This is a genomic window from Halomonas sp. AOP5-B2-8 (genome assembly GCF_052376475.1).
GTDB lineage: Bacteria > Pseudomonadota > Gammaproteobacteria > Pseudomonadales > Halomonadaceae > Vreelandella > Vreelandella casei.
Genome location: NZ_JBQSVS010000004.1, coordinates 115,344 through 346,029, shown reverse-complemented (window position 1 = coordinate 346,029; position 230,686 = coordinate 115,344). Strand labels below are relative to the sequence as shown.

Sequence of the window (230,686 nt, the reverse complement as noted above, 5' to 3'; positions counted from 1 at the left end):
CGCCAGCACGACACCTTCCTCGATCAGCTCGATATGGCAGACGCCGTGGCGCTTACGATGCTCGACCAGAGCACTTCAGGCCAGCTAGCGGCTGCCCATGCGTTTGTCGCCGAGCGCTGGCCTCCGCGCAAATGGGTGCAGGAAACCTTACAAGGCGAACTATCGCTCACGCTGCTCACTCAAAGTAGCAGCGCCGCTGTTCGCGGCCAAGAAATGCCAGGCAGTCATCAGCAGCTCGCGGCAATGCCCAGCCTAGCGGGTTCGTTTTTTGATTTCCCGCCGCCACCGGGCAAACCCCAACGTGAAACCGGCACGTCGCTAGGCTATACCAGCACAGGACTACGCTGGCATCCCAGCGAGCGCTTTGACCTGGACAGCCTCGCCGCGCATCTAGGGGAACTGCCAAGAGAGGCTCGCATTAAAGGCGTTTTTCATACCGATAATGGCTGGAAGCGCCTTAACCGTGCGGACGGCACACTCAGCATTGAAAGCAGCGCATGGCGGCAAGACTCTCGACTGGAAGTGATTCTTCCCGACACGCTGCCTACCCCTAGCCTGGATCTTGAACCCCACCTATGCGCCCTGCCCGTCAGTTAACAGGCTGACAGCTGCGCTGAGCATTCAGACTTTTTCAATCCGTCTTTCCATTTCATCTACGGTTACCGGTTGCCCAAACAGATAGCCCTGGTAAACGTGGCAGCCATGAGCCAATAGCCACGCCTGCTGTGCTTCTGTCTCCACTCCTTCCGCAATGACCTCTAGATTTAAACTACCAGCCAGGGCAATCGTACTTTCCACAATGGACGCATTCGCTTGGCTATCCAGTACCTGTTGAACAAACGACTGGTCGATTTTCAATTGATCCAACGGCAGCTGAGCCAGATACGCCAATGACGAATAGCCGGTGCCAAAATCATCCAGCGAAAAGCGCACGCCCTGCGCCTTTAAGGCGAGCATTTTATGCCGAGTTTCATCCTGGGCTGCCACGAACAGTGACTCAGTCACTTCTAGTTTTAAGCGGCTAAGCGGCGCTTGGGTGCGGGCAAAAACCCCCTCTACACGGGATAAAAAATGCTTATCGCGAAACTGTTGCGGGCTAAGATTGACCGATATGGTTAACGTGCTTAAACGCGGATGCTGCGCCCACCGCGCTAATTGCTGACAGGCACCGGCCAATATCCATTCACCCACGTCATTAATCAATTCAGTGCTTTCTAGCAACGGAATAAATTCACAGGGAGACACCATGCCACGCTCTGGATGCTCCCAGCGTAATAGCGCTTCTACGCCAATGATCGTACCGCAGGAGTTGACCTGAGGCTGGTAGTAAAGCAACCACTGCTGGTTTTCCTGTGCCTGGTGTAAATCTGCCTCTAACTTCACATGGGCCAACAGCGCTGCCTGCATGGCGGGATCAAAAAAACACAGCGTGTGGCGGCCATTGTCTTTGGCTTTAAAGAGTGCCAGATCCGCCTGCTGCAAATACTCATCGACGCTGTGTTCATCGCCCTCCATCACCGCAATACCAATACTGGCCGTGATCGTAACAGTCTCTTCACCAAGTAAGATGGGCTCATTGAGTACTGCCAATAATTTATGGCCAATACGCTCAACAAGCTGCGTGATTTGAGTACGGCTACTCTCAGCACCTTCAATTAACACCGCAAACTCGTCGGCTCCCAAGCGTGCTAGCGTGTCCGTATCGCGCAGCATTTGGCCCATCCGCTGAGCGACACACTGCAATAACTGATCCCCTTGGTAGTGTCCAAGGGTGTCATTAATTTGCTTAAAGTTATCAATATCGATAAACAACAGTGCGACACCATGCTGATGGCGCTGAAGCGCTTTGAGCGCAGCATCCATGCGATCTAGAAATAGGCGCCGGTTCGCCAGCCCCGTTAATGAATCATAAAATGCCAGCTGATGAATCTCCTGCTCAGCGGCTTTGCGCTCGCTGATATCGCTCATCGTAGTCACGTAATGCGTCAACACGCCGCCGTTGCCATAAACCGCGCTCACCGTGAGCCACTCAGGAAACAGCTCACCGTTCTTGCGCTGATTCCATATCTCGCCTTCCCAGTTGCCGGTTTTGAGCACTTGCTTCCATAAACGACGATAAAATGCTGCATTATGTAGCTCGGAGCTAAAGACGCGCGGGGTTTTACCGACAATTTCGACTTGGCTGTAACCGGTAATACGCGTGAACGTGTCATTCACTTTCAGAATCAAGCCCTGAGCATCGGTAATTAAAATGCCTAAGTGTGTTTGAAAGGCGGCGGCAGCGACTTGCGCTTCAGCACGCGCCTGTTCTCGCTCTTCAATGCGCTGGCGTAATTGATCCGCTAGCGTTAAACGGCTTAGATAATGACGCGCCCCCCAAGCCCCTAGCAGCGCCATCACAGCTACTATCAGCACAAAAATCCACGTCCGTTGGCGCCAATCCGCTAGCAGCGCATGCAGATCAATACCGACAATGACCAGCATGGGATATGCTCCGACTCGCTGCATGCGCATCAGCCGCATGCGGCCGTCAATAGGTGACACTCCCTTTAGTGCAAGAGCGGATTCGCCACTGTCTAACCATTGCGTCATATTAGGGCTAACGATTTGACTACCAATAGCCATTGATCCCTCTGACGGCGGATATCTAGCGATCATCTTTAAATCGGTGTCGATCAGCGTAATGCTTTCGCCGTCATAGACATTCATCTGCTCAAGCACGTCGGTAAATACGCCCGGTACGATGCGTGACACTACGACACCTGCAACGCCGTTATTGGAGTTCTCGAATCGCCTTCCATGGTAAAAGTAGAGACGTTGATCACCGGTCGATACCTGCAGCGGCGTAATCAGCTCCTGTTCTTCCCCCTGCGTCAAGGCGTTAAAAAACGCTGTCTCGCTGATATTAAAACGTGTATTCCACTTTCCGCCACCGCTTGCCAGCAAGCGTCCCTGGGTATCAAAAAGAACTATTTCGTCGATCAGAGGCACGTACTGGGTGAGATTTTCTAACGCTTGTTGAAGCTGCGGATTAGAATTGCTATCCGATATATCTTGTAAGGCGAGTAGTTCGGTTAATCCGAACAGAGCTTGCCCACTTTGAGAAAAGCCTCCTTTTGCCCACGCCACAACGACATTGGCGCGGGCATTAATATGCGACTCTGCGGCGGCCATTTCTTGCTTATACTGCTCACTCAACAGCCAACCGAAAAGCGCCATAATGATGCTAAGCGCTAGCACATATAGCGCTATCACATGTCGCCGCTGCTGGCGGTAGGTAGCCGTCGCTTTCAGCACATCGTCTTTTGCATCAATAGAGATGACGGGCATCGCACAGGGGCCTTATCTAGGTATGCCATGAAAACACCTAGTACAGTTTAAGAAAAATTAGAAATGCTATACCCCACTCACAACAAGCGGCTATGCCATGTATATCAGTTTTTATCGTAGTTGATTCATTAAAAAAGCATGGCACTATATATTAATTATTTAGATACCCAGGGGCTGTGATGGCATCGCTAGGTCAAATGAGCGACTACGAAATACGCTTAATTCGTATTTTTAAAACGGTTGTCGAATGCGGCGGTTTTACCGCGGCTGAAACGACGCTCGGCATTAGTCGCTCGGCGATTAGCCAGCATATGAACGACCTGGAGGGGCGGCTAGGATTCTCTCTCTGCCAGCGAGGGCGTGGTGGGTTTAGCTTAACCGAAGAGGGTAAAGAGATTTATCAGGCAGGGCTTACGCTGCTCACTGCGTTGGAAACCTTTAAAAGCGATGTAAATGCTCTGCATCAAACCATAAAAGGTGAGCTTAACATTGGCATTACCGATAATTTGGTCACGCTACCGGCCATGCATGTCACCAATGCGCTGGCCGAGCTGAGTGCACCGGCGCATGATGTCACGCTGCATATTCATATGGAGCCTTCCGATGCGGTAATTCGTGGCGTGATGGATGGCCATCTTCACGTTGGCGTTGTGCCCGCAGTGAACCTACCGACCAGCTTAGAAACGCGGCACCTCTACGATGAGCCTTCTTATCTTTACTGCGCGGCAGAGCATCCGCTTTTTTCTGAGCCTGATGACATTCTTGATACTGCCAATATTGCCCATTACCCCGCTATTTCACCGCGCTACCCGCTTCCTGCAAAAGCGCGCGAGGCGCATGATGCGCTTTGCCTGCGCGCCTCGGCATCAGACCGCGAAGGAGCGGCCTTTCTGATTCTTACCGGGCGCTTTATCGGTTTCCTACCCGAACACGTGGCTGCCCAGTGGGTGGCCGCCGGCAAGATGCGGGCGCTACATGCAAGCGCCCAGCACTATCGCATCCCCTTTGTACTCATCACCCGCCACGACCGGCGCCCTAATCGCGTAGTGGATGCGTTTTTAAGTTTTATTAAAAACGCAGAGTAAGCAAAAAACAGTAAGCAAAAAACAGTGCGTTTTATGAACGTTGCTCTGCTGCGTCACGCGCCATGATGGGTACCGGCCCAACCTGTGGCGACGATGACAACACTTGGCTCGCCACGTAGTAAACGATGGCTCCAAGCGCTGAGCCTGTGAACCAGCCATAGTCATAAAACCAGTTCATCGTGTCTGTCACTAGCGACATTAACGTGAGCAGCACCGGCACACCAAAAGCAATAAAGCCAGCGATGTTCACAGCAGGATAGGCGTGATCATCCATGTACAGGCTCGGCACATCCAAACGCTGCTTTTTAATCAGAAAGTAGTCCACTGCCATGATGCCAGCGATGGGCCCTAATAGGCTTGAATAACCCAGCAGCCAGTTGGAATACATCTGTTCAAGGGAAACCCCGGGAGGAATAACACCCGCCTTTTGCAGCAGGTCATAACCCATTAACAGCATCCCAACGGCCCCAGTGATCAATACACCGCGCGTTTGGTTAATCAGCTTAGGGGCAATGTTTTGGAAATCGTTGGTGGGCGAAACAATATTCGAGGCGGTATTCGTAGAAATGGTAGCAATAATGATCAGTAGCATCGCCATCACGACCCAGAAGGGGCTGTCGATATAGCCAATTAAGCGCACCGGATCGGCAACGGTTTGGCCCACTAACGTCTCAGAAGCGGCGGTCAACACTACCCCGAGAGCTGCAAAGAAGAACATCGTCAGCGGCAGGCCGATTACTTGACCAACAATCTGGTCTTTTTGGCTTTTCGCAAAGCGGCTGAAATCGGGGATATTAAGCGATAGCGTGGCCCAAAAACCGACCATAGCGGTCAAGCCCGCAAAAAAATAGCCGTAAACCGATGCCCCTTCAGGGCGCGATGGCGGCTGCGCGAGAAGCTCGGTCATCGACATATTCGGCCATGCCCACATCATTAGCCCAATACCCACCGCTAGCAGCAGCGGCGCGGCCAATGTTTCCAGCCATTTGATCGATTCAGCCCCGCGAATAACCACGTAAAGGTTCATCGCGCCAAAGACAAAAAAGCCAATAACTTCACCAACCCCACCTAATGCTGCCCAAGCAGGCACCAGTTCTGAAAGCAGCAGATGAATCGCCAGACCGCCAAACATCGTTTGAATACCAAACCAGCCACAGCCTACCAATGCGCGCACCAGGCAGGGCACGTTAGAGCCTAAAATGCCGAATGAAGAACGCAAAACCACGGGAAAAGGAATACCAAACTTGGTGCCTGGAAAAGCGTTCAACGTCAGCGGGATCAGCACGATGATATTCGCCAACAGAATAGCGAATAACGCCTCGCCCACGCTTAAACCAAAATAGGCGGTTAAAACGCCGCCCAGTGTGTAGGTAGGCACGCAGATCGACATGCCGACCCACAGGGCGGCGATATTCCATTTGGTCCAGGTGCGCTCGCTAGCCTGGGTCGGTGCAATATCTTCATTAAAACGCGAACTGTTGCGTACATCGTTCCCTACCTCAAGCTCAATCAGACCATCTCGATCCACCATCTGAGAGGTTGTTTCTGGCATTTTTGTATCTCCTCAGCATTGCGTTGTCCAACCCAGGCGGTGTCTGAACGCTAGCGACAGCGGCTAAATCCTGACAAACCTTAATCCCCACGGTCAGTGAAGTTTCCTAGACAGGATTCAAAGCAATAAGTGTGCCTAGCTAAGCGAGCATGCCAATTAACTCATTGATTAAAAAGCTGCCTTTATGGACAACAATATTATTATTAGATCATTACCTTTGACGATGTTACCTCTCGAACAAACGTCGACCAAACAAAGCTAGATCAAAAAAAATATTTGCACCAACTTTAAACATCTCAGAATTTAAAATAAGCCCTCTAAAATAGATAACAGCATGATTCAAAACAATTAATAAAAAACTCCAAAACAGTGCGCATGATCACCAAAAGAGTGAACACTGCTATTTATATAAATAAAATCAAACAAACTCAAAGAGTTAACGTTAATTTAAAAAACAATAAATGATGACTTGCCAAAACCACCAAGCCAACGATACTTTTAATAAAAGCTGTCTTGATTGTCAGCTTTATTAGACAACGCTTAAGACTGAAACAAACGCTTTACACCAACAATCAGAGGGAGCGTCTAATGCAGAAGATGAAAATCGGCTTAATTCAAATGGGCTTAAAAACCAGCACCGAGCTTTCGCCCGCGGCCATTCGTGACGCGATGAACGAAGCCCATCTACCGATGATTCAGCAAGCCGCAGACCAGGGCGTGCAGGTGCTGTGCTTTCAGGAAGTCTTTAATCAGCCGTACTTTTGCCCCAGCCAAGACGGCAAATGGTACGCCGCCGCCGAGCGCGTACCCGAAGGCCCCACCTGCCAGATGATGCAAAAACTGGCCGCTGAGCACCGCATGGTCATTATTGTTCCGATCTATGAAGAAACCGAAACCGGCGTTTACTACAACACCGCCGCCGTGTTCGATGCCGATGGCAGCTACTTGGGCAAATACCACAAAACGCATATCCCTCAAGTGGCCGGTTTTTGGGAGAAGTTCTTCTTCAAACCTGGGCAATCCAACTGGCCGGTGTTTGATACTGCCTACGGCAAAATTGGCGTGTATATCTGCTATGACCGCCATTTCCCCGAAGGCTGGCGGGCGCTTGCGCTCAACGGTGCCGAAGTGATTTTCAACCCCTCTGCCACCGTGGCGGGGCTTTCTCAATATCTTTGGGAGCTTGAACAACCCGCCTCTGCGGCAGCCAACGGCTGCTTTATTGCCGCCATTAACCGTGTCGGCACTGAAGCACCGTGGAATATCGGCAATTTCTACGGCTCCAGCTATATCGTCAACCCTCGCGGCAAAATCGAAGCTCAGGCTAGCGAAACCAACGATGAACTCCTCGTCCACGAGATTGATTTGGACATGGTGCGAGAAGCCCGTAACAACTGGCAGTTCTTCCGCGACCGCCGCCCGGAAACCTACACCCGTCTCACCGACGGCGAATAGCACTGTCCAAACAATCATCCAAGGAGCGAACGATGAGCTTATTAATCAAAGGCGGCACGGTGGTCACTCACGCCGACACCTACCGGGCCGACGTGCTCTGCGTAGACGGTAAGATTCATGCCATTGGTACGGATCTAGACATCCCTGAAGGCTGTGAGACGGTTGATGCCAGCCATCAGTTGGTAATGCCCGGCGGTATCGACCCGCATACCCATATGCAGATGCCGTTTATGGGCGCGGTGGCCAGCGAAGATTTTTACACCGGCACCGCCGCGGCTATGGCAGGTGGCACCACAACGATTATTGACTTTGTCATCCCAAGCCCCGGCCAGTCGCTGCTAGAAGCCTTCGAAACCTGGCAAGGCTGGGCAGAAAAAGCCGCCACTGACTTTGCGTTTCACGTCGCCATTACCTGGTGGGATGAAAGCGTTAAAGAGGAAATGGGCACTCTGGTGCGCGAGCATGGCGTTAACAGTTTTAAGCATTTTATGGCCTATAAAGGCGCCATTATGGCCACCGATGATATTCTGGTGGAAAGCTTTTCGCGCTGCCTAGAGCTAGGCGCCATTCCCACGGTACATGCCGAAAACGGCGAGCTGGTGTACCACATGCAGCAAAAATTGCTCGCTCAAGGCATAACTGGGCCAGAGGCGCACCCGCTTTCCCGCCCGCCTCAAGTAGAAGGCGAAGCGGCTAGCCGCGCGATCCGCATTGCCAGCACGCTAGGCGCGCCGGTGTACCTGGTACATGTTTCCACCAAAGATGCGGTGGATGAAATCGCCTACGCCCGCCAACAGGGCCATCAGGTGTTTGGCGAGTGTTTAGCAGGCCATTTACTGATTGATGACAGCGTCTACCAGCACGCCGACTGGGCAACGGCAGCGGCCCACGTAATGAGCCCTCCCTTCCGGCCCAAGGGCCATCAAGAAGCACTCTGGCACGGCCTGCAATCCGGCAACCTACAAACGACCGCTACCGACCACTGCTGCTTCTGCGAGGAGCAAAAAGCGGCCGGCAAGGATGACTTCACCAAAATCCCCAACGGCACCGCCGGTGTCGAAGACCGCCTGGCCGTGCTGTGGGATGAAGGCGTTAACACCGGCCGACTTTCGCCCCAAGAATTTGTTGCTATCACCTCGACCAACACCGCCAAGATTTTCAATCTCTACCCGCGCAAGGGTGCGATTCAAGTCGGTGCCGACGCCGATATCGTGGTGTGGGATCCCAACGGCACCCGCACCATCTCCGCCAAGACCCATCACCAGAACGTCGATTTCAATATCTTCGAGGGTAAAACAGTCCGCGGCATCGCCCGCCACACGATTAGCCAAGGGAAATGGGTATGGCGAGATGGCGAGCTACGCGCCGAACGCGGTGCAGGCCGCTATCTAAAACGCCCCGCCTACCCCGGTGTATTCGAGCTTCTGGCCAAGCGGGCCGAGTTAAACGCCCCGAAGGCTGTCGCACGTTAAAAATGAGCCAATAAAAAATACAGCGCAAGACAAGACTAGAGAATGGGAGTAACACCGTGACCAATCCACTGGACTACCTGCCCAGCGCAAAAGAGGTCGGCACCTACGACCCGCAAGCGCTGGCGAATAACTTTAGTGATCTTCATCCCCCACTCACCGATCGCCAGGCGATCATCGAAAGCCAGCGCTGCCTCTACTGCTATGACGCGCCCTGCGTTGAGGCCTGCCCCTCGGATATCGATATTCCAAGCTTTATTCGCCAAATCAGCGACAGCAACATCAACGGCGCGGCAGAAACCATTTTGGAAGCCAATATTCTGGGCGGCAGCTGTGCCCGCGTATGTCCCACCGAAATTCTCTGCGAGCGTAGCTGCGTACGCAATCACGATGCCGAGTGCCAGCCGGTGCTGATTGGCCTATTGCAGCGCCATGCCACCGACAACATGCAGTTTGAACAACACCCTTTTACGCGTGCAGCCTCAACTGGCCAGCATATTGCGGTGGTGGGTGCAGGGCCTGCAGGGCTCTCCTGCGCTCACCGCCTGGCCATGTTTGGCCATCAGGTAACGATTTTTGAAGCCGAACAGAAACCCGGTGGGCTGAACGAGTACGGTATTGCACGCTATAAAATGACCGATGACTTTGCGCATAAGGAAGTCGCATTTTTACTCGAAATCGGCGGCATCGATATACAGTACGGCCAGCGCTTGGGAAGCAATTTAGCGCTGAGCACGCTTCGCCAGCAGTACGACAGCGTGTTCATAGGCCTAGGGCTGGGCGCCAGCCGCGCTTTAGGCCTCACCGGCGAAGAAGCACCCGGCTTAATGCCGGCGGTTGAATATATAAAAACGTTACGCCAAGCCACTGACCTGGGCAGCCTACCCGTTTCCAAACGCTGCATTGTCATCGGTGCGGGCAATACCGCCATTGATATGGCCACGCAGATGTCTCGCCTAGGCGCCACCGAGGTCACGCTGGTATATCGCCGTGGCCTTGAGGCAATGTCCGCCACCGACCATGAACAGGAAATCGCCAAGGCCAACGGCGTACGCATAGTGACCTGGGCACAGCCTGACGAGATTATGCTGGATACCCAAGGGCGCGTAGCGGGGATGCGCTTTGCCAAGACCGTTGAAAAAGCGGGCCGCTTAATGCCCACGGGCGAGGCGTTTGAGCTTGCCGCCGAGGCCATTTTCAAAGCTATCGGTCAGGGTTTCGAAGACACAAGCCTAAGCGACACAACGGCCGCTGAGCTTGATCGAGACGGCGAGCGCATCCATGTCGATGAGATGTTTCACACCTCTTTACCCAATGTTTATGCTGGCGGCGACTGTGTCCAAGCAGGCCAGGACCTTACCGTGCAAGCGGTGCAGCACGGCAAACAGGCGGCTCACGCCATTCATCAGGCGCTTGCCGCCAAGCAGGAGGCCGCATGAAAACGGATACTTTTACATCTAGCCCTTTTCCCTCATTTGGCAAGAAAAGTAACGGCGATAGTATCGTTAACGGCGTTGATTTATCGGTTAACTTTGCCGGCATTAAAGCCCCTAACCCATTCTGGCTGGCCTCCGCCCCACCTACCGACAAAGCTTACAACGTCGTGCGCGCCTATGAGGCGGGCTGGGGTGGCGTGGTATGGAAAACCTTAGGAGAAGAGCCCGCCGCAGTGAACGTGTCCTCGCGTTATTCGGCCCACTATGGCAAAAATCGCGAGGTGATCGGCTTTAACAATATTGAGCTGATTACCGACCGTTCGCTGGAGATCAACCTTCAAGAAATCACCCAAGTGAAGAAGGATTGGCCCGACCGCGCGCTGATCGTTTCCATCATGGTGCCGTGTAATGAAGAGGCTTGGGCGTATATTTTGCCGCTTGTAGAAGCGACCGGCGCAGACGGCATTGAGCTTAACCTAGGCTGCCCACATGGCATGCCCGAGCGCGGCATGGGCGCGGCGGTAGGCCAAAATCCTGATCTGATTGAAAAAGTCACCTACTGGTGCAAGAAGCACTACTCCAAACCGGTGATTGTGAAACTGACGCCCAACATTACCGACATTCGCGTGGGCGCTCAGGCGGCACTGCGCGGCGGTGCTGATGCGGTATCGCTAATCAATACCATTAACTCGATTACCAGTATCGATCTCGATGCCATGGTCGCCAAGCCTACGGTGGGCCATCAAAGCACTCACGGTGGCTACTGCGGTAGCGCCGTGAAGCCTATTGCCATGAACATGGTGGCTGAAATTGCCCGCGACCCGGCGACCCCCACGCTGCCTATCTCCGGCATTGGCGGCATTTCCAGCTGGCGGGATGCGGCGGAGTTTATCGCCCTAGGTTCGGGTAGCGTTCAGGTATGTACTGCGGCAATGCTCAACGGTTTTCGCATTGTGGAAGAGATGAAAGATGGCCTTTCCCGCTGGATGGCAGACAAGGGCTACGACTCGATTGAAGCGTTCTCCCGTAAGGCGATACCGCATACCACCGACTGGAAACATCTCGACATCAACTTCAAAACCATTGCCCAGATCGATCAAGACCTATGCATAGAGTGTGGCCGTTGCTATATCGCCTGCGAGGATACCTCCCACCAGTCGATTGCCAAGCTCACCGAGCAGGACGGCGCCCGCCGCTACGAGGTGATTGAAGACGAATGCGTGGGCTGCAACCTGTGCCAAATCACCTGCCCGGTAGAAAACTGTATCACCATGGTGCCTCAGGAAACCGGCCAACCCTTCCTGGCTTGGGATAACGACCCACGCAATCCTTTCCAGGTCGCCAGTTAAAACGACTTAAACGGCCTAACGCCACCGCTCTCACTGCTCAAGAGCGGTGGCACTTATTGCAACACACCGTTCCTTCAACAAATAGCGACAAAGCACGGCATCCTTGAGAACATGAGAAACTATCGCATATGCTATTTTTTCTTATAAATGTTTTTTTATAAAGGAAGCCTGATGACGTCTTCGCTTTTCTCCCCCATTTTTACAAAAACGCTCGCGGCAACGCTGCTTGTCTCAATCGCTGCCGCCGCTAATGCCGACCAGCGCATCGCTACGTTTGACCTAGGCAGCCTGGATACGCTTGATGCGCTCGGCGCCAGTGAACAGGTAGTCGGCCTTCCCAAGCAGAGCCTGCCTGATTATTTATCGGCATATAGCGGCGATGCTTATACCGACTTAGGTGGACTAAAAAATCCTGATTTTGAAGCCATTGCGGAAAGCGAACCAAGCCTAATCCTTTATACCGGCCGCCAAAGCGACTGGGAAACCGAGTTAGCAGAGATTGCTCCGCTGCTGAATACCCGCTTACAAGGTGATAATTACCTGGCATCCTTCGATGAAAATGTTCGTCAGATCGCAAGTCACATAGATGCCGAAGCGCATGCAGAAGAAGCCCTCGAAGCCCTGCACGCCGACATTGAAGCTCAGCGCGAAACCCTCAGCAACGCACCGCGTACGCTGGTGGTGACACACAACGGCGGCAACTTGATGCTTAATCAACATCCGGTAGTGCATGACGTATTGGGCATTGCAGCCCTGGAGATGCCCGATAGCGTTACCAGCGAAACCCGTGGCACGCGTACCTTCACGCCGCTTTCCCCTGACGCGATTGCCGAGATTGCCCCAGACGTGGTGCTGGTGATTGACCGCAGCGCGGCGATTGGCGACGAGCCCGCTAACGCAGAAGCACTCGCACAAGCGCTTGACGATGCTGGAGCCAACACGAAACTCGTACTGCTCACACCCGCGCTCTGGTACCTCTCAGGTGGTGGCCTGCAAAGTTTGAAGCTACAAATCGACGAGGTTGTCAACGCTCTGTAAATTGAGCGCTTACTCATTTCAGCTGAGCCCCTGTTCTTACTTAGGCAACACGGGGCTTGTTATCAAACGATGCCTCAGCACCTAACCACTGGGCATAGCCTTTATGGCACATCTCTTGCTTCGTATATAGCCAGCAGCTAACCGGCTGTGGGCTTACATCGGGGTACACTGCCATGCACCACTCTGACTATCCGCTCAGCGAAGTTCCTACCAGCGCCCGCAAAGGATTGTTTTCCACCGCCGTGATTTTGCTGGGCTTCACCTTTTTCACCGCCACCATGTGGGCTGGCGGCACGCTGGGCCAGGCCTTTCCTATCGGCCAGCTGCTATGGATCATTCTGATAGGCAACTTACTGCTGGGTGCTTATGCAGCAGCGCTTGCTTATATCGCCTGTAAAAGCGGGCTTAACTCCGTGCTAATGGGGCGCTTCTGCTTTGGCGAGAAAGGCAGCAAACTCTCCGACTTCATCCTTGGTTTTACTCAAATCGGCTGGTACGCCTGGGGCACGGCTACGATTGCGTTAGTGTTAGTACGCACCACCGGGATGCCTGAATGGCTGGAAATCCCCTTAATGGTGCTATTTGGACTGGGTTTCTGCATAACCGCCATGATTGGCTACAAAGGCATGGACTGGCTTTCGCGTTTCGCCGTGCCGGCGATGATGCTGTTTATTATGATGAGTCTATTCACCGGGCTGGTCGATATACGAGGTATAGCGGGATTAAGCCAGCAAACGCCAACGGAAAGTATGAGCATAGCCGCCGCGATTACCGTCATCATCGGAACGTTTATCAGTGGCGGCACCCAGGCCACCAACTGGAGTCGTTTCGCTAAAACACCAAAAATTGCCGTCATCGCCACCTTAGCGGCATTTTTTATCGGCAATGGCTTAATGGTACTCACCGGCGCGCTGGGCACCATGATTTATCAGCAGGCGGATATCGTCGATGTGCTGATCGCCCAAGGGTTTGTCAGCATCGCGGTACTCATGCTGTTTTTAAATATTTGGACCACCCAGGACAACACGATCTACAACTTTGCCGTAGCAGGCTGCAATTTGCTGCGCACTGAAAAACGTCGTTTGGTGACAGTAGGCGGTGCGGCCATTGGAACCGTATTAGCCGTCGGCGGAATGTATAACCTCCTCATCCCCTTTTTGGTTCTGCTAGGCACCTTTATTCCGCCGATGGGCGGGGTGATCATGGCAGATTTCTGGCTCAAGCATAAAGGTTGCTACCCAGCGCTAGATAAGGCTCGGCTACCGGATTTCAATCGTCGAGGGCTTGCGGCTTACGCGCTAGGGGCGGGGGCTGCCTATTTCTCACCGCTACTGCCGCCGCTGGTGGGAGTCGCAGTGGCAGCAGGAAGTTACGCCGTGCTGCTTCGTTTAAACCACGCTACGCTGAGCGATAGCCTCCCCTCGACAGCTAAGCCATAAGTGAGCTCTTATATGCAGATCATTAACGCCCGCCTGCGCCAACGCCCCGAGCTATATCGTCTTGAAATAGACAACGGCACGTTTAGCGCGATTACTGCCCAAGATGCACCGCTAACGGCAAGTGAAGGGCAGATCGATGCCGGTGCCAAACTCATTTGCGCGCCGTTTATCGAGCCTCATATCCATTTGGACGCGGCTCTTACGGCGGGTGAGCCCAACTGGAATCAAAGCGGCACGCTGTTTGAAGGCATTGAACGCTGGGGCGAACGAAAACCCATGCTCACAGAGGCAGATATTCGCGAGCGAGTGCTAAAAACCCTTAACTTACTAATTGGCAACGGCGTTCAGCATGTGCGCACCCACGCCGACACCAGCGACCCAAGCTTAGTAGGAATAAAAACGCTGTGCGCTTTACGCGATGAGCTGAAGGACAAAATCGACATTCAGGTCGTTGCCTTCCCTCAGGATGGGCTACTTTCCTACCCCGGCGGCGACCGCTTGATGGAAGAGGCGCTGGAGATCGGCGCCGATGTGGTGGGCGGCATTCCCCACTTTGAATATACCCGTGAGCTGGGCGTCGCCTCGATGAAGCGGGTGATTGAGCTGGCGATTAAATATGACCGTTTGGTGGACGTGCACTGCGATGAAATTGATGACCCCAACTCACGCTTTCTCGAAGTGCTCGCCTGTGAAGCACTGTTTAACGATTTAGGCAGCCGCGTTACCGCCAGCCACACCACGGCGATGCACTCCTACGACAACGCCTACTGCTCAAAACTATTTCTGCTGCTTAAGCGCTCGGGGATCAATTTCATTTCCTGCCCGACCGAAAGCATTCACCTCCAGGGACGCTTCGACACTTACCCGAAACGGCGCGGCGTAACCCGCGTCAAAGAGCTAAACGCAGCGGGCATTAACGTCTGCTTTGCTGAAGACTCGATTTTCGACCCATGGTATTCACTGGGTAACGGCAAGCTGCTTCGCACACTCGATTTTGGCCTGCATATCTGCCAGATGATGGGCTATCAGGATTTCAGTCAAGCGCTTTCGCTGATTACCGATAACAGCGCCCGTACGATGAACATCGAAGAACGTTACGGCATTGAAGTAGGCAAGCCCGCCAGCTTCAACCTGCTGGAGGGTGAAGATGACTACAGCGTACTGCGCACCCAGGGCGAGGTACTGCTTTCAGTTCGCCACGGTGAGATCACCATGCAGCGTGAGCCGGCTAAGATCGTCACCCCACCGTGGCTTGGCTAAGGCAATCCCATAAAGATTATTTGACGTCTAATAGATAGCCGTAAAACGCCGTATTGCGCTGCCAGCCCAACGATTCATAAAGATGTTGGGCTCGCTCGTTCTCAACCTGCGTCATCAATATTAGGCGGGGAACGCCATGATCGCGAGCAAGCTGGGTAGCAGCATCCATTAGCGCCCTACCGGTACCTTTCTCACGGCAACCAGGTAATACAAATAGATCATTTAACGTCCAGCGCGCATTCAAGCCTACCGTAGAAACACCGGGATAAAGCTGCACAAAGCCAGTGAGTGTGGTTTCACTGGTTTCACTTACCAAAATGAATGAATCTCCTAATCCCATGCGCTGGTTTAAAAATTCACGAGCGGCCTGCATATCACTCGGCTGCTGATAAAATTGACGGTAGCCATCTAACAGCTCGGTTAAGGCATCCAGGTCATTAATGTTTGCTGCACGAACGATAGTCATCAGGAATCTTCCTTAGATAGCATGCCTGCGTATTCTCTAGGTGCCTACTTATAGTAGTGTAGCGACTTAAACGCTTATCCATACACCAAACAACAGTAGAACACGATGTTCTCAACGGGGTTAATGTGGCTCAACCGCTCTCTTCGCAAGCAGGCTCACACGCATCGCGATGCAAAGCATGGAGCGTACACGCATTTACGGCAAGTGGAGTACTACTTGGCACGATGGCGTTGCTGTCACTGATCGACAACGATCCGGTAGCCTGCCTTCTCTGGTTAGGCGCCGCGATGATGGTGGATGGTGTCGATGGCGCGCTCGCCCGTAAATACGAAGTGAAGGCCATACTGCCCCATTTCGACGGCTCGACCCTGGATATGGTGATCGATTACCTAACCTGGGCCTTTATTCCCGCCTTGTTTATCTACTTCTTTGTTGAATTGCCGTCTTATCTTGAACTGCTGTCGGTGTTCATCATTCTGCTGTCATCGATGTTCTGTTTCTGCAACGTTGGCATGAAGAGTCAGGATAACTACTTCGTGGGTTTTCCTGCGGCCTGGAATATCGCTGCCGCCTATTTCTATATTCTCGATCTCTCACCGTTCATCACGTTTGCCACGATCGTATTGCTGGCCATCCTCACCGTGACAAAGATGAAGTTCCTGCATCCCTTCCGGGTGCGTCTGTTCATGCCGTTCAATATTGCGATCACTCTAGCGTGGTGCGCCTGTGTTACGTCACTGCTGCTCTCAAGCTCCGAGCACGCAGCCTGGGCACTCTGGGGGTGGGGTATTGCATCGGCCTATTTCATTGGTATGTGCTTATGGCGTACTGCCAAAGAATGGTTTGATTGAGAGGTAGGCAACGCATGGCTAACGAGTTTATCGCCCCCGATGGACACCCGCGCTGCTTGTGGTGTGGCGGCGCACCGGAGTTTCTTCCCTATCATGACAATGAATGGGGCTTCCCGGTCGACAACGACCAACGGCTATTTGAAAAGCTGTGCTTGGAAAGTTTTCAATCAGGCTTGAGCTGGCGCACCATTCTTAACAAGCGCGAGAACTTTCGCGCGGCCTTCCACCACTTCGACATTCATCAGGTCGCCCGCTTTAACGAAGATGACGTACAGCGCTTACTGCAGGACGCGGGAATTATCCGCCACCGCGGCAAGATTGAAGCCGTCATTAATAACGCGCAGCGCGCATTGGAAATGATTGAAGAGGGGTCGCTTGCCGCGTTTTTCTGGGGGTTTGAGCCCGCGTTAGATGCATTGCAAGAGCCGCAGTCGCAGACAACATCGCCTGAGTCTGTAGCACTATCAACATCACTCAAGAAAAGGGGCTGGAAGTTTGTGGGCCCGACTACGGCCTTTGCATTTATGCAGGCAATGGGGCTTATTAATGATCATGCCAGCGGGTGCATCACACGAAAGAAAGCAGCCCAGGCACGCAGACTATTTACACGCCCCGCCAACAAACGACACTCGTCGCCGGGAAGCCCGGCGACGAGTGAGTTAGCGCAGAATAAATAGCGGCTAATGCTTAGGGCATTAAGACGCTATCAATCACGTGGATCACGCCGTTAGATTGGGCCACATCAATAACGGTGATGTTAGCGCCGTTACCTTGAGCATCCATGACCATCAGGTTATTGCCGTTACGCACCACGGTCAGGTACTCGCCCTGTACGGTTTGGAAGGCAACGGTACCGTCGTTCTCCATCACTTCTTCCCACAGTGCATCACGGTTTAGATTACCGGGCACCACATGGTAGGTAAGAACAGTCTGCAATTGCTCAATATTTTCAGGTTGTAACAAGGTATCTACTGTGCCGGCAGGCAGAGCCGCAAAGGCTTCATCCGTCGGGGCAAATACGGTAAATGGGCCTTCACCCTGTAGCACATCCACCAGCTCAGCGGCCTTAACTGCTGCGACTAGCGTGGTATGGTCGCCGGAGTTAACGGCATTCTGAATGATATTGCGCTCAGGCAACATGCTAGCGCCACCAACATTAGTGGGGCCATGATCCGCCAAAGCAGCACTGGTCCATAAAGCGGTTGCACATAGGCTAGCAGCAAGAAGTTTGAGTTTCATTCGGGCATCTCCTGATGATCATTATTGGTTTGTCATTAAAAGGCCCCTTTAATGCAGGCTCACCAATGTTTACGTGGCTAAGATCTGTGTGGATGCACAATTCTCACAAAAAAATTCTAGCCAACTGACTCAGTACGCTTGCCTTCAACGCGCGACTCGCCAAGACTGGTGGATCGGTTCGTTCTGCAGAGATCCTGAATGTTAGACGCGACTCAACGTCATCAATACCTGATCGACCAGCTCAATGGCTGTGCGCATGGCAATCGCCAGGCCCTCGAACGCCTCTATCGTGCCTCATCGGCGCATCTGTATGCGCAGTTGCTGCGTATAGTCAGAAACGAGAGCGCTGCACAGGACTGCCTACAACATGTGTTTATCAAGATATGGCACGCTGCCGATCAATATGATGAAACGCGGGCTAAGCCGATGACGTGGCTGTCAACGATGACCCGCAACATTGGTATTGACTGGTTGCGACGCCAAAAACCGCAGGATGCAACCGCTAATGAGCCGTTGCTGGAAACACTGTTTAGCACCGATGATCCTGAAGACGACAGCATGAGCGCACAGCAGAACAGCAAGCTCCAAGACTGTTTAGACACGCTTAGCCGTCAGCAGCGCCAAGTCATGGAAATGGCCTTCTTTCAGGGGCTAACCCACAGCGAACTGGCCGACTCCTTAGCCCAGCCACTGGGTAGCGTCAAAAGCTGGATTCGCCGTGGACTCGAGAGGTTAAAAACATGTCTGACCAGTGGGATTTAACCAGTGCTGAGGAACGTCATCTAGCCGCTGGCGAGTACGTACTAGGAGTGCTGGACAGCGACCAAAAAGCACGCTTTGAAGCGCTGCTTGCTGTCAGCCACGACGTACGTAATGACGTAGACAACTGGCGCGAGCATCTGCAGCTGTTTAATGAGCGCCTTGATCCTAAAACGCCACCAAAAGAGATTTGGCAGCGCATTACCCATGCGACGGGGACGCGTACCACCCCGTGGTGGCAGCGCTTAGGTGCCTGGCAGGCGATGGCTGCCAGCTTTGGCGCGATCGCCGTTGCATTGGGACTGCTATGGCAACAGGCCGCGCTGACGATGATTCCTTCCGGGGAGGCCGTATTCGTCGTTCAGGATGAATCACAAACGCCGGGATGGATTATCAGCGCAACCGCCGATGGAGAGCTGCTCGTTCAGACTGTGCAACCGACCCAACTGGGCCGTGAACAAACGGGTGAGCTGTGGCTAATCGCCGACGGCACGCCAGTTTCGCTAGGCCTTTTACCCGACCAAGGCAGCCAGCGCTTGCAGCCGAGCGCTCAACTACGCGAGCTGTTATTCACTGCCGATTTAGCCGTCAGTATTGAGCCTCATGGAGGCGCACCCGCTGGGCAGCCCACTGGCCCCATTATCGACCATGGCCGCTTAACGCCGGTGCGCGGCAGCACCATTAGTTTATGACACACGGCTACGTTATAGCGCAGACAGGCCATGTTCATGCTGCTGCGCCTCTTCCACCATGTCTGCGGCAAACTCCCCCACTGTACGCACGGCATCCTCTATAACCGGTGTTAGCGTGAAGGCATAGTTAAGGCGCAGACACTGGCGAAATTTTCCAGAAGCTGAAAACAGCGACCCTGGTGCTACGTGAATTGCACGCTTGGCTAAGCGCTCGTTAAGCTTCACGCAGTCCACCGCAGCAGGCAACTCCACCCAGAGCAAAAAACTCCCCTGTGGGTAGCTAATGCCCGAACCTTCAGGAAAGTAGCGCTGCACCCAACTGATCATAATATCCCGCTGGCGCTGATACTGGCGGGTAGCATAGCGAAGGTGGCGTTCGTAGTGACCTTTAGCGACAAACTCCGCCACCGCCAGCTGTGGCAACGTGGCCGACGCACCGGTCGAGACGTACTTCATATGCAGCGCCTGATCGCGATAACGGCCCGGCGCCAGCCAGCCTACACGCAAGCCAGGCCCGACTGTTTTGGAAAAGCCACTGCACAGCATCACCCGACCATCGTCGTCGAAGGATTTCACGGTGCGTGGTCTTGGCAGACTAAACGCCAAATCACCGTAGATATCATCTTCAATAATAGCGACATCAAAGCGTTGAGCGAGCTGAAATAAAGCCCGCTTTCGCGCCTCGGGCATGGTGTAGCCCAATGGGTTATTGTGGGTCGGCGTCACCTGTATCGCACGGATAGGCCACTGCTCCAGCGCCATTTCCAATGCTTCTAAGCTGATACCCGTTTGCGGATCCGTGGGAATTTCCAGCGCTTTTAAGCCGATCGCCTTGAGAATTTGCATGGTGCCATAAAAACTGGGCGAGTCCACGGCCACCACATCACCAGGCTGTGTGAGAGTGCGCAGCGAAATGGACAGCGCTTCCTGGCAGCCAGTGGTCACCATAATGTCGTCAGGGTGCAGCAAGCAGCCGGAGGCAATCGCCAGCCGAGCCACCTGCTGACGCAGCTCGGGGCTGCCGCTCAGCTTGTCGTAATTGAATCCCATTAAGTCATTATGGCGATGTAGGCTGGCAAGAATTTTTGACAGCGGCTGCAGCGTCTCATACTCAAGATTCGGCACGCCACGCCCAAGCAACAGCCGCGCATCATCCCGCTGGGTAGCGACGAGTTCCAGCACCTGATCCCATTGAGAAACGTCCAATGGGCGCTGCGCGGGTCGCGACATGGACGGCAGAACTGGCGGCACCCTGCTCGGCAACACGAAATAACCCGATTTAGGCCGTGACTCAATCAACGCCACGTCCATTAATTGCCGGTAAGCTTCCTGCGCAGTGGAAATGCTAACGCCTAACTCTTGGCAAACCGCGCGAATAGAAGGCAAACGATCGCCCACACGATAAATACCGTGCTCGATACGCTCCTGTAACGCATTGGCAACTTCTTCATAACGCGTCACGGCAGTGGCTCCTCGCTGTCGCTGCAACAATACAGATAGCTATTTATAGCCCATACAGAGTGATAAAACACTTCATCTGTATCTTTATAATATAAATTTCTATATCTGTATCGTCATAGCGACGCTGAGTAACCTAATGAGGCATATCGCATTCAAGGAGCACCGTCATGCTACGCCTCAACCTTACTCAGCTTCGCTACCAGTTAAGCGCCACGTTACGAAAATACCATCAGCGCCGTCGCAGCCGCCGCCAGCTACTGACACTTGATGACCGCTTGCTAAAAGATATTGGTATCAGCCGCGCCCAGGCAAAAAAAGAGAGCCAAAAAGCCTTTTGGAAACGCTCACTTTAAAGGGAGAACGGTATGAAAACCGTTGAGTACTATTTACTCGATGTATTTACCGACCAGCCGTTTGCCGGCAACCCATTGGCCGTCTTTCTGGAGGCCGATGGGCTGGCGACCAGCACTATGCAGGCCTTGGCCAATGAGCTTAATCTTGCTGAAACGGTGTTTTTAGGCGCGGCTGCTGGGCCGAATCACTACCCGATGCGTATTTTCACGCCCACGCGTGAGCTGCCTTTCGCCGGACATCCCACGGTAGGCACCGCGCGCCTGTTAGCAGAGCTGAACCTAGTCAACCCTGCGCAAGAGGTTGTTCTACAGCCCCCTATCGGCGAGCTAATGGTTAGTTATAAACAGGGAAGAGCCACCTTTACTACCGCTCAGCGGGCCAAGGTCATGGGCAGCACTATTGATCATGCCACCGCGGCTAAGCTCCTCGGATTGGAAAGCCACCAGGTGATTGGCAGCCCCGTATTTTCGTCCTTCGGACTACCCTTTCATCTGATCGAGTTAGTCGATCATGAAGCGTTGGTGCGCATCAGCATCGACAACGCACTATGGGAAAGTTCGGTGATGACGAGCAGCGCAGAGCAGGTCTACCTATACGTAACGGAGCCATCAAACAACACAACCATCCAGATCAGCAGCCGTATGTTCTGTATGCACGCGAGTATCTGTGAAGACCCGGCCACCGGCAGCGCCGCAGCCGCTTTAACGGGCTATTTGGCCTCACTCCAGCCAGATGCCTTGCAGTGCACGATTCATCAGGGCGATGAAATGGGGCGGCCCAGCGTTATTCATACCGCCGCCAATGGAGAGATCGAACCTGGTTTCGTCACGGTTGGCGGTAATGCCGTCGTAGTGGGTCAGGGCACATTTAAACTTCATCAATAGGGCGTACCCAGCACGCCCTGCCCCGCTCATTCCCCCAAGCGCTGCCGTAGAGACCGATCAGGCTATCGTCACGTCGGTAGAGAGATAGACATCCTGAATCGCATGCAGCAGATCAACGCCTTCCTGCATCGGTTTTTGGAATGCTTTGCGCCCAGAAATCAGGCCCATTCCCCCCGCACGCTTGTTAATAACCGCTGTGCGTACTGCATCGCCAAGATCAGAGTGCCCTTTGGAGCCACCGCCGGAATTAATCAAACCCGCACGGCCCATAAAGCAGTTGGCTACCTGATAACGGGCCAGGTCAATGGGATGATCAGTCGTCAGCTCGCTATACACTTTATCGTGGGTATGCCCGAAGCCAACCGCGTTGTAGCCGCCGTTATTCTCAGGCAGTTTCTGTTTAACGATATCCGCTTTAAGGGTGGCGGCCATGTGATTGGCTTGACTGGTGAGGTCAGCCGAGGCGTGATAATCGTTGCTACCCTGTTTGAACTCAGGATTACGCAGGTAAGCCCACAATACCGTCACCATTCCCAACTGGTGGGCGCGCTCGAAAGCCTCGCTAATCTCCATGATTTGCCGACGGCTCTCGTGAGAGCCAAAGTAAATCGTCGCCCCCACTGCCACGCAGCCCATGTCGTGGGCCTGCTCCACATCGGCAAATAGCGTCTGATCGTATATCGCCGGGTAGCTCAAGGTTTCGTTATGATTGAGCTTTAACATCATTGGAATCTTATGAGCATAACGTCGCGCTACGGAAGAGAGTACTCCTAGCGTTGAAGCCACGCCGTTGCAGCCTCCTTCAAGGGCTAACTCGACAATATTGGCCGGGTCAAAGTAACGCGGGTTAGGCGCGAAAGAGGCGCCTGCCGAGTGCTCAATGCCCTGATCTACCGGCAACAGGCTGAGATAGCCAGTGCCTGCTAAGCGGCCATGATTAAAGAAGCTCTGCATATTACGCAGTACCGCCGGGCTGCGGTCGCTATCGGCCATCACGCGGTCAATAAAATCAGGGCCAGGAAGATGCAAGTCCTCACGACGAACTCCCTGGCACGTATGGTTAAGCAAGCTATCGGCGTCACTGCCTAGCAGAGCGGGTAAATCAATCATGATGAACTCCTTGAGGGATTTCGTAACAAAAAGTAAGCACGGATCAGATACTGCTTTAATAGAGCCTAGTCTTTCAATAGAGCATAGCGGAAACCCCACCGCAATCAGGCAACGCCTGGTTTCCCTGCGGTTGACAAAGCTACGACTAAAGGATGAAAATACAATCACGAATGAGTTTTAGTCGCAAATAAGACTAATCCTGATAACTTTTCGCTCTCACCTGGAAACACCTTCACAATGCCCGCGTCTTCGCCGCTTGCTGCTCCGTTGGCATCCACCTATCGGCGCTTCATTGTTACCCGTTTGCTGATTGTCGCGGGGTTAGCCATAGCGTTAGCGATATCGCTGCTCGCTGATATTGCCAGTGGCCCTGCGAATATCTCAGTGACTGATTTAATCGCACTGCTATTGGATCCTCATGCTCAAGGGCCGATTCAGCAAGCCATTGTTTGGGAAATCCGCCTCCCTGCCGCACTCATGGCAGTGCTGGTAGGCGCAGCGCTGGGGCTGGCAGGGGCAGAAATGCAAACGGTGCTGAATAACCCGCTGGCCAGCCCGTTCACGCTAGGCGTTGGTGCGGCGGCCACCCTAGGCGCTTCGCTGGTTATTGTTTTCAATCTCACCTTGTTTGGTTTAAACGCCCACTACGCCACCGCTTTAATGGCATTTATGTTTGCGGCGGCGTCGATGCTGACTATCAATGCTTTATCTCGTCTCTACGGCGCCAGCCGTGAGATTATTGTGTTATTCGGCATTGCGTTGGTATTTGTACTCAACGCGCTGGTGGCACTTTTGCAGCTCATCGCTAGTCCCGATGCGCTACAGCAATTAGTGTTCTGGACGATGGGCAGCCTCTCACGCGCCTCTTGGGACACGGTGGCCATCGTGGCAGTGGTATTAGCCATTTGTATGCCTTTCTCGTTGCGCAGCGCCTGGGCAATGACGGCACTGCGCTCGGGTGATGAACATGCGCGCAGCTTCGGGATTGCGGTTGAGCGTTTGCGACTTATCTCGCTACTTAGAGTGAGCCTGCTCGCCGCTGCAGCAGTCGCGTTTGTGGGCACCATTGGCTTTATTGGGCTAGTCGGCCCGCATATGGCACGCCTGGCATTGGGTGAAGATCATCGCTTTTACTTACCGGGCAGCGCCTTGGCGGGGGCGCTGGTGCTATCGCTCGCGTCGATCGCCAGTAAAACGCTGGTCGATGGGCTGGTGCTGCCTGTGGGCTTAGTAACCTCGCTGGTAGGCATTCCCTTCTTTATGGCGTTAATCATGCTGCAGGGGCGCGCGCGATGAAAGCAGGCTTTACGCTCAGCAACGTCACGACCGGCTACCGCAAACGGCGCGTTTTCGAGCAGCTAAGCTTGCCCACACTGCCACCCGGTTCACTGGTCGCAGTGTTGGGGCCCAATGCGGTGGGTAAATCGACCCTGTTAAAAGCCATCGCGGGCTTACAGCCAGCCAGCGGACGTATGCAGCTTAATGATATCGACCTCACCACCCTCAGTGGCGCCGCGCGGATGCGTCATGTGGGCTATCTACCGCAAACGCTCCCTCAGGCCACCACGTTAGTGGCCTACGAAGCGGTACTGAGCGCTTGTCGTGCCGTGCGCCCCGACCTAAGCCGTACAGAGATAGACACGTTAATCGAGCGCGTTTTCGATGCACTGGCCATTCGCCCGTTAGCGTTGCGCCCGTTGAGTGAGCTCTCCGGCGGGCAGCGTCAGATGGTTGGCCTAGCTCAGGCGATCGCCCGCCAGCCCGCACTATTACTACTGGATGAGCCCACCAGCGCGCTAGATTTGCGCTGGCAGCTGGCGCTGATTGATACCGTGCGCTCGGTAATAGCGGAGCGTCAGGCGGTCTGCCTAATGGCTATCCACGATATCAACCTCGCCCTACGCTTTTGTGATCAAGTGCTGCTATTTGGTAACGGGGGGCTACTGGCTGCAGGCGATCCTCACGAGGTGATCACCCCCGACGTGCTGCACACCGCCTATGGGGTCGAGTCCCGGGTCGAGCGATGCTCGCTAGGGCGGCCACTTGTGCTCAGTGATCGCGTCAGCGAGCCATTGTGATGTTTATATCAACAACCACCATTTATGATCATCCGATGCGTCGCTTGGCTATTAATTTTCTGTGTTGGATGAGCCTGTTAATCGCTGCCGCTTGCTGGGCAACCGATTCACAGGCGGGCGATTCTAAAGACTTTCCTAAAACACTGACTGATCTTGCTGGGCGTCAGGTAACGCTTTCAGCACCGCCCACACGCTTGTTTCTTACCCAGCCACGCCAGCTTTATGCCTTGGCAACACTTCTAGATGACCCAACACCGCGCTTAGCGGGCTGGGCCTATCCGCTGGCCGTATTTGACCCCGCCATGGCTCAACGGTTTCTCACCCAGTGGCCTGCGCTTGATCAACTGCCCGCTCTTTCAAGCGCGCCGACACCCCAACTCGATAGCGAAGCGCTGCTTAATCTGGCCCCAGACTTAGTACTGCTTGATCTCGCGCGCGCTAGTAACTTCGAAGGCTCTCCGCTGGCGCAGCTACTGGACGAGCTAGGTATTGCCTACCTGTTTATCGACTTTAACCGCCACCCGCTGGAGAACACGCCCAAAAGCCTTGCGCTTTTAGGCGAGGCCTTGAACGCGATGCCTCGAGCTAGCGCAATGATTGCCCTAATTGAACAACGCTTGGCGCGTATCGACCAGGGCTTGGCAGACTTGAAGCTGGCGGAACAGGCCGCCGATGCCCCCACCGTGCTAATCAATGTCGCCCCTGGGCTAAAAGTGGACTGCTGCCGTACCAATCTAAGCAACGGGCTAGCCGACCTAGTAGCCCGGGCAGGTGGCGATAATCTTGCCGATGCATTAATTCCCGGCGCATCGGCAACGCTGAGCAATGAATGGGTGCTCAGCCACCCACCCGACGTCATCCTCAATACCGCGGGGCAGTGGACAGCGGGTGATGGTGTGCGCGTTGGACTTGATATCAGTGCTGATGATATCAGCCAGGATTTGCGGCATCTGAGCCAATCGCTTCCCGGCTGGGCGCATCTTAACGCCGTTCAGAATGGACAGTTTTATGCGCTATGGCATGGTTTTCATCAGGGTCCTTTCGCCATTGTAGCGCTCGAACGTATCGTCCAATGGCTCTATCCCGAACACTTCACTGACCTTGATCCGGCCGCCACCTTCAATGCCCTACTACCTATCACGCCAGCGCTAAGTCACGAAGATCACTTTTGGGGCGCACTCAACGCTCCATAATCCTTGGCCCACTCCCCCTCTGACAATAACAGGATCTGTATCGACCATGCTGCGCTCCCGAACCTTTGCATTGTTTTCGCCACTGCTACTGCTGAACCCACTGCCCGATGTCTATGCACAACAGACCCAGGCACAACAGGTCTACGAACAGCAGGCCAACGAGACCGCGCCAAAAACACTGATCGTCACCTCAGATCGGCTCACTGACGTGGCTCCGCGGAGCTATCGTGCCCAGCGCTCAAGCCTTGCCAGCAAACAGCCGGTGTCGTTTTTAGAAGAGGCCCGCGCCGTGGAGACCGTCACCGCCCAGGTGATGGCCGACCATGACATCGACAGCTTGGACGAAGCAATGGCGATGGTTGCAGGGGTGACCGCAGGCAATAACATGGGGGGCACCGAGGATGGCTATATTAAACGCGGCTTCGGCAGCAACAGCGATGGTTCGATTCTGATCGATGGCATTCGCCAACCGCGCGGCACCTTCTCAATGGCAACGGTGGATCATGTCGAAGTACTCAAGGGGCCTGCCTCGCTATTTCAAGGCCAGCAGGATCCTGGCGGGGTGATCAACCTGGTCACCAAACGGCCTGAGTACGAGTGGCAGCGCGAAATCAGCGCCGAAGCCACCTCCTTGGGTGGCGGCAATGCCAGCGTGGATGTCACCGGGCCAATTGCCGATACCGGCCTGGCCTTCCGATTTATCGTCCATCATGAAGATGAAGACTCCGCGCGCGTTTTTGGTCATGATCGACGCACGATTATTGCCCCTTCGCTGCGCTGGGAAGGCCGCGAAAGTCGCGCACAAATCTCCTATGAGTATCGCGACTACGACTTGGATCTGGATCGCGGCACGGTGATGATTGATGGTGAACCCGCCAAGGTACCTAGTGAGCGCCGTTTCGACGAATCCTGGTCGCGGGTTTTCGGTCACGACGAAGCCGTCACCGCCTGGTGGGAACAGGATATTAACAACGACTGGTCAACACGGCTCACCTACGGCTGGAACCGCCGGCAGTACAGCGATGGCCAACCGCGAGTACTAAGCGTTAACGCGCAGAGCGGTGCATTAACACGTCGTGCAGATGCTAATGAAGGTTATGACCGCCGCGTACAGTACACCGCCTGGGATACTACCGGCACCGCCACGCTGGCAGGCATGCGCCACGACCTTACCGTAGGAATTGACCACGAACGTCGCCGCGACTATCTGGCCGAGGTGTATCGCGGCTCGTCGGTGACTGATCAAAACATTTACGCTATGAGCTACGGCGGCCTGACGCTGGATAGCGATAGCCTTAACACCTCGCGCAGCAACCGCTTGGATGAGGTTAATACGACCGGCGTTTATCTCAATGATCGCTGGCACTTCAACGACCGCTGGACGCTGGGGCTAGGCGGGCGCTATACACACTACGAGCAGTTTTCCGGCCGTGGGCAGGACTTCATCACCGAGACGGATACCAGCGACGATATTTTCCTGCCATCAATCAGTCTGCTGCATCGCCTGACCCCGGAGACGTCCGTTTATGCCAGCTACAGCGAAGCGTTTGTGCCCAATGGGGCCGACAGCGATACCGGACAGGCGCTGGATCCTGAACACAGTATGGGCAGCGAAATCGGTGTGAAGCATCTATGGAACGACCAGTTCTCGTTGGCCGTTGCGCTGTTCGATATCCGCAAGGAGAATGTTGCCGTCTCAGACAACGGTGTGACCCGCACGGTAGGCGAAGCGGGTTCACGGGGGGGGGAGCTAACGGTTTCCGGCCAGTTGACTGATCAGCTTTCACTACTAGGCGCTTATGCCTATACCGACACCGAAGTACTTAAAGACACCGAAGATACCCAGGGCAACCGGCTGACCAACGCCGCACGCCATACCGCCACCCTCTACTTGGCACACGATTTAACAACCGCGCCTGGCCTGGGCAACTGGCGCTTAGGTGGTGGGGTTCGCTATGTGGGTGAGCGCGAAGGCGATGCTGACAACAGTTTCCAGTTAGACGACTACACCGTCGCTGACGCGTTTATCGGCTGGGACACCCCTTGGCTGGGCGACACCCTTCACCTGCAGCTCAATGCCAAGAATCTGTTCGACACCACTTACTACCCTTCAAGCGGTGGCAACACACGGGTCGTGGTCGGCGATCCCCTAGAGGTCAGCCTACAGGCGTCGGTTAGGTTTTGACGCCCAGGTAAGTAACGACTGACTTGGCACTATGATTGCCTATACATTAAGGTTTAACGCTGTATACAGTTCGCGGTAACAGCTGATATGACGTGTTAGCCGTTGTGCCTTCCCATTTTCAAGGAGCTCGCTATGTCTCGCCCTCTGACTACGCCTCTCAATATTCTCGTTATCGGCGCGGGCATTGGCGGGCTGAGCACCGCTCTCGCTTTCCAGCGGCAAGGGTATCAGGTCACGGTGGTTGAACGCGTAGCAACGATGCGTCCAGTAGGCGCGGCGCTCTCGATATGGTCTAACGGCGTGAAAGTCATGCATCAACTGGGCCTTGGTAACGCCATTGAAGGCTTAAGTGGCAACATCACCCAGATGCGCTATCTGACGCATGACGGTCAACCCTTAACCGATTTTAGCCTGGTGCCGCTATTTGAAGAGATCGAGCAGCGTGCATGCCCTATTTCTCGCGCCGCCCTACAACAAATGTTGCTAGACGCGGTAGGCACCGAGCATGTGCAGTTTGGCCGCCGCTGTCATGATTACACGCTGACGCACGACGGTGTTTCTGCGCATTTTGACGATGGCGAAAGCCTGCACGCAGACTTATTAGTCGTCGCGGAAGGTACTCATTCAAAGCTGCGCGGTAAGGTCGTGGGTCACCCCGTTGAGCGCCAATACGTGGGTTATGTGAACTGGAATGTACGCGTGCCTGCCGATGATGCCTTGGCACCGCAGAGTCACTGGGATCAGTATGTCGGCGACGCGAAGCGTGTCTCGTTTATGCCCATGGGCAACGGGGGCAATGCCGAAGGCGCGCAGGAATTTTATTGTTTTCTTGATGTACCGCTCCCCGCTGGCACCACCAACGACCCCAGCCACTATCGCGATGAATTACGCGCACACTTTGCAGGCTGGGCTGCGCCGGTGCAGGCACTTATCGAACGCTTCGACCCTGCGCGCATGGCGCGTGTGGAAATCTACGATATTCCTCCGCTTGATTCACTGACCGCACCGCGTGTTGCCCTTCTAGGTGATGCTGCTCATGGCATGGCACCCGACCTTGGCCAAGGCGGCTGCCAAGCGATGGAAGACGCCTGGGTGCTGGCTCAAGTCGTGCAGCGCGCACTTGAAGAACATACCGACACCTCATCTGCCATTGCCAGCGCCTTGACGCAGTACGACGCGCAACGCGTTAGCCGAGTGGGAGAGATCGTCCAGCGCGCCCGTAAGCGCGCGGAGATGATTCATGGGCACGACGCCGCCCAAACGCAAGCCTGGTACGACGAACTCAAGCGTGAGGATGGTCAAGCCATTATTAAAGGATTGAAGACAACGGTTACCAGCGGGCCACTGGGCTAGTGAAATGTTAACGTTCCATAGGTGCGGGCTTGCCATCAGCGCTTAGATAGATACCGGTCGTCTGACTAACCGGCTTTATCCTCTTAGGAGATATACCCATGCCACTTTCCACTTGGCTGCTGTTTGTTGCCATGGCGCTGGTCAGCATTGCGAGCCCTGGGCCCGCTTTTTTAGTCGCGGTGCGTAATGGCATGGCCGGTGGAACAAAGCGCGTGGCGCTTTCCTCGCTGGGCAATATTATGGGATTGCTAATACTGGCGAGCGCCGCGGTATTGGGGTTAGGCGTGATATTAAATGCCTCAGAAACGCTGTTTAGCCTGCTGAAATTTGGCGGCGCCGCTTACTTGATATACTTAGGCATTCGCCAGTGGCGTAGCAAACGCTCACTGGCAGTACCGTCCACCGCTGCCAAGCCCATTCCTCACTGGCGCATTTTCAGTGAAGGCCTGCTGGTCGCCATGAGCAACCCAAAAGCAATCCTGTTTTTTACTGCTCTGTTTCCTCAGTTTTTGGATACACAGCGCGCGCTGCTTCCGCAATTTTCTATGATGGTAGGCACCTTTATGGTGCTTTCATTCGCCACCTTAATGGCCTACGGCGGGCTCGCGAAACATCTCACTCGCTGGCTGAGCAACACACGCCGAGCAAAGTGGGTCAATCGCATCATGGGCAGTGCTTTTATCGGTTTAGGCGTAGCGATTTTGCGTATGCGACAGCCCATCTAATCGCTGGCCAATACTCATACCGTCAGCCCAATACCTCTTAAAGTCATCGTAGTCACTGACTGCACGGCTTTTTCAAACTGCAGGTCGTCTAGCGGTTTATCATCATTGAGCATTAAAGCTAAAACCCCTTACTAACGCCTTTAGGCATTGCTGGCTGGGGGCGTTCGCACGGTAAGAAACATCCCTCACCCGGCCCACCTATAAAGATATTCTCTTTCCAGACAACCTGACCGCGCAATAACGTTGTTATAGGTTTACCTGTGAGGGTCATACCTGAATAAGGCGTGTAATCAACATTGTGATGTAGCCTATCGTTGGTAATCGTCCACTCAAGAGTAGGGTCCCATATCACGATATCGGCATCAGACCCAACGGCAAGTGTTCCTTTACGAGGATAAAGACCGTATATCCGAGCCGGATTAGTGGATGTTAATGCGACAAATTTGGTGATGTCGATTCGGCCTTTTAAAACGCCTTCTGAAAACAGAAGAGGGAGCCTAGTCTCAACACCTGGAATACCATTTGGAATGTGCTTAAACGACTTGCCTTCAGCCGACTTTTTACCTTCCGCATCCTCATAACGGAACGGCGCATGGTCTGAAGAAAAAATTTGAAAGACTCCGTTTTCAAGTGCCTCCCAAACAGCCTCTTGACTTCGCGCATCACGGGGAGGAGGACTACAGACACACTTTGCGCCCTCAAATCCATCCAACTTCAAGTCGTCAGCTGTTAGGAACAGATATTGAGGACACGTTTCAGCATAAATCCTTAAACCTCGCCCTTGCGCCCAACGTATCTGTTCAATCGGCTCCTGCCCTGACACATGTACAATAAGAACAGGGGTATCGACTAATTCGGCAAACGAAATTGCGCGATGGGTTGCTTCTCTTTCTACCACGGGCGGGCGAGAGGTTGCATGGAAGCGCGGTGCGGTTTGACCGGCGGCTTCAAGCGCATCACTTAACCAAGCAATGCAGTCAGCATTCTCAGCGTGGATCATTGTCATCGCACCTTCTTGCCTTGCGACAGCCAATGTCTCTAAGATCTCCCGGTCATTTAGCTTGAGATCGTCGTAGGTCATGTAGATTTTAAAAGACGTGTATCCTTCCTCGATCAGAGAAGGTAACTCCTCTTTTAAGACTAGGGGCGTGGCATCAGAAACAATCAGATGGAAAGCGTAATCAACACAGGCATTACCATCTGCCCGGCGATGATAATCTTCTACCGTCGCTCTTAACGTATCGCCTTTTTGCTGCGCAGCGAACGGAATAACCGTTGTGGTGCCGCCACAGGCTGCTGATCGAGTGCCCGTTTCGAAATCATCAGCCATTTGGATGCCTGGCCCCGATGGCTGATCGAAATGACAGTGAGCATCGACACCACCTGGCAAAACGTAATGCCCTGACGCCTCTATCTCTTCCTTACCGGCACCTAGCGACTCTCCTAATGCAACAATCCTCCCATCGCGAATGCCGATATCACATATAGTCGTATCGGAAGCGGTGACAACAGTGCCGTTACGGATGACTAAATCGTAACCCTTCATACAGACGTCTCACCCTTGGCTGAAAGATACGCTAACCAGCCACCCCGATTGGTAATATCTACAACGCCATCAACGTTAATATCCTCTTCACGCATTATCATGCTCAAAGAGCCGCTTCCATCTTCCAGTTCGATAATACTCAGCTCTAACTCGGAAGGTTCGTTGGGAAGCAATGACTCGCGAAGCTGAGCATAAGTGACTTCATAGACTTCACCAGGGATGGACTTACCGCCCTGTTCTACAGGCCATAGCCCAGGGAATTCATCACGCACGGAGTAAAAACGATACTTCGCGGCAGTATTAACGGCGCCCAAAAACTTAGCCTCCTTTAAAGCAAAATTGATACTTCCGCCAGACATCGCCTGACCGTTAACAAACATAAGCACCGTTCTAGATTGTTCGCTCATAAAGCCTCCTATCCGTTTAATGTCGATGGCGCTCATTGATAATGAGATAACCACCTGCTAAGGCAACAATGCCTGCTCCGATGAACGTGTCACGGGTGGGATAGTCACCGAAAAACCAGTAGCCAATGAGCGTTGCCCAAATAAGCTGTGAATATAAAAAGGGAGATACCAGTGAAGCCGAGGCCGAACGCATTGCCTCGATCAGCGCAAAATGACTGAGCGCACCGAGTAATCCGATCAAAATAAACAGTGGGATATCCTGCGCTTGCACGGGCACCCAGAAAAAGGGAACCACCAACGTGCTGACAACGCCCCCTGCGGCGGCTGTATAAAGGAGCGAGGTAAGCGAGGAGTCCTGCGCGGCAAAGTATCGCGTTGCCAGTTGATAAAGCGCAAAGCACACCGCCATCCCTACCGGCAATAAAAGCTCGACGTTAAAGTCACCCACATCAGGCTGAACAGCAATCAGAACGCCTGAAAACCCACAGAGAACTGCCAATATACGTTTAGCACCAACACGTTCATTTAAAAGCGGTATAGCAAGTAGCGTAACGATAAGCGGCGAGCTGAAGTTGACAACATAGACCTGCGTGAGAGGTAACGCACGAACCGATAAGTACGCAAATATTGTGGCTCCCAGCAGCAGCAAGCCCCGGCCAAATTGGCCCCAAGGTGCACGGCTTTCAAGCTCCCTACGATTAAGCCTACCCAAAATGATCAGTAGCAATATCAGGACAATCAAGTGAACGCTATAACGCGACCAGGCCAACTGCACAGAGGAGTAGTCATCGCCCAGATATTTGGCCAAAGAATCCATTGCTACAAAAAGTGCCGCAGCCACTAGCATACAGACAATGCCGCGCAACGGGCGCTGTGCAGGAAGTGTCAATGACGTCACGCCGCACCCTGCCCCTCAAAACGCGCGAGCGAAAACGGTGCCAGATTCCAGTCGCTCTTGCCGCGCGTTATCAAATCCGCGGTGATCTGTCCGACCAAAGGCCCAAGTGTGAAGCCGTTGGACGTCACCGCATTATAAAAACCGGGGCGGTGAGGTACTTCACCTAAAATAGGGGCGCCATCGATGTTGATATTGATGGCCGCCCAGGTACGCAGTACACGCAGTTGATTTAAAGCGGGCAACACATGCTGGGCGACCCAAAGATTACCCTCGATACTTTCCAGAAGCGGTCGCTGGTAGCCAAAGGGAATGCTCAGCCCGGCAGGCCAACCGCCACCAATAATCACGTTGCCGTTAGCCGCCTGCTTGAGGGTCAAATGACGATCGGCATGGGCAAGCAGTACATCAACAACTGGCTCTGCTGCTTCAGTCACGATCATCTGCAACGGTGCGGCGTGTACGGGCACGCTCACCCCTGCCAGCTTACCGATTTCGCCCGCCCATGCCCCAGCGGCGTTGACGACTTTACCTGCCCGGTATTGGCGGCCACTGCTGGTGGTTGCCTCCCACTTTCCGTTGGCATACTCCAGGCTCTGAACTGCCTCGCTGGTAAAAAAGCGCGCGCCGGCCTGTTGGGCGGCGCGTACCAAAGCGGGGGTCGCCAAAAGCGGATTTATTTTTCCCTCTTCACTGCACCACGCCCCACCGATGACCGCCTCTGAAATAGCGGGTAGCTTATGTTCGATATCGGCGCGGCCAATCATCTGGGTATCGATACCGAGCGAGCGTTCAAGCGCTGCTTTTCGTTCGAGAAAGCGCATCTGCTCTTCACTTTCAGCCACCATGATGCCGCCGCTGCGCTTGAATTCGATATCACTATCAAGCTCTTTGGCCAGCTGCTCCCAGAGCGATGCACTCGCTTGCTGAAGCGGTAAGGTACTGGCAGCGGGGCCACCGCCACTTTCGGCTTTTTTGCCAAAATCGAACGACAGCAGCTGGACGTGTAAGCTTCCCGCATTGCCACCCGACGCTTGGCCGTTGGGAAGCCCTCGATCCAATACCGCTACGTCAACGCCCTGCTTGGCGAGCGACATCGCGGTAGCACTGCCCGCAATGCCGGCGCCAATCACCAACACGTCGACCTCGATACTTGGTGGCGATGTAGTCGATTCGTTAATAACGCGCGCGGTAGGCATCGTCACCCGCCGGTGACCGGCCCACTCCCCTTTTTCAATAGCCAGCGCGCCAATCGCGATCGGTTTAATAGGATTTTGCGGTGCGGGCAAATCAAACTGGCTACCGGTTTTCTGGTCACTGGCGATGAGCATATTAACCGTGGCGGCGCAGTAGCGGCCCTGGCACCGCCCCATACCCGCTCGGGTTTGACGTTTGATAGAGGCCACATCGCTACATGGCTCGCGCCCGCTTACTATCTCTTTTGCGGTAATCCCTTCACAGCGGCATACAATCGTATCGTCGGTGATGCCCGCCAGCGGTTTGAGCGGAGAAGAAAACGCGCTCCAGAGCGCTTTTTGAAAGTGTTGGTGCTTTCGCTGTTGTGAAGACCAATGGGTAGTCGTGTCTTCTACGTTATACCCACAGTGCTTCGCAGCGGCGGCACCAGATAGCGCGCCTTGAGCCAAGGCTAACTGGGCACCACCAAACCCACCCGCTTCACCCGCAATGAAAACACCCTCGACATTGCAGCGACCATCGGGAAAGCGCTCGGCGGAGAGCACCTTGAGTGCGGATGACGTGTCGGATGCGTAATGATGCTCTACCCCCAGCAGTCGGCTGATTTCGGCTTGTGGCTGAAAACCATAACCCAAGCCTACCGCTTTTACCTTGATATGCAGCATCGGCTGTCCAAGCTCGCCCTCGGCGGTGACCGGGGCTAGTGTTACGCTATCGACGGCGTTGTCGCCTTCAATCGCTGCAATCGCATAGCCATCAAAGACAGGCACCTGAGCACGCTTGAGCGTAAACATGTATCCAAGCCCTTTACCAATGAGCGATGGAGCATGACGCGTCGCTTTACCGGTCTGGGCAAGCGCGGTCAACGAGGTTAATTTTGCGCTTTCTACAACCCCCGCCACCTCAACGCCCGCCTCGACCAGTTCGGCCGCAACCTGCAAATTAAGCGGGCCGTTACCCGCGATCAGCACTGGGCCCGGTGGTGCCGTGCGGTAAGAGCGCAGCAGGGTTTGTAGTCCACCTGTCGTCATTACGCCCGGGAGTGTCCAGCCTGGTACGGGATAAGGAAGCTCAGTTGCTCCAGTCGCGATAATAACGGCCTTTGGCTCGACTATTAGCGCTTTGCCATCACGCTCGATGCCAATACGAAACTGATCGTGCTCTTCACGAAACACACCCCATACCAGGGTGTTGCGCCACTGCTTGATATCAGCCGCCGCCAGTTCATCAATCAGCGTCCGTCCCGCTTGCATCTGCTTATCGGGCGCTTTGCCGTCTTTAGTTGAATAGGCTGATGAAAGCTGCTTGAAATATTGCCCACCCAGACTGGCACGTTCGTCGACCAGCAGTACGCTCGCTCCCGCTTTTCGGGCTGAAAGGGCGGCCTGTAAACCGGCGGGCCCACCGCCTACAACCAGCACCTCTACCGCCACGACTTCAAGCGACTCTTTAGGGTCGCTTTGATGACGGCTAGCATCGGCATCAAATGCCGTTTTATAAGGGTGATGCTTAACTGATTGCCCATGCTGAACAGGCGTCATACATGCGCGTACACCGGAACGCTCATCCACTGTTACCAGGCACTCAAAGCATGCCCCCATGCCACAGTAATGGCCATGCGTTCCACCCAGACGACCTTCGCGCTGAGACAGATGGCCCGCACCCACGAGCGCGGCGCCCAGGGTTTGGCCTTCCACGGCACTGACCTTTTTGCCCTCGTAAGTAAAGGTTATCTCTTTAGCGTTTTTAGAGATCCTGCGTCCCAGCGCGTCCATTTGAGCCCCTTACTTCAGCGAAAGCTTGCGAACGATCTCATCGGCCCACGCCTTGTCTTCAGGAGGCGAGGGAAGGCGCGGAGCACGTGGATGGCCAACGCTCTTACCCATCGATTCAAGCAGCGCTTTGGTGCCAGAGACGTAGCGATGGCCAAACACGAAATCGATGACGGGCAGAATGTTGTGATACACGGACCTGGCGCGGTCCAAATCCTTCTCAACGACCGCGGCCGTGTATAGGTCAGCGAACTCAGCGGGCATAACGTTGGAGCCGACCGCCACCCAGCCGATCGCACCTTCCACATAGGATTCGAATCCCAGCACCCCACCAAACACGCCTATCTTGTCCCCGCAGAGTCTAATGATGTCTCGAACGCGGGTGATCTCAAGCGTTGACTCCTTGATGTAAGCCACGTGTTCAATATCGGCAAGCCTTGCCACTGTCTCGGGCAACATGTCGACGTTGGCCGCATTGGGGTTGTTATAAATCATGATCGGTATCGAAACGGCATCCGATACCTGCTTGTAATGGTGATAAAGCTCGTCTTCGGTCGGGCAACTGTAATAAGGCGGAATAATCATCAGCCCGTCTGCGCCCAGTTGCTCGGCCTCTCGGCTATAACGTACAACGTCGTTGGTATTTTCAGCTCCGGCACCTATCAATACAGGAACACGCCCCGCCGCTTGATCGATGACGGTTTTGGCCACCAGTCGGCGCTCATCGTCGGTCATCGAAAGAAATTCACCAGTACTTCCCAGAGGGATCAGGCCGTGAATGCCCTGCTCGATCTGCCAGTCGATAAACGTGCGCAATCTTTCGACGTCAACCTTCAGATCTTTATCAAAAGGCGTAATAAGAACACTATAAGTACCAGCAAACTGGGACATTTAAATCTCCGACTCAACGTTAACGATTTCTAAAAAAATCGGGTAAAGCGGTAACGACATAAGGGACGTAAGTCGCCAGCACCAGTACGGCTAGCATAAAACTCAAAGGCAAGATGATCTTGGCCGCCACGCGCATGATGGGGCGCTGGGCAATACTGCTGGCGACAAACAGGGTGATGCCGTAGGGCGGTGTAATCATCCCGATAGAAAGATTGATGATAATCACTACGCCCAAGTGGAGCGGGTCGATCCCATAGCTTTGCGCCACGGGCATCAAGACAGGTACCAGGATCAAGATGGCCGCAATGCTCTCCATAAACATGCCGACAAAAATCAGTCCGACATTGAGTAGAGCCAGAAATACCCAGGGGTTGTCGGATAAGGACTGAAGAAATCCGACCAGCAACTGAGGCACGCCCTCTCTAGCCACTAACCATGAGAAAATATTGGCCACGGCAATGATCATCATCACGGAGGCCGAAATACTTGCCGCCCGCAGTATGAGATGCGGCAGGTCACGAAGTTTGAGTTCTCTATAGATAAAGAGCCCCACCAGCAGCCCGGTCGCAACGGCGACCGAGGCGGCTTCGGTCGGAGTGAAAACGCCGCCGACAATACCGCCGATAATGATGATGGGCATCAAAAAGGCCGGGATGGCCTTTAAAGCGGTCGCGCCCAGTTCACGCAAGGAGAAAGGCTGTATCTGACTATACACACCGCCGTGACGGCGGGCATGAAAGTACCCCGCCAGCAATAGACCCAGCGCCATTAAAAACCCTGGGACGATACCCGCGATAAACATATCGCCTACCGAGATGTTACCCACTGAGGCCAGCACGATCATCATTATGGAGGGAGGAATAATAGGTCCTAGAGAGCCCGCCGCGGCCATCAGGCCCGCGGCAAAATCGATATCGTAACGACGCCGTCTCATCTCGGGCAGCATCAAGGAGGCAGTGGCTGCCGTATCGGCGGAGCCTGAGCCAGATACCGCGGCAAGACCGGTACCCGACACCACCGACACCAGTAGCAGCGACCCTCGAATCCAGCCGACCAGCGCGGTGGCAAAATCGATCATGCGTCGCGCGATACCGCCGCGCTCCATCAAAAGCCCCGACAGAACGAAAAACGGGATGGCCATGATGGTAAAGCTATCCAGGCCCGCGAACAGACGTTGGGAAATGATGCTGTTGGGAATCCCTTCGCCCATTAGCACGACACTCGCCGAGACCCCCATGGTAAACACGATGGGAGCGCCAGCAATTAAAAGAAGTACAAATAACACCATGACCATTATCATAATGTGGCTTCCTCTTTATTATTGTCAGCGCACTCTTTAGCGAAAACTTTCTTTAAATAGGCAATACAGAATTCGAGGAAGAAATAGCCAAGCCCTACCGGCAAGGAGAGATAAGGTATCCACATGGGAATACCTAACGCCGGCGAGGTTTGCATTTGGCCGATTTGCAATAACCGCTGGCTACCGAGAATAGCCAGCCATAAAAACCAGCTGCCAAAAAGCAAAATAAGCAGGGCGGTAATTCGCTTTAAAGTATCGGGGAGGACTTCATAAAGAATATCGACGCCAATATGCAGCTTTTCACGCATGGCAATACCGGCAGCGAGGAAGATAACCCATATCTGAGCAAAGGTAGCCGTCTCTGCCGCCCCCGCCACGGAAAAACCGAAGACATACCGTCCTGCTACTAGCGTCAGGATTGCTACAACCATATAGCTGAACAAAACAACGACACATACAGCAATCAAGAATCTGATACCCTGCAGCACTCGCTCGGCTACTTGCACAATAGGGGCCATAACTCCTCCTGAAGTAGCAGGGCTATCCATGATGATCATGAATAGCCCCGGCTATTTAACGCAGCTGTTCGATAAGGTCCAGGAGCTCTTGCTTCTGATCCGTATCAACGAATTCGCTATAAACCGCCTGAGATCTTACGCGGAAGGGTTCAAGATCGGGCTGGGTAAACTCGACACCGGCACTTAAAAGCTCTTCACGAATGCGCGTATCCATTTCGGCATACACCTGGCGCTCGTACTCTGCAGACTCAGCACCCGCCACTATTAGTGCCTGCTGTACGTTGTCAGGCAGGCTCGAAAGCCGCTGCTCGGACATGATCAGATCCGCGACCAATGTGGTCCAGCTCACTTCAGCAAGGTAGGGCGCCACTTCATAAAATCGCTGCGCCTGGTAGTTGGTAAAGGCAGCTTCAGCACCATCCACCACGCCGGATTCCAACGCTGCGTAAAGCTCGCTGTAGGCAAGCGGCGTCGCGTTGGCACCAAACTCGTTAAAAGCGGCTACGTGAGCCGGAATCTGCATGGTTCTAATACTTTGGCGTTCTAGGTCTTCGATGCTGTTGACCGGCTCCTTGGTCACGATATGCCGAATACCCGCCTCATAAAAACCCAGTAGCTGAAAGCCGCTCTCCTGCATGGATCCGGCCAGGCGTTCACCAACCTCACCGTCCATGACGCGATACATGTGCTGACGATCATTGAATAGAAAAGGCAGATCGAAAATCGACAGCTCAGAAACGAAGTTGGTCAAGACACCGTTGGTGGGAACGGCAATATCCAGAGTGCCCAGCAGCACACCTTCGATCATTTCCCGCTCATTACCCAACTGATTATTAGGAAAGATTTGTACAGTAACTTCACCGTTTGTTTCGCGCTCGACAACTTCAGCAAACTTCTCCAAGCCTTTTTGATAAGGCTCACTTAAATTGGCCGAGTGCCCAGCTCTCAGTACTAAGCTTTCAGCCCAAGAAAACGTGGAATAAACAGAGGCAAGTGCAACAATCCCAACAGCTATAGATTTTTTCATAATTATTTCTCTTAGACGTTGACAGCTTATTTGTAGACCACTGGTATACCACATGTCAACTCATAAAATAGATTATTATTATAATATCCTTGCGCTTCAAAAAGGTGATAGATAAAACAAATTGCACAAAGACTGTGCATCCGCATAACGATTTAAAAGATCCCCCACCATATAGACTTTAGCATAAGACATAGAGATGTTTTTAATACTCAATTTACAACCAGTATGCACCAGATCAGCGCTTGCAATGCTAAGTTATATTAGAGAGCTTCAAAAATATTTTTCTTCGTCTCACGTAAATGATCGAGCATGGCTATACGCGCCTTGTCAGAATCACCTTCTACGATGGCGTTAATAATCGCTAGATGTGCGTCATATCCGGGAAAAGATTTAGCGGGCAGAGTCTGGTTTTCAAATATCTGCGTCGTTTTTCTTAGCTCAGAAATAATTTTAAGCAGCACCTCATTGCCTGTTGCCTGTGCTATCCCCATATGAAGCGTCTGATCAAACTGCCACTGTTGCTTGAGGCCAACCTGGGTTGATTTTCTTATAGCATCAAGCTTTTCAGCCCAATCACTAATAATTTTTGTGTGGGACTTTGCTGCCGCCATTGCAGCTGCTTCAGGCTCTAACAACTCTCGAACTTGTAATGCAGCAACATATTCATCAATCGCTATTTTTTTGACGCCAATAGTTCTGGAGTTCAAGCGAATTAACCATCCTTCAGCTTCTAAGCGTCGCAGCGCCTCTCTGACAGGCGTTCGTGACATATCAAGAACATCCGCAAGCCGACGCTCTTGAACGATATCGCCACCGGACATTTCGCGAGCCAGAATCATTCGCATGATCGCCTCATAAGCAACGCTAGAGAGGCCGCCATAATCAGCTTGCTCGTAAGAAACACCATTATTCACTGCTAACATATATGTTGAATCTCTCTATTTAAAAGACCGTCTGGATACTGCTAAGAAGGCATTGTAACGAGAATTTCTGCGTTCAACCTACATTGAAAGTCTATTTCCACCATAAGCACAGTCAATAAGACTTATAACTAAGATAATGGGAGTCATATTGCAAACTGCATTACCGTTCTTGATTAGCCACCACGCCGCATCCAGCCCTCATAGAACAATCTGACTTAGGTCATGTCGAGGAGCAATTGAGCACTGCTCATACCGTCAGCCCAATACCTCTTAAAGTCATCGTAGTCACTGACTGCACGGCTTTTTCAAACTGCAGGTCGTCTAGCGGTTTGTCGTCATTGAGCAAGTAGATTTGGTAGTCGAAGTCGGCGTAGTGTTGGGTGGACGCCCAGATCATATAAAGTAGATAGGAAGGCTCAACAGGGTGGATCTGGCCTGATGCGACCCACTCGCTAATTTTCGACTCTTTGAGTTTAGCCCATTCGTAAAGATTGTCGCGCAGGCGCTCTTTTAGGATCGGTGCGCCCTGCATGACTTCGGCCGCCCACACTTTAGAGCCGTGGGCGCGATTGCGGGAGTGGGTCATTTTGGCGCGAATGTAAGTGGACAGCACCACGCGAGGGTCATCGTAGAGTTCAAAGCAAAGCGCGTCCTGCTTCCATATTTCCAGCAGCTCTAGCAATACCTCTTGGTAAAGCGCTTTTTTAGTGGCGAAGTAGTAGTGCACGTTGGACTTGGGAAGTTCAGCCAGCTGTGCAATTTCTCCCATGGAGGCGCCGGCATAGCCTTTTTCCGCGAACAGTTGCTCCGCGGCCTGGAGAATCTTCTTAACGTTGGTCTGGCGAATTTCGTCCTGGGTTCTTGCCACGCTGCACTCGTCCCTTACGTCGAAGATAGGCACAAAAAAGCACCGCCGGAGAGCGGCGGTGCTGAGAAGATCTCCTATTTACGCTATAACGTCAACTCTGATTGGCGGGGAATGAGAACTCCGCTTGCGTCGCTTCGCTAACGGAAGGCCAGCGTTGAGAAACAGCTTTTCGACGCGTGTAGAAACGCACCGAATCAGGTCCATAGGCGTGAAGATCACCAAATAGCGAGCGCTTCCAACCACCAAAGCTGTGGTAAGCGACCGGTACAGGCAGCGGGACGTTAACACCGACCATGCCCACCTCAATACCGTCGGTAAAGCGTCGGGCGGCTTCACCGTCGCGGGTAAACAGGCAGGTACCGTTGCCGTATTCATGGTCATTAATTAGCTGCATGGCATCATCTAGGCTACCGACCCGCATGACACAAAGCACTGGCCCGAAGATCTCTTCCTGATAAATACGCATATCAGCCGTGACATTATCGAACAGGCAGCCGCCAACGAAATATCCCTGCTCGTGGCCTGACACCGTGAGGTCACGACCATCGGCTACCAGCGTTGCGCCTGATTTTACGCCATCTTCAATGAAGCCCAGTACTTTGTCGCGGTGCTCTGCGGTCACTAGCGGGCCCATATCCAGCCCTTTCTGAGTGCCGGGGCCAATTTTTAGCTGCGCGATTTTCGGCAGCATGGTTTCAACCAAACGATTAGCCGTTTCATCACCAACGCATACGGCAACTGAGATCGCCATGCAGCGCTCGCCGCAGCTACCGTAAGCCGCACCCATTAGAGTATTAGCGGCGTTTTCCAAATCGGCATCGGGCAACACTACGGCATGATTTTTCGCACCGCCCAGCGCTTGAACGCGTTTACCAGCGGCCGCACCACGGGTGTAGATCGCCTCAGCCACCGGCGTCGAACCCACAAACGAAATAGCCTTCACGGCCTTGGCATCCAACAGCGTTTCCACCGCTTCGCGACCACCGTGAATCACGCTCATCACGCCTTTCGGTAGCCCGGCTTCTTGAAGCAGCTCAGCCACGGCCATTGAGGAAGAGGGGTCTTTTTCCGACGGTTTGAGAATGAAACAGTTGCCACAGGCAATTGCCATCGGATACATCCATAGCGGCACCATAGCCGGGAAGTTAAACGGGGTAATACCTGCAACGACGCCCAGCGGTTGGAAATTAGACCACGCATCAATGCCAGGCCCTGCGTTGTGGGAATACTCACCTTTTAGCAGTTCAGGCACGCCGCAGGCGTACTCAACGTTTTCAATGCCACGTTTGAGCTCACCCATAGCGTCTTCTGGCGTTTTGCCATGCTCTTCGCTGACCAGCTGCACGATGCGGTCAGCGTGCTCTTCGAGCAGTTGCTTAAAGCGGTACATAACTTGCGCGCGCTTGGCCGGTGGCGTATCTCGCCAGGCGGGAAACGCTGCCTGAGCGGCATCAATGGCCTTTTCAACATCGGCCGCAGAGGCATCAGACACTTGGCGAATGACAGCTCCCGTTGAAGGATTGGTAACGTCCAGCGTGCGCTGGCCCTTCACTAACTCACCGTTGATCAGGTGGGAAATAACACTCATTTTTATACTCCGAAACCGGTTTTATCAAAAAATAGGCTATGCCAATGAATCAAGGGTGGTCGCAACGGCGTCGAACAGGCGCTCTAGCTCGGCATCGGTGGTGCCAAAGGGAGGGCCAAATTGCAGCGTATCGCCGCCATAACGTACGTAAAAGCCTGCTTTCCAAAGTGCCATATGTGCATCGCGTGGTCGAATCGTTGGGTCGCCGTCACGAGGCGTTAACTGGATCGCGCCCGCTAAGCCGTAATTGCGGATATCCACGACGTGGTTGCGGCCCTTGAGAGCATGCAACTTCTCTTCGAAGCGCGGCGCAATGGCGCTAACCTGGGCGGGGAAATTTTCGCGCTCCATTAACTCAAGCGCCGCCAGCCCTGCTGCACAGGCCACCGGGTGAGCGCTGTAGGTATAGCCATGCGTAAACTCAACGGCATGCTGGGGCCCACCAATGTGCATAAAGGTGTCAAAAATCTCGCGTGATGCAATCACTGCGCCCATGGGTACGGCGCCATTAGTGATCTGCTTGGCCACGTTCATGATATCTGGCGTCACGCCAAACGCCTGGGCACCGGTGGTCGCACCGCTACGCCCAAAGGCGGTAATCACTTCGTCAAAAATCAGCAGAATATCGTTAGCGGTGCAGATTTCGCGCAAACGATCCAAGTAGCCTTTGGGTGGCACAATCACACCCGCCGAGCCAGACATTGGCTCAACAATCACAGCCGCAATCGTCGAGGCGTCGTGTAGGGCTATTTGATCAAGCAGCGCATCGGCAAGCTCAGCCCCCGTTTCTGCCTGGCCACGGGTATAGGCGTGGCCCGCTTGAAGCGTGTGCGGTAGATGCGTGACATCCATCAACTGGCCGTAATGCTTACGATTGCCACCGATACCGCCAAGGCTTGTGCCACCGACATTGACGCCGTGATAGCCCTTCGCTCGGCCAATCAGGCGCGTTTTCTCAGGCTTACCTTTAAGCCGCCAATAGGCTTTGGCCATCTTGACCGAGGTATCGGCCGCCTCGGAGCCTGAGTTGGTAAAAAATACGTGATCAAGCCCGGTAGGCATAAGGCTGGCGACTTTTTCCGCTAACTTAAACGCCAGCGGATGGCCAAGCTGAAAGCCTGGGGCAAAGTCGAGAGTGCCTAGCTGTGCCGCGACGGCTTTTTGGATTTCTTCACGATTGTGGCCTGCGCCGCAGGTCCATAGCCCTGACAGCGAATCGAATAATTTGCGGCCCTGGTCATCAATGTAATAGCGCCCTTCCGCCCCCGTGATCATGCGTGGGTTAGCGTGAAAATCACGATTAGCGCTGAACGGCATCCAGAAATGCTGATTAAGCGCACTGTTTGAGGCGCCCTGCTCTGACGGGAGTTCTGAAGAAAGTTCTGAAGAATGCTCTGATGTTTGCGGTGTCGTTTTGCTTTTTATTCCAAACATGGTGTCCAGCTCCATCGCGTTAAGACGTTGCATCAGGATGCGCCACTGAACATGTTTATAAAATTACGCTTTCCTGTTGTTCACGTTAGGGAATCTATACGTAACATGGCTTTTTTATCTCTACTCTAATAATGAGCCAAACAATAAACCGGGGAGTCGCCAGCTTTATCCGTGCTCAATAAAAGGAAGTCATATGAATTCGCTTGCTGAACCGAAAACTGCTATAGCCGATCTGCGCACCGACAGTAACCGTCTCTGGGAAGCGCTGATGGAAATGGCCAAGCTAGGTGCCACACCTAAAGGCGGCGTGAACCGTCAAGCGCTTACCGATCTTGAACGCCAAGGGCGCGATCTATTTATCCAGTGGTGCAGAGCTGAAGGCTGTACTATTCGTATTGATAATATCGGCAATATCTTCGCACGCCGAGAAGGCAGCGACCCCAGCGCCAAAACCGTTATGGCGGGAAGCCATTTAGATAGCCAGCCTACCGGAGGCAAATACGACGGCTGTTTTGGGGTACTGTCAGGCCTTGAAGTAATCCGCACGCTCAACGAACACAAAATAGTGACGCAATCGGCCATCGAAATTGTCGCCTGGACGAACGAAGAAGGCTGCCGCTTCCCCCCCTGCATGATGGGTTCTGGCATTTTTACCGGCGTGCTTGAATTTGACACCATGATGGCGCGCATCGACGCTGATGGCGTGACGGTTAGCGATGCTTTGGACGCCATTCACTATCGTGGCAGCGACGAGGTGTCACCAAGCGAGATCAAAGCCTACTTTGAACCGCACATTGAGCAAGGGCCAATTCTCGAAGATACCGACACCACCATTGGCGTGGTTATCGGCGGACTTGGTCAGAAGTGGTTTGATTTAACCCTCACCGGGCTTGAGGCCCACGCAGGCCCAACCCCCATGCACCTTCGTCGGGATGCCATGATGGGCGCAGCGGAAGTTACTCAAGCGCTCAACCGTATCGCCAATGAACACCAACCCCACGGTCGTGGCACGGTAGGCTGTATGACGCTGCACCCAGGTTCACGCAACGTGATTCCAGGACAGGTAAAAATGACGTTGGATATGCGCCACTGGGAGCCCGAGGCTCTAATCGAAATGGCCCAATCATTGGCTGCTGCCGTTGAAGAAATTTGCCAACGTCACGGGCTGTCGTACGAGCTAACACCTACCGCGGATTTTGCACCTGAGCACTTCAATAAAGTGTGCGTTGACACCGTGCGTCATGCAGCTGAAAAGCTTAAGTTCTCGCATATGGATATCATCAGCGGCGCAGGGCACGACGCAATGTTTGTCGGCCGAGTTGCTCCCGCTGCAATGATCTTTATTCCCTGCAAGGATGGCATTAGCCACAACGAGATTGAGAGTGCAACGCCGGAACATGTTCACGAGGGCTGTAACGTGCTGCTGCAGGCAATGCTAGAGGCGGCAGGCACTGCTTAAGCAGCATCAAGCTACCGCATGAAAAGCACCTCATGCGGTAGCACGCGACCTACAACACCACTTCATAACCTTCAAACTTCGGCGGGCCGAGGTAAATCCCTTCAGGCGCTTTAGCACCCGCGTGGGCCTTGCGAAATGCGTCTGACTGGGTCCACGCGCGGAAAGCCTCTTCGGACTCCCAAGCGGTATGAGAAATGAACACGGTATGGTCTTCCTGGCTTTCGCCGCGCAGCATGTTGAACTGCTGAAAGCCTGGCACTTCATCCAGGTGAGAGTCACGGTTGCGCCATACCTCTAGAAAATCTTCTTCACGGCCTGGGGCAATACGAAAACGGTTCATCGCGATATACATGATGGCTCTCCTGTTGGACGGGACCTGCTCGATTGGTGACGCAAACAATAGCTTGATGGTAACGTCACAGGCAAATGGCGAATAGGCTTAGCGGCGGATAGCCCTCAACGGTCAGGCTCCAGTATGAGTAAGGCACGTATTCAGGTCGTTTGGTTCAAACGCGATTTACGTCTTCATGATCACGCGCCGCTTTCTAACGCCGCCGCGGCTGGCCCCGTGCTGCCCGTATTTGCTATTGAACCGGGGCAGTGGCAAGCGCCAGACAGCGCCCTGCGCCACTGGCAGTTTGCCGCTGATTCGCTTATCGATCTTTCAAACGCACTCGAAACACTGAGTCTGCCGCTGTGTATTTGGCAAGGCGATATGGTCGATTTACTGAACGCCCTGAAAACCCATTACAGCGAGTTTGTGCTTCATTCACATGAAGAGACCGGCAACGCCTGGAGCTTTGCCCGCGATCTCAGCGTCAAGGCATGGTGTCAGCAGCACGGCACACCCTGGCATGAAGCACGCCAGCACGGCGTAGTGCGTGGCTTAAAATCCAGAGTTGCTGACCGCAACGCATGGGAAAATCAGTGGGAAACGTTAATGACGGCGCCCACCGCCACTGCCCCGCAAAGCGCCCAGGCGGCTGAGAGCTGGCAAGCCTTTCACCATATTGACGTCAAACAGCTTCACGACCTGACGCTAGGGTTTGACACCACGCCCTGCCCCGAGCGACAGCCAGGCGGTCGTAGCGAAGGCCGAGCAGTCTGGCGCAGCTTTATAAGCCAGCGCGGGCGGCGTTATCGCGGCTCACTTTCTAAACCGCTGCTGGCCTGGGAATTTGGCTCACGGCTTTCGCCGCACTTGGCCTGGGGTACGCTCTCCATGCGCGAAGTGGTGCAGTCACTGCGACGCCAGCGCAAAAAGCATGCTGAAGATGCCGCTTGGTCACGCTCACTGCGCGCCTTCGCTTCCCGGCTCCACTGGCACTGCCATTTTATTCAAAAGCTCGAAAGCGAACCAAGCATCGAATCGCAAAGCCTACACCCGGCGCTGCGCGGCCTGCGCGAGCGCGACCCAGAACACCCCAACCTGATCGCCTGGAAGCGCGGGCAAACCGGGATGCCGTTGGTAGATGCCTGTATGCGCAGCCTAATCGCCACCGGCTGGATCAACTTTCGCATGCGCGCCATGCTGATCTCCCACGCCACCTTTGGCCTTGGGCTGCATTGGGTTGAGCCAGCATTGCATCTGGCGCGGCTGTTTACCGACTTCGAGCCCGGCATTCACTACCCCCAAGTGCAGATGCAGGCAGGCGCTACGGGCATCAACGCGCTGCGGGTATACAACCCTATTAAGCAGGCGGAGGATAACGACCCCAGCGGCGAGTTTGTCGCCCGCTGGGTGCCGGAATTAACGCCACTCCCGTTAGAGTGGCGCGCCAAACCCTGGGCACTGCCGGAAAGCCTGCAAAAGCGGTTCGGCTTTCAACCTGGCGTAAACTACCCAATCCCCAACGACTTTGAGGCCGAAGCACGCCACTGGAAGAAGACGCTCTACGAGCTGCGTCGCACCTCAGACGCCAGAGAAGCCAGCCAAGCGATTGTGGATAAGCTCGCCAGTCAGCGTCGACCGCCCGTTCGGCACGCTAAAAAAGCAAAACCCGCTAATCGGCAGCAGCTTTCGTTGTTTGATGAGGGAGGATTGGGGGAATAGGTAGACGTTACGCTTAGCTATAGCGTGACCGCATGTGGGAAACTGCACGTCATTACACATGCACCATTAGATGGAGCCTGTCGTTCGGCATGCTACTGATATTATTGGTGGACTGCTTCAGTAATGCCGCCGATCGTTATCTATCCTGCGTCTCGTTTGAGGAACGGCCGACACGTGCTTACTCACCAAAGCGAAGGAATTCTATCAAACGAACTACTTCTCTTGGTGGCCTGTTTAATGGTGCCACTGTTTTTATTGAGACTTTTATCAAGCACTTATTACCGATCACATTGTCTGTAGCCTTCGTGAACTGCTCTACTGCTTCTTTACTAGCGGCGCCGTAATAAAGCATTCCAGCCTTATCAGCCAACTCAAACTTACGGTGCTCTGGCAAAAAACCAACTAAAGTGCCTTCAATTTCATTTGTGCTTTCTTCAATACTTGTAGCTTCTGTTCTTATTTTTGCTCGATGTATAGATGGGGCATCAAGTGTAAAATCCAATTCTTTTTCGACGACTCTGAGAGTTGCTTTGTTTGAATCTAGATTGTTGAACAAGTCTCTAAGCGCTATTAATGTTCTTGGCTCCAATTCTTCTAGGATTGACTCAAAAACAGCATCATCTTGAGCGGCAGAGTCTCTAAGAAGAACAGCAGCCCTATCGATGACGTGTGATAGTTGTGACGACTCTAATTGTACCTGATCATTCATCTCATCAAGTACAAATCCAAATGAGCCTCTTGCTAAACCTGTGACCATTAATTCAGAGTTAGCCTTGAAGGGTACGAGTCCTCTTTCGCCTAAATCTCCGACTTCATTATTAGCAAATATCTTGGCGATAAGATTTTGAAACTGTTCCAATGCAGTACCGGCAAATTCAGCTGCAATTCCCTTTGATCCAAGCACAGGTTGCCCACCAAAGAATAGGGCAACACTGGCACTATTATCAGACAACACTTCTTCTTTAAGTGAATTTAGCTTTTTAGATAATTCTGCAACTCGATGCTCGATTTGCATTTCTCCTACGATATCGCCAGATTGGCGGGCGCTGACAAGCAACTCATTAAGAGTGGTAATTTCAGAAGATAGGCTGTCAATATTGAGCTTCTTAGGCATTGTCTGACTCCCTATCTAGCATTTCCAACGCCTCATCGTCGCTGCACTCAATGGCAATCTCTACCATCCCCTTCCAAAGATAAGATTCTCGTTGATGTGAAAACAGACCAAACCAGTATCGAGTATTGCTCACCACATGTATGGGGTGCGTGTTCAAATCAACAAAATACGCATCACAATAGTATTTCTGCTTTGCTTCACCAGGAAGGAACAGGTCCGGGTTCCCATAGACTACACTCTTCCAGTCCTCCAGATCATTGGTAGGCCTTAAGGCAAAAGTAACTATATCTACATCTGCAGGAGGGCGACCACGATTTTGCTCTACATTTTCCACAAAGCTGCCATCAAGCCACTGAAAACCTTTACAAATACCTATTTCCCTAAGCTTCCTACGATAATCTAGCAGTCCTCTAAGTATAGCTCTCCTCTCGGGAGTATGAGCATACCGACTTACAAACTCAGTTATCTTTGTCTTATAGGGTGCCATGCCAGCAGGGTCGGTCGGCCCTTGCTCAGGTATAAACGGAGGTAATACTCCTGATTGATTTAATTCTGGTATCACTCTTCATTCTTCCTATGATCTTTCCGCTAACTCCAATACATAACGTTAGCCATTAGCGCGTGTGTCTTCGCACGTCGCGTGCACGGCATTGTTAGCGAGCGACGTCTGGAGCAAAGACACGAGTGTCCGTCCTGAGTTCTGGCTTGAGTTTGCAGATGATGATGAAGTACTGCACTTCACTGTCTACGGCGTATTTCGGATCGTATGAACCGACCTGCACAGCAACTAGGTCACCCTCAACGATTGGCGATGACTTCAAGTCCACATCAGACGCCAGTTGATCCGCAATCGACCCGCAATGATCCGTCTGAAGGACACCGTGCTCCGTCGCCAGCCGCACCCGCCACTTTGGCTGCTGTTTCAGGAGCCCTCCGAATTGCGGAGAAACCTTTGCCAGAACTTGGCCGAAAATCGTAGCGTCCTTCAAAAGTGGGCGCAGCATGTACTTCGAAGCATACTCGAACGCAGCATCGTTGGACTTAAATAAGAGCGCCTCAGGGCGCTTCGGCTTCAACCATCCAAACATGCTTCTCTCCCGCTAAAAGATATTAGACAGCGAGTCCTATTATTAGATAAAAGCGCCAGCATGCTAGTCAAAAAAAGCAGCCTACAAATCACTGATGCTTTGGACTATAAATTTTAATTATCTCTCATATCATAATTCGTGCTTCTGTTGCATTTCCCTGCACCTCCGCCTTGGGCGGCTAATTTACCAAATCCAGCTTAGCACAGGGTTCTTTGGTCGGCTGACTATCTCAGCTTTGAGCTTTCAACGCATAAAAAACCCCGCCCTCGCCAACAGCTTTCGCTGTTTGACGGTGGCGGGCTAGATAATCCTTAGAAAGGTATTAGCTAAGCGCTTCCAGCGATGCCTCAATAATGCTCAAGCCCTCTTCCAACACCCCGGACGACACCGTTAGCGGCACCAGAATGCGGATGCTGTTGCCGTAGAAGCCGCAGGAAAGCAGGATCAAACCTTTCTCGCGGGCTTTGGCGCATAGCGCGCCGGTCATCTGAGCATCTGGCTTGCCGTCGCTGTCGAGCAGTTCAAACGCTGCCATGGCGCCGAGCTGGCGGCCGTGGGCTACCGCTGGGAAGCGTTCTTCCCAGACGGCAAAGCGCTCGGCCAGCATTTTGCCCATCTGCTCGCTGCGGGCCAGGATGTTTTCCTCTTCGATCACCTCGATCACCGCCAGTGCTGCCGCGCAGGAGAGCGGGTTGCCGCTGTAGGTGCCGCCCAGGGAGTTGGGGCCCGAGGCGTCCATTACCTTGGCGCTACCTACGACGGCAGAGAGCGGCATGCCGTTGGCTAGGCTCTTGGCGGTGGTGAGAATATCCGCCTCAATACCGCTATGTTCGAGCGCAAACAGCTTGCCGGTGCGCGCAAAGCCGGACTGTACTTCGTCGGCGATTAGCAGAATGCCGTGCTCGTCACACAGCGCGCGCAGCGCTTTCAGGTAGCCCGGTGAGGCGATGTAGAAACCGCCTTCGCCCTGTACCGGCTCAATCACGATGGCCGCCGTGCGGTGCGGGGCGATATCGGTTTTGAACAGCGTGCGAATGGCTTCAAGTGAGGCTTCTTCGCTTATGCCGTGCAAAGGGTTAGGGAACGGTGCGCGGAACACATCGCCCGGCATCGGGCCGAAATCGTTCTTATAGGGCAGCACCTTGCCGGTCATCGCCAGGGTCATCATGGTGCGACCGTGGAAGGCGCCATCAAAGGTGATGATGCCGGTGCGGCCAGTGGCGGCACGGGCAATTTTCACGGCGTTTTCCAGCGCTTCGGCACCGGTATTGACTAGCATCGCCTTGCGCTCAGGGCCGCGCACCGGGCTCAGTTCGCAGAGCTTTTGGCACAGTTGCACGTAAGGGGCGTAGGAGATCACCGCCGCGCTGGTGTGCATCACTTTCTTAAGCTGCGCTTCTACCGCCGCGACGATTTTCGGGTGGCGGTGGCCTAAATTAAGGACACCGATGCCGCCAGCGAAATCGATCCAGCGATTTCCGTCGGCATCCCACAGTTCTGCGTTTTCAGCATACTCGGCAAACTGGGTCGTCGGCGTCGCGGCACCGTTGGCCACATAGCGGTTTTTCAGCTCGTTCAGTTCTTGGTTGGTCATCTTCATTCCTTTATAAGCCGCCGACGCAGACGTATTTCAATTCAGTAAACTCATCTAATCCATGGTGTGAGCCTTCGCGGCCCAGCCCTGATTCTTTCACGCCGCCAAACGGCGCAAGCTCTGTGGAGATCAATCCTTCATTCACACCCACCATGCCGTACTCCAGCTGCTCCATGGTGTGCCAGATACGGCGGTAGTCGGTGGCATAGAAGTAGGCGGCTAGGCCGAACGGCGTATCATTGGCCATCTGGATAGCGTCTTCGTCGCGCGTAAAGCGGAACACTGGCGCCACGGGGCCAAACGTTTCTTCATCGGCCACGGCCATTTGCGTGGTGACATCCGCCAGTACTGTGGGCGTAAAGAAGCGTTCCCCCGCTGCGTGAGGCTTACCACCGCAAAGTACGCGCGCGCCGTGGCTAACGGCGTCATCAATATGACGCTGCACTTTGTCTACGGCTGCTTGGTTAATCAGCGGGCCGATAATGCTGCCGTCGGCCAAGCCATCGCCCACCTTCAGGGCATTAACACGTTCGGTGAGTTTGCTGACGAAGGCGTCGTAAACACCGTCCTGAACCAAAAAGCGGTTGGTACATACGCAGGTTTGCCCAGCGTTGCGGAATTTTGAGGCAATGGCACCGTCAACGGCGGCGTCAATATCGGCGTCGTCAAAGACGATAAACGGGGCGTTGCCGCCAAGCTCCATAGCGGTTTTCTTTACGGTGCTGGCACACTGGGCCAGCAGGCGCTTGCCCACCGGCGTGGAGCCGGTGAACGAGACCTTGCGCACCCGCGGGTCGGTCGTCAGCACTTCGCCTATCGCTACCGGTTTAGAAGCAGTGATGACGTTGATAATGCCCGCGGGCAAGCCCGCTTCTAGCGCCAGATAAGCCGCGGCCAGCGCCGTGAGCGGTGTGGCTTCCGCAGGCTTAATCACTACGGTGCAGCCTGCAGCAAGGGCAGGCGCGCACTTGCGGGTGATCATCGCCAGCGGGAAATTCCATGGGGTGATCGCCGCCACCACGCCGACCGGCTCGCGCAGCACTAACAGGCGCTTATCGGCACCGTGGCTGGGCAGGGTTTCGCCCGCCATGCGCTTGGCTTCTTCAGCAAAGAACTCAATAAACGAGGCGCCATAAATCACTTCGCCTTTGGCTTCTGCCAGCGGCTTGCCCTGCTCTAAGGTCATCAGCCGGGCAAGATCATCCGCATGTTCAATGATCAGTTCAAACCAGCGGCGCAGTAGTGCCGAGCGCTGCTTGACCGGCGTGGCGCGCCAGCCAGCGCCTGCGCTGTAGGCGGCTTCCACCGCGTCGCGGGTATCATCCGCGCCCATGTCAGCCACGCGGGCAATGGTTTCGCCGGTGGCGGGATTATCGACGGCAAAGGTTTGCTGGCCGATGCGCCACTCACTGCCAATCAGGCTAGGAACGGCATCGTGCAACCACTGTTTTATAAAACTCATAGCGTGCTCCTTAAAATATCAGGCATAACTTACATCGTTGCCTTCATGTGCTGGTCGCTGAAGTCGCGGCCATAGGTGCGCAGTGCATGGATATAGAGCGCCAGGCCTAATACAGCCCAGCCGGCAAAAATGCTCCACTCGGCACCGCTTAGCGCCGCCGGACTGCCCGGCAGGTAAAGACACGCCATGCCAAAGGCAAGAATGACGGCGAAGATGCCGCATAGTTTGCCGTTACTCACCTTGAAGGGGCGCGGCATATCCGGTTCGCGTACGCGCAGCACCACAAACGAAATGGCGACAAACAAATAAGCGATCACGATGCCAAAACCACCGGCGTTAACGATCCACACCAGCGCAGGGCGGCCAAAAAACGGCGCGATGCAGGAGAGAAACCCCATCATGAAGATAGCGTTGGTAGGCGTTCTGTAGCGTGGGTGAAGCTTAGCAAACGGCGCCGGCAGCATGCCCGCTTTAGCTAGCGCATAAATGGCACGCGAGCCGCCAATGTAGAAGGCGTTCCAGCTGGTGATAATGCCTGCAATGCCCGCCACCACCATGAGATTACTTGCCCAGGCGGCGTTGAACAGTGAGCCCATGGCGTCCGGCACGCTGAGTGTGCTGGCGCCTAGTTCGTCGCTATTGAGCGCCAAACTCGTGGCCAAAATAATCAGCGCGTACCACACCACGGCCAAAATGACTGACAGCATCAGCACGTTGCCAATGGCTTTATAGGGCAGATTAATCTCTTCCGCCGCTTGAGGAATAACGTCAAAGCCCACAAACAGAAACGGCACCATGACCAGCACGGCGACGATGCCTGCGAAGACGCCGGTGTCGGCCTGAGTAAAGAGCGGCAGCATATTGATCGTTTCGCCTTCAAACAGCGAGCCGGTCACAAACATCACCCCCACCAGAAGAATCAGCCCAGTGACGACCTTCTGTAGCAACGCCGCGGTCGTGACGCCGAAGTAGTTAATCACCATCATCGCAAGCGAGCCGCCCACGCCTACGGCCACCCACGTCGCTTTAACTTCCCATCCAGCAATCGTCCAAAGATGACCGACCGCGTAGTTAGGCGCTAAGTGCTCGATCACCGTAGGTAGTGCGACGGCTTCAAACGCCACTACGCTCAAGTAGCCTAAAATAATCGCCCAGGTACATAAAAACGAAGGCAGATGACCCAGCGCACGGTAGCTATAAACATGCTCACCGCCGACTTTGGGCATGGCAGAAGCAAGCTCTGCATAGGTAAGGCCAACTAATACAATGGCTAAGCCACCGATAATAAACGCTATAATGGCGCCTAAGCTGCCTGCCGATTGAATCGCGGTGCCCGTGAGTACAATCCAACCCCAACCGATCATGGCACCGAAGGCCAGCGCTAATACATCGCCACGGGCGAGTACTCGGACTAATCCGTCCTGCTCTGATGAAGGTGTGGTCATTGTCAGTGTCCTGTGAATTATTAGAGTGGGTTATTGGAATAGGTTATTAGATGTTGTGGTGGGCGCTCGGAGGCGCAGTATCCTGATCCTATTTTCAAGGGACTTGCCTAACAGAATAGCAACACGCTAGCAGGCGGCGAGGAAAAGACGAACGCACCACTTTTGTGTTCGACTAGACCACTTCTTTTGCGCGCCAAAAGAGTGCGTAATATAGCTAATACTTTCGTCTAAACACCCGGCGATAGCGGGCTAAGCGGGGAAAAAGAGGCGTTGACATGGAACGAAGGCAGGTCGTGCACCAGCTTGAACAACTTTATGCACTCCAACCCGAGCGGTTAAGCAAGCAAGTGCGTATTGAGCAGGCGTTACGCCAAGCCATTACTCAGCAATGGCCTTCTGGGCTGCGGCTGCCCTCCCATCGCCAGCTAGCGGAGGCTCTCGGCGTTTCCCGTCAAACGCTGGCGCTGGCGGTGCGCACGCTGCTGGAAGAAGCTTTGCTTAAAACGGCCCATGGGCAAGGCACCTGGACCTGCAGGCCCGTTACGGCGAGCGTGCCGCCCGCTGGCAATACACCGCTTTCTGTACGTGCCAGGCGAGTGCTGGATGGCCCCGGCGCCAGCATGATTCAAAGCGGCGCGTTTGTACCCGGCATACCCGACATTGCGCAGTTCCCGATGCGCAAGTGGCGACAGCTCTACGCCAGTGTAACGGTGCCGCAAAATGCCCTGCTGCTTTCCTACTCCACCGGTGGCTATGGCCCGCTAAAACGTGCGATACGCGATTTTCTAGCCCGCTGGCGCAATCTTAGCTGCGACATAGAGCAGATCATTATTACCGACGGCACCCATAACGGCATCGAGCTCTGCGCCATGGCGTTGGCCGATGTGGGCGACACTGTCGCCATGGAATCGCCCTGCTATTGGGGCGCGCGCAATGTGTTTACCGCGACAGGTTTAGAGATTCAGATGTTGGCGTGGCAGCCCGGCCAGGGGCACGCGCTGCCAGCGTCGCCTGGCCCTGTAAAGCTTGCCTATCTCACCGGTTCACACCACTACCCGCTCAGCGTGCCCACCAGCGCGGTCGACAAACAACGCTTATGCGATGCCTTAACGCCGGCTTATATTATCGAAGATGATTACGAGTTTAATCGTGACGATCACGCTAACCTGCTCTTTGACCCGCAGTCTGAACGCCACTTGCTGGTCGGCTCATTTTCCAAGATGATGTTTCCAGGCCTTCGCCTAGGCTATTTAGTCGTACCGCGGCATTTAGCCGGGCCTATGAATCGCCTGCGTAGCGAGCTGTTTCGTGAAGGCCGCATGCTGGACCAGGCCGTACTAGCACAGTTTATATTTGATGGTGACTTAGATGCCTGGTGTCGGCGCATTCAGCGCGACTACTTAGGGCGCCAGCAGGTGCTGCATGATCAGCTCCTCTCACTGCCGCAGGTGCGCAGCGTTTCGCCACCCACCAGCACTATCAGCTTATGCCTTGAGTTTGAGCCGCATATTAATGATGTGCTGATTGCCCAAACGCTGCTAAAAGAGCACTTGATTGTGCGCCCCTTAAGCCCGGTATGCGCGAAAGGCGACCTGCGTTCGGGGCTGGTCATGGGAGTAGGCATGCTGTCAGGAGAAACCCTGGTACGTGAAGCACAGCGGCTGCGCCGTTGTTTAGAGGCGCTGCTGCGCTAAGAACTGGCGTGTGCCTGTTAATGACAACAACCCGATTGGTAAGTACGACTTTATCAGCACTTATCCACAAGGACTTTTCATGCGCTGCCCTGTTGATGGTTTCATTGCTCATCCCTCCCCTGTCATTGCTAGGCTACGTTCAGGGGCGATGCTAGTTTTTTTGCTGCTGCTCTCTGGTTGCGCCACCTTCGCGCCCAGCCCGCCTGAGGATCAAAGCAATATCTGCGAAATATTCCGCGAACAGCCTAGCTGGTACGACTACGCGCAGGAATCAGAACAGCGCTGGGGAACGCCTATCGCGACCCAGATGTCGTTTATCCAGCAGGAATCGTCCTTTCGCAGCCATATTCGGCCTGACCGCAAATACTACCTAGGCTTTATCCCCGGCCCGCGCCCCTCTTCCGCCAGAGGCTATGCCCAGGCCCAAGACCCGGTTTGGGAAGAGTATCAAGACCAAGCGGGCGGTTTGTTTGCCCGGCGTACGCATATGAAACACGCCACCGATTTTATTGGTTGGTATAACCGTCGTTCGCAGCAGCAGGCCGGCATCTCGCTCAATAATCCTGAACACCTCTATTACGCCTATCACGAAGGCGCTGGCGGCTATCAGCGCGGCAGCTATCGCGGCAAGCCACAAGTACTCCGCGCAGGCAGCCAAGTCGCGGCACGCGCTAATCGCTATCAGGCCCAGCTCAACGCCTGTGAAGCGGAATTCCAATGCCGCAAGTTTTATCAAGTCTGGCCGTTCTGCCGTAGCTAAGGAGCCTAACGATGACATTAGCTATTGGCGCGGCCTTCATTTGTGTCGTTTTTTTCACCTCAATGCTTTCTGGCATCTTCGGGATGGCAGGCGGCTTGGTGCTGCTGTGGTTTCTGCTGCTGGTCTTTCCCGCAGGCACTGCGATGGCCGTGCACGGCGTCATACAGCTCACCGCTAATGCTTCACGCGCGTGGCTGTCGCGGCACTTTATCGTCTGGCGCATCGTTGCCTTGATGACACTGGGCGTACTGAGTGCCGCAGGCTTACTGCTGCTGTTCAGCTACAGCCCGAATGCCGCCACCGTCTCGCTGCTCATTGGCTTAATGCCTATTTTGGTATGGATGCCCAAGCGCTGGTTCCATTTGGACGCCAACCGTGCCAGCCACGCGGTGTGCTGTGGTATCGCCTCCGGCGGGCTGACGATTGCGGCAGGGGTTTCAGGGCCGCTGATTGATATTTTCTTTGTACGGTCTCACATGGATCGGCGACACGTCGTGGCCACTAAAGCGATGATTCAAGTCGTCGCCCACAGTATCAAAATCCTCTTTTACCTAGGCTCTGCCCTGGCGCTGAGCGCCGGTGAGTGGAGTATTATTCTGCTCGCCGCGCCGTTCGCTATTTTCGGCACTCACACGGGCAACCGCATTTTACATCGCCTGACCGATGCTAACTTCCGCACTTGGACACGCTGGATCGTGACCGGCATTGGGGTTTTCTACTTCCTTCAGGGGGTATTCCTACTCACCCGCTAGCGTTGAGGCCCTCAAAAGCACGCATGGGATAGCGACCTATACTGACCTTATCTAATGATGGAGGTCGCTATGGATTACTACCAGTACCGCGAAGCGCTGTCCGAGACGCTGGCGCAAAGTGAGCTACCCTTTTCAGCGTCGGAATATCAAACGCGGCTAGAAAAGGTGCGCTTGGCCATGGCACACCGCCAACTGGGTGCATTGCTGCTCACCGACCCTGCCGACATTAACTACCTGACCGGCTATCACACCTTTGAGGTCTCGGTGTATGCGTGCTTAGTCTGCACGCAGGAACGTCTCGTACTACAGGTCGCCTCGATTGAAACAGGCGCGGCGGTGGTGACTGCGCGGGTGGATGAGATCATCGGCTACCGCTGGGAAAACCTGGACGAAATCACCTCGCCCTTGGCGGACCTGCTCGCACCGCATCAGAACATTGGGATTGATAGCTGGAGCGCGGGGCTGCGCTTTGGCGTTTTTGATGCCCTTACGCAAACGATTGGTCGTGACAGGTTTAGCGAAGCAGGCGAGCTACTTGATGACATCCGCCTGGTGAAAAGCTCAGTTGAACTTGAAGCGCTGCAAGAAAGCGCGCGGATAACGGCCTTAGGGTTGGAAGCCGCGGTACAAAGCATTCGCCCCGGCATGACCGATAACGATATCGCAGCGGTGGGTGCCAAGGCATTGCTGGAAAACGGCAGTGAATTTATGAGCCTGCAGCCGATTGTCACCAGCGGGCATCGTATGGGCGTCATTCACGTCAATCATAAAAGGCATGTTATTCAGCCGAACGAGCCCGTCTTTTTAGAGTTTGGGGCGGCCTTTCAACGCTACACAGCGCCTATGATGCGCACCGCCGTCACCGGCACTCCAAGCCCTGCTCTAGCGGCGACTAGAGATCTATGCCATTCACTGTTCGAGTCGCTGTGTGCCACCATGCGCCCCGGCAATACCTTCGATCAGGCGGCGCAGGCGGCCGATGCACTGCTCGCTCCTCAGCGTGACAAATTCTTCTTCTCCGGCGTGTTTGGCTATTCCGTAGGAGCACAGTTCCCGCCTAGCTGGGTGGAAGGCACAGGCTATATCGCCAAAGGCCAGATGCGTGCTTTTGAAGCCAATATGGTGTTCCACCTGCCGCTCTGCTTGCGGGTACCCGGCCAGTGGGGCGTCGGGTTAAGCGACACCGTGGTGGTCACCGAACAGGGCGCCAAACCGCTGACCAATAACGACTGGCAGCTGTTCAGCCAATAATCTCGGTATGACTGCAAATACTTTCATGCTGGGCATCAGGCCTGCCTTTGAGCGGCCTGATGGCGAAGACGCGCAGCCACAATGGTGCGGTGATGCGTATCGGCCCACGCCACCAGCTGTTGCATTGGCTCAAGAAAGGAATGGCCCAGCGGGGTGAGAGTATATTCCACTCGTGGAGGGACTTCAGCGTAGAGCGTCCGCGTGATAAAGCCATCCTGCTCCACTCTCTTGAGGGTTCGCGAGGGCATTTTTTATATGTGGCGTGGCTGCTTTATTGCTCTTTCGGCTTGCAAGCTTGATGACAAAAGAAGCGCTGAACACATAGATAAATAGATAGATGAACAGTCAGTTAATAGGATTTAGGGCTGGCCACCTGCGCTAACTGACGTTAGCGCAGCAGCAGATCCCCTTCTATAGGGATAAACTCGCTCGCCTCGTTCATCAGCGAGGCGGCGGTCAGCTGGGACACGCCATACACTTCCACTTTCTTGCCATGCACCGTGCGGATTTTATGGGCGAGCAAATCAAAATCGCCGTCGCCTGAGACCAGAACGATGACATCGGCCTTTTCCGCGTACTCAATCGCATCGAGGGTAATACCGACGTCCCAGTCACCTTTGGCAGAGCCGTCTGCACGCTGAATAAACGGCTTGAGCTTCACCTCAAAACCAATCGCTTTGAGTATGTTTTGGAACTCGCGCTGTTTTTTGTCGCCTTTATTGATGGCATAGCAAAATGCAGCTACAACCTCTCTGTTAGCGGTAGCCTGTGCCCAGAATTTGTTGTAATCGAAGTTTTTTCGATACGCGTCACGCGTGGTGTAGTAGACGTTCTGTGTATCAACAAATATCGCAACTTTATGCATAAGGTAGCGCTTTCCTGGTAAGTAAGTCAGCAATCACTTAGCGCCCCAAGCGTATGCCATGTTCGCGGTACAACTCTGTAATGCAAATACTCGGCTCGGATTATTAAAGGGGAATGTGCCCTTTGTCGATCAGTCAGACACGAGGCCACTCAAGCGAATATACACAACTTTTGACAATAACTCGGCTTAGCGCTATCGTCATCACAAATGCAAATGAGAAACACTTTCTTTTTAAAACTGGTTTTCCGGCCAGCAACACCATCGAAAGCCATAAGCGCGAGGGATCAGTGAGATGACGAGCGAGCAGCGGCAACTTCGCCAAACAGTCATGTTTTTGCGCACCTCTTTTGAAGCAGTTCAGCACTCTATTGCTGGCCGCCTAGAAGACCCGCTGCCCTGCTGGATGGATACCAGCATGCTTTCCATGCTGGCGCGGGAGCTCTCACGTTGTGGCCATCAGTCGCAACCACTATTTTCTACGTCGATAACGGAACAGCTTTATCTAGCGTCACAACAGTGCGAACTGTTACTCAAGCAGTGCCCTGGCGTACTGAGCAGCGCTGTCTGCTATCGCCAGTTAGCCGCTATCAGGCTGTCGCTGTCGAATGCGTTACAGCACATTGATACGCCCACCAAACGCCGGTGGCTCTGGCAACGCCATTAACCAGCGCCGTCTATTGTTGGCATCCCATGCGTTTTTAACTGGCATCAACACCTTGGCAGTATACGTTTCCGTCCCCCCTTGATTTATCATGCGTCACGCTAAGTAAGACGCCAGAGAGCGCTCACGCCACGACTCATCTCATTAAGGGTATTTCCATGGTTGAAAAAAATGCTGCGGCAGCGGCTTCTCGCTCGCCTAAAAAATGGTATCAGGCGGTTCCTGATCCCATGGTGCTTATCTTTCTTATCCTCGTGGCGACGTATTTACTGACGTTTATTATTCCCGCCGGCGAATTTGAGCGCGTCACGCAAAACGGCCGAACGATGGTGGTCCCCGGCTCATTTACCTATTTGGAAAATGTAGCCAACATCCCGCTGTTTAATATTTTTGTGGCCATTCCTGAAGGGCTTGTCGCTGCCTCACGCTACCTATTTATCGTATTCATCGCGGGCGGGCTCTTTCACATTCTGCAAAAAACCGGTGCATTAGAGAATGCCATTGGCGTAGCGGTTAACCGCGTAGGCGTTGAGCGACGTAACATCATCATCGTAGTCGGCACCTTTATTTACGGTTTTTTTGGCGTCGCCGTTGGCTTTGAAAACAACATTGCGTTAGTGCCTATTGCCATACTGATTGCCAGCGCGATTGGCTGCTCAAGCCTGGTGGGTGTCGCAATGGCCGTTGGTGGCATTGGCATTGGCTTTGCGCTGTCGCCGATTAACCCATATACCGTGGGCGTTGCCCAAGGTATCGCCGAGCTACCGACGTTCTCAGGCGCGTGGCTGCGTACGTTGCTGGTAGTTTCATCGCTGGGCCTGCTCTCGCTGTATATCTGCAAGCGCGTCGTCAACATGGAGTTTGACGAGCCTGATAATGCCGAGTCGCTTAGCAAACCGCTCAGCGAATATAGCCTGACCAAACGCGACATTTTGACGATGGTCGTGTTTGTGGGTGGCTTGGTCGCCATGCTGGTAGGAGTCTTCACCCGCGGCTGGTACATCAATGAAATTGCCGGTGTTTTCCTGATTTTGGCGATCCTCATTGGGGCGATCAACGGCCTGTCTGCAAATGGCATCGTTAAACAACTGATGGAAGGTGCGGCCAGCGTCACTGCCGGAGCGCTGGTGATTGGGGTGGCGGCGTCTATTCAGGTGATTCTTGAGCAAGCGTTAATTATCGACACCATTGTTAATGCGCTGAGTACGCTGATCGACGGCATTCCACCCGTATTTGCTGCCATTATGGCCAGCGTAGTGCAGGGCGTTATCAACCTGTTTATTCCTTCTGGTTCCGGCCAGGCGCTAGTCACCATGCCGATTCTTATTCCTGTCGCTGATCTCGTTGGCATGAGCCGCCAGTTGATGATCACTGCATTTCAGATTGGTGACGGCTTAACCAACCTTATTATTCCTACGTCAGGCGGTACGCTGGCCATGCTGGCACTCGGGCGCGTGTCATACGCTCAGTGGCTAAAAGCGATTCTGCCCTTTATGGTGATGGTATACGGTCTGGCGTGGGTTGCGCTGATCATCGGCCACTTGGTGGGTTATTAAGCACAGACAGTGTCAAAAAAGATTCGATTGGCGCTAACTAGTAAACTGGTCTATTCTGCGCCTTACTTGTTTATCATAGCGTTCCAAAGGAGCTTATTTGATGGCTTTCGAAACACTCTTTACGCCTATTCAGCTGGGCAGCCTGTCTCTTCCTAACCGCATTATCATGGCGCCGCTGACGCGTTCACGTACCCCGGACAGCGTACCCGGTAAGATGCAGGAAGCTTACTACGGCCAACGCGCGGGCGCAGGGTTGATCATCAGCGAAGCCACCAATATCTCTCCCACCGCCCGTGGCTATGTTTATACGCCAGGCATATGGACCGATGCTCAGGAAGCCGGTTGGAAAGATGTCGTCAGTGCGGTGCACGCTAAAGGCGGCCGTATTGCGCTTCAGCTATGGCACGTTGGTCGTGTTTCACACGAAATGGTTCAACCGGACGGCCAGCAGCCCGTTGCGCCCAGCGCACTGAAAGGCGAAGGCGCCCAGTGCTTCGTCGAATTTGAAGACGGCACTGCGGGCCAGCACCCCACCAGCACACCGCGTGCGCTGGAAACCGATGAGATCTCGGGCATTGTCGACGACTACCGCCAAGCGGCTGAGCGCGCTAAGCGTGCTGGTTTCGATATGGTCGAAGTCCATGCAGCCAACGCCTACTTGCTGAATCAGTTCCTGGCGACCGGCTCTAACAAGCGTACCGACCAATACGGCGGCTCGCTGGAAAACCGTGCCCGTTTCCCGCTAGAAGTCGTCGACGCAGTGGTTGAGGTGTTTGGCGGTGATCGGGTGGGTATCCGCATGACGCCGTTTATCGAGCTCTTTGGCCTGACCGACGACGAGCCAGAAGCCATGGCGTTTTACATGGCCGAGCAGCTTTCCAAGCGCGGTCTTGCCTATCTGCACCTGAACGAACCCAACTGGGCCGGTGGCGATATCACCTTCCCTGACGGTTTCCGTGAGCAGATGCGCGAACGCTTTAGCGGCAGATTGATTTACTGCGGCAACTACGATGCCGAACGCGCCGAAGCTCGCATTGGTGAAAATACGACCGACGCCATTGCCTTTGGCCGCCCGTATATTGCCAACCCTGATCTGCCGGAACGCTTCCGCGTTAACGCACCGCTCACCCAGCCGAACCATGAAACGCTCTATGGCGGTGACGAGAAGGGTTACACCGACTACCCGTTTATGGATAACGGCTATGATCGTCGCAGCTAAGGTATGCGCTTAGCGCACGGCTAAAAGGCTATGCGAGAAAAGCACCGCTCACGCGGTGCTTTTTTTATGCCTACTCCTTTTCAAACGCTGGTAGGCTATTACTCTCTGCGCTAAAGGAGCAGCGTTAAAATGCTTGAATCACTGATTGTGTTACTGATTTCGATAGCGCTGGTAGGGTTGACGGCGAGTACAGGCGCACGCTTTCGACCTGACAGCTGGTATCGCGAACTGAATAAGCCTTCCTGGACACCGCCTGATATCGCGTTCCCGATCGCCTGGGGAATACTGTATCTATTGATGGCGATAGCCGCATGGCGACTGTATATGGCCGATGGGTCATCTTGGCGGACAGCGGGTTTAATCGTTTACGCACTACAGTTACTGGTTAATGCTGCGTGGTCTTGGCTGTTCTTTGGCCGTAAGCAGATTGTTGCCGCACTTGCCGATATCGTGGGGCTACTGAGTCTGATAACGGTCGCTATTGCGGTGTTTTCACAGGTAAGTACCCTAGCTGCATGGCTAATGGTGCCCTACTGGCTGTGGGTAGCCTTGGCGCTGGCACTCAATGCAACTATTTGGCGGCTGAATCAACGTTAATTGAATGAGCAAATATCACGAGATATTCCAGGGCGAGCGTCTCGATGCTGATCGAGTGCCCGCCACTGACGCTACTTAATCAGCGTGTTATCCCTTAAACAACGCCTTGACTGCGCAGGTAGTCGTCATAGCTGCCGCTGAAATCGACAATGCCTTCCGGCTGCATATCAATAATGCGCGTGGCCAGCGATGACACAAACTCACGATCGTGGCTCACAAACATAAGTGTGCCGGGGTAGTTTTCCAACGCCAGGTTTAGCGCTTCGATAGACTCCATATCCAGGTGATTGGTCGGCTCATCCATCAGCAATACGTTGGGCTGAGTAAGAATTAACTTACCAAACAGCATACGGCCCTGCTCACCACCGGAAATCACCTTCACCGACTTGCCGATATCGTCGCTGGAAAACAGCATCCGCCCTAGTGCGCCGCGAACTACCTGCTCGCCACCATTGGTCCAGCTAGACATCCACTCAAACAGCGTAGCGTCGACAGCGAAATCATCGCTATGATCCTGGGCAAAAACACCCACATCAGCGGCTTCCGTCCATTTCACTTCGCCACTATCTGGATGCAACTCGCCAGCCAGCGTTTTAAGCAGCGTGGTTTTGCCGATACCGTTGGGCCCGATAATAGCAATGCGCTCACCGGCTTCAACGGTCATGGATAAGCGCTTAAACAGCGGCGCGTTGCCATCGTAGGCTTTGGTAATCGCATCTACATTCACTGCGTTACGATGGATTTTTTTGGCCTGATCAAAACGGATAAACGGACTAACGCGGCTGGAAGGCTTAATGTCTTCGAGCTTGATTTTATCGATTTGACGCGCGCGCGATGTGGCCTGCTTGGCTTTCGAGGCGTTGGCAGAGAAACGGCTAACAAACTGCTGAAGCTCGGCAATCTGAGCCTTTTTCTTGGCGTTGTCCGAGTGTTGACGCTCACGAACGGCGGTAGCAGCGGTCATGTAATCATCGTAATTACCGGGGAACAGGGTAATCTCGCCGTAATCCAGATCCGCCATGTGCGTGCATACGCTATTCAGAAAATGGCGGTCGTGAGAAATGATGATCATGGTGCTGTTGCGCGCTTTAAGCATATCTTCCAGCCAGCGGATCGTGTTGATATCCAGGTGGTTGGTAGGCTCATCCAGCAGTAACACATCAGGATCAGAGAACAGCGCCTGGGCCAGCAACACGCGCAGTTTCCAGCCGGGTGAGACTTCACTCATCGGGCCAGTATGCTGTTCAATAGGAATACCCAAACCCAGCAGCAGTTCGCCAGCGCGCGGCTCGGCGGTATAGCCGTCCAACTCAGCAAAGCGTACTTCAAGATCAGCGACGGCCATGCCGTCTTCTTCGCTCATTTCTGGCAAGCTATAAATACGCTCACGTTCAGCGGCTATCGACCACAGCTCAACGTTGCCCATGATCACGGTGTCGATCACCCGCTCGTTCTCAAACGCGAACTGATCCTGGCGCAGTTTACCTAGCCGTGTGCTGCTATCCAGCATCACCTGGCCGGAAGAGGGCTCCAAATCACCACCTAAAATTTTCATAAAGGTGGATTTTCCGCAGCCGTTTGCGCCAATCAGGCCGTAACGGTTGCCGTTATTGAATTTAACGGAAACATTTTCAAACAGGGGCTTAGCCCCAAACTGCATGGTGATATTGGCGGTTGCGATCACAAAAGGAGCCCAGTTAGCGTGTCATTTACTATACGAAAGGCTCGCGATTCTACGCGCTCTTGGGCGCGTATTCATCCACCATCCGTTAGTGGTTTCCGGCAATTGCCGGAATATCGAGCAGAAAGCGTTCATCATCAATCGCTTGGCGCAATCGAGTGATCAAAATATCGACAATGCCAGGATGCTCCCCCACAAGCCGAGTAACGCTGATCTCTAAGTGTGAATGCCGCTGCTGGGCCGCTGCGTAAATCTCAGCAATGTCACCACCCTCACCTGCATGGCGTCCTGGTGAAAGGAACAGCATGGCTAAAATAACCGGGCCTACACTGAATTCAGGCGAGTCCAGCAAGCGTTCCAACAGCGGCTCGTTAAAGCGGTACTCCTCACCCTCACGGCGCTCCATAGAAGCAGCGGTAACGCTAGTAACATCCTCGCCCAGCAGCACGCTAAGCTGCCCCGCTAAGCGATTACGTACACCGGTGACCGCAGGGATCGGGCTGCCGTGATCGACCAAGGCCACGCGAGGCGCGGTGCCGGTCGGGTACTTTTCGCGCACGTTATCAGCCAGTAAATGAGCAAGGCGCAGATCGTTATCGCCTCGCTCATCGACCAGCGGCTGGGCCACACGTATCTTAACGTGCGGAAAGCGCGCCTGTAGTGTAGCCATGCGTTCAGGCAGGTAGCCGGTGAGAGCTTTACTCGGACCGAAAAAAAACGGCAAAACGATAATCTCCGTTGCCCCCTGCTCGGCGCTGCGCTCAGCGGCGGGGCCAAGCGTCGTCGCGGGGATACCCTCAACGTCTTCCACGGGAATCTTATTGGAGTGCAGCAGCGAAGCAGCCTGTACGTTTTCACCCATCCGTTGGCTAAGTAAAGATGCCACACGACGCAAATTGAGCGTTGCCTGCGGGCGTAACGAACCGTTATCCACCAAAAAGATTGCGCGCATGCCTGCCTCCTGCCGCCGTTAGATAAGCGATCACCAGTGACATGATAAGATGGGTTATTGCTTTATAACGCACTGGCTCGCGCTGTTGTTTACAAAACCATAAGTATTTATAAAGCCATAGGTATTTAAAAACCATAGAGTGCTTGATAACGATGTTAGATACCACAGCCCTTAATCAGCAAAGAAACTTCTTCGATGGCCATTCGAGCATATGGCTGTTCGGCTACGGGTCGTTAATCTGGAAGGCGGACTTTGACTATCTAGAGCGCCGTTCGGCGTATATTCACGGCTGGGAGCGGCGATTTTGGCAAGGCTCCCACGACCACCGCGGGACTCCTGAAGCACCAGGGCGTGTTGCCACGCTGATTCGTGCCCAAGGAGCAGTTTGCCACGGCATGGCCTATCGCATTACGCCTGACGTACTCGCGCCACTGGATAGACGGGAAAAAAACGGCTATTTGCGTGAAAAAGTACCGCTCACCTTTGTTGATGAGAACGGCGATGAGAATGGCGATGAGAGTGGCGAGGCAACTGAGCAAAGCGAAGGGCTTATTTATTTGGCCAGCGACGATAATCCGGCCTTTCTAGGTGAAGCACCGCTTACCGATATTGCCCAGCAAATTGCTCATGCACACGGGCCCAGCGGCGCTAATAAAGAGTACTTACTCAACCTTGCAACCGCCCTACGTGAACTGGGCGCCGAAGACGCCCATATCTTTGCATTAGAACACCAGTTGAAGCTTCTTTAACGTTACCAGTAGCTTGGGTAACGGCGATGTCGGGCAAGATTATTCACTAATATCGCGATGATCAGCATGAGTACGCTGCCAGCTCCGATCGGCAACAGCGGGTACCACCAGCCCAATTGATGAACGCTCGCACCGCCCGCCACAGCAATCAATGCCGCTGCCGCTCCTGGCGGGTGGACCGTGTGCGTTAACTGCATGCCAAGCACCGATAGCGATACGGCCAGCGACATGGAAAGCGGAGAAGTACCCAGCAGTTGATAGCACGCAACGCCAATTCCTGCCGACAGCATACTGCCAAATAGGACGTGGCTTGGCTGCGCAAAAGGGCTTTCAGGCGCTGCATAAATCAGCACTGACGTTGCCCCAAAGGAACCCACAATTAGCAGTTGCTGCGACAGCCACGCTGAACTGAGCAAACAAATGACGGCCATACCGGTAAAGGCGCCAAACCAAGACCAACATGCATCCTGCCAACCCACTCGGGCACGCTTTACCCGTTGCCCCCGCATCTTGCCAAGATAAGTTTTCATCGCCATCGCTTTGCACAAAATTAGTGCGACATAATGGCAAATTGCACCAAATAGGCAAATGACAATTGATCATAGCGTTATGAATGAAGTTCAGGCGCTTACCGTCAGAGCGAATTAACACTTTTCACACAAGCACTTAGCAAGCTTAATTAAATCCCAAGATCGCAATTCGGATTACATCATCAACCACGAGAGGATAAATAATCCCAGTAAAGTGCGCACAATACCGCCTATCAGTGAGCCACGTAGAAATGCACGCAGCCCACCCCATAGGATCAATAGCCCGACGATCAACACGGCAATGCTGAAAAACGAATCGTTGATACCTAGAGACCGGGTGAGGCCATCAATAAAATCACCGAAGGCACCAAAGAAGTTGGTGAAAATCCCTAGCAGGAAATCAACCACCACGCGGATTGCTTCGCCGATGGTTTCACCTATTTCGTCAAAAAAGCCGTTTTCCTGCATGTAAAACCCCTAAGCATAGCCATTGCGATGTTTTTGCATTGTCGGCTAAAACCTGGCGTGGGGCAAAGCAAATGCTCTGCGCACAGCTACTCGCCTGCTGGCAACGGCATGCACGCCACTCAAGCGGGGCAGTTACTAGCTCAGCACTCACCCCCAGCGTGCCCAAGAAGAGTCGGTTCTATCACAGTTTTAAGCAACTCCGTAGCAGTACTTAAAAACGTTGTACGCTCAGGCATCGGCGTCACATTTATGCGTGAACTCACTATTGTTGACGAACATGAATGAACAGCGCACGAGCGCAGATTGTCAGCCTCCACGGCCAGAAGCTTACCGTCGCCGCCCACACCTGCGTGTAACACTTGCGCCAGGGGATGCATTTTTTTCTGCCAACACACCACACCTGTTGCCTTCAAGGCAACGCCTCAGGTATTGCATAGTCAACACATCAATGCATAGTCTTCTAGTGTAATGATAAAAAAAATCGACGCAGGTAAATCTATAAACCTGCCATTTATGATAATAAGCAAGGAGATCTAGATGTTACCGTCCCATTTTATGCCCAAACTGCTAACCGGCGCCTGCCTGATTGGCTCTGCTTTAATGGCAGGCACTGCGTTCGCTGCCACTACCATTAATCTAAGCTACAACGGCGCGCCTGACGAAGAAAAAAACGCGGTTCACGTCTTTGCCACTAACTTAAAAGAGTTGGTTGCCGAAAAGACAGGTGATGAAATTGAACTGCGTCTTTTCCCTAACAGCATGCTGGGCAGTGAAGAAGACCGCATGGAACAAACCATGCACACGCCGATGCTTAACATAGCGTCCTTCGCAGGTGTTTCTCCATTAGTCGATGAGCTTTTCGTTAGCGCCATTCCGTTTCTGTTTGACGATTTCGGTGCTGCCCGCACCTTCTTTGATGAAGGCGACTACTGGCAAGAACTAACTAGCACACTTCAGGAGCGTGCCGGTATCGATATGCTGACGGTGGTTGAAGAAGGCGGCTTTTTGGCGTTCACCAATAACGAGCGCCCAATCAGTCACCCGGATGATTTTGAAGGTCTGCGTTTCCGGGCCATGGACCCGAGCCAAGTAGCGCTTTATGAGTCCTTCGGTGCGTCCGGCACGCCCATTCCGTGGACCGAGACTTACATGGCCCTGCGTACCGGCGTTGCCAACGGGCAGATGAACCCGCCGATGTATATTGCCCTTGCCAGCCTCTATGAAGTACAAAAGTACCTAACGCTTGCCAACATCCAGTATTCCGACCAGTTCCTAGTGGGTAATAGCGACATGATCGCTAACTGGGATGACGAGCTTCGCGCTACGTTTATGGAAGCGGTTGCCGAGGCCAACCACAACGCCCGTGAAGCCAACGAGTCTCAGGTCGATTCGCGCATTGACTACCTGGAAGCGCAGGGTATGGAAGTCATTCGTCCTTCACATGACGATCTGGAAGCATTTCGCACTATTGGTCAGCCCGCTTACCTCGAGTGGCTTGCTGAGCGTGGTATCGAGCAGCGTTGGATCGATATGGCGCTTAAAGATGCGGGTATGGGCGAGCTGAATAACTCATCAGCCACTGATTGACGCGTAACCATCAGGGCCGATTAACGTCGGCCCTTTCCATTCGTGCTTTCGGAAATACTCTCATGCTGACCTCGCTTAGACACCGTCTGCTGGCGATTAGTCGTCCAGCTACACTTACCCTCGCGGGCGCTTTGCTGTCCGTTAATGTATTCGCCATTTTATATGGCGTTGTAATGCGCTATGTCGTTGGCGGCGCGCCTATCTGGACCGACGAGCTATCGCGATTTTTGATTATCGCCACCGTAATGCTGGCGGCTGGCGCCGTTTGGTCCGAAGGGGGACATATGCGTGTTGGACTACTGGAACGCTTGCTGCCAGCGCCCGTGGCCCGCCTACTGCATATGTATCAGTGGCTGCTTACCTTATTCATCGCCCTGGGCGGCGCCGTTATTAGCTATCGCTATGCGCTCTCAGTGAGTATGTTCACCTCGTCAGGGCTGGGCATTAGCCGTTCCATACCGCTTCTTTCACTTCCTTTAGGTTTTGCCTTGCTTGCCTGGCATGCTCTGCTATACGGGCCAGCCCCTCTTAAAAACGTGGAGGAAACCGTATGATTTTAACCATGCTGGGGGTTTTCCTTGTCCATGTACTGCTCGGGCTGCCACTGTTTATCTCGCTGCTGGTAACGGCCATTGTCGGATTTATCTTTGTTGACCCTTCAATGATTCCACGCATGCTGCCGCAGCAGTTTTTTGGCGGCATCAACGTGTTCTCCTTAATGGCCATTCCGCTGTTTATTCTGGCGGGTAACTTAATGAATGCCAGCGGCCTTACCGAGCGCCTAATGGGCTTTGCACGGTTGATGGTTGGCCATCTGCGTGGCGGTATGGGGCACGTCAATGTGGTGTCGAGCGTGTTCTTTGCCGGGGTCAATGGCTCAGCCGTGGCCGATACCTCAGCGCTTGGTTCGCTCTTGGTTCCAGCGATGGAGAAAGAAGGCTATTCGCGTTCGTTTGCCGCGGGTCTGACGGCCGGTAGTTCGCTCATTGGGCCGATCATTCCGCCCAGTATTTTCATGATTTTATATGCGTCGCTGACCAATACATCCGTTGGCGACCTGTTTCTTGCCGGTATTATTCCCGGCCTGCTGCTAGGTATTGCCTTTATGGGCATGAACGCTTGGTATGCTTGGCGCCACCGGCTACCTAAAAGTGGTCGCCTGCCTACTCTTAAAGAACTGACGGTCACATTTGTAGCCGCTACTCCCGCACTGATAGCGCCGGTGATTATCGTGGCCGGCATTGTGCTTGGATTTGTAACGCCGACAGAGTCTGGCGCTTTGACAGCCCTGTATGTCGCGCTGTGCGGTGTCGTGCTAGGCGGCCTGCGGCTAAGCCATTGCTGGCAGGCGATGGTCGATACCGCTCGACTGACGTGTGCTATTTTCTTGATTATGGCAGCCTCGGCGACCATTAGCTGGCTACTTTCATACGCCCAGGTACCAGCCCAGTTCGTCTCGCTACTGACACCTTACGTCGACAACGCGATTATCATTTTGCTGTTGCTTAGCGCCATCACCTTTTTGACCGGCATGTTTATGGAAGAGGTGTCAGCATTAATGTTGCTGACACCTATTTTTGCTCCAGTCGCCATGATCGCAGGTATCGACCCAGTGCACCTGGGCGTCATCATCACGCTCAATATCACCATTGCGTTAATTACACCGCCACTGGGCGCCTGTGTATTTGTGGCGGCCGCCGTGAGCCGATTAGAGATTGTGTCACTGTTTAAAACAATCTGGCCCTTCGTCCTGACCGCTATCGCGGTGCTGTTACTGATTATTTTCTTTCCCGCGCTTGCGCTCTGGCTACCCACTTACCTTGGATAAGACAATGCTTGTACCTTCGAGCTTTGATAAGGACTTGTCTCCTATACCGAGCCACCCAGCCCCCCAATGGAGCAAAGTAAGCAGTTTGCCCATAACCGATAACGGGGAGAGATTACTGCCCATGAGCCTGGCGCCCGCCCCTATCCGCGTGTTTCCTGCCTACTCACGACTAGGAATACCTGGCGCTGTAAACGAGTGCTTCGTTCGCGAGAGCGTTTACCGAGCGCTAGTGGCCGCGGCCCGCAGCTTGCCCGGCGGCATCGGGCTGATTGTGCTGGACGGATGGCGTCCATGGAGGGTGCAACAATACTTATTTGAAACGCTACAGGCGGCCATTCAAAACCGTCAGCCTGGGTTGACGGAAAGCGAGCTGCTAGCCCGCACACGTGAGTTTGTTTCCGTGCCAAGCACAGATCCCAGTGCGCCAAGCCCTCATCTGACCGGCGGAGCAGTGGATGTCACGCTTTGCGATGATGATGGGGTGCCGCTAGACATGGGCACACTGTTCGATGAAACGCTGCCCGCTTCCCATACCGATCACTTCGAGCAATTGGACAGCTTAACAACAGCGCAGCATCTGGCTCGCAACAACCGCCGCTTGCTCTACCATATTATGGCCAAGCAAGGGTTTACAAACCTACCCAGCGAATGGTGGCATTATGATCTGGGCGATCAGCTGTGGGGCCACTATTCAGGCAATACCAGCGCTTATTTCGGACCAACACAGCCTGAAACCATCGAAAACCGCTGGCGACGCCCACTTGATTAGCTTGATGGCATTCAAAGCTGACGTTGAACGCTCAATGTGAAAGGCCATGGCAAATGGCTATCAAGCCTTCATTAAGCATGGCTAAACAGGCTACATTAGGACTGAACCTATTTGCCGCCACAATGAAGGAGTTGACGCAATGCCTAGTGTACTCATCACCGGTGCTACCTCCGGCTTTGGTAAAGCCGCCGCCCAGCGTTTTGCTAAAGCAGGTTGGTCGTTAATTCTCACGGGACGCCGAGAGGAGCGACTAAAAGCACTTGAGAAAGAGCTTTCTGAGCACGTGCCCGTTCTGACGTTGACGCTCGACGTACGTGATAGCGCTGCTGTAGCCGACGCCATTGGCAATCTGCCAGAAAGTTTTCTGCCGCTCACCTGCTTGATTAACAATGCGGGCCTAGCGCTAGCGCCAGAACCGGCGCAAAAGGTAGATTTGCAAGATTGGCACACCATGATCGACACCAATATAACGGGGCTGGTCAACGTGACTCACGCAGCGATGCCGTTACTGCTTAAAACCGGAGCTGGTGCGAGCATTTTGAACCTAGGCTCAGTAGCGGGACAGTGGCCCTACCCAGGTGGCCATGTGTATGGGGCATCCAAAGCCTTTGTACAACAGTTCAGCTACAACCTGCGCTGTGACCTTCTGGGTACCGGCGTGCGCGTCACCGACCTAGCCCCCGGCATGGCCGAAACCGAGTTCACGCTGGTGAGGACAAAAGGCAATCAGGCGGCTTCTGATGCGCTTTATCAAGGCACCACGCCACTCCAGGCAGAGGACATTGCCGAGCAGCTTTTCTATCTGGCAACGCTGCCTGCGCACATCAACATTAACCGTCTTGAAATTATGTCGGTGCGCCAAGCATGGTCATCCTTTGCGGTTGATCGCGATCCTAAATAGTTAGCCGTCGCTACCGCAGCGTTATCTACGCGACCACGTCACTGCTTACGATAAGCCATGGCATGGTCGCCTAGCGTCTCTCTAGTCCTGCTTTTCGCCCCGCGTCTCTATTATTGCCGCCATCTTCAAGAATCCACGTTCCGTTTAGTTAGTCGCTAAAACTAGCCGCTTAAAGCTAGTCATTTAAAACCAGTCGATTAAAACCAGTCACTTAAAACATGGGGCCGCATGCGTGCGCCTTCGCCAAAAGTCGGGGGGTGTCTGCCTTGACTAATATATTTCAAAAGGCTATCTGTTATATATATCAATTGCGGATGATAAATTTATTAATCATTTTCTTGGAATCACCGTTTTTAATGTCGAGGTTGGCGCATGAATATGAACATGTCGTTTTTACAGGGCCTGCTTTCCAACATTAGCATGCGCACCCGAGGACGAAGCAGTCTGTTCGGCACGCTGGACAAGAGCGCCAGTTCTTTGCAAAACCTGATAGCGGCTTGCGATACGCTGATGCACCGTGGCGGTGAGGCCTCGCAAATACTCACTGCTCAGCGGGCACTGGAGCATTATCGACGCTTAAACGATGAGGAGAAACTAGCCTTTTTCACGCTGCTAGCCGACGATTATTCAGCTGATCCTGCTCCTATTCATGCTGCTTATCAGCTTTATTGCGAGCATCAAGATAACGCTGCCCTGGAGCGCCTCTTTACTGCCTGTGAGCCACACCGGCAGGATTTACTACGACGCCTGAACCTGTGCCCTGGCGGCACCTTTGAACTGGTTCACATGCGCGCCGACTTGCTTAAACGACTCAAGCAGAATCCTGAGCTTTCAGCCTTAGACGCAGACTTTGCTCATCTGTTCGCGTCTTGGTTTAACCGTGGCTTCTTAGTGCTAGAAAGCATCGATTGGAATACACCGGCAGCCGTTCTGGAGAAGTTGATTCGGTACGAGGCCGTGCATGAAATTGGTGACTGGCATGACCTGCGCCGCCGCTTAGACCCCGAAGACCGCCACTGCTACGCCTTTTTCCACCCCGCTACCGGCGATGAGCCGCTGATTTTCGTTGAAGTAGCGCTGTGCCGTGGCATTCCTGGCAACGTGCAAAAAATACTCGAACACGGCGAGGAGGTGCCGCTAGACGAGGTGGATACGGCGGTGTTTTACAGTATCAGCAACTGCCAAGCGGGCCTTAAAGGCGTCTCTTTCGGCAACTTCTTGATTAAACAGGTGGTCCAAGAGCTCAGCCGGGAACTGCCTCAGTTAAAGAATTTTGTCACGCTGTCGCCAATTCCTGGTTTCTCGGCTTGGCTAGATCAGCAGCCCGAAAGCCCACAGCCTGGCGAGGAATCTGCACCCGATAGCGGCACTCAGAAAGAGTTGTCGCGCCTTGCCGCCACCTATTTAGTCAACGCCAAACATCGCAGCGGCCAGCCGCTAGATCCCGTTGCACGTTTCCACCTTGGCAATGGCGCAAGCTTACATCGTATTAATTTTCAAGCGGATATGTCCGCCAAGGGCTTGCAGCAATCTAAGGGCCTGATGGTCAACTACCTCTATCAATTAGACCGTATCGAACATAATCACGAGACCTTCAGCCGCGACTTTAGCGTGGTATGTACAAGCGACATTCGCCGCTTGGCCAGCCAAGCCAAACAACCATTGAGCTTAGAGCCCAGCGCCTAAGCATAACGACAACAAGAAGGAGTCCCCATGAGCGACAACCTTTATTTACAGTTTTACCCCCATTTCGAGCGCCAGCCCAACAAAGTGCTCATGCATACCCAGGAAGGTACTGACTACCGTTACGCCGACGTGCTGGCTACCAGCCGCCGTATGGCGAGCGTGCTGCTTTCTCTAGGTATTAAGCCTGGTGATCGGATTGCTGTGCAGGTCGACAAAAGTCCTGAAATCGTCATGCTTTATTTAGCATGCCTGCAGGTGGGTGCCGTGTACCTTCCGCTCAATACCGCCTATACCGATAGCGAAATTCACTATTTCCTCAGCGACGCTGAGCCCCATGTCTTTATCTGCCGCCCACAGGATCACGCGACCATTCGTGCGACTGCCGAGCAGTGCGGCGTCACGCACATTGAAAGCCTGGGAACGCAGGCTGACGGCAGCTTCATGGAGAAAGTGGCAGCGGCAACACAAACGCAGGAAGTGTGTGAGGTGGCGGGCGATGATCTTGCGGCAATCCTTTATACGTCCGGCACGACCGGCCGCTCTAAGGGCGCGATGCTCAGCCACACCAACCTGGCATCCAACAGCCAAGCCTTGACCCAAGCCTGGCAGTATAGCGAGGACGATCATCTTATCCATGCCCTGCCGATTTTCCATACGCACGGCCTGTTCGTCGCCTGCAATATCACCCTGCTTAACGGCGCTTCCATGACATTTCTGCCCAAGCTGGATGTCGATCAACTGATTGATCTAATGCCACGCGCCACTGTATTAATGGGCGTGCCGACGTTCTATAGCCGACTGCTACAGTCGCCGCGCCTCAATCGCGAAGTGGTCAGCAATATGCGCTTGTTCATCTCAGGCTCGGCGCCTTTACTGGCGGAAACGCATGAAGCCTTCGAGCAACGCACCGGTCATGCCATTCTTGAGCGATATGGCATGACAGAAACCAATATGAACACGTCCAACCCTTATCAGGGCAAACGCCGCCCTGGCACCGTGGGCATGCCGCTGTCTGGCGTGGAAATTCGTATTGCTGACCGTGAAAGCGGTGCCTCACTCCCTCAAGGGGAAACGGGCATGGTGGAGCTACGCGGCCCCAATGTGTTTCAGGGCTACTGGCGTATGCCTGAGAAGACTCAGGCTGAGTTTCGCGACGACGGTTTCTTCATTACCGGCGATTTGGGCTGCATCGACGAACACGGTTATCTGAATATCGTTGGCCGTGATAAAGACTTAGTTATTTCAGGTGGTTATAACGTCTACCCGAAAGAAATAGAGCTTTTAATCGACGATCTTTCAGGCGTCTCAGAATCCGCGGTGGTCGGTGTGCCGCATGCAGATCTGGGTGAAGGCGTTATCGCCGTCGTCGTACGCGAAGCGCAGGGCGAGGTTAGCGAAGCCAGTATATTGGCAGCCTTGAGCGATCAGTTGGCGCGTTATAAACAGCCTAAGCAGGTCTTCTTTGCGAACGCGCTTCCTCGCAATGTGATGGGCAAGGTACAAAAAAATCAGCTGCGCGATACCTTCGCCGACACCTTCGCATCGAAACAGACCGCTGCCCACGCTTAATACTATCCTAAATACTATCCTACGCCGCAGAGGAAAACCGGGAGATAACCCCTGCGGCTAAAACCTATGGCGCAAAAACCTATGTAGCAAAAAACTATGCAACGCCACTCAAAATAAAGATAAAACAGGAAGTTAACTATGGTGATCTACGGAGTTGCCCTCCTCGCAGGGTGTATGTTGGTTGGCCTATGGGCCGGAGATGTGCTCGGCATGCTGCTGGATATCGACTCTAATGTCGGTGGCGTGGGTATTGCGATGCTGCTGCTGATTTTTATCGGCGGCTATCTTAGCGACAAAAAGAAACTGCCGGCCAGCACCGAGAGTGGCATTACGTTTTGGAACGGTATGTATATCCCCATTGTAGTCGCCATGGCGGCCAGCCAGAACGTCGCGGCAGCCATTGATGGTGGCTTCATTGCACTGTTCGCAAGTCTTGCTGCCGTTGGCGCTAGCTTTGCCTTGATTCCTCTTTTTGGGCGTTCAAGCAAAGAAAAGCATGCATCAGAGACGCCTTCTAATGCTCAGGCTCCGCTATCGGCGCCATCCGTGGCAGGCAGCCACTCACGCCCTACGCGCTAAAAAGAGGCCATATTTATGCTTGAATCACTGCTTACTCAGCTGGAAAAACAGCATCTGATTGCCGCCTTCGCGCTGGTCGGCGGGGCCATGTACCTGTCTTATATTGTCAGCGATAAGCTGACCCGTGGTCGCGTCCATGGATCGGCCATCGCTATCATGGTCGGTTTGATACTGGCCTATGTAGGGGGAGTCGCAACCGGCGGTACGAAAGGACTTGCCGATATCAGCCTGTTCGCTGGGCTAGGGCTGATGGGCGGCGGCATGCTGCGCGACCTAGCCATCATCGCCACGGCGTACGGCGTTCGCTTTCAGGAGATCCGCGAAGCGGGCATGAGCGGCGTGGTGGCCTTATTTCTAGGCGTGATAGTGTCGTTCGTTGCAGGTGTTGCGGTTGCCTACGCCTTCGGCTACCGCGACCCGGTCACCTTAACCACCATTGGTGCAGGCACCGCCACGTATATCGTTGGCCCGATTGCCGGTGCCGCCATTGGCGCCTCTTCTGAGATTATTGCGCTATCCATTGCCGCCGGCCTGTTCAAATCAATATTGGTCATGATTATGACGCCCATGCTGGCACGTCATATTGGTTTGGATAACCCACGTTCAGCGATGATTTTCGGCGGCCTAATGGGCACTACCAGCGGCGTTGCGGCTGGGCTTGCGGCAACCGACCCTAAGCTTGTTCCTTATGGCGCGATGACGGCGACGTTTTACACTGGGCTTGGCGCATTGCTAGCGCCGTCGGTGCTTTACCTAGCCGTCCGCGCCATTTTCTAACCCGACGGCTTGTCGTTAACGTTTCGCCAAAACGCCAATGAGCTCGGGAATGGAAAGGCTTTGATCCTCAACGGAGGTGTAGAGGCTGTGAACAGCAGCGGCAACGCCTCCTTCAACGCCAAGATCATCGGTCATCGTGTGGTAATAGCCCAGATCTTTACTAGCATTGGCGACGGAGAACCTAAAGCCCGACGGATCGTTCTCGGCAATATAAGGACGCAGCCGTTCTAACACGACCCCGCCGCCACCGCCGGCCCCTAGCACTTCAAGCAATGCGCTATCGCTAATCCCCGCTTTGCGGGAGGCAGCGGTGGCCTCCGCCAATACTGCCGAAAAGCCTAACGATACAAAATTATGCAGTAGCTTCAGGGTATGGCCCGCACCAACGTCGCCCGCATGAGCGATGTTTTCCGCAAAGCCCTCCAGCAGCGGCAAGGTTTCGTCAAACAGCGCCTTCGGTGCGCCCACGATGAGATTGAGCCGCCCTTCAGCCGCTTCTTTAGGTGTGCGCGTCATGGCTGCATCCATAAAGCGGCCACCTGCCTCAGCGACTCGAGCAGCGACTTTTTCCGTTGAGCTAGGTAGCGCCGTGGAGCAGTCCATCACAATGCTGCTGGGCTTCAAGCCTTCCAGCACACCGTTGGGTTCAAAGAGCACGGCCTCCACCTGAGGCGATCCCGTCACGCACAAAATAACCACATCAACGCTCTGCGCCAATTCGCGTCCTGTAGGCTGCGCATGAGCGCCGGCGGCTAACAAATCGTCCACGGGCTGATTGCCAGGGTGTTCTAGAAAACTGACAAAATGGCCTGCGCGCTGCAGACTACTGGCAATACCGTGGCCCATCAGGCCCACGCCGACGATGCCTACCTGGCGTTTTGTTGTCATGGGTGTCTCCTTTAAGAGAAAGCGCCTGTTAATGTTTTATCGCAATGGTTTTAATACGCGTGTAGCTACGCAGCCCCTCAAAGCCTTTCTCACGACCATGCCCCGAGCGGCCAATACCGCCGAAAGGAAGCTCTACGCCCCCCGCCGCGCCGTAATTATTGATAAACACTTGGCCACTGCGAATGCCTTTGGCCAAGCGCAGCTGACGACCGCCATCCCGCGTCCAAACACCCGCACAAAGGCCAAAGTCGGTCGCATTCGCCAAGGCCAGCGCTTGCGCTTCATCCTCAAAAACCTGGACAACCAGCACAGGGCCAAACAACTCTTCGCGCAGCACTTCGTGCCCGTCGGGAATATTGGTTAGCAGCTGCGGAAGTACAAAGTGTCCGTCAGCCGGTGCGCCAGCAGCCAGCTGGCCTTTTGCGGCCACCCGAATGCCATCGGCTTCAGCCGCTGCCAAACGCTCTTCCAGCTTGGATTTCTGGCGCGCATTGATCAGCGGCCCACAGTCGGCATCGGCTTCACCCACATCGCAACGCAGTGCCGAAAAGAGCTCAGACAGCGTAGCGACAACGCTATCGGCAATATCGCGCTGTACTAACAACCGGCTGCCGGCCGAGCAGGTCTGACCCGCATTTTGGACAATGCCGCGCACCACGGCTGGCAGCGCTACCTCAAGATCGGCATCAGCAAAGACCAGCTGAGGTGATTTCCCGCCGAGCTCTAGCGTGACCGGCACATGATGTTGGGCGGCTGCCTGGGCAACCTGCGTACCGGTTTCTGGCGAGCCGGTAAATGACAGGTGATGAATATCCGCATGTGACGCCAGCGCGGCGCCCGCCTCAGAGCCCAGCCCTGGTACGACGTTAAGCGCACCGGCGGGTAAGCCATGATTTGTCGCCAGCTCAGCAAGGCGCAGCACGCTCAAGCAGGCGTCCTCTGCGGGCTTAAGTACGATGGTATTACCTGCGGCTAGTGCTGCTGCCGCGCAGCGTCCAAAAATTTGTGCGGGGTAATTCCAGGGAATAATTTGTGCACAGACGCCGTAAGGTTCACGCAGCGTCATGACAGCAAAGTCATTTTCAAAGGGAATGGTTTCACCATGTAGCTTATCCGCCGCACCGCCGTAAAAGCGGAAGTAGCGCGCGCAGGCGGCAATATCGCCCTTCGCCTGAGTCATAGGTTTTCCCGTATCGGCACACTCAAGCTGCGCCAGCTGCTCGTGATGAGCTTCAATCACCCCTGCAAAGCTCAGCAGCCATTCACTGCGAAGGCGCGCAGACCAGCGAGACCACTCGCCTAGTTGACCAGAAAAAGCGTTTTGAGCTGCCTGCACTGCGGCATTCACCTCTTCAGCCTGACTGCGAGCAATACGCGCCAACGGCTCCCCGGTGGCGGGGGCTTCGACCTGAATCGTCACAGCGGTATTTACCCACTGCCCGCCAATTAACGCCTGCTGAGGTGGCAAGGCCAACGCATGGGACATAGGTCACTCCTTTATTGTGGCTATATGTAAGGATTTAAAAGCCGTGTATCTAACCGTAGAAAAGATTGACTAACCCCATTGAAATCCATGGCATATAGGTAATCATCATGAGGCAAACCAGCACCACCAACACAAACTGAACCAGCCAGGGCAGCATTTGATCAATCGATATTTTGGCGACAGCACAGGCGGCAAAGAGATTCACGCCCAGCGGTGGCGTAATCATACCCAGCGCCAGGTTCACCACCATCACAAGGCCAAAGTGAACGGGATGGATGCCGAACTGCATTGCAATCGGGGTAAGAATCGGCGCCAGCACCAAAATGGCAGCGCCGGTTTCAATGAACATGCCGACAACGAGCAGCAGCGCATTGACCGCCAACAAAAATGCCCAAGGGCTATCGAACACGGACGTTACCCAGGCGGCAACGTGAACCGGTAGCCCAGAGCGGCTGATAAGAAAGCTGAACAGCGCCGCCGCGGCAATAATCAGCATGACAGCGGCCGTTGAGACAACGCTTTGGCGCAGCACCGGCATTAGGTCTGCAAGCTTCAGCTCGCGATAGCAAGCGCCGACGACTAAGGCATAGAACACCGCCACGGCCGAGGCTTCCGTCGGGGTGAAAATACCGCCATAGATACCGCCAATCACCACGATGGGCATCAGCATCGCTGCCCACGCCCGCTGGAAAGCCGTCACAAAACTAGTACGACCTTTACTATCCTCAAGGCCAAAACCACGTAGTTTGCAGAAGATATACAGAAAGAGCAGCAGCGCCATGCCGATCAGAAGCCCTGGACCAATACCAGCAATGAACAGTTGGCCAATGGAGGTATCGGTGCTCACCCCGAACAAAATGAGCGGAATAGAAGGAGGAATCAGCACCCCAAGCTCCGCAGAGGATGCCTGAATAGAGGCGGCGAGCGGCTTCGGGTAGCCATGCTTGACCATCGCCGGAATCAGGATCGCACCGATGGCAAAGGTCGTGGCCACACTTGAACCTGACACGGCAGCAAACATCATGCAGGTCAGCACGCACGTCATCGCCAAACCGCCTTGCACGCCGCCGACGATAGATTTTGCCAGATCGACAAGGCGGCTAGAGATGCCGCCAGCCGCCATCAGGTTACCGGCTAGAATGAAGAAAGGAATCGCCATTAACGGGAAGTTATCAAGCCCCACAAACAGCTGCTGCGGAACCATGACCAGCGGCAGCCGTGAGAAAAACTCGATACCGATGATCGATGCCAGCAAGATCGAAATTGCGATCGGCACGCCGGTGGCGAATAAAATCAGCAGAGAAAGACCGATAGCTAGGTTCATGAGAGTGGCTCTCTCTGGGTCGATCCTAAGTTTTGCGGGGCCGCATCTTGCTCAATAGTTTCGTCGTGCATCGGCCCCAGCGCTTCGAGACCACAGCTTTGCGCAAGCAATCTTGCCAGCACGGCCAACATCGCAAACGCGCTGCCCACGGGAATCGCCGCGTATGCCCACGCCATTGAGACCTCAAGCGCCGACAGCGTTTGGCGGCTGACCCTCTGGGTCATTTGAATGCCGTAATAAACCAAGACCGCTAGCACCAACAGACAGCACAGCCCAATGAGCCACTCCAGTGCCAGCAGGGTGCGCTTGGGTACTAGCTTGTAGATCACCTCGACCGCCATCATAAAACCGCCACGGAACGTAGCCGCCGCCGCCATAAAGACACACCAGATCATCGATGCCCGTGATAGCGTTTCCGACCACGTGGAAGGCGCATTAAAGATAAACCGAGTGAGCACCTGATAGAAACTCAGCGACACCGATATGATCAACATCACAATAGCGATCGTTAGTGCCAGACGAGTCAAGACATGTTCGGCACGCAGAAACCAAGACACCATGAGTCACCTCACCCCGTCAGGTTGTGGGAAGGTGGCGCCCAGCGGGCGCCACGAGATAGGCTCAGCAGCTGCTGTTACGAATGCGCTCTAACATTTCATCACCGTACTGTTCAACAAAGCGGGCGTAGACATCCTCCACGGCCTCTTGGAAAGGCGCTGGGTCGATATTGTCCGTTACGGTCATGCCGCGTTCTTGTAGAAACGCAACGCCCTCTTGTTCTAATCGTGACACCTCTGCGCGAGTAGCGACGGTGGCTGCTTGGGCGGCCTCATCGAACCACTCTCGCTCTTCATCACTCAGCCCATCGAGCAGCACGGGAGAGCCCAACAGAATAGCGGGCGAGTAAACATGCCCCGTCAAAGACAGCTGGTCCTGCACTTCGTAAAGGTTCGAGGCCACAATGACCGCAATTGGGTTTTCTTGACCATCGACCGTACCCTGTTGCAGCGCGGTGAACAGCTCAGGCATGGCCATCGGCGTAGGGCTTGCGCCTAACCCTTCAAACGCCTGCTGGTGAATACGGTTCTCCATGGTACGAATCTTCAGGCCGCTAACGTCCTCAGGCGCGGCGATGGCACGCTGGCTATTGGTGATATGACGGAAACCGTTTTCCGACCAGGACAGGCCGACCAAATCGTGCTCGCCCATTTTATCCAGCAGCTCCTGGCCGATCTCGCCATCGAGCACACAGCGCGCCTGCTCGTAGCTGGTGAACAAGAACGGCAGATCAAGCACATAGGTCTCCGGAACAAAGTTACCCAGCGGCCCGGTGGAGGTGATCACGACATCGACGGTACCAATCTGCAGCCCCTCGATCATGGCGCGCTCTCCGCCGAGTGAGCCGCTAGGATGATCGGACACGGTAAATTCGCCATCAGAGAGGCGTTCTAAGGTTTCTTTAAAGGCCCGCGATCCCTCACCGTAATGGGAGTTGCTGGAGATGGCGTAGCCCACACTGACTTCCGTGGCGGCCTGGGCTTGAAACGCAAGCCCCGTCAGGGCGATAGCGGTACCAATGGCCGTTACGAGCGTGCGTTGAGTGAAATGAGTGGTCATGGTGATGCTCCTTCGTTGTATTTATTAGTAAGGATGACGGGAGCCTTGGCTCCCCTTCTTGCTCGCCCATCAACTAGGCGTTATTACAGCTAGGCATAGCGACTTCAGTGATACTCGGCCACATAGGCATCAACAATCTGCCGAAAGTCACGATCTCCGACAAATCCAAGCTGAGTAGCCTTAGCCGTTTCAAAGCGGGCAGGCCAGCTCGCCACTAAGGGCTCGATGCGTGGGTCCGGCTCATGGTGCACAAGCGCTACCGCCTCTGGCCCAGCGATCTCTTGCAAAGCATCCAACATCTCAACGACATGGGTGGTAATGCCGGGCAGGATGAAAGCGCGGAATTTACCGAGCGCTTCTTGAGGGATATCGGCCCCGTGTACCAGCGCATCAATTACCTTGTCTGGTGACATCACGAACAGCGGCTGGTTTAGCGAGACCGGGCAAATGGCCTTCTCACCGTTCAAAGGCTCACGCAGAATACTTGAGGCAAAGCTTGAGGCCGCCGCATTAGGCCGCCCAGGGCGAATCACGATCGTTGGCAGGCGCAGCACAAGGCCGTCGATAAGCCCACGACGGCTGTAGTCGTTAATTAACAGCTCACACATCGCCTTTTGCGTACCGTAAGACGTTTGCGGCTGCAACGCGGTCATATCATCAAGTACGTCGGGCAAATCACCGCCATAAGCAGCCACGGAGCTTGCCATGATAAAGCGGGTGTTACTCAGATCACGAGCACGGCAACCTTCCAGTAGCGCTCGCGTGGCATCAAAATTGACCAGCATCCCCAGGTCAAAATCTGCCTCTGCGGCGGAACTCACCACCGCGGCCAAGTGATAAATAACATCAGGGCGTTGATCCAGCACGCTATCCAGCGCACCGGGCTTAGTAATATCGACTGCCAGCGATGTCACCGAGACATTGCTTTGCGATGGCTGCGGCGCCTCAACTTGGTCAATCAGCGTTAGCCGGGTGATAGGCTGCTGACGAAGCTCGCCTCGCGCCAGTAGCTGCTGGACTAAACGCTGGCCGAGAAAGCCAGCGGCACCAGTAATAGCGATATGCATTGTGTCGATCCTATGTAGCCATTGTTATTGTGTCTTCAGCCGAAGATAGCTCAACGATCCGTTAAACCCCACGGCTTGCCCCAGCCTAAGCCTGCGCGGGTTTCAGCCTGCGGGCGGTACTCGCAGCCAACCCAGCCGCTATAGCCCAAGGCGCCCATGCGCTCAAAAAGAGCGGGATAGTGCACTTCCCCTACATCAGGCTCGTGGCGCGTTGGCACGCCCGCAATCTGAATATGGCCGATGGCACTAAACTGACGCTCAAGATGGCGTAGCAAATCACCGTCCATAATCTGGCAGTGATAGAGGTCAAACTGGAGCTTCACATTCTGTGCCCCAACTTCTTCGATGACCGCCATGGCCTGGGCTTGGCGAGACAGAAAAAAGCCGGGCATATCGCGCGTATTAATGGGCTCGATCAAGATGTCTCGGCCGACTTTCGCCGCCTCGCGCGCCGCATAGCGCAAATTGCTGATATAGATCGCATGATGCTCAGCGACGGTATCCGCATCGGCGCCCTGCGGTAGCAGCCCTGCCATGGCATGTACCCGCGGGCAGTTGAGCACTTCGGCGTAGCGTAGCGCCTCCATCACTGAGTCACGAAATTCACCTTCACGCCCCGGCAGGCTCGCCAAGCCTCTTTCACCCGCGTCCCAATCACCTGGCGGCAGGTTGAACAGCACCTGCTCCAACTGCGTTTCTGCCAATGCATGGCGCAATTCTTCGGCAGCAAACGCATACGGAAACAGGTACTCCACGCCCTTAAAACCGGCCTCTGCGGCGGCCGAAAAGCGATCTATAAAGGCGTGTTCGTTAAACAGCATGCTGAGGTTGGCGGCTAGTCGAATCATCGCAGTACTCTTTTTAATAGCGGTGCTCTTTTGATGGGCTGCATTGTTCTCAGCCTCCGCATGCATCGTTAGCCGCTTCAGGTAACGTGATGCCCGATAAACGCTGATAAACTTTTATCACCGCCGAATCGTCTTCACGTCCAAAACCCGCGCCGCTGGCAGCGGTAAACAGCTGCAGCGCGCTAGCCGCGATCGGCGTTGTTAGCGACAGTTCGCGCCCAGTTTGATGCACAATATTGAGATCTTTAACGAAAATATCCACCGCTGACAGCGGCGTATAGTCGCCACTCAGAATATGCGGCACACGATTTTCAAACATCCAAGAGTTGCCTGCCGAATGGCTAATGACGTCAAAAATCACTTCTGGATCGAGTCCCATACGAATACCGAGTGCCATCGCCTCAGCAGCGGTGGCAATATGCACCCCGGCCAGCAGTTGATTCACAAGCTTCATACTAGAACCAACGCCCGGCGCATCATCAAGGCGATAGACTTTGGCGGCCATGGCATCAAGCACAGGCTGAGCGACGGTGAACGCCTCGGGCGAACCGGACGCCATCACTGATAAGTCACCGCTTTTCGCTTTAGCCGCCCCGCCGCTAATGGGTGCATCGAGCATCATTAAGCCTTCTGCCGCTAAGCGCTCGCCAAGCTGCTTTGCTTGGCTTGGCGCCACCGTTGCGCACTGCATAACGAGGCTATCCGGTGCCAAATGACCGACGACGCCCTGCTCACCGAACAATACTTGCTCAACCTGTTCTCCGTTGACAACAACTACCAGCACAATATGGCAGTCAGCAAGGTCTGCAGGCGTTGCAACGCTACTGCCCCCTGCTGCCGTGAAGGCTTCGCGAGCTGCTGCCGAAATATCACAGCCTGTCACATTAAGGCCGCGCTGAAGCAAGGCAGTAGCGGTGCCCATCCCCATAACGCCTAGGCCTATTACTCCAACGCGGAGGGCTTGTTGGCTACGTTCACTCACCTGGCGATACCTCGCTGCGGTTGTATTGACTGTCGCTGTACTGGCTATAGCAGTGCTGCGAATGATAGCGCTACCATTCTTTCTAGATTATTCTTTGCGTATCGACAAGCTGAACATAAGGGATGCGCGACCAATGTCTAAAGAGCCGACCAGCGGCACTAAACAGCGCCGCCGCTCTGATCAGGTCACACTTAGCCAAGTGGCAGAGGCGGCAGGCGTATCACCGATTACCGCCTCACGAGCGCTGAATCATCCCGATAAAGTGAGTGAGCGGGCTCGGCACAGCGTTCATGCCGCGGTGGAGCGTTTAGGCTATGTCCCTAATCTCATTGCAGGCAGCTTAGCCTCCTCCCGCTCACGGCTGGTTGCGGTCATTGTGCCTTCGCTGGTTAACACTGTGTTTGTTGAGGTTATTCAGGGGCTTCAAGAAACGCTAGAAGCGCAGGGCTACCAAATCCTGCTCGGCAATACCGATTATGACTTGGATCGCGAATATCAGCTGGTGCGCACTTTTTTGGGCTGGTCGTGCTCGGCACTGGTGACCGCAGGCCTGCGCCATAACCAGGCATGTCATACGCTGCTCGCCAACTGGGACCATCCCATTATGGAGGTGATGGAACTGGGTAAAGCGATGGATCTTAACGTTGGGCTCGACCATGTGGCCGCAGGCCGCTGCATGGCTCATCACCTTATTGAAAAAGGCTATCGCCATATTGTTTATGTCGGTGCTCGTCTGTCTCAGGATTATCGCGCAGGCATGCGCTTTGAAGGGCATAAATCAGTGTTGCAAGCTAAAGGGCTGGCAGTACCGCTGGTAGAACTCAACACGCTTGGCAGCCTGCAGGCTGGCGCGGAAGGCCTAGCCCAGGTACTAGCCCAATACCCTCATACACAGGCCATTCACTTTGCTAACGACGATTTGGCCGCAGGTGCTCTGCTGGCCGCCCAGCGCCAAGGCCTGAAGATCCCAGAAGATATCGCCATTGCCGGATTCAATGGTTTGCCTCTTGGCCGACACGTAACGCCACAGCTCACCACTATTCTCTCACCCAGAGAAGAGATAGGCCGCCTAGCCGCCAGCACCTTAATACAGCGGCTCAGCGGCAAAGCCGTCGAGCACCGCCAGCATGACGTTGGTTTTACCCTCCAGGCGGGTGGCAGTACTTAGCATTGCCCTCAGTTACAGCATTGGAGGATGACCAAGAATATCCAACCCCGTGCCCAGCTCATTTTCAATTGCCTGGCCAATCGCCAGCAGCTTGGCATCTTGCCATGGGCCGCCTAGCACTTGCAGGCCAACGGGCATGCTTGCAGCATCTTTTCCCACCGGCAGCGTTAGCGCACATAGACCCAGAAAGTTAGCGATCACTGTATTGCGAAGGGCATGCATATTGGCTTTAGAATAAGCGCCTTCCGGCTGCAGGCTCTGAATAGTGGGCGGGGTAATGGCCACTGTCGGGGTAAGCACGGCATCCACATCCGCCATGCGAGCGGCGGCGGATTGATAGAGCGAATCCAGCACCGTACGACGACGCACGTACTCCCAGGCAGGCATATCATCAGCCGCTGCGATACGGGCAGCCACATTAGGGTCAAGAGAAGCAATCATCTCGGGTAGTTCGGTTTTTAGAAATGCTGCCAACTCAGCGGCTGCTACACCGCCCAGTTTGAAGAGTGAATATGCTTCTTCGATGCCCGGCAATTCCAACGTCACTATCCTTGCTCCGGCGCCTTCCAGCTGTTTTATAGCCGCGCGAACGGTTTCTGCAATGCCTGGACTACAGTCATCCCAGAAAAATGTTTCCGGCACGCCAAAGGTGAGGTCCGCAAGCACCGGGGTCGCCGGTATTCGACTATCGTTGCCGCCTCGCGCGCCATCACCCAACTGACCATCCAGTGCATCAAACGCAAAGGCCAGGTCATCCACCCGCCGCGCCAGCAGGCCAGGGGTATCCAGCGTGGTCGAGAGTGGCACAATTTGTTGGGTCGACCAGCGCCCGGCAGTGGTTTTCAACCCTGCGACGCCGGTCATCGACGCGGGAATACGCACTGACCCTGCGGTGTCGGTGCCCAGCGCCAGGCTAGCAGTGCCACTCACCAGCGAAACACCCGCTCCGGAGCTCGAACCGCCAGGCACTCGATGCTGACCAATATCCCAAGGATTACGCGGCGTTCCCCAGTGAGCATTAGTGCCCAGCCCACCAAAAGCAAACTCAACGGAGTGGGTTTTACCCATCACGGAAGGTAACTGTTTCAGTAAAGCACTCACTACAGGCCCAGCAGACTCCCACCGTTTCGGCAGTCGCTGAGAAGAACCCGCATAAGTGGGCAATCCAGGCACTGCGTAAATATCCTTGATCGAGACCGCTATCCCCATCAGCGCACCGACATCACCACCTTGGGCGAGTACAGTATCAGAGGCTTTGGCCATCGCTAGCGCTTGTTCACCATTCCAGGTGAGGTAAGCATGATCATGTTTGCCGCGCTGTTGATAAGCAGCTATCGATGCCTCGGCAAGTGTAGTGGCGGTTAACGTACCCGCTCGCAAGCGAGCATGCTGCTCACGCAAAGATAGAAATATCGGTGAATCCTGCATACGTCACGTACCTCCATCCGGTGTCTAACGTACTTCAAAAATCGCTTCGACTTCCACTGCAGCATTACCAGGTAGAGTAGCTACCCCAATGGCGGTTCTGGCGTGTCGCCCAGCCTCGCCAAACAGCGCGACAAATAGCTCCGAGGCACCGTTGATAACCAGAGGTACATCGTGAAAGCCCGGCGCCACATTGACGAAGCCATTCATGCGTACGCAGCGCACCACTCTAGAGAAGTCACCCTCAAGTGCATCGCTAAGTGATGCCAACAGATTTAAAGCACATGTTTGGGCTGCTAGCTTACCGGTTTCAAGGTCAAACTCAGCGCCCACCTTTCCCGAATAGAGAACATCACCCCCACGCTCACAAATTTGCCCGGCTAAAAACAGCTGGCTGCCCAACTGAGACCAAGGCAAAAACATGCCACGCGGTTTTGGAATCACGGGAAGCGTAAGGCCCTGCTCCGCCACCGCTTGTTCAATTGTTTTACTCATTGTTCGTTGTCCTTATTGATTAACGTATTCACGCTATTAATTAATAAATTAGCGATGGCAGCCAGGTACTTAACCAGGGTATATAAGTGATAATGATCAGCGCAATTAGCATCAAACCAATGAGCGGCAAGCAGGCCTTAAATACTTCCTGAAGTGACATTTTGGAGATTGCCATAGCGACAAACAGGTTCAGCCCTACCGGTGGTGTAATCATACCCACCGAGAAATTGATTAACGTGATAATGCCGAAATGAACCGGATCGACGCCTACTTGCGCGGCGATAGGCTGCAGTAGCGGTGAGAGCACGATGATCGCTGAAGCGCTATCGAGGAAAAAACCAGCAATAATCATCACGATGTTAAAGAGCGCCATGACCTGAAACGGATCATCTGTCCAAGACAACACTTGCCCCGCCAGTTGGCTCGGTGTGCCGGTAATGGCAAGCAGCCAAGAAAAAGCGGAGGCACCCGCAGTAATCAGCAGCAGCGTGGCGGAAATCAGCCCTGAACTTCTCAGCGTACCCATCAGTTCCATTACATTGATCGTGCGATACACCACCATGCCAACAAACAGCCCATATATGCAGGCAACGGCTGCCGACTCCGTAGGGGTAAAAACTCCGCTGTAGATACCACCCAGCAAGATCACCGGCAGGCCCAGTCCCCAAGCGGCGTCTTTAAAAGCCGCCAAAATTTGACGCAGTGTCGGAAATGAGGAGCGCTCATAGCCTTTGATGCTGCTAAACACAATGCAGTAGGCAATCAGGATAGAGGCAATGACAATGGCCGGTAGTAAACCTGCCGCGAACAGACGCCCAACCGAAGTTCCGGTCACAGAGCCATAGATAATCAGCGCAATACTCGGCGGCACAATCGGCCCTAACGTACCGGCGGTGGCAATCAAACCAATCGCGAAGCGTTTATCGTAGCCAGCCGCTACCAGCGCCGGAAACATAATCGAGCCAATCGCCACCACCGTGGCGGGGCTTGAGCCGGAAATGGCACCGAAGAATAAGCATGAAAGCACGGTAGCCGCTGCTAAACCGCCGGGCACCCATCCGACTAACGCTTTGGCTAAATTGATTAACCGATCTGAAAGTCCACCAATGCGCATTAGCTCTGCCGCCAGAATAAAAAACGGAATCGCCATGAGCGAGAAGTTATTCATACCGGTAAACATGCGCATCGGCACAATGACCGGGTTGGTGGTGCCAAAAAACTCGATCGCTAAAAACACCGCTAATGCTAAAGAAGCAAAGATAGGTAACCCAAGCAGTAGCACGGCAAAAAAGATGGGTAATAATGCAGTAATCATAGTCGCTCTCCTGGGATTAAATGAGCTTATCCGAGCCGGCCACAAGCTCTTCGGAGAGACCTACCGGAGGCTTTTTCCAAACTTCATTAATGACCCATAGATAGCGAAGAGTCAGCAAAACACCGGATACGCCAATAGGCAGATAAAACCATGCCATCGGCAGGCGAAGTGCCGCTGTTAGCTGTCCACGGTCTAGCGTACTGAAATAGAGAACGAAGCCGTAATAGGTCATAAAGCCTGCGAATATGATGCCAATGATCGCCGCGATCATATGCAGCCATCTATTAACGGCGGGCGAAGCAATTGCATTAATCACATCCACCGAAATATGCGTGCCATGACGCACGCCCATACTGGCTCCTACGAAACTCATACAGATAATGGAGTAAATAACGACTTCTTCAGCCCAAAACAGCGAACCGCTAAAGCCGTAGCGATAGACGACTTGGATGGTAGTGAGGATGGTCGCAATCGACATGAAAACGACCATCGCCACACTTTCCAAGCGATCAAGACATTTATTGAGCGCTTCGAACATGAGACATCCGCACCCTTAATTGGGTAAAAGGAAAGGAGCTAGGTTTTAGGAGATCCTAGGATCAGTACTCGATACCAACAGCGTCATATACTTTGTGCAGCAACTCAGTGGTGACGATGTCTTCATATTCTGCGTGCACCGGCATACTGGCTTTAATAAAAGCTTCGCGCTGTTCTGGGGTGAGTGCATTAATCGCGATTTCGTCTTTGATTTCTTCCATAATGGTTTCTTCATCCCGCAGCGTTAGCTCACGGGACGTATCTCGGCCATTATCAAAGGCTTCCAGCATGACCGCCTGCAGGTCTTCCGGCAGTGAGTCCCAGGAATCCTGGTTCATCACCGCAGCATAGGCGTGATAAGCATGACTGGTCAGCGAAAGGTAATCCTGAACTTCGTGGAATCGCATGGTGTAGATATTAGCCAGTGGGTTTTCCTGGCCCGACACTACCCCTTGCTGTAAGCCGTTATAAACCTCGGTAAAAGCCATTGCGGTCGCATTCGCACCCAGGTTTTGATACGTGGAGATGATGATGGGCGCTTGCATGGTGCGCATGCGAATATTTGCCATATCTTCGGGCGCTTCAATAGGGCGATCATTGTTAGTAATATGACGAAAACCTGCTCCCCAGAAGTTGATGCCAATCATATTATGGCCACTCAAAGTATCGAGAATTGCTCGGCCTACCTCACCATCAAGAGTTGTAACCATGGTGTCGTAATCTGCAATTAAGAACGGTAAATCCAAAATTTGCATGCGCGGTTCAAAGTTGCCTAGCGTAGCCGTTGGTGGAATACCAATATCCACGAGCCCCATTTGAATCTGCTCGATAATTTCCACATCGCCGCCCACTTGAGCGGCAGGTAATACGTTGATTTGAATACGCCCGTCAGATTTTTCCTCCACCTCTTCTTTAAATTGCAGTGCCGCTTGGCCGTTAGGTGTCCCTTCAATTAATACATGAGCAAAACTAAAGGTGTAATCGGCCGCCTGAAGTTGAGCTGCACTAAAAGAGGCAATTGCGATAGCAGCGGATAGGGTGACTTTCTTTAGTATTAGTTTCATGTCCAGCACCTTATTTAATTATGGTGGGTTATTTTTTTAGTGTTTTGTTACTGCATTTGAGCAAGATTAAGAGTCCACTCATGCCATCATGCGTTCCATCGCATTACCCAACGCTGCGCGCGGGGTACTACTCAGCAGTAAGGCAAGCGCGAGTCTTGCCTTACGTGCACTGATATCGTTGAGCGCTATCACTCCGGCCGACAATAAGTCGTCGAGGCTACCGCTAAATTCATAGCTGGTGTTCACCGGCCCTTGAGCACAACTGCTCACAACCGCTACGGGCACACCCGCGCTAACCAGTTCCCTTATTGCGTTCATCCAGCTAGGCGGCACATGGCCACGCCCTAAACCATCAATTACTATCGCCTTTGCTCCACTCTCGACACAGACTTTCAATACGTCTGGTGAGGCATCCAAATAGGCTGGCAGTAGATCAACTCTTGGTAGCGGAAAGTCCCATCCTTCGATCGGGTTCGCCACCGCCGCTGCTGCGTGATAAAGCTTTACGCGCTGCCCATCGATATATCCCAACGGCCCGGCGCCGGGCGCATTAAAACCGTGCAGTTGGAAGCTGCTCATTTTTCGGGCATAGCGTGCAGTGAATAACGACTCGTTAAAAACCACCACACAGCCATGCTGACGCAGCTGTGGGCTTGTCGCCGCCACAATGGCATCGCAGATATTTTTAAACGCGTCGGTGCCTAGCTGGTGAGGTGCTCGCTGCGAACCAGTAATGACACAAGGTTTATCAGCCGGCAGCGTGAGTGACAGAAAGTAAGCGGTTTCTTCTAAGGTATCGGTACCATGAGTGATCACCAGCCCGTCCACATCCGGGCGTGCCAGCGCTTTTCGCCCTTGAAGATACAACTCAGCGAGATCAGCGAGGGTGATGGCGTTACTGGGTTTTTGCAGGATCGAAATAACTTCTACCGTGGCTTCGACCCCCTGCGGTAGCACTACCCGATCCAGCAATTGCTCACCGTTTAATGCGCCTGACTGGCTACGCCCTGATTCGCCAGGCTTACTGGCTATGGTGCCGCCCGTCGTCAACACCACGATGTGTTTTTTGGTCATGCAGGTTCTCGCATTTAATGTCTAATCGATTCGGACACCAGACATCAGATGTCTGATATCATGCTAGACCTACTAACGAGCTTTATGCAAGCAGCGTACATAAAACAATAAAAAATATGCATATTTCTTTTAAATATATGCAATCAAGCGTATTAAGCCGCTAGGCTTACGCTTTATTAGCATGTAATAAATACCGATGAGCCACGTGAGGCCCACATGAGTTTTAAACGCCAGCCCGAGACTACCCCCACGAACACGACTTCTTTTGGAGATTCGATGGAGCGCAGCTCAGTCGCGCTGCAACTACTCGAGCGCATCAAAAGTGCCTTGATACGCGGCGACCTAAAGCCGGGTGACTATTTACCTTCAGAAACTGAATTGACCCACAGCCTGGGCATTGGCAAATCAAGCGTGCGCGAAGCCATAAAAATGCTGCAAGCCATCGGCATTGTGGAAGTCAAACGTGGTCAGGGCACTATGATTCGCCGCGAGCCAGGCAAGCCGCTGGTGGATCCTATGGCCTTTGGGATGATTTTAGCGCGCGGTATGACGAGGGACGTGCTGGAATTTCGTAACATGTTTGAACCTGCGTATACCCTTCAAGCAATGGGCGAAGCAACGGCACAGGATCATCAGCGCATTCAGCAGAGTATCGACGCCATGGAAGAAGCGATCCGGGTAGGGGCACAAACGTCTCAGCACGATATCGCCTTCCATCGCGCCATTCTGCACAGCACCCATAACCCCATGACCATCCGCGTCGGGGAGACCTTACTGCAACTGATAGAAGCCGCGCTGGAAACCTCAATGCGGTCGCTACCTGAAACCGCTTTAAAAGATCACAAAGCGATTTATAAAGCTTTCAAAGCAGGCGATAGCGCGGGCATTCATGCGGCGATTGCCGTTAGTAGCGACAGCTGGGAAACCAACCTTACCTATGAAGGCGACAGCGGATTGAGCACTCCCTCAGCTTAAAATTAACTATAAATTATCATTAACACTTTAACTGACCGCATAAAGCCCTTCTCGACATTTTGCTAAAATAGCTAAAGCGGCACCAACGCTTTTAACGCTGTACGGCGAAGGTGCTGCGTCAAACCGGCTAATAGGCGCCCGCCATTACGCCAGTAGTGCCAGTAAAGCGGCACGTCGATGGAACGTCCTGGGATCAGCTCCACTAGCTTGCCTTGCGCCAGTTCATTGCGCACTTGCAGCTCAGGCACCATTCCCCAGCCAAACCCGCTTTCAAGCAAACGTACAAAGCCCTCAGAAGAGGGACACAGATGATAGGCAAAGCTGCCCGTTACGCCAAACGTTGCTAAATAGCGATGCTGCAGTAAGTCATCTGCACCAAATACGATAGCGGGCGCCTGGGGTAAAACCTGCGCCCTAACGCCAGCTGCGAAATACCGCGCGATGAAGGCTGGGCTTGCCACGGCAAGATAGGGCATAACGCCCAGCACTTCGCTATTCGCTCCCGCCACCGGGCGCTCGGCGGCGCATACGCAGCCCGCTACTTCGCCAGCGCGCATGCGCTTTAATCCCACTTCCTGATCTTCGACTATCAACTCCAGCAGTACGTTTTGATGGGCGCAAAAATCGCCAACCGCCGCCGCCCACCACGTCGCCAAACTGTCAGCGTTGATCGCTAAACGTAGACGCTCCGGCATGGCGTCATCGAGCATTGGCACTTGGTCTTGAAGGTCGCGTTCAAGCAAGCGCACCTGCTGCACATGATTGAGCAATCGACGGCCAACATCGGTCGGCGCGGGCGGCGTCGCTCGAATCAGCACAGGCTGGCCAATACGTGCTTCAAGCAGCTTGATACGCTGAGAGATAGCCGACTGCGACAGCCCCAGCGCTTGTGATCCCCGCTCAAAACCACCCTGCTCGACGACTGCCGCTAACGCCGCCAATAATTTGTAATCAAGCAATTCATTTTCCTAATGGTATATCAGTAATATTCGTTTTCCTTATACACGCAGCGGCAGCACACTTACCAACAATTTCATCAACATTAAGTAGGCCGCTATGTGGCAGGGTATGTGGCAAAGTTATATCAACGGCCTGCTGGTCGCTATCGGGCTAATTATGGCGATTGGTGCTCAGAATGCGTTTGTGCTCTCACAAAGCCTGCGCCGTGAATATCATCTAGCCGTAGCGCTGCTATGCATGGTTTGCGACGCGGTGCTGGTAGCCGCGGGCGTATTCGGATTGGCAGGCATATTGATGCAAAGCCCGCTACTGCTTGGCATTGCGCGCTGGGGAGGCATTGCTTTTCTGCTTTGGTACGCAAGCCAAGCACTGCGCCGCGCTTGGCGCCCCGTTACGCTTGAGGCAAACGGCACGCAGGCGCGTTCTTTCCACGCGGTGATGCTGGCGACACTGGCCGTGACCCTGCTCAATCCGCATGTTTATCTCGACACGGTCGTGCTGATTGGCTCGCTAGGTGCCCAGCAGCCAGTTCCGAGCGCCTACGCGCTGGGCGCAGCTAGCGGCTCGGCGCTATGGTTTAGCGCGCTAGCCCTGGGAGCTTCCTGGCTAGCGCCCTGGCTATCAAGGCCGTTAACTTGGCGACTGATCGATATTGGCGTAGCCATTATGATGGCGACCATTGCCTTTCAGCTGCTTGTCGATGGGCTTTAGGGCTATCGCCGAGTAGTTCGACGCTGTGCGCTACAGGGCTGAGGTTACACCCCCACCGGACCACCATCGCGTTTCTGAATGACCACCGTCGCAGCTCGTGGGCGCACTTGGCCGCTGGCGGCAATGGTGGCGTCTTGAACCAGCGCGCCGCCGTCAGCGGGCCAGTTGCCGGGGTGCTGAATATTGATAAACAGCGCGGTTTTATCCGGCGTGGCAAAGATACCGGTGACTTCACTGCCATTAGGCCCTACCGCGAAACGCTTTAGCTGCTGCTGATTGCTATTGTTAATTACCGGGCCGGTGCCTTGAATATCGCCCAGCCCGTTAGGTACTACCGCAAGCAATTGATCGTTTGTATATTCCGTTAACCCGCCATAGCCATTATCGGTTTGAATCCAAAGAATCCCCTGGCCGTCACCACGCTCGTCGAACCACAACCCATCGGGGCTCGCGAACTGGTTCATTTCGCTCAGGCCAGAGTGGTTATCCACATCGCTTGCCGCGGCACCAAACACAAACACTTCCCAGGTGAAGGCGTTCGGCAAACGGCTTTCGCGCCAGCGGATAATATGCCCCGCTTCGTTATTGGCACGCGGGTTGGACGCATTGGTGGGCGCTGTGCCATAACCAACGCCTAACTGCTCAATGTCGTCACCGGTATTGGTAAACGTCGGCGTGGTTTCTTCGGCGGTACGCTGAGTATTATTGGTCAGCGTGAGGTACACCTCGCCTGATGTAGGGTCGACAGCCGCCCATTCTGGCCGGTCCATTGGTGTTGCGCCCATAAAATCCGCCGCATCACAGGTATTAATGATAATTCCTGCGTGGTCGTCGTCTGCCAAGCCCAGCGCCACGGCTAGCGTGCGGCCATCCTGCGTTGTCGCATCAGGCGTCAGCGCTAGCCACTCACCACTGCCATCGGCATGGAAACGGGCCACATACAGCGTGCCGTTATCCATATATCGACTACCGATAGCCAAGCGGTCGTATTCTTCGCCGGGGCGGTTGGCATCAGCGGGATTCCAGAGGGCATCAGAAACGTATTTATAGACATACTCATTGCGCGAATCATGGCCAGAGTAGTAAACCACCGGCTGACCGGCTTCCAGCTTGCCCAGCCAGCAGCCTTCATGGCGAAAACGACCCAGTGCCGTGCGCTTAACGGCGAGCGCATCGCTATACGGGTCCACTTCTACCTGATAGCCAAACGAGCGCGCCTCGTTGCGATAGTCGTCAGCCGCGTGTTCACCTCGTGGAGTAATATCGAAACGGCCAAACTCATCGTTGTCCTCAGAGGCATCGCCTGCCGAGGTATCCCAGCCATAGCGGCTTTTATCGGTAGGAATACCGATGCGCGCATCGTCCTGGAAGCGTTCACCACGGTTAACGAAAATATCCGGCCAGTTCTCTTCGCAGGCAATATAGGTACCCCAGGGAGTAACACCGTTGCCACAGTTATTGTTGGTGCCTCGGGTCTGCATGCCCGACGGTGAAAACTGCGTTTTGACGTAGTCGCTACCGGCAACAGGGCCTGCGATTTCCATCACTGTTGCGCTGGTAAAGCGGCGGTTATAAGACGAGCCCGGCACATGTGCCCAGTGGCCGTTGGCATCTTTTTCAACCTCAACCATGGTGACACCGTGGGCATTGATCTCGGTGCGTGACTCATCGGCGGGCCGCTTACCGCTTTTTGCATTAGTCGGACCACCCTGAGGTGCCCACAGCGCTTCTTGATCGATATATTCATTGTTAAGCGCCAGTACAAATCGACGCGAGGCGTTATCGGCATCTAGCGCAAACCCTGCCATGCCGTCATGGTGCATGCCCACACTCACAGCCTGGCGATCAGGCGTCATCGGCTGGTCAGCCTGCCAGGTATCGGCAGCGCTGAGCGGCGTACCCCAGGGTACTAGCACCTGTGCCACATAGCCTTCTGGCACCACTATCGCGTCAGTCAGTGAACCGTGTACGGCTTCGAAGGCCAGCGTCAGCGGTGTTTTTTGCGTGCCGTTTGAGGCAAGTGCCTGAGCGGCGCCACCAAAACTCAGCATTGAGGCCGCCGCCATGCTCAAGCCGCCACGCATCACATCGCGCCGAGATACATGTTTTGCCAATACCGCTGCGAACGGTTCATTGCGGCTTGGGTTAAGCAGACGATGATCTTCGATCTCTTTACTCATGTTGGGTCTCCCTCGTATCGTTTTAAGCTAACGATTGAATTTCAAGAGACTTTAACTGAGCAAAATGACAGCGCGATGACGGTCTGCCTGCCTGTATATAGGTAAATTAAAGACACCTTTTGGCACAGTTGCTGCCATTAATCGCATGATGACAAGCGTTTACCTCCCAAAGCCTATTGAGTAGCATTCTCAACTCTGTTAAATTAACGCTAATAGTTATCATTAACACAGGAGTCATCATCGCATGCAGTTTCCCGACAAGGGCGCTGAGCAACGCCATGCGCCAGTAGTGGCGCCTATAGCGGCGCGTGAAGTGGATAGCAAAGAGCTGCTGGGAAGCGCTGGTCAGCTGATTATTCATCATGAACAAAGACGCTATATCTTGCGTCGCACCAAAAGTGGCAAGTTAATCCTTAACGCATAAGCACACCCTAATTTTAAAAACTAATACAGCAACAGCCAGCCATATTGCAGCCTAACTGCACTCAGCCAGCGATGTCTTCCACCTCTCTTTGTTGGAACTATCCGGCTCATGAAATACACATGCGCGTTCAGCGGCCTTTGCCTCACTTTTTTCCCTCTACTCGCCGCTTTTGCAGACGATGCTGAACTTAATCCGGTAACGGTGACGGGCACTCGCGCGCCGACGGACCTCTCTCGGGCACCGCTGATTATCGACATCATTAACCGCAATGATGCGGTGCTAGCAACGGCTAGCCGAGTGGAAGACATCCTTAGCCGCCAGCCGGGTCTGCATGTCGCTGGTCAGGGGCGCCGCAACGGTCAGACGTTGAGTATGCGTGGTTTTGGTCGCTCAGGCGTGCTGATACGTTTAGACGGCGTGCGGCAGGATATTTCGACGGGCCATGTCGGCAACTTTTTCCTCGACCCTGGCTTAATTCAGGAAGTACAGGTAGCTCGCGGCGCCCTCTCCAGCTTATACGGCAGCAATGCGATGGGGGGTGTGGTCAGCTTTACGAGCGTTGATGCCGATGACCTGCTGGCACCTGGCGAAGATAGCGGCGTACGCCTTTCCGTTGGTGGCGCCACCGCTAGCGATGAATTACGCGGCAGCCTAACGGCCTTTGGCCGCCGCGATACCGCCAACGGCAAGGTGGATGGCTTATTTTCAGTCGGCCGCAGTGAGTCTGGCGATATTCGGCGCGCCGGTGGCGATCAAGCAGAGGAAGACGCCACCCTCAACAGCCTACTGTTAAAAGGCGGTTGGGAGCCAAACGACGACCAGCGGGTATTTATCAGTTGGCAGCATTACGACGAGCGCGCAACCCAGCCTGCCAACCCTCAGCAGCTTTCAACAGATGCCAGCAGCCCACTGCGTGACCGCGATGTTGAGAGCAATAACGTGCAGCTTGGCCATCGCTGGCAGCCTGGCGCCGCGACCGAGATCACCTCGCGGCTAACCTTTAGCCAGCAGGATATTGATGAGCCCCAGGCCAGCCGCTCATTAGAACGTATCGGCTTGCAAAGCGATGGCTACCATCGTATGGATCACGGCTGGCTCTCCCAAACGCTGGTGTTTGGCGCCGAACTGGAACAGGCCCGCCAGCGCCCAGAGGGTGAAGCCAACGGCTTCCCAAAAGCCGACATTGACACCCAAGCCGCGTATTTAGATACCACGCTAACGGCGGGGCGCTATTTGTCTGATGGCGGCGCGGGTCAGTTTGATGTTGGTTTGGGTGCGCGCTTTGATCGCTACGACGCTACCGGGCAAGACGATGGTGACAGTGTCCATGATCAAGTATCGCCACGCTTTCGTCTTGCCTGGCGTCCTGATGATGCGCTGATGCTGTTCTCTGGCTACGCCGAGGCTTTCCGCGCACCTAGTCTCTCCGAGCTTTACGCCAACGAGCGTCATTTTGCCGGTTTCTGCGCCGGGCCATTTTTCTGCACCCCGGACAACTACTGGATACCCAACCCCAATCTTTCCCCCGAAACCAGCAGCACGTGGGAAAGCGGCGTGGTCTGGCACCAGGGCGATTGGCAGGTACGCGCCAGCTATTTCGACACCCGCGCGGACGACTTTATCGACACTCAGGTCGACATCATGGCAGGCACTACCCAGGCGGTGAACATTCAACGTGCTCAGCTATGGGGCTATGACGCCCGCGTGACATGGCAGCCTAGCGCTCTCCCATCACTGACCAGTTTTGCCGGTCTTTCGGAAGTCTCCGGCAAAGACCGCGACTCTGGCGACCCACTGGGCAGCCAAACACCGCTAGAAGCAACGCTGGGCAGTGAGCTGGCGCTCTATGGCAGCAATATTCGCCTAGGTTGGCAAAGCCGATTCGCTCAATCCTTCGATAAGCAGAGCGACGACGAGCGTCTACCTGGCTACGGCCTTCACGATTTACATCTTGCCTGGCGTCTTACTCCGGCCGTTGACACCTCGCTGCGGCTCGCCAATGCAGGCGACAAAGTGTGGTACCGCCCCGATGGCAGTCTAGGCGATGGGCGCAGCCTATTCGCGACGCTCAACTGGCAGTGGTAACCAAGATAGTCATCAACCCACTCAGTGACCTATGCAGAGGTAAGTCATGATTGAGTCTCAACAAATCGCTATTTACGAAGCTTTCGACGCGGCGCGAGCGGCCCAGCCACGGCTACCCGCGATTGACATTGCCGAGCGCTTAGCGATTAGCGAAGGCGAACTCCAGGCCGCCCGCCTCGGGCGCGATGTGTGGACGCTACCCTTAGCACCGAATGAACTTGCCGCTTACCTACCCCAACTGGGCTGTGTTAAAGCGCTCACCCGCTCTCGCTTAGCAGTACTCGAGCAAAACGGCGATTACCCTGAGCTAAACGGCGGGCCGCAAACGGGGCTGTTGCTTGGTCCCGGCGGCCTAGATCTAAGACTGCTCTATTCGCACTGGCACTGGGCCTGCTTAATTCGGGACACGATGCCGCCACTCGAAGGCAAAGAGACATGGCGCTGGAGCATTCAGGTGTTTGATCGCCATGGGCGCGCTATCCACAAATGCTTTGCCCTCGAAGACCCGCTGCCGCGCCCTTGGGACGAACTAATGGCCATGGGCAATAGAGATTCGCCAGCCTTTACCCAGTTAGCGCCACGCTTACCGCGACAGCTTCCCGACACGCCCTCTCTCGCCAGCGAGTGGAGCGCGATGCGCGATGTCCACCAATTTTTCACGCTACTGAGACGGCATCAATTAGAGCGTATCGAGGCCAACACGCTCATGGAAGGTCGTTTCACCCGAGCCTTGCCTACCAATGCACTGGAAACATTGCTAACCCAGGCGAGCCAGCAGGCTCTGCCGCTTATGCTCTTTGTGGCAAGCCCCGGCTGCGTGCAGATACGTACGGGCATCGTCCCTCCTCCGCAGCGCGCCCGCGGTTGGCTGAACCTATTTGGCGATCAATTCACCCTGCACATTGATGACACGGCGGTTAATCACATCTGGCAAGTCAGCAAGCCCAACCGTGATGGCGGCGTTACCAGCATTGAAGCCTTCGATAGTGAAGGGACTCTTGCGCTGCAAATTTACGCTGAACGCCAAGAAGGTCAGGTAGAAAGGCGAGACTGGCGGCAGCTACTAAGCACGCTGGAAAGCTGTGCGGAGGTTGCATGACTCAGCAGCACGTGGCTTCCCGCTTAGTGGCCATGATGACACTGGCATGGCTGTGCGTGGGCACCCCTCTCGCCCATGCCGACGAGCAACCGTCGACTAACGAGCGCTGGGTAGTCCTCGGTGGTGATATCGCCGAAACACTGGCCGCACTGAGTGCCGACGCCAACGTGATCGCTCGCGACGATACCGTCCTTTATCCCCCGGCCATGGCTGACTTACCTTCGGTTGGTTACTTACGCCAGCTCTCTGCGGAAAGCGTGCTGTCGGTTCAGCCTGACCGCGTGCTGGCCGCCGAGCATGCCGGCCCGAAAGAAGTGCTGGAACAGCTGACGGCAGTGGGGATAACGATCGATATTATCGCAGCCCCCAACACGCTAGAGGCTATTCCTGCCAAGGTCCGCGCGGTGGCACAGCAGACTAATCGTCAACGTGAGGGAGAGCGGCTAGCAGTTTCTTTAACCGCAAAGCTGGAGCGCCTAGCCGCGCTGCCTGCACTGCCACCGACCCGAGCCATGTTTGTGATGCAACATAGCGGTCTGACGCCGAGAGTAGCGGGAAGCGGCACGGCAGCCCATACCGCCTTAGAGGCCGTTGGACTAGAAAACGCGTTTGCAACCATGCAGGGCTATCACAATGTGGGCGCCGAAGCGCTGGCGAAAGAAGCCCCCGAGCTGATGGTCATATCGCAGCGCGGATTAGATGCCTTGGGTGGCGAAACGGCGCTATGGAAACTACCGGGAATGGCATTAACGCCAGCGGGCCATGCGCAGCGCTTGATAATCATTGATGACCAGGCGCTGCTCGGCTTTGGCCCCCGTGCGCCGGATCAACTCCTCGCGCTGCGCCAACAGGTAGAAGCGTTATTAACCGCGTCAACGACAGCTCGGACTAATCAATGACCATTAGCCTAAGCACGCACCGCCCTCGTGCTTGGCTGCCGGCTAGCCGCGCGCCGCGCGTTCTTATGGGCTTAACCATTGCGCTGATGATCGCCTTAATGTGGGGCGCGGCCTCGGGGGTGCTGGGCATTTCCCCCTGGGCGCTCATAAGTAGTAGCACCAGTGAGCTCAGCGTGCAGGTGTGGTGGCAATTGCGCTTACCCCGGCTGCTGCTAGGCGTTGCCGTTGGCGCCATGCTGGCAGGCAGCGGCGCCGCCATGCAGGGCTTGTTTCGCAACCCGCTGGCCGACCCAACGCTGCTCGGCCTAGCCAGCGGCGCGGGTCTCTTTGTCGCGCTGTGGATCGTACTGTTTCAAGGCAGCGCGATGGGTAGCCTTTATGGTCAGTTCGCAGCGGGTTTTTTAGGTGCGTTAAGTGTTTGCGTCATCGTCTTTGGCTTAGCAAAACGCCAAGGCGGCAGCAGTGCGGCGGTCATGACGTTGCTGTTAGCGGGCCTGGCGATTAACACGCTGGCAGGTGCCGGTGGCGGCGTGCTGGCCTTCATCGCCAACGACGAACAGCTGCGCCAACTCAGTTTATGGGGCATGGGTACGCTCACTAACGCGTTATGGCGTACTACCGCCATCGCGCTGGTACTGATTAGCATTGCACTGTGGATGCTATTGCGCAGTGCCAGCGAACTCGACCTGCTGCAGCTTGGCGAATCCACCGCCCATGCGGCAGGACTAGATGCCTCGCGCCTCAAGCGTCGCGTCGTTGTCGCCACCTCGTTAGGCGTCGGGCTGTGCGTTGCACTGACCGGTGTCATTGGTTTTCTTGGCCTGCTAGTTCCCCACTGCCTGCGTCTGTGGCTAGGACCCAGCCATCGCCTGCTGCTGCCCGCGTCAATGCTAGGTGGCGCACTACTGTTGGTCGTCGCCGACACGCTGGCGCGCACACTAGGCGCACCGGCAGAGATTCCGGTGGGTCTGCTCACAAGCCTCCTGGGTGGGCCTTACTTCCTTTACTTATTGATGCGCCGGAGCTCGTCATGCTGACCCTGCATAAAGCGGGATTATCGACGATGCCCTCCTTAGCCCCCATCGACGGCACCATTCGCCCTGGTGAGCTACTCGCTATTGTCGGCCCCAACGGCGCCGGTAAAAGCACGCTACTCAGCATGTTGTCAGGCTATCGCCCTTGCGAGGAGGGCGAAGTACGTCTGGATGGTCGTTTACTACAGGAATGGGAGATAGATGCCCTGGCCAGCCGCCGTGCGCTGGTCGCACAGCAAGAACCGCTGGGCTTTGATTGGCGAGTGGAGGAGTTGGTGTGCTTAGGCTGCAACCCAGAAAAAGCGCTCATTGCCGAACTGCTCGATGACTTAGATCTCATCCATCTTGCTAAGCGCAGTGCGCTTACGCTTTCCGGCGGCGAACGCCAGCGTGTCATGGTCGCGCGAGGCGCCTGCCAGATTCTCTCCAGACGCTCTGCTACCGCCCATGATGGTGGTCTTTTGCTATTGGATGAACCTACAAGCGCACTGGACATTGGCCAACAGCAGCGACTCATGCGCCAGCTGCGTGTCTGGGCTGAACAGCATCAGATGGCGATCGTCTGTGTGCTGCACGACCTGAATCTGGCCAGCACCTACGCTGACCGAGTGTGGTTGCTCAATAAAGGCCAGCGCATTAGCCACGGCTTACCAAACCAGGTGCTTAGTCTCGACACTATCGCTGATATTTATGCAGCGGAACTCCAACTCATTCGCGCCAGCCCTGCAGCGGCGCCTTTTCTTGCCCTTAGACCTTGATGCTTTTATTTATGTTATGAGCGAGCTTCGCATGACTAAGCCCCCTGCTGTGCTGCTGCGCATGTTTCTCAACGAAAGGCACCGTCTCGTTAAACGCATCAAGCAAGTCGTTGGAAGTACTAGTGTCGCAGAAGACTTAGCGCAGGACACGTTCGTAAAGCTGTGGCAGCGCTCCTCCAAAGACGCCGATACCGCGGGTTTGCTGCACCGTACTGCGCAAAATTTAGCGTTGGACTATTTGCGCTCTCAGGCAGTACGACGGCGTTACCAAACCAATGAACTAAATACCGCTGCTGATGAGCCGCCTCAGGCACCAAGCCCAGAGCAGATAGCGAATACGATGCAACAGTGGCAGCGGCTTACCGAGCAACTCAACGACTTACCGCCAAGGACAAAGCGTGTCTTCTTACTTAATCGCATTGAAGGTGAGACCTATAACGCGATTGCTGAACGCCTTGGCATTTCTATTAGCACCGTTGAAAAAGACATGATGCGGGCAATGCGACTGTGTCGTGAATGGCAACGACAATCAATTAATGAGGAAGAAGCACCGGCTAAACGTTGTATTAATAATAACAAGCCACGTATTCAGAAAGGGCTAGATCGTGACTAAGCCAAATGAACCTACACGTCAGCAAACGCAAGAGCCTATTTATGACGACGACATCATTGATGAGGCCACCGGTTGGCACCTAAAAATCAAGGACGAAAGCGCAACACAACAAGATCATCAGGCCTTTCAAGTTTGGTTAAACGCCATGCCCAGCCATTATCAAGCCTACCAAGAGGCAGTGCATCTTTGGCAAGCGGTTGAAGCCCCTGCTCGCCTTCTTGCTATTCAGTCATCACCCGCCAAACCCACACGGGTAACGGAACGAGCATGGGGATGGGCAGCGGCTGCGCTGTGCGTATTGGGCTTGCTGCTAAGTTTTGAATTATGGCGTGAGCCCGGTCACTGGGATCACCTAATGGCTGCGACGATAACAGCACCTGGGCAAACACAGCACCTCCAACTGACCGATGGCTCAACGCTGCTACTTGATGGCAATAGCGCGATAAAGACTGATTTTAAACAGACGCAAAGGGGATTAACGCTACGCCGCGGTCGCCTCTGGATTGATGTCGCCAAAGATGCTCAGCGACCGTTCCTCATTACGGCGGGAGACACCTTAGTACATGTTGTAGGAACTCACTTTTCTGTCATGCGTAGCGGGGGCCAGGTAACGGTCACAGTTGCAGAAGGACAGGTGACCGTCAGTGATAGTACCGACCGCCAAGCCATGCTGGTGGGCGGCCAGCAAATTACCATGCAAAACGGTGAGCTCGGCCCTATCTCATTCGTAGAGCTACCTCTGGCGCTTTCTTGGCGGGAGGAAAGGATCGTGTTTGATGATGCCGCAATGAGCGAAGTCGTCGCGCAGTTAGAGCGCATGCTGCCAGGTCGCCTTCTTTTGGATACCCAAGCGTTTGACGACGTGCGCCTTTCAGGCAGCTTCCCGGCGAACAAACCGGTGGCATTACTCGACACATTAACCAATGTCTTTGATATCACCGTCCATCGCTTGCCGGGCAACATCGTTTGGCTGCGTCCGTCGCATACCGGCTGATATCACACCGAGGAGAAGCCAACTCTGTATTTGCCCCTCTTTACTCACCTAACTGTCGCGAGTGACTTATGGAAGCACTACTCCCCCTCTCCAAAGGGGCTAACACACTGCCGCTAAGCAAGCGCTTAAAGCTGGATACACATTCTGCCCATGAGCGTGTGGATCAAGCCATTATGGCGCTATCTCCTTTCGCCAGTCTTGAAGGCTACCAACGCTTTCTTTTTGTGCAGTATCAGTTTCAACGCCATACAGCACCTCTCTATCAACAAGAATCGCTATGCACTTGGCTGGCAGGATTAGCCGAGCGTTGCCGGTACGACGCGGTGATCAGAGATTGCCAAGACTTAGCCATTCACCTGAACGCATTGGACGAGCACGCCCTTGCGCCACCGACCATCGGCTCACAGGCCGCAGCGCTTGGCTGGCTGTACGTGAGTGAAGGCTCAAACTTAGGCGCAGCCTTCTTATTTAAGTACGCCAGCCAACTCGGGCTTTCCGATAAATTTGGCGCCCGGCATCTAGCACCTAGCGACTCCGGTCGCGGTCTGCACTGGCGTCGTTTTACCGCTCAGTTGGATGCCGTCTCTTTGGAAAAGCAAGAGGCAATTCAAGCTTTAAACGGCGCCAGAGACGCTTTTCAATTCGTCAAATCGCTAGTATCAGAAGCATCAAAAAGATAACAGGGAATGGCAATGAATCAGATGATAAAAGCCCTCATATCCAGGCTACGTGCATATGGCCTTCCCATCGCCTCTCTACTACTCAATTGGTGGGCAGCTAGCCTATTTACAATCACGTTACTAAGCGGATGCCTAGGCACTCTTTACGGACTACTCCATGAATCACATACAGCTTGGTTCTGTCTGCTGTGTGCAGTTTTAGGCGGGGCCCTAATACATAGCATGATGATTGTTATTGCACTGACGATTTCAATAGTGGCTGAGCCTACGTGTGAGCTGGAGCAGCATGAACCACAAAGCTAAAAAAATACTTAACTAAAAACTCATTTTTAGATGAGGGAAACCCTCTCTGCAAACGTTAATGATTATACAAACGATTATTATTAGCATAAAAAAGGGAGCATGACGTCCATGCACTGCAAGGGTTTCCCATTCAAGTCGCTTGCGGCAAGCCTCAAGCCAAACCACCCGCCCACCTTCAGATATGCCGTCACGGCTGTCATGCTCGGCCTGCTCATCAGCCAGGCACATGCCCAGTCATTACCCCCGAACGCCGCCGACGCTGTGCAGCAAAATCCACTACAACAACGTTATACGTTTGATCTTCCTGCTCAGCGCCTGCTCTATTCCTTGGGTGAATTTACAGCCGCAACACAAATCGCTGTAGTGCGCCAAGATGGTGAAGCCATCAATGGCATCGCCCCTGCGCTACAAGGCGAAATGACCGCCGATGAAGCGCTACGTGCCCTTCTGACGGACTCTTCACTAACAATCTCATATCGCAATGGCAGAACCGCCGAGCTGCTGGAGCCAGCAACCTCGCTCACCGTGGGCAACCAAACGGCCTTTAGCACCCTGACCGTATCGGCTGACCGTATAGGTGACGATTGGGTCTATCACGAACCGCGTTCGGTCAGTGTGATCAGCCGCGAGCAGATTGATCGCTTACCGCCACGTCACGCGGCGGACATGTTGCTTGAGACGCCGGGTGTCTACAGCGCAGTAAATACTCAGGACCCGGCGCTTTCGGTCAATATTCGTGGCATGCAGGACTTTGGCCGCGTCAACATGATGATCGATGGTATGCGTCAAAACTTTAACGAGAATGCCCACCAGCAGCGCAATGGCAGCATGTATGTGGACTCCGAGCTGCTGAGCGAAGTGGTCATCGAAAAAGGCCCCAGTTCAAGCATAAACGGTGCAGGCGCCATTGCTGGCAGTGCTAATTTCCGCACCCTTAACTATGACGACATCATCATGGAAGATAATAATGTCGGTGCTCGTATACGAGCCAATACAGGGATAGGCAATGAAGGTAATGGCGTCAATTTTATTGGCAGTGCCGCGATAGCGGGACGTTTTGGAGATCAGCTGGAACTGCTGGCAGCGAGGAGTCGGCGAAGCTTGGGCGAATACTCGCCGGGTCGCCGAAAGGAAAGCTTTGATTGGCTTCTTGTTGGCGTACAAGACGGTATTGAGGGCCGCAATAGTGAGCAGGCTGTCGACCGCGTTAAGTTCAGCGATCAGACCCAGGACTCCAACTTATTCAAGGCTCGATGGCACCTGACACCCGAACAATCGTTGCAGTTCACCTACCTGGATACCGACATTTCCTACAACAACGTCTCCGATCGCCGGATTGTCAACTCCGGCGATGGCAGTGTACTTGACGGCGACGATGCATGGCAGAAACGCGGTGATGCCCAGGCGACGTCACAATCCATCGGGCTGGAATACACCTTCAACCCTGACTCCAACTTGGTTGACCTTGACGCGAGAATTTATCGCGTTTCCACCGATAACGAGCGCTATACCCAGGAGGGGCGTCCGGTGATGGCGGGCGATACCAACATGACGGAAACCGCCTGGAACCTCGGGCTATGCTCAACGCCTTTTCCTGATAGCTGGCGTAAGCAGTGCGAAGCAGGGCTTGGCTCTAATGTCACAACAAGCATCGATACCTATGGCCTAGCCCTAGAAAACACATCAAGGTTCTCATTAGGTGATGTTGAGGGCTTCCGCTTCAATCACGGCATCGAATATTTCCAAGACCGAGGAGACTCCAGTACCGAATATGACCGGCGTGGCAGTACCATCACTACATCCGAAAATACGCTTCAGCCCCGTGGAAAGCGCAGCATCGCCAGCGCCTTCGGCAATTTAGTGTGGGAAAATAACACATGGACACTAGGCGGTGGCCTACGCTACGACTACTACCGTCTCAAGGGCGATACCCGCGTTATGGGAGTGGAATGGTCCTACTTAACCCGTCAGGAAAAGTTTGACCAAAGGTTCGACGAGGCAGCCCAGCAAAGGATGCGTGATGCTGGCACCTATGATCTTATCTTTAATCGTGGTCAGTATGCGCCTGGCTATGACTCGGAGCATGGGCTGTACGCATATGAAGTTAACAATCGCGAGGACAAGCTGCTGCCGACTCTGCAGGCAGCGTATCGACCCTCTAGCTGGTTAGAGCTATTCACGAGCTGGGGTGAATCCTGGCGCCCACCGGCACTGACCGAAGCACTAATGGAGGGCAGCCATCCCAGTGACCCCTTCGCCATCATGTCCCCTAACCCCTACGCAGAGCCCGAGACCTCTCGCAGCTGGGAAGTAGGTTTTAATACCGTGTTTCAGGGATTGCTGACGGACAATGACCGTTTCCTTAGCAAAGTGACCTACTACGACACCCGCGCAGATAACTATCTAATTACCAGCATGGCCAATGCAATGCCCGGCGTAGTGGCGGGTGCTGGGTTGGGTAATACCATGTTCATCAATAACCGCCTTCCCATGAATTTTCGTGGTATCGAGCTGGAACTCGACTACGACGCCAGCAATTGGTACACGCGTCTGAACTACACCCACGTGCTAGGCGGTGACCAAGGTTTCTGCCAGGAAAGATGGCCACTGGGCAGCCATCAACCCCAGTTTGATATGCCTGATAAGGCGGGCAACTATACAGAAGAGCATCAGATGGCGATCGAAAACGGCTACGACTCTTACGAAAGTTTCCTTGACCAACAGATGGTCTGCGCGGTTGGAGGCCAGGCGGCGGGCTATGGCATGAACAGCGCCCGCAATTTGCCAATGGACCGAGGAAGCTGGGTAATCGGCACACGCCTATTCGACGAAAAGCTGGATATGGGTACCCGACTCAACTACAGCGCCGAGGGCAAGCCAGAAGATTTCGAATACGCCATCTGGCCCAGCTACGTTACCTGGGACCTCTACGCAAGCTACCGCTTCAATGACCATCTACTAATGCGAGCCTCCATCGAGAATCTACGTGACCGTAATTACGTCTCAGGATACTCAGATATCTTCTCCCGCACCTATGCGCCAGGTCGTACAGCAATGGCAGGAATAGAGTTGCAGTTCTGATGCTATAGCGGTTGCTGTAGCTGTAGCTGAAGGCTCATATCCCTTTAGGGTATGAGAAGTGGGCATGGCGATAATGCCCGTTAGAGCTCGCCGGATAGGCCGACGAGTCTCTCTTAATCAAGTAAAACGAAAGGAGTATATAAAATGTCTATTTCCTATACTTACGATGAAAACAACTTCCCTGGTGAATTTGCAGTAGGTAGCCTAGAAAGTTTGCTGCTGGCTTTCCAGAGTGACGGTGTCGACGGTGAACACCCTTCTAATACTGGCGGTTTCTACGAAGATGGCAGCCTCTCATCCAATCCTTTCTCTGGTGATACCTATGCGATGGCCCTCAATGGAGGTGACTTCGCCTTCTCGGCAACGGGTGATATCACTTACGACTTCCCCAGCCATACGCTACACGGCACCCTGACTGGGTTGACGCTGGGAGGCGGCCTAAATAGTGATGGCACGGTATCCGATGACTTCATCACTTTTGACTTCAACGCGCCGCTGGATGGTGATCTGGCCGATGGTCGAGAGAATGCGGTCCACGACGTAATTTGGGGCTTAATGAATGGCTCAGTGGAGGGTTGGGACAGCAGCAGCTCAGTTAGCCAGGGCGGCTTGCTAGCAGTACTGGACGATGCTGGTCTGCTTGGCGATGCCATTCCGGCTTCTGCAACCGGCGTTCAAGAGTTCAGCGAATTCGATTTCGCTCTGGCTGCGTGAGCAACGCCATCGCTATAAACAGCTAATAAAAAAGGCAAGGGGAATCCCCTTGCCGCAACGTTCAAACACCGCGTCATGGGCTTTATGCCTTGGCGCGGTGCCTCGGCATTCTCGCCCGATGAGACGAGAAGTCAAGCAGAGACGTGACCAAAGCACTAATGAGAGAACGAATTCGAGACGAACTGCTATGGCGATTCGTTGATTTGTTACGTCTATTTTCAGGGACATAGCCAATGACCCCCTCCCAACGCCAGCCCGGAAACGAACTCTACCGAGCACTCGGCCGCTATCGCGGCACACTGCGCTCGGTAGGGCTGTTCAGTGCGGTTATCAATCTACTGATGCTAGTGCCGCCGCTGTATATGCTGCAGGTCTATGATCGCGTACTGGCTTCCGGCAATACCACCACGCTAGTGATGCTAACCGGCATGGCACTGGGGCTGCTGGCGTTAATGGGCGCCTTGGAGTACATACGCAGTCTGGCAGTCATCCATATTGGCGAACGCTTCGATGAACAGTTGGGGGAGCGGGTTTACGCTGCGGCCTTCGAACGCGGGCTAAGCGGCCAGGCTGCCCAGGCGGGGCAAGCTACACGTGACCTTGACTCGCTGCGCCAATTTATCACCGGCAGTGCGGTATTCGCGTTCTTCGATGCTCCCTGGTTCCCGTTGTATTTGCTGGTGATGTTTATGTTCCACCCCTGGATAGGTTGCCTGGCCCTGGGGGGCGCCGTGCTGCTGGTGGGCTTAGCGTGGCTGAATGAACGGCTTTCCCAGCCGCCGCTGCGTGAAGCGGGTGCGCTTTCTGTACAAGCTAATGCCATGGCGGAAGCACAATTGCGCCATGCCGATGCCATCGAGTCGATGGGTATGCTGTCGGCCTTTACCCGCCGTTGGTCGCATTTTCACGATGGCTTTGTTGCGCTGCAAGGGCTGGCCAGCGAGCGTACCGCCCTGGTCACCGCTATTTCTAAAAGTTTACGCGTCGCGTTGCAGTCACTGGTGTTGGGGTTGGGCGCCTGGCTAGCGATTGGCGGGCAGATCAGCCCTGGCACGATGATCGCGGGTTCTATCCTGATGGGCCGTGCGCTCAGCCCCATTGATCAGGTCATCAATGCCTGGCGGCAGTGGTCATCGACACGGCTGGCTTACCAGCGTTTGGGTAACCTGCTAACAGCACACCCGGCCCGCCAATCAGGCATGGACCTACCTGCCCCGCTGGGCAAGCTTGATGTGCAGTCGGTGAGCGCCATGCCGCCCGGCGGAAAAACACCCACGCTGGTTCAGGTGGGCTTCCAATTGGAAGCAGGCAGTGTGCTCGGTGTTATCGGGCCTTCGGGATCAGGCAAATCTACTCTGGCTAAACTACTGGTGGGCGTTTGGAAGCCGAAGATCGGTACTGTCCGGTTAGATGGTGCCGATATCCAACGTTGGAACAAAGCGTTGCTGGGGCCACATATCGGCTACCTGCCTCAGGATGTCGAACTTTTCGCCGGTAGCGTGGCAGAGAATATCGCCCGTTTCAGCGAACCAGAGCCCAATACAGTCGTCGAGGCCGCCAAAACCGCGGGCGTACACGAACTGATTCTGGCCCTCCCCAATGGCTACGACACCCACTTGGGAGATAGCGGAATCGGCCTTTCGGGCGGGCAGCGCCAGCGTATTGCCTTGGCCAGAGCGCTCTACGGCCCCCCTGCGCTCGTCGTCTTGGACGAACCCAATGCAAGTCTTGATGACGCCGGAGAAAAAGCACTATTGGAAGCGTTGCAGCGATTGCGCGAACACCACGTTACGGTGGTGCTGATCACCCACCGCCCTCAGGTACTCAAAGCTACCTCTCACTTGCTAGTACTACGTGAAGGCCGCCTGCAGAAGCTCGGCCCCACTGAAGAGATCTTGCAAGCCCTGAGCGCTGCCCGCCAAGCGGCGGCACCTGCCAATGGCGCGATGGCCACCCCGTATGCGCAAGGCGCTTATACCTACGGCAATGTTTCCATCAATCGTCAGGAGCAGCGCGCATGACCCTTCGCGATATCTCGCAGGCGCCGCCTGCTGCAAAACCGCATACCTCCACAGCCACACCGGACTGGCAAGCACTCGCCATGCACCGTAAGCGACGACCACTACGCATAGGGAGTTGGCTACTGCTGGGAGGCTTAGCACTGTTTGTGGCTTGGGCAGCCTGGGCACCGCTGGATAATGGTATCGCGGTACCGGCGACAGTGGTCGTCTCCGGCAATCGACAGGCGGTCGAGCATCCAACCGGCGGTATTGTTGAGCGGCTTTGGGTACGTGAGGGAGAACAAGTGGAAGAAGGTCAGCCGCTGATCAGCCTCGATACAGCACGGCTGCAAAACGAGACAAGCGCGTTGCGACTGCAGCGGGCTTCATCATTGGCTGAAACTGCACGCCTGGAAGCGGAACGTGATCACCTTGATACCTTTATCACCCCGGCAGAGCTCGCTAACAGCGGAGATATCGCCATCGAAACACTACTGACCTTACAGCGCCAACTGTTCGCCAGCCGGCGTAATGCGTTGTCAGCCGAACTCTCAGGTATCGACGCTAACCTGGATGGACAGCGAGCAAGGGCGTCGGGCCTTGTATCCTCGCTGGCTCAGCAGCATATTCAGCTGTCAGTCCTGAGAGAGCAGCGCAATAACCTGCGCGAATTGTCGACCGACGGCTATATTCCTCGTAACCGGCTGCTAGAGATTGAAAGTAGCTACGCTCAGCTGCAAGGCGATATTGCTTCGGCCACCGGCACTCTGCAGCAAACTCGACGACAAGTCGATGAATTGCAGTTACGGCACACCCAGCGCAATGAAGAGTCTCTGCGCGACGTGCAGGATCTACTGGCCCAAGCACGCTTACGTACCCAGCAGCTGGCTGCTCAACTCACCAGCATTGAATTCGATCTGGCCGACGCCCAGATACGTGCTCCCCGCTCGGGCACAGTGGTGGGACTGACGCAGCATACCGAAGGCGGTGTCGTTCAACCCGGTGCCCTACTGATGGAAATTGTACCCCGCAGTGAACCCCTCTTAGTCGAGGGACAACTACCCGTTGAACAGATTGATCAAGTTCACCCAGGCCTCCCGGTAGAGCTTGCGTTTACCGCGTTCGAGCGTAGTAGCACACCACGCATACCCGGGACGGTTAGCCACGTTTCTGCTGACAGGCTAATCAATGAACAGACGGGGCTGCCTTATTACCGACTGTATGTAGAGATAGCGGCAGATGAACTCACTCCACTGGGTAATCAACCGCTCAAGGCGGGTATGCCAGTCGAGGCATTTGTACGCACTGGCGAGCGCACGCTGCTCAACTATATGTTCAAGCCGCTGCTGGACCGTGCACGCACAGCCTGGGGGGATGCATGATCCGAACGGCATTACTTCGATATCATACTTGGCTGTTGATAACCTACATCTGCTGGCCTTTCAGCGCGCACGCGCTAGATTTTCGTGAGACCTATGAACTCGCCAAACAGCACAACCCAGGTTGGCTGGCCGCACAGAGTGAAAGTGCAGCTGGGCAACAGGAGCGAGCCCTGGGGCGCTCGGCTTTACTACCCACACTTAGCTATCGCTACTCACGGGGCGAAAACTGGTCGGAAGTGCTGCAGGAAACACAGCGAGGCACAACCACAAGCGATATGAATTACTCCAGCTACTCGTCTGCCTTCACGCTGACGCAACCCTTGCTGGATGCTGCAGCTTTCGCCCGCTATCAAGCAGGCAAGGCACAGGCCGAAGCTGCTGTGCTAACACTTGAACGCGCCCGTCAAGCACTTGCTGTTCAAGTCCTACAGACTTACACCGGGGTGCTTTACGCAAATGACGATATCGAGCTGGCTAAAGCCCACCTACGTGCCCTACAAGAAGAAAATGAACGCAGCCAGCGCTTTATCGATTACGGTGAAGGCACCCGTACTGACCAATTGGAGATTGCCGCTCAGTCACGCTTGGTGGAAGCTCAACTGATCGAAGCCGAAGATCGCTTGAATGACGCCCGCAATGAACTACACGCTCTGACCGGCACAGTAGCACCACCTGCTTCACTCGCCCCACTGCAGGCCGGTCAGCTAGCCCATAATGTGCAAACCACCCAGGAAAACCCAGTGCTATCTCTGGAACACTGGCACGAACTTACGCTCGCCCATAATCCTGAACTAGCCGCACAGCGCAGTCTATTGGAAGCAGCACGGCACCAATTGCATCAGCAGCGTGCCGGACATCTGCCGAGTGTGCGCTTGTACGCGCGAAGCCAGATATCCGACTCCAATTCAGAAAATATGATTGGGCAACGTTACGACACCGACAGCATTGGCGTTGAGGTTAATCTACCGCTCTATTCAGGCGGCCGGGTTGTCGCTGCTAGCCGCCAGGCAGATAATACCTATGAACAGACGCGTCACGAGCTAGATGCCGCAACAGTAGCGCTACGCAATGATGTTGAACGCCAATACCGTCTAACCCGTAGCAGCCAACAACGCATTGAGGCCTATCAACATACTGTTACCGCTGCGACGGCACGCCTGGAAGCTACGCGTAAAAGCATTCTCGGCGGTGAGCGAACCAATCTGGATGTGCTAAACGCCGAACGTGGACGTTTCGAGGCACTGCGCGATCTATCCCGCGCTCGCTATGATTATCTGTTGGCTTGGTTAACACTACGCTGGCAGGCTGGCGTTCTGGATAATGATGATATTGACCAGATCGCGGGATATTTCGCGCCATGAAAAAAGGTTATAAACGAAGGAGCCTGAGGTGACGCCAAAGCGCTTCCAAAGAAAAGCCTCAATGCTAGTACGCGGACTGTGGGTAGCGATCGCAGCGCTGAGTTTTAGTATCGGTGTACTGGGCATTTTTTTGCCCTTACTTCCCACCACCGTGTTCATGCTGATCGCCGTTTACTGCGCTTCTAAAGGCTCGCCACGTTTTGAGGCATGGATCCGATCAAGGCACTATGTTGGCCCGCTACTGGTTACCTGGGAGCAAGAGCGCGCTATTCCACGGCGCGCAAAGCTGGCAGCCGTTAGCATGATTGCATTGAGCGGGCTAATCACCGTCTGGACTCTTGGCCCTGGCTGGCGGAGCTTGGCCATTATCGTGCTACTAATAATAGTGGCGGTGTGGCTGGCAACCCGGCCGGAACCATCTTCTTGCCCGAAGTAAGCTGCTTTCGGGTTGCATTAAATGGATTAATCCCGCTATTTCTTCTTTCTGCGTAGCTGTACTAATGCCTCCTGCGCTAAATCAACACGTACGCTCCCTCCCCTCACCAATGCCTCAGCCACTCGTGCAATCTCTTCACCTTCAGCTCCCGCCATTAACGCGATATTTTTAGCATGCAGCGCCATATGTCCTTTTTGAATACCGGTCGTGGCTAACGCTTTTAACGCTGCAAAGTTCTGCGCTAACCCGACGGATACGATGATGCGTGCTAATCGATCAGCGCTCTTAACGCCTAAAATATCGAGGCATCGACGAGCGGTAGGGTGCGCCCGTGTGGCACCACCCACCAAACCCACGGGCATCGGCATTTCAAGGGTGCCCGTCAGGTTGCCATCACGATCTTTCTCCCAGTGGGTAAGGGAGCGATACCGCCCAGTCCGAGCGGCATAGGCATGAGCACCCGCTTCAACTGCACGCGTATCATTACCCGTCGCCAACACCACAGCACTCACCCCGTTCATCACTCCCTTATTATGAGTAGCCGCTCGATAAGGGTCCAAATCAGCGAAACGATAGGCCGCCAGAATTCCATCACGTACCGATGCTCCGCCTATGTGGTCAATATGCCAGGTCGCCCTGACTCTTGCTAAACGGCGATCAGCTAAATTCGATAGGATACGCAGTCGGCTCTCTCCTCCCGACCACTCTGCCAAAGAAGGAGCGACAGCTTCAGCCATGGAGTTGACTGCATTAGCCCCCATCGCGTCACGCACGTCCACCAACAGGTGGACAATCACCATGCCATCAAGTACACGAACTTCTAAATCGCGAAAGCCACCACCATGCTCTAAAAGTACGGGGTCCGTCGCGTCACAAATCCGCTTAATTTCATCGCGGGCATCCAGCAAACGTAACCTAACAAACTCTGGATTAGCTACTCCAATAAGTTGCACCTGAGCAATCATAATGGGGGACGACGTATCCGTATAAAAACCACCTGAATCACGACACTGCCTCGCTGCATTACAAACCGCGGCAACGACAGATGACTCTTCCGTCGCCATGGGAACCAGCGGCTCTTCCCCATCAATGATCAAGTTAGTTGCAACACCAATAGGTATATTTAAGGTGCCGATGACATTCTCAATCATACTATCGGCTGTTTCTGCTGGCAGGTTCCCGGTGTCCGCTAAATGCGCCTCGCCGGCAGCATCAAGGCCACTCATATCGGCAACGATACGCAGCCGCTCTCGGGGTGAAAGTTGATAAAACCCTGGAATTCTCGATGTGCTCGTCGTCATAACCGTTACCTAAACTTGGATAAAGTATCGCGGTGGTGAGATATGTCCATTTGAGCGGTCAGGCCAACCAGCCCATGAGCCAAGGAGCAGCGTACAGCGTCATAAATTGTACGCCATAGTTCACACCCCAGCGGTTCAAAAGACCGGCAACAAGCGCTAATACCCCTACACCTAAAATCCCCATAACGCCTGCGTCCATAAATGCCAGAAGCATAACGAGCGAGAAGAACATCGCGAGAAAAGCCTCGTGAGGAATCCGCTGGAAAACAAATACGCATATATGTCGGGCATAGCGCACGGCAATGGGATAAGTAATCAGCAGCGCTACACTGGCCCCCAAAATACTGGCCACCGCGATTTCACTAAAACTCATCAAATGGTGAGCATTCTGTTCTAACGTCAGCACTGGCGGTGCATTAAAGAATGCATTGCCAGGACCAATTGCCATTGGACTCATGGGAATGCCGAGCGCGGCGAGGGGTATTAAAATACCCGCGATATAAGCGGCATTAGTGACCGCATCCATTGAGGAAAGCGCACGGCTGGCTTTTTCTACCGTTCCCTTGACCCAACTCGACATCACCTCACCCAGAAAAATCGTTATACCGACGGGGCTCATAAAGAAAGTGACCGACCCCAGCACCGAACTGGCTGTCGCTGAAACTGCTTCTTGCCGAGTCAAAATTCGAAAAGGATTGGGAAAGCGACCAGTGTCGTTGCTGTTATCAGTGGCATAGATTTTTATTGTTTTAGGCTCATGAACCGTCATTTTGCGGCGCTCTTCACGCACAGTCAGCTGCGCCAGATTAAAGATCATCGGGCCAATAGTGATGCCTAAAAAGAACGAGATGAAAACTACTTGGCCTTCAGGAATAACCCCCATGCCCCAATAAAAGTGGCGTAGCGCTTGGATCAGTGCAGCCAATATGACAATGCTGATGAGGCTGATCACTTTTTCACGGCTCATTAGCGCTAAAAATACGGCGCCGACAAAAAAGATCTGGCTGGCGTACTGACTCAATACATCCGCCAAAGGCGTCAGCAAAAATGCCAACAACAAACTCACGGGGATGGCGACAAGGGTTCCAATGACCGAGCCCGATGCCATTTTGCGAATTGCTAACGTAGCGTGACCTTCCCGCTTGAGGATCATTGCGTGCTCGACCATCGGCGCTGACATTACGCCACCCGGTATCCCTGCCACCGAAACAGGTATCGAATCCGTCAGCTTCTTTGCCACAATAGCGGCCATAAAAAAAGCCAGCACGACAGGAAGAGGAATTCCCGCAACCACTAGTGCCAGCGTCACGGGGGCAAGCACCGCCGTTTCATCGGTGCCCGGTGCAACACCAATGGCGGTATAGACCACTACACCGATCAAAGCGGCAATTAACATCTGCAGAAGCAATATGACATCCATTTTCACGCCTCCTTTTCAATATCGAGACGGCGCTTAGGGCGTAAAACAATAGCGTTAATAGTAAAGCCTAAGAGAGCTCCACATAAGCCAACGATTAGGGGCATCGGCGCTGGCCACGGCGTATAAATAAAACCGCCTAGTGTCAGCGGGGTAGAAATAGCTAATGCAATGATCAGGTCTTTTCCCGTCACCGTATCATCCCAAACGGTTAAGTAAGAGGTTTCTTTATGAGGCATGCAGGTACTCCAAAGACATCATTATTGGTTTTTTTATGCCCAGGTTGGCGGCCTATAGCTTGTGTAAATATAGGCCGCTGAGTAAGGTACACTTATACGAATTGTATGAAGTACTGTACCCATCAAACAATAGATACAGTTTAACCTTCATTCACAGTTCAGCCTTCTTTGAGTGCCATCGATGTCCAAATCTCGCCAGGTAGCCACCGCCCTGCTAAAAGCCATCGATGATGGCCGTCTCTCACCGGGTACGCGAGTGGCCTCCATTAGAGAAGCTGCCCAACAGTTTGGCGTCTCGAAAAACACCGTCATTGATGCTTACGACCAGTTAGTCGCGCTCGGCCATCTGTATGCACGCCAAGGCGCGGGCTTTTTCGTATCACGCCCGCTACCGTCTGCAATGGAAGAGACAACGGCCGACCTCTCAGAAGCGGTCGACAGCGTGTCACTACTACGCGAACAGTTAGTGGGCAACTTTGGGGTGCGCGCGGGTGATGGCAGGGCTCCAGCTAGCTGGATGGGAGGTACGGAACTAACGCGCCTGATCAGGCGCAACGCCGGTCTCAATGGCATTAACGATATTGAATACGGTGTACCTCAAGGCTATTCCCCTTTGCGTGAGACCTTAGCTATGGCAATGGCTGGACGTTCGATTCACGCCTCTCACGATCAGGTCATGATGACCTTTGGTGCTAACCACGCCTTCGATCTCATTATTCGTCACTTCGTGGCTGCTGGCGAAAGCGTTCTGGTTGAAACGCCCGGCTATTACCCACTTTTTGGGAAACTTCGCCTAGCTAAAGCAAAACTTGTTGGCGTCCCACGTACAGCGGATGGACCTGATTTAGAGGAGTTTGAGAGAAAGGTAAAACACTATAGGCCACGGCTTTTTTTCTTGCAGCCCAACGCGCATAACCCCACTGGCAGTACTATGTCACTCAACAACATGCATCGGTTATTGAAGCTCGCTGATCACTATGGTGTAACGCTAGTGGAAGATGATGTATTCGCAGACATTCTTCCCAAAGGTAGCGCTCACCTCGCGGCTCTTGATGGGTTAGAAAGAGTTATTTATGTAGGTACATTTTCTAAAACGCTTTCCACAGGCTTACGCTGTGGCTACGTGGCAGGCAGTCGCTCAATCGTTAGAGCATTAGTCGATATTAAGATGCTCACTGTTGTGAACACCTCGACGTTCAATGAAATGGTTATACATGATCTGCTAATCAGAGGTCGCTATCGACGCCACCTTGCACAACTTCGCGAGCGGGTTGCCAAAGCCAGCGCGACTGCTTTGCGTGCTTTACAGCAAATAGGGGTCGACGATGTGAGTGGCCCAGGCGGGGGTTACTATTTATGGGCCAAACTGCCAACACATATCAATACAACGGAGTTGGCTAAAAAAGCGTCAGAGAAAGGTATCTTTATTGCACCTGGCGCCATTTTCTCACTACGCCCAGACAGTACCGATGCCAATTCCATGCGCATTAATATTGCCCACGCCAACGATCACCGTTTTTTGGACTTTATTCACACTGCTGTTAATCGCTAGCTACGGATATTCTCTACGTGAGAGACAATACTTCTCCGTTTGGGTATTTCATCCATGTGCTGCCTAGATAGCCACGGCCATTCAGCTTTTTAAAACAGCACCTTATGATCATCGTAAAAACATGGCATTAACTACTCTCTCAGAGTTTTTCTGCATCGCACGTTTAGGTAAGCTCAGTCGTGCCGTATCTAATATCTTCGCTTACGCTTAATAACGCCTCTAGCGGCTTTCCATCCAGCGAGTCGGTGGAAAGCCTCAGCAGATGGGCGAAGGTAGCTCCCGCACTATCCATACGCTGGATACCTCGGGTGGTATTGAACGCAAGCTCGACCCCCGAGCGAACGCCGGCGCCATGGAAAATCGCCAGGCCATGGTTGGAGGCGAACGCGGTACTTGCCGTGGGTACCTGGGGGCCGTGGTTGGCACCGGGTGTCGAGAGTTCAGCGACGGTGTCACCGCGTTGATTGGTGCCCCAGACAAAACCCGGCGCGTAGGCGAACAGTACGTCACCCATGTTGTCGCCCCAGTAGCCCAGCACGCTGGCGTCCTGTTTCTTGACCGCCAGCGCTACCACGTTGCGCTCGCCCGTGTCGGTGTCAACATACCAGGTGGTCAACGCCTTGAGAATTTGCGTCTGTACACGGGGAATTTCATCACCGGCAACGAGATCACGATTGACGAAAATCTCCAGACCGCCACGCTCATCCTTGAGAAACGCTTGGCTGCGCGCCGAGTTGGGTCGGCCCTGATCGTCGCTTGCGCACAGGCCGAACTCGGCCAATCGCCTGTGAATATCACACAGATGACTGTTGGGTACATCCCCATGGTCGGAGGCCAATACGACGACGGTGTCTTCATCCCGCCCCGCCAACGCCCGGCCCACAGCATCATCGAGAATTCGATAGGACTCACGGATGACGTCCAGATAGCGGGAGTGATCATCCTGCTGATAAAACTTCGATTCGGGATCGCACTGCGCGAGACAGGTGTGATGGGTTTCATCGTTGAGACGAAAGACCGTGGCGAATAGCTGAAAGCCTTCGTTGTTGAGTAGCGTCAGGGCGCTGTCGACCAGCCATTCGAGCTGATAGCGCCCTTCCTCGAAACTGGTCTCGAAATAGCGGCTATCGGGGTCGGCGGAGACCGTCCATTTGGAAATAAAGGGGCCATGACGTTCGATTAATCGCTGGGCGATCTCGGGCTGCCCACTCTCCGCGGCTGGTGCGGTCACCTGTGACTGGAGCAGATCCAGCTTGCCGTTCGTCGGATCAAAAGCGAGTAACTTGAAGCGTACCTGTGCGGCCTTGCCATCGATGTTTACCGCCATCCAGTCGCTCCATTCCTCAACTCCCAGATTGGCTTCGCTCAGGCCCGACTCTCCCGTGCCCAACGTTAGGTCCACGCGATCACCTTTCGGGCTCAGCTCAACAGGAATCGGCTCGCCTTTATGCACAGGGATGGAGGCCAGATATCCATCGCCTCGGCGTTCGATGCCAAAACGATTATGCTTCTGATGATGCGCCAGCGTGCCGGTTGGTGGCCACCCCAGCGCTTCGCTCTGGGGTGTGGTTTGCCACTGATCGAGATGAGTGCTGTGAAGGCAACCTGGCACGAGCTCCATGGGTGCCGGGCCGCTGCCGCTCCAGAACGGCGCGAAGCAGAGATCATCCGCGCCAGCCGGCTTGAGGCTCTCGGGAAAATGAACCAGCGCGGCACGTTGCCCGGCCTCCTGCATAAGCTCCAGCAGATGCCGGGTACCACTGGGCGATTGGCGCTGGCCAACCCAACTGGTGCCCGGCGCCTGGCCGGTCAGAAAGCTGACGAAGTTGGTATCACCCCAGGTCGAGATGTACGGCAGCAGGCGAGTGCTACCGCCCGTTTCGCGCAGACGCTGGATGTTCGGCAGCACGCCCTCGGCGCAGAAACGCTCGACGAGCTCGGGGATCAGTCCGTCGACACCCAGCAGCAAGATCTTGGAGTTCTGACTCATGACATTCTCCTGTGAGCGCAGATTATTGGATTCTGTAGCGATCGATTATCGCCCGATCAATTTCAATACCCAGGCCAGGCTTGTCGAGCACGTCGACACAGCCGTTGGCGTTGAGCTGGAACTCGCCGCCGATCAGTTCCTGACGGAACGGATGCGCCGATTGGTCATATTCGAGCATTGGCTCGTCCGGGGTCAGCGAGAGCGGCTGCGGCGGCAGGCTGGCGATAAACTGAACCGCAGCGGCAAGGCCGACGCCTGATCCCCATACATGGGGAACCAACGGTACATGCCAGGCCTGCGCCATGGCGGCGATTTTCTGGCACTCGGTGAGCCCGCCGGCAGCGCCGAGATCCGGCTGGATTACGTCCAGCAGCCCCTCGCTGATCAAGTCGCGATAGCCGATCTTGGAATACTCGTTTTCACCGGCGGCAATCCAGGTGCGAGAAATCCCCTTGAGCTCACGATAGCCATGACGGTTTTCCGGGCTCAGCGGCTCCTCGAACAGATGCACGCGAGTCTCTTCCAGTTCCATCAGAATGCGCCTCGCCGCTGGCACGCTATAGGCGCAGTTGGCATCCATCATCAGCGCCACGTCATCGCCTACCGCTTCACGCACCGCGCGCATATCGCGGATATCCGCATCAATGCCGAAACCGGTTTTGAGCTTCATCGCCCGGTAACCGTTGGCCTGATGGCGCAGCGCCTCTTCGACCACTTCCTCGGGATATTTTCCGCCCTCACGGCGATAGAACCCCGTCGCGTAGGGGCGAATCTCCTTGCGAAATGCACCGCCCATCAGGCGATGAATGGGCTGGTTCAGCGCCTTGCCGGTCAAATCCCAAAGCGCGATATCGATCGCCGCAATACCGAACAATGCCGCGCCCTTCTGCCCGAAGGGCCGGGTCTGGTTGTACATCGTCTCCCACAATACTTCACGGTCGAAGACCGAGCGCCCGATCACCAGCGGTTTGAGCGCATGCTCAACCATCGCCTGGGCAACCTGCGGCGGCTGAAGACCGTGATTGACGCACTCTCCCCAGCCCACCAGGCCATCTTCGGTGTGAATTTCCACCAGCATGGCGGTGCGTTGATGCACCCACCCCTGGGAGAATGAGAACGGCTGCTCCAACGGCGCGGCCAGCACATGGGTCTTGATGTCGGTAATAATCATGATGAATCGCTCCAACGGGGAGTCGGGGTTCAGGCACCGACTTTACTAACGGACAACCGGAACCGTTGCACGCTTGCAGCGAGCGGTGCGGTTAAGAAGAAAAATGAGAGCTGTATGAGCATGGCTTTCCCTTTTGCGGCTTGAAAACTCGCATGGTGTTGTCGTTAAGGCTGCTTGGGCATCCTGCCCGGTTAGCAGCTCTAGCGTCTGGGAGCATCCTCAAGCTTTGCCACGTCGTTCTTTTCCACGCCATTCGGCAAAAGCAGACCACAGCGTCCAAATCACGAACAGCGCGATCAGCACGAATAGTCCGGTGGCGATGGTGCTATGCGTGAAAAAGGCGAAGAAGTCACCGCGCGAAATCAGCAGACCCCGGCGCAGAGAACTTTCGAGCTGCGGCCCCAGCACCATGCCGATTACCAGCGGGGCCAGCGGATAGCCGCCGCGACGTAGGGCGTAGGCGAGAATGCCGGTCACTGCCATGACGATCAGATCCAGCGGATTGCCGCGCACCGAGACGGCACCAATGAAGCTGAACATCACGATGCCGCCCATGATGTAGCCCGCCGGCAGCTTGAACAGATAGCGGAACAGACCAACCGAAGGTTTGCTCAGAATCAGCATGGCCACGTTGACCAGAATCAGCACCACAAACAGCGCGTAAACGGTCTGTGCCTGATCGGTCATTAACCGCACGCCTGGCGTGATGCCGTGGATCACCATCGCACCCATCATCATCGCCGTGACCACATCGCCAGGAATGCCAAGCGCCAGCGTGGGAATGAACGAACTGCCGGTCACCGCGTTATTGGAAGACTCCGAGGCAATGATGCCATCCGGCTCCCCCTTGCCCAGATTGGCCCGACGTGGAGAGAGCTTTTGAGCGGCGGCATAGCTGATGAAGGCCGCAGCGGCGGCGCCAGTCCCAGGTAAGGCACCGATGAAGCTGCCAATGAACGAGCCACGCAACAGCTCGACCAGGCGGTGTACGATTTGAGGCAGCGTAGGGAATCGCAGTTTGGCTTCGGGTATTTGGGCGGCTTCGTCGTCGCGATCGGCAAAGCGTATGAACACTTCCGACAGCGCAAAGACACCGACCACCACGGGAATCAGCGTTAGCCCGGAGCTGAGCGCGTATTGGCCAAAGGTGAAGCGGTCGACCCCGGTAATCGGATCGCTGCCGACCATGGAGAAGAAAAAACCCATCATCCCGCAGAGCAGGCCCTTGAGCGTGCTGCCCTTTGAAACACCGACGATGCATAGCATGGCCAGACACACCAGCGCGAACACCTCGATGGAGCCGAAGTTGACCGCGAATTTGGCCAGCTGCGGCGCGCAAAAGATCAACAGCACGCAGGAGAGCACGCCGCCGAAGAACGATGCGAACGTCGCCCAGCCCAGCGCTTCGTCGACGCGACCCTGCTGGGTCATCGGGTAGCCATCGAAGGTGGTCGCCGCCGACTGTGGCGTGCCCGGCGTATTGATCAAGATCGCGGTAATCGACCCACCGTAGACCGAGCCACAGTAGACACCGATCAGCAACGCCATGCTGGTGATGACGTCCATGCCGAAAGTGAACGGCAAAAAGATCGTCAGCCCGACCACGGAGCCCAGACCGGGCAAACCACCAATGATGATGCCCGCCCAGGTGCCGATCACAATGGCCAGCAGCGCTTGCCAGGTAAAGGCATCGCCCATGGCCGCCAGAATCATATCCATCTCAAATTGCCCCGCTAGTCAACATGGCCGGAAGCCGGATCAGCAGTACGTGGTGGAACAAAAACCACAACCCACCGGCGATCACCAATGTGCCCAATACCAGCGGTAAGGGCCGGCGGATGCGAAACAGCCATAGCGTCAAAGCGACCACAGGCAACGCCGAAATCACAAAACCCAGCCATGCCGTGGCGATGGCCGACGTCAGGACGGCGGCCATCAATAGCAGCAACGGCGAAAATGTCATTGTTTCTACCGACAGCCGGCTTACGACCTCCCCGATTAATACGAATAGGGCCACCGTGCACCACAGCGCCAGCACGATCCGCGGCATCAGCATGGCATCCGCCGGCCCCTGCCAAGCACTGATCGACAGCGCACAGCCGGCTATCAGCAGCACCAGTGCGATCAGCACACGGGGTTGAAACAACGTTGCAGGCATAGAGTGCTCCTTGAAATGGATCGGCTATCGAGATCACTGAACCAGTCCGGCATCCTCGAGAACCTGTTTGTTGGCCTCAAAGCGTTGCTGCACGAAAGCTTTGAACTCGTCTGGCCCGAGATAAGCGATGCCGGCCTTGGCCCGATCGGCAAAGGTCATGAAGTGCTCGGACTCCAGTGTCGCCTTGCAAGCATCGGCATACTGTTGGGCTCGCTCATCGGAAATGCCCTTCGGCGCCACGATGCCCTGCCAGACAGCAAAGTCCATCTCCGGCAGGCCAAGCTCGGCCATGGTTGGCACGTCTGGATACCCTTCAACTCGCTGTTCAGCGAATACCGCTAGCGGTCGCAGATCGTAGCTCTCGAGAATGGTCTCGGTATCGGCAATGACTTGAATTTCGTTGCCCGCCAGCGCGTTCATCGCCGGCCCGGAGCCACTGTAAGGCACGTGCTCCGCTTGCAGATCGCTATTGACGACCAGTGCCGCCATGGCCAGGTGCGGCAGCGTGCCGGGACCGGATGAACCATACAGGAAGGGATATTCCTGGGAACCCTCGACCAGCTGTTCGAAAGACTCGACGTCCGACGATGGCGAAACCATCAGGAACATCGGGTTGGAAACGGTGCGGCAGATGTAAGTGAAGTCATCCGGCCCGTAGGGCAGCACTTTCATCGACGGCTGAATCGACAGCGCGCCGGCTGGCTCATAGCCGATGATATTGGGATTGCCTTCGCTATTAGCCACTTCGGCAGTTCCCACTGTAGCGCTGGCTCCTGCCACGTTGCGCACGACAGAGGTCACACCCAGCTGCTGGGAAAATATTGGCTCGAAGCTACGTGCCACGATGTCGGTGGCACCGCCGGCGGCGAATGGAACAATTATATCTAATGTTTGGGCTTGAACGGTTTGAGAGGCTCCAACGAACATCAGCAGAGTCAAAGAATGGCGTATGGATTTCATTTTTTCTCCTTTTCGTATCGCTACGAAATTGTATTTTTTTCTGGAGCATCAACTATCTTAAAGTCTAGGATTAAATATTTGTTATTAACTCGTTATAATCGTAGCGCTACGATTCAAATCCTAACGCTACAGTGAGAAGAGTCAATACTATTCGACCCATTCTTTAGTCGAATAGCTAGCCAGCTTTGGACAACCACAGGTCAGCGTTAATACTGCTATTGATACGTTCTCTTTGGTGTGAGGTACCATGCGAGGGCTGGCAAAACGAATTCAATGAGCTGTTTTACAAAGAAAACGGGAAGAGAGGATAGTGAGAAAGCGCAGACAAATTTCACAACGAGCCACTATGAGTGAGGTCGCCCAGCTTGCGGACGTCTCACCAAGTACTGTATCTCTCTACTTGCGTCGCCCCGACGAGGTCTCTACTCGCAGGGGCGAGCGTATTCAGTCGGCAATCGATAAGTTAGGCTACCTCCCCAATACCATGGCTGGCGGCCTAGCTTCGTCGCGCTCTAATATCATCGGGGTGATCGTTCCCACGATCACCTTCTCATTTTTTTCCGAAACCCTTGAGACGCTTGAAAAGAGCCTACGCGCTGCAGGTTATCAGCTGTTGATAGGCAATACGGAATTCGACGCCTCACGAGAAGAAGAACTGATTCGCTCGATCCTAAGCTGGAACCCCTCCGGACTTGTATTGACGGGGTTCTCGCATAGCCGAAAATCGGTTTCGCTGCTCACCAAAAGCGATATCTCAATCGTTGAAATGTGGGACTACGGCCAAGAAGGGTTGGACATGGTCGTGGGCTTTTCACATCGTACCTGCGGCCGCCTAGTGGCAGAGCACCTCATACGTAACGGCTACCAAAACATGGCTTTTTTAAGCACTAATTTTCATCGCGACATTCGCGCAAATGAACGCTATCTCGGTTTTCGAGACGCTGTCGTTGCTTCTGGCGGTTCCGTGGAGCTTCGCGAACTTGTCGGGCGAAGTAATACAGCAGAGGCAGGCAAGCTGCTGAGGATCCTGATCAATGAACACCCTGAAACCCAAGCTTTGTTCTGCTCTAATGATATGGTCGCGCTTGGTGCAATGCTTGAATGCCAGCGGCAAGGCTGGTCAATACCCGAGCGGCTAGCGATCGTAGGTTTTGGCAACCAAGATTTCACTGGCAGCACTCTCCCACCAATGACGACGGTGGAGCCTCCCCGGCAGGAGATTGGTAATCATACCGCGCGACTGTTACTTACAAGACTTAGGGGAAACGACTCCACTAATACGGAAACAAGAATAGATCTAGGTGTAAGGCTCATCGTTAGAGAGAGCTCTTGAGCTTTCATATTTTTCTTAGCCTGTCTTTTTTGGCATCTAGATCAGTGGCAAAACTTCTCCGTTCGCGTATTTCATCCATGTTTTTGCTAAGTGTTGACGCAGCACCTGCCCCACCTTCACGGCATCCCGCGCCTCTAGTGCCGACATAATCGCTTCATGCTCTTCCATCGCTTTCGCCCACTTTTCTTTTTTATCGTTGGAAAGGTAGCGCACTCGGTAGAGCTGGCGGCTAAGCGTGCCGTGCATATCGATCAGCGTTGCGTTATTCGACAAAGACACAATTCTGTTGTGTATCTCCTGATTGAGTCGAAAATAGTTTTGCTGATCACGCCGTAAAAAGGCTGCTTTCATCTCAAAGTGCAGCGCCTGCAGTTCGGCCAAATCGTCATCGGTGGCGGAAACACAGGCAAGCTCTGCCGCCGCTTGCTCAAGCACACTCAATACATAAAGCTTTTCCTGCATGTCGGCGGGACTGACCTCCGCGACGACCGCACCTCGATTAGGTGAGATCACCACCAGCCCTTCTGCCGCCAGGATTTTTAACGCCTCCCGCAGTGGCGTGCGCGAAACTTGAAGCTCAACTGCCAATGTTCGTTCGGGCAAACGCTGCCCTGGCTGAAAATGATCCATGACGATATGTTCGCGCAAGTAGTGCGCGACTTTTTCGACAAGACCTGGCGAGTGCGGCTGGGCTGTTTCCTGCATGGGCGTATTCACGTAGTAAGCAATCGCCAAGAATGGCATACCAAAATATTCCTTACAAATTAAATGGCGTTATTAGCCATTTTTTTAATTCATAAATATCAAACAGATAAATATAACAAGACGCATTACAAGACCAAAGTATAAGCACTCACCAATTGACCTCCAAAATGGTATACCACTACATTCCACACACATAAGTATCGCGTTACTGGTCGCGATAGCACGTTTACACAAGCACGCGTCCGCCATAGCAGACCGTTCGGCAAAGGGAATACCCGCACCTTATGAACTACTTACAACATTTTCAAACAGACAAGGTAGTGGAGGCCTGCATTGCGGGTGCAGGCGACTTTGGCCGAGGAGTGCTGCGTCAGGCACGTCAGATGAAGGGACTGTCGGCGCGTATTGCTATCGACATTAATCCTGAAAAAGCCGCGGAGGCCTTGCTTCATGCGGGAATTTCGAATGAAAAAATAATGGTATGCCATTCTGAGCAAGACGCTCAGCGCGCATGGGAAAAGGGTTATTTTATCGCAGCGGCCTCTTTTGACACCGTTAAAGAGCTGCCTTTCGATATTTTAGTCGAGTCAACCGGTATTCCCGATGTGGGTGCACGCTTTGCAGAAGCCGCCCTGCTCGCCGGAAAGCATGTCGGCATCGCGACCAAAGAGACTGAGTCAGTCGTGGGGCCCTACTTAACACGCTTAGCCTATCAACAAGGCCGTTTGTTCACGCCGTTAGACGGTGACCAGCCTAGCCTGCTCATTGGCTTACTAACGTGGGCCGACACGCTTGGCTTTGAAATTATTGCTGCCGGCAAAAGCAGCGAATATGACTTCATTTGGGATGAAGCCAGTGGCACCGTTACCTGTAACGGCACGCCGTTTTCAGCCCCAGACTTGCATGAGCTGTGGGAGCTACCGGCAGGCCGTGAGCGCGAGGTAGTGGCGGCACGGGGCAAAATGCTGGCCGCAATACCGCAAATTTCAGTCCCCGACCTATGTGAGATGGTCAACGTTGCCAATGCCACAGGGCTAAGCCCAGACCGGCCTGAGTTTCACGCAATGGTGCTTCGCACCTCGGAAGTACCCTCGCTGTTGGATTTACAGGCTCAGGGCGGGGTCTTGGAAGGGCTACAACGCCTAGAAGTATTTAACTGCCTGCGGCGCCCCGATGAGCTGAGTTTTGCGGGCGGTGTATTTGTAGTCGTGCGCTGCGAAGACCCGCACGTGTGGACTCTTTTGCGTGATAAGGGTCATGTGCTCAGCAGCAACGGCAACAGCGCCATGATTTATCTGCCTCGTCATTTGCTGGGCCTTGAAGCACCGATTTCTTTATTAGACGTGGTCATTAATGGGCTTACTTCCGGCGGCGGGCATGCCACAACGCCGAAGTTTGATCTAACGGCGCGGGCAACGCAGCCTATTCAAGCAGGCCAATCTCTCGAGATGCGCGGCCACCATCGGCACATAGAAGGGCTGCGTCCTGAAATTCATCCTGCGGCATCGCTGTCCTCAGCCGCTAAAGTACCGTTTTATCTACTGCCCGGGGCGCAAGTTATTCGCGATATTGCCTCAAATCAACCGATTACCCTAGCAGACGTGACGCTACCCGCCTCAACGTTAAAGCAACTGCGCGAAAAGCAAGATCTGATGTTTCAGCAGGACACATCAGCATCCAGCGCCTCTGTCGTTAGCACGCTCGACTAACCTTCCCTCACGGGACTAAAAAAGCAATAAAAAACATACTGGAGACACACCATGTTTACCAAGCTCTCGCTCACTAAGCACACGCTAAAAATGGCTACTCTCGGCGCAACTCTGGTTAGCTGCGCTACAACGGTCAGCGCTGACGACGCCGCAGACTACCCCACCAAGCCTATCCAGTTTTTGGTAGCGGCAGGTGCCGGCGGCGGCACGGACAACTTTGCTCGCGTGGTCCGCCCCATGTTTGAAGAAGCCCTCGACGGTGCGCGCATTACGGTGATTAACCTTCCCGCCGCCTCCGGTGCGCTGGCCCACCAGCGTACTGCCAACGGCGCGCCAGACGGGCATACCCTGGACTTCGCTTCCACGACACTGGTCACATCACTGGCGGCAGGGCAAAACCCCATCGGGCTTGATCAACTGACTCCCGTGGCGCGCCTGCAGTCAGATGTGATGGCGCTGTTCGTTAATCCCGAGCGCTACCCGGATTTTGAATCGTTCCTGGCGTATGCGAAGGAAAACCCCGGCAAAGTGACCGTGGGTGGCACACACACGGCAAGCCCTGATCACGTTGCGTTTCTTGCCCTACGCGATGCCTCCGGCCTGGACATGAACTTCATTCCTTACGACAGCACCGGCAATGCCACGGCCAACGTTCTAGGCAATAATATTGATGCCACAACCACCTCGCTGAGCCCACTGCTGAGCTATATGGAAGCGGGTCAAATGATGCCGATTCTAGTGTTTAGCGATGAGCGTCTGTCTGACTATCCGGATGTGCCGACGACCGTAGAGCACGAGTGGGATCTAACCGATGGCAACGATCGGGCAATTTTTGTTCACGCGGATACGCCAGAACCGATTCTTCAGCGCCTGGAAGAGACGTTTAAAAGTGTTTACGACTCTGAAGAGTACCAATCTTACGCCGAGCGTGTGAATTTGGACTATCGCGATGGTTGGATGGGCAGCGATGAGTACCGCCAGCGTCTTGAACGTAACTACGAGCTCTACTCACGGTTACTGAGCAACGACTGAATAGAGCAAGGTGAAGGCAGGCGAATCACTCGCCTGCCTTCCAACACTCACTGACACAGTCGGGCGCTTAGCATGCCCGTCACGTCATTGTCCCTTCGGGGTTTATCATGCACGCCAGGATTACCGTTTTTGCCTCCGCTGTAGTGCTTCTCGCACTGGTCAGCTTAGCGCCTACCCTTCAGTTCCCCAGCTCCGCTGAGGTTTCTACCTTTATTGGCCCGCGCGTATGGCCTCTCTCGCTGTTAATTGCGCTGCTTGGATTGGGTGGCGCGCTGCTCTTCATAACGTGGCGGGATCAACGCAATGGAACGGCCGCTGAGGATGAGCAGGAGATAACCTTGACGCCTCAAAGCAGAAACTTAACGCTTGCTTCCACCCGTCACTGGTGGCTGATCGCGACGACCATCGTCTACACATGGCTCATCGGTGTCGTTGGTTTTCTCATCGCTAGTATTGCGTTCACGTTGGTATGCACGCTGCTACTCGGGGCACGCTCCTGGCGCACAGTGCTGATCACCATCGTTATCGCCACGCTGCTGATGCAGGGCGTTTTCGTCATGCTGCTTGGCATCCCTTTATGACACACCCCATTCGCATGCCGGTAACGTCTATCGCTGCCTGAGCTAGGAGTTAATGATGCTAGAAAATTTTCTAGGCGGGCTGGCCGTGGTGATGCAGCCACTCAACCTGCTATTACTGACGTCTGCCGTATTTATCGGCTTTATCGGCGGTGCCCTGCCCGGTATCAGCGGCGTTATCCTGGTGGTTATCCTGCTACCCGTCACTTACGGTATGGAACCGACGACCGCGTTTATGGTGCTCACCGCCATCTACGGCGCAACGGTATTCTCCGGGCTCATTACCGCCATTCTTTACCGCGCCCCCGGCACGCCTGAAGCGGTCATGACGGCCTTTGACGGCTATCCGATGACACAACAAGGCCAAGCAGGCAAAGCGCTTGGTATTGGCGTACTTAGCTCTGCCATTGGTGGCTTAGTGGGCACTATTGCGCTCATTATCTTTACCCCTATGCTGGCGAAGCTGGCGCTAAAATTTTCCTCGCCGGAGTATTTTGCCCTGGCGGTATTAGGCCTAACGGTGGTGGCCTCCTTGGGTGGCCGGCTTATCTACGGCTTGATTGGCGCCACGTTGGGGCTGTTTATCGCCACGGTGGGTATCGACCCGCTGACCGGCACTAGCCGCTATACGTTTGATAATCTCAACTTGATGGAAGGAGTGGGCCTCATTCCTATGATCGTGGGCCTCTTCGCTGTTTCTGAGGTCATGAAGCGCTCTCTGGATCAAGATACTCATCAGCCGCTGACAAAGGTTAAAGTCAAAATCTTTGACCTGCCTATCCTGCGCCAGATCGGCACCACGCTAACGCGCTCGTCTATTATTGGCGTGATCATCGGCATTCTGCCCGGCATTGGGGCCAGCACGGCGGCAATGGTGAGCTACAGCGAAACGGTGCGCTGGTCTAAACACCCAGAAAAATTTGGTAAAGGCGCGCCCGAGGGCATTGCCGCGCCAGAATCGGCCAATAACGCTGCTGCCATGGGCGCCTTAGTACCGCTGTTTGCTTTGGGCATTCCCGGCAGTGGCACAACGGCAGTGATCTTGGGTGCGTTTATCATGCACGGCCTTCAGCCTGGCCCTATGTTTATGATGACGCACAGTAGCCTGATCTATGCCGTCTTTGCAGGCCTGTTTATCGTCAACTTTATGATCCTGCTATTTTCCAAGCCATTTATCATTCTGTTCACTAAACTGTTGAACGTGCCCTACTCCGCGCTCGGTCCGATTATTATCATGTGCTGTATTGTGGGCACCTATTCAGTGCGCAACTCGATGTTTGATGTTTGGCTGATGCTCGGTTTTGGCGTGATGGGCTACCTGCTTGAGAAACTCAAATTTCCCCTGGTATCTATCATTTTGGGCTTAGTGCTGGGGCCGATAGCAGAAAGCGAACTACGCCGAGCGCTGTCGATGTCACAGGGCGATATTGCAATCTTCTTTTCTCGCCCTATCAGCGCCACTCTGCTGGCTATCGCGGCGCTGCTGCTTGCGGTGACAGTCATCACCCCATTAATTAAGCGCGCGCGCCTGAAAGCCGCCACGCCCTGAACCCTGACGACGGAAGCGACGTATGACAATCGTATTAGGCGCCATTGCAGACGACTTCACCGGGGCTACCGACCTCGCCAATAATCTAGTGCGCGGCGGCATGCGATGTCTGCAGGTGATCGGCGTACCGCAGCAAGCGCTCGACCTTGCCAACGTCGATGCCGTGGTGGTGGCGCTGAAGTCGCGCTCCTGCCCGCCAGACGAGGCTGTCGCCGACTCACTGGCGGCCCTCTCCTGGCTACGTGAGCAGGGCGCCAAGCAGCTGTTCTTTAAGTACTGTTCAACGTTTGACTCCACCGACCAGGGCAATATCGGCCCGGTGGCCGATGCGCTGCTAGACGCCTTAGGGGCGTCTCAGACCGTCATGGTGCCGGCGTTTCCGGTTAATGGCCGCACGGTCTATCAAGGGCACCTGTTTGTAGGCGATCGCTTGCTCAACGATAGCGGGATGCAGCATCACCCGCTAACACCGATGCAAGATGCTGATTTAGTACGTGTGCTCGCTCGCCAGACAGCACATCCGGTGGGTTTAACCAACCGCGCCGTACTAGCCAAAGGAGCTGACGCAACGCGTGATCATTTATCCGTCCTCGCGGAGCAAGGCATTCGTCATGTGATCTGCGACTCGTTAGACGAGCAGGATCTCAGCGTGCTGGCAGAAGCCACCGTATCGCTACCGTTAGTCACCGGTGGCTCTGGGCTAGGACAAGCATTACCGGCTCAGTACCGCGCCCAAGGCTGGCTAGATACGATTACCGAACCGGGCCGTTTACAGCCGTCCTCAGGCAGCTCATTAGTGCTCTCGGGCAGCTGCTCACGCGCAACTCTGGCCCAAGTAGCGAATTTCCTGGAACGCCAACCTGAGGGCGGCTTTGCGCTTGACCCGCTATCGTTGGCTGAGGGGGACAAACAGTGGGAGCAGGCGCTGGCCTTCGCCTTTGAGCGTTTGGAGCAAAATGCCCCTGCGCTGATTTACGCCTCGGCAGACCCTGATAAGGTTAACGCCGCTCAGCGAGCCTTGGGCATCGAACGTGCTGGGCAACTAGTGGAAAAAGCGCTGAGCCAGCTAGCCGTCACACTCGTCAACGAAGGCGTTGGGCGGTTGCTGGTCGCGGGCGGCGAAACCTCGGGCGCGGTGGTCTCTGCACTGGGTATCACGACGCTGCGCATCGGTGAACAGATCGATCCTGGCGTGCCATGGACCCAGGCGCCTTGGCCCGGCCGCGAGGGACCGCTCTCGCTGGCGCTTAAGTCAGGTAACTTTGGCGGAGTGGACTTTTTCACCCGGGCGTTCGAGGTGCTGGCATGAGCACACACGATCAGAACACTCAGCGAGAACAGATCAGCACGCTGGGTAAATCACTGTTTGATCGTGGTCTGACCATGGGGTCCAGCGGCAATATCAGCGTACGGCTAGCCGATGGCGGCTGGCTAATGACGCCCACTAATGCCTGTTTGGGGCGATTGGACCCGGCACGAATTTCTCACTTGGACCAAAACGGCCAGTTACTCAGCGGCGACAAGCCCACTAAAGAGCAGTTCCTGCACATGGCGATGTACGCAGAGCGCCCGCAGTCCGGCGCTATTGTGCACCTGCACTCCACCCATTCGGTGGCGGTCTCGTGCCTGCCGGAAGTGAATCCGTGTGACTGCATTCCACCGCTCACCGCCTACTACGTTATGCGCGTGGGCAAGCTACCGCTGGTGCCTTACCACATCCCCGGCGACCCCAAGCTGGGCGATGCCGTGCGCGGCTTAGCGGGCAAGCACAGCGCAGTGCTGCTCGCCAACCACGGCCCGGTAGTGGCCGGCAAGAATCTGGAAGCGGCAGTCTACGCCACGGAAGAGTTAGAAGAGACTGCCAAGCTTTTCTTGCTACTTCGCGGTGAAAATCCACGGGGATTAACGCCGGAGCAAGTCGCTGAGCTGGAAGCTCGCTTTCCAAGAGACTAAAAATCGGCACCTTATGGGTCGACACCACCTCGCGTAGCCCCATAAACGAGCGAATCTGGCGCACGCCGGGCAGCGTACGACCTCAACCTATTCCACCCGTGCAACGAGCGCTGGGTGCTGGGTGCTGGGTGCTGGGTGCTGGCGGATCATATCAATCAGCGCACGCAGGCCGGCCGAGATATGGCGATGCCCCGGGTAGTAGAGACGCAAGCCCGGAATGGACGGGCACCATTCGTCCAACACACGTTCGAGTCGACCCTCGCGCAGAGCCTCAACCACCAGGTGGTCAGGCACGAAGGCAATTCCAATACCATCGATTGCTGCGTCAACCATCAGCTGCTGGTCTGTCAGCGTCAAAGGCCCCGTCACATTGATAGCCTCGGTCGTGCCGCCGTGCTCGAACTCCCAACGGTAGATCGCACCGCCTTCAAAGCGGAAACGGATGCAATCGTGGCGATACAGATCCTGCGGCACAACAGGACGGTCTCGAGCAGTGAAATAATCCGGTGATGCGACGGCGGCAAATCGCACTGTGTCCGTGAGAGAAATCGCGACCATGTCCAAGGGTACCGCTTCCGCCAAGCGAATACCGGCATCAAAGCCATTATCAATAATATCGCCCAGTCTCCCATCACTGACGATATCGAGATGCACCTGCGGGAAACTGCGTAAAAAGTGCGCCAACACTGGGCGTAAAACCATGCGAATTGCACCTTCACTGGCATTAATCCGCACGGTACCGCTAGGAGTATCTCGAAAGTCGTCGATCTCTTGCATAGCCTCTGTGATTGATGAGACCGCCGGTTGGAGCTTCGTGGCCAGCCGTTCCCCGGCATCCGTTAGGGAGACGCTGCGTGTTGTCCGGTTAAACAGCCTAACACCTAGCCGCCGCTCAAGCGTCTTCACCGAATGGCTGGTCGCCGAGGGTGTCACATCCAGCGCTAGGGCAGCCGCACGGAAACTGCGATGAGTCGCTACAGCAAGGAATACGGTGAGCGCAAACAGATCAGCGCCCTTCAATTGATGAGTATCTTTCATTGCGGTATCAAACATTGGCGAGATTGTAGAGACAATGAGCATCCCATAGACTTGGGAAGTCGACAACTTGGAGTGATTTTATGTCTATCCACGGCAACTATGCCCCCGAAAAAGTGACCTTTTCTTCGCACGGTGACGATGTGGTTGGCGTCCTCTATAGCCCCAAAGGCGACGGCCCGTTTCCCACGGTCGTAGTGCTCGGACCGTACTCCTTCCAGAAAGAGCAAGCCCCGACCCAGTACGCCACTCGGCTAGCCGACGAAGGATTCATGGCACTCGCTTTCGACCCGCGCACTGTCGGTGAGAGCGGCGGCACTCCGCGCCGGCTCGAAAACCCAAAAATGAAGAACGAAGACGTCATATCAGCACTCGACTACATGCTAACGCGCCCTGACGTCGACCCAACACAAATTTTCTTGCTCGGCATCTGTCAAGGCGGCCCGGAAATGCTAGACATTGCCTCCTATGAAGAGCGGGCCAAGGCCGTTGCATCGGTAACCGGCTACTACCGTGATCGCGAAACCGATCTGTTCATGATCGCCGCTGGGGTCACCGAAAATCCGTTCGACACTGCAACTGCACCGACAACCGAACAGTTGGAAGTGCTGCTGGCAGCACGGCTAGAACGTGCACGCGATGCCAAAGCCCGTTTCGAGGCTACTGGCGAGGTCATATATCAACCACTCGTATCTCCCGATCTCGGTGACCCGGTGACTGGCTCGGAAGCGGGGTTGCCCGGCCCACTGGTCTGGAGTTGGTACGGACCCTGGACACTCAAGGGATGGGACAACCGCTACGCGATCATGAGCGACCTAGATCACTTCGATTACACCACCGTGCCCGGCGTGTCAAAGCTCAACAAACCGGCACTTGTCATACATTCTGACCTGTGCATGAACCCGGCGGCGGCGCGGCGGCACTTCGATTCGATTCCGACCCCGGACAAAAAACTAATCTGGGAAAACGACACCAATCATTTCCAGTACTACGAACAACCGGACGTCGTCGATCGCACTGTCGGCCATGCCGCTGACTGGTTCCGCGAGCACATGGCCTAAAGGTTAGGCGATCACTGTTGAGCCCTTCTCTACCAGCAGGACCAGCAGGTGCCTAGACAACCATCTGTTGACCAACCATGATCCGACAGCAGAAGTCAAAACCTGGAAGCTCGCTTTCCAAGAGACTAAATCGGCACCTTATGGGTCGATATCACCTCGCGTAGCCCCATAAACGAGCGAATCTGGCGCACGCCGGGCAGGTAAAGCAACTGTTCGGCGTGCAGTCGGTTGAAGCTTTGGCTATCACGGGTGCGCACTAACGTAGAGTAACTCCCCGTTTCCACACGACTCTTCAAGAAGACCGCGAAGAACGTTGACGCTAAGCGGTTCAACACGCCGCCCTATCGTTTCGCGCTGTCTTCTCGGGTAATCTAGGGGAAAGGCCACCCTGCTTGCGCCCGCCTTGCTGCTTGGCAGTGTTGCATTCCAATAGATGCTGATCCTGAAAAAGCAGCGTCGAAATTGAAAGTTGATTGGACCATGTGTCACTTAACTTTTGCGTAGAGTGTGAAGTGATACAACGTTCTAAGCACTAATGTTCAGCGCTACTCGCATTTATGCCATTCTGTCTTCTCGAAATTTATTCAGATCTTTACTGCTTATCTTGTCATCTTCATCGCCACCCTTATGATAGGTGTCAAGAACGTTGAACAAGCCTTCTTCTTCTTCAAGAAGCCAGCGAATAACGTCTTTATCCTTTTTCGGCGTGTCTTCGCTATCTAGAAGTTTTTCCAAATCATTCCTGCTTACGACGTCATCCGACCCGTCCCACTTAGTCCATCGTTCACTGATATATTCTATGTTGTCAGCATTATCTTTGTAGAATTTATCGCCAAAGTTTTCTTCAACGTGCTCATCATACTTCTTGTCTATCCACGTATGGCGCCACTCGTTGAGATCTCTGCTGCTAATTTTATCATCTGAACCTTTATGGCTGCCGGCATTCCACCCTCGATTGCTTCCCCCTAACAGGCTGAAATAATCCAGCACTTCAAAAAAGCCATCATCCTTCAGCAGAAGGTTGATGGCCTCTTTTTCTTCTTTTGTCGTATCGTCACTTTCTAGGAGTTTTTCAAGATCTTTTCGGCTGACGATATCGTCTGAACCGTCCCAATCAGTCCATTTCCGGCTAATGAGTTCAATCTTGTCTCTGTGTTCGTCATAAAACTCTTCACCGTACTCGTGCATCACAAGGTCGTCAAAGCTATCTCGCAACCAACCCTCGCTAATTTCCCCATCGTCGGCCACTGTTTCGGTGAACTCCTCAAACACCTCGGGCTGCGCCTCCCAAGTGGGGGTGTCTTCTGGAAACCAGCTTTCATAGATCGCATCAAGTTTACCTTCATGGTAAACGGACTTACTGTACTCGGTGTGGATAGCAAAATTGAACTTATCGCCCCAGTCATCTTCGGTGACGCCGTCGCCCGACAAATCATTAAAGACATTTTCGATGTCTTTAGTGACACCCGCATTTTTCTTATCCGCAAGTGCCGACATTACACCAGATAAGATCGCCCCAATGAAGCCGAGTGCTGCCCCCGCAAGACCGGTTACAGCGGCTATCTTGGTAGCAATCTGTGGGCCAATGCCGAAGCCGGACGCGGCCGACGCTAACCCCATGGTGGTAGAGAAAGAGCCAGCTCCCACCTGCAGGCTCTTCTGTGCAAACTCGATGGGCTCGCCACCGTTGTTGGATAGTTTTTCCAGCCCTTTTGCACCTAATACGATATCAAGCACGCCCCCACCCGCATCCGCCATCCCGCCCAGAACATTCAGCGCGCCCCCCGCCCACTGGAACTTCTTGTTGGCATCAATATTATCTGGAATATTCGGCCCACGTATATCGTCGGCCACCTTGTTAATCCGCTCCCGAAGGTCATCTCCCTCTTCCTGGTGCTTGTCAGGGAGGCCGGAAATCGCCTTATCAATAGAATCGACCGAGTGGCTTTGATTTTTATTGACTTCTTCCCACACATTCTTGGTAGAGAATGACTCACCTAGATCCATTGTAGGTAGATGATCGGGAATGCTCGGTGGCGTAGGAGAAGACTTTGTGTCGAAGTGTTTATCCCAGACGCTTTCTTTGAGGCTCTTATCGAGCCCCAGGGCGTCAGCAAAGTCGGGTTGGCCGGATAGTAACTTATAGCTTTCACCGGTCAATCTGATCAACGAGGGAGTAACACCGACCAGCGAAAGGAAATTGCGCGCAACTTCTATGCGCTCATTTTCGGTTGCACCCAGGTTTAAACCGCCATCAGACATCTTATAGATGCCCGCCACCATAGAGGTCAGACCCGCTGCGGAGGCGAGAGCACCCGATTTAGTTAGTGTACCGAGGACACCGGCCACCCCTTTGCGGTCAGCCGTTGGCACATTGGCCTTGTCAATCGCGCGATCAATTTCATCGGCAGTGATTGACTTATATTCAATTTTTCCGTTTTTACTGGTGTCTAGAATTTCCCGGGACTGATCACCGAGCAGCTCAGTCAGCGCCTTATGAGAATTTTTGATCTCTGTCAGTTTTTCTCGCTCTTCCGGGCTAACGTCAACCTTCTCGCCATTGACAATTTTGTTGTATATATCGACGCCACGCTTGGTACCAAACAGTGAGGTGACCATGCCTTGCAACAAACTGGTAGCAACATCTCCAGAAGCGTTACCCAGGCTATCTTCACCCACGGCATCGGCGCCACCCTCAAAAATGTCGTTGAGCCCGCCGATCGCATCTTGGAATTTTAGCGTATTTTGTACTTCTTCGGCTCGATCCGGGCTGAGCATTTGAAGGCTCTGCATATCATTGGCGAAGCGGGTCGCAGCACCGTCGATATTACCGTCCTCTTTTAGCTCTTCAAGAGCCTTGATGTAGTCATCATCCAGCATGCTATCGGCAATTTTATCTTCCAGTTCATCCTTGTTTTTTATCTTATCAACGGCTTTTTCAAGAAAATCTTCACTATCGGCCATGATGTCTTCATCAGCCATCAGGTCAGATAACTCATTGCCTAACGCCTCTTCGTCAAGCATGCCTCGCGCATCGGCAGCTTTGAGCTCGGACATTTTCTCGGCATAATCAGTATCAGACCCATGCCGCCCAGGCCCTGTATTGTAAGGAAGGTATTGGAAATTGCCTTGCAACATGCCTTGGGCTTCCATTAAGCGAAGATACTTAGCCTCTTTGGAATCGTCGGGCGCATCCTTGTACGCTTCCTTCATGTACTCTTGATAAAGTTCGGCAACGGTTTTTCCATCTTCGGTCGTTTCCGCTTGCATTACATCGGTTTCATCTGAAGCAGGCAGATCTTTGTCTTTAAAAAGATCGTCGACGTCCCCTAGCTGCTGACTGGCCGCATCGGACGTAATCGTGTCAAATTGATGCGGCGTCTTAGATTCGAGAACAACGTACGTCTCGTCACCTTTAGTAACGAGCTTAATCCCCTCCACGGGATTGCCATTTTTATCCGTAACGCTGTCAACCTCATTATCACCACTGAGTACAGGCGAATCATCGCTGCCATAAAACAGCTTATAATCACCATCACCGATTTTTTCATCCACCTCGTCCCATGTCTCTTTCAGGTTTTTGATTTGGTCGTAAACCTTGGGCGTATACTCTTCAGAAACAGCGAAACGCTTTCCTTCGCTGTCTTTATAGATGAGTGTGCCACCCTCAGTCCACGCTGAGTCATCCAGCGTTATCTGGACGCCCGAATCCAAACCGAGACTGATATCATCCAGGTCTCCAAAGTCAGAATATGAAATATCGTTGAAACTTTTCGGAATGGGCACATCGGAATTGGGGGTTATAATCTCAAAGTCTTGATTGCTTTTGGTCGATAACCAATCTTTATCATCGTCCGGAATATCCGCATCCGCCCAGTCATTGTCTTTGCCCAGCCGGTCTGTGTCACCACCGTCCATGACCGACTTAACCTGTTCATAGAGTTCCGGTGTAATGTCTTTCTGCACTAAAAACTTATCGCCATTCTCGGTTCTGACCTCAAGCATATCAAACCAATAAGATAGGGTGACGCCTCCACCGCCGACATATTCTTGACTGACGTACTCAATTTTATCTTTGGACACAAGCTCGTCTTCGGTCACAAGCTCCGGCTTACCATCCATGTACGGGGCATACTCGCTATCATCGCCGACCAATTCATCTAGCATCTCCTGCCCTTTGTCACTCACCTCACTCTCTGGTTCGCGACTGCCAAAGGAGACGTTGTTAAACGGCAAACGCGAGGCAGAGTCAGAGGGCTCTTTGGCCCCCTCTAAAAACTGTGAGAACTTGGGCCGATCGGACTTTTCGTCGCCGAGTGTATTAGAGAGCCGTTGCGAGTTGCTTGTGGATCCGATTGCAGTAGACATATTACATAGTCCTAAATTTTGTGAAGATGCAAAATCAGCTGTAGGCAACGCGACCTGCTAAATGACTCATGACAAAAACGCAACTAGCGCTCTGCTAAAAAGCTCAAAGCCGCTGTGGCTATGACCAATGGCCGCTTTTTCCGATCAAATGAGTCATCACTGAGTATGTTGATCATTTTTATTTAAAGCTTGTAAACTCTTATATTTAAGCGTAGCTAAAGTTTTTGAAAACGCAATATGCAATATATTGTTCGGGCTCAGCCCGATTCAGTAGCGACGTTACTGAGTTCAGCGTCGCCACACACCAGAATAATCACGCATCGCTGAAGTGAGCCGAGACAGGCCACTGAAGAGCGCCGGCCAAGACTGACTAAATAAGCTTGGCTGCAACCAAAATGTCGGCTACTGACTGAAAAGCATCGCCCGGGACCGGTTCGCCGTTACCGGCACGCCTACCGATCCGGCCGGCCAGCTCGCGGTTTTCCACAACAGTCAGCTGGCATTCCGCTGCCTTGCGTCGCAGCAAAGCAGAATCTTCAGGTGCCGCCCTGCAAACCACCACGGGCACCGGCGTCTCGCCACGCACGTAGCGGATACCCACCAACCAGTCGCCTTCGGCACCAATCATAATTGACGCCTGCTCTATCCCGGTACGCGTTGAGGCCCCATGAGTGCTGCGGCGCTGCCGCTGACGCGCCTTGCGGATTTCCGGATCGCCCTCTATATCTTTACGCTCACGCTTTTGCTCGGAGCGCGTCATGCGCTGATCACGTCGAAACAGCCAGCGCTGCATCTGCACGTCGATCAATCCAACCACTAAAAATACAACCAGGGCAGTAATTACCAACGGCTTGAGCAGGGCCAGAAATATACCCTCAAGGCAACCGATACCACAACGAGCCGACTCCATTAGAGCCTGCAACCCTAGCCGACACACCACAACGAAAGCGACACCAAGTGTGACAAGTTTGAGCAGTGATTTGAAAAACTCAATAATCCCGCGCGCAGAAAAAATCCGTTTGACCCCAGCGGCGGGATTAATGTGTTCGAATTTTGGTTTGATAGGTTCAACAGAGAACAGCATGCCGCGCATGATGAGGATGTTGGTCAGGACTGCGGCGACAACGGTGATAACGATCAGCGGCAGTATCGAGTACACCAGAACTTCGACTCCTGCAGCCACTAGCCGTGGCCACACGGTGTCAAAGGGCTCTAGGTAGAGCCGAGTAGTGAGAGTGATGAGACTACGTACCCGAGCCTCAATCATCCCAGTGCTGGCGAGTAAGTAGAGGGTGCAGCCCAGCATAGTGACGGCAGTTACCATGTCACTACTCTTATCCACTTGCCCTTTCAAGCGGACATCGCGAAGCTTTTTATCCGATGCGGGGAGAGACTTTTCCTCGCTTGGCTGCTCACTCATTGCAGACTCCTAAAAAGGGCGGTGCTATGGCATGGAGCCGACCAATGACGCGAAGCGCCGATAGTAATCGTCTAGCATTCCCAATTCGCCAAACATCTGGGGCACCAAGAATACCAAGTAGAGTGCTATGAGAAAGGTGAACAACAGGTTCTTGATCGGTAGCGACAAGATGAACATGTTGAGAGTAGGCGCCATGCGCGCCAGGTAGGCAAGCATCAGATCGGCCACCAGCATGGCGATGACCAACGGTGCAACCATCAGCAAGCCGACTCGCATCACCTGATCCAGAAAGCCAAGCATCGCCAGGGCTGTCCGAATGTCCAAAGCAGGCATGAAAGAATCCACAGGCCATAGTGTATAGCTGTTGTAAAAACCATCGAGCAGTACTAAGAAGCCGCCACTACCAAAAAATAGTGCCACTAGCATGATTACTAAGAGCGTGCTAGTAACACTGGACTGCGTGGCGCCGCTCGGGTCGAGCAATTGCCCCATGGTCGAAGCACGCTGCAGATCGACCAATTCACCCGCCACCTCAGCCGCCCAGAACGGAATACCGAACACCATGCCAAGGAACACCCCGATCAACAACTCTTTGAAGAGCAAGCCAGTGATAATGAAAGCGGTTGTGTCTCCTAGAGCGGACAATGTCTCAAGAATAGGCAGTATCATGGGAATTGATAGGGTCAGGGCCACAGCGGCACGAATCAGACCGGTTAAGCCAAGGCGATTGAAGACGGGCGTAATTAAGATCATGCCCGAAGCGCGGGCCATACCAATAGCGACCGCTACCAACAAAGGATAGACTTGCTCAATCAGTACGCGTGAGAGCTCATCGTACAATATCACCACTCCTTCGGAAGTGTTCCATTATTGCCGTGGCGACGAAAATTGGTTTAACGCGTCCATGACGCGAAATTATTCAATATCTGATCGGTCAGGTTGATAAGCTGGCCAACCAACAAAGGCCCCGCCAGGATCAGCACCAGCATTATTACAATCACCTTGACCGACTGCGGTAGCGACTGATCTTGAATCTGTGTCAACGCCTGAAACAAACCGATGCCAAAACCGATCACAATCGCCGCCACTAGCGCCGGTGCTGACAGCAGAAGCACTGTCCACAAAGCCTCGCTCATCAGCGACTGAAAGATGCCTTCTGTCATCGCTAACCCCCATAGCTGAGAATCAGACCGTGCATCAACCGGGACCAGCCATCGACGGCGACAAATAGAAAGATCTTCAGAGGCACCGAGATTAAGGGCGGAGCTACCATCACCATGCCCATCGCCATCAAGACATTAGCTACGATTAAGTCTATAACCAGGAATGGGATATAAATCAGAAACCCTATCTCGAAGGCGCGCGTCAGCTCGGATGTGACAAAGGCGGGAATTAACGTCACTAGATCGTCATCCCTGACATTTTCTCGCGCTTGCTCAGACCAGATGTTCTGAGTGGCATCAAGGAAGAAGGCTCGCTCACGCTCGTTCGCGTACTGCGATAAATATTCCTTGAGCGGCTCTCGCAAAATCTCTCCGGTCGCCTGGATCTCTTCCATACTACTTAGTCCCGCTGAGCTACTTTCGAGCTGATAGTAAATCTCTCCCACCAGTGGAGTGGTGATATACACAGTCAATACCAAAGCAATGCCATACAACAAAAGATTCGGCGGTGTCTGCTGAACCCCCAGCGCATTGCGAATAAGAAAAAGCACTACGGCGATCTTGAGAAAAGAGGTCATGGTGACAACTGCCAGCGGCAGCAGGCCCAGAGACGCGACAAGAACGATGATCCCGATCAAATCGGGCTCGAACTCATTCATCGATAGCCAGCCTCACGATTTGTACACCCAAACCATCGCCGACCTCCACCAAGCGTCCGCGTCCCATGACCTTGCCGTTGATTACCAAATCTACGGCCTCCTCCGATGGACGCGACAGGGCTAGCACGCTGCCCTGATCAAGTTCGCGCAGCTCGCCTAGCGAGAGCTCAAGACGACCAAACTCACAGACCAGTCGAACCGGCAGTCGACCTAGCATTGCGTCATCCAACTGAGTCGACGGAATGCCGCCGGCGTCCTTCTGGGAGTCGTCGGGGGGCTGGGCCATATTGAAATCTCCTTGGGTCAAAATATGAAACGAGGACCGCAATTGCATACCGTCCCGATGTGCGGCCGCTTCAGCCATTAGGGTACCGCCGATCTCTGCCGTCTCCGGGCCAGGCCTGTCGAGCATGACAACGTCCCCCAGATTCAGACCACGAAGCTCGGCAAGACTCAGCGTCTGACATCCGGCAACCCACTGCAGCGGCCAGGACACTGCAGTGCATGCCTTCGGCGCCACCGAACAATGAGTATCAAGTAGAGGGTATAGTGCTAAGGCAGATGATAGAGTTAGCGCCAGCGAGAGCCAGCCACACTGCTCTTCGCCCTCTAACCGCAGTGCGATGCGCACTGGCAGATCCTCTGGCGTATCAACATCACTATGAAAGCGAATCGTGCTCCCTAGTCGCGCTTCTAAGGGCTTGAGCCATTCGAGTAAAGCATACTCCAGCCATAAAGCGCGCACCTCAGGCGTGCAATCTTGCAATGACCGGCGTAGCGATAGAGGTGCAACCAGCATTGCGAGCGCCGCAGAGTCGAGTGTCAATCTCGCCGCCTCCGCCCCCAGGCCGATTCCAATCGTTATCGCGCTCACGCTGGGAGACGACCCAGGATCCAGGTGCCACCTCAGTGGGTACCCACCTAGCGACAGGACTAGTGGCTCCCGCGGACGGCTCATAACATTCAATATAGCCACGGCACCCGACGGCAGGCGAGGCAAGCGTGGTGAAATCAGTTTACCTGGAATAGCATCTACCAACGTTTTGTTGCTGTTAAGAAACGCCTCTTCATTCACCATCAACGCACACCTCGTGGAATAGCATCCTCAACTTCCAGTTCGGCATGTACTTCATCGCGGAGGCGTTCAGCGTCGTGCCGCCGTGCCACCAGTTTTTTAAGGGCACGCTCGCTCCGCATCCGACGCACCCACTCGGAGGCAAGACGGTCACGCTCGGTCAATTGCAGGGATTGCTCCTGCTCGGCCTCATGACGGACCTCTTCCAGAACTGCTTGACGGCGATAATGCACATTGATGCCTTGGCGCATGTCCTCAAACGCGGCCTTCGATAGCAAATTCTCTCCATTGGAGTCGAACCAAGCCTGCTCCTGGTGATCGAAGGCACGGCGTTGCTCAGCGAGCTTGTTATCAAGCGCTTCTAGATTCTCCGCATCGGTTTGACAGCGGCGCCTCTGCTCTGCCAGGGCGTATTCGGCCCGGCGCAAGCGACTCTCTCGTAGAGCCCGTAGCTTCTCAAGTTGTTGGCGTGCTTTCATGACACAATCTCGCTCATGCGTTGCAGAGTATCCTTAAGCCCACCAATCTCATCGCTGGACTGGCGTAGGAAAGCCTCTATGACCGCGCGTTTGTCCACGGCCTCGTCAGTAAGGGCATCTTGTCCTCGTTGGTATTCACCCACCTGGATCAAGAGCTCGACATCCTGATAACGCGCAAGCAGATCTCGAAGTCGACCGGCATCACGGCGATGGTCTTCGCTTGCAACAGCGTCCATCAAACGGCTGCGGCTGGCCAGCACGTCGATTGCTGGGAAGTGATTGCGGCGGGCCAGATCGGCACTCAACACGATATGCCCGTCGAGAATCGCCCGCGTCTCTTCGGCCACAGGGTCGAGTGTCCCATCTCCCTCGGTGAGCACAGTGTACAGAGCGGTTATGCTGCCGCGCGCGCCCGGCCCTGAGCGCTCTAGCAAACGCGGTAAGGCCGCAAAGAACGAGGGCGGAAAGCCCCTGCGTGTCGGCGGCTCTCCAGCGGCCAGACCAATCTCGCGCTGAGCGCGAGCAAAGCGAGTGATACTATCAACCAGCAGCAAGACATCGCGCCCTTGATCACGAAAATATTCGGCCACGCTGGTGGCTACCATCGCCGACCGAACACGCTCTATGGCCGGCCGATCCGAAGTGGCTACCACGCACACCGTGCGTCGGCGAGCCTCGGCACTCAATTGTACTTCCAGTAACTCGCGCACCTCGCGGCCCCGCTCGCCGACCAAGCCCAAAACAATGACTTCGGCTTCACTACCGCGCACTATAGCGGAGATAAGTGACGACTTGCCCACTCCGGGTTCGCCAAAAATCCCTATGCGCTGGCCACGCGCAACGGTGAGCGGGCCGTCGATGGCGCGAATCCCCAAAGCCAGCGGATGCTTGATTAACTGTCTTGACAGCGGCGCGGGCGGCGCAGCATGAACCGGGTATTCACTCAAGGCGTCAATAGATGGCTTTGGCGCGCCGTCGATGAAATTACCGAGCGGGCTAACGACACGACCTAGCAGGGCCTCACCGACGGGCACACTCTGCGGTGCCCCGGTAGCAATCACTTCCGTCCGGGTCGACATCCCGTACAGATCGCCGATGGGCGACAAGATAGCGTTTTCGGCCTCAAACCCAATGACCTCGGCGGGTACGCTGCGACCACTAAGCGGATCGCGCAAATAGCACAACTCGCCGATGCCGGCACCGTCGACGCTAGCATGCACTAATTGGCCAAGAATACGCCGCACTCGACCACGTACCGGCCTTAACTTTGCCTGGGCGACGCGCTCAGAGAGGCTCGGCAATAAGGTATCGAAATCAATGTCGGGACCTTGCGTCATCACGTTCTCCCTGCATCATGGCAGAACAGCGCCTCACGCAACGTATTCAGCTGTGCATCCATTCCCACGTCAACCACTGCCACTGGGCTGACAAGTAGACACTGCCCAGCATCTAGTTGGGCATCACCCACCACATGACATTCCCGGTGCCCACCTCTCTCTGTCAGCAGCGTCTCAACCTGGGCAACCAGCTCCGGTGCAACGCGCACCGTTAACGCCATATCATGGCGATATTCGTCAAGCGCCTGACGCACACAACAACTGATCAACTCGGCATCATCAAATTCTCCCAGTATGCGTCGCACCATCTGCAAACTAAGGTCGGCCATCGACTGATCCAGCCCCGCCAGATACGTTTTTACGTGTTGCGTCGTTCGATCCAGCAGCTCGGCAGCCTGCGCCTCTCCAGCCCGCCGCCCTTCCTCAAAGCCCTCTAAATAGGCCTTTTCTGAAGTGCGGCGAGCCTCATCCGCGATGCCGTCGGCTTGACGTCGTACTTGTTTTAGAAAGGCGTAACCGTCAACCCAGGCAGCGGCTTCAGCTGCCTTCAGTATAGTTTTGCCCGGATGCGGCGGTAGCTCGTTCACTCTACTGCCTCCACTCCGTGATCAATCATGAACGCTGACGCACGACGCACGATGTCAGGCCCTAGTTTAAAAATCTCGTCACTGGGCTCGGAGTCAGGGCGACCAGGGCTTCCCAATACGCCTAGACGCAGCCAATCAGTAAGCCCTGTCGGCTGCATCGACATCCAAGCGGCGATGCAGGCGACGCCATCGCGCTCCACAGAATGCTCCAAAGCATCGTCATCGGCATAATCATGACTGTGAAGCGCCACATCGCGATTGCTCAACGCAGCTCTATATGAAAGCTCGCCAAAACGCTGCTTAAGCTCGACGACGCGAGTTGCGCGAATTGCGTGTACGAAAGCTCTGGCGTGGCAGATCATGCCGCAATAGCGCGCCAGCTCCTCACCGGCCCCGGGCGGCAGCTTGAATAATACCAAGTCGTTCGCCTCAGGCATCGGTAACTCTTCGGGTGGAAGCAAGCCATGCCGGTGCGCTAGCTGCTCTCCCAGACGCTTCTGGAAGCGTGGATGCCGCGCCAATACTGCCTGGGTAGCATCGTCGGCCACGTTTTCCAGTTCAGCGCATAACCATTGCAGGGCGACATATTCCGTCGGCTTCTCAATAAACGCCTGCCAAGGGTCAGATTGCGCACTATCAGACATCATGGCGGCGTCTCCTCCAATTCATAGGTGCCTCGTTGCCGCTTTCGCCAGAGCACCCAACCCAGAGCACCTGCCAAGCCTAGGACAAGCGCCAGCAATATGCTGAAGAGCCAAACAGCGCGCGTCACACTAGAGGTCGGCATGGCGATGCCAAGAAACGAGCGCAAGGAAGCCTGTGTCTCTCCGACCGGCACCTCAAGCATGACCGCGGCGACCGGAACCACCGAGACACTTTCATAATCAAGACCCGAGATGCCATTGGCAACCAGTGTCTTGATCCTAGGGATCATGGGGTCGATCTCGAGAGCAGGGGAATGGCGGATAAACACCGAAGCCGACGACGGCGTACTGTTCTTTTCCAGCAGGTCGTTATCGGACAGTACTACATGCACTCGGGCTGAGAGCACTCCGTCGATTTGCGATACCGTATGGGAGAGCTCTTCACTGAGGGCATAGATCATTTTTGCGCGTTCTTGCACTGGCGAGGACACCAAGCTATTACTTTCGAAGACCTCATTAAGATTTGAAAACGTCTGCCCCGGCAGTCCCAGACGATCAAGAACGCTAATTGCCTCCGAAAAATGGTTCTCGTCGATGGTGACAGTCATACCCCCCTCTTTCTGAACCACTCGATTCGCCGGTATACCATGCCGTGCCAGACTCGCCACCATCACATTGGCTTCACGCTCACTGAGGTTGGTGTAGAGCTCCGTGTCACATGCCTGAAGCAAAAGCGACATAGCCACGACCGCCAGAAGCCGCACGGCATTCAACCAGGGTCCCGTCATCCGTTGTTTGGAAAGCAAGTGTCACTGTCCTCGTAACAAGGTTTTGCAAGCGCCGGACATCTGAGAAGCACAAGACGACATCAGCTTCGTCAAGGTCGCGTGATCGAACATGGTGGAGAATGATTCAAGCATTCGGTCAAACTGCATGTCCTCCACTCCTCCAGCCCCTTCTCCCGCCATACCTTCGCCGCTAGAGGGCCGCATGGCACCACTGTCATGCAACCTGCTGGAGAAGCTCTGCACCTTATCGAGAGGGCCCTCCAGTGAATTTAAAATACTGGAACCCAGCTCGGCTGGGGTGGTTACCTGCAGCGTCACTCCGGATTGCTGCGCCATGTGTTCGAATAGGTTCTGCGCCGCCAGCGCCTCTGTGCCCCCCCCACCGGGAGGGGTTGCAGCGCCTATCGTAGTTGTAGGAATCATAATCTAGGCTCCTTCGCTGGTATTGTTGACCGAATTATCGACCCCTCGCTCAGCCTTCTTCTTTAAGCATGTCGCTTGCATAGCCCATTAGATGCGATATAGCCAATGAGCCCACAGCCTGGCCGACAATATCAGTGACCTTGGCATTCTCAACAGCCTGATCAAAGTTCTGTTGCTGATCGAGACTCAGTGTCTCATTGCCATTTGAGGCGTTCACTCCATCTACCGTTGCCATAACTACTTCCTCCCATTCGGGTTGCTCATCATTCGGCAGTCTGCTTCGTAATACTGCCTCGAAACACAGTCACTCCACCGTCGTTACTCGGGCTAGGTGCCGGCTGACGCAAGCGCTCGACGCGTCGCGCCACATCATCAACCCAAGCATTCATACCCCATATTTGTAACGTATCACCACCGTCTACAAGCCTGGATCGCATAGGGTCACCAACGCTAGAACCTTCGATATCCGCCATCAGGCGCTGACTATCAATGTCAGTCAGCTCGAAGGACTGCTGCGTCATTTCCTCCCGCGTAGAAACATGCAACACACCACCATCAAAGAACCATGCTAGGTCATTGGCGGCACACACCTGCTCAAGAAACCCTCGGGCAGTCTCAGCCGTTATATTTCCACGAACCGCACCCTCGACCCGCTGAGAAACCTCCATAGGAAGCGCGAGATTCCTGCCAAACTCCTTCAACACAGCTTGAACGTCTTGCTCGACAATCAGATAGCGATATTCACGCTCCATCCATTCAGCGGCTCCATTCGATTCATCAGACGCCCATGTTACGGCTGGAAATAGCAGTATCATGGGACCTGACAAAAGGATGGCGTAGATCATTAAACGCCCACCTTTACTGCATGACGATGTAAGTGATAGTCGACGCTTGCTAGGCTCTCTAGCCTGCCTAAAATGCATAAAAAACCTACACATCATGCTTCCTCGACCCCAGTTGACGAGCTCCAGGTTCGGTGGCTCAATACCTTTAAACATAGAACACTAATTTTTTTTCTACCACACGCCATAAGGCGTACCATGGAGCGTCCAATGTCGATGCGATACTGCATACGCCTTCCCATCCTGTTGTCCTGCTCGTTGCTAGTTGCCTGCGCGACCACTGCCGAGCAAGCCGAAGAGTCTAGCTTATTGTCTTTGGCCGATGACATCGCTGCCCAGGGTGACTACGCCACCGCCACCACCCTCTATGAACGTGCAGCTGAGCTATCGGATGAAGACGTCAATATCAACGTCCGGCTTGGCGACGCACGACTCGCTAGCGGCGATCTGCAGGGAGCACTGCGCTCGTACCGAGCCGCACTGGAAAAGAACATCGACTCCCCAACGGCCCTGCTCGGCCTCGGATCGACCCAGCTGCGGCTCGACAAGGTCGAAAGTGCGTTGCGCAACCTACGCCGAGCAGCACCGGCACTTGACACTCCCACCGCCTGGAGCCGCCTAGGCGCCGCGCAGGCTTTACTGGGCGTGAAAGAGGGCGAAGCCGCAGTCTCTTCCTTTTCGCGAGCAGCAGAACTGCTACCAGATGCCCCCGACGCACAGACCAATTTGGCGCTAGCCCAGTCCCTGGCCGGACAACACGCTACTGCAGTAGCCCACATACGCGATGTCGCCTCTTCCCCGCTGGCCGAGGACCGCCACTTCCATAGCCTGATTTTAATTCTGATACTAGCTGGCGATACCCAACAGGCGGAAACGATCGAGATTCCCGATATGCCAGCATCACAGCGCCAATCACTAATCGAACAAGCCCAGCGCATTCGCGCCTTGCCCGACATCGGCGAACGGGCTCGTGCCATCGGGCTCGCCGGATATTAATGAGGCGACAGCTACATGTCGCTCGTTGTGGCATAGCGGCCCACCCCCCTCGCCTCTTCCTCTAGTCGTTGTCGCCGCCGCTGACTGTGCTCGCGATTAGAGAGCCGTTCCCGAGCCGCTCGGGCCAACGGCTCCGCGCTCGATGGCCCCATGTCTCGCCCTTGCAGCAGATCCCGTGGCCGTTCAACCATGAACTGCAAATTAAGGTCGTTCGCACAACCTGGAGGTAGGGCAACGATGCCAGTCTTTGAGGCCGGTAAATGACAGAGGTGAGGGGCCAGCAAAAGCCGCTGTTCGGTGGTATCATCCACGCCGGTTGCGTGGTAGCCCGTATCCCAGGACATCGGCCCCATTGATGAAGAACATCCTCCTAGCAACAGCAGCAGAGGCACTAGCCGCCAAATAGCCTTAGGCTTTGTCGTTATCACCACGTGCTCCTCACTCTTATTGTAGATAGAAGCCGAAGGGATCGTCCCGTACCGCTTGCCTGGGGAGTGCCTCGCCATTGACCTGCAAATAGCCGTTATCAGCCCGCCCTTGAGCCAACGGTGTACGCAATGGCTGTGTCACAGGCTCGACGATATAGGGAGTAATCAGAATAACGAGCTCAGTTTCACTGCGCTGAAAACGACGAGATCGAAACAGGTTCCCCAAGATCGGCAAGTCACCCAACACTGGCACCCGCTCAATGGCATTGGAGGCGTCGCGCTGGAATAATCCTGCGATAGCAAAGGTCTGACCACTTCCCACTTCAACCACAGTATCCGCTCGGCGCACCTGCAGCCCTGGCACACTGATGCCACCGATCTCAACACCGCTGCTGGTCAAGCTGCTGACCTCAGGCCGTACCTCCAACGATATACGTTCGTTAGGCAATAGGACTGGCGTAAACATTAGCGAGACCCCGAACTGCTTATACTCAATACCGACCAAATCATTGCCGACCGGTACCGGAATGGGAATTTCCCCTCCAGCAAGAAAACTAGCGGTTTCGCCGGTAACAGCAGTGATGTTGGGCTCCGCCAGGATCTGCAGCAAATTATTCCTCTGCAGAGCTTGGAGTAGACCATCAACGCCATCGACGCCGCTACCCACAGTGCCAAACGCATTGCCAGCCATAGAGCTCGGCAAGACACCCACCGAGAGCGAGCCGTTGTTGATCAGCGCGCTCCAACTGATGCCATACTCCAACAACTCCTCACGGGCTACCTCGGCGAAACGCACGCGAAGATTAATCTGAGTGGCACCCTCGTAGGTGGAGTTATTCTGCGCCGCGCCCTCCCCCGGTGCCTGTCGTTCAAGTGTGGCTTGAGTGGCAAGAGCGCCTTCGACACTCTGACTTTGTCCTTCGGCCAGCAATTGGTTACCAGCCACCCGTAGATGGATCGGTGTGCCAGCATCGGCAGCGTGCAACGCCCGATTAGCCCCCTGAGCGCCATCACTGACCTCTAGGCGCATGGAGGCTTCGGTACTATCATCGGGGCCAAGCGCGATGAGATTGGTATCCCCATACTGCTTGCCGAATAAATAAAGAACACCGGGTGATACTACCTGAACATCGGCAATCTCAGGGTTGGCAACAAACACCGATGACACATCCTGGTTAAAACGTAAGATTAGCCCTTGCCCCGTTTCCAGGCTGAGAGAACGCTCACCAGACTGCCCATGGGCATGACCAGCCATCATCGTCAACAGCAATATGAGAGGCGTCAGAACGCGAGCCATCACACGTCGATCAGTATCTTCGGTCATCGCTCTAAAACTGAGCAGTGTCATGCATAATGTTGCTTTCACAGGTTGACTCCATACTGAAATATATTGTTATAGCGGTCTTTTACTCTTCCGAGGTGTCAGCCTTTTGATCGGTATCTCGTGGCGATGTTACCGGTATTTTCACCTGCGCCAGCACATGCAAATTGAATTCCGAGGCGACCTCCTGCCAGGCAATGACCGGTAGATCCAGTTGGTAGCGCTTGGCCCACTGTTGCAGCACTGGGCGAATATCACTGGAGGTAATGATCACCGGAGCCACATCTGCATCCAGCTCGCCCAATCGTTGTTGGAACCAACCGTTCAGTGATCGCGACAAGCGTATCGGCAAGCCACCGTTGCGAGTGCCGCCACCAGAACTACGTAGCGAGGTCCGAACCACTTCCTCGAGCTGGCGTGTAATTACCCAGGCCGGCAGAACCCTGTCTGCTCGTGCGTAGCGATAACATATCTGGCGGGCAAGAGCGGCGCGAATCCGCTCCACCAAGCGCACTACGTTCTGCTCCTGCCCTCCCCATGTCACCATCGCCTCAAGGATGGTACGCAGAGCTCGTATGGGCACACCTTCTTCTACTAGGCGTCTTAGCACATCAGCCATCTTTTGCAACGACACAACCCTTATAGCTTCGCCAACAAGCTCCGCGTAATCCTGCTCCATGCGCGATAACAAAGCCCGAGTCTCCTGGATACCGACGAACTCTCCTGCGTAGCGACCTAGCACTCGCTCCAGACAGTCACACAGCACTCGCTCGACCGTCCGGTAGCCAATGCCCGACTCCTCAAGGCGCGCTAGCTCGCTGTCGTCCACCCAGAGGCCCGGCGCACGGCCACTTAGTGGCGGATGCTCATGGCACTCGACATCCAGTAGCTGTAGGTGGATAGGATCGTCGTCAAGTAATACTCGCCCAGCGGGGATATCGCCTTCCAAAACCGGTACTTCATCGAGTTCTATGCTAATGCGTCGCGCCTGCATTGTCGGTAGCACGCGTACACCGACATTCGGCATCTCGACGCCAAGCTCCAGCCCCACACGCTGCCTCGTAGCGTTCAACAAGCCATGCAGCTCGTCAAGGGACAGAGCCTCTTCCAGGGCAATATCCAGTGATACCATCAGTCGATACCCTGCTGTCGGAAACGCCTCTTCTGCTGGTGGCTCCGGCATTGTGGCCGCTGATGCTGCAGGCGCTGATGTCGCTTCATCGGCGTTACTCACCACCTCAACAGTCTCTTCTATGTCACGTTTATCATGCCTCGCTCGGCGCCGCACGCACCATGCAGCCAAACCAAGGCCGGCGGCCAGTACCAAAAACACGGTAGTAGCGAACCCAGGAATGAAGGCGGCAAAGAAGAGGACGACGGCGGTTAGTTCCAACGCCCGCGCGTTATTGCCCAACTGCGCGATGATTTCACTGCCGAGATCACCAGCCTGATCAGAATTAACTCGCGTCACCACAGTGCCAGCACCGACCGCGATGAGCAGCGCAGGGATCTGAGCAATAAGCCCATCGCCGACAGTCAACAGCGAATAAGTGTTCACAGCCTCACCGAATGCCATGTCACGTTTGAGCATGCCTATCAACAGCCCTCCGATCAAGTTAACGCATAGAATCACCAAACTCGCGATAGCGTCACCCTTAACGAATTTCATGGCACCATCCATAGAGCCATACAACTGACTTTCGCGCTCCAAGCGCTGACGACGAGTTCGCGCTTCTCCCGCGTCTATGTCGCCGTTGCGCAGATCATTATCAATACTCATCTGCTTGCCCGGCATCGCATCCAAGATGAAGCGGGCAGCCACTTCGGCGACCCGCTCGGCGCCTTTAGTAATCACCAAGAACTGGGCGATTGTTATGATCAGGAAAACCACGAGACCTATGACTACCTCGCCAGCAATGACGAAGTTACCGAAGGCAGACACCATCTGACCAGCATATCCCTCTAGCAGAATAAGGCGCGTGGTACTAATCGATAGTGCCAAACGAAACAGCGTCGCCAAAAGAATAATCGGCGGCAGCGACGAATAGTCGACAGGGTGAGAGATATAGAACGCGACGATCAGGATCAGCAGACTAAAACCAATATTGATACCGATTAGAGCATCGACCAGGGCGGTCGGCAGCGGAATAATCATCATAACGACTGCCAGCACGATAAAGCTGGCGATCACTACATCACTGCGCTGCGCTGCACGTTGCGCGATGACATTGAGTCGAGTTAACAGACCGCTCATATATCCTCCCGGCGCTGTAGATAGTCTTGAAAGCACCGCCGCGCATCATCGTGCCTACCATCGACCCACAGCGCCCGACTCTGCAGCAGCGACAGAATCGGCGTATGCCCTTCCACATATTCAAGACGTTCGACCGCATTCAGCGCACGCGGGACATCACCGTTAACGATAAAAGCTTGGATAAGGGTGTGAAGGATGCCGGTATGAGCTGGCACTATGTGCGAGGCAAGCAGCAATAGCACCAACCCACGCTTACGTTCACCGCTTTTCACGTACAAGTGCCCCAGCATATGTAACAATTCGGCGGCGTGGCGGTCACTGTCGTCAGTCACGTCGCACCCTCCTCGGCGCGTCGCGCCTCCCATTCCTGGCGCAAGGCAATCTCTTCATAAATCAACTGGGAGGCAAGCTCGGTAGCATCGCCTTCAGCCTCAAGCCTGGGCAAAATGTTATCCACTACGTGTTGCAGCAACTCAATGCTCCGCTCACCGCTATAAAGGGATGGATCCCCGATTGCGGGCGTCGATTCTCGCTCCACGCGACTAATTAAAGAGTCATCTCCCTCGCGGCGCCCCCGAGTATTATCCAACGCGCGATCAAAGCCAGATTGGTGTCCCGAGCCAACGGGTCTGTCAGCGTTGATATCAACAGGACGCGCCTTCGCCTCTACCGGCTCATCATGCCGAGGATTTTCGGTGACGTTAGCGCGATCAGGCGCAATTCTCATTAACTCGTCCTACAGCGTCAGAAAAAACTGTTCGTCGCCACGGCGCAAGGTAACCCTTTCGTCGCCGATAGCGGCAAGCACCCAGCCTTCCGGCAAAGATGCCCCCGTGTACAATCTCTCGCCTTTGGCACCAATGACATAAGGGTTATCACCCAGCCAAACAGCCTGAAAACGAAAAGTTGGCTGGTCAGCAATCAGGCTCAATTTAGCATTACTGACCAATACTTGACTGCTGCCGTAGCGCTGATCGAACCAGCGCTGTACTTCCTGCCAATCCTCATGCCGCTCGGGCGCGAATTCACCCGACACTACCAGATGGTTTCCGGCATCGCTCACCTGTAGCCCATCAAGATCAGCCTGTTTCAATCGACGCTCCAAGGCCTCCGCAGGCGTTTCGTGCTGATCACTTGTCAGTGCCGCCTCTACCGCTTGAGGATATAAAGTAGCGGTCGAATGTAGAGCTTCGGCAGAAATATTAGCGCCCGCTTCGTCCACTCCCACTAACTGATAAACGCCAGCGATACCGATAATTGTGCAAAGCGCAGTTAACACGGCTCCACGTCCAACTCGCTCGCCCCCGGAAGAATGGCGTCTTCGCGACAACAGCTTATGCGGCAGCGAGTCACGGGTGGTGCGCAATGCTGACTCAACTGCCTCGTAAGCCGATCGCAAGGCGGGCGGCAAAGAGGTCTCAGGACGCGAGAGTCGCAGGCGGGCGTCCCCCATAGCGAGAGTCGTAGGCAAGTCGATGCGCCGCCCAGTGCCTTGCGCCAGCGTTTCGCCGCCAATGATAACCTCCCCACCAACTGCTTCAATTGCTACCATCCGGGCGTGAAACCGCAGGATGACATGCTCAGCAGCGACACCCTCATCGCAGAGCATCACATCCGCCGGCTCCGCAGCGCCGATACGGCATACAGCTTGCTCCAGGGACACAGCTACGCCCTGATGAACACCCCCAGTCACTTGAATCGTCGAATAAACACCTGCGGACGGAGTGAATAACGAACCAATAGATGTCGTGAAAGAAGAGGCCATGAGCAAATACCTATCAATAAACCTCCTGCCTGCTGCTACAAATTACTTCCAGCGGCTGGCAAGAGGAAAATAAAACCGTTGAGACTACAAAAGCGTTATCAACAGCCAGCGGCGGCAAATACCACCACTGACCGATATGATGGCAATCCTCAGTTGTTTGGACGAGAGGACTTGGCGGTATCAACCTCCGTATTACCCTCCGTCTTGGCCTTGCTCACTTCCATGGATTTTTGAGCAGCTTCTTCGAAGACCTGCTTCAGCTGGCCAACATCAATACCTCCACCGCCGCCGTCACCACCAGCAGGAGGAACACCGTTCTCTTTCTTCGGTTTATCAAATGTAAACATTACCATCTCTCCTTTTATTCATGTTATGCCTCCATTGGAGTCAGAAGGCATAGCTTGTAAAGCACTTCTATAGAATTACAAATGCAGAGCTAGAAACCTAACTCAAAGCTCGTGAGCTGTGAGCCAACCTCGTTTTGATCAAATGAATCCACTTGGAGTACATTGATCATTTTTGTGCAAAAAAAATAGAGCTGCACAATGAAGCTAATACTTAATGTAGTTTAATCGTCAGACAACGCAAGGCCAAAATACGCTAAATGGACATAAAATCATGAGCTATTGGTTGGCAATATTAAATTCTGGCTTGACATGAACCGGTAATAAAATAATTATAATTAGGAAAAAGGAGGCCTAATATTTGCCCCTACCGTGCTTCAATTAACTCCCTTCGCCACTCTTAACAAATAGTTTCTTGGCGACCAGGTTTCACCTGACGCCCTGCTGAGATTATTCTATGAAACTATATGAAACTATATGAAACATCTATGAGATCAGGGGCAATTCGGCAGGGTACATAACGACATTGAAAGTCTCATATCACCTCCCCCAGACCTGCAGCTTTTGTCCTTAATGAACAAAGCCAGCTTAGCAGTACCGTCTGAGCATTAGCTTCAATCAGTCGGTAATGCTCCCTCAAGTGCTCTCAGAACTAAAAACAGCCAATCTGCATCATGTTTTTCTAATTAAGACAACGTTTTTACAGATAGCATGAATGGCTTTCAAACAAGCCTGTCGATAAAATCTATGGCAAACCATCAAGAGCTTTCACGTGAATGGATTGAGAACTAATTTCCCAGAGGACGAAATCTATGCGCGATGATGACCAATACTCCCATACTGAAGAGCAGCTGCTGTATCTTCAAAAGCGGTTAGACGAGGAAGATACAAGCGCGTTAAAAGCGCTTTTCACTGAGCTCGACACCTTAGAGATTGCGCGCACACTTGAGTCTTTTCCTGCTAAAACCCGCGACTTGCTTTGGGAATACATCCCTGAAGAATTCATTGGTGAAGTGCTGGCAGAAGTCGATGAAGAGATTCGTGCCGACTATATTGAAGATTTATCGGCAAGCGACGTAGAGCAAATTGTTAAAGGGCTGGATGCGCAAGAAGTCGCAGAGGTATTAGATGTTGCTGCCGAGGCTATCAAAACCAGTGTTTACGCCAGTTTAGACCAAGAGATTCGCGCGCAAGTTGAGAACCTTCACGCCTATGAAGACAATGTGGTGGGGCGTTACATGGATCCTGAAACGGTCAATGTAAAACAAGGCGTCTCGCTAGAAGCCGTGCAACGTTATATTCGAATCTACCACCTGCTTGATGATGAATCGCAGCAAATTATGATCACCGATAAGGATAAGCGCCTGCTTGGCACCCTGACCTTAATTGACTTAATCAAACAGCCACAAGATGCCGTGGTTGATGATTATATGGATGATTTTTTTACCCTCAATGACCAAATGAAAGTCGGTGACGCGGCAGCATTATTGCGCTCTAAAGAACTCCACTTTGTGCCGGTCTGCGATAGTGACGGCTTATTGGTCGGCCAGCTAAATGCCACTGACGTACTCGAAATCACGCAAGATGATGCTGACATGACGTTAAAGCATTTGTCGGGCGTCAGTGACGAAGAAGAAGTCTTTACCCCGATTATGCGCAGCGCGAAAAGCAGGGGTATCTGGCTGGGCATTAACTTGTTGACGGCCTTTTTAGCGGCGTTTGTTATCGGCCAGTTTGAAGCCGTGCTAGATCAAATCGTTGCCTTGGCCATCTTGATGCCGGTCGTGGCCAGCATGGGCGGCATTGCCGGCAGCCAAACCCTGACCGTGGTGATTCGTGGCTTGGCACTTGGTCAGCTTGCAGGAAATAATAAACGCTGGCTGTATAACAAAGAGCTGTGGGTGGGCATGAGTAATGGCCTGGTGTGGTCGTTAGTGGTCGGCTTTATTTCCTACCTGTGGTTTAGCGACCCGCTGATTACGCTGGTGATCACACTGGCGATTTTTATCAATATGAGCCTGGCCAACGTATCGGGCGTACTGATTCCGCTGGTATTGAAAAGGCTGCAAATTGACCCGGCCCTTTCGGGCGCGGTGATTTTAACTACCGTTACCGATGTAGTGGGCTTTTTATCTTTCCTAGGCTTAGCCACGCTGATTATTTTATGAATGAGCGCTGCCTATGCAGCTCTAACGCGTTAGCAACACGACCTTTATGTTGATCAGCAGCTAGCCACATAATTTGCCTGCTAATGTTTATCACGTACTATGCTTTGCGGCCCCGCACTCGCGGGGTTTTTCGCATTTGGCGCTTCCAGCGACCCGCTTTTAAGGATTGATATGCTGCCCGACTACTCCGTTATCGCCTGGCTGTTGATTGTGTTTTCCGTCTACCTGACCGGCATCTCAAAAGGTGGTTTTGCGGGGGGCTTCGGTACGCTTTCAGTGCCGTTGATGGCGCTGGCGATTAGCCCCGCTCAGGCAGCGGGCCTGCTGCTACCACTATTGCTGGTCATGGACGTGTTCGCGGTAAAAGCGTGGTGGGGCAAGCATGATATAGCCGAAGTCTGGCGCTTTGTGCCGGGACTGTTCGTCGGTGTTGCCGTGGGGACGCTGTTGTTCGACCGCCTAAGTGAAGAAGGCTTACGTCTGACACTGGGTGCTATCACCTTGCTGTTTGCCGCTTACATGCTGCTTAAACCCGTCGCCAAGAAACCTATTTCCACCCGATGGGCGTTACCGGCTGCCACCATCTGCGGTTTTACCAGTTTTATGGCCCACGCCGGTGCACCGCCGCTGAACGTTTATATGCTGCCGCGCAAACTGGCCAAAGAAACCTTTATCGCGACCTGCGCGGTGACGTTTGCGGTGGTTAACGTCATTAAACTGGCGCCATACATGTGGCTTGGCGAGATTAACGTGACCAGCGCCTGGGCCTCGCTGGTGCTGGTGCCGATTGCCTGGATTGGGGTGCGTAACGGCTTGTGGCTACAAAGCCGAGTTAACGAAAAGCTATTCTATCGTTTAGTAATTCTGGCGATGTTTTTAGTAGGCTTTAACTTGATATGGCAGGCGCTGACATAGAAAAATGCTTATCTAAAGCGTGAGGCGACACAATACGCGAAGGTGTTCGCCAGTCTAAGCATCGCCACCCTTCTACACTCGCTACCTCAGCCAGCACTGGGTCGGGGTTCACCGCTACAGGGCAGTCAACGTACTGCAATAAGGGCAAGTCGTTACGTGAATCAGAGTAAAACGTGATGTGACTAGGCGTTACCTGTTGTTCCGCTAACCACTGTTGAAGACGTAAGACCTTTCCGCCGCGATAAGAAAAGATGCCCTCGCTACCGCCGGTATAGCGTGCTTGTTCATTAATACCGCTTTCGACACTAGGCTCTACCGCCAGGACGTGATCAATACCTAGCGTCACCGCCATGGGCGCCACCAAGTGACGGGAAGAGGCTGAAATCAGCACCATTGTATCGCCAGCCTGGCGGTGCGACTCCAAACATGCCCATGCTTGGTCGAAAATACGCGGCTGCAGGTGGGTCGCAACAAACCGCTCGACCTCCTTTTGAACATCAACAACACGGCGCCCGCGCAGCGGCTTCAGCGTCATCGCCAGATACTCTTCAAGCTTAAGCTTTCCCGCGTGGTAGGCCTGCTGCATCAGCTCTGCACGCGCCATAAAGGTCTCGGCATCGCTGATCCAACCTTGCTCTATCATCCATAGGTTCCAGCGGGCGCTGCAGTCTCCGTCCAGAAGCGTGTCATCAAGGTCAAACAAGGCCAGGCGCATAGCGGCACTCCTCTCATCGTGGGCTCGCGGTGCGTAGAGTATGCCAAGGGCCATGACAAAACGATGACGCTGCTAATCCCTCTCTTTATCGCTCTCTTTATCCCTCTCTTTATCGCTCGCTATCAGCGCTCGGTAACGCATCCCGCCATGAGTAAGTCGGTGCGAAACCGACAAGGCGACATGCTTTGTCATTGCTATAGAAGGTTTCGAACTCGCCCATCTCGCGCCTGAGCGGCACGTTCGGGTAAAAGCGTTCAATCACCTGGGCATTCGTCAGGCCAACCGAAAGATCGTTATTGGCAACATTGAAGACCTCGTAACCCAGGCCATCTGTCTTCAGGCAACAGTCGACCATCTGCCCCAGATCACGCGCATCAATGTAGGCGAAGATATTGCGCTGGCGCATAGCCGGTTGATCTAAAAAGTCCGGAAATAGCTCGGCGTATTCATGCGGCTCAATAACGTTATTGATTCTTAAGCCGTAGATATCGATACCTGAGCGCGCCTGAAAGGAACGCGCCGTTACCTCATTAACCACCTTGCTCATAGCGTAGCTATCCTGGGGAACGGTGGGATGCTCCTCATCGACCGGCAGATAGTCCGGTGTCTTCTCACCATCCGCAAAGCAGATGCCGTAAGTGGTCTCGCTGGAGGCAAAAATCACCTTAGGAATACCTAGCCGAGTGGCGGCATCCAGCACGTTATAGGTACTGAGTGTATTAATACGATAGGTTTCATTATCCGGCCGGTGCAGGATAGCGGGAATAGCGGCGAAATGGACAAGAGCATCGTAACGCGGCACGCCGGTGCCCGGTTCAAGCTCGTCGATCCCTGCGTAAGCTTGGCATGCATTAAACACCTGGCCAGCGTCCGTCAAGTCGACCTTCAGAGTGGTGATACCGGGCACGTCGGACACAATCCAATCCAGATTGGTGACTCGGTGGCCCTGATCGCGCAGGTAGGCCGTCGCATGACGACCGGCCTTACCGCTGCCGCCAGTGAAGAGAATTCGCATGGAGACTCCTTAATGAACAGAACGAACCATTCCACTTTAGCAAAGAAATGCCCAGGACTGACTGATTGAAGACAGGGCTTACTAAAAGGACTTGTGCACTGGATTAGGAGGTTAGCCGCGCGGCTACCAAGAGTATCAGTTAAGCATCCAGGCATTTTCAAAGCAGCCTGGATGCTGCCTCATGGCCAATCCGAGCGTTTATTTATTCATAGCTTCAGGCAAGTAGAGGGCGATGCCGGGAAAGATATGCATTAATGCAATCGCCAGCAGCATCAGTAGGAAAAACGGCAGCGTGGCCTTGGTAATGGTCAGAATATCTTTACCGGTTAATCCTTGAATCACGAACAGATTAAAACCAACTGGCGGCGTAATCTGCGACATTTCAACCACTACAACCAGGTAAATACCAAACCAAATCAAATCGAAGCCCGCAGCGCTAACCACCGGCATAATAATCGCCGTGACCAGCAGAATCAGCGAAATACCATCGAGAAAACACCCCATCACCAGCAAAAGCAGGGTCAGTGCTACCAGCAGCATGGTGGGTGAAAGCCCCATTTCACTAATCGCTTGGGCCAGTTTCATGGGCACTTGAGTAAAGCCCATCGCCGAGGTTAAAAATGAGGCGCCGGCAATAATAAACGCGATCATGCAGGCCGTACGGACAGCGGCAAACAGTGAGTTTTTGAAGATATCGCGATCAAAGTGACCGTTAAAACGTGCAATCACAATCGATAGCACCACACCCACCGCAGCCGCCTCAGTGGGCGACGCTAACCCACCATAGATTGAAAAGACAATGCCGCCGATCAGTAGCAAAATAGGGACGAGTGACCACGTATTACGCAGCTTTTCCGCAAAGCTCATGTCCGACTCATCTTCACCGGTAAGCCCTTCACGATTGCCTTTAAGCAGCGCCCATAAAATGAGATAGGTCATAAACATTGCCAGGATCATTAAACCGGGGCCAATGCCTGCCATAAACAGCCTGGAGATCGACTGCTCCGTCACCACACCGTAGACGATCAGCACGATAGACGGTGGAATCAACAGCCCCAGCGTCGAGGCGCTGGCCAGCGTACCAATCGCCATATTGCTGTCGTAGCCCCGTCGTTCAAGCTCTGGTAGCGTCATCTTGCCCACCGTGGCGCAGGTCGCCGCGGAAGAGCCGCACACCGCAGCAAACATCCCACTGCCAATAATATTGGTATGAAGTAAACGGCCAGGCAGTCGATTCAGCCAGGGTGACAGGCCGCGAAACATATTGTCGGCAAGCCCCGAGCGAAACAGTATTTCACCCATCCAGATAAACATAGGCAGTGCGGTAAGGTCCCAGCCGTAGCTAGCCCCCCAAAAATCTGAGGCTAAGATCGATCCTGGTGAGAACGAGCTGAAGAACTCTAATGCTATCCAGGCAGTGCCGATCAGCGCGAAGGCGATCCACACCCCGCTGCCAAGCAACAGCATAAGAGTAAGAATGGTAGCCAAACTTAGTAATAGCACGCGGGCGTCTCCGGAATAAAAAGCATGGGCTGAGTAAGTACAAAGTGAGTTGTCATAGACTTAGCAGACATAACCTCAGTGCATCTCACTGTCATCCGTCGCGGTGGCCTCGCGAAAGCTCGAGGGGTCGCGGGCGGCGATGCGCAATGCCATCAACAAGGCTTCGATAAGGGCCAAACACAGCAGGCCGACGCTCGTCGCCAGCACGGTTTGGGGAATCCATAGCGGAATCGACAAAAATCCTGAGGAAACATCGTTATACGCCAAACTTTCTCTTGCCAGCTCAATCAGGCCGTAACTCAGTATTAGGCTGATCGCCAGCGCAATAATTAAACAAAATACTTCAAACCAAACGCGCACGGCCGATGGCAGACGTGCAATCAGCAGCGTCACACGAATATGGGCATGGTGCACAAAGGTGTAGGCTAATCCTAAAAAGGTCGCCCCTACCAGCAGGTAAGAAGCCAGTTCCGAAACGCCGGTAATACTTAAACCCAGGCGACTCAAGCCAACCAGTACAAGCAGAGCATCTATCAATCGAAAGGTCACCTGGAACGCGATGAGCGCACAGATAGCCACCATACACGCCGCAGCTCCCCAAGCTCCCAGGCGATAGAGTTTGTCGAATTTAAACGTCATATTCACAGTCTCGCGAAGCACATGGGAAAAACAGAGGGTCTGGCCAAAGCCAGCCCCTCACAAGAGCTATCAAGATGAGGATTAGCTATCTCGCTGATCGCGATAGGCTTCCAATGCCTGCTTAGCTTCGTCATCGGCACGCGACTGCCAGTCTTCAAACAGCTTGTCGCCAGCTGACTGTAGGGCAGCGGATATGGCTTCATTAGGCTCAGAAACCGCAACACCTTTCTCTTCCAGCGTGACCAAACTGGCATCGTTATCTTCTTGGCTCATCTCCCAGCCACGTTTTTCAGCCTTAGCGGCGGCTTCCATTAACGCATCCTGAGTTGCTTCATCCAGCCCATCAAAACTACGCTGACTCATGAATATTATATTTTTAGGCAGCCACAGGTTGGCATTGGTGTAATCCGTTACATAATCCCACGCGGCCATGGAACTGCCGGTGGAGCTGGAGGTAATCATCGCATCCACTCGGCCAGTGCTGAACGCGGTGGGAATATCCGATTCTTCGGTTTCCGTGGGGCTGCCACCCAAATTATCGACGAAACGCTGGGTGTTGATATTAGGAGCACGAACGCGCAACCCTTCAAACTGCGCAGGATCGGTTAGTGCTTCTGCGGTGTAAATGCCTTGCGCGGGCCACGCAACCGCATACAAAGGAATCAATCCTTGATCAGCAAATAGCTCGGTAATCATGGGCTTAGTCGCTTCCCAAAGCGCGTAGGCATCATCATAGCTACCCGCTACGCCCGGCAGCGTGTCGACTTCAAAAATAGGGTCATCGTTGGACAGAACCGAGAGAAACACCTCACCTGCATCAATAGTGCCCCGACGGACCGACGGCTTAATTTCCCCGTGAGCGACCAATGAACCCCCGCTATGAACGGTGATGGTTAGCTCACCATCGGTGGCTTCTGCCACATCTTCGGCGAACTGCTTGGTATTTTGAGTGTGAAAGCTAGCATCGCCATAGGGCGTGGCCATCGTCCATTCGGCAGCATGAGCCGTGACAGTGAAGCCGCAGGCAGTTGCCAGTAGCAGTGTAGAAGTGAGTGTTTTGCGCATCTTGAGAACCCTCTTATTCATTTTAGTAATGTGTTACGTCGGTAGTACCAGAGGAGACACTGGAAGTAACCCAGCGCCCGGAGAAACGTGTTGTTGTAATATCCATTCACCCTCTGAGCATAGCGCTTGGGCAGGCCATACGGAACGCTCTAGCAATGGTTAACTAATAAAATAAGTATTGTCGTACTGCCAGCCCTCTAAACAGAGTGATGACGCACGTGGCAATACATTAACTATGCAATGTTGAGGCCACTTTTAGCAGTGACTACCGCCAACGCTTTTATCACGCCCTGCTGCTAGCGCTACAAACATATCTCGTTCGCCGATTAATCATTTTTCCAAAAAATAACAATATGATAGAAGCAGTAGAAAATAAAAATTATCAAAAACGATTGGCACTGGGCAAGCCGTATTCATATATTGTTGGTGGTTTACACGTTAGCTTTTGCTAAGTGAAAGCACCTAAATAACAGGAGTCGCTATGGCCATCCCCCTGCTTAACTGCGATATGGGCGAAAGTTTTGGCAACTGGAGCCTCGGCTTAGATGCCGATGTGATGCCCTATGTCGATTGCGCCAATATCGCCTGTGGCTTTCACGCCTCTGACCCTCATGTGATGCGACGTACCGTCAAACTGGCTGTCCAGCACGGCGTGCGTATTGGTGCGCACCCAGGCTACCCCGATTTAATGGGCTTTGGCCGCCGCTCAATGGCCTGCTCCCCGGAAGAGGCTGAAGATATGGTGCTCTACCAAGTCGGCGCACTGGCGGGCATATGCCAAGCGGAAGGCACGCAACTCAGCTACATAAAACCCCATGGCGCGCTGTATAACGACATGGCCGCTAACCTTGCGTTACTCGAAGGCGTGATGCGCGCTGTGCGTGCCTATGATCCCAGCCTGCCGCTGATGGTGATGTCGACGGCCGACGCTGTGCCGCACCGCGAGTTAGCCGCCAAGCTGGGCATTACCCTATGGTTCGAAACATTTGCTGACCGCGCCTACGATGCCAATGGCCATCTGGCCTCACGGCGCTTACCGAACGCCGTTCATCACGATCAGCACACTATCGTCGATCAGGCGGTGATGCTGGCGAAAGGCGAATCGCTCACCTCACTTGACGGCACTCCGCTACAGCTGGCCTGCGACACACTTTGTGTTCACGGCGACAATCCCGAATCAGTGGCCGCCGTGCGTGCCATCCGCGAGGCCTTTCAGGCGTTGGAGCAGGCGTGAAACCGAGCATTCAAATACGTCCTAAAATGCGCATTGAAACGACCGCCATGGACGCCCTAATGGTGCGCCTGTTCGACACCATTGATGAAGCCAATATGGCGTGGGTGATCGCCGCCGATCAAGCCCTGCGCGCCGCCTTTGGGAACGCTTTAATTGATTTAGTCCCCTCATACACCACGCTATTAGTTCACTACGACTGTCAGCAGCTGAATCACAGCGATGCCCTAAGCCTTATCAACAAGACGCTTTGCAACCTCACGCCTGCAGATACCCAAGCGGGTGAACTACACATAATTCCCGTGTGGTATGACGAAAGCGTGGGGCCCGAGCTGCCCCTGGTCGCCAAGCGCGCGGGCTTAAGCGTCGAGGCGCTGGTCGAACAGCACTGCAACCACGACTACTGCGTATTCGCACTCGGTTTCGCGCCCGGCTATGGCTTCATGGGCTTGGTAGATGAAGCGCTAGCCACCCCGCGCTTCAAAACGCCGCGCCGCAAAGTCGCGACAGGCAGCGTAGGTATTGCCGATCGCCAAACGGCGATTTACCCGCTGCTTTCGCCAGGTGGCTGGAACATTCTTGGCCGTACTAACGTGCCGCTTTTCGAGTATGCCAAGCGTGGCGACCCCCTGTTCCGCCCTGGTGACAAAGTACGGTTTAAAGCGATCTCGCGCGCCGAGTTTGAAGCGGACGGTGGTGATACCACCCCGATGGAGGAGCGCTCATGAGCCAAGTTGCTACGCGTAAAGCGCCCGCAGGAATGCTCGTTAAACAAGCAGGACCGCTGGCGTTAATTCAAGATGCCGGACGATTTGGCGTGGGCCATCTTGGCGTGACCCAAGGCGGTGCGGCCGACTGGATTTCTTTTCGATGGGCCAACTGGCTGCTAGGCAACGAGCCAAACAGCGCAGCCCTCGAGATTGTCATGGGCGGCGGCTTAAGCCTCGAAACCGAATGCGAAGTGCACCTTGCGCTAACGGGCGCTGACTTGGATGCCCAGTTAGACGACAAGCCACTGGCCCCGAACACAAGCTTCACCCTGACGCCCGGCCAGCGCTTAGTATTTCGCCAGCCTCGCCAGGGGTTGCGGGCCTACCTCGCGTTTCCCGGCGGGCTAAATGCGCCCGAAGTGCTGGGCAGTCGCGCCTGCACCGCCCGTGAGCAGCTAGGCGGCTTACATGAAGATGGTAAACCGCTGAAAGTGGGCGACCGCTTGACATGGAAAGGCACCGCCCCAGCGATTCGCCGTATTGCGGAAGGCCAAGGCCCGCAGATGCCAGCGTCAGGCTGCCGCTTACCTATCGTACTCGGTTCACAGATCGCCTCGTTTAGTGGTCGCGCACTGTTCCAAGCTTTTAATCAGCCTTGGACGGTGGATAACCGCGCCGACCGTATGGGCGTGCGGCTCACGGGACCTGTCCTGAATGGCTCACTGACCGGCATTATTTCCGAAGGCATTCCACTCGGTGCCGTTCAAGTACCGCCTGACGGTCAGCCCATCATACTCATGAACGATCGCCAGACAATTGGCGGCTACCCGCGCCTGGGTGCGCTCACCCCGACCGCCTGCGCGATGCTTTCCCAATGCCTGCCGGGCACGAAGGTGTGGCTAACCCCTGTCAGCGCCAGCCAAGCGCAGGATGATTATCGGGCACAGCTAAACGTGTGGCGCTAATACGTCAAAGCCCCTCGGTTGAGGGGCTTTGTTGAGGGCTTTGGCACGACCAGGTTCTAACGCATTAATGTCTGGCCATCTGCAGTTCTTTAACGACAATATCGCCATCAACCACAATAGGTTCACCATCCAGAAACAGCGAGCAATTGCGCATCGGGATATCGAGATGGCAGGCCGTATCGTTAGTGCCACCTAACTCATTATTTGGCCCGGTAGAGAACATTACGTTGCCATAAAAACTGCGCGGCTCCATACCCATGCCGCCGGGAAACTCGCCAGGCACCATACGGTGCCACTTGGCATTGGGGTTCATGCCCCAACCGACATGGCTCATACCCAGCCCACGCGGATCGTTAAAGCTTTCCATGTAGGACTTAACCAGCTCCGCATCTAGCCCACCGCGGATATCGGTAATCCAGCCCTTCTTGATGGTGTACGTAATCGGCTCTCTGACATACATATTCTGGGGCAGCAAAATATCGCCTGGCGCAACGACAATGGTGCCATCAACCCCGTCATCATCACCGCCGGTAAATACAAAGCCGGACGGCCAATGGTCCCACCGCCCGGGCTCATCGGTGCAGGCATACTCAGCAACGGTGGCGTATGTATTAAGTTGATAGGTGACATCCGTTCCGTGGGGCGACGTGATGCGCATAACCTTGGCTTTTGCCAGCAACTCGGCGGCTAATTCAACCTTTTCCCGGAGTTCCTTCGTAGGCAGCATTCTGGCCAGCAATTCCGGTGGTTCAACGGCGGTTAAGATCCGTGTACCGGCCGCTTGAATGGCCATTTGCTCAGGTGAGAAAAGCAGAAAAATACAGTCGATCAGCATATCGCAATTTTTGAGCGCCTCCACCGCGTCGGGCATACTGGCAAGCCCTGTCGCACCCACGCTCCAACCGCCAGTGGGTAGCGGAGCGGGTAAGCGCATGTGGTACATGTTGGCGCCTAAACGCTGACCCGCGGCCATAAAGGCATCGGCATATTCCAGGCGCTCGCTTCCCTGCGTAAGCACCACAAGTCTTTCACCTTCGTGTACGCCGGACATTTTTAACTGATGGAGACAGATTTCCGTAAAGCCTGCATGATCCATAAAGACTCCTACTTCGCTGGTGTAAATCTTATATCGTGTTAGGAAAATCTTCTTGAGAGCGTTTGAGCTTCCAATATTGGGCCTCAAACGCTCTAAATATTGTCAGATAAAACTAAACGTTCGACTCCTGAGTCGACGGGCTAACCTTGTGGCTGCGCTTTTTACCCAGCTCTTCTGATATGGCGTCAAAGAAAGCATCGGTGGCTGCTTGATGAGGCTGGGTCATCAGACTAACGCCAACAAAAAGCACGCTAGCGACGACGATTCCCCATATGCCGGAAGGCAGACCCAGCAGTGAGTTTCCGGTGGCATACATCAGCAGCACAAAGGCACTCGTGCCTACCACACTGACTAAGGCACCAGCGCCAGTGCCACGCTTCCAATAGAAAGCGCCGATAATGGCGGGCACCATCGCGACCAGGCCAGACGATGCGGCGACTGACAGTACGGCAATCAAGTCCAACTGCAGCTCGGCAAAGGCCAATGCCAAAATTGCGATGACAGGTACAACAAACTTACCCACTAGCAGCTGGCGTTTCTCACTGACGTTAGGCTTCACGTTCGCATACACATCACGAGAGACCATTGAGGCCAGCGTCAGCATGATGGAATCAATAGTAGAAACGGCTGCTGCCATAATGCCGACCATCACGATCACACCCAGTACCGGTGGTACAAACTCAGATGCTAGCAGCGTGGGCGTCGCCAAATCGGCACTTGCAAGGCTGGGGAAAGCGGCTAAAGCTGAGAAGCCCCACAGTACCGACACCATGGTGTAGATAAAGCCAAACACTAGAAAACCAATCAGCATTTGACGCATTGCGCGCAATGAAGAAGGCATAAACAGGCGCTGGCTAACTTGGGGATTAGAGAGGCTAAAGAAGAACCAAGGAATCGTTAGCCCTAAGAAAGTAACGAAGCTGAACAAACCCGAGCCCGGCACCGTGAGTGACTGAGGATGCTCCGTCGCAAGCGTGTCAAATAGCGCGCCAAAACCACCCAGGCCCTGAATGACCAGGAATGCCACGAGCGTCGAGGCCACAATCATCATGATCGCCTGGAGAGAGTCGGTCCACATAACCGAGCGAATTCCCGCTATATAAGAGAAGAAGATAGCAATCATCGTGGCCATGATGACGCCCGTCGTAAAGGTAATCGCCCCGTCGGTAATACCTTGCAACAGGTAACCTACACCCGCCAACTGAACCGCTGAATAAGGAATCAGGAAGATACAGCTGGCAAGAGAAACCGCCATTGCGACATGTTTGCTGTTATAGCGATGACCCAGCATTTCGCTTGGCGTCACATAGCCGAACTTTTTCCCGACGGCCCAAAACTTCGGCCCGAAGATAGCCACCAGGGAAACGCCCGCAAAATAAATAATTTCAAACCCCAGTGCGCCCACGCCTCCGGCGTAGGTGAGGCCTGCTAAACCGACCATCATAAACGCGCTGTAGGTGGTGGCACTGTAGCTCAGCGCCGAGACAAAACCATTCATCTGTCGATTGCCCAAAAAGTATCCTGACATACTTTCTGCAGCGCCTTGTCGCGACATAATCGCAATGCCTACCGCAATCAATAAATAGATAGCAATAGACCACCAAATGAGTGACTCAGTCATTGCTGTGATCCTCGAAGTCTTTAGTGATAAACACGTTCAGCGCAATGACAATTAACCCTGCAACCGCCCAAAACAAGAAGCTGCCGTACCAAAACGCGACATTGCTCAACAGGGTGTAAGGCACTAAATAGCTCAGCAGGACAATTATCCATACGAGCCATATCCATTTACTTCGTTTTCCAAACTCAGGTTTCATAGTCCACCTCGTTTTATTACATCATGGAGTAGAGTGTGTGTTGTTTTGGTGAGGCTGGCGTAAATCAGCGCTACGTTGTTCTAGTTGTTGCCAAGGTGCTTTATCTGGTGCAAAGCGCGCTCGAAGATACATCGCTAAATCAGCGACTTGGGTATTGCTAAAACTGTCGGAAAAACCAGGCATACTGCCGGTTCCTGGAACGTGGTCTGCGTGGACACCGCTTAAAATCGACTGAATAACGTTGTCGGGGTGGTCGCTATGAATATTGGTATTCAGCGCGAGTGACGTACTCGCGCTGGAGAAAGTAGGTACTCCGGTTGCCACGTGGCAGGCTGCGCAAGCGCCATCGAATAGGCGCTCGCCCGCCTCCAAGCCGGGCGCACTAAGCGTTGCGCCAGCCACACGCTCCTCCGCCCTCGCCACCGCTACGTCGCTATCATCCGTCGGTGCCTGCATCTGTGTGGCCACATAGTGGGCAATGGCTCTCACGTCGTATTCAGGCAATTCGGCCAATCCCGCAACGACTGGTGCCATCGGGCCAGAGGCAACCCCATGCAGCGCCGACTCACCATGACGCAAATAGTCGTAGAGCGATGTTTCACTCCAAGCAACCGGCGCACGCGACAGCGCATTGAGTGGCGGTGCCTCCCAGCCATCAACAAAGGCCCCTGCAAAATAATTCTTGCCGCTTTTCTCCGCGCCCATGGCATTGCGTGGGCTATGACAAGCACTGCAGTGGCCTAACCCTTCTGCCAGATAGGCGCCTCGATTATAAAGCTCGCTTTGCATGGGGTCTGGCTGGAAGGGAGTGGGGTCGTGATAAAGCGTGTTCCAGCCAGCCATTAAGGCGCGTACGCTGAAAGGAAAAGCAAGATCGTTAACGGTTTTATCCGATGACACCGCCGGCTGAGACATTAGGTAGGCGTACAGCGCCTGTAAGTCGGTATCACTTGTTTTGGCAAACGCCGTATAGGGAAAAGCGGGATAGAGATGACTGCCATCGCGACTGATGCCATGGCGCATTGCTCGTTCAAACGCCGCGTAGGACCACTGACCAATACCCGTTACCTCGTCTGGCGTAATGTTAGTACTGTAGAGCGTTCCAAAAGGCGTTTCAAATGAACGCCCACCCACGTTGGCTACACCATTGTCAGCGGTATGGCACGCTGCGCAATCACCAGCGGCGGCGACTAGCCGCCCGCGCTCAATGGTATCGGCGGAATAAAGATTAGTGGCTGGCCGAGCAATAGGGGCCACGGCGCCCTTCCACGGCCATGCGATAGCCACCGTGCCCGCCATTGTAGTCAGTGCCGCAGCGGCTAACCAGCGCCGCCTCGCAGGGCGCTGCAGTTTGGCCGGACGCCCGGCACTCGCCACCGTCGGCTCTTGGAGTGCCTGGCGGACACGCTTGGCAGTAAAGGGAGGCTGGCGAAAACGAATGCCGGTCGCATCAAATAGCGCGTTGGCAATCACGGCAACACCGGGCGATAGCTCAGCCCCGGTTAATACATCGGTAGCAGGTTGGTTAAAAGAAGAAGGCACCCTTTGCGTTGCCGGTTGATAGCCGCGCGTAGCCAGCTCGCCTGCTCCTGAAGCGACGGGCACGAGTACATTGCGGCCATCACCCCACTCATCAAACGCAGGGCTTTGCCCCAAAAGCGGGCGAGCTTCACCCAATACCCGTGTTTGGAGCGTTTGCTGAAGACGCGCGGTATCCACATCAGGGCCCGTGTCTTGGCCAACAACCAAGCGGGTCAGCTGCACCTCACCGGTAATCCGGTTAACCACTACGTCGGCAATCCACGCGGAGCGTACACCGGGTGCCTCACGTTGATCACGGCTTGGCAGCTGAGAGTATGCAAAACCGCGACCTCGCAGCAGGTCCTGCGGCGCTGAATTTGGCGCTGACGTGGGAGAAAGCGGCGACAGAGGCAGCGTCCATTCAGCCCGTTTAGCGACCGACTCTATTAGCGCTATGCCACGCGCATCGTCGAGGTGACGAAGACGCAGCGCAATGGGGTCCTGTTCGCTATCACGAGCCACCTCATCTAGAAACGACTCTCGCGCAAACGCCTGCTGAATGTCGACGACAGTAGAATCACTTGAAAGGCTATTGGATTGGCTTCTTGCAGCAAGATATTGGTCGCGAAAAACGTAAGGTGAAAACGGCGCCGCATCGTTACTATTATCCGAAGCCTCAGTAGCCGAAGCCTCAGCCCTAAGCTCGGTGATCGCGGCCTTGCCACTCAGCCAGAGCCCGACAGCGGCGACCTCACCGATAATACTAGCCTGCTGGTAATGATAGCGGGCGATCTCACCGCTGCTGGCAAGATCGGCTTCTAGCGTCATCCGCTGCGCCTGACCCAGCGCCTCTTTATCTTTTGCATAGCGGGCATCAAGCCAAACCGCTACCGGAGCCCCCACCGCCTTAGACATTAGCGCCGCATCGACAGCGGCATCATCGCCGCAATGGCGGCCAAGCCCGGTTGCTTGACGCGACACGTGCGTTTGGTCGAGGCAATAGAGTTCAATCTGGTTAACGGGCAATGCGGTTAAGCGACCTAAATCGTGCTTAAGCGCCAGTGGAGTAACGGTTTCTCCCCAAATATCGAGCTGGTGCTGGCGGTAATCCGCGATCATCCAGCCGGGGCTATTTCCCCAATGCATCCGGCTCGGCCAGCCATACTGCTGACGCATTGACGCCTGCGATTGAGGGCTTGTTTTAACAGCGCTGAATTTGAGAGACGTAGATTTAATAGAATCAGGTGCGCTATTGGTTGGCTGATGCACGGATTGCCACTCAACCTTGAGCTGTTTAGCCGCATCAATGGCCAAGGCCAAACTGCCGGCAACAACACCGACAAAGTCTTCTTCAACCACCACCTCAATAGCACCTGGTAGTGAGCCGATGCTGGACCTATCAACACTGATTAAGCGATCGCTCTCAAACCGCTCGCCATCCCAATGATAGTGAGGTGGGCGTACGACGACGCCATAGCGTGAATGCGCCAATGCCGCGGGAATGCTCGCCTGATGATGCTGACGACGAAGCCGCTGCCCTTCACTCATGAAGTGGCTCCTGCAATCGGCTCGCATTGAGGTCAACAGCCAGGCGCGCTGCTTGCAGAATTTCAACGTGAGTACCGCATCGGCACAGATTATGCTCAAGCGCGGTACGAATCTGTTGCGCTGAAGGCTGTGCGTTATGATTTAACAGCGCACGAACGGTGATAATCATGCCGTTCAGGCAGTAGCCACACTGGGCTGCTTGCGCATCAATGAAGGCTTGCTGAACAGGATCAAGCTGGCCGTTGCTGGCCAGCCCATCAAGCGTAATGACGTCATGGCCAACGGCAGCGGACACGGGTAGCACGCACGTTCGTGCGGCCATGCCATCGATCAATACACTGCATGCACCACATTCGCCCAAGCCACAGCCGTATTTAGGCCCATTAAGCGCTAGGTCATTACGCAGCACATTGAGTAGCAGCGTATGCGGGGGCACTGCCAGCTCATGTTCTTGTCCATTGACTGTCAACGTTAGCGTCATAAGGAATCATCATCTTATTGTTAAAACGGCCTGCTTGCCAAACACTCTTCGTCGTACTGAATAATCAGCCTATTTTCGCCTTCATCGCTAGGCGTGCACCGGTAAAGGGCGGCGATGCTCATAAACATGCATAAAAAGCGTACACGCCATAAAAAAATACTAATAAACATATAGCACTCAATTGATGAGTCTTTCAAGTTTTTATAAAAACCATAAAAATACAAAAAAAGTCATTAAATTCAGCATAATATATACTCAATCAACCTATTTGTTCATAAAAATAATTTTCCCATTAAATCCTTGACCAACAAATAAATGGTGTATACGTTGTTTTATAGCATTCACAAACTCACTCCCTGAGGCGCTCTGCACGGTGGTGTGTGAATAAAAACAGCGAGGCAACGACGATATGAAGAACAAACCCACCATTGCAGTCATTGGCGCCGGCCTTGGCGGTGCCGCGGCTGGCGCACTGCTGCAGCAAGCGGGTTATCCCACCAAGGTGTACGAACAAGCGCCGGCTTTTTCTCGCCTTGGCGCGGGAATTCACCTTGGCCCCAATGTTATGAAAGTCATGCGGCGTATCGGCATTGAGGACAAGCTTAATGCCATGGGGTCACATCCTGATTACTGGTTCAGCCGTAACGGCATGACGGGGGAATATCAGTCGCGCATCCCGCTGGGTGAGTTTGCTCTCGAAAACTACGGGGCAGCCTATATCACCGTCCACCGTGGCGACCTCCACGAATTAATGGTGAGCACGCTCGACCAGGATAATCTACATTTCGATAAGCGCTTGGTAGATGTCGATGACAGCGGCGATAAAGTCGTCATGACCTTCGCCGATGGCTCAATCGAAGAAGCCGACTTAGTCATTGGTGCTGATGGTGTTAATTCACGCCTGCGTGAGAAATTACTCGGCGCTGAAGCACCTATCTACAGTGGCTGGGTTGCCCATCGCGCCATTATCTCCGCTGAAAAGCTCAAGGCGTACGATTTGGATTTTGAGGCGTGCGTAAAGTGGTGGTCAGAAGATCGTCATATGATGGTTTATTTCGTCACCGGCGACGAAAAAGAGTATTACTACGTGACGGGCGTGCCCGAACCCGACTGGAACCACGGCACCTCCTTCGTCGATAGCTCCCAGGAAGAAATGCGTACAGCGTTCAAAGGCTATCACCCCACCGTACAAGCGCTGATTGACTGCACAGAAAGCGTCACGAAGTGGCCTTTATTGGAACGTAATCCGCTACCACTTTGGCATGAAAATCGATTAGTACTGCTTGGTGATGCCTGTCACCCAATGAAGCCACATATGGCTCAAGGCGCCGCCATGGCGATTGAAGATGCTGCCATGCTGGTGCGTTGCCTGGAAGAGGTTGGCGCTGACAATTATCAACGTGCTTTCGAGCTTTATCGCACCAATCGCTTTGAGCGTGCCTCGCGAGTGCAGCAGGTCTCCCACGACAATACATGGCTACGCGCAGATGAAGACCCGGCCTGGGTATTCGCCTACGATGCCTTTGAAGTACCACTGAAGCAACCTGACGCGATCAACGAAGGAAGCCCAGTATGAGCAGCACCTATCTTTATGGCGCGAACTTACATGCCAACGGTATTCGCCAGCACTACCTGCGTTTCGGCGATAGCGCTAAGTCCTCACGCCAACCGCTGGTGCTGATACCGGGCATTACGAGCCCCGCTATCACCTGGGGGTTTGTAGCCGAGCGGCTGGGTCAGCACTTCGATACCTACGTGCTGGATGTCCGTGGGCGGGGCTTATCGTCTAGCGGCCCCGAGCTCGCTTACGACATCGACACCTGCGCTGACGATGTGATTGCGTTTATTGATGAGTTAGGGCTCGACAATGTCATTCTAGCGGGCCACTCCATGGGCGCGCGCTTTGCGCTTCGCGCCATGAGCCGCGGCGCAAAGGGCACTGCCAAACTGGTACTGATCGACCCACCGGTTTCAGGACCAGGACGTCGAGAATATCCCAGCAAGCTGCCGTGGTATGTGGACTCGATTCGTGACTGCACGCGTGGCGCCGACATTGAGACCATGCGTCACTACTGCCCGACCTGGAGTGATGAGCAGTTGCGGCTGCGCGCCGAGTGGCTGCATACCTGCTTTGAGCCGGCCATAGTTCAGGCGTTTGAAGAGTTTCACAGCGTCGATATCCACCAAGACCTCCCCAACATCAACGTGCCTACGTTGCTGATGTGCGCGGGCAAAGGCGGCGTTATCCAGGATGAAGATCGCGCTGAAATGATCGATCTGCTGCCCACCCTGCGGATTACCACCGCGGAAAACGCGGGCCACATGATTCCCTGGGATGATTTCGACGGCTTTTTTGCCGCTTTTGAAGACTTCCTCGGCAAACAACTCTAACAAAGGCCAATGATCATGACGCACAGCACCAAGAGCTATTCCAGGAACTATTCCAAGAGCTATCGCATCGGGCAGATCGTGCCAAGTTCTAACATCACGATGGAAACGGAAATTCCGGCCATGCTGGCGGCACGGCAGCTAATCCGGCCTGAGCGTTTTACCTTCCATTCCAGCCGTATGCGCATGAAAAATGTCAGCAAGGACGAGCTCGCAGCGATGGATGCTGAGTCAGACCGCTGTGCATTGGAGCTTTCCGATGCGGCAGTCGATGTGATGGGCTACGCCTGTTTGGTCGCGATCATGGCCATGGGGCCTGGCTATCACCGCGAATCACAACAGCGCTTACGCAGCCGCACCAAAGAGAACGGCTGCGATACGCCGGTGGTGACGAGCGCTGGCGCGCTGGTCGATGCACTAGGCGTGATGAAAGCTAAACGCGTGGTCGTGGTAGCGCCCTATATGAAGCCACTCACCGAGATGGTGGTCGACTACATTCGCCAAGAAGGCATTGAAGTGCTTGATTATCGAGCACTCGAAATCCCTAACAACCTGGATGTCGCCCGCCACGATCCCGCTAATCTTCCTGGCATTGTGGCTAGCCTCGATTTAAACAACGTCGATGCCATCGTGCTATCAGCCTGTGTACAAATGCCATCGCTAGCGGCCGTTGCCAAGGTAGAAGCCTTAACGGGCAAGCCAGTGGTCACTGCTGCTATCGCCACTACCTACGCCATGCTTAAAGCGCTCGATTTAGAGCCTATTGTGCCCGGCGCTGGTGCCTTGCTGTCAGGCGCTTACTAGGAGCTAATATCATGACGCCCTCTAACCAGACAGCCAGCGGCAAAGGTGCTGACGATCGCTCTTTAGACGACAACTACAAAGGTGTTTGGGATGGCCGCATTGGCTTTGGTAACAAGCCTGCGCTGCTAGTGGTCGATTTCATGCAGGGCTACACCACGCCTGGCTCGCCGCTATTTGCCCAGGGCGTGGTGGATGCCGTTGCCAATATGCCCTCACTGTTAGACGCAGCCCGGCATAGCGGTATTCCTGTCATCCATACCAACATCCTGTATCACGCCCCGGATCAAATTGATGGCGGCATATGGGTGAAAAAAGCGCCGGTAATGCGCGCCATGGTAGCGGGCAACCCTTACGCAGCGTTCTGCCCAGAGGTAACACCGCGTGAAGACGAGCTGGTGATGACAAAGCAGTATGCCAGCGCCTTCTTCGGCACCTCGCTTGCTTCAACGCTTGTCGCGATGGGGATCGATACACTGATCATCACCGGCTGCTCAACCAGCGGCTGCATCCGCGCCACTGCGGTTGACGGCCTACAGCACGGCTTTCGCGTGATCGTCGTGCGCGACTGCGTCGGCGACCGCCACCCAGCGCCCCACGAAGCCAATCTGTTTGATATCGATAGTAAGTACGGGGATGTCATTAGCCTGAATGAAACCTTGGATCACCTAGCCACTAGCTAGCTATCCGCGTTCATTTTTTCGAGCAGATGCATCAGCGCAACGCGCTCTGCGGGATTGAGATTTTGCATGGTCTGATCGCTGATTTGCTTGGCGCTGGGTACCATATTTTCTACCAACTCAGCGCCCAACTCAGTGATGACAACCATCACTTTGCGCTGATCATTAGGGTCCGTGGTCAGCGAGATCCAATCACGTACTTTGAGGCGTTTAATAACGCCACGGATCGTCGCCGGGTCTATCGCCGTGACGTTGACGATATCGGTTAACGAGCTGGGACCACGTTCCATTACCGTGCACAGCGTCACGAACTGGATCGCCGTTAACTGTTTATCGCTACTGTATCGCTGAAAAATAGCCGTGTGGCGCTGATAGGCTTTGCGTAGCAGGTGCCCCACTTGTTCTGAAAAATCATAGCCTTGCTCTGAAGGCGTAGGATGCTCACCGGCCGACGAGTGATGAAGCGCACTATCCGTTGTCATTCAATATCCTTAATGTATTGGCGCCGCGATGTACTGAGTATGGCACTGATGATCAGGGGCACGTAGCAGCCCACGAAATACTGCTTGCGTGAGAACAATTCACCATGCTTTTATGGCGTATACGCTATAATTTTACCTTACTTATCGCCAATTCATCACCTCAAATACATTAATTTAAAAGATAGCTTTGGAAGCGGTTATGGCGGATAAATCAAACTATACAAGACAGTCACTGCTGCATGAGCCAGATCTTCTGGTTGTCTATAGAGACCCTATAACGCCGCCCAAACCAGCTCCAGGTCAACCTGGCACACTTTCCCTCTTCACGCCCATTGAGCCCGAGATATTCATCGCCATCTTGAGCGATAGCCATATCGTGGCGTTCAACGGACACGTAGATCTCGGCACCGGCATACGCACGTCACTGGCACAAATCGTAGCGGAAGAGCTGAGTACGGCGTTCGATAGTGTCACCATGGTGCTCGGCAATCCCTTTGATGTGCCCAACCAAGGACCCACCATCGCCAGTGCGACGATTCAGATTACCGCGGAACCTCTTCGCCGTGCCGCGGCACAGGCACGCGAATATTTGCTCACACTGGCTGCCAAACACTTTGGCGTCGAGCGCTCCCTACTCAGCTGCCAACACGGCGCTATTCATTTCAACAGTACTATCCAGCCCAACGACAAGCATCACCCGCCGATAAGCTTTGGAGCATTGCTAAAGGGTGCACGCCATGCGTTGAAGCTAGATGATCGCGCACCGCTCAAGCCCGCCAGCGATTACACGTTAGTGGGTCGAGCCATGGCTCGTGTTGATATCCCTGACAAAGTCACAGGAAAATTAACCTTCGTCCATGACTTCCGCCTTCCCGACATGCTGCATGGCCGAGTGATTCGCCCCCCTTATGTAGGTCACGATAACGGCGCGTTTATCGGCACTAGCTTGATAGCCGTTGATAAAAGCTCTGTTGCTCATTTGCCAGGCGTGATTAGCGTTGTCGTGATAGGGGATTTTGTCGGTGTCGTTGCTGAGCGTGAAGAACAAGCCGCCGCTGCTGCTAAACAGCTTAAAGTTGAGTGGCGCCCGGTCGAAGGGCTTCCCCAACTGGACAATATTGAGCAGGCGCTACTGGATTTACCCAGCAAGCAGCGCATGCTTATCGACGAGGGTGATCTAGATAGCGCGCTTAGCGTGGCCAGCCAGCAGCTCAATCGCAGCTATGTTTGGCCTTTTCAACTGCATGGCTCGATAGGCCCTTCTTGCTCAGTGGCTGATGCTAAAGCTGGCGCGCTTCACGTCTGGTCGGGAACACAGAATCCACATAGTTTGCGTGCAGACTTAGCGCGCCTAACCGGCTTAGATGAGAGCGTCATTACCGTCACTCGCATGGAGACGTCGGGCTGCTATGGCCGCAACTGCGCTGACGATGTGGGCGCCGACGCCGCGCTTCTTTCCCAGGCAGTCGGCCGCCCTGTTCGCGTGCAGTTAACGCGCGAGCAAGAGCACACGTGGGAGCCTAAAGGAGCCGCTCAGTACATGGCTATTGAGGGCGGGCTGAACGCAGACGGTAGCCCAGCAGGCTATCGTTTTAGCTCACGCTATCCTTCTAACAGTGCACCGACACTGGCGCTGCTTCTGACAGGTACAACGCCGCCGATCGATATCCCCTTTGAAATGGGCGACCGAACATCGGTGCCGCCCTATCATTACCCTCATCGGCAAATCATTTGTGACGACGTGCCAACGCTTGTGCGCGCCTCTTGGCTACGCGGCGTCTCGGCATTACCCAACACTTTCGCTCATGAAAGCTACATTGATGAACTGGCCTGTTTGGCAAACGAAGATCCCGTCGCCTACCGATTGCGCAACTTGCCTGATGTCCGCGCCTGCGAGCTGATTGAAGCGCTCGTGCAGCGTGCGAACTGGAAAGCAGGTGTCGCCAATAAAAATCCGAAAAACGACGCTGACTGGTGCTATGGCCGAGGCTTCGCTTATGCGCAATACGTGCACAGTAAATTTCCAGGCTTTGGCGCGGCACTCGCCGCCTGGGTTGTCGAGCTTAAAGTGAATACGAAGAGCGGACGTATTGTCGTGGAACGGCTATTCGTAGGGCAGGATGCGGGCCTAATGGTGAACCCTGCCGGCGTTCGCCATCAGGTACATGGCAATGTCATTCAGATGCTAAGCCGCACCTTAAAAGAACGCGTCACCTTTGAAGATAGCCTACCCACCAGCAGGGAATGGGGCGGATATCCAGTGCTGCGTTTTTCTGATCTTCCAGCAATTGATGTCATGCTGCTTGATCGCCCGGAACTGCCGCCATTAGGCGTAGGAGAATCCACATCACTACCCGGCGCTCCCGCGATTGCTAACGCGCTCTTCGATGCAACGGGCGTACGCTTTACTCACCCTCCTTTTACCCCTGACGCCGTTCGCGAGACGCTAAAATCGGCTTTACTGCCACACTAAAAAAGCCCGCATTCTAGATGCGGGCTTGGAAAGGCTACTTAAACCTCGTCGTGCTTACGCGATATCAAATCGATCCGCATTCATCACTTTCGTCCAGGCTGCGACAAAATCTTTCACGAACTTCTCGCCGTTATCGTCCTGGGCATACACTTCTGCGTAGGAACGCAGAACCGAGTTAGCGCCAAACACTAGGTCAATGTGCGAAGCGGTCCACTTGAGGGCGTCCGTTTGACGGTCGCGAATCTCGTAGGCATTGTTACCTACTGGCTTCCAGGTATTGCCCATGTCAGTCAAGTTGACGAAGAAGTCATTGGTCAACTGGCCTTCACGGTGGGTAAATACACCTTGCTGGGTACCGCCGTAGTTGGTGCCCAGTACGCGCATTCCACCGATCAGCACGGTCATTTCGGGGCCTGTCAGCCCCATCAACTGGGCGCGGTCCAGCAGCAGCTCTTCCGGCTTCACTGCATAGTCTTTCTTCTGCCAGTTGCGGAACCCGTCTGCCAGCGGCTCTAGCGGCTCAAACGATTCACCGTCGGTCATCTCAGCAGAGGCATCGCCACGCCCTTTCAGGAAAGGCACGCGAACGTCATAGCCTGCTGCTTTAGCGGCTTTTTCAATCGCCACACTGCCGGCCAGAACAATCACGTCGGCAAGGCTCGCACCGGTGTCGGCAGCAATCTGCTCGTATACTGCCAGCACTTTGGTGAGACGCGCAGGTTCGTTGCCTTCCCAGTCTTTCTGGGGCGCTAAGCGAATGCGAGCACCGTTGGCACCGCCACGCATATCAGAGCCGCGATAGGTTCGCGCGCTGTCCCACGCAGTGCTAACCATCGCGCTGATGCTCAGGCCACTCTCAGCGATTTTCTGCTTAACCACTTCTTCGCTGTAGTCAGTGCTGCCCGCCGGAATCGGATCTTGCCAGATCAGGTCCTGGGCAGGCACTTCCGGGCCGATATAACGCGCTTTCGGGCCTAGGTCACGGTGGGTCAGCTTGAACCACGCTTTGGCGAAGGTCTGTTTAAAGTACTCGGGGTCCGCCATGAATTTTTCACAAAGCGCCCGGTAAGTCGGATCCATCTTCATCGCCATGTCTGCATCGGTCATGATCGGGTTGCGACGAGCAGAGGGATCGCTGGCATCAACCGGCTTATCTTCTTCTTTGATATTCACGGGCTCCCACTGGTGGGCGCCTGCCGGGCTCTTCTTCAGTTCCCACTCATAGCCAAACAGCAGGTCGAAATAGCCCATATCGAACTGCGTAGGGTTGGTCGTCCAGGCGCCTTCAATACCAGAGCTCACGGCATTGCTTGCCTTGCCGCCCATGGCCGGATTACCCCAGCCAAACCCCTGGCTCTCAACCGATGATCCTTCGGGCACGGCACTGAGCGCCCCCGCATCACCATTGCCGTGACATTTACCTACGGTGTGACCGCCGGCGGTGAGCGCGGCGGTTTCTTCATCGTTCATAGCCATACGAGCGAAGGTTTCACGCACCTGCTGAGCCGTTTTAAGCGGATCGGGCACGCCGTTAACGCCTTCGGGATTTACATAGATAAGCCCCATTTGCACCGCCGCTAGGGGGTTTTCCATGGTTTCCGGCTTTTCAACGTCGCCGTAACGCTCATCAGAAGGCGCCAGCCACTCTTTCTCATTGCCCCAGTAAATATCTTTTTCCGGATGCCAGACGTCTTCACGGCCAAACGAAAAGCCGTAGGAAGGGAGGCCCATGGATTCATAAGCCACCGTGCCAGCCAGAATCATCAGGTCGGCCCAGCTAATTTTGTTGCCGTACTTTTTCTTGATTGGCCATAGTAGACGGCGCGCTTTATCAAGGCTGACGTTGTCCGGCCAGGAGTTGAGCGGTGCAAAACGTTGGCTGCCAGTACCACCGCCACCACGGCCGTCGGCAAGGCGATAGGTGCCCGCTGAATGCCATGCCATACGAATCATCAGGCCGCCGTAGTGGCCCCAGTCGGCTGGCCACCACGACTGGCTGTCGGTCATTAGCGCATGAACATCTTGCTTCAGCGCGTCAAAATCGAGTTTTCTGACTTCTTCCCGATAGTCAAAATCAGCATCCATCGGATTCGTTTTGCGGTCATGCTGGTGCAAAATATCCAGATTAATACCTTCAGGCCACCAGTCTTTATTCGACGTGCCCGTTGAGGTGTTACCACCATGCATGACAGGACATTTACCACTCATAGCTTTCTCCCTTATTGCTTGTGCCTTGGTGGCGCTCGTCTGACCGACGACCAAGTCAACTGACCGTGAGCTTGCTCACGCTAGTACTGTGCGTAAAAAATGTAATGCGCTTACCCAGCACTTTCACCTAGCTCTGTTTTAAAGCAGAACTGCCATAGTCACAATTTGCTTTTTATTAAAATGTTAATAGCTTTTAACTATTTGCCGTCATCAACTTTCGCTAACCGCCGCTACGCTGTGAATTCTTCGGTGTCGATATCGGCTTGCTGCGCTTCGCCGTAGCGGGCACCTGCCACTTGGTCTGGTGTCATCATGGCATCCAGCTGTGTCAGGGTGATGTCATCAAGGCGCAGCGTTTGTGCTGCTAAATTTTCGCGCATATGGGCAGGCGTGCGCGTGCCCGGAATAGGGATTATGTCGCTGCCTTTTGCCTGCAACCACGCCAGCGCCAGCTGCCCTGGCGTGACGCTTAATGCCTGCGCCAACGTCGCAAGGCGCTCAAACAGCGCGACATTGTGCGGATAGTTCTCGGTGCTAAAACGCGGCATATTACGACGCATATCGCCCTCTTCGAGGCGCGCGGGGTCGTTAATGGCCCCGGCTAAAAACCCCCGCCCCAGAGGACTAAACGCGACCATCGCCGTGCCTGTCTCACGGCACGCATCAATCAGAGCGATTTCGGGATTGCGCGTCCACAGCGAGTATTCTGACTGCACCGCGGCAATTGGGTATTCAGCCACCGCGCGGTGCAAGGTTAGCGCAGAAACTTCAGACAACCCCACGCCACCAATTTTGCCCTCTTCCATCAAGCGCCCTAGCGCGCCTACGCTCTCTTCAACGGGGACTTGGCGATCCAAGCGGTGCAGGTAGTAGAGATCTAAATGATCGGTACGCAGCCGCGCAAGGCTCGCTTCGCACTGTTTGCGCAATGTTGCCGGGCGGCCGTCAATCACCCGCTTGCCCGACTCAGGATCCATCGCCATCCCGCATTTACTGGCTAGAAACAGCTGATGTCGTTTGCCCTCCAGGGCGCGACCGACCAAACGCTCATTGGCTGTAGCGCCATACATAGTAGCGGTATCGAAGTGGCGATAGCCCATATCAAAGGCCTCATCCAAAGCACGCAGGGCAGCACTTTCAGGCACGACGCTGCCGTAACCGTGAGAGAGGTTCATACAACCCAGGCCAATCGAAGGGGCATTAACAGCATTAAGACGTTGGAAAAAACTCGACATAGGAACTCCCGGCTTTAAAACAGTTTTATAACGTTTCACCGCCAAACTGCAATGCGGCTAAATGACGATAGAGCGGGCTGTTGGTGATTAACTCAGCGTGCGTGCCCGCCGCAATAAGTCGCCCGCCATCCAACACCAGTAATCGATCTGCCGCGATGACCGTGGCGAGCCGGTGGGCGATCACGATGCTGGTGCGCCCCACCATCAGCCGATCCAGCGCCTGCTGTACCAGTCGTTCGCTTTCGGCATCCAAGGCGCTGGTGGCTTCATCCAGCAACAGCACGGCGGGATTTTTTAGTAGCGCTCGGGCAATAGCGAGCCGCTGACGCTGGCCACCGGAAAGCTGCACACCCCCCGGCCCCAACGGCGTATCAAAGCCCTGGGGTAGCGCCTCGATAAATGCAAGCGCGCTGGCATCCTGAGCGGCGACCCGTAATTTGCCAAGATCAGCCTCGGCGTCGCCATAGCGAAGATTGTCCGCTACCGAGCCGCTAAACAGCACCGGCTCTTGGGCCACTAGCCCGATGGCACTGCGCAAAGCACTCAGATCTAAGCGACGAATATCAAGTCCATCGAGGGAAACATGCCCTTGGCTAGGATCATAAAAACGCAGCAGCAGTGCCAGCAGCGTGCTTTTCCCCGCTCCCGAGGGGCCGACAATAGCCACTCGCTCTCCTGGCTGGATATGTAAATCAAACGCCTCGAGCGCTGGCGTCGTCCTACCGGGATACACGAAGCTAACGTTCGCTAATCTAATCTCGCCACGCGGTGGATTGGGTAACGCGTGAGGGCTTATGGGCGACTGGATAGCGGGCGGCGTATCGAGCAGTTCCAGCAGCCGCTCAGCGGCCCCTGCTGCACGCTGCACATCGCCCGCCACTTCGGCAAGCGTGGCAATAGAACCCGCTGCCAGCACGGCGTAGAAAATAAACGCCGATAGCTCGCCGGCGCTCATGGTGCCTGCTAATACCGCTTGGCCACCCTGCCAGAGCATCAGCCCAACGGCCGTAAACACGACTAGCATGGCAATGCCCGTCAGCCAGGCGCGTTGCTGCGTACGCTCTACGGCGCTGCCAAACGCCTGCTCGACACGCCGGCCATAGTGGCGCTTATCCTCCGCTTCATGGGTAAAGGCCTGAAGCGTTTGGATACCGCTCAGCGCCTCCTCCGCATAGCGGCCAAGTTCGGCCACGCGGTCTTGGCTGGTACGCGATAGCCGCCGCACTCGACGGCCGTACCACACAATGGGCAAAAGCGTGGCAGGAATGCCAATCAGCACCAGCGCCGAAAGCCAAGGCTGAGTGATCAGCATTAATACCACCGCACCGATTAACATCACGGCATTACGTAGCGCCAGCGATACGGAGGAGCCAAACAAGCTCTGTAGCACGCTGGTATCCGCGGTCAGCCGAGAGGCTATTTCACCGGCGGCACGCCCTTCACTCGCGCTTTCAAAGAAGCTGGGCTCGAGGGAAAGTAAATGGTCAAACACGCGCCGGCGCAGGTCAGCAGCCAAGCGTTCGCCAATCCAGGTCACTTGGTAGTAACGCAGTGCAGACGCTAGTGCCAGTACGGCCACGACGACCAGCATCAAGACCAATGCCTGCGCAAGGGCCCGCTCATCGGCACCGATAAAACCGCGATCAATCACTAAGCGCAGCCCATTGCCCAGCAGCAGCACACTGCCAGAGGCCAGTATCAGCGCCAGGCCGGCCAATGCTAACCGTAGCCGGTATGGGCGAAGGAGTCCCAGCAAACGCAGCAGCACACGGGGGTTAGAACGTTGATTCATAATAGTGAGTGCTCAGCAGCCAAGGCGGCTAATGACCATAGCAGGAGTGGCAATGGCCTGCACAGCACAAAAAAGCCCGCGAATAATCGCGGGCTTACGTGCAGACTGATGCAGCTAACGACGGATTAACGCCGCTTAACGTCCTCGCCTGAACCTAATCAATCAACGGCAGCAGCGTATTGAGACTATCGCGCGCATCGCCATAGAACATCCGCGTGTTGTCTTTGAAGAACAGCGGATTTTCAATGCCGGAATAACCGGTGCCCTGGCCACGCTTGCTGACAAATACCTGCTTCGCCTCCCACACTTTAAGCACCGGCATGCCGGCAATGGGGCTATTCGGGTCTTCTTCAGCCGCGGGGTTAACGATATCGTTGGAGCCAATCACGATCACCACATCTGTAGAGGCGAAGTCATCGTTAATTTCATCCATTTCTAGCACGATATCATAAGGCACTTTGGCTTCAGCCAGCAGCACGTTCATATGCCCTGGCAAGCGCCCGGCCACCGGGTGAATACCAAAGCGAACGGTTTTACCCGACGCGCGCAGCTTACGCACTAAATCACTCACCGCGCTTTGTGCTTGAGCCACGGCCATGCCGTAACCCGGCACAATAATGACGCTATCAGCATCATTCAGGGCACTCGCTACGCCGCCTGCATCAATGGCCACCTGCTCGCCTTCAATCTCCGCCGCGGGCCCTTGCTTACCGCCAAAACCGCCTAAGATCACATTGATGAACTTGCGGTTCATCGCTTTACACATGATGTAGGAGAGAATCGCACCCGATGAACCTACCAGCGCACCCGTCACAATCAGCAGGTCGTTGGAGAGCGTAAAGCCGATAGCCGCCGCCGCCCAGCCGGAGTAGCTGTTGAGCATCGACACCACCACCGGCATATCCGCCCCGCCAATCCCCATGATCAGGTGATAGCCGATAAAGAATGCCAGCGCTGCTAACAGTATCAGCGTCCAGAAGCCGGCACCGTTCAGGTAAAGAATGGCTAACAGCAGCGACAGCACCGCCGCGCCCGCATTGAGCAAATGCCCACCGGGCAGTTGACGGGGTTTGCCATCGATTTTGCCCGCCAGCTTACCAAACGCAATCACCGAGCCGGTAAAGGTCACTGCGCCGATAAAGATGCCCAGCACTACCTCAACCTGCAGAAACATCAGCTCGTCAGGGGCTTTGGTAGCGACCAGCGCCGCAAACGCGGAGAACTGATCCAGCGAGGCCTCAGCGGCCCGCGCGGCCATTACCCGACGGCGTTCTAAATCGGCGCCCCACGCCACGAGTACCGCAGCCAAGCCCACAAAACTATGCAGTGCGGCGACTAGCTGAGGCATTTCGGTCATCTCGACCTTGCCCGCGACATAAGCGCCAATCCCTGCGCCGATCAGCATCATCGGAATCAGCCACCAGTAGCCGCCAATGCCTGGCCCAAAGGCGGTGAAAAACACCGCCAATGCCATACCGACGATGCCGTACCACACGGCGCGTTTAGCTTTTTCTTGGTTACTTAAGCCGCCTAGCGACAAAATAAATAGTACGCTTGCCGCGATTGCCGCGGCAGATACGAATCCTTGACCCAACATATCGTCTCTCCGCCGCTTAGGATTTTTGGAACATGGCCAGCATCCGGCGTGTCACCAGGAAGCCACCCACGATGTTAATTGACGCGATAAGCACTGAGATTGCCGCCAATACGCTAACCACTGCGCTGCCGGAACCAATCTGCAGAATCGCCCCCAAAATAATGATGCCCGAAATCGCATTGGTCACCGCCATCAACGGCGTGTGCAGCGAGTGGCTTACTTTCCAAATCACCTGGAAACCGATAAAGCAGGCTAATACAAAGACAATAAAGTGCTGCATAAAGGAAACAGGCGCGACCTGACCGAGCAGCAGCATCAACGCGCCACCGATGGCCAACAGCCCCACTTGGCGCGTGGTTTGCGCTTTAAAGCCGGCAATCTCGGCGGCTTTTTTCTCTTCAGGCGTGGGCTCTTTCTCTTTTTTCTTCGGCTTAGCCGCACCAATCGCTTTCACTTTGGGCGGCGGCGGTGGGAAGGTGATTTCGCCCTGATGCGTCACCGTAGCGCCACGAATCACATCGTCGTCCATATTGTGATTAATCACGCCCTCTTTCTCAGGCGTTAGATCCGTCAACATATGGCGAATATTGGTGGCGTACAGCAAGGATGATTGCGTTGCCATGCGCGATGGGAAATCGGTGTAGCCGATCACTATTACGCCGTTATCGCTGACCACGCGCTCGTCAGGCTTGGTGAGATCGCAGTTGCCGCCTTTTTCGGCGGCCAGATCAATAATCACCGAGCCCGGCTTCATCGCCGCGACCATATCTTCCAGCCACAGCTTGGGCGCAGGCTTGCCGGGGATCAATGCGGTAGTGATGACGATATCGACATCGAGAGCCTGCTCACGGAAGCACTCAAGCTGCTTTTCGCGGAACTCAGGGCTTGAGGGCGATGCGTAACCGCCGCTTTCAGACCCATCTTGGCTGTCTTCAAAATCGAGGAACACGAACTCCGCGCCCATGGATTCGATCTGCTCAGATACCTCAGGGCGCACATCAAAAGCGCGCACCACGGCACCCAGGCTGGTGGCCGTACCAATCGCGGCCAACCCCGCCACGCCCGCGCCAATCACAAGCACCTTAGCCGGTGGCACTTTGCCCGCGGCAGTCACTTGGCCGGTAAAGAAGCGGCCAAAGTTATTGCCCGCCTCAATCACCGCGCGATAGCCCGCGATATTGGCCATGGAAGAGAGCGCATCCATCTTCTGGGCACGCGAAATACGCGGCACCATATCCATCGCCACAACGGTCGCGCCCTGGGCCTTACACTTCTCTAGCAGCGCTTCATTTTGGGCCGGCCAGAAGAAGGCAATCAGTGTTTGACCTTCACGCAGGCGTTCCGCCTCTTCATCAGAGGGCTCGCGGACTTTAATGACCACCTCAGCATCACGCCAGAGCGCCTCAGGCCCGTCCACCACCGTCACACCAGCATCGCGATAAGTGTCGTCATTAAAGCCCGCAGCAAGGCCTGCGCCAGTTTCAACTAGGCACTCATGGCCTAGTTTCTGGATCTGCTTTGCGCTCTCAGGGGTTAGCGCTACACGCGCTTCTCCCCGGGCACTCTCCTTCGGTGCGCCTATTTTCACTGGCGTTCTCCTTTTATTAATTGTCTACAGCGCCCCTTAAATGAACGTAATGCAACGCACATTCCGCTCAAGGCATAGCATCATTACTGACGGCTAGTTTTCTTTCAACCGTCTTTAATCTTGTCAGGACAACATTAAAAGCTAATATTTCTTTTATTAAGCCGCAGAAGGCCGGTGGCTGAATGCCTGAGCAAACGTCATAAGCTGCTGATAAAGCCAGGCAATGGCCGGATCGCTGGCATAGAGCCCATGCTGGATCAGAGTCATTTTTAACGCTGGCAATTCCTGAGGTGGTTCCACTAAGCGTACCGGCAGCATATCGACAAACCGTTCAGCCATTTGCCGCGGGAGCGTCATGACCGCCTCTGTTAGCGCCACCACCCGCGCGGCGGCAATATAATTGAGATTCTTAGAAATCACATGCCGCGTTAAGCCGTGCTGCACCAAACAGCTGTCAATGTTACTGGGGCGCAAGCCGCTGATATCGGTCAGTTCCACATGCCTTTCGCGGGCAAATTGCACGATATCTAACGCCTCCCCTATGCGCTTATTGTGAGTCGCTGCCAAACAGACCAGTTCCTCATCCATCCAGGGCGTTTGTATTACGCCGCTAGGCAGCGCGCTTTGGCTATCCAATCCTACCACCATGTCGACATGGCGTTGTTCAAGACCTTCACCTAATACATCAGGGGTAATCAGCTCGATTGAAAAGCTAATGCCCGGCGCATAGGCCAATAGCTGGCTAAGAAAAGGCGGGTACATCACCTCTTCAAAGTAGTCCGTGGTGGCAAGCGTAAAACGCCGCGCGCTCTCGGCAGGCGCAAATAAGGCAGGCGGCGCAAGGCCCTCACGCAGTAGCGCCAGCGCCTGCTGCACGACGGGCAATAGCGCCAGTGCGCGTGGGGTTGGCTGCATACCGTTTTCTGTGCGCACAAACAGCGGGTCGCCCAGCGACTCACGCAGGCGCTTAAGCGCGTGGCTCAGCGCTGGCTGGCTGAGATAGAGCGCTTCTGCCGCCCGAGTAACGTGGCGCTCGCGCATCAGCGTCTCAAAGACCAGTAGCAGGTTAAGGTCGAAATGGCGGAACGATCGCATAAATGACTGCTATTCATTTTATGAATGATTAAATTCTAAACATTCATTTAAATTATTACCAATTATTCCTTATCGTCTGCCCCATTCGCGACTATCAGCGATTTCCTGACCATAAGGAGAAGCACACCGGTGACTCACCACCACGCAATGTCTGCATCATCTATGTCTGCACAAACGATGCCCAGCCTCTATGGCGATGTGATTTCTACCTTTATGGGCGTAGCAAAAGCGACGGACCCCAAGGCAACCGACGCCGATGTCGTGGTAAGTGGCGTACCTTTTGACCTTGCCTGTTCGGGCCGTGCCGGCACCCGCATGGGGCCAAATGCTATTCGTCAAAGCACCGCTAATTTAATCTGGGAAGGCAAACGCTGGCCGTGGGACTTTGCGCTAGAAGAACGCCTAAGCGTGTGCGATGCCGGCAACGTTGACTATGCGTATGGCGAGCCAGAAAGCCTGGTAGACAATCTGGAAAGTCATGCCCATCGCTGGCTAAGCGCGGGTAAAAAAATGCTGACACTTGGCGGCGATCATTACATTAGCCTGCCACTGCTGCGCGCCCATGCCCGGGTACACGGCCCGTTAGCACTGATTCATTTCGATGCTCACACTGACACTTACGAGCAAGGCACGCGCTTTGATCACGGCACCATTTTTCACCACGCCCTAAAAGAAGGCCTGGTCGTGCCTGAGCACTCGCTGCAAATTGGCATCCGCACTAGCTACGACCGCCGCAACCATCCTTATGAAGTGCTGGATGCTGACTGGGTCAACGACCATGGCCCCGCTGCGGTGCTGGAACGTATCCGCGCCCGCGTTGGCCATCACCCGGCCTACGTTAGCTTGGACATTGATGGTCTCGACCCCGCCTACGCCCCTGGCACCGGCACGCCCGTTTGTGGCGGCATGTCGACTGACTTAATGTTGAAAGTCATCCGCGGCATGGTCGGTATGGATTTAATCGGCATGGACGTGGTGGAGGTTAATCCCGCTTATGACCACGGCGACATTACTTCGCTCGCCGCCGCCACGCTGGGATTAGAGTTTTTGTACACGTTAGCGGCGTCTAAGGGCGCTTGATTGCGGGGCTCCTGGGAAAAAGCGACTTAGAACGCAACATCAACAATAATCATATCGGTATAGGTGCCAGCCGGTGGCGTGCTTTGTCCCGGCAGTATCTCGGCACGATAAGTAAAACCTTGAGAGCTGCCGCTCGGCGTGCCAGGGTTTGTATCGGCTGTCGACGAGGCGCGTCGTTCGCTGCCACCATTTCCCCAGCGGCTGTTACCAGTCGTTCCTTTGTAAAGCTGGTAATTAAGGTATTGGCCGCCGCCTTCCATTCGTCGCACGTTACCCGCGGCATGCTGCCCGTCGCTTAACCCAACTGAATAGTCACTGCCTTTCGTGCAGGTAATGTCAATCGTGCGAGAGACTGTGTCAAAACCCGCTACAAGCGGCGCACTGCCGAAATCCAGGTCGGGGGCTTGAATCGCGCAGTCAGGAGTGACCATGATACTAAGATTGATGGTAGTAGTTCCTGTACCCGTCCTTGCTAGGCAAATTCCTAACAATCCAATGTCGCAGATTCGCCAATTCCAATTGATGGTCAGTGTGTCCGTATACATGCCGGCTGCAACATTGGTAGTGGGTAAGGTTCTAAATTCCATGGGAATATTAATGTTTTGGCCACCAATCAGACCAAGTAGATCAATCAGCACAGGATTAAAATAGTTATAAGCCGTACCGAGGAACATTTGCTCATTCTGTGATGCCAGAGCAAAGATGCGATAAGGGATTGCGTCGTTATTCTCGATGTTAACCAGCCGTCCTTGGTTAGTGCTGTTAAGCGTGGCACGAATCCTCTGGTTGGAGGTAACGGCTAGCCCTAGCAAAGCGCCTTGGCAAACAGCACCTGCACTGGGTTGAGCCGAGGTATTTTGAGGCGAGCTTTCGATAACAAAAGAATTGACACTACCAAAGGCTGCGCTAATGTTTGGACTTATCGTGCAAGCCCAGGCGTTAGGACTAACAATCGCTAAGGCTAGCAGTACGAAACCGTATAGCCCGCCGTATTTAGACCGTTTTGGCGTACCTTCACGCTTCCCTAACGACATAATTGGCTTCCTAGGTGGTGTATTTCATCAGAGAGTACGTCAATGGCCAGTCTTAGCTCGCAGCTATCGCCGCTGGGCAGCGTTACGTGAAGTTGATTAGCGCTTTCTAAGTTTTCTAAATAGGTCTGACCATCCCAGCCTATTAGCGAAACTGCACCGCTGTTGGTTATGACACGGGAACCGAGAGGTAAAGGGTCACCCTGCGAGTCGACTAATACTAGCGTTGCTGCAATGACGCGCTTAACCGGAAAATTAAGTAAATAGCCGCTTCTTGCATTGACAGCGACGCGCTGTTCAACGTGCGCCACACTCAGGTTAGCGGGCAGTACTAAAGGGTCTATCTCATACTTTCCTGCGTAGTAGGCGCGTGCCCACGGGACGAGTAGGTGGCCGCTGTCTCGGGTGCTGCCGACCAACTGATTCTCGTAGCGTACTGGAACACCGGGTTGGCCATCGGTGCTGACCACAACAAATCCGTCGCGTACGTAGTTGGCAGCAAACCATTGGCTATCCATGCGTACTAGTGAGCCCCTGGCATCAGCATAGTGCACGGCATTTTGTTGAGTACCGAAAGTACCGCCTCGCAACTCAGTAGCGGCCCCGCGCCAAGCTAACTCAGCTTGACGATAGTCGTTTTCGGAGCTGCGTTGCTCATAGGCTAGGTTCCAACCCCAACCGCCCTGTATCGGCGCTGTTTGAGTATATTGAGTGCGAGTGGACATGCCCCCTTCAGCATCTCGGCGAACGCTAGCGCTCAGCGTGCCAGGGCGGCGACTGAGCGGTAACGTGACTTGTGCCAGAGCACTCCAATCTCCACCAACTTCTCGGTTAGCCGATAGCGAGAGATGCATACGCTCCCATAAAGGGCGGCTGTAGGTCAGATTAAGTAGACGCGAACGGCTATCTTGATCTGTTTTAATATCGAAGTAGCCACCAGCCAAAGAGCCTAAACGCCCCAAACTGAGGCCGGTGGTGAGCTGAGAGATCTCTCGCTGTGCTCTATAGTTTGAGTTACGTTGAATGCTGTTGGCTAAGTCGACGAACTCCGCCTGCTCCACCTGATGACGCAGCCCTATATTGAAGCCGCGACTACGGTAGCGGTATCCCGTCGTATATGATGCTCCTGTAATACCTTCGCTATAACTCTGCCGATAGGCGGACTCCAGCGTGCCGAGCCGCCATAGTTTAAAAGCGCCGCCCGCACCTGCGGTAGAAACATCGCTGGCTGCCTCTGCCTGAAGCTCGAGTGTGAAATAGTCATTAATACCACGGCGATAGCTACCGGTAGCTGCAATATTGCGGTACGCAAAATCGCGCTGGCCAAAGTCTTTGCGTAGGGCACCGACACTAGCACTATAACTAGTTAGCCCCGGACTTAATAATTCACTAGAAATATAAAAGGGCAGATTAGTAGATACTCGGCGACCCTGGCTATCCGTAGTGACTATTATCGCCTCACCCGCCCCGGTCACCATTGGCATATTAGTTAGAGTGAATGGACCAGGGGCCAATGCCGTGGAAGATTGGCGCGTTCCATCAATAAATAGATCAAGGGTAGTAGGAACCGCCGTTTCCCCCGAGAATTCGGGCAGAGGGTATGTCACGAGATCCGGCCGAAGAGCGAAATCACGGGAAATTTGAATGCCCCCTAAGCGCACTGCGTTGGTCCAGCCTAGCGGCCGAGTTATCACGTCACCTGCGGTGTAGTGAACCATTGTCTCTTGGTCAGCGTACTCCCAGCGGGTATCGAAACGTCGATAGCCTTCGTTCATGCCGCTTTCACCCGTCAAAGCTTGTCGGTAAATCCCCGTAGTGGTGAATGTTCCCGTGGTGCCGAAAAGGCGTGCCTCATGACCAAGACTCGCCGTAGTGCCTCCTCGCCGAGCACTGCTAACGTAGGCATCGTAATTGAATAACGCGCCTGGGCTTGCTTGCAACGGATAACGACTATTCGTGCGTGCGCTGGCGTGATACTGGCGGGATAGCCAGTTAGGAGGAACATTGATGTAAAGCCTTTGGGTCGGGCTGTGATATTGAACCTCTACATCGCTCAAACGACTTAGATTGATGACCTCCTCCCGGCCTGCTAAGCGCTCAGCAGGCAACCCGATATCAATCAACAATTCACGCTTAATCAGCAGAGAGTCATCTTTCTGGATAACGGCAATAACCCTCTGGGTAGGGTATTGATTGAGAACGATCTCTAAATATAGCGTCTGAACGGTATCGGCATTATCCGCAGTAGGAGGCGCTGGAAGTGTTTGGCTAAGCGCCGGCATTGATGTGATAGCGGGTAGCAGAGCGCTACAACACAACAATAGGCATACCCGAAAAAGCCGATTAAGGCGACAATTCATACAGGTGGCTATTTAGGTAAAACGCGATGGCTTTCACCCAATATTTGCGCATGTAGCTCGCCCATAGGCCTGACTCCTTGGGGTAGTAGCCAGCGGCGCGTACCGCCGGGCAGTACATAGCCAAGTAGACCTGCGGAAACTTCCGCGCGTGTTTCACCTTGTTTGAAGGCCACTTGGCTCAGGCGCACATGGTGTTGGCCAGTATTCTGAATTTCCAACTGCGCCTGCTCGCCCTGTTGAATAACCCGCCAGCTTAGTCCTGGGTAAAACCCGCTATTACTATGATTAGCTACGCGTTCTGGTGGAATGCCTCCTTCACCGTAAACGAAAAGCGGTAATGAGTAACGCATCTGTAACTTAACCGCAGCGCGTGGCGTATTCTGCACCTCATTACCGGGTGCTAGCGCAGGAATTTCATCGATGATAATTCGGTAGGCCTGCTCTTGACCAACGGGCGGCACTGCCTGCCGAATCAGGCGTACCATCTGCCGCTCGCCGGGAGCGATTGTGATCATTGGCGGACTCCCTACCACTGACTGCTGGGTCTGATACTGGTCATCCCCTCTTTCTTGTGACCACGCAAATATGCGCAGCTGCATATTGGCTGGCTGACTGCCTTGATTTTCGAGCCAAAGAGCACTGGCTTGCTGGTCGCTCTCGATAACAGGGTAAATGGGCCAGATCAACAAAGAGCTAGCCATTGCGGAAATCGGGCTCGCCAGCAGGCTTAGCAAAGCGAGAACGCCAATGACGTAACTGAAACGCATTATTCGCACTAGGTATTCCCTTTCGTTACTTATTATCCCGCCAATGAGACGTCACCACTCCAATGTGACTAATAATTCATCACTGTAACTGCCGGCAGGCAAGTTACCCGGCAGCATCAGCCTGCCCCAAATGGGCAAGGTGATATTGTCTGGTGTGGTCGAAGTATCTATGGAGACTGGTTGACTGATCCCGATGGCGTTCTGAAGTGCGGCATCTTGATAAAGCTGATAGGCGAGCGTCTCGTTTCCATTTACACGCTTGAGCTGGCGCTCTACGTCCCATTGCTGACCGCCATCAACTCGAAGCGTTAGCGGCGTTCCAGGCGTACAGCTCAACGTAAAGGCGCTTGACGTGACTAGTGATGCACTGCGCATGTCTTGGGAAAGTGCTGATGCAGTACCAAAAGCCAAACTACCTATCATGCCAAGGAGTGTTCCGTTAGACGGAATTTCTTGGTTAACTAAACAGCCCGGAGTAATGGTGGCCGATACCATAAAGGTGTCGGTTGGCGAGGCTTGAGAAAGCCCCGCTACCATCACTGCGGAACTGACAAGTTGCCAGCCTTTAATCATTCAACGCTACCAGGCGAGCTGAACTTGTAGGGTGTCCTCGTAGGTACCAGCAGGCAGGTTGCCTGGGCTACCAAAAGCTCGGCCATAAAGCGAAATGGTTTGAGCCGTATTCGTGAATGGGTCTAGCACGATGTCTCCATTGAGAGCTAGCAGATCAGTGCGGGCTGCATCGGTATATAACGTGTAGCCCACAAAAGTGCCGCCTTCAGTATTCTGCATTGCATGAGTTGCGGGAGCTGCATCACCATCATTCCCCCCTTCCACTAATGTAAATGTGGGCGCAACGCCCGGCGAGCAGAGTACTGTGATACCGCTGCCACCCGCTACTTCAGTATCGACTTGATCGAATAGTGCCGAATGGCTGCCAAATGCTAGGCTGCCGAAGTCGACTCCCGTGCCTTCAATGCCACCAACTGAGCATGTGGCCTCTAATGTGATAGAGGCATCAATGGTGCCGGTAACGCTTTGAGCGTTGGCTAAAGTGGATGTAACGAAAAGCGTCGCGGCCAAAGTACTCAGGCTAGCAGTGCGAGAGAAGTTCAATACAAGCATGGTGAGCTCCTGGGAAGAGATATTCCGCTGAACAAAATTATCAAGGCACAACTAGCTATGGCTGTCGATAGACAGCTAACAATGCTAGTGGTTACGACTTTTTATCAATTTTTCTTTAATAAAAAATAACTATAAACTAATTTTTATTAATATCAAAACAAAATAAAAATAGCGCATCTCGACAGCCTTTATTAGCTGCTTTTCTTAGCAAGAAAAGCAGTGGCTTATAAACAAAATGCTGACAAAATTTACTATACAGACAACTTAAATCATAATAAAAAACCATAAGTAACAAAAAGCATCAAATCATAGATAAATCATTCAAGGACTGAATGCCGGGCTTCCCCGATCCGCATGACACACCCGAGCCTCAAACGGAGGTCATCTCAGAGGCCTCTGAGCTGACGCCACCCTAACGCCCAACGCCTATCGAAGAAAATTTCTTATCCAAGCGGCAACTTTTCTATTAGTCGAAACGACAATTGCCATTGTGTGACATTAGAACGTTACTATGCCTTATGATGGCTCAGGCCAATACCACAACAAGGGCATAGTACTAATGAAAATTCAGCGTCCACAATCGTTTCGAGTCTTTGGACAACCATTAGCGGCAGCAATACTCTTAGCAGGCTTTTCGGCGCAAGCGATGGCTAGCGAATCCGTTAGCATTGGCGTGGCTCCAACGGCTTCAGGCTGGTATTTCGGCTATTCCGAGCTTTCCAGGCTTATTAGCAGCGACTCCCCTTTAGAAATTTCTGTTCGTGAAACAGGGGGCTCTCAAGAAAACACCATTCGTTTAGGTCGTGGTGAGATCGATTTTGCACTCGTAGATGCCCCCGGCGCCTACGAGGCTTATCATGGCGAAGGGCGCTATCAGAACAAAGCCATCGACGATATCAGAATGGTACTTTGGGTTGCCCCTTCCACCATGCATTGGGCAGTTCGTCAGGACAGCGGTATCGAAACGTTTGAAGACTTGGACGGCCAGCGCTTTAACCCCAGTAGCATTGGTGGCGGAGGCGAGTACATCACCGAACGCGTCTTCGATGCGCTTGAAATCACTCCCGACTATCAGCGTATGAGCATGTCGGATGCCTCCGATGCCGTTGTGGATGGCCGCATCATTGGATTCAGTTATAACGGCATTCCCCCCATTCCAGCCTTTACGGAGGTTCACTCGGCACGACCTTTGCGCGTGCTATCAATGAGTGATGAACAAGTAGCGACCGCAACGGAAAAATTGCCCTTCTTGTCTGCAGCGACTATTCCAGCAGGCACTTATCGGGACATGCCAGAAACGACCACGCTGGGCACCTATATCGGCGTCGCAAGCAGCGCTGATCTATCCGAAGATGCAGTTTACGAGTTCACACGTGCTTATTGGGAAAATATCGAGCGGTTAAGCCAGACCTTTGCTCCCGCCCAAGGGATGACGCCAGCCATCTCTGTTGAAAATACTACCTCCCCGCTTCATGCAGGCGCCGTGCGCTACTATCAGGAAATTGGCCTAGACGTACCCGCCGAGCTTCTACCGCCAGAGATGTAATAAACATCCCCCCCTAGATTCATTTAACCTAGGGGGGGATGTGTGGCCTGCTGAACGTAAAGCACTACCCACTGTTGCTCAAAAAGCAACGAACTTGTCACGCTAGCCTCTCCTTCCTGTCTGCTAAGTCGCTTAATTTATAGCCTCTAAAATAATGACGCTAATAACGGCAGGAACAGGCAATGCTTTCAAAACACGTTTTTTCAGAAAAACAGCTGCAAGATGCCACCGCGCTGCGGCATAGGCTTCATCAAAACCCTGAGCTTAAATTCCAAGAAACCAACACTGCCACGCTTGTTGCAAAGCAACTTCGTGCGCTTGGTTACACAGTTACAGAAGGCATTGCTATCACGGGTGTGATGGCTGAACTGGACACCGGGCGAGACGGCCCTGTGATTGCTTTCCGAGCCGATATGGATGCTCTTCCTATTCTGGAAGCTAACGCTTTTGATCACTGCTCCCAGCAGGAAGGCTTGATGCACGCCTGCGGCCACGACGGGCACACCGCCACGCTACTGCTTGCCGCCGAGGCCATTATGGCGATGCGTGATGAGCTATGCGGCTATATAAAGCTGCTGTTCCAGCCAGGAGAGGAAGGCGGCAACGGTGCAGACTTAATGGTCAAGGCAGGCGTGCTGGAAAACCCTAACGTATCCGCCGTATTTGGCTACCATAACCGCCCTGGCTTTCCAGCCGGCCAGCTATTCGTCAAATCCGGTTCGGCCATGGGCGGTAACGACACTTACAAAGTCATCATTAAGGGCGTTTCCGGGCATGCTGCAATGCCGCACCTGGCGGTTGATCCTATTTACGTAGGCGCATCACTGGTACAGCAGCTACAGGGATTGGTGGCTCGCCATAAGTCTCCGCTCGAAGCTGGCGTGATTACGGTAGCGTCTTTTCACGCCGGAGATGCCGCCAATGTTATTCCCGGCCATGCTGAGCTGCTGATCAATATTCGCAGTGACCGCCCCTCTTCACGTGAGGCGCTGACCGGCAAATTAGAGCAGGTGATACAGGGCGTATGTACAGCCCACGGCGCGCACTTCCAGATTGAGCATCTTCATCAAATTCCGCCGCTAGTTAACGATCCAGAATGGTCAGAAAGAGTGCTGGCAATAGCCGCGGAGCATGCGGTTAGCGACGATATCCAGCAGCTAGATTACATGCCTACCATGGGCGCAGAGGACTTTGCATTTTATCTACAAGAAGTGCCCGGCTGCTTTTTCTTTGTCGGTAACGGTGACAGCGCTTATCTACACAATGAAAAGTATGATTTCAATGACCAGATCTTACCGGTCGCTGCAGGCATGTTTGTGGCCCTGGCAAAAAGCGTGTTATCCCAGCGTTAGTGGCCTCTCGACACCCCATTAGATTAAAAATAATGTTTAATAATAAGGGCTAAAACGATGCAAGGCGTACTTTCTTCTATTGAGCGGGTGGGCAATAAACTCCCCCATCCGTTTATTCTGTTTGCCATTCTGGCCGCAGTGGTGGTGGTTATCTCCGCCATTCTCGCGATGTTTGGTGTTTCTGCCATCAACCCGCAAACGGGCGACAGCGTCGCCGTTCGCAACCTGCTTTCTGCAGACGGGATCGAATTCATGCTGACCAGCGTGGTCAGTAACTTTGTAAATTTTCCACCGCTGGGGCTCATTTTGGTGGTCATGTTCGGCATCGGCCTTGCGGATAAAGTAGGCCTAATGTCGACACTGATGCAGGCGAGTGTGGCGAAAGCTCCGCCTTCTCTGCTTACCTTCTGCGTATTTCTGGCAGGCATTTGTGGCAGCGTTGCATCCGATGCTAACTATCTAATTCTGATCCCCCTGGCGGCCATGCTGTACTACTCAGTGGGCCGTCATCCTATTGCCGGAGCCGCTGCGGCTTACGCTGCCGCAGGTGCTGGCTTTGATGCCAGTTTGTTCATAACGGTGGGAGACGCACTGTTTGCGGGCATTACCACCGACGCGGCGCGCCTGATCGATCCCGACGCCTATATTTCGCCGGTCGACAACTACTACTTCGTTGCCTGCTCGGTATTCGTGCTAGCTATCGTTGGCACGCTCATCATCGACAAAATAGTGGAGCCAAGGCTTCAGCGCACCCTACCGATGGACAAAAATTTTAAAACGGACATCGTTAAACCAGAGCTAAGCGCTACGGAAAAAAAGGGGCTTAAACGTGTCGGTTTTGCCACCTTGATTTATCTGGCCCTGGTGCTTATTGCAGTGATTCCTGAGGCGTCGCCGCTACGCAATGCAGAAGGTGGTCTCATTCCATCGCCTTTCTTGCGCTCGCTAGTGCCACTGATGTTTATCTATTTTGTAACGATTGGCTTGGTCTACGGCATCACCACCGGCAAAATTACCAGTAGCCGCGACGTGCCCCAGCGGATGGCAGAATCCGCCAGTGATCTTGCGCCGACGCTGGTACTGTTTTTTGCAATATCGCAATTTATTGCCTACTTCCGCTGGTCAGAACTTGGTCAATATATTGCCATTGAGGGCTCTAATATTCTGCAAAGCACCGGCTTTACCGGCCTGCCTTTAGTCGGGGCATTTATTGCTATGAGTGCGATACTCAACGTCTTTATGACCAGCGGCTCGGCTCAATGGGCATTAATGGCACCGGTTTTCGTTCCAATGCTGATGATGATCGACTTTGACCCAGCCTTTGTATTGGCGATGTTCCGTATTGGCGATTCGAGCACCAACATTATTTCCCCAATGAGCCCGTACTTTTCGGTCGCACTGGTCTATATGCAGCGTTACAAGCCAGATATGGGGCTGGGAACACTGATTGCCACGATGCTACCGATGGCACTCGGCTTTTTGATTGCTTGGTCGGCGTTCCTGATGTTCTGGCTTGCCATGGGATGGCCGATTGGCCCTGGTGTTTACATGATGGCAAGCTAACGCCTCGCGGCATTATTGCATCGTCATCATCAGCTTCCACAAATAGTCGGCAGCGGGCGAAAGCCTTCTGCCGGCTCGACGCACGAGATTTCCCTGGCTGCTGGCAGCTAGAGAGTGCGTAATGGGGATCGCTTTCAATAACCCCGCCTCTATCTCATTTCGGGCGGCGGCGGCAGTCATAAACGATACCCCAATGCCCGCGCTTGCCATGCGCCGTGAGACGGAGTGTAGATTACAGCGGTAGGCAGGCGTTGCTCTTTGCCCAGCGGCGCCAAGCACCGCGCTAACAAACTGCTGAGATCCTGATACATCCGGCAAGAAGATCAACTTGTGCTGCAACAGCTCAGCCACGGTGACACCAGTCTGGCAAGCCAGTGGGTGGAAAGGCGCCACCAGTGCACATAGCGGCCCACGCTCAAAGGAGTGAACCACTAGCCTAGGGTCGGAAATCGGGCCATAGGTAATGGCAATATCTACCTCATCTGTCGCTACCATTTCATGCGGCTCGCGAGGATAGTAGATGCCCGTTTTAATTTCGATTAGCACCTCGGGATATTGCTCGGAAACACGCCGCATTACGTGGTTAATAAAGCTATCGACAAAGCCGTCGCCCACCGACACTACGACTTTACCCGTCTGCAAATTGCGTAAGCGGGAAAGCGTATCACTCAGTTCAGCATTCAAGCGCCGCTGGGCCAGAAAGCTTTCCAGCACTAGCCGGCCCGCTTCCGTCAGCATTACATGACGCCCCTGCCTTTCCAGCAACGCCATGCCAAGCTCTTGTTCTAAGCCCCGCACCTGACGGCTCACCACGGACGGGTTGATATTCATATGCTCAGCCGCTGCGCGGATACCGCCACAGCTGCTGACCTCTAGCAAATAGAAAGCGCGTTTATCCAGTATGTTCATAGCATGCACGTGTTGTAACGCCGGCAGCAGTTATGCAAGAAGCGATATAAGTGTCATACATAATTTGAGAGGCTTTGCTGAGTAAAACAAATCGATCCGCACCTAACAGTTCATCCGATGAATAACCGTACTGTTTTTCTATATAGCGATTAATATAGACAATACGTCGCTTATCATCGGTGACCATGCATTTCACCGGAAAATTATCGAGAGGAAATAGATCGACTGTATACATGGTTTGCCTGCAATAAGGTCTCAATGATTCACACGTAACTGTCTTTATGGCCTTGGATAATACCCCAGTTTTTATTTTTATAACGTAACCATTTGATACAATTAAGAGCACAGAAAGCAACCCTGTATTTGAACAAGTAATAAAACGACGGTGACCTGCCCCATGAAACGCTATGAGCAATTTGCCGATGAGATAGCCGCGCTGATACGCGAGGGCGTAATAAGCCCTGGGGAGCGAATACCTTCAGTTCGCCAAGCCAGCCGCCATCATGGCATTAGCCCATCTACGGTATTTCAGGCCTATTACTTACTGGAAAACCAAGGGCTGATCACTGCTCGCGCACGTTCAGGCTATTTTGTCCGCGAGCATGCGCAGCGCCTGCGGGATGAACCACGCGTCACGCTGCAACACGCAGACCCGGCGGAAGTAAAAGTGAGCGAGCTGGCATTCTCCGTGCTCGATTCACTGCAGGATACACAAACGGTACCCTTTGGGTCCGCGTTCCCCAGCCCCGAGCTTTTTCCACTGACTCGGTTAAGCACCAGCATGACTCGCGGCTTACGCGCTCTTTCGCCACAGCAGCTGGTGGCTGATATGACTGCAGGGCATACCGGCTTACGGCGGCAAATTGCCTTGCGCTACATGCTGGGTGGCATTCAACGACCTATCGAAGAGCTAGTTATTACCAATGGTGCCATGGAGGCGCTCAATTTAGCCCTGCAGTGCGTGACCCAGCCGGGCGATCTTGTCGCGGTCGAATCGCCCGCCTTTTATGCCACCCTACAAGTGTTAGAGCGGCTGAAATTAAGAGCGGTGGAGATTCCGGTACATCCTCAAAACGGCATCGACCTTGAGGTGTTGGCAGAGCGACTGGCGTCACTCCCTATTAAAGCCTGCTGGTTTATGAGCCATCTGCAAAATCCACTCGGCGCCAGCCTTAGCAAAGAGCGCAAGCGGATTCTTTACCAGCTGTTAAAGCAGCACCAAGTACCGATGTTAGAAGATGATGTCTATGCGGAGCTTTATTTCGGCAGTGCGCCCCCCGTCCCCGTAAAAGCCTTTGATGACGAGGGACTGGTCATCCACTGCAGCTCTTTTTCAAAGTGTTTGGCACCGGGCTATCGCGTCGGCTGGGCAGCGGGTGGCCGCTATGCCAAGGCCATCTCACGGCTGAAGCTAATGACGACCATTTCGCCGTCTATTCCAGCACAAGCGGCTCTTGCCGATTATTTGCAGCACGGCGGGTTTGATCGCCATTTGCGTAAGCTCCGCCACGCTCTAGAAGCTCAGCAAGCCAGTATGCTGGCCGCTGCAAACCGCTATTTTCCTGCCCAAACCCGCATAACGCGGCCTGCAGGCGGCTACTTTTTATGGGTCGAGTTCCCGGAACATATTGATTCACTGCGTCTATTCACCATGGCGCTTGATCACGGCGTTAGCATAGCGCCTGGCCCTATTTTCTCGGCGACGCAGCAGTTTCGCCACTGCATACGCCTGAGCTACGGCCATCCCTGGACTGCCTATAGCGAGCACGGCATGGAAACTCTCGGAAAGTTACTACACAGCCAACGGCGTTTGGAGTGACATTAAACGCTCACTCCACCCTCGCCTGAGTTCACATGCCGACTTAGCTTACCGATTTGATAAATATCGTTCATATACATATCAAACCTTGAAATACAGAACGTCATAAAGATTAATACATAAATAATAATCATTAAATAAAACGGCTCATTAATCCATAAAAGTGCGGACGCCGAAAACTTATAGTGAATGGTATAGATACTCATCCCGCCTAAAAGCTGTGCCAAAAAGCAGTTAATAATAACAAGCGTTATTAGCAGGCCACGCACGTCAAACGTAGGCAGTTTCGTTACCCAAAACGATAGATGCTTTACTTTAATATCACCGTTATAAACCAACTTTTCTCTGCGCCTTAGTAGAGGAATGGCATAGCGCCCCTCTTCCTCATCATTAAATGCCGTCAAGGCCATTTTCCGCGTAATACCAGGGCCAAAAACAGCAGCAGCGGCTTGGCCAAACTCTGCCTCTGAATGCTCGTTTGAAGACGTTTTTGCTTTGGCAGAGAGCTCTGCTAAGCGGGCTTTATTCGCTCGCGATAATTTCTTTTCATTGCCGACATTTATATTATGGTTAACGTCATACACTTGGTACAAAGCGGCCGTTACGCCCACAAGGATTATGACAAAAATAATATAGATCAAAGAACGTCCTCCACTTGCTGCTTACCCATCAAGAGCCGTCGAAAAACTGACCGCTATTTGCCTTCATTACATCGACATCACGCTATCTATGCATGAGAACTATGCCTATACACCCTTGATCTGTACAGGCTCAGAAAGCCACTATAAAGACAGATCAGATCAGCGCGGCTAAATGAGCTGATCGGCACCCTGATCACTGGCTACATGCATCCGGATGATCTCGCGGCCAGCCACAGCTCCATTCAACGTGTTATGAGCGGTCAGCCTTATATCGATTTTCGCAATCGTGCATATCCTATGGTCTGCTCGCTGGTATGAAGAAGAAAGAGTGCGTGTTGGCGTGGCGCGGGTGATCGTGTGCTTTACACGATGGCCACCATGCTGACACTCTGCTCAGCTATGCAGATGCGCATATTAAAAAGCACCGCTGGATCGCTAAATAAGCACCGCAGGAAATACTAATAACTCCTCTTTTGCGCCTATGCCCTGCGGTGCGCTAACTCCGGCATGAAACAAGCCTCACAGCATGAGGCCGATCAATAGATACGCGACCAGAGTCACCAGGGCGACAGCGAGCGCAAAGGGAATTTGCGTCTTGATATGGTCAATGTGGTCGGAAGCGGCGCCGGTAGAAGCAAGAACCGATGTGTCCGACAACGGCGAGCAGTGGTCCCCAAACACACCGCCGCCCGCGACTGCGGCGACGGTGGCATAGAGCAATGGCGTAATGGCATCTGCGCTGAAATTGAAGGCGAGAGGTACGGCTAACGGCATCATAATGGCAAAGGTGCCCCATGATGTGCCGGTGGAAAAGGCAATGACGGCGGCAATCAAAAACGTCATGGCGGGTAGTAACGCAGGCGTCAGCCAACCGGCGGTTGCTTCAACAATGTAGTTGGCCGTGCCCATATCTTTTGACAGCTGATTCAGCGAATAGGCCAGCGCCAGAATGATGATCGCGGGCATGACACCCTTCATGCCGGAGAGTGAGGTTTTCATAATATCGTTGAAAGGAATGCCCTGCAGGCGCATGACAATCCCTAAGAACACCGACGCCGCCAGGAAGGCTTCCATGGTCTTGGCCGAATCCATCACAATAAACGTCCCTACCGCCACACCGATCACCACCATGACCGGGGCGAAGAAGTTCCAAAATAGGCTGGTGCGCACACCTTCATAAGGTGGAATATCGGTTAGCTCCTCTCCCACCAGCGGCTCAGCACCATCACGCAATACCTTGCCTTCTTCTTGGGCCCGACGCTCAGCTTCACGCATTGGTCCGAAAAGCGGAATAACGCCAACAATCACCAGCCCCACCACCAGCACAGAAAGAAATGCATAAAGGTTGAAGGGGATGGCATAGAGAAACACACTCATTGCCTGCGCCGCATTCTCGATAGGGCCCATACCGATCAGCAGCCCAGAGATAAATACCGCCCAGCCGGTGATAGGGATCAGAACGCTCACGGGGGCTGAGGTTGAATCCGCGATGTAAGCGAGTTTTTCACGGGAAACACGGTAGCGGTCCGTCAGGCCACGCATCGTGCTGCCGACAAACAGCGGGCTGAAATAGTCACTGAAGAAAACAAACATCCCCATGACCCAGGCAATCAGTTGAACCTTCACACGCGATAAGGCACGGCGCTCCACCCAGGCAGTAAAGTTTTGAATAGCCCCCGTCCGCTGGAAAAAAGCGATCACCGTACCGATGAATAGCTCGAGCAACAATATCCAGGAGAAGCTCGTCGTGCCCAGCGTTTCCTTTAACAGCGTCGGAAACCCCATCAACCCATTGCCCAGGGTGATTACCCCAACAAAACAAGCAACGGCCAATGAAAAAACGGTATTACGCGTGACGAACGCCAGCACAATCGCAAGTGCCGCCGGCAGGATAGACAACAGCCCAATATGCTCTTGAGGATTCATTGTAATCTCTCTTTTTTATAATAAAGGTTGGGATCAGGTTTCGGATTTCGCTTTGAGGCGCTCTACTTGGCTGGTTAGATAAAATCCTAACCGGCGCACAGGATCAGGCGGCATCCAACTAGCGGTGCCAAACAGCGATGCAATATCCTCAACGGGCTGTCCCAGCGCTTTGCGCGCCAGCGCATCGCCCAGGAAGGTGCCCTTGACGATCCCGCCACCATTACACCCTGCCGATACATACAAATTGGGCTGAATCTCACCCCAGAATGGCGCGCCGTTATAGGTAAGCCCGGTGGTGCCTCCCCACATCTGGTCAAAGCGCACGGGGGCGATGTCGGGATAGCGAGCTTCAAGGCTTGCTCTTAATCCGTCTTCGACACGCGCGTTATCGGCTTCGCGCTCATAGCTGTAGCCTGAACGAATCATCAATCGCCCGTCGGCCGTGGTGCGCAGCGTACAACCCAGCCGGTGCGCAGGCAGCAGCCCCCAGGTTGTAGCAGCAATACGCTGACGATCCCGCTCCGCTAATGGCTCGGTAATAGCGGCATAGGTATAAATAGCCGTTAGCCGCGAAGAGTCGGCACCGAAAGCCCTCGAAAAAGCGTTATTGGCGAGAATCACTCGCCCAGCCAATACTTCACCTTCCGAGGTCGAAACACGCCACTTTTTGCCGTCAGGCACAATCTGCGTGGCGGGCGAATATTCGTGCAGCTCTATTCCGGGTTCCAACGAATCTGCCAAGCCCGTAATCAATGCGGCTGGCTGGACCAGATAACAGTCCGGCGAATAAAGGCCATGCGAGTAATAATGGGTACCAATTTTTTCAGCGAGCTGGCCCCCACTTAAGGTCTGATAGGACAGTCCAGCAGCGTTAAGAAAGTCTTCGTACTGTTTAAGTGAACGCTGGCCTATCGCGCTTCTGGCCGCTCGGTAGGTGCCGCTATGCGCTAACTGGCAGTCGATACCTAGACGCTCAACACGCTCACGTAGCAGCGTCATCGTTTGCCGGCTCAACGCGTTTAACTGCCCCATGCGCTCAAGCTCTTCGGGCCGAGCGTCGTTCGCTAAGGCAATTTCCAACATGAAGCCAGAATTGCGCCCCGGGCTACCTTCACCGACTCGATCAGCCTCAAGAATTTTGATGCGATCATCCGGCCGCGCTTGCTGCCAGGCAGTGGCCGCCGCAAAGCCGGTATAACCCGCGCCGATGATGACCACCTCTGCCTCAGACTGACCGTTTAACGCTGGGCGCACCTTTCGCGAAGGTAGCCATGAATTCCAGCCGCACGGGCGCTGGTGGGAAGGGTGTGTGAGGAGTTTCATGATGATTCAATCCAAATACAAAAGGCCGTGGGCCTTGTTAACCATGGCAGCCACTTCATCCTGCATGCCTTTGAGAACATCCGCCTTGTGGCCAGCTGTCATACGCGATTTCAGCATAGAGCAGCTCATAGCACCCAAAGGATGACCGCTGTGATCAAGGATAGGAATGGCCAAGCCGCTGTACTCGGGCAGCAGAGATCCCTCCACGCCGTGAGCATAGCCATGGGTGAGTAGATAGTGTATTTCCGCTTCAACATCAGCAACGGCGATCGCGTATTCGCTAAGCAGTCGTGCGGCGTTATGGCTGAGTATATCGCTGCGCTCGTCAGCTTCCAGATAGGCAAGCAAGGCGATAGATGCTTGGCCAACACCTAACGGCAGGCGGCCGCCCGTAGCGCTAACGAAACTGCCCACAGGGTAGGCGCCGTTCTGTACTTCCAAGCAAACAGCATTAAAACCATCGCGCGCAAAGAGATAAAAACTATCGCCACAACGATGGGCTAAAGCCAGCAACCTTGGCCGAACCAGGTCACGCAGCCCGGCGCCATTGCCCGCCTGAGCGCCGAGCACCAGCAGTTCATACCCTAATAGATAGCGCCCACGAACAGGAGAAGAGCGCAAAAACCCTTGCTGCTTGAGCCCTTTTAATAATCGATAAAGCGTTGGGCGACTGAATTCGAGCGCATCGAGATAATCATTGATGCTGGCACCACGGTGCCCGCAACGTGCTGTGATTTGCAGCACCTGCATGGCATGAACCAACGTCGAGGGAGTCTGTTGCGTATTTCTACCGGGTGAAGGCATGTGTGCAGGCATGGCGCGCGTCATTTTTTGTTGGTGTGGCTTAGAACATAGCAAGACAACTTTACGATTTCATCTCACCAAATGAGACACGGCAATCTTGACAGCCGCCTGCCGAACAGGCCATCGCCGATACATAGTGACCTCACTCGGCCTTCGATTGAGGCAGGGCATCCGACTAAACGACGTTGGCTCACCCGCGTCGACTTCTCTAAGATCAGGGCTACTCCTCTCTTTCACGAGCTGCCTTTATGAAACCTGAAACGATCGCCCTCCATCATGGTTACTCACCGGATTCGCAAAATGCTGTTGCGGTTCCGATTCACCAGACCACGTCATTTTCCTTTGACAGCGCACAACACGCGGCGGATCTGTTTGACCTGAAAGTGGAAGGCAATATTTATTCTCGCATCATGAACCCGACCTGCGCCGTGCTAGAGCAACGAGTAGCCGCGCTGGAAGGCGGTATTGCGGGCCTAGCGGTAGCATCAGGAATGGCAGCGATCACCTACGCCATTCAAACCATTGCAGAAGCGGGCGACAACATCGTCTCGATTAGCGAGCTGTATGGCGGCACCTACAACCTGTTCGCTCACACTTTGCCGCGCCAGGGCATTCAGGTGCGCTTTGCCGACAAAGACGACATTGCCGGCATCGAAGCGCTAATTGATGAGCGCACGAAAGCAGTATTTTGCGAAAGTATCGGCAATCCCTCTGGCGGGATCGTCGACCTGCGGGCGCTTGCAGATGCCGCGCATCGTCACGGAGTCCCGGTGATTGTGGATAACACCACGGCCTCACCGTTCTTATGCCGGCCCATTGAACACGGGGCGGATATTGTCGTCCACTCGGCCACCAAATACATTGGCGGCCACGGCACCACGGTGGGTGGCGTTATTGTAGACTCTGGCAACTTCCCGTGGGCGGAACATGCCAACCGGTTTCCGCTGCTGAACGAGCCGGATGTCTCCTATCACGGCATTTGCTATACCCGCGATGTCGGCGATGCCGCCTTTATTACCCGCGCACGCGTAGTGCCGCTGCGCAATATGGGCGCGGCGCTGTCTGCTCAAGCAGCCTGGAATCTTCTGCAGGGGCTGGAAACACTGTCACTACGGATTGAGCGGATCTGCGCTAATGCGCTAGCGGTCGCTACGCATTTAGAAGGTCACTCCCAAGTGGCATGGGTGCACTATGCCGGGCTGGAAAGCCATCCCGATCACGCATTAGCCCAGCGCTATATGCATGGCCACGCTTCGGGCATTCTTAGCTTCGGGATTAAGGGTGGCCAAGCCGCTGGCGAGCGCTTCTACGATGCGCTTTCGCTTATTTTGCGGCTGGTTAATATTGGCGATGCTAAGAGCTGCTCCTCTATTCCGGCCTCTACCACGCACCGCCAGTTGAATGACCAAGAGCTACAAAAAGCCGGCGTCACCCCGGACATGGTGCGCCTATCAATTGGCATCGAGCATATCGACGACCTGCTGGCCGATATCGACCAGGCGCTTGCCGCCTCCCAAGGCTAGCGGTGCCCCGGGCGCGCTGGGGCAGTTAAACTAATCGCTTCCAGTGCGCCTTGATCAGCTTAATACTGATAGAGTATGGAGTGGCTCAATTCGTTGGCGCAAACTAACGTTGGCTTCTATGATAAAGTCATAACCAGCGTTAACTCAGGATGAGCTAACGAGATAAACAAAGGAGAAGAGCATGTTGAAATTTTTAGCTAGCACCGTCGGTATCATCTTTATGATTGGCCTGATAGTTGTTATTGGCCTTCTAATGCTGATCTTCTAGCAAGGCTCGCATTAATTTTTCGCGAAAGAAAAAAGCTCAAGATTTACTGTTACAAGACCCTATCCACAAGACTGCTATGCGGTTGAATTGCTTAGGGTTTTTTATTTTCTCTATGTTGAAAATTATATTTTCAACATTTCTCAAAATCCCAAAATGTTAAGAAATCAATATGAAATAATATTTTTTAAGCTGCCCAGCGCCTGAAAGATCATTCTTTATAACGTTAGAAGCTAAAAATTCTATATATAAGCAGCAGGCTCTTTTACAACTTATCGGGCGCTCGCGGGAATTTAATCTAAACTCCTAGACTTTATGGGTCGCGAGAACTCTAGGTACGTCATATGCAGGAATGAGGTACTTTTCAAAATGATGGCATGAGCCCACAGACAAAAATATTTTCCGAAAATGCTGCTAGATTACTATCCTAATTTCACTCTCCACTAGCGGATCACTATCCCTAGCGCATTTAAAGTTGGCGTATCCATCCGGCCGTTGACTTCTATCCCAGAGTCAGCTTGGAACGACATAAGAGCTCCTCGGGTTTGACTGCCCATTATTCCGTCTAGCGCCCCATTGTAGTAACCCTTAATCATCAACGCTGTTTGTACGCGCGTAATGAGTTCGGCAAGATCACCACTATCCGGCCTTCTTAGGGGCGTTACACGAGAAGAGTCGGAGGAGTGTAAAGAGGGGGAGGAATCACTATTTAGATTGGAGCCAGCGCTGGAACTTGGACTTGAGCTAGTCGATGAGCCAGCGCTGCTATTTGTTGTATTTGGCACAGATCGAGTAGGCGGTGGCGTGTAAGTGGATCGCGGTGCACTGTAGCCGCTCGATCCACTATAATGAGAGCTGTGAGAGCGGTGAGAGCGGTGAGAACTATGCGAGCGATGGGCCGCATAGAGGTTCACCACATCCTCAGCATTAAGCGTATTTCTGAATACAGGGGACTCACCACCAGAATTACTTCCCCATTCAAACCCTTCAAGCGCTTCTGGCCCCGCATAGGCAAATGGGGCACCCACCATAGGAATAAGTGCCATGGTCTGGCCAAGTAGAAACTTCCAACGTGTCAACAATTTCATGAGGCACTCCTAACGTATTCAGCAAGCTCTTCTGTAGTTATTGAACGTATTCCACGACTCTGCCAGCGAGCAGTATGAGACTTGAAGAAACCAGCACAGCGTTCCACTCCCGCACAGCTTTGACAGGTGTCGATAAACAGGTTTTTCCAATCTGAAATACTTTGGCGATAAAAAGGCATTAATGACGGTTTTAAGACACAAAGCGGCAGGTTATACACCGACACATTAATACCTCTTGTATCCAGAAAGTGTGCCGCCTGGCCCAGCTCTTCCTGATAATCCATCGGATCAATCCAAAGCTCTTCGTAATGCTTCTTTGCTAACCCCATGTTCTCTATCCCCATAAGCGCAACATGCTCGACAAAGGGCATATTTCGGAAGATAAAATGGGCAAGCTCAGGTAGGCGGCGTGTCGTCAAACGGCTCAACACTACACGAATCTCGATTCGCTGATTCGCCCTGGCAAGATTGTAAATGCCCTGTATCGTCTCACTGAAAGCGCCTGGTGCTTGCACTACATAGTCGTGGTCGTGGGCATTATCTGCATACAGTGGCACGCCCCAGGTCAGTTGCGGGTGATCAACGCTTCTTAAATCTTCAATCCAGGTTGGGTCATTTAATAACCGGCCATTACTGAGAAGATGAAGGGACTTTTCTGGAAGCTGCTCTTTAGCCTTTCGAAGAATTTCCAGTAGCCCATCTCGATAAAGGGTTGGCTCTCCACCGCTAATCCCCAGTTGCTCTTCGCCTGGATCAACTAAGTCCATTAGACGAAGATTTTCTTCTACATGCCAGGCATCGTCAATATCCTTCGGCGGTTGCGAGCACATCAAACAGAGACTGTTACATCTGTCAGTCATGAACAATAGGTTACTGTTAGAACTGCGGCGATAAAGCACCCGAACGACTGGCGATCCAGCCGATAGAACAATCACGTCTCCAGGCTGTACCACCCGAGGATCCTTTGGACTGAGAAGCTGAACGCCTTGAAACGTATTCGACGGGGTAGGTCTTGTGGCAAACAGCACGCCCCCCACCGGCAACGACATCAGTTGATAGCTGGCTTCTGAGGCGCTATCTAACCATAGCATCAGGTCATCAAAATCTGCCATCCCTGCGCAGGCAGCTTTCCCTTTCTCAATGAACTCGGAAAGTGTTACTACCTTGAATAATTTAGTGCCGCGAAGATTATGAATCTCGAACTGAGTATCAAGTCTTAGCATATCTCACCCCCGATACCCAGCAGACGGGAGATCAGCTAACGAGCGGCGCGACATCCAGGATAATAGAACACGCTGGGCTTGTTCATCATTCCCACGCAGCAAACCAAGCAGATGAATTAGTAGACTCATATTTCGTTGGCAGAAGGCACTAAATGCCCGATGGCCTATTGGATCACCTTGGCGAGCGTAGTGCTCTACAGGATCTGCACCACAGAAAGGAACCAGAGCACAATCCGAGCACCCCGGCAGCGCCTCCGCAACACCTGCTGAAAGAATCAAATCAACTACCGGGGACGCGAGTAGCTCATTCAGTGACTGACTAACATCACCTAAGCGAAGCCCGTCTTCTCCCATTTCCAGCAGCATTCGAGCTTCATCTGAGGGATAGACACTACCATCGTAGTTGTACACCAGTACGCCAACTCCAGCACCAGCGGGCGAGCGAAGATCTACGTAGCCTGTTGAAAATGGTGTCAGAATATTAGTTAGCAGTAGCGAGGCATAACCTTCGGAAAGATAGGCCCCTTGGGAATTAACACTGACGAGGTAAGCTAGTGCTTTTTTATAGAACGCGATGTACTCGCTTACTGGGTAGTCCAACCGCAACTCTGACTTTTTGGCAAACCCGTATGGGCTTAACGGGCGTAGCGATATGCTGTTAAAGCCCTGTGCTACATACTCATCAATGATCGCTTCAGGATACTGTAAGCTTCTTGCAGTCAGCGTAGTAAGTGCAGAAACCTTATCCTCACCAAGCCTTTCCCGTACTCTGCGTATACCCTCAAGAGTACGCTCGTAAGAGTCTCTCGTTGGTGTTGGTCGATTGGCATTATGCAGAAAAGCCGGACCATCCAAGGATGTAGAAAAATGCACGTCATGCTCTTGAGCGAAGTCGAGCATCTCCTCGCTCAGCTGATGAAGGGTACTACTGATAACGAACTGGATGTTGCGCTTTTCGATCTCGTTACGTTGCTGAATAGCCTGAATCACTTGCTGAATACGATCAAAAGCCAGAAGCGGCTCGCCACCCTGAAACTCAACAGTTAATACGGGTGACGGCGATTCAAACAAACGATCTACTGCCAGGGCAGCATGCTCTGCGGACATATCGTGGCGAGCATTACCCAGGGGAGCGCGTGATACCTGACAGTACTGGCATGTATGATTGCAGCGCAGCGTTACAACAAAAATATGTAGAGCGGGTCCGCCGAATAAAAAGCCTTTACGACTACGGTATTGCGCAGCCATTTCTGGCAGCGGATCATGCATGCCAGGCTCATAAATAAAGTGGCGCGCGAGCAGGTTCCGGTACAAGTCCCCATGACAATCAATCTGCTTATAGATAAGCTGGCTTAACTGCGGCTCAGTTACAAATAAGTATTCGCCTGTCTCGGCGGTGATCAAAACGTTGTCATTTTGCTCATCATCTAAGCGCATGAAACGAAATGGCAAAAGTTGATAGCTCGATTCCTTGGCAATCAACTGGCGCACCGCGCTCAAGCACGTGCTTCCTTAAGCGCGGTGCGAGCAAGTAGCTCACGGATGCCGGACGTTTCTTTAAAAACCTGCTCACGCAAGGCGAAATCATTGAGCGTTCTAATCAATAGGGTCCGCGCCGCCGCTTCCGTTGGGAGCGCAGTATGATCTGCTGGAGTGACAAGAAGGTGCAAACCTGTATCGGTTTGCTGAATAAGGATAGAAAGCGTATTTGCCAATGCATAAACGGCTTTCTGGACCACCGGTAAGGGGTAGACCTTTATGTCGATTGTTAATGTTGATGACCAAAGCATAAGCCAACTCCGTCCATTGACTGCAAATAATTAACTCGGATATTGCTCTTGTTAAGTATTTTTTGCTATCTCTATTTTCGCTAAAGAAAAAATATTTTGATACGGGTTAATCGGCATTCTCATTGCGGTTTAGATTAACTAAAAAACGAGCAAGTTCATGCAATCACTTATCATCGGCCTTTATCGCAATATCTCTCTGAAAATGGAGGATTACCGCACCCTATTGGCCCAGTTGACCGAACATGTGTCGATTAACCGGGCCATTGGGCACTGAGTTGGCACGCCCAGGCATGAAAATATCGTTAGGAACGACGTTCCCACAGCGTGACTTCCGAGAGGCTGTGCTGGTATTTATGCATGGTCTCTCTAATCACAAAGGGGACTTTTTCGGGATCGTTAATCATCCGGAAATGAGGTTCAAGCAACGCCTTAAGGCCATCCAAGGTGCTGACATTTTCGCCGTTTTTCTTGATTCCTCCAATCCACTCCTCCTTCGGCGTATATTCCTCCAGCCACGTGTAGGGCGAGGCGATCATGAGGATGCCGCCCACGTTGATCCGCTCATGCACGGTCTGCAGAAACTGTGCAGGCTTATACAGCCGATCAATCAGATTAGCGGCCACTACTAAATCGTAACCGCTGAACTGTGGTTTGAGGTTGCACGCATCGCCTTGATGAAAGCTGACGCGTTCGACCACGCCTTCCAGCCCAAGGCTTGCCAGCGTACGTTCCTGGTAGGTGACCAGTTCGCCCTCTTCTGCACGGGTATAACGCAGCACTTTCTGCTCCGCCATTTCGACACCCTGGCGAATAAAGTTGGCGGAAAAGTCCACGCCATCTACCTGTTCAAACTCACGGGCCAGCTCGAAGCTGCAGCGCCCGCTGGCGCATCCCAGGTCCAGCGCGCGTTTCTTGGGTCGGCCAGCCATACTGGCTAATGCCCTGTTTGCCAGTGCCTGCGGGAAGTTGGCAACGCCAAACCACTCATCGCCGTAATGGAATTCTGCGTACTCCGACATGCGCGCATCACTTTCGTAATAAGCGCTGGGTAGCGTGACTTCCGCGTCTGACACAACATAGCGAAAGCCCGCATGCTGGAAGAAATGCCGCCGAAACGCATAGCGAGCGCTAAGCCGCGTTTCATTACCGCAGGAGATCCAGGAGCCGCCCTTGATCAGGTTATGCTGGTTATCAAACGTCGGCGTGGTGAAATCATCGTACAGCGGGTGCACATCAAAGCCTGGGAACGGGTAGGTGGGCGTTTCCACCCACTGCCACACATTGCCCACTACATCGAACCACTGGCCATGCTGGAAGCGCGTTACAGAGCACGAAGAGGCACCGTGATCTAAATGCAGGTTGGCATTGGCAGGCGCGTCATTTTCCAGCTCGGACACACCCGCTTCATCCGCCAAACGATGCCACTCATCTTCCGTAGGCATACGCACGGGCTGACCCGCCTGTTCGCTTTTCCAACCACAAAAGGCTTTAGCCTCGTGGAAGTTGACCTCAACCGGCCAATCCCAAGGCATTGTCACCTCTTCGGTCATCAAGCGCAGATGCCATTCGTTTTTCCACACCCAGAAGGTGGGATGGGTCGCCTTGGCAAAATTGCGCCAGCCTACCCCCTCTTCCGACCAGAAGGTGTCGGTCAAATAACCACCGGCTTCAACAAACTCCAGAAACTCGTTATTACTGACCAGGAATTGGCTCGCTTTAAACTCTTCAACGTCGGCACGGTGATGACCGTACTCGTTATCCCAGCCGTACCATGGGTCATCAAACGACTTGCCTAACGTCATCTCACCTTGAGGCACCGTGATCAAAGTGTTCTCCGGCGGCTCACCGGCGGTGCGAATAGGCGCCCACTCAGGCTGTGGTGACACCAGATCGAGTGACTGCTGGCGAATCAACACCGAAGACGTTTCAAGGTGGATACGCTCGTGCTCGATCCCCATGACGATAGGCCAGAAGGGGCTATCCCAACGAATGGGCAGCGAAACGGGCAGCTCACGAATCAAAGCGAGCACCGCGGCGCGAACCTTCGCGCGATAAGCCATCACCTCACTGACCAACGGCCACTGATAGTGGGCATCATTGAGGTCATCCCAGCTCATTTCATCGACGCCAACCGCAAAAATAGACTCCATGTTCGCGTCTATTCGAGCAGGTAAGAGCTTAGCCAACACCAGCTTATTAACGAAGAATGTCGCGGTATGTCCGAGGTAGAACATTAGCGGATGCCGAAGAGATATCGACTTACGCCGGTAGGCCTCTTCGCTGGCAAGCGTTGTAAACAGTGACTCATATCGATCGAAGGTGGCAGTGAAGCAGGCCTCAATGCTGCGGCGCGTTGCTTCCGGATCATTACCGGCCAACATGACAGTACGAGGAAATAGATCAGGCGACATCGATGCTTCTCGCCCAGTAGAGGAACGTGTAGAGGTCATATTTTTAAGCGCCTTTATCGTTAAGTGACGATGACAACACTCACAAATGTCGATAGCCACCACTCTTTTGGTAATCGTCGTGTCTCCGCTGCAGCAACTGACACTAGGTGTACAAGTAAACTGTACAGGTACACATAATAAGACATTAAAAACCAAAAACTCGTACAAAATCTACCTCTGGTTGTACAACAACTTTCTATACATCAAAAGGCACCTCATAGCAGGCCTTTAAAAGAGTGATTCGAAACGCTGATTCCCAGTAGGCAGGGGGCACAGATGAGTGCACGCTATCGGACTTCAAAGGTTTGATAAGGCAGTATTTTTCTAAATAAATGGGATTCAAATGCAGAGTAGTGATGGGCTGCAAAGCGTAACGCAACGGCGTATGTCATACCGTTCTCTTTAGACAATAATCCTCTCCTCAGCAGCGAGAAAACCTCTACATTAATTCCACAGATACTCTACAACCTAATTGCTAACTGTAACGATCTCAACTAACTTTGTTACCACGGGTGCGCTAAAACTTTTCTAATGCTGGTTTACTCACTCGCTTCTGAACATGACTGACTGCGACTGCGCCTATTTGGTGCGCTCCAACCGCCGCGCAGTCAGCCTGGGTCAACCAGCACGGAGGACATTGAATGTCGATAACATCAGAAAAGCAGTTGCCCGAATCAGTAGTGGCTTGGCGTGATCCAGAAATGGACTCGGTTAAAGGCACCGAGACGCCCAAAGATCCCAATAAAGGCTATATCGCCCTGCTTGGCTGGAGTATTAATGCCATTAAAGCGGCGCAAAAATTTGACCGCCGTTATATCGTGATTGCCCCCGAGTGGGCGGCGGATTTTTGCACCGCCAACAATATCCCTTTTATCTCTTGGGATTTTATCCGGTTGAATGATCGGTCCATGGAAATCGCCGAGAGGTTGAAGGAAGAAGGCGTCGATATCGCCATTCCGCTGTTTGAAGAGACCGTTGAGTGGTCCGGTGCGATCAACTCCGTCCTTCTCGACAGCCCTCGCATGTTTGGTCAATCTATTCTGTTCCGTGACAAGGCCTTGATGAAGCGTCGCGCGCAGCTTGGCGGTATCCGTGTTGGTATCTTTGAAGAGGCGCACGAGAAAGAAGACATCGTTCGCTTCATGAAGCGCGTTAACCAAACGCTGCTCAAACTGGATGGCGACCCGAACGATCCGATTCACGTGAAGGCGTTCGACAAAGCCGGTTGCCTCGGTCACCGAATGATCCGCACGCTCGAAGAAATCGACAACATTCCGGCCGAAGAATATCCCTTATTGATGGAAAGCCATCTGGATGGCTGGGAGTTCGCCGTTGAGGCCTGGATTCATGATGGTAAAATCCAGTTCCTAAACATTTCTGAATACGTAACGTTGGGCTATTCGGTATTCGTACCGGCGACGGCAGAGCTTGAAAGCTGGCGTAATGCGATCACCAAGCAGATTGAGCTGTTGATTAAAACGTTTGATATCAAGTTTGGCTTGATTCACCCCGAGTACTTCGTCACCGCTGATGGTGAAATGTACTTTGGCGAGGTGGCCTACCGCCCACCCGGGTTTAAGGCATTTGAACTGATCGAAAAAGCCTACGGCTTCAATGCCTATCAGGCGTCCATGCTAGTGTTCGATCCGAAAAGCACGAAAGAGGAAGTAGCAGCCTTCTTCCCTAAAGAAGTGGTCGATGCGAAGGGTTACGCAGGCTGCTTTGGTGTCTACCCGCGCCGTCGTGTTGTCAGCAAACTGGAAATGCCTACAGAGTGCGTTGATCACCCCTATTTCGAGTCACATGAGCTAGTAGCGCCTACGGAAGAGACAGTGCCTGACCGGTCTGCTTTCGGCACGCACTGGGGCCTGGTCTTCTTCTTTGGTGATGACCCCATCAAGATGCGCGATCTGCTCAAAGCGCAAGAGGACCTCGACTTCTACGTGTAGAGAGTCGTTAAAACAGCACGCGCCTCTATAGACGCGCTATTAGCATCAGAAAGCGATGCTGGCAGCGCGTATTTTTTTGCCGGCGTGGCGTAATCGCCCTATAGCTCCTACGTTGTTTTAAGGGCGTGTTTTAAAGGCCGGTTTGAAAACCAGCGTCGTAAAGAAAGTCATAAAAGAAAGTCGTAAAGACATAGGGAGCTATAACAATGGATGCACTTGCGCGAAAGCTGGGCCTCAGGACAGATCCCACCATATTTTTCACATCGGCCGGAATCATGATCCTGTTTTTAGTGGCGCTGTTAATTGCGCCAGACGCCATAGGCGCAGCCTTCGGCGCGGGGCGTGAATGGATCGTCACCAACCTCGGTTGGTTTTTTATTTTAGGGGTAACCACCTGGGTAGCATTTCTGCTGTGGGTGGCGATGAGCCGTTACGGTGCGATTCGTTTAGGCGGAAATGATGCGAAACCGACGTATACCAACGTTTCCTGGTTCGCCATGCTGTTTGCGGGCGGTATCGGTACGGTGCTGATGTTTTGGGGCGTCGCCGAACCGATTTCTCATTTTGCCAATCCTCCAAGGTCGGATGTCGAGCCATTCTCTGTAACAGCCGCTGACGATGCTATGAGCTTTGCGATTTATCACCTGGGGCTACATACCTGGGCAATTTTCGCCATGCCGGGACTGGCGTTTGCTTACTTTATCTATCGTTACAACCTACCAATGCGTTTCAGCTCGGTCTTCTATCCGTTCTTAGGTGAACGTATCTACGGCCCCATCGGTAAATCGCTCGATATCTTTGCCATTCTCGGCACGCTCTTTGGCGTAGCCGTTTCTATCGGGCTGGGCACCCAACAGATCAATGCGGGGCTAACGGAACTGTGGGGGGTTCCGGATGCGGTGATAACAAAAGTGCTGATCATCGCTGTGCTTACCACCGTGGCCGTAGGGTCAATCGTGGCGGGGCTGGATTCAGGCGTGAAACTGCTCTCCAATATCAATATTGGTATGGCCGTTGGCCTGCTGCTGTTTGTGCTCTTTACCGGCTCGACCGTTTTCCTATTACGTGCCGTGGTCGAAACCTTTGGCCTCTACATAACCAACCTGCTGCCCATGGCATTCTGGAATGACACGCTGGCACGTTACTCCAGCGAAGGCGGCGCCTGGGGCTGGCAAGGCAGCTGGACGGTGTTCTACTGGGCCTGGACAGTCACCTGGTCACCGTTCATCGGTATCTTCGTGGCGCGGATTTCTCGCGGGCGGACGATCCGCGAGTTCGTGCTTGGCGTGCTGTTCGCCCCCTCTATCTTTACGCTGGTCTGGTTTGCGATCTTTGGCTGGTCGGCAATGGAGATTGACGGCATTGGGCCCGCTGCCCGAGCGGCATTGGGGGATCAAGCGGGCATATTGTCAGCGGCTGTCGCCGAAAGCATCCCGCTCGCCATGTTCGCGTTTTTTGATAACTTCCCGGCCGCGACATTGATTAAAGGCTTAGCGGTGGTGATCGTCGCGATCTTCTTCGCTACTTCATCGGACTCAGCGTCACTGGTCGTCGATATGCTGTGTACCGGCAGCGCCGACCCTGGCCCTTGGCATCAACGTGTTTTCTGGGGTGTTTCTGAAGGCATGCTGGCTGCCATGCTCATCGTTCTGGCAGGCGATGCCGGGCTGACTGCACTTCAGCAGGTCATCACCGTTGTCGGCCTACCGATGTTTATTCTGGTCTTTATCATGATGTTCTCGCTTTACCGCGGCCTCTCCCATGAGGATCTCAGCGAAGTACGGGTAGGTAGCCCACCTAGGCAGGCAGAGTTGAAACCGGAGGATTAGGTGACGCGCAACAGGGACCTACGAGCAATCGTAGGTCCCTGTTTTGGATTTTCAAGTCTTGCCGGGGTTTACCTGTGACCGTCAGCGATCTGATTACTGCTTAAGCATGAACATACATGTCTGCGAATTTATACAAACAAGATCAAACTCAAGCCTCGCCAAAACTGAAAATATGCTTTATGAGGCTCGTGATTGCATCTTTTGGCGACATTAAGGCCGAAAATTGGGTGAAGTGAAACGTTGAATAGAAAAGCTTACAAAGCTCGTCCCTCTTAAGCAGTATGTGGTAATGTAAATTTGACATGTAAATTTGACTGATCATATGAAAAAAGATAAAAATGCAATCTATTAATATTGAGACCAAACAAAGCTAACGGCTTGAAAAGAGATTTTCGAAAAATCTGATAGGCACATACATTGTTATTGCTCTATAAAGGCAAAAATTAGAGTGAATCACTCAAGCAGCTTCATCATTTTAAAAACAGGATCATACATGTATAAAGCTGCTTAACACTCATACACTTTAATTTAAAATAAGAATATGAAAATCATCATCTCTAAGCTAACACTCTACAATTAATAAGGAGCTACAATGACAGCAGAAGTTGCAATAGCTAATGGAAGTGGCGTCGCGCTAGCTGCAGATAGCGCGGTAACCATTGGTGGAAGAAAAATATACAATTCAGCCATTAAGCTTTTTTCTTTATCTAAGTTGCATCCTGTTGGAATTATGATCTATGGGAATGCTAATTTGCTAGAAGTACCTTGGGAAACATTAATAAAAACAGCTAGACAAAACTTAGGGAGTAAAAGCTTTGACACATTAGAAGAGTATGGAAACGACTTCATTCAATTTATAAAGACGCATAAAGAATACTTCTCCGACTCAAGCCAAGAGTCATGGGTTCGATCAAACGTTCTTGGTTATTTTGAAATGATCCGAGAAGAACTATTTGAAAAAATTCATCCAATATTACAAGAGCAGGGCGAGGTTGACGCCAATACAACATACTCTTTGCTTGAAACAATAATCAACGATCATCATCAGCATCTCAAAAAACTAGATATCGTAAAGGATGCTGATGCAAGTTTTGAAAAGACTGTAAAATCCAAATATAAGCAAATTTTCAAAGAAATTTCAGACTTAGTGTTCCAAAAACTTGAAATAAAAACGCCTTTAGTTACAAAGCTAAATGATATAGCTACACTTCTTCACACAAGATCTATATACGCAAATGGAACGTCAGGCATTGTTATTTCAGGGTTTGGAGAAAAAGAAATATATCCATCCATACTAACTTATGAAATAGAAGGAGTAATAGACGGAAGATTGAAATTCAGAGAAATCCCTGAAAAATCATATAAAGTTCAAGGTGGAAATGATTGCAGTATAATTGCGTTTGCACAGGAAGATATGGTTGCTGCATTCATGAATGGGATGAACCCGTCAGTTACAAATCTTATAAATTCTTATCTTGACCATATTTTCAACAGGCTCCCAGAACTATTAAATGATGAAGACTTAAAAGGCAATAATAGCACAATAAAAAAGATAAAAGATAAATTAAGAGAAGACACAAAAAAACTTCATGAGGATTTCATAAACTTATTACAACAACATATAAGTGACAACCATGTTTCTCCAGTTCTTAATATGGTTACAGCTCTTCCTAAAGATGAGCTTGCGGCAATGGCTGAGTCGTTGGTAAATTTAACCGCATTCAAGCGTCGCATGACTGAATCTTTGGAGACGGTTGGCGGTCCAATAGATGTAGCAGTTATATCTAAAGGTGATGGTATGGTTTGGGTGAAAAGAAAGCTATACTTTCCTAGAGAACTTAACCAACATTTTTTTGAGAACTATTTCAAGGGGTTAAAAAATGACTAAATCAGCTAAAGAAAAAAATTCTGTGTACAAGTCCTTTGAGCAATTCAAGGCAGAGGTATTTCCTGTAACTGCCCACAAACAAAGCACCTCACCAAACCAGGACATAAGTAGTCTCGCAGTCTGCCTTGCAGAGACCTCTTTCAACAAAGTGTTACTTCATGATACTAAGCCCTAATGCTTAATCCCTCTGCAACCAATACTCCGTGATCCATTTTTGTAATTACAGTGCATCACAAGAATAGGTTGCAGGCCTACACTGAGCCTATAACAAATAAGACATCCAACAAAAAATTCAATGAAAGCTGTTGATATTCTTACCAAAATTTTCTTTTTTTGACACACAACAAAAAAAGGGGCCTGCGATTTCTCGCAGGCCCCTTTTTTAACAATTTGGCGCGCCCGGCAGGATTTGAACCTGCGACCCTCGGCTTCGGAGGCCGATACTCTATCCAACTGAGCTACGGGCGCTTGTGGGTGCGTATCGTAACCGTGCGGGCGCGATGTGTCCAGCCGTAAGCCGCTTGAGTCCTTTGGTCAATTGACCCTTTTCCTTTCTCTGGTGCATGCTTCGTAGGCACTTTCTCACCTTCGTACACTGGGAACATAATAAAATGAAAATATTTGCACGCAGCACGCTGGCATTGGGCATCTCACTGGCGTTAGTTAGCGCCGCGAACGCCGCTGATTTTGCGGATATGGACCCCGTTACCCTGCGCTTGGCCCACGTGGTCAACGAGCAAGATGGTTTCCACATCGCCGCCACTAAGTTTGAAGAACTGGTGGAAGAGCGCACCGAGGGCAAGGTGGATATTGAGATCTACCCCAATGCTTCGCTGGGCGATGAGCGCACGCTGTTGGAAGGAATGCAGATCGGCACCGTGGATATGGGCGTGATCACTAACGGGCCGGTGGCCAACTTTGTTGAAGAAATGGCGGTGTTTGAACTGCCGTTCCTGTTTCCCTCGCCAGACGCCGCTTATGAAGTGCTTGATGGCCCGATTGGCCAGGAGCTGCTGGATAAGCTATCAGACGTCAACCTGAAAGGCTTGGCCTATGCCGAGCGCGGCTTTCGTAACCTGACCAACAGCGAGCGGGCGATTAACGCACCAGAAGATCTTGATGGCCTGCGTATTCGCGTGATGGAAAACCCGGTGTATACCGACACTTTCCGTGAGCTAGGCGCCAATGCTATTCCCATGGCCTGGACCGAAGCCCTCACCGCGATGCAGCAGGGCACGATCGACGGGCAGGAAAACCCCGTGAACGTGATCCATTCGTTCAAGCTCGATGAAACTCAAAATTACATGACGCTTTCGCGCCATACCTACGCACCGGCTATTTTTGTGATGGGCATGCCGGTCTGGAATCAGCTACCCGAGCCCGTGCAAGTGGTGTTGAAAGAGTCTGCGCAGGAAGCGGCGGAGTATGAGCGTCAGGTCAACGCCGAGATGGAAGCCGAGCAACTAGCAGCGCTGCGCGAAGCAGGCATGGAGATCAACGAAACGCCGGATATTGAAGCGTTCCAAGCCGCCGTTGCGCCTGTTTATGAAAAATACGGCCAGGAGTTTGGCGATTACCTACCGCGTATTCGCGAAGCGCTGAGCGAGTAAGCAGCACCTTAGGAATCAATTGATCCATTAACGCCAAAGGCCACCGTTTGGTGGCCTTTGGCTTAGATTAAAGCAGCTATTACATATCGCGCTCAGGCTAAAATTTTGCCTGGATTGAGCAGGTTCTTAGGGTCTAGCGCCAGTTTCATGCGCTTCATCAGCGCGATTTCTTCTGGCGAGCGTGAAAGCGCCAGGTAGTCGCGTTTTTCAAGCCCCACCCCGTGCTCGGCGGAAATCGAGCCGTTGTATTTTACTAGCGAACCGTACACCAGCTCTTCCACTTCGCGGCGGCTGTGCGGGCTGGCATCGCGCACCGTAATCATAATGTGCAGGTTGCCATCGCCCAAATGGCCAAACACGACCATCGTGCCGGTTTCCGGCCACTGCGCGTTTAGCTTGCCCTCTAATGCCGTTACGTATTCATTCATGTGCGTGATCGGCAGGCTGATATCGTAGGAGAACATGGGATTAAGCTCATGCACCAGCGTTTCGATATCCTCGCGCACATCCCAAATACCTTGACGCTGCGTACTGGAGTTAGCCAGCACGGCATCGGTGATTAACCCAGCTTCCAGCGCTTTTTCTAGCACGCGGGCGAACGCCTCGGCTTCTTGTTTTTCATCCGAACCCAGGGTTTCGATGATGGCATAGAACGGTGAGTCGGTTGCCAACAGCGGCGTATGTTTGGTGGTTGCAGAGGTCATCAACGCGTAGTGATTGTTCCACAGCGCTTCAAAGGCGCTCAGGCTGTTCGCAAGCTCTTTAGATGCGAGCTTCAGCAGCGATGTCAGCGCGTCAAACGAGGGCACAGCGACCAGGGCCGTTTGCTCGCTGGGCATATTGGGATGCAGGCGCAGCACGGCGCGCGTAACGATCCCTAGCGTACCTTCGCTGCCGATGAACATCTGTTTAAGATCATAGCCGGCGTTATTCTTCAGCATGGTATTCATCGAACTCACCACGGTGCCGTCACTCAATACCACTTCTAGCCCCAGCACCTGCTGGCGCATCATACCGTAGCGTATAACCCGGATACCGCCTGCATTGGTAGCGATGTTGCCGCCAATGGTGCAAGAACCACGCGCACCCAGGTCGAGTGCAAACTGCATATCGATCTCTTGGGCAGCTTCCTGGACACGCTGAAGCGTCACGCCTGCCTGTACCTGCATCGTCGAACCGATCGCATCGATAGTCTCAATCTGATTCATCAGCTCTAGCGATACCACCAGCTCATTGGGGCTGGCCACGGCGCCGTGCACGATGCCGGTTAATCCGCCGTGCGTCACCACCGGCTGCTTGGCGGCATGGCATTTCGCCATGACTTGGCTGAGCTGCTCGGTCGATTGCGGTCTGATGATCGCTTTCGCTTCGCAAGGCGCTTTGGTGAACCAGTCGACGCTTCGCAGCGCGATATCGTCGCCTAGCAGCACACCTGTTTTGCCTACGATGTTTAAAAGATCGTTAATCAGCGTGTCCATTATCTGTTCCTATTATGGCCAGTCGGCGCAGTGAGCAATCTGGCGAGTTACGGGTTTTTCCGGGCTGAATAAAGACCATTGTCATTTCTTGCTTCTTTGCCCAAGCAGCCAGGGTGGCACTGATGTATTCCGGGCCAAATTCACTATGTCATTACACTTCGACGATGATAGGTATGCAAGGCGGCTAGGACATAATGGAAGCGAAACTGCTTCAGCCGACCATCTCTTCGATGTCGCGAAAGATTAACGCCCACTTATCGTCGTCTATCTCCAAACCAACGAGGTTGCGTAGAAGAAATGCGCCCTCTGCCGCCAAATAGGCAAGTCTGCGCTGTCGACTCTCCCAATCATTTGCGTCCAGATCGTCTATGCGAACCCGGTACCAGCTCTGCATTTCTGAGCTGGCGTAGCCGCTGCTTGCTAGTGTGGCGAGCATCGCGGAGACGGTCCTGCCGACGTGACTCTCTTCTCGTTGTGTAGACTGGAGGTGGGCTTTCAAACGGGCATCAGCAGTTCTGTTATCCCCGAGAATGGCTTGGTACTCCTCAGCCTCGCGGACCATCCACCTCGCCAGTAACGCCTCGACCATCGCCTCGCGGGTGCCGAAGACTGTCTGCACACTTGCCTTCGACAAGGAAGCTGCTTTAGCTAATGATCCGAACGACAACGAAGCGGCGCCTCCGCTGGCAATCACACCTTCCGCCAAATCGAGCAACTGTTCACGATCGATCAATCTCGGCCTAGCCATACTATTTCCCTTTTCACCCTGTTAAAATACGGTCGTATTTATATACTGACATACCTAATGTCGCAAGTTTTCAATCAAGCAGGATCGAATGTAAATGACTCTCTCTCCACTCGCTCGCCGGGCCACCTACGTGGTAGTTTTTGAAACATTCGCAATCGCTCTTGCGACATTACTTCTCATGGCTCTCAACGGGGGTGAAGCACACAGTTCGCTACCAGTTGCAGCTGCAAGCTCCCTTGCCGCAGTGGTCTGGAATTTCATCTATAACACGCTCTTCGAACGGTGGGAGATGAGCCGCAGTATTCAGGCCCGTTCCCTTGGCCTGCGTGTTGCCCATGCCGTTGGTTTTGAAGGTGGCCTGGTCATCATTTTAATCCCTCTGTTCATGTGGTGGTACCAAGTGGGGCCGCTCGATGCACTTAAAATGGAAGTGGCGCTACTGGTTTTCTTCCTGGTCTTCACCTTCGTGTTCACGTGGATTTTCGATCACTTAGTGCCGATCAAGCGCGAGGCTTGATCAGCAAACTTTCTCCTGCCAAAAACATCCACTTTTGACCGATCTTTGCCTATCGCGTTTCTGGTGTCGATAGGATTACCTCTTGAGCCCGCGTTCTAGCACTTTTTTTCTTTCTATGATGAATCACAGGAGTAGAATCATTTATTTGTGCGCTAAAACCAATATGCTATAGGTGACGCCCCTGTCACAGATAGCCCCTTGTCTCACTATAAAAAACTGCCCACTCCAAGGAGATCACGTGGATAACGCCACACGTTCCAATATGCCTTACCAGCTGCTTCAGCGCGCGACGCTAGCCATGGTTTGCACCAGCCTTCTGGGGCTTTCGCTGGCCACTCATGCTGACACGCTACCCGCCACCACGCTGCGCTTGGCACACGTTGTTAATAGCGATGACACTTACCACATTGCGGCAACGCGCTTTCAAGAACTGCTCAGCGAAAAGAGCGACGGCGCGATTAGCATCGAAATTTTCCCCAATGCTTCGCTAGGCGATGAGCGTACGCTGCTGGAAGGTATGCAGATTGGTACCGTCGATATGGGCGTTATTACCAACGGGCCGGTGGCTAACTTCGTTGATGAGTTTTCCGTTTTTGAGCTGCCGTTTCTGTTCCCATCTGCCGAAGCCGCCTACTCGGTGTTAGATGGTGACATCGGCCAGGAGATCCTCGACAAGCTGGAAGGCGTCAATCTCAAAGGGCTGGCTTACGCCGAGCGCGGTTTTCGTAACATCACCAATAGCCGCAACGCGATTAATACCCCTGACGATCTTGATGGTTTAAGGCTGCGCGTGATCGAGAACGAAGTGTATGTGGATACCTTCCGCACGCTGGGTTCCAACGCCGTGCCGATGGCCTGGACCGAAGCACTGACCGCCCTACAGCAAGGCACCATTGATGGGCAGGAAAACCCCATCAATGCGATCTATGCGTTCAACCTGGCGGAAACTCAGGATTACCTGACC

General features: G+C 53.9%; 208 protein-coding genes, 1 tRNA gene and 1 pseudogene (2 of these 210 only partly in view). 92 read left to right on the top strand and 118 right to left on the bottom strand.

What is annotated here, in order from left to right; all coding sequences use genetic code 11:
* On the top strand, positions 1-597 hold the 3' portion of the coding sequence (locus tag ACT3RP_RS11710) for a CobW family GTP-binding protein (protein WP_441685117.1). The gene continues 417 nt to the left of window position 1, outside the view; 597 of the gene's 1,014 nt are visible here — the last part of the coding sequence; its start codon lies beyond the left edge, outside the window; it ends in the stop codon at positions 595-597.
* Positions 598-621: 24 nt separating this feature from the next.
* Here the strand turns inward: ACT3RP_RS11710 and ACT3RP_RS11705 are convergent, their stop codons facing one another.
* Complete coding sequence (locus tag ACT3RP_RS11705; protein ID WP_483393822.1) at positions 622-3,330, bottom strand: bifunctional diguanylate cyclase/phosphodiesterase; 2,709 nt, start codon at positions 3,328-3,330, stop codon at positions 622-624.
* A 179-nt stretch (positions 3,331-3,509) separates the two neighbouring features.
* Between ACT3RP_RS11705 and ACT3RP_RS11700 the strand changes: the two genes are divergently transcribed.
* On the top strand, positions 3,510-4,415 hold the full coding sequence (locus tag ACT3RP_RS11700; protein WP_441685121.1) for a LysR family transcriptional regulator: 906 nt from the start codon (positions 3,510-3,512) through the stop codon (positions 4,413-4,415).
* Between the two features lie 31 nt (positions 4,416-4,446).
* Here ACT3RP_RS11700 and ACT3RP_RS11695 read toward each other — a convergent pair whose 3' ends face one another.
* Positions 4,447-5,967 carry an NCS1 family nucleobase:cation symporter-1 gene (locus ACT3RP_RS11695; protein WP_483393821.1) on the bottom strand — a complete coding sequence of 507 codons (1,521 nt, stop codon included), beginning with the start codon at positions 5,965-5,967 and terminating at the stop codon, positions 4,447-4,449.
* A 588-nt stretch (positions 5,968-6,555) separates the two neighbouring features.
* On the opposite strand from ACT3RP_RS11695, the gene ACT3RP_RS11690 reads away from it, so the two are divergent.
* The 5 genes from ACT3RP_RS11690 (at position 6,556) to ACT3RP_RS11670 (ending at position 12,714) form a co-directional block, all read left to right on the top strand.
* Positions 6,556-7,422, top strand: a complete 867-nt coding sequence (locus ACT3RP_RS11690) for a nitrilase-related carbon-nitrogen hydrolase (RefSeq protein ID WP_096277665.1) — start codon at positions 6,556-6,558, stop codon at positions 7,420-7,422.
* Between the two features lie 32 nt (positions 7,423-7,454).
* On the top strand, positions 7,455-8,894 hold the full coding sequence (gene hydA / locus ACT3RP_RS11685) for a dihydropyrimidinase (protein WP_444624991.1): 1,440 nt from the start codon (positions 7,455-7,457) through the stop codon (positions 8,892-8,894).
* A gap of 56 nt (positions 8,895-8,950) precedes the next feature.
* Positions 8,951-10,330, top strand: coding sequence for an NAD(P)-dependent oxidoreductase (locus ACT3RP_RS11680; protein ID WP_483393820.1), 1,380 nt, complete (start codon positions 8,951-8,953; stop codon positions 10,328-10,330).
* Entirely contained in the window at positions 10,327-11,676 is a 1,350-nt protein-coding gene (gene preA / locus ACT3RP_RS11675) for an NAD-dependent dihydropyrimidine dehydrogenase subunit PreA (RefSeq protein ID WP_444624989.1), read from the top strand. Before ACT3RP_RS11680 ends, preA begins: the two co-directional genes overlap by 4 nt.
* Positions 11,677-11,847: 171 nt before the next feature.
* A complete protein-coding gene (locus ACT3RP_RS11670) occupies positions 11,848-12,714 on the top strand; it encodes an ABC transporter substrate-binding protein (RefSeq protein WP_483393819.1) in 867 nt (288 codons plus the stop codon).
* Positions 12,715-12,754: 40 nt separating this feature from the next.
* On the opposite strand, the gene ACT3RP_RS11665 is transcribed toward ACT3RP_RS11670, so the two are convergent.
* Positions 12,755-12,889 carry a hypothetical protein gene (locus tag ACT3RP_RS11665; RefSeq protein ID WP_255249087.1) on the bottom strand — a complete coding sequence of 45 codons (135 nt, stop codon included), beginning with the start codon at positions 12,887-12,889 and terminating at the stop codon, positions 12,755-12,757.
* Between ACT3RP_RS11665 and codB the strand changes: the two genes are divergently transcribed.
* Together codB and codA are read left to right on the top strand one after the other, a co-directional pair.
* On the top strand, positions 12,888-14,153 hold the full coding sequence (gene codB / locus ACT3RP_RS11660) for a cytosine permease (protein WP_441685132.1): 1,266 nt from the start codon (positions 12,888-12,890) through the stop codon (positions 14,151-14,153). The two genes, ACT3RP_RS11665 and codB, sit on opposite strands and share 2 nt — an antisense overlap.
* Before the next feature lie 12 nt (positions 14,154-14,165).
* Entirely contained in the window at positions 14,166-15,413 is a 1,248-nt protein-coding gene (codA, locus tag ACT3RP_RS11655) for a cytosine deaminase (RefSeq protein ID WP_444671932.1), read from the top strand.
* A gap of 16 nt (positions 15,414-15,429) precedes the next feature.
* Here codA and ACT3RP_RS11650 read toward each other — a convergent pair whose 3' ends face one another.
* A complete protein-coding gene (locus ACT3RP_RS11650; protein WP_444671931.1) occupies positions 15,430-15,879 on the bottom strand; it encodes a GNAT family N-acetyltransferase in 450 nt (149 codons plus the stop codon).
* Positions 15,880-16,004: 125 nt separating this feature from the next.
* On the opposite strand from ACT3RP_RS11650, the gene pcsA reads away from it, so the two are divergent.
* Together pcsA and ACT3RP_RS11640 are read left to right on the top strand one after the other, a co-directional pair.
* A complete protein-coding gene (gene pcsA, locus ACT3RP_RS11645; RefSeq protein WP_176483362.1) occupies positions 16,005-16,730 on the top strand; it encodes a phosphatidylcholine synthase in 726 nt (241 codons plus the stop codon).
* A gap of 14 nt (positions 16,731-16,744) precedes the next feature.
* Complete coding sequence (locus ACT3RP_RS11640; protein WP_096277651.1) at positions 16,745-17,407, top strand: DNA-3-methyladenine glycosylase I; 663 nt, start codon at positions 16,745-16,747, stop codon at positions 17,405-17,407.
* A 10-nt stretch (positions 17,408-17,417) separates the two neighbouring features.
* Here ACT3RP_RS11640 and ACT3RP_RS11635 read toward each other — a convergent pair whose 3' ends face one another.
* Complete coding sequence (locus tag ACT3RP_RS11635; protein WP_096277649.1) at positions 17,418-17,969, bottom strand: fasciclin domain-containing protein; 552 nt, start codon at positions 17,967-17,969, stop codon at positions 17,418-17,420.
* Between the two features lie 198 nt (positions 17,970-18,167).
* Between ACT3RP_RS11635 and ACT3RP_RS11630 the strand changes: the two genes are divergently transcribed.
* The gene (locus tag ACT3RP_RS11630; protein WP_096277646.1) at positions 18,168-18,731 is read left to right on the top strand and encodes an RNA polymerase sigma factor; all 564 of its coding nucleotides are present in this window, start codon (positions 18,168-18,170) and stop codon (positions 18,729-18,731) included.
* Positions 18,710-19,420, top strand: coding sequence for an anti-sigma factor (locus ACT3RP_RS11625; protein WP_096277644.1), 711 nt, complete (start codon positions 18,710-18,712; stop codon positions 19,418-19,420). Before ACT3RP_RS11630 ends, ACT3RP_RS11625 begins: the two co-directional genes overlap by 22 nt.
* A gap of 12 nt (positions 19,421-19,432) precedes the next feature.
* Here the strand turns inward: ACT3RP_RS11625 and ACT3RP_RS11620 are convergent, their stop codons facing one another.
* On the bottom strand, positions 19,433-20,881 hold the full coding sequence (locus ACT3RP_RS11620; RefSeq protein WP_483393818.1) for an aminotransferase-like domain-containing protein: 1,449 nt from the start codon (positions 20,879-20,881) through the stop codon (positions 19,433-19,435).
* Between the two features lie 167 nt (positions 20,882-21,048).
* On the opposite strand from ACT3RP_RS11620, the gene ACT3RP_RS11615 reads away from it, so the two are divergent.
* Both ACT3RP_RS11615 and ACT3RP_RS11610 read left to right on the top strand, forming a co-directional pair.
* Positions 21,049-21,234, top strand: a complete 186-nt coding sequence (locus ACT3RP_RS11615) for a DUF1127 domain-containing protein (RefSeq protein ID WP_444671929.1) — start codon at positions 21,049-21,051, stop codon at positions 21,232-21,234.
* Between the two features lie 12 nt (positions 21,235-21,246).
* Positions 21,247-22,119: a PhzF family phenazine biosynthesis protein gene (locus ACT3RP_RS11610; protein ID WP_096277638.1), complete on the top strand. Its 873-nt coding sequence runs from the start codon at positions 21,247-21,249 to the stop codon at positions 22,117-22,119.
* 57 nt (positions 22,120-22,176) lie between these two features.
* On the opposite strand, the gene ACT3RP_RS11605 is transcribed toward ACT3RP_RS11610, so the two are convergent.
* Positions 22,177-23,229 (bottom strand): class I fructose-bisphosphate aldolase, encoded by a 1,053-nt coding sequence (locus tag ACT3RP_RS11605; protein WP_444671928.1) that lies wholly within the window; start codon positions 23,227-23,229, stop codon positions 22,177-22,179.
* Between the two features lie 237 nt (positions 23,230-23,466).
* Here ACT3RP_RS11605 and ACT3RP_RS11600 point away from each other — a divergent pair, with 237 nt between their 5' ends.
* From ACT3RP_RS11600 to ACT3RP_RS11575, 6 genes are all read left to right on the top strand, one after another.
* Entirely contained in the window at positions 23,467-24,525 is a 1,059-nt protein-coding gene (locus ACT3RP_RS11600; RefSeq protein WP_301733814.1) for a FecCD family ABC transporter permease, read from the top strand.
* Entirely contained in the window at positions 24,522-25,307 is a 786-nt protein-coding gene (locus tag ACT3RP_RS11595; RefSeq protein WP_096277632.1) for an ABC transporter ATP-binding protein, read from the top strand. The genes ACT3RP_RS11600 and ACT3RP_RS11595 overlap by 4 nt, the downstream gene beginning before the upstream one ends.
* On the top strand, positions 25,307-26,500 hold the full coding sequence (locus ACT3RP_RS11590) for an ABC transporter substrate-binding protein (protein WP_483393817.1): 1,194 nt from the start codon (positions 25,307-25,309) through the stop codon (positions 26,498-26,500). Before ACT3RP_RS11595 ends, ACT3RP_RS11590 begins: the two co-directional genes overlap by 1 nt.
* A gap of 46 nt (positions 26,501-26,546) precedes the next feature.
* Positions 26,547-28,685, top strand: coding sequence for a TonB-dependent siderophore receptor (locus tag ACT3RP_RS11585; protein ID WP_444671926.1), 2,139 nt, complete (start codon positions 26,547-26,549; stop codon positions 28,683-28,685).
* A 132-nt stretch (positions 28,686-28,817) separates the two neighbouring features.
* Complete coding sequence (gene hpxO / locus ACT3RP_RS11580) at positions 28,818-30,038, top strand: FAD-dependent urate hydroxylase HpxO (RefSeq protein ID WP_444671925.1); 1,221 nt, start codon at positions 28,818-28,820, stop codon at positions 30,036-30,038.
* Positions 30,039-30,136: 98 nt separating this feature from the next.
* Complete coding sequence (locus ACT3RP_RS11575; protein WP_444671924.1) at positions 30,137-30,763, top strand: LysE family translocator; 627 nt, start codon at positions 30,137-30,139, stop codon at positions 30,761-30,763.
* 118 nt (positions 30,764-30,881) lie between these two features.
* Here ACT3RP_RS11575 and hydA (ACT3RP_RS11570) read toward each other — a convergent pair whose 3' ends face one another.
* The 12 genes from hydA (ACT3RP_RS11570) to ACT3RP_RS11515 form a co-directional block, all read right to left on the bottom strand.
* Entirely contained in the window at positions 30,882-32,309 is a 1,428-nt protein-coding gene (hydA, locus tag ACT3RP_RS11570; protein WP_483393816.1) for a dihydropyrimidinase, read from the bottom strand.
* Positions 32,306-32,716: an allophanate hydrolase-related protein gene (locus ACT3RP_RS11565; RefSeq protein ID WP_444671922.1), complete on the bottom strand. Its 411-nt coding sequence runs from the start codon at positions 32,714-32,716 to the stop codon at positions 32,306-32,308. Before ACT3RP_RS11565 ends, hydA (ACT3RP_RS11570) begins: the two co-directional genes overlap by 4 nt.
* A 16-nt stretch (positions 32,717-32,732) precedes the next feature.
* Positions 32,733-33,614 carry a DMT family transporter gene (locus tag ACT3RP_RS11560; protein WP_444671921.1) on the bottom strand — a complete coding sequence of 294 codons (882 nt, stop codon included), beginning with the start codon at positions 33,612-33,614 and terminating at the stop codon, positions 32,733-32,735.
* Positions 33,611-36,583 carry an FAD-dependent oxidoreductase gene (locus tag ACT3RP_RS11555; RefSeq protein WP_444671920.1) on the bottom strand — a complete coding sequence of 991 codons (2,973 nt, stop codon included), beginning with the start codon at positions 36,581-36,583 and terminating at the stop codon, positions 33,611-33,613. The genes ACT3RP_RS11560 and ACT3RP_RS11555 overlap by 4 nt, the downstream gene beginning before the upstream one ends.
* Positions 36,584-36,592: 9 nt before the next feature.
* On the bottom strand, positions 36,593-37,471 hold the full coding sequence (gene dapA, locus ACT3RP_RS11550; protein ID WP_444671919.1) for a 4-hydroxy-tetrahydrodipicolinate synthase: 879 nt from the start codon (positions 37,469-37,471) through the stop codon (positions 36,593-36,595).
* A gap of 19 nt (positions 37,472-37,490) precedes the next feature.
* The gene (locus ACT3RP_RS11545; RefSeq protein WP_444671918.1) at positions 37,491-38,771 is read right to left on the bottom strand and encodes a TRAP transporter large permease; all 1,281 of its coding nucleotides are present in this window, start codon (positions 38,769-38,771) and stop codon (positions 37,491-37,493) included.
* A complete protein-coding gene (locus ACT3RP_RS11540) occupies positions 38,768-39,328 on the bottom strand; it encodes a TRAP transporter small permease (protein WP_444671917.1) in 561 nt (186 codons plus the stop codon). The genes ACT3RP_RS11545 and ACT3RP_RS11540 overlap by 4 nt, the downstream gene beginning before the upstream one ends.
* Positions 39,329-39,344: 16 nt before the next feature.
* Entirely contained in the window at positions 39,345-40,316 is a 972-nt protein-coding gene (locus ACT3RP_RS11535; RefSeq protein ID WP_444671916.1) for a TRAP transporter substrate-binding protein, read from the bottom strand.
* A 260-nt stretch (positions 40,317-40,576) separates the two neighbouring features.
* Entirely contained in the window at positions 40,577-41,239 is a 663-nt protein-coding gene (locus tag ACT3RP_RS11530; RefSeq protein WP_444671915.1) for a GntR family transcriptional regulator, read from the bottom strand.
* Between the two features lie 247 nt (positions 41,240-41,486).
* Positions 41,487-42,107, bottom strand: a complete 621-nt coding sequence (locus ACT3RP_RS11525) for a TetR/AcrR family transcriptional regulator (RefSeq protein ID WP_096277623.1) — start codon at positions 42,105-42,107, stop codon at positions 41,487-41,489.
* A gap of 91 nt (positions 42,108-42,198) precedes the next feature.
* Positions 42,199-43,695 (bottom strand): CoA-acylating methylmalonate-semialdehyde dehydrogenase, encoded by a 1,497-nt coding sequence (locus ACT3RP_RS11520; protein WP_444671914.1) that lies wholly within the window; start codon positions 43,693-43,695, stop codon positions 42,199-42,201.
* 36 nt (positions 43,696-43,731) lie between these two features.
* Complete coding sequence (locus ACT3RP_RS11515) at positions 43,732-45,129, bottom strand: omega-aminotransferase AptA (protein ID WP_444672026.1); 1,398 nt, start codon at positions 45,127-45,129, stop codon at positions 43,732-43,734.
* Between the two features lie 193 nt (positions 45,130-45,322).
* Between ACT3RP_RS11515 and ACT3RP_RS11510 the strand changes: the two genes are divergently transcribed.
* Positions 45,323-46,588 (top strand): Zn-dependent hydrolase, encoded by a 1,266-nt coding sequence (locus ACT3RP_RS11510; protein ID WP_444671913.1) that lies wholly within the window; start codon positions 45,323-45,325, stop codon positions 46,586-46,588.
* 49 nt (positions 46,589-46,637) lie between these two features.
* Here the strand turns inward: ACT3RP_RS11510 and ACT3RP_RS11505 are convergent, their stop codons facing one another.
* Positions 46,638-46,940, bottom strand: coding sequence for a heme-degrading protein HmuQ (locus ACT3RP_RS11505; protein ID WP_235040563.1), 303 nt, complete (start codon positions 46,938-46,940; stop codon positions 46,638-46,640).
* Positions 46,941-47,063: 123 nt separating this feature from the next.
* Here ACT3RP_RS11505 and ACT3RP_RS11500 point away from each other — a divergent pair, with 123 nt between their 5' ends.
* On the top strand, positions 47,064-48,641 hold the full coding sequence (locus ACT3RP_RS11500; RefSeq protein WP_444671912.1) for a cryptochrome/deoxyribodipyrimidine photo-lyase family protein: 1,578 nt from the start codon (positions 47,064-47,066) through the stop codon (positions 48,639-48,641).
* 178 nt (positions 48,642-48,819) lie between these two features.
* Here the strand turns inward: ACT3RP_RS11500 and ACT3RP_RS11495 are convergent, their stop codons facing one another.
* From ACT3RP_RS11495 to ACT3RP_RS11470, 6 genes are all read right to left on the bottom strand, one after another.
* The gene (locus ACT3RP_RS11495) at positions 48,820-49,755 is read right to left on the bottom strand and encodes a hypothetical protein (protein WP_444671911.1); all 936 of its coding nucleotides are present in this window, start codon (positions 49,753-49,755) and stop codon (positions 48,820-48,822) included.
* Entirely contained in the window at positions 49,748-50,317 is a 570-nt protein-coding gene (locus ACT3RP_RS11490) for a DUF6932 family protein (protein ID WP_444671910.1), read from the bottom strand. Before ACT3RP_RS11490 ends, ACT3RP_RS11495 begins: the two co-directional genes overlap by 8 nt.
* 91 nt (positions 50,318-50,408) lie before the next feature.
* A complete protein-coding gene (locus ACT3RP_RS11485; RefSeq protein WP_444671909.1) occupies positions 50,409-50,843 on the bottom strand; it encodes a hypothetical protein in 435 nt (144 codons plus the stop codon).
* 322 nt (positions 50,844-51,165) lie between these two features.
* Positions 51,166-52,437: a 4-aminobutyrate--2-oxoglutarate transaminase gene (gene gabT, locus ACT3RP_RS11480; protein ID WP_444671908.1), complete on the bottom strand. Its 1,272-nt coding sequence runs from the start codon at positions 52,435-52,437 to the stop codon at positions 51,166-51,168.
* A 10-nt stretch (positions 52,438-52,447) separates the two neighbouring features.
* Positions 52,448-53,899: an NAD-dependent succinate-semialdehyde dehydrogenase gene (locus tag ACT3RP_RS11475; RefSeq protein ID WP_444671907.1), complete on the bottom strand. Its 1,452-nt coding sequence runs from the start codon at positions 53,897-53,899 to the stop codon at positions 52,448-52,450.
* A gap of 29 nt (positions 53,900-53,928) precedes the next feature.
* The gene (locus tag ACT3RP_RS11470; protein ID WP_444671906.1) at positions 53,929-55,344 is read right to left on the bottom strand and encodes an APC family permease; all 1,416 of its coding nucleotides are present in this window, start codon (positions 55,342-55,344) and stop codon (positions 53,929-53,931) included.
* A gap of 275 nt (positions 55,345-55,619) precedes the next feature.
* Here ACT3RP_RS11470 and ACT3RP_RS11465 point away from each other — a divergent pair, with 275 nt between their 5' ends.
* From ACT3RP_RS11465 to ACT3RP_RS11450, 4 genes are all read left to right on the top strand, one after another.
* Positions 55,620-57,038 carry an aminotransferase-like domain-containing protein gene (locus tag ACT3RP_RS11465; protein ID WP_483393815.1) on the top strand — a complete coding sequence of 473 codons (1,419 nt, stop codon included), beginning with the start codon at positions 55,620-55,622 and terminating at the stop codon, positions 57,036-57,038.
* Positions 57,039-57,117: 79 nt separating this feature from the next.
* Positions 57,118-57,798, top strand: coding sequence for a transglycosylase SLT domain-containing protein (locus tag ACT3RP_RS11460; protein WP_444671904.1), 681 nt, complete (start codon positions 57,118-57,120; stop codon positions 57,796-57,798).
* Between the two features lie 11 nt (positions 57,799-57,809).
* Entirely contained in the window at positions 57,810-58,550 is a 741-nt protein-coding gene (locus ACT3RP_RS11455; protein WP_444671903.1) for a TSUP family transporter, read from the top strand.
* Between the two features lie 69 nt (positions 58,551-58,619).
* The gene (locus ACT3RP_RS11450; protein ID WP_444671902.1) at positions 58,620-59,801 is read left to right on the top strand and encodes a M24 family metallopeptidase; all 1,182 of its coding nucleotides are present in this window, start codon (positions 58,620-58,622) and stop codon (positions 59,799-59,801) included.
* Positions 59,802-59,836: 35 nt separating this feature from the next.
* On the opposite strand, the gene ACT3RP_RS11445 is transcribed toward ACT3RP_RS11450, so the two are convergent.
* Together ACT3RP_RS11445 and ACT3RP_RS11440 are read right to left on the bottom strand one after the other, a co-directional pair.
* Positions 59,837-60,049, bottom strand: coding sequence for a winged helix-turn-helix transcriptional regulator (locus ACT3RP_RS11445; RefSeq protein ID WP_444671901.1), 213 nt, complete (start codon positions 60,047-60,049; stop codon positions 59,837-59,839).
* A 140-nt stretch (positions 60,050-60,189) separates the two neighbouring features.
* Positions 60,190-60,666: an NYN domain-containing protein gene (locus ACT3RP_RS11440; RefSeq protein WP_444671900.1), complete on the bottom strand. Its 477-nt coding sequence runs from the start codon at positions 60,664-60,666 to the stop codon at positions 60,190-60,192.
* A gap of 292 nt (positions 60,667-60,958) precedes the next feature.
* Between ACT3RP_RS11440 and ACT3RP_RS11435 the strand changes: the two genes are divergently transcribed.
* The 4 genes from ACT3RP_RS11435 (at position 60,959) to ACT3RP_RS11420 (ending at position 64,699) form a co-directional block, all read left to right on the top strand.
* Positions 60,959-61,330, top strand: coding sequence for a hypothetical protein (locus ACT3RP_RS11435; RefSeq protein ID WP_441685925.1), 372 nt, complete (start codon positions 60,959-60,961; stop codon positions 61,328-61,330).
* A gap of 155 nt (positions 61,331-61,485) precedes the next feature.
* Positions 61,486-62,883: a YfcC family protein gene (locus tag ACT3RP_RS11430; protein ID WP_483393814.1), complete on the top strand. Its 1,398-nt coding sequence runs from the start codon at positions 61,486-61,488 to the stop codon at positions 62,881-62,883.
* A gap of 100 nt (positions 62,884-62,983) precedes the next feature.
* Positions 62,984-64,102 carry an alkene reductase gene (locus ACT3RP_RS11425; protein ID WP_483393813.1) on the top strand — a complete coding sequence of 373 codons (1,119 nt, stop codon included), beginning with the start codon at positions 62,984-62,986 and terminating at the stop codon, positions 64,100-64,102.
* Between the two features lie 129 nt (positions 64,103-64,231).
* On the top strand, positions 64,232-64,699 hold the full coding sequence (locus ACT3RP_RS11420) for a TspO/MBR family protein (RefSeq protein WP_444624938.1): 468 nt from the start codon (positions 64,232-64,234) through the stop codon (positions 64,697-64,699).
* 94 nt (positions 64,700-64,793) lie between these two features.
* Here the strand turns inward: ACT3RP_RS11420 and ACT3RP_RS11415 are convergent, their stop codons facing one another.
* The gene (locus tag ACT3RP_RS11415) at positions 64,794-66,383 is read right to left on the bottom strand and encodes an ABC-F family ATPase (RefSeq protein ID WP_444671897.1); all 1,590 of its coding nucleotides are present in this window, start codon (positions 66,381-66,383) and stop codon (positions 64,794-64,796) included.
* A gap of 85 nt (positions 66,384-66,468) precedes the next feature.
* Positions 66,469-67,332 (bottom strand): sirohydrochlorin chelatase, encoded by an 864-nt coding sequence (locus tag ACT3RP_RS11410; protein ID WP_444671896.1) that lies wholly within the window; start codon positions 67,330-67,332, stop codon positions 66,469-66,471.
* Between the two features lie 152 nt (positions 67,333-67,484).
* Here ACT3RP_RS11410 and ACT3RP_RS11405 point away from each other — a divergent pair, with 152 nt between their 5' ends.
* Positions 67,485-68,081, top strand: coding sequence for a gamma-glutamylcyclotransferase (locus tag ACT3RP_RS11405; protein WP_444671895.1), 597 nt, complete (start codon positions 67,485-67,487; stop codon positions 68,079-68,081).
* A 2-nt stretch (positions 68,082-68,083) separates the two neighbouring features.
* Here the strand turns inward: ACT3RP_RS11405 and ACT3RP_RS11400 are convergent, their stop codons facing one another.
* Positions 68,084-68,611, bottom strand: coding sequence for an HPP family protein (locus tag ACT3RP_RS11400; protein ID WP_441685937.1), 528 nt, complete (start codon positions 68,609-68,611; stop codon positions 68,084-68,086).
* Between the two features lie 174 nt (positions 68,612-68,785).
* Positions 68,786-69,079: a hypothetical protein gene (locus tag ACT3RP_RS11395; RefSeq protein ID WP_441685939.1), complete on the bottom strand. Its 294-nt coding sequence runs from the start codon at positions 69,077-69,079 to the stop codon at positions 68,786-68,788.
* A gap of 537 nt (positions 69,080-69,616) precedes the next feature.
* Here ACT3RP_RS11395 and dctP point away from each other — a divergent pair.
* The 9 genes from dctP to madM all read left to right on the top strand — a co-directional run bounded on the left by dctP (position 69,617) and on the right by madM (position 78,775).
* Complete coding sequence (gene dctP / locus ACT3RP_RS11390) at positions 69,617-70,666, top strand: TRAP transporter substrate-binding protein DctP (RefSeq protein WP_441685943.1); 1,050 nt, start codon at positions 69,617-69,619, stop codon at positions 70,664-70,666.
* Positions 70,667-70,728: 62 nt separating this feature from the next.
* Positions 70,729-71,220: a TRAP transporter small permease gene (locus ACT3RP_RS11385; protein WP_444671894.1), complete on the top strand. Its 492-nt coding sequence runs from the start codon at positions 70,729-70,731 to the stop codon at positions 71,218-71,220.
* Positions 71,217-72,494 (top strand): TRAP transporter large permease, encoded by a 1,278-nt coding sequence (locus ACT3RP_RS11380; RefSeq protein ID WP_441685947.1) that lies wholly within the window; start codon positions 71,217-71,219, stop codon positions 72,492-72,494. Before ACT3RP_RS11385 ends, ACT3RP_RS11380 begins: the two co-directional genes overlap by 4 nt.
* A gap of 121 nt (positions 72,495-72,615) precedes the next feature.
* Positions 72,616-73,263: a M15 family metallopeptidase gene (locus ACT3RP_RS11375; protein ID WP_441685949.1), complete on the top strand. Its 648-nt coding sequence runs from the start codon at positions 72,616-72,618 to the stop codon at positions 73,261-73,263.
* A 139-nt stretch (positions 73,264-73,402) separates the two neighbouring features.
* A complete protein-coding gene (locus tag ACT3RP_RS11370) occupies positions 73,403-74,164 on the top strand; it encodes an SDR family NAD(P)-dependent oxidoreductase (protein WP_483393812.1) in 762 nt (253 codons plus the stop codon).
* A 378-nt stretch (positions 74,165-74,542) separates the two neighbouring features.
* Entirely contained in the window at positions 74,543-75,850 is a 1,308-nt protein-coding gene (locus ACT3RP_RS11365) for a malonyl-CoA decarboxylase (RefSeq protein ID WP_483393895.1), read from the top strand.
* 27 nt (positions 75,851-75,877) lie between these two features.
* Positions 75,878-77,419 carry a malonate--CoA ligase gene (locus tag ACT3RP_RS11360; protein ID WP_483393811.1) on the top strand — a complete coding sequence of 514 codons (1,542 nt, stop codon included), beginning with the start codon at positions 75,878-75,880 and terminating at the stop codon, positions 77,417-77,419.
* Positions 77,420-77,557: 138 nt separating this feature from the next.
* Positions 77,558-77,998, top strand: a complete 441-nt coding sequence (gene madL / locus ACT3RP_RS11355) for a malonate transporter subunit MadL (protein WP_483393810.1) — start codon at positions 77,558-77,560, stop codon at positions 77,996-77,998.
* Positions 77,999-78,013: 15 nt separating this feature from the next.
* On the top strand, positions 78,014-78,775 hold the full coding sequence (gene madM / locus ACT3RP_RS11350) for a malonate transporter subunit MadM (RefSeq protein WP_096277556.1): 762 nt from the start codon (positions 78,014-78,016) through the stop codon (positions 78,773-78,775).
* A 15-nt stretch (positions 78,776-78,790) separates the two neighbouring features.
* Here the strand turns inward: madM and ACT3RP_RS11345 are convergent, their stop codons facing one another.
* The 8 genes from ACT3RP_RS11345 to ltnD all read right to left on the bottom strand — a co-directional run bounded on the left by ACT3RP_RS11345 (position 78,791) and on the right by ltnD (position 86,987).
* Positions 78,791-79,663: an NAD(P)-dependent oxidoreductase gene (locus tag ACT3RP_RS11345; RefSeq protein ID WP_483393809.1), complete on the bottom strand. Its 873-nt coding sequence runs from the start codon at positions 79,661-79,663 to the stop codon at positions 78,791-78,793.
* A 28-nt stretch (positions 79,664-79,691) separates the two neighbouring features.
* Positions 79,692-81,149, bottom strand: coding sequence for an aldehyde dehydrogenase family protein (locus tag ACT3RP_RS11340; protein ID WP_483393808.1), 1,458 nt, complete (start codon positions 81,147-81,149; stop codon positions 79,692-79,694).
* A 49-nt stretch (positions 81,150-81,198) separates the two neighbouring features.
* Positions 81,199-82,473 (bottom strand): TRAP transporter large permease, encoded by a 1,275-nt coding sequence (locus tag ACT3RP_RS11335; protein WP_483393807.1) that lies wholly within the window; start codon positions 82,471-82,473, stop codon positions 81,199-81,201.
* Positions 82,470-83,033, bottom strand: coding sequence for a TRAP transporter small permease (locus tag ACT3RP_RS11330; RefSeq protein WP_483393806.1), 564 nt, complete (start codon positions 83,031-83,033; stop codon positions 82,470-82,472). Before ACT3RP_RS11330 ends, ACT3RP_RS11335 begins: the two co-directional genes overlap by 4 nt.
* 61 nt (positions 83,034-83,094) lie before the next feature.
* Positions 83,095-84,090, bottom strand: a complete 996-nt coding sequence (locus ACT3RP_RS11325) for a TRAP transporter substrate-binding protein (protein ID WP_483393805.1) — start codon at positions 84,088-84,090, stop codon at positions 83,095-83,097.
* Positions 84,091-84,194: 104 nt separating this feature from the next.
* Positions 84,195-85,157, bottom strand: coding sequence for a D-erythronate dehydrogenase (denD, locus tag ACT3RP_RS11320; protein ID WP_483393804.1), 963 nt, complete (start codon positions 85,155-85,157; stop codon positions 84,195-84,197).
* A gap of 50 nt (positions 85,158-85,207) precedes the next feature.
* Positions 85,208-86,005 (bottom strand): 2-oxo-tetronate isomerase, encoded by a 798-nt coding sequence (gene otnI, locus ACT3RP_RS11315; protein ID WP_483393803.1) that lies wholly within the window; start codon positions 86,003-86,005, stop codon positions 85,208-85,210.
* A 49-nt stretch (positions 86,006-86,054) separates the two neighbouring features.
* The gene (gene ltnD, locus ACT3RP_RS11310; RefSeq protein ID WP_483393802.1) at positions 86,055-86,987 is read right to left on the bottom strand and encodes an L-threonate dehydrogenase; all 933 of its coding nucleotides are present in this window, start codon (positions 86,985-86,987) and stop codon (positions 86,055-86,057) included.
* A 133-nt stretch (positions 86,988-87,120) separates the two neighbouring features.
* On the opposite strand from ltnD, the gene ACT3RP_RS11305 reads away from it, so the two are divergent.
* Positions 87,121-88,155 carry a LacI family DNA-binding transcriptional regulator gene (locus ACT3RP_RS11305; RefSeq protein WP_483393801.1) on the top strand — a complete coding sequence of 345 codons (1,035 nt, stop codon included), beginning with the start codon at positions 87,121-87,123 and terminating at the stop codon, positions 88,153-88,155.
* 12 nt (positions 88,156-88,167) lie between these two features.
* Here the strand turns inward: ACT3RP_RS11305 and ACT3RP_RS11300 are convergent, their stop codons facing one another.
* The 6 genes from ACT3RP_RS11300 to ACT3RP_RS11275 form a co-directional block, all read right to left on the bottom strand.
* The gene (locus ACT3RP_RS11300; protein ID WP_441686692.1) at positions 88,168-89,583 is read right to left on the bottom strand and encodes an amidase; all 1,416 of its coding nucleotides are present in this window, start codon (positions 89,581-89,583) and stop codon (positions 88,168-88,170) included.
* Between the two features lie 24 nt (positions 89,584-89,607).
* A complete protein-coding gene (locus tag ACT3RP_RS11295) occupies positions 89,608-90,075 on the bottom strand; it encodes a RidA family protein (protein ID WP_441686691.1) in 468 nt (155 codons plus the stop codon).
* 40 nt (positions 90,076-90,115) lie between these two features.
* Positions 90,116-91,390, bottom strand: coding sequence for a TRAP transporter large permease (locus tag ACT3RP_RS11290; protein WP_441686690.1), 1,275 nt, complete (start codon positions 91,388-91,390; stop codon positions 90,116-90,118).
* 16 nt (positions 91,391-91,406) lie between these two features.
* The gene (locus tag ACT3RP_RS11285; protein WP_096277530.1) at positions 91,407-91,928 is read right to left on the bottom strand and encodes a TRAP transporter small permease; all 522 of its coding nucleotides are present in this window, start codon (positions 91,926-91,928) and stop codon (positions 91,407-91,409) included.
* Positions 91,929-91,989: 61 nt separating this feature from the next.
* On the bottom strand, positions 91,990-92,991 hold the full coding sequence (locus tag ACT3RP_RS11280) for a DctP family TRAP transporter solute-binding subunit (protein WP_441686689.1): 1,002 nt from the start codon (positions 92,989-92,991) through the stop codon (positions 91,990-91,992).
* 78 nt (positions 92,992-93,069) lie between these two features.
* Positions 93,070-94,065 (bottom strand): asparaginase, encoded by a 996-nt coding sequence (locus tag ACT3RP_RS11275; protein ID WP_441686688.1) that lies wholly within the window; start codon positions 94,063-94,065, stop codon positions 93,070-93,072.
* Positions 94,066-94,281: 216 nt separating this feature from the next.
* Between ACT3RP_RS11275 and ACT3RP_RS11270 the strand changes: the two genes are divergently transcribed.
* Positions 94,282-95,040: a FadR/GntR family transcriptional regulator gene (locus tag ACT3RP_RS11270; RefSeq protein ID WP_441686687.1), complete on the top strand. Its 759-nt coding sequence runs from the start codon at positions 94,282-94,284 to the stop codon at positions 95,038-95,040.
* A 71-nt stretch (positions 95,041-95,111) separates the two neighbouring features.
* Here ACT3RP_RS11270 and ACT3RP_RS11265 read toward each other — a convergent pair whose 3' ends face one another.
* The gene (locus ACT3RP_RS11265; RefSeq protein ID WP_483393800.1) at positions 95,112-95,999 is read right to left on the bottom strand and encodes a LysR family transcriptional regulator ArgP; all 888 of its coding nucleotides are present in this window, start codon (positions 95,997-95,999) and stop codon (positions 95,112-95,114) included.
* Positions 96,000-96,108: 109 nt separating this feature from the next.
* Here ACT3RP_RS11265 and ACT3RP_RS11260 point away from each other — a divergent pair, with 109 nt between their 5' ends.
* Positions 96,109-96,711, top strand: coding sequence for a LysE/ArgO family amino acid transporter (locus ACT3RP_RS11260; protein ID WP_483393799.1), 603 nt, complete (start codon positions 96,109-96,111; stop codon positions 96,709-96,711).
* A gap of 44 nt (positions 96,712-96,755) precedes the next feature.
* On the opposite strand, the gene ACT3RP_RS11255 is transcribed toward ACT3RP_RS11260, so the two are convergent.
* Positions 96,756-98,891, bottom strand: coding sequence for a PhoX family protein (locus ACT3RP_RS11255; protein WP_483393798.1), 2,136 nt, complete (start codon positions 98,889-98,891; stop codon positions 96,756-96,758).
* Positions 98,892-99,135: 244 nt separating this feature from the next.
* Between ACT3RP_RS11255 and hemP the strand changes: the two genes are divergently transcribed.
* The 15 genes from hemP to ACT3RP_RS11180 all read left to right on the top strand — a co-directional run bounded on the left by hemP (position 99,136) and on the right by ACT3RP_RS11180 (position 116,754).
* On the top strand, positions 99,136-99,315 hold the full coding sequence (hemP, locus tag ACT3RP_RS11250; protein WP_441685707.1) for a hemin uptake protein HemP: 180 nt from the start codon (positions 99,136-99,138) through the stop codon (positions 99,313-99,315).
* Positions 99,316-99,423: 108 nt separating this feature from the next.
* The gene (locus ACT3RP_RS11245; protein ID WP_444671878.1) at positions 99,424-101,400 is read left to right on the top strand and encodes a TonB-dependent receptor domain-containing protein; all 1,977 of its coding nucleotides are present in this window, start codon (positions 99,424-99,426) and stop codon (positions 101,398-101,400) included.
* 46 nt (positions 101,401-101,446) lie between these two features.
* Positions 101,447-102,499 carry a ChuX/HutX family heme-like substrate-binding protein gene (locus ACT3RP_RS11240; RefSeq protein ID WP_444671877.1) on the top strand — a complete coding sequence of 351 codons (1,053 nt, stop codon included), beginning with the start codon at positions 101,447-101,449 and terminating at the stop codon, positions 102,497-102,499.
* A complete protein-coding gene (locus ACT3RP_RS11235) occupies positions 102,496-103,398 on the top strand; it encodes a heme/hemin ABC transporter substrate-binding protein (protein ID WP_483393797.1) in 903 nt (300 codons plus the stop codon). Before ACT3RP_RS11240 ends, ACT3RP_RS11235 begins: the two co-directional genes overlap by 4 nt.
* A complete protein-coding gene (locus ACT3RP_RS11230) occupies positions 103,395-104,435 on the top strand; it encodes a FecCD family ABC transporter permease (protein WP_444624913.1) in 1,041 nt (346 codons plus the stop codon). The genes ACT3RP_RS11235 and ACT3RP_RS11230 overlap by 4 nt, the downstream gene beginning before the upstream one ends.
* Positions 104,429-105,190, top strand: coding sequence for an ATP-binding cassette domain-containing protein (locus ACT3RP_RS11225; RefSeq protein WP_441685697.1), 762 nt, complete (start codon positions 104,429-104,431; stop codon positions 105,188-105,190). Before ACT3RP_RS11230 ends, ACT3RP_RS11225 begins: the two co-directional genes overlap by 7 nt.
* Before the next feature lie 31 nt (positions 105,191-105,221).
* On the top strand, positions 105,222-105,803 hold the full coding sequence (locus ACT3RP_RS11220) for an RNA polymerase sigma factor (RefSeq protein ID WP_444624912.1): 582 nt from the start codon (positions 105,222-105,224) through the stop codon (positions 105,801-105,803).
* Positions 105,796-106,797, top strand: a complete 1,002-nt coding sequence (locus tag ACT3RP_RS11215; RefSeq protein ID WP_483393796.1) for a FecR family protein — start codon at positions 105,796-105,798, stop codon at positions 106,795-106,797. Before ACT3RP_RS11220 ends, ACT3RP_RS11215 begins: the two co-directional genes overlap by 8 nt.
* Before the next feature lie 68 nt (positions 106,798-106,865).
* A complete protein-coding gene (locus ACT3RP_RS11210) occupies positions 106,866-107,477 on the top strand; it encodes a biliverdin-producing heme oxygenase (protein WP_483393795.1) in 612 nt (203 codons plus the stop codon).
* A gap of 411 nt (positions 107,478-107,888) precedes the next feature.
* Positions 107,889-110,861: a TonB-dependent receptor gene (locus ACT3RP_RS11205; protein WP_444624909.1), complete on the top strand. Its 2,973-nt coding sequence runs from the start codon at positions 107,889-107,891 to the stop codon at positions 110,859-110,861.
* 144 nt (positions 110,862-111,005) lie between these two features.
* Positions 111,006-111,575 (top strand): heme acquisition protein HasA, encoded by a 570-nt coding sequence (locus ACT3RP_RS11200; RefSeq protein ID WP_441685688.1) that lies wholly within the window; start codon positions 111,006-111,008, stop codon positions 111,573-111,575.
* Positions 111,576-111,808: 233 nt separating this feature from the next.
* Complete coding sequence (locus ACT3RP_RS11195; protein WP_483393794.1) at positions 111,809-113,596, top strand: type I secretion system permease/ATPase; 1,788 nt, start codon at positions 111,809-111,811, stop codon at positions 113,594-113,596.
* A complete protein-coding gene (locus ACT3RP_RS11190; RefSeq protein ID WP_483393793.1) occupies positions 113,593-114,957 on the top strand; it encodes an HlyD family type I secretion periplasmic adaptor subunit in 1,365 nt (454 codons plus the stop codon). The genes ACT3RP_RS11195 and ACT3RP_RS11190 overlap by 4 nt, the downstream gene beginning before the upstream one ends.
* On the top strand, positions 114,954-116,318 hold the full coding sequence (locus ACT3RP_RS11185; RefSeq protein ID WP_483393792.1) for a TolC family outer membrane protein: 1,365 nt from the start codon (positions 114,954-114,956) through the stop codon (positions 116,316-116,318). The genes ACT3RP_RS11190 and ACT3RP_RS11185 overlap by 4 nt, the downstream gene beginning before the upstream one ends.
* A gap of 28 nt (positions 116,319-116,346) precedes the next feature.
* Positions 116,347-116,754: a YbaN family protein gene (locus ACT3RP_RS11180; RefSeq protein ID WP_483393791.1), complete on the top strand. Its 408-nt coding sequence runs from the start codon at positions 116,347-116,349 to the stop codon at positions 116,752-116,754.
* 35 nt (positions 116,755-116,789) lie between these two features.
* On the opposite strand, the gene ACT3RP_RS11175 is transcribed toward ACT3RP_RS11180, so the two are convergent.
* The 3 genes from ACT3RP_RS11175 to ACT3RP_RS11165 are packed head-to-tail and all read right to left on the bottom strand — an operon-like array spanning position 116,790 to position 119,711.
* The gene (locus ACT3RP_RS11175) at positions 116,790-118,055 is read right to left on the bottom strand and encodes a hydroxymethylglutaryl-CoA reductase, degradative (RefSeq protein WP_483393790.1); all 1,266 of its coding nucleotides are present in this window, start codon (positions 118,053-118,055) and stop codon (positions 116,790-116,792) included.
* A gap of 58 nt (positions 118,056-118,113) precedes the next feature.
* A complete protein-coding gene (locus ACT3RP_RS11170) occupies positions 118,114-119,475 on the bottom strand; it encodes a tripartite tricarboxylate transporter permease (protein WP_192535751.1) in 1,362 nt (453 codons plus the stop codon).
* A gap of 2 nt (positions 119,476-119,477) precedes the next feature.
* Positions 119,478-119,711 (bottom strand): hypothetical protein, encoded by a 234-nt coding sequence (locus ACT3RP_RS11165; RefSeq protein WP_483393789.1) that lies wholly within the window; start codon positions 119,709-119,711, stop codon positions 119,478-119,480.
* 181 nt (positions 119,712-119,892) lie between these two features.
* Between ACT3RP_RS11165 and ACT3RP_RS11160 the strand changes: the two genes are divergently transcribed.
* Positions 119,893-121,263 (top strand): aminotransferase-like domain-containing protein, encoded by a 1,371-nt coding sequence (locus tag ACT3RP_RS11160; RefSeq protein ID WP_483393788.1) that lies wholly within the window; start codon positions 119,893-119,895, stop codon positions 121,261-121,263.
* Between the two features lie 163 nt (positions 121,264-121,426).
* Here the strand turns inward: ACT3RP_RS11160 and ACT3RP_RS11155 are convergent, their stop codons facing one another.
* The 6 genes and pseudogenes from ACT3RP_RS11155 to ACT3RP_RS11130 all read right to left on the bottom strand — a co-directional run bounded on the left by ACT3RP_RS11155 (position 121,427) and on the right by ACT3RP_RS11130 (position 127,542).
* Entirely contained in the window at positions 121,427-122,875 is a 1,449-nt protein-coding gene (locus tag ACT3RP_RS11155; RefSeq protein ID WP_444672024.1) for an alkaline phosphatase family protein, read from the bottom strand.
* Positions 122,876-123,112: 237 nt separating this feature from the next.
* Positions 123,113-123,253: pseudogene (locus tag ACT3RP_RS11150) on the bottom strand (hypothetical protein); the annotation flags it as partial.
* Positions 123,254-123,275: 22 nt separating this feature from the next.
* On the bottom strand, positions 123,276-124,424 hold the full coding sequence (locus ACT3RP_RS11145) for a mandelate racemase/muconate lactonizing enzyme family protein (protein ID WP_192535755.1): 1,149 nt from the start codon (positions 124,422-124,424) through the stop codon (positions 123,276-123,278).
* 219 nt (positions 124,425-124,643) lie between these two features.
* Complete coding sequence (locus ACT3RP_RS11140) at positions 124,644-126,143, bottom strand: tripartite tricarboxylate transporter permease (protein ID WP_192535756.1); 1,500 nt, start codon at positions 126,141-126,143, stop codon at positions 124,644-124,646.
* Between the two features lies 1 nt (position 126,144).
* The gene (locus tag ACT3RP_RS11135; RefSeq protein WP_192535757.1) at positions 126,145-126,582 is read right to left on the bottom strand and encodes a tripartite tricarboxylate transporter TctB family protein; all 438 of its coding nucleotides are present in this window, start codon (positions 126,580-126,582) and stop codon (positions 126,145-126,147) included.
* Between the two features lie 33 nt (positions 126,583-126,615).
* Positions 126,616-127,542 carry a Bug family tripartite tricarboxylate transporter substrate binding protein gene (locus tag ACT3RP_RS11130; RefSeq protein WP_192535758.1) on the bottom strand — a complete coding sequence of 309 codons (927 nt, stop codon included), beginning with the start codon at positions 127,540-127,542 and terminating at the stop codon, positions 126,616-126,618.
* A 346-nt stretch (positions 127,543-127,888) separates the two neighbouring features.
* Here ACT3RP_RS11130 and ACT3RP_RS11125 point away from each other — a divergent pair, with 346 nt between their 5' ends.
* A complete protein-coding gene (locus tag ACT3RP_RS11125; protein ID WP_192535759.1) occupies positions 127,889-128,875 on the top strand; it encodes a LacI family DNA-binding transcriptional regulator in 987 nt (328 codons plus the stop codon).
* A 36-nt stretch (positions 128,876-128,911) separates the two neighbouring features.
* On the opposite strand, the gene ACT3RP_RS11120 is transcribed toward ACT3RP_RS11125, so the two are convergent.
* Positions 128,912-129,619 carry a GntR family transcriptional regulator gene (locus ACT3RP_RS11120; RefSeq protein ID WP_441685670.1) on the bottom strand — a complete coding sequence of 236 codons (708 nt, stop codon included), beginning with the start codon at positions 129,617-129,619 and terminating at the stop codon, positions 128,912-128,914.
* Between the two features lie 245 nt (positions 129,620-129,864).
* Here ACT3RP_RS11120 and ACT3RP_RS11115 point away from each other — a divergent pair, with 245 nt between their 5' ends.
* From ACT3RP_RS11115 to otnC, 6 genes are all read left to right on the top strand, one after another.
* Positions 129,865-131,289 carry a flagellar biosynthesis protein FlgA gene (locus ACT3RP_RS11115; protein WP_483393787.1) on the top strand — a complete coding sequence of 475 codons (1,425 nt, stop codon included), beginning with the start codon at positions 129,865-129,867 and terminating at the stop codon, positions 131,287-131,289.
* A 51-nt stretch (positions 131,290-131,340) separates the two neighbouring features.
* Positions 131,341-132,321, top strand: coding sequence for a Bug family tripartite tricarboxylate transporter substrate binding protein (locus ACT3RP_RS11110; protein ID WP_441685666.1), 981 nt, complete (start codon positions 131,341-131,343; stop codon positions 132,319-132,321).
* Between the two features lie 107 nt (positions 132,322-132,428).
* Positions 132,429-132,902 carry a tripartite tricarboxylate transporter TctB family protein gene (locus ACT3RP_RS11105; RefSeq protein WP_444624901.1) on the top strand — a complete coding sequence of 158 codons (474 nt, stop codon included), beginning with the start codon at positions 132,429-132,431 and terminating at the stop codon, positions 132,900-132,902.
* Positions 132,903-132,957: 55 nt separating this feature from the next.
* The gene (locus tag ACT3RP_RS11100; RefSeq protein ID WP_192535761.1) at positions 132,958-134,448 is read left to right on the top strand and encodes a tripartite tricarboxylate transporter permease; all 1,491 of its coding nucleotides are present in this window, start codon (positions 132,958-132,960) and stop codon (positions 134,446-134,448) included.
* A 22-nt stretch (positions 134,449-134,470) separates the two neighbouring features.
* Positions 134,471-135,757, top strand: a complete 1,287-nt coding sequence (otnK, locus tag ACT3RP_RS11095; RefSeq protein WP_483393786.1) for a 3-oxo-tetronate kinase — start codon at positions 134,471-134,473, stop codon at positions 135,755-135,757.
* On the top strand, positions 135,754-136,401 hold the full coding sequence (gene otnC, locus ACT3RP_RS11090; protein WP_483393785.1) for a 3-oxo-tetronate 4-phosphate decarboxylase: 648 nt from the start codon (positions 135,754-135,756) through the stop codon (positions 136,399-136,401). The genes otnK and otnC overlap by 4 nt, the downstream gene beginning before the upstream one ends.
* A gap of 87 nt (positions 136,402-136,488) precedes the next feature.
* Here the strand turns inward: otnC and ACT3RP_RS11085 are convergent, their stop codons facing one another.
* The gene (locus ACT3RP_RS11085) at positions 136,489-137,439 is read right to left on the bottom strand and encodes a LysR family transcriptional regulator (RefSeq protein WP_483393784.1); all 951 of its coding nucleotides are present in this window, start codon (positions 137,437-137,439) and stop codon (positions 136,489-136,491) included.
* An 80-nt stretch (positions 137,440-137,519) separates the two neighbouring features.
* Here ACT3RP_RS11085 and ACT3RP_RS11080 point away from each other — a divergent pair, with 80 nt between their 5' ends.
* Complete coding sequence (locus ACT3RP_RS11080; protein WP_483393783.1) at positions 137,520-138,497, top strand: alpha/beta hydrolase; 978 nt, start codon at positions 137,520-137,522, stop codon at positions 138,495-138,497.
* Positions 138,498-138,622: 125 nt separating this feature from the next.
* On the opposite strand, the gene ACT3RP_RS11075 is transcribed toward ACT3RP_RS11080, so the two are convergent.
* The 15 genes from ACT3RP_RS11075 to ACT3RP_RS11005 form a co-directional block, all read right to left on the bottom strand.
* The gene (locus ACT3RP_RS11075) at positions 138,623-138,832 is read right to left on the bottom strand and encodes a hypothetical protein (protein ID WP_483393782.1); all 210 of its coding nucleotides are present in this window, start codon (positions 138,830-138,832) and stop codon (positions 138,623-138,625) included.
* A gap of 220 nt (positions 138,833-139,052) precedes the next feature.
* Positions 139,053-142,865, bottom strand: coding sequence for a hypothetical protein (locus ACT3RP_RS11070; protein WP_483393781.1), 3,813 nt, complete (start codon positions 142,863-142,865; stop codon positions 139,053-139,055).
* Between the two features lie 370 nt (positions 142,866-143,235).
* Positions 143,236-144,285 carry an EscU/YscU/HrcU family type III secretion system export apparatus switch protein gene (locus ACT3RP_RS11065; protein ID WP_096277474.1) on the bottom strand — a complete coding sequence of 350 codons (1,050 nt, stop codon included), beginning with the start codon at positions 144,283-144,285 and terminating at the stop codon, positions 143,236-143,238.
* A 24-nt stretch (positions 144,286-144,309) separates the two neighbouring features.
* A complete protein-coding gene (gene sctT / locus ACT3RP_RS11060) occupies positions 144,310-145,131 on the bottom strand; it encodes a type III secretion system export apparatus subunit SctT (protein ID WP_255249086.1) in 822 nt (273 codons plus the stop codon).
* A gap of 47 nt (positions 145,132-145,178) precedes the next feature.
* Complete coding sequence (locus tag ACT3RP_RS11055; protein ID WP_483393780.1) at positions 145,179-145,448, bottom strand: EscS/YscS/HrcS family type III secretion system export apparatus protein; 270 nt, start codon at positions 145,446-145,448, stop codon at positions 145,179-145,181.
* Positions 145,449-145,450: 2 nt separating this feature from the next.
* Positions 145,451-146,107, bottom strand: a complete 657-nt coding sequence (gene sctR, locus ACT3RP_RS11050; protein ID WP_096277468.1) for a type III secretion system export apparatus subunit SctR — start codon at positions 146,105-146,107, stop codon at positions 145,451-145,453.
* Positions 146,100-147,185, bottom strand: a complete 1,086-nt coding sequence (sctQ, locus tag ACT3RP_RS11045) for a type III secretion system cytoplasmic ring protein SctQ (RefSeq protein WP_444624894.1) — start codon at positions 147,183-147,185, stop codon at positions 146,100-146,102. The genes sctR and sctQ overlap by 8 nt, the downstream gene beginning before the upstream one ends.
* The gene (locus ACT3RP_RS11040; RefSeq protein WP_483393779.1) at positions 147,185-147,661 is read right to left on the bottom strand and encodes a hypothetical protein; all 477 of its coding nucleotides are present in this window, start codon (positions 147,659-147,661) and stop codon (positions 147,185-147,187) included. Before ACT3RP_RS11040 ends, sctQ begins: the two co-directional genes overlap by 1 nt.
* Positions 147,658-148,998 carry a FliI/YscN family ATPase gene (locus ACT3RP_RS11035; protein WP_444624893.1) on the bottom strand — a complete coding sequence of 447 codons (1,341 nt, stop codon included), beginning with the start codon at positions 148,996-148,998 and terminating at the stop codon, positions 147,658-147,660. The genes ACT3RP_RS11040 and ACT3RP_RS11035 overlap by 4 nt, the downstream gene beginning before the upstream one ends.
* A complete protein-coding gene (gene sctL, locus ACT3RP_RS11030) occupies positions 148,998-149,585 on the bottom strand; it encodes a type III secretion system stator protein SctL (RefSeq protein ID WP_483393778.1) in 588 nt (195 codons plus the stop codon). The genes ACT3RP_RS11035 and sctL overlap by 1 nt, the downstream gene beginning before the upstream one ends.
* Positions 149,582-150,232 (bottom strand): hypothetical protein, encoded by a 651-nt coding sequence (locus tag ACT3RP_RS11025; RefSeq protein WP_483393777.1) that lies wholly within the window; start codon positions 150,230-150,232, stop codon positions 149,582-149,584. Before ACT3RP_RS11025 ends, sctL begins: the two co-directional genes overlap by 4 nt.
* Positions 150,229-151,035, bottom strand: a complete 807-nt coding sequence (sctJ, locus tag ACT3RP_RS11020) for a type III secretion system inner membrane ring lipoprotein SctJ (RefSeq protein ID WP_226938569.1) — start codon at positions 151,033-151,035, stop codon at positions 150,229-150,231. Before sctJ ends, ACT3RP_RS11025 begins: the two co-directional genes overlap by 4 nt.
* Positions 151,036-151,038: 3 nt before the next feature.
* On the bottom strand, positions 151,039-151,440 hold the full coding sequence (locus ACT3RP_RS11015) for a hypothetical protein (RefSeq protein WP_441685385.1): 402 nt from the start codon (positions 151,438-151,440) through the stop codon (positions 151,039-151,041).
* Positions 151,441-151,489: 49 nt separating this feature from the next.
* Entirely contained in the window at positions 151,490-151,675 is a 186-nt protein-coding gene (locus ACT3RP_RS11010; protein WP_096277452.1) for a hypothetical protein, read from the bottom strand.
* A 28-nt stretch (positions 151,676-151,703) separates the two neighbouring features.
* The gene (locus tag ACT3RP_RS11005) at positions 151,704-152,285 is read right to left on the bottom strand and encodes a hypothetical protein (protein ID WP_096277450.1); all 582 of its coding nucleotides are present in this window, start codon (positions 152,283-152,285) and stop codon (positions 151,704-151,706) included.
* Between the two features lie 207 nt (positions 152,286-152,492).
* On the opposite strand from ACT3RP_RS11005, the gene ACT3RP_RS11000 reads away from it, so the two are divergent.
* Positions 152,493-153,278, top strand: a complete 786-nt coding sequence (locus tag ACT3RP_RS11000; RefSeq protein ID WP_176483356.1) for a tetratricopeptide repeat protein — start codon at positions 152,493-152,495, stop codon at positions 153,276-153,278.
* Positions 153,279-153,289: 11 nt separating this feature from the next.
* On the opposite strand, the gene ACT3RP_RS10995 is transcribed toward ACT3RP_RS11000, so the two are convergent.
* The 7 genes from ACT3RP_RS10995 to ACT3RP_RS10965 all read right to left on the bottom strand — a co-directional run bounded on the left by ACT3RP_RS10995 (position 153,290) and on the right by ACT3RP_RS10965 (position 159,393).
* The gene (locus ACT3RP_RS10995; RefSeq protein ID WP_141393025.1) at positions 153,290-153,706 is read right to left on the bottom strand and encodes a hypothetical protein; all 417 of its coding nucleotides are present in this window, start codon (positions 153,704-153,706) and stop codon (positions 153,290-153,292) included.
* Positions 153,707-153,722: 16 nt separating this feature from the next.
* A complete protein-coding gene (locus ACT3RP_RS10990) occupies positions 153,723-155,072 on the bottom strand; it encodes a type II and III secretion system protein family protein (protein ID WP_255249085.1) in 1,350 nt (449 codons plus the stop codon).
* A 40-nt stretch (positions 155,073-155,112) separates the two neighbouring features.
* Complete coding sequence (gene sctV / locus ACT3RP_RS10985; protein ID WP_096277443.1) at positions 155,113-157,281, bottom strand: type III secretion system export apparatus subunit SctV; 2,169 nt, start codon at positions 157,279-157,281, stop codon at positions 155,113-155,115.
* Entirely contained in the window at positions 157,278-157,613 is a 336-nt protein-coding gene (locus tag ACT3RP_RS10980) for a tetratricopeptide repeat protein (protein ID WP_483393776.1), read from the bottom strand. The genes sctV and ACT3RP_RS10980 overlap by 4 nt, the downstream gene beginning before the upstream one ends.
* The gene (locus tag ACT3RP_RS10975) at positions 157,610-158,008 is read right to left on the bottom strand and encodes a hypothetical protein (RefSeq protein WP_483393775.1); all 399 of its coding nucleotides are present in this window, start codon (positions 158,006-158,008) and stop codon (positions 157,610-157,612) included. The genes ACT3RP_RS10980 and ACT3RP_RS10975 overlap by 4 nt, the downstream gene beginning before the upstream one ends.
* 9 nt (positions 158,009-158,017) lie before the next feature.
* On the bottom strand, positions 158,018-159,046 hold the full coding sequence (locus ACT3RP_RS10970) for a SctD/MshK family protein (RefSeq protein ID WP_483393774.1): 1,029 nt from the start codon (positions 159,044-159,046) through the stop codon (positions 158,018-158,020).
* 149 nt (positions 159,047-159,195) lie between these two features.
* On the bottom strand, positions 159,196-159,393 hold the full coding sequence (locus ACT3RP_RS10965) for a hypothetical protein (protein WP_096277437.1): 198 nt from the start codon (positions 159,391-159,393) through the stop codon (positions 159,196-159,198).
* 809 nt (positions 159,394-160,202) lie between these two features.
* Between ACT3RP_RS10965 and mgtE the strand changes: the two genes are divergently transcribed.
* Both mgtE and ACT3RP_RS10955 read left to right on the top strand, forming a co-directional pair.
* Entirely contained in the window at positions 160,203-161,558 is a 1,356-nt protein-coding gene (gene mgtE, locus ACT3RP_RS10960) for a magnesium transporter (protein WP_483393773.1), read from the top strand.
* Between the two features lie 171 nt (positions 161,559-161,729).
* Positions 161,730-162,473: a sulfite exporter TauE/SafE family protein gene (locus ACT3RP_RS10955; RefSeq protein ID WP_096277407.1), complete on the top strand. Its 744-nt coding sequence runs from the start codon at positions 161,730-161,732 to the stop codon at positions 162,471-162,473.
* Here ACT3RP_RS10955 and ACT3RP_RS10950 read toward each other — a convergent pair.
* The 5 genes from ACT3RP_RS10950 to ACT3RP_RS10930 form a co-directional block, all read right to left on the bottom strand.
* Positions 162,445-163,188, bottom strand: a complete 744-nt coding sequence (locus ACT3RP_RS10950) for an HAD family hydrolase (RefSeq protein WP_483393772.1) — start codon at positions 163,186-163,188, stop codon at positions 162,445-162,447. The genes ACT3RP_RS10955 and ACT3RP_RS10950 overlap by 29 nt on opposite strands.
* Positions 163,189-163,297: 109 nt before the next feature.
* A complete protein-coding gene (locus ACT3RP_RS10945) occupies positions 163,298-164,203 on the bottom strand; it encodes an NAD-dependent epimerase/dehydratase family protein (protein WP_483393771.1) in 906 nt (301 codons plus the stop codon).
* 198 nt (positions 164,204-164,401) lie between these two features.
* Positions 164,402-165,706, bottom strand: a complete 1,305-nt coding sequence (locus ACT3RP_RS10940) for a TRAP transporter large permease (protein ID WP_096277400.1) — start codon at positions 165,704-165,706, stop codon at positions 164,402-164,404.
* 75 nt (positions 165,707-165,781) lie between these two features.
* Positions 165,782-166,345 carry a TRAP transporter small permease gene (locus tag ACT3RP_RS10935; RefSeq protein ID WP_441685370.1) on the bottom strand — a complete coding sequence of 188 codons (564 nt, stop codon included), beginning with the start codon at positions 166,343-166,345 and terminating at the stop codon, positions 165,782-165,784.
* An 81-nt stretch (positions 166,346-166,426) separates the two neighbouring features.
* A complete protein-coding gene (locus tag ACT3RP_RS10930; protein WP_483393770.1) occupies positions 166,427-167,410 on the bottom strand; it encodes a TRAP transporter substrate-binding protein in 984 nt (327 codons plus the stop codon).
* 481 nt (positions 167,411-167,891) lie between these two features.
* Between ACT3RP_RS10930 and ACT3RP_RS10925 the strand changes: the two genes are divergently transcribed.
* Genes ACT3RP_RS10925 through ACT3RP_RS10915 form a run of 3 tightly spaced genes read left to right on the top strand, consistent with a single transcriptional unit; the run spans position 167,892 to position 170,316 of the window.
* Positions 167,892-168,644 (top strand): 5-oxoprolinase subunit PxpA, encoded by a 753-nt coding sequence (locus tag ACT3RP_RS10925; RefSeq protein ID WP_483393769.1) that lies wholly within the window; start codon positions 167,892-167,894, stop codon positions 168,642-168,644.
* Positions 168,645-168,670: 26 nt separating this feature from the next.
* Positions 168,671-169,369 (top strand): 5-oxoprolinase subunit B family protein, encoded by a 699-nt coding sequence (locus ACT3RP_RS10920; RefSeq protein WP_483393894.1) that lies wholly within the window; start codon positions 168,671-168,673, stop codon positions 169,367-169,369.
* The gene (locus ACT3RP_RS10915; protein ID WP_441685366.1) at positions 169,366-170,316 is read left to right on the top strand and encodes a 5-oxoprolinase subunit C family protein; all 951 of its coding nucleotides are present in this window, start codon (positions 169,366-169,368) and stop codon (positions 170,314-170,316) included. The genes ACT3RP_RS10920 and ACT3RP_RS10915 overlap by 4 nt, the downstream gene beginning before the upstream one ends.
* Before the next feature lie 64 nt (positions 170,317-170,380).
* Here the strand turns inward: ACT3RP_RS10915 and ACT3RP_RS10910 are convergent, their stop codons facing one another.
* From ACT3RP_RS10910 to ACT3RP_RS10885, 6 genes are all read right to left on the bottom strand, one after another.
* The gene (locus ACT3RP_RS10910; RefSeq protein WP_441685364.1) at positions 170,381-171,412 is read right to left on the bottom strand and encodes a 2,5-dihydroxypyridine 5,6-dioxygenase NicX family protein; all 1,032 of its coding nucleotides are present in this window, start codon (positions 171,410-171,412) and stop codon (positions 170,381-170,383) included.
* A gap of 112 nt (positions 171,413-171,524) precedes the next feature.
* Positions 171,525-173,033, bottom strand: a complete 1,509-nt coding sequence (locus ACT3RP_RS10905) for a sodium:solute symporter family protein (protein WP_441685362.1) — start codon at positions 173,031-173,033, stop codon at positions 171,525-171,527.
* Complete coding sequence (locus ACT3RP_RS10900) at positions 173,026-173,229, bottom strand: hypothetical protein (protein ID WP_192535788.1); 204 nt, start codon at positions 173,227-173,229, stop codon at positions 173,026-173,028. Before ACT3RP_RS10900 ends, ACT3RP_RS10905 begins: the two co-directional genes overlap by 8 nt.
* A gap of 21 nt (positions 173,230-173,250) precedes the next feature.
* Complete coding sequence (locus ACT3RP_RS10895; protein WP_483393768.1) at positions 173,251-176,298, bottom strand: c-type cytochrome; 3,048 nt, start codon at positions 176,296-176,298, stop codon at positions 173,251-173,253.
* Positions 176,291-176,779: a (2Fe-2S)-binding protein gene (locus ACT3RP_RS10890; RefSeq protein WP_441685358.1), complete on the bottom strand. Its 489-nt coding sequence runs from the start codon at positions 176,777-176,779 to the stop codon at positions 176,291-176,293. The genes ACT3RP_RS10895 and ACT3RP_RS10890 overlap by 8 nt, the downstream gene beginning before the upstream one ends.
* 20 nt (positions 176,780-176,799) lie before the next feature.
* Positions 176,800-176,949 (bottom strand): hypothetical protein, encoded by a 150-nt coding sequence (locus tag ACT3RP_RS10885; protein ID WP_441685356.1) that lies wholly within the window; start codon positions 176,947-176,949, stop codon positions 176,800-176,802.
* 239 nt (positions 176,950-177,188) lie between these two features.
* Here ACT3RP_RS10885 and ACT3RP_RS10880 point away from each other — a divergent pair, with 239 nt between their 5' ends.
* The 4 genes from ACT3RP_RS10880 to ACT3RP_RS10865 are packed head-to-tail and all read left to right on the top strand — an operon-like array spanning position 177,189 to position 180,651.
* Positions 177,189-178,355, top strand: a complete 1,167-nt coding sequence (locus ACT3RP_RS10880) for an FAD-dependent monooxygenase (RefSeq protein WP_483393767.1) — start codon at positions 177,189-177,191, stop codon at positions 178,353-178,355.
* Entirely contained in the window at positions 178,352-179,170 is an 819-nt protein-coding gene (locus tag ACT3RP_RS10875) for an alpha/beta fold hydrolase (RefSeq protein WP_483393766.1), read from the top strand. Before ACT3RP_RS10880 ends, ACT3RP_RS10875 begins: the two co-directional genes overlap by 4 nt.
* 15 nt (positions 179,171-179,185) lie before the next feature.
* On the top strand, positions 179,186-179,971 hold the full coding sequence (locus ACT3RP_RS10870) for a maleate cis-trans isomerase family protein (RefSeq protein ID WP_318781457.1): 786 nt from the start codon (positions 179,186-179,188) through the stop codon (positions 179,969-179,971).
* Between the two features lie 11 nt (positions 179,972-179,982).
* The gene (locus tag ACT3RP_RS10865; RefSeq protein WP_444671845.1) at positions 179,983-180,651 is read left to right on the top strand and encodes an N-carbamoylsarcosine amidohydrolase; all 669 of its coding nucleotides are present in this window, start codon (positions 179,983-179,985) and stop codon (positions 180,649-180,651) included.
* Here the strand turns inward: ACT3RP_RS10865 and ACT3RP_RS10860 are convergent.
* Positions 180,648-181,130, bottom strand: coding sequence for a MarR family winged helix-turn-helix transcriptional regulator (locus ACT3RP_RS10860; RefSeq protein WP_483393765.1), 483 nt, complete (start codon positions 181,128-181,130; stop codon positions 180,648-180,650). The two genes, ACT3RP_RS10865 and ACT3RP_RS10860, sit on opposite strands and share 4 nt — an antisense overlap.
* 199 nt (positions 181,131-181,329) lie before the next feature.
* Here ACT3RP_RS10860 and ACT3RP_RS10855 point away from each other — a divergent pair, with 199 nt between their 5' ends.
* The gene (locus ACT3RP_RS10855) at positions 181,330-183,603 is read left to right on the top strand and encodes a xanthine dehydrogenase family protein molybdopterin-binding subunit (protein WP_483393764.1); all 2,274 of its coding nucleotides are present in this window, start codon (positions 181,330-181,332) and stop codon (positions 183,601-183,603) included.
* A 54-nt stretch (positions 183,604-183,657) separates the two neighbouring features.
* On the opposite strand, the gene katG is transcribed toward ACT3RP_RS10855, so the two are convergent.
* From katG to ACT3RP_RS10825, 6 genes are all read right to left on the bottom strand, one after another.
* Positions 183,658-185,811, bottom strand: a complete 2,154-nt coding sequence (katG, locus tag ACT3RP_RS10850) for a catalase/peroxidase HPI (RefSeq protein ID WP_483393763.1) — start codon at positions 185,809-185,811, stop codon at positions 183,658-183,660.
* A 230-nt stretch (positions 185,812-186,041) separates the two neighbouring features.
* Entirely contained in the window at positions 186,042-187,046 is a 1,005-nt protein-coding gene (locus ACT3RP_RS10845; protein ID WP_444624872.1) for an aldo/keto reductase, read from the bottom strand.
* Positions 187,047-187,071: 25 nt separating this feature from the next.
* The gene (locus tag ACT3RP_RS10840; RefSeq protein WP_483393762.1) at positions 187,072-188,838 is read right to left on the bottom strand and encodes an ABC transporter transmembrane domain-containing protein; all 1,767 of its coding nucleotides are present in this window, start codon (positions 188,836-188,838) and stop codon (positions 187,072-187,074) included.
* 154 nt (positions 188,839-188,992) lie between these two features.
* On the bottom strand, positions 188,993-190,435 hold the full coding sequence (locus ACT3RP_RS10835; RefSeq protein WP_096277346.1) for an NAD(P)(+) transhydrogenase (Re/Si-specific) subunit beta: 1,443 nt from the start codon (positions 190,433-190,435) through the stop codon (positions 188,993-188,995).
* Between the two features lie 16 nt (positions 190,436-190,451).
* The gene (locus tag ACT3RP_RS10830; protein ID WP_444624871.1) at positions 190,452-192,023 is read right to left on the bottom strand and encodes a Re/Si-specific NAD(P)(+) transhydrogenase subunit alpha; all 1,572 of its coding nucleotides are present in this window, start codon (positions 192,021-192,023) and stop codon (positions 190,452-190,454) included.
* A gap of 156 nt (positions 192,024-192,179) precedes the next feature.
* The gene (locus tag ACT3RP_RS10825; RefSeq protein WP_441685620.1) at positions 192,180-193,118 is read right to left on the bottom strand and encodes a LysR family transcriptional regulator; all 939 of its coding nucleotides are present in this window, start codon (positions 193,116-193,118) and stop codon (positions 192,180-192,182) included.
* A 177-nt stretch (positions 193,119-193,295) separates the two neighbouring features.
* Here ACT3RP_RS10825 and speB point away from each other — a divergent pair, with 177 nt between their 5' ends.
* Complete coding sequence (gene speB, locus ACT3RP_RS10820; RefSeq protein WP_444625061.1) at positions 193,296-194,198, top strand: agmatinase; 903 nt, start codon at positions 193,296-193,298, stop codon at positions 194,196-194,198.
* Positions 194,199-194,224: 26 nt separating this feature from the next.
* Here speB and ACT3RP_RS10815 read toward each other — a convergent pair whose 3' ends face one another.
* From ACT3RP_RS10815 to ACT3RP_RS10795, 5 genes are read right to left on the bottom strand one after another with little or no spacing between them, the layout of a single operon-like run.
* Positions 194,225-195,232, bottom strand: coding sequence for a Csu type fimbrial protein (locus ACT3RP_RS10815; RefSeq protein WP_096277340.1), 1,008 nt, complete (start codon positions 195,230-195,232; stop codon positions 194,225-194,227).
* Positions 195,223-197,550, bottom strand: a complete 2,328-nt coding sequence (locus tag ACT3RP_RS10810; RefSeq protein WP_483393761.1) for a fimbria/pilus outer membrane usher protein — start codon at positions 197,548-197,550, stop codon at positions 195,223-195,225. The genes ACT3RP_RS10815 and ACT3RP_RS10810 overlap by 10 nt, the downstream gene beginning before the upstream one ends.
* Positions 197,551-197,597: 47 nt before the next feature.
* Complete coding sequence (locus ACT3RP_RS10805) at positions 197,598-198,356, bottom strand: fimbrial biogenesis chaperone (RefSeq protein ID WP_483393893.1); 759 nt, start codon at positions 198,354-198,356, stop codon at positions 197,598-197,600.
* A 51-nt stretch (positions 198,357-198,407) separates the two neighbouring features.
* The gene (locus ACT3RP_RS10800) at positions 198,408-198,929 is read right to left on the bottom strand and encodes a Csu type fimbrial protein (protein WP_441685624.1); all 522 of its coding nucleotides are present in this window, start codon (positions 198,927-198,929) and stop codon (positions 198,408-198,410) included.
* A 6-nt stretch (positions 198,930-198,935) separates the two neighbouring features.
* Entirely contained in the window at positions 198,936-199,481 is a 546-nt protein-coding gene (locus tag ACT3RP_RS10795; RefSeq protein ID WP_096277334.1) for a Csu type fimbrial protein, read from the bottom strand.
* Positions 199,482-200,040: 559 nt separating this feature from the next.
* Between ACT3RP_RS10795 and ACT3RP_RS10790 the strand changes: the two genes are divergently transcribed.
* The 3 genes from ACT3RP_RS10790 (at position 200,041) to ACT3RP_RS10780 (ending at position 203,942) form a co-directional block, all read left to right on the top strand.
* Positions 200,041-201,027, top strand: a complete 987-nt coding sequence (locus ACT3RP_RS10790; RefSeq protein WP_096282245.1) for a TAXI family TRAP transporter solute-binding subunit — start codon at positions 200,041-200,043, stop codon at positions 201,025-201,027.
* Positions 201,028-201,209: 182 nt separating this feature from the next.
* The gene (locus tag ACT3RP_RS10785) at positions 201,210-202,379 is read left to right on the top strand and encodes a M20 metallopeptidase family protein (RefSeq protein WP_483393760.1); all 1,170 of its coding nucleotides are present in this window, start codon (positions 201,210-201,212) and stop codon (positions 202,377-202,379) included.
* A gap of 57 nt (positions 202,380-202,436) precedes the next feature.
* Entirely contained in the window at positions 202,437-203,942 is a 1,506-nt protein-coding gene (locus ACT3RP_RS10780; RefSeq protein WP_441685629.1) for an AbgT family transporter, read from the top strand.
* A gap of 12 nt (positions 203,943-203,954) precedes the next feature.
* Here the strand turns inward: ACT3RP_RS10780 and ACT3RP_RS10775 are convergent, their stop codons facing one another.
* Together ACT3RP_RS10775 and ACT3RP_RS10770 are read right to left on the bottom strand one after the other, a co-directional pair.
* The gene (locus tag ACT3RP_RS10775; RefSeq protein ID WP_441685630.1) at positions 203,955-204,851 is read right to left on the bottom strand and encodes a LysR family transcriptional regulator; all 897 of its coding nucleotides are present in this window, start codon (positions 204,849-204,851) and stop codon (positions 203,955-203,957) included.
* Positions 204,835-205,086, bottom strand: coding sequence for a PAS domain S-box protein (locus tag ACT3RP_RS10770; protein WP_441685631.1), 252 nt, complete (start codon positions 205,084-205,086; stop codon positions 204,835-204,837). The genes ACT3RP_RS10775 and ACT3RP_RS10770 overlap by 17 nt, the downstream gene beginning before the upstream one ends.
* Positions 205,087-205,248: 162 nt before the next feature.
* Here ACT3RP_RS10770 and mapR point away from each other — a divergent pair, with 162 nt between their 5' ends.
* Positions 205,249-206,670 (top strand): GntR family transcriptional regulator MpaR, encoded by a 1,422-nt coding sequence (gene mapR / locus ACT3RP_RS10765; protein ID WP_441685633.1) that lies wholly within the window; start codon positions 205,249-205,251, stop codon positions 206,668-206,670.
* A gap of 2 nt (positions 206,671-206,672) precedes the next feature.
* Here mapR and ACT3RP_RS10760 read toward each other — a convergent pair whose 3' ends face one another.
* The 4 genes from ACT3RP_RS10760 to ACT3RP_RS10745 form a co-directional block, all read right to left on the bottom strand.
* A complete protein-coding gene (locus tag ACT3RP_RS10760; RefSeq protein ID WP_096277322.1) occupies positions 206,673-207,311 on the bottom strand; it encodes a hypothetical protein in 639 nt (212 codons plus the stop codon).
* A 519-nt stretch (positions 207,312-207,830) separates the two neighbouring features.
* A complete protein-coding gene (locus ACT3RP_RS10755) occupies positions 207,831-209,237 on the bottom strand; it encodes a Na+/H+ antiporter NhaC family protein (protein ID WP_441685636.1) in 1,407 nt (468 codons plus the stop codon).
* A 33-nt stretch (positions 209,238-209,270) separates the two neighbouring features.
* The gene (locus tag ACT3RP_RS10750) at positions 209,271-210,560 is read right to left on the bottom strand and encodes an NAD(P)/FAD-dependent oxidoreductase (RefSeq protein ID WP_483393759.1); all 1,290 of its coding nucleotides are present in this window, start codon (positions 210,558-210,560) and stop codon (positions 209,271-209,273) included.
* Positions 210,561-210,566: 6 nt separating this feature from the next.
* Positions 210,567-211,376, bottom strand: a complete 810-nt coding sequence (locus tag ACT3RP_RS10745; RefSeq protein ID WP_483393758.1) for an IclR family transcriptional regulator — start codon at positions 211,374-211,376, stop codon at positions 210,567-210,569.
* A 236-nt stretch (positions 211,377-211,612) separates the two neighbouring features.
* On the opposite strand from ACT3RP_RS10745, the gene ACT3RP_RS10740 reads away from it, so the two are divergent.
* Positions 211,613-212,887 (top strand): O-acetylhomoserine aminocarboxypropyltransferase/cysteine synthase family protein, encoded by a 1,275-nt coding sequence (locus tag ACT3RP_RS10740; protein WP_483393757.1) that lies wholly within the window; start codon positions 211,613-211,615, stop codon positions 212,885-212,887.
* Between the two features lie 181 nt (positions 212,888-213,068).
* Positions 213,069-213,155, top strand: coding sequence for a small membrane protein YohP (locus ACT3RP_RS10735; RefSeq protein ID WP_441685660.1), 87 nt, complete (start codon positions 213,069-213,071; stop codon positions 213,153-213,155).
* 440 nt (positions 213,156-213,595) lie between these two features.
* Here ACT3RP_RS10735 and hxsA read toward each other — a convergent pair whose 3' ends face one another.
* The 5 genes from hxsA to ovoA form a co-directional block, all read right to left on the bottom strand.
* Entirely contained in the window at positions 213,596-214,240 is a 645-nt protein-coding gene (gene hxsA / locus ACT3RP_RS10730) for a His-Xaa-Ser repeat protein HxsA (RefSeq protein ID WP_483393756.1), read from the bottom strand.
* A complete protein-coding gene (hxsC, locus tag ACT3RP_RS10725; protein WP_483393755.1) occupies positions 214,237-215,463 on the bottom strand; it encodes a His-Xaa-Ser system radical SAM maturase HxsC in 1,227 nt (408 codons plus the stop codon). Before hxsC ends, hxsA begins: the two co-directional genes overlap by 4 nt.
* Before the next feature lie 3 nt (positions 215,464-215,466).
* Entirely contained in the window at positions 215,467-216,954 is a 1,488-nt protein-coding gene (gene hxsB / locus ACT3RP_RS10720; protein ID WP_483393892.1) for a His-Xaa-Ser system radical SAM maturase HxsB, read from the bottom strand.
* Between the two features lie 5 nt (positions 216,955-216,959).
* Positions 216,960-217,253, bottom strand: coding sequence for a His-Xaa-Ser system protein HxsD (hxsD, locus tag ACT3RP_RS10715; protein WP_483393754.1), 294 nt, complete (start codon positions 217,251-217,253; stop codon positions 216,960-216,962).
* Between the two features lie 302 nt (positions 217,254-217,555).
* Positions 217,556-219,703, bottom strand: a complete 2,148-nt coding sequence (ovoA, locus tag ACT3RP_RS10710) for a 5-histidylcysteine sulfoxide synthase (RefSeq protein WP_483393753.1) — start codon at positions 219,701-219,703, stop codon at positions 217,556-217,558.
* 641 nt (positions 219,704-220,344) lie between these two features.
* Between ovoA and ACT3RP_RS10705 the strand changes: the two genes are divergently transcribed.
* The 3 genes from ACT3RP_RS10705 (at position 220,345) to ACT3RP_RS10695 (ending at position 225,369) form a co-directional block, all read left to right on the top strand.
* Complete coding sequence (locus tag ACT3RP_RS10705) at positions 220,345-221,652, top strand: ATP-grasp domain-containing protein (protein WP_096277309.1); 1,308 nt, start codon at positions 220,345-220,347, stop codon at positions 221,650-221,652.
* Positions 221,653-221,858: 206 nt separating this feature from the next.
* The gene (locus ACT3RP_RS10700) at positions 221,859-223,481 is read left to right on the top strand and encodes a BCCT family transporter (protein WP_483393752.1); all 1,623 of its coding nucleotides are present in this window, start codon (positions 221,859-221,861) and stop codon (positions 223,479-223,481) included.
* 592 nt (positions 223,482-224,073) lie between these two features.
* Positions 224,074-225,369 carry a hypothetical protein gene (locus tag ACT3RP_RS10695; protein WP_483393751.1) on the top strand — a complete coding sequence of 432 codons (1,296 nt, stop codon included), beginning with the start codon at positions 224,074-224,076 and terminating at the stop codon, positions 225,367-225,369.
* Positions 225,370-225,760: 391 nt separating this feature from the next.
* Here ACT3RP_RS10695 and ACT3RP_RS10690 read toward each other — a convergent pair.
* A tRNA-Arg gene (locus tag ACT3RP_RS10690) sits at positions 225,761-225,837 on the bottom strand.
* A gap of 143 nt (positions 225,838-225,980) precedes the next feature.
* Here ACT3RP_RS10690 and ACT3RP_RS10685 point away from each other — a divergent pair.
* Positions 225,981-226,979 (top strand): TRAP transporter substrate-binding protein, encoded by a 999-nt coding sequence (locus ACT3RP_RS10685; RefSeq protein WP_483393750.1) that lies wholly within the window; start codon positions 225,981-225,983, stop codon positions 226,977-226,979.
* A 92-nt stretch (positions 226,980-227,071) separates the two neighbouring features.
* On the opposite strand, the gene ACT3RP_RS10680 is transcribed toward ACT3RP_RS10685, so the two are convergent.
* Positions 227,072-228,457 (bottom strand): FAD-binding oxidoreductase, encoded by a 1,386-nt coding sequence (locus ACT3RP_RS10680; protein ID WP_444671816.1) that lies wholly within the window; start codon positions 228,455-228,457, stop codon positions 227,072-227,074.
* Between the two features lie 211 nt (positions 228,458-228,668).
* The gene (locus ACT3RP_RS10675; protein WP_176483354.1) at positions 228,669-229,190 is read right to left on the bottom strand and encodes a TetR family transcriptional regulator; all 522 of its coding nucleotides are present in this window, start codon (positions 229,188-229,190) and stop codon (positions 228,669-228,671) included.
* 109 nt (positions 229,191-229,299) lie between these two features.
* Between ACT3RP_RS10675 and ACT3RP_RS10670 the strand changes: the two genes are divergently transcribed.
* A complete protein-coding gene (locus ACT3RP_RS10670) occupies positions 229,300-229,722 on the top strand; it encodes a PACE efflux transporter (protein ID WP_096277297.1) in 423 nt (140 codons plus the stop codon).
* Between the two features lie 262 nt (positions 229,723-229,984).
* Positions 229,985-230,686, top strand: the 5' portion of a protein-coding gene (locus ACT3RP_RS10665) for a TRAP transporter substrate-binding protein (protein WP_096282244.1). 297 nt of this gene lie beyond the right edge of the window; only the first 702 of its 999 coding nucleotides appear in the window; the start codon lies at positions 229,985-229,987; its stop codon lies off the right edge, out of view.

What these genes read in the sequence shown, in the direction of transcription:
- ACT3RP_RS11705 (WP_483393822.1), bottom strand. Translation starts at nt 3,330, where the DNA reads ATGCCCGTCATCTCTATTGATGCAAAAGACGATGTGCTGAAAGCGACG.
- ACT3RP_RS11700 (WP_441685121.1), top strand. Translation starts at nt 3,510, where the DNA reads ATGGCATCGCTAGGTCAAATGAGCGACTACGAAATACGCTTAATTCGT.
- ACT3RP_RS11695 (WP_483393821.1), bottom strand. Translation starts at nt 5,967, where the DNA reads ATGCCAGAAACAACCTCTCAGATGGTGGATCGAGATGGTCTGATTGAG.
- ACT3RP_RS11690 (WP_096277665.1), top strand. Translation starts at nt 6,556, where the DNA reads ATGCAGAAGATGAAAATCGGCTTAATTCAAATGGGCTTAAAAACCAGC.
- hydA (WP_444624991.1), top strand. Translation starts at nt 7,455, where the DNA reads ATGAGCTTATTAATCAAAGGCGGCACGGTGGTCACTCACGCCGACACC.
- preA (WP_444624989.1), top strand. Translation starts at nt 10,327, where the DNA reads ATGAAAACGGATACTTTTACATCTAGCCCTTTTCCCTCATTTGGCAAG.
- ACT3RP_RS11670 (WP_483393819.1), top strand. Translation starts at nt 11,848, where the DNA reads ATGACGTCTTCGCTTTTCTCCCCCATTTTTACAAAAACGCTCGCGGCA.
- codB (WP_441685132.1), top strand. Translation starts at nt 12,888, where the DNA reads ATGCACCACTCTGACTATCCGCTCAGCGAAGTTCCTACCAGCGCCCGC.
- ACT3RP_RS11665 (WP_255249087.1), bottom strand. Translation starts at nt 12,889, where the DNA reads ATGGCAGTGTACCCCGATGTAAGCCCACAGCCGGTTAGCTGCTGGCTA.
- codA (WP_444671932.1), top strand. Translation starts at nt 14,166, where the DNA reads ATGCAGATCATTAACGCCCGCCTGCGCCAACGCCCCGAGCTATATCGT.
- ACT3RP_RS11650 (WP_444671931.1), bottom strand. Translation starts at nt 15,879, where the DNA reads ATGACTATCGTTCGTGCAGCAAACATTAATGACCTGGATGCCTTAACC.
- ACT3RP_RS11640 (WP_096277651.1), top strand. Translation starts at nt 16,745, where the DNA reads ATGGCTAACGAGTTTATCGCCCCCGATGGACACCCGCGCTGCTTGTGG.
- ACT3RP_RS11635 (WP_096277649.1), bottom strand. Translation starts at nt 17,969, where the DNA reads ATGAAACTCAAACTTCTTGCTGCTAGCCTATGTGCAACCGCTTTATGG.
- ACT3RP_RS11630 (WP_096277646.1), top strand. Translation starts at nt 18,168, where the DNA reads ATGTTAGACGCGACTCAACGTCATCAATACCTGATCGACCAGCTCAAT.
- ACT3RP_RS11625 (WP_096277644.1), top strand. Translation starts at nt 18,710, where the DNA reads ATGTCTGACCAGTGGGATTTAACCAGTGCTGAGGAACGTCATCTAGCC.
- ACT3RP_RS11615 (WP_444671929.1), top strand. Translation starts at nt 21,049, where the DNA reads ATGCTACGCCTCAACCTTACTCAGCTTCGCTACCAGTTAAGCGCCACG.
- ACT3RP_RS11610 (WP_096277638.1), top strand. Translation starts at nt 21,247, where the DNA reads ATGAAAACCGTTGAGTACTATTTACTCGATGTATTTACCGACCAGCCG.
- ACT3RP_RS11605 (WP_444671928.1), bottom strand. Translation starts at nt 23,229, where the DNA reads ATGATTGATTTACCCGCTCTGCTAGGCAGTGACGCCGATAGCTTGCTT.
- ACT3RP_RS11600 (WP_301733814.1), top strand. Translation starts at nt 23,467, where the DNA reads ATGCCCGCGTCTTCGCCGCTTGCTGCTCCGTTGGCATCCACCTATCGG.
- ACT3RP_RS11595 (WP_096277632.1), top strand. Translation starts at nt 24,522, where the DNA reads ATGAAAGCAGGCTTTACGCTCAGCAACGTCACGACCGGCTACCGCAAA.
- ACT3RP_RS11590 (WP_483393817.1), top strand. Translation starts at nt 25,307, where the DNA reads ATGTTTATATCAACAACCACCATTTATGATCATCCGATGCGTCGCTTG.
- ACT3RP_RS11585 (WP_444671926.1), top strand. Translation starts at nt 26,547, where the DNA reads ATGCTGCGCTCCCGAACCTTTGCATTGTTTTCGCCACTGCTACTGCTG.
- hpxO (WP_444671925.1), top strand. Translation starts at nt 28,818, where the DNA reads ATGTCTCGCCCTCTGACTACGCCTCTCAATATTCTCGTTATCGGCGCG.
- ACT3RP_RS11575 (WP_444671924.1), top strand. Translation starts at nt 30,137, where the DNA reads ATGCCACTTTCCACTTGGCTGCTGTTTGTTGCCATGGCGCTGGTCAGC.
- hydA (WP_483393816.1), bottom strand. Translation starts at nt 32,309, where the DNA reads ATGAAGGGTTACGATTTAGTCATCCGTAACGGCACTGTTGTCACCGCT.
- ACT3RP_RS11565 (WP_444671922.1), bottom strand. Translation starts at nt 32,716, where the DNA reads ATGAGCGAACAATCTAGAACGGTGCTTATGTTTGTTAACGGTCAGGCG.
- ACT3RP_RS11555 (WP_444671920.1), bottom strand. Translation starts at nt 36,583, where the DNA reads ATGGACGCGCTGGGACGCAGGATCTCTAAAAACGCTAAAGAGATAACC.
- dapA (WP_444671919.1), bottom strand. Translation starts at nt 37,471, where the DNA reads ATGTCCCAGTTTGCTGGTACTTATAGTGTTCTTATTACGCCTTTTGAT.
- ACT3RP_RS11545 (WP_444671918.1), bottom strand. Translation starts at nt 38,771, where the DNA reads ATGATAATGGTCATGGTGTTATTTGTACTTCTTTTAATTGCTGGCGCT.
- ACT3RP_RS11540 (WP_444671917.1), bottom strand. Translation starts at nt 39,328, where the DNA reads ATGATCATCATGGATAGCCCTGCTACTTCAGGAGGAGTTATGGCCCCT.
- ACT3RP_RS11535 (WP_444671916.1), bottom strand. Translation starts at nt 40,316, where the DNA reads ATGAAAAAATCTATAGCTGTTGGGATTGTTGCACTTGCCTCTGTTTAT.
- ACT3RP_RS11530 (WP_444671915.1), bottom strand. Translation starts at nt 41,239, where the DNA reads ATGTTAGCAGTGAATAATGGTGTTTCTTACGAGCAAGCTGATTATGGC.
- ACT3RP_RS11520 (WP_444671914.1), bottom strand. Translation starts at nt 43,695, where the DNA reads ATGAGTGTTATTTCCCACCTGATCAACGGTGAGTTAGTGAAGGGCCAG.
- ACT3RP_RS11515 (WP_444672026.1), bottom strand. Translation starts at nt 45,129, where the DNA reads ATGTTTGGAATAAAAAGCAAAACGACACCGCAAACATCAGAGCATTCT.
- ACT3RP_RS11510 (WP_444671913.1), top strand. Translation starts at nt 45,323, where the DNA reads ATGAATTCGCTTGCTGAACCGAAAACTGCTATAGCCGATCTGCGCACC.
- ACT3RP_RS11505 (WP_235040563.1), bottom strand. Translation starts at nt 46,940, where the DNA reads ATGTATATCGCGATGAACCGTTTTCGTATTGCCCCAGGCCGTGAAGAA.
- ACT3RP_RS11500 (WP_444671912.1), top strand. Translation starts at nt 47,064, where the DNA reads ATGAGTAAGGCACGTATTCAGGTCGTTTGGTTCAAACGCGATTTACGT.
- ACT3RP_RS11495 (WP_444671911.1), bottom strand. Translation starts at nt 49,755, where the DNA reads ATGCCTAAGAAGCTCAATATTGACAGCCTATCTTCTGAAATTACCACT.
- ACT3RP_RS11485 (WP_444671909.1), bottom strand. Translation starts at nt 50,843, where the DNA reads ATGTTTGGATGGTTGAAGCCGAAGCGCCCTGAGGCGCTCTTATTTAAG.
- gabT (WP_444671908.1), bottom strand. Translation starts at nt 52,437, where the DNA reads ATGACCAACCAAGAACTGAACGAGCTGAAAAACCGCTATGTGGCCAAC.
- ACT3RP_RS11475 (WP_444671907.1), bottom strand. Translation starts at nt 53,899, where the DNA reads ATGAGTTTTATAAAACAGTGGTTGCACGATGCCGTTCCTAGCCTGATT.
- ACT3RP_RS11470 (WP_444671906.1), bottom strand. Translation starts at nt 55,344, where the DNA reads ATGACCACACCTTCATCAGAGCAGGACGGATTAGTCCGAGTACTCGCC.
- ACT3RP_RS11465 (WP_483393815.1), top strand. Translation starts at nt 55,620, where the DNA reads ATGGAACGAAGGCAGGTCGTGCACCAGCTTGAACAACTTTATGCACTC.
- ACT3RP_RS11460 (WP_444671904.1), top strand. Translation starts at nt 57,118, where the DNA reads ATGCGCTGCCCTGTTGATGGTTTCATTGCTCATCCCTCCCCTGTCATT.
- ACT3RP_RS11455 (WP_444671903.1), top strand. Translation starts at nt 57,810, where the DNA reads ATGACATTAGCTATTGGCGCGGCCTTCATTTGTGTCGTTTTTTTCACC.
- ACT3RP_RS11450 (WP_444671902.1), top strand. Translation starts at nt 58,620, where the DNA reads ATGGATTACTACCAGTACCGCGAAGCGCTGTCCGAGACGCTGGCGCAA.
- ACT3RP_RS11445 (WP_444671901.1), bottom strand. Translation starts at nt 60,049, where the DNA reads ATGCCCTCGCGAACCCTCAAGAGAGTGGAGCAGGATGGCTTTATCACG.
- ACT3RP_RS11440 (WP_444671900.1), bottom strand. Translation starts at nt 60,666, where the DNA reads ATGCATAAAGTTGCGATATTTGTTGATACACAGAACGTCTACTACACC.
- ACT3RP_RS11435 (WP_441685925.1), top strand. Translation starts at nt 60,959, where the DNA reads ATGACGAGCGAGCAGCGGCAACTTCGCCAAACAGTCATGTTTTTGCGC.
- ACT3RP_RS11430 (WP_483393814.1), top strand. Translation starts at nt 61,486, where the DNA reads ATGGTTGAAAAAAATGCTGCGGCAGCGGCTTCTCGCTCGCCTAAAAAA.
- ACT3RP_RS11425 (WP_483393813.1), top strand. Translation starts at nt 62,984, where the DNA reads ATGGCTTTCGAAACACTCTTTACGCCTATTCAGCTGGGCAGCCTGTCT.
- ACT3RP_RS11420 (WP_444624938.1), top strand. Translation starts at nt 64,232, where the DNA reads ATGCTTGAATCACTGATTGTGTTACTGATTTCGATAGCGCTGGTAGGG.
- ACT3RP_RS11410 (WP_444671896.1), bottom strand. Translation starts at nt 67,332, where the DNA reads ATGCGCGCAATCTTTTTGGTGGATAACGGTTCGTTACGCCCGCAGGCA.
- ACT3RP_RS11405 (WP_444671895.1), top strand. Translation starts at nt 67,485, where the DNA reads ATGTTAGATACCACAGCCCTTAATCAGCAAAGAAACTTCTTCGATGGC.
- ACT3RP_RS11400 (WP_441685937.1), bottom strand. Translation starts at nt 68,611, where the DNA reads ATGAAAACTTATCTTGGCAAGATGCGGGGGCAACGGGTAAAGCGTGCC.
- ACT3RP_RS11395 (WP_441685939.1), bottom strand. Translation starts at nt 69,079, where the DNA reads ATGCAGGAAAACGGCTTTTTTGACGAAATAGGTGAAACCATCGGCGAA.
- dctP (WP_441685943.1), top strand. Translation starts at nt 69,617, where the DNA reads ATGTTACCGTCCCATTTTATGCCCAAACTGCTAACCGGCGCCTGCCTG.
- ACT3RP_RS11385 (WP_444671894.1), top strand. Translation starts at nt 70,729, where the DNA reads ATGCTGACCTCGCTTAGACACCGTCTGCTGGCGATTAGTCGTCCAGCT.
- ACT3RP_RS11380 (WP_441685947.1), top strand. Translation starts at nt 71,217, where the DNA reads ATGATTTTAACCATGCTGGGGGTTTTCCTTGTCCATGTACTGCTCGGG.
- ACT3RP_RS11375 (WP_441685949.1), top strand. Translation starts at nt 72,616, where the DNA reads ATGAGCCTGGCGCCCGCCCCTATCCGCGTGTTTCCTGCCTACTCACGA.
- ACT3RP_RS11370 (WP_483393812.1), top strand. Translation starts at nt 73,403, where the DNA reads ATGCCTAGTGTACTCATCACCGGTGCTACCTCCGGCTTTGGTAAAGCC.
- ACT3RP_RS11365 (WP_483393895.1), top strand. Translation starts at nt 74,543, where the DNA reads ATGAACATGTCGTTTTTACAGGGCCTGCTTTCCAACATTAGCATGCGC.
- ACT3RP_RS11360 (WP_483393811.1), top strand. Translation starts at nt 75,878, where the DNA reads ATGAGCGACAACCTTTATTTACAGTTTTACCCCCATTTCGAGCGCCAG.
- madL (WP_483393810.1), top strand. Translation starts at nt 77,558, where the DNA reads ATGGTGATCTACGGAGTTGCCCTCCTCGCAGGGTGTATGTTGGTTGGC.
- madM (WP_096277556.1), top strand. Translation starts at nt 78,014, where the DNA reads ATGCTTGAATCACTGCTTACTCAGCTGGAAAAACAGCATCTGATTGCC.
- ACT3RP_RS11345 (WP_483393809.1), bottom strand. Translation starts at nt 79,663, where the DNA reads ATGACAACAAAACGCCAGGTAGGCATCGTCGGCGTGGGCCTGATGGGC.
- ACT3RP_RS11340 (WP_483393808.1), bottom strand. Translation starts at nt 81,149, where the DNA reads ATGTCCCATGCGTTGGCCTTGCCACCTCAGCAGGCGTTAATTGGCGGG.
- ACT3RP_RS11335 (WP_483393807.1), bottom strand. Translation starts at nt 82,473, where the DNA reads ATGAACCTAGCTATCGGTCTTTCTCTGCTGATTTTATTCGCCACCGGC.
- ACT3RP_RS11330 (WP_483393806.1), bottom strand. Translation starts at nt 83,033, where the DNA reads ATGGTGTCTTGGTTTCTGCGTGCCGAACATGTCTTGACTCGTCTGGCA.
- ACT3RP_RS11325 (WP_483393805.1), bottom strand. Translation starts at nt 84,090, where the DNA reads ATGACCACTCATTTCACTCAACGCACGCTCGTAACGGCCATTGGTACC.
- denD (WP_483393804.1), bottom strand. Translation starts at nt 85,157, where the DNA reads ATGCATATCGCTATTACTGGTGCCGCTGGCTTTCTCGGCCAGCGTTTA.
- otnI (WP_483393803.1), bottom strand. Translation starts at nt 86,005, where the DNA reads ATGATTCGACTAGCCGCCAACCTCAGCATGCTGTTTAACGAACACGCC.
- ACT3RP_RS11305 (WP_483393801.1), top strand. Translation starts at nt 87,121, where the DNA reads ATGTCTAAAGAGCCGACCAGCGGCACTAAACAGCGCCGCCGCTCTGAT.
- ACT3RP_RS11300 (WP_441686692.1), bottom strand. Translation starts at nt 89,583, where the DNA reads ATGCAGGATTCACCGATATTTCTATCTTTGCGTGAGCAGCATGCTCGC.
- ACT3RP_RS11295 (WP_441686691.1), bottom strand. Translation starts at nt 90,075, where the DNA reads ATGAGTAAAACAATTGAACAAGCGGTGGCGGAGCAGGGCCTTACGCTT.
- ACT3RP_RS11290 (WP_441686690.1), bottom strand. Translation starts at nt 91,390, where the DNA reads ATGATTACTGCATTATTACCCATCTTTTTTGCCGTGCTACTGCTTGGG.
- ACT3RP_RS11285 (WP_096277530.1), bottom strand. Translation starts at nt 91,928, where the DNA reads ATGTTCGAAGCGCTCAATAAATGTCTTGATCGCTTGGAAAGTGTGGCG.
- ACT3RP_RS11280 (WP_441686689.1), bottom strand. Translation starts at nt 92,991, where the DNA reads ATGAAACTAATACTAAAGAAAGTCACCCTATCCGCTGCTATCGCAATT.
- ACT3RP_RS11275 (WP_441686688.1), bottom strand. Translation starts at nt 94,065, where the DNA reads ATGACCAAAAAACACATCGTGGTGTTGACGACGGGCGGCACCATAGCC.
- ACT3RP_RS11270 (WP_441686687.1), top strand. Translation starts at nt 94,282, where the DNA reads ATGAGTTTTAAACGCCAGCCCGAGACTACCCCCACGAACACGACTTCT.
- ACT3RP_RS11260 (WP_483393799.1), top strand. Translation starts at nt 96,109, where the DNA reads ATGTGGCAAAGTTATATCAACGGCCTGCTGGTCGCTATCGGGCTAATT.
- ACT3RP_RS11255 (WP_483393798.1), bottom strand. Translation starts at nt 98,891, where the DNA reads ATGAGTAAAGAGATCGAAGATCATCGTCTGCTTAACCCAAGCCGCAAT.
- hemP (WP_441685707.1), top strand. Translation starts at nt 99,136, where the DNA reads ATGCAGTTTCCCGACAAGGGCGCTGAGCAACGCCATGCGCCAGTAGTG.
- ACT3RP_RS11245 (WP_444671878.1), top strand. Translation starts at nt 99,424, where the DNA reads ATGAAATACACATGCGCGTTCAGCGGCCTTTGCCTCACTTTTTTCCCT.
- ACT3RP_RS11240 (WP_444671877.1), top strand. Translation starts at nt 101,447, where the DNA reads ATGATTGAGTCTCAACAAATCGCTATTTACGAAGCTTTCGACGCGGCG.
- ACT3RP_RS11235 (WP_483393797.1), top strand. Translation starts at nt 102,496, where the DNA reads ATGACTCAGCAGCACGTGGCTTCCCGCTTAGTGGCCATGATGACACTG.
- ACT3RP_RS11230 (WP_444624913.1), top strand. Translation starts at nt 103,395, where the DNA reads ATGACCATTAGCCTAAGCACGCACCGCCCTCGTGCTTGGCTGCCGGCT.
- ACT3RP_RS11225 (WP_441685697.1), top strand. Translation starts at nt 104,429, where the DNA reads ATGCTGACCCTGCATAAAGCGGGATTATCGACGATGCCCTCCTTAGCC.
- ACT3RP_RS11220 (WP_444624912.1), top strand. Translation starts at nt 105,222, where the DNA reads ATGACTAAGCCCCCTGCTGTGCTGCTGCGCATGTTTCTCAACGAAAGG.
- ACT3RP_RS11210 (WP_483393795.1), top strand. Translation starts at nt 106,866, where the DNA reads ATGGAAGCACTACTCCCCCTCTCCAAAGGGGCTAACACACTGCCGCTA.
- ACT3RP_RS11205 (WP_444624909.1), top strand. Translation starts at nt 107,889, where the DNA reads ATGCACTGCAAGGGTTTCCCATTCAAGTCGCTTGCGGCAAGCCTCAAG.
- ACT3RP_RS11200 (WP_441685688.1), top strand. Translation starts at nt 111,006, where the DNA reads ATGTCTATTTCCTATACTTACGATGAAAACAACTTCCCTGGTGAATTT.
- ACT3RP_RS11195 (WP_483393794.1), top strand. Translation starts at nt 111,809, where the DNA reads ATGACCCCCTCCCAACGCCAGCCCGGAAACGAACTCTACCGAGCACTC.
- ACT3RP_RS11190 (WP_483393793.1), top strand. Translation starts at nt 113,593, where the DNA reads ATGACCCTTCGCGATATCTCGCAGGCGCCGCCTGCTGCAAAACCGCAT.
- ACT3RP_RS11185 (WP_483393792.1), top strand. Translation starts at nt 114,954, where the DNA reads ATGATCCGAACGGCATTACTTCGATATCATACTTGGCTGTTGATAACC.
- ACT3RP_RS11175 (WP_483393790.1), bottom strand. Translation starts at nt 118,055, where the DNA reads ATGACGACGAGCACATCGAGAATTCCAGGGTTTTATCAACTTTCACCC.
- ACT3RP_RS11170 (WP_192535751.1), bottom strand. Translation starts at nt 119,475, where the DNA reads ATGGATGTCATATTGCTTCTGCAGATGTTAATTGCCGCTTTGATCGGT.
- ACT3RP_RS11165 (WP_483393789.1), bottom strand. Translation starts at nt 119,711, where the DNA reads ATGCCTCATAAAGAAACCTCTTACTTAACCGTTTGGGATGATACGGTG.
- ACT3RP_RS11160 (WP_483393788.1), top strand. Translation starts at nt 119,893, where the DNA reads ATGTCCAAATCTCGCCAGGTAGCCACCGCCCTGCTAAAAGCCATCGAT.
- ACT3RP_RS11145 (WP_192535755.1), bottom strand. Translation starts at nt 124,424, where the DNA reads ATGATTATTACCGACATCAAGACCCATGTGCTGGCCGCGCCGTTGGAG.
- ACT3RP_RS11140 (WP_192535756.1), bottom strand. Translation starts at nt 126,143, where the DNA reads ATGGATATGATTCTGGCGGCCATGGGCGATGCCTTTACCTGGCAAGCG.
- ACT3RP_RS11135 (WP_192535757.1), bottom strand. Translation starts at nt 126,582, where the DNA reads ATGCCTGCAACGTTGTTTCAACCCCGTGTGCTGATCGCACTGGTGCTG.
- ACT3RP_RS11130 (WP_192535758.1), bottom strand. Translation starts at nt 127,542, where the DNA reads ATGAAATCCATACGCCATTCTTTGACTCTGCTGATGTTCGTTGGAGCC.
- ACT3RP_RS11125 (WP_192535759.1), top strand. Translation starts at nt 127,889, where the DNA reads ATGAGTGAGGTCGCCCAGCTTGCGGACGTCTCACCAAGTACTGTATCT.
- ACT3RP_RS11120 (WP_441685670.1), bottom strand. Translation starts at nt 129,619, where the DNA reads ATGCCATTCTTGGCGATTGCTTACTACGTGAATACGCCCATGCAGGAA.
- ACT3RP_RS11115 (WP_483393787.1), top strand. Translation starts at nt 129,865, where the DNA reads ATGAACTACTTACAACATTTTCAAACAGACAAGGTAGTGGAGGCCTGC.
- ACT3RP_RS11110 (WP_441685666.1), top strand. Translation starts at nt 131,341, where the DNA reads ATGTTTACCAAGCTCTCGCTCACTAAGCACACGCTAAAAATGGCTACT.
- ACT3RP_RS11105 (WP_444624901.1), top strand. Translation starts at nt 132,429, where the DNA reads ATGCACGCCAGGATTACCGTTTTTGCCTCCGCTGTAGTGCTTCTCGCA.
- ACT3RP_RS11100 (WP_192535761.1), top strand. Translation starts at nt 132,958, where the DNA reads ATGCTAGAAAATTTTCTAGGCGGGCTGGCCGTGGTGATGCAGCCACTC.
- otnK (WP_483393786.1), top strand. Translation starts at nt 134,471, where the DNA reads ATGACAATCGTATTAGGCGCCATTGCAGACGACTTCACCGGGGCTACC.
- otnC (WP_483393785.1), top strand. Translation starts at nt 135,754, where the DNA reads ATGAGCACACACGATCAGAACACTCAGCGAGAACAGATCAGCACGCTG.
- ACT3RP_RS11085 (WP_483393784.1), bottom strand. Translation starts at nt 137,439, where the DNA reads ATGAAAGATACTCATCAATTGAAGGGCGCTGATCTGTTTGCGCTCACC.
- ACT3RP_RS11080 (WP_483393783.1), top strand. Translation starts at nt 137,520, where the DNA reads ATGTCTATCCACGGCAACTATGCCCCCGAAAAAGTGACCTTTTCTTCG.
- ACT3RP_RS11070 (WP_483393781.1), bottom strand. Translation starts at nt 142,865, where the DNA reads ATGTCTACTGCAATCGGATCCACAAGCAACTCGCAACGGCTCTCTAAT.
- ACT3RP_RS11065 (WP_096277474.1), bottom strand. Translation starts at nt 144,285, where the DNA reads ATGAGTGAGCAGCCAAGCGAGGAAAAGTCTCTCCCCGCATCGGATAAA.
- ACT3RP_RS11055 (WP_483393780.1), bottom strand. Translation starts at nt 145,448, where the DNA reads ATGACAGAAGGCATCTTTCAGTCGCTGATGAGCGAGGCTTTGTGGACA.
- sctR (WP_096277468.1), bottom strand. Translation starts at nt 146,107, where the DNA reads ATGAATGAGTTCGAGCCCGATTTGATCGGGATCATCGTTCTTGTCGCG.
- sctQ (WP_444624894.1), bottom strand. Translation starts at nt 147,185, where the DNA reads ATGGTGAATGAAGAGGCGTTTCTTAACAGCAACAAAACGTTGGTAGAT.
- ACT3RP_RS11040 (WP_483393779.1), bottom strand. Translation starts at nt 147,661, where the DNA reads ATGAAAGCACGCCAACAACTTGAGAAGCTACGGGCTCTACGAGAGAGT.
- ACT3RP_RS11035 (WP_444624893.1), bottom strand. Translation starts at nt 148,998, where the DNA reads ATGACGCAAGGTCCCGACATTGATTTCGATACCTTATTGCCGAGCCTC.
- ACT3RP_RS11025 (WP_483393777.1), bottom strand. Translation starts at nt 150,232, where the DNA reads ATGATGTCTGATAGTGCGCAATCTGACCCTTGGCAGGCGTTTATTGAG.
- ACT3RP_RS11015 (WP_441685385.1), bottom strand. Translation starts at nt 151,440, where the DNA reads ATGATTCCTACAACTACGATAGGCGCTGCAACCCCTCCCGGTGGGGGG.
- ACT3RP_RS11010 (WP_096277452.1), bottom strand. Translation starts at nt 151,675, where the DNA reads ATGGCAACGGTAGATGGAGTGAACGCCTCAAATGGCAATGAGACACTG.
- ACT3RP_RS11005 (WP_096277450.1), bottom strand. Translation starts at nt 152,285, where the DNA reads ATGATCTACGCCATCCTTTTGTCAGGTCCCATGATACTGCTATTTCCA.
- ACT3RP_RS11000 (WP_176483356.1), top strand. Translation starts at nt 152,493, where the DNA reads ATGTCGATGCGATACTGCATACGCCTTCCCATCCTGTTGTCCTGCTCG.
- sctV (WP_096277443.1), bottom strand. Translation starts at nt 157,281, where the DNA reads ATGAGCGGTCTGTTAACTCGACTCAATGTCATCGCGCAACGTGCAGCG.
- ACT3RP_RS10975 (WP_483393775.1), bottom strand. Translation starts at nt 158,008, where the DNA reads ATGAGAATTGCGCCTGATCGCGCTAACGTCACCGAAAATCCTCGGCAT.
- ACT3RP_RS10970 (WP_483393774.1), bottom strand. Translation starts at nt 159,046, where the DNA reads ATGGCCTCTTCTTTCACGACATCTATTGGTTCGTTATTCACTCCGTCC.
- ACT3RP_RS10965 (WP_096277437.1), bottom strand. Translation starts at nt 159,393, where the DNA reads ATGTTTACATTTGATAAACCGAAGAAAGAGAACGGTGTTCCTCCTGCT.
- mgtE (WP_483393773.1), top strand. Translation starts at nt 160,203, where the DNA reads ATGCGCGATGATGACCAATACTCCCATACTGAAGAGCAGCTGCTGTAT.
- ACT3RP_RS10955 (WP_096277407.1), top strand. Translation starts at nt 161,730, where the DNA reads ATGCTGCCCGACTACTCCGTTATCGCCTGGCTGTTGATTGTGTTTTCC.
- ACT3RP_RS10950 (WP_483393772.1), bottom strand. Translation starts at nt 163,188, where the DNA reads ATGCGCCTGGCCTTGTTTGACCTTGATGACACGCTTCTGGACGGAGAC.
- ACT3RP_RS10945 (WP_483393771.1), bottom strand. Translation starts at nt 164,203, where the DNA reads ATGCGAATTCTCTTCACTGGCGGCAGCGGTAAGGCCGGTCGTCATGCG.
- ACT3RP_RS10935 (WP_441685370.1), bottom strand. Translation starts at nt 166,345, where the DNA reads ATGACGTTTAAATTCGACAAACTCTATCGCCTGGGAGCTTGGGGAGCT.
- ACT3RP_RS10930 (WP_483393770.1), bottom strand. Translation starts at nt 167,410, where the DNA reads ATGCGCAAAACACTCACTTCTACACTGCTACTGGCAACTGCCTGCGGC.
- ACT3RP_RS10925 (WP_483393769.1), top strand. Translation starts at nt 167,892, where the DNA reads ATGGCCATCCCCCTGCTTAACTGCGATATGGGCGAAAGTTTTGGCAAC.
- ACT3RP_RS10920 (WP_483393894.1), top strand. Translation starts at nt 168,671, where the DNA reads ATGCGCATTGAAACGACCGCCATGGACGCCCTAATGGTGCGCCTGTTC.
- ACT3RP_RS10915 (WP_441685366.1), top strand. Translation starts at nt 169,366, where the DNA reads ATGAGCCAAGTTGCTACGCGTAAAGCGCCCGCAGGAATGCTCGTTAAA.
- ACT3RP_RS10910 (WP_441685364.1), bottom strand. Translation starts at nt 171,412, where the DNA reads ATGGATCATGCAGGCTTTACGGAAATCTGTCTCCATCAGTTAAAAATG.
- ACT3RP_RS10905 (WP_441685362.1), bottom strand. Translation starts at nt 173,033, where the DNA reads ATGACTGAGTCACTCATTTGGTGGTCTATTGCTATCTATTTATTGATT.
- ACT3RP_RS10900 (WP_192535788.1), bottom strand. Translation starts at nt 173,229, where the DNA reads ATGAAACCTGAGTTTGGAAAACGAAGTAAATGGATATGGCTCGTATGG.
- ACT3RP_RS10895 (WP_483393768.1), bottom strand. Translation starts at nt 176,298, where the DNA reads ATGAGTGAAGGGCAGCGGCTTCGTCGTCAGCATCATCAGGCGAGCATT.
- ACT3RP_RS10890 (WP_441685358.1), bottom strand. Translation starts at nt 176,779, where the DNA reads ATGACGCTAACGTTGACAGTCAATGGACAAGAACATGAGCTGGCAGTG.
- ACT3RP_RS10885 (WP_441685356.1), bottom strand. Translation starts at nt 176,949, where the DNA reads ATGTTTATTAGTATTTTTTTATGGCGTGTACGCTTTTTATGCATGTTT.
- ACT3RP_RS10880 (WP_483393767.1), top strand. Translation starts at nt 177,189, where the DNA reads ATGAAGAACAAACCCACCATTGCAGTCATTGGCGCCGGCCTTGGCGGT.
- ACT3RP_RS10875 (WP_483393766.1), top strand. Translation starts at nt 178,352, where the DNA reads ATGAGCAGCACCTATCTTTATGGCGCGAACTTACATGCCAACGGTATT.
- ACT3RP_RS10870 (WP_318781457.1), top strand. Translation starts at nt 179,186, where the DNA reads ATGACGCACAGCACCAAGAGCTATTCCAGGAACTATTCCAAGAGCTAT.
- ACT3RP_RS10865 (WP_444671845.1), top strand. Translation starts at nt 179,983, where the DNA reads ATGACGCCCTCTAACCAGACAGCCAGCGGCAAAGGTGCTGACGATCGC.
- ACT3RP_RS10860 (WP_483393765.1), bottom strand. Translation starts at nt 181,130, where the DNA reads ATGACAACGGATAGTGCGCTTCATCACTCGTCGGCCGGTGAGCATCCT.
- ACT3RP_RS10855 (WP_483393764.1), top strand. Translation starts at nt 181,330, where the DNA reads ATGGCGGATAAATCAAACTATACAAGACAGTCACTGCTGCATGAGCCA.
- katG (WP_483393763.1), bottom strand. Translation starts at nt 185,811, where the DNA reads ATGAGTGGTAAATGTCCTGTCATGCATGGTGGTAACACCTCAACGGGC.
- ACT3RP_RS10845 (WP_444624872.1), bottom strand. Translation starts at nt 187,046, where the DNA reads ATGTCGAGTTTTTTCCAACGTCTTAATGCTGTTAATGCCCCTTCGATT.
- ACT3RP_RS10840 (WP_483393762.1), bottom strand. Translation starts at nt 188,838, where the DNA reads ATGAATCAACGTTCTAACCCCCGTGTGCTGCTGCGTTTGCTGGGACTC.
- ACT3RP_RS10835 (WP_096277346.1), bottom strand. Translation starts at nt 190,435, where the DNA reads ATGTTGGGTCAAGGATTCGTATCTGCCGCGGCAATCGCGGCAAGCGTA.
- ACT3RP_RS10825 (WP_441685620.1), bottom strand. Translation starts at nt 193,118, where the DNA reads ATGCGATCGTTCCGCCATTTCGACCTTAACCTGCTACTGGTCTTTGAG.
- speB (WP_444625061.1), top strand. Translation starts at nt 193,296, where the DNA reads ATGCCCAGCCTCTATGGCGATGTGATTTCTACCTTTATGGGCGTAGCA.
- ACT3RP_RS10815 (WP_096277340.1), bottom strand. Translation starts at nt 195,232, where the DNA reads ATGTCGTTAGGGAAGCGTGAAGGTACGCCAAAACGGTCTAAATACGGC.
- ACT3RP_RS10805 (WP_483393893.1), bottom strand. Translation starts at nt 198,356, where the DNA reads ATGCGTTTCAGTTACGTCATTGGCGTTCTCGCTTTGCTAAGCCTGCTG.
- ACT3RP_RS10800 (WP_441685624.1), bottom strand. Translation starts at nt 198,929, where the DNA reads ATGATTAAAGGCTGGCAACTTGTCAGTTCCGCAGTGATGGTAGCGGGG.
- ACT3RP_RS10795 (WP_096277334.1), bottom strand. Translation starts at nt 199,481, where the DNA reads ATGCTTGTATTGAACTTCTCTCGCACTGCTAGCCTGAGTACTTTGGCC.
- ACT3RP_RS10790 (WP_096282245.1), top strand. Translation starts at nt 200,041, where the DNA reads ATGAAAATTCAGCGTCCACAATCGTTTCGAGTCTTTGGACAACCATTA.
- ACT3RP_RS10785 (WP_483393760.1), top strand. Translation starts at nt 201,210, where the DNA reads ATGCTTTCAAAACACGTTTTTTCAGAAAAACAGCTGCAAGATGCCACC.
- ACT3RP_RS10780 (WP_441685629.1), top strand. Translation starts at nt 202,437, where the DNA reads ATGCAAGGCGTACTTTCTTCTATTGAGCGGGTGGGCAATAAACTCCCC.
- ACT3RP_RS10775 (WP_441685630.1), bottom strand. Translation starts at nt 204,851, where the DNA reads ATGAACATACTGGATAAACGCGCTTTCTATTTGCTAGAGGTCAGCAGC.
- ACT3RP_RS10770 (WP_441685631.1), bottom strand. Translation starts at nt 205,086, where the DNA reads ATGTATACAGTCGATCTATTTCCTCTCGATAATTTTCCGGTGAAATGC.
- mapR (WP_441685633.1), top strand. Translation starts at nt 205,249, where the DNA reads ATGAAACGCTATGAGCAATTTGCCGATGAGATAGCCGCGCTGATACGC.
- ACT3RP_RS10755 (WP_441685636.1), bottom strand. Translation starts at nt 209,237, where the DNA reads ATGAATCCTCAAGAGCATATTGGGCTGTTGTCTATCCTGCCGGCGGCA.
- ACT3RP_RS10750 (WP_483393759.1), bottom strand. Translation starts at nt 210,560, where the DNA reads ATGAAACTCCTCACACACCCTTCCCACCAGCGCCCGTGCGGCTGGAAT.
- ACT3RP_RS10745 (WP_483393758.1), bottom strand. Translation starts at nt 211,376, where the DNA reads ATGCCTGCACACATGCCTTCACCCGGTAGAAATACGCAACAGACTCCC.
- ACT3RP_RS10740 (WP_483393757.1), top strand. Translation starts at nt 211,613, where the DNA reads ATGAAACCTGAAACGATCGCCCTCCATCATGGTTACTCACCGGATTCG.
- ACT3RP_RS10735 (WP_441685660.1), top strand. Translation starts at nt 213,069, where the DNA reads ATGTTGAAATTTTTAGCTAGCACCGTCGGTATCATCTTTATGATTGGC.
- hxsA (WP_483393756.1), bottom strand. Translation starts at nt 214,240, where the DNA reads ATGAAATTGTTGACACGTTGGAAGTTTCTACTTGGCCAGACCATGGCA.
- hxsC (WP_483393755.1), bottom strand. Translation starts at nt 215,463, where the DNA reads ATGCTAAGACTTGATACTCAGTTCGAGATTCATAATCTTCGCGGCACT.
- hxsD (WP_483393754.1), bottom strand. Translation starts at nt 217,253, where the DNA reads ATGCTTTGGTCATCAACATTAACAATCGACATAAAGGTCTACCCCTTA.
- ovoA (WP_483393753.1), bottom strand. Translation starts at nt 219,703, where the DNA reads ATGACCTCTACACGTTCCTCTACTGGGCGAGAAGCATCGATGTCGCCT.
- ACT3RP_RS10705 (WP_096277309.1), top strand. Translation starts at nt 220,345, where the DNA reads ATGTCGATAACATCAGAAAAGCAGTTGCCCGAATCAGTAGTGGCTTGG.
- ACT3RP_RS10700 (WP_483393752.1), top strand. Translation starts at nt 221,859, where the DNA reads ATGGATGCACTTGCGCGAAAGCTGGGCCTCAGGACAGATCCCACCATA.
- ACT3RP_RS10695 (WP_483393751.1), top strand. Translation starts at nt 224,074, where the DNA reads ATGACAGCAGAAGTTGCAATAGCTAATGGAAGTGGCGTCGCGCTAGCT.
- ACT3RP_RS10685 (WP_483393750.1), top strand. Translation starts at nt 225,981, where the DNA reads ATGAAAATATTTGCACGCAGCACGCTGGCATTGGGCATCTCACTGGCG.
- ACT3RP_RS10680 (WP_444671816.1), bottom strand. Translation starts at nt 228,457, where the DNA reads ATGGACACGCTGATTAACGATCTTTTAAACATCGTAGGCAAAACAGGT.
- ACT3RP_RS10670 (WP_096277297.1), top strand. Translation starts at nt 229,300, where the DNA reads ATGACTCTCTCTCCACTCGCTCGCCGGGCCACCTACGTGGTAGTTTTT.